Source organism: Allorhizobium sonneratiae (assembly GCF_023700755.1).
Lineage (GTDB): Bacteria > Pseudomonadota > Alphaproteobacteria > Rhizobiales > Rhizobiaceae > Allorhizobium > Allorhizobium sonneratiae.
In genome coordinates this window covers 1-230,686 of record NZ_JAMKOJ010000002.1, presented here as the reverse complement: position 1 = coordinate 230,686, position 230,686 = coordinate 1, and the positions used below count along the sequence as shown (strand labels likewise).

211 protein-coding genes, 5 tRNA genes, 3 pseudogenes and 1 riboswitch (1 of these 220 cut by a window edge) are annotated in these 230,686 nt (G+C 57.9%); of the genes and pseudogenes, 114 read left to right on the top strand and 105 right to left on the bottom strand.

Translation table 11 applies throughout. The annotated features are described in order from the left end of the window. On the top strand, positions 1-2 hold a 2-nt sliver of the coding sequence (gene fmt, locus NAC44_RS04040) for a methionyl-tRNA formyltransferase (protein ID WP_250938022.1). The gene continues 934 nt to the left of window position 1, outside the view; only 2 of the gene's 936 nt are visible here; the start codon falls outside the window, past its left edge; only part of the stop codon is in view: it crosses the left edge, with 2 bases visible at positions 1-2. Next, positions 2-808, top strand: a complete 807-nt coding sequence (truA, locus tag NAC44_RS04035; protein ID WP_250938021.1) for a tRNA pseudouridine(38-40) synthase TruA — start codon at positions 2-4, stop codon at positions 806-808. Before fmt ends, truA begins: the two co-directional genes overlap by 1 nt. Here truA and NAC44_RS04030 read toward each other — a convergent pair. From NAC44_RS04030 to dapD, 3 genes are all read right to left on the bottom strand, one after another. Then, a complete protein-coding gene (locus NAC44_RS04030; RefSeq protein WP_250938019.1) occupies positions 803-1,399 on the bottom strand; it encodes a hypothetical protein in 597 nt (198 codons plus the stop codon). The two genes, truA and NAC44_RS04030, sit on opposite strands and share 6 nt — an antisense overlap. Then, entirely contained in the window at positions 1,386-2,579 is a 1,194-nt protein-coding gene (gene dapE, locus NAC44_RS04025; protein ID WP_250938742.1) for a succinyl-diaminopimelate desuccinylase, read from the bottom strand. Before dapE ends, NAC44_RS04030 begins: the two co-directional genes overlap by 14 nt. Before the next feature lie 126 nt (positions 2,580-2,705). After that, entirely contained in the window at positions 2,706-3,560 is an 855-nt protein-coding gene (gene dapD, locus NAC44_RS04020) for a 2,3,4,5-tetrahydropyridine-2,6-dicarboxylate N-succinyltransferase (protein ID WP_250938017.1), read from the bottom strand. 277 nt (positions 3,561-3,837) lie between these two features. Here dapD and NAC44_RS04015 point away from each other — a divergent pair, with 277 nt between their 5' ends. The 3 genes from NAC44_RS04015 (at position 3,838) to NAC44_RS04005 (ending at position 6,362) form a co-directional block, all read left to right on the top strand. Continuing rightward, positions 3,838-4,725 carry an LOG family protein gene (locus tag NAC44_RS04015; RefSeq protein ID WP_250938015.1) on the top strand — a complete coding sequence of 296 codons (888 nt, stop codon included), beginning with the start codon at positions 3,838-3,840 and terminating at the stop codon, positions 4,723-4,725. A 7-nt stretch (positions 4,726-4,732) separates the two neighbouring features. After that, positions 4,733-4,981 carry a hypothetical protein gene (locus tag NAC44_RS04010; protein WP_250938013.1) on the top strand — a complete coding sequence of 83 codons (249 nt, stop codon included), beginning with the start codon at positions 4,733-4,735 and terminating at the stop codon, positions 4,979-4,981. Positions 4,982-5,147: 166 nt separating this feature from the next. Next, complete coding sequence (locus NAC44_RS04005) at positions 5,148-6,362, top strand: flagellar hook protein FlgE (RefSeq protein WP_250938011.1); 1,215 nt, start codon at positions 5,148-5,150, stop codon at positions 6,360-6,362. Between the two features lie 280 nt (positions 6,363-6,642). Here NAC44_RS04005 and NAC44_RS04000 read toward each other — a convergent pair whose 3' ends face one another. Both NAC44_RS04000 and mscL read right to left on the bottom strand, forming a co-directional pair. Then, on the bottom strand, positions 6,643-7,860 hold the full coding sequence (locus tag NAC44_RS04000) for a flagellar hook protein FlgE (RefSeq protein ID WP_274706785.1): 1,218 nt from the start codon (positions 7,858-7,860) through the stop codon (positions 6,643-6,645). A 691-nt stretch (positions 7,861-8,551) separates the two neighbouring features. Next, positions 8,552-8,983, bottom strand: coding sequence for a large conductance mechanosensitive channel protein MscL (gene mscL, locus NAC44_RS03995; protein ID WP_250938007.1), 432 nt, complete (start codon positions 8,981-8,983; stop codon positions 8,552-8,554). A gap of 212 nt (positions 8,984-9,195) precedes the next feature. On the opposite strand from mscL, the gene NAC44_RS03990 reads away from it, so the two are divergent. Beyond that, positions 9,196-12,753 carry a hybrid sensor histidine kinase/response regulator gene (locus tag NAC44_RS03990; RefSeq protein WP_250937997.1) on the top strand — a complete coding sequence of 1,186 codons (3,558 nt, stop codon included), beginning with the start codon at positions 9,196-9,198 and terminating at the stop codon, positions 12,751-12,753. 370 nt (positions 12,754-13,123) lie between these two features. Then, positions 13,124-13,576 carry an FKBP-type peptidyl-prolyl cis-trans isomerase gene (locus tag NAC44_RS03985; protein WP_250937995.1) on the top strand — a complete coding sequence of 151 codons (453 nt, stop codon included), beginning with the start codon at positions 13,124-13,126 and terminating at the stop codon, positions 13,574-13,576. Positions 13,577-13,645: 69 nt separating this feature from the next. Here NAC44_RS03985 and NAC44_RS03980 read toward each other — a convergent pair whose 3' ends face one another. The 6 genes from NAC44_RS03980 to NAC44_RS03955 form a co-directional block, all read right to left on the bottom strand. After that, positions 13,646-15,124 carry a pyruvate kinase gene (locus tag NAC44_RS03980; RefSeq protein WP_250937993.1) on the bottom strand — a complete coding sequence of 493 codons (1,479 nt, stop codon included), beginning with the start codon at positions 15,122-15,124 and terminating at the stop codon, positions 13,646-13,648. Positions 15,125-15,191: 67 nt separating this feature from the next. After that, the gene (gene pdeM / locus NAC44_RS03975) at positions 15,192-15,914 is read right to left on the bottom strand and encodes a ligase-associated DNA damage response endonuclease PdeM (RefSeq protein ID WP_250937991.1); all 723 of its coding nucleotides are present in this window, start codon (positions 15,912-15,914) and stop codon (positions 15,192-15,194) included. A 23-nt stretch (positions 15,915-15,937) separates the two neighbouring features. Beyond that, positions 15,938-18,454 carry a ligase-associated DNA damage response DEXH box helicase gene (locus tag NAC44_RS03970; protein ID WP_250937988.1) on the bottom strand — a complete coding sequence of 839 codons (2,517 nt, stop codon included), beginning with the start codon at positions 18,452-18,454 and terminating at the stop codon, positions 15,938-15,940. A gap of 341 nt (positions 18,455-18,795) precedes the next feature. Next, the gene (locus NAC44_RS03965) at positions 18,796-21,009 is read right to left on the bottom strand and encodes an FAD-dependent oxidoreductase (RefSeq protein WP_250937986.1); all 2,214 of its coding nucleotides are present in this window, start codon (positions 21,007-21,009) and stop codon (positions 18,796-18,798) included. A 16-nt stretch (positions 21,010-21,025) separates the two neighbouring features. Next, positions 21,026-22,234, bottom strand: coding sequence for an acetyl-CoA C-acetyltransferase (locus tag NAC44_RS03960; RefSeq protein WP_250937984.1), 1,209 nt, complete (start codon positions 22,232-22,234; stop codon positions 21,026-21,028). A gap of 178 nt (positions 22,235-22,412) precedes the next feature. Then, positions 22,413-24,206, bottom strand: a complete 1,794-nt coding sequence (locus NAC44_RS03955; protein ID WP_250937982.1) for an acyl-CoA dehydrogenase C-terminal domain-containing protein — start codon at positions 24,204-24,206, stop codon at positions 22,413-22,415. A gap of 342 nt (positions 24,207-24,548) precedes the next feature. Here NAC44_RS03955 and NAC44_RS03950 point away from each other — a divergent pair, with 342 nt between their 5' ends. The 4 genes from NAC44_RS03950 (at position 24,549) to NAC44_RS03935 (ending at position 31,828) form a co-directional block, all read left to right on the top strand. Beyond that, positions 24,549-28,352, top strand: coding sequence for a peptidoglycan-binding protein (locus NAC44_RS03950; RefSeq protein WP_250937980.1), 3,804 nt, complete (start codon positions 24,549-24,551; stop codon positions 28,350-28,352). Between the two features lie 286 nt (positions 28,353-28,638). Continuing rightward, positions 28,639-29,559 (top strand): sulfite exporter TauE/SafE family protein, encoded by a 921-nt coding sequence (locus tag NAC44_RS03945; RefSeq protein ID WP_250937978.1) that lies wholly within the window; start codon positions 28,639-28,641, stop codon positions 29,557-29,559. After that, positions 29,556-30,365 carry a TIGR02186 family protein gene (locus tag NAC44_RS03940; protein WP_250937976.1) on the top strand — a complete coding sequence of 270 codons (810 nt, stop codon included), beginning with the start codon at positions 29,556-29,558 and terminating at the stop codon, positions 30,363-30,365. The genes NAC44_RS03945 and NAC44_RS03940 overlap by 4 nt, the downstream gene beginning before the upstream one ends. A gap of 95 nt (positions 30,366-30,460) precedes the next feature. Next, positions 30,461-31,828, top strand: coding sequence for a histidine-type phosphatase (locus tag NAC44_RS03935; protein WP_250937974.1), 1,368 nt, complete (start codon positions 30,461-30,463; stop codon positions 31,826-31,828). Between the two features lie 38 nt (positions 31,829-31,866). Here NAC44_RS03935 and NAC44_RS03930 read toward each other — a convergent pair whose 3' ends face one another. Beyond that, positions 31,867-33,783: a diguanylate cyclase domain-containing protein gene (locus tag NAC44_RS03930; protein ID WP_250937972.1), complete on the bottom strand. Its 1,917-nt coding sequence runs from the start codon at positions 33,781-33,783 to the stop codon at positions 31,867-31,869. A gap of 341 nt (positions 33,784-34,124) precedes the next feature. On the opposite strand from NAC44_RS03930, the gene NAC44_RS03925 reads away from it, so the two are divergent. Both NAC44_RS03925 and NAC44_RS03920 read left to right on the top strand, forming a co-directional pair. Beyond that, a complete protein-coding gene (locus tag NAC44_RS03925; RefSeq protein WP_250938741.1) occupies positions 34,125-34,472 on the top strand; it encodes a DUF952 domain-containing protein in 348 nt (115 codons plus the stop codon). Next, the gene (locus NAC44_RS03920) at positions 34,469-35,560 is read left to right on the top strand and encodes a quinone-dependent dihydroorotate dehydrogenase (protein ID WP_250937962.1); all 1,092 of its coding nucleotides are present in this window, start codon (positions 34,469-34,471) and stop codon (positions 35,558-35,560) included. Before NAC44_RS03925 ends, NAC44_RS03920 begins: the two co-directional genes overlap by 4 nt. Here NAC44_RS03920 and NAC44_RS03915 read toward each other — a convergent pair. From NAC44_RS03915 to NAC44_RS03905, 3 genes are all read right to left on the bottom strand, one after another. Further along, a complete protein-coding gene (locus NAC44_RS03915) occupies positions 35,545-36,879 on the bottom strand; it encodes an MATE family efflux transporter (RefSeq protein WP_250937960.1) in 1,335 nt (444 codons plus the stop codon). The two genes, NAC44_RS03920 and NAC44_RS03915, sit on opposite strands and share 16 nt — an antisense overlap. Before the next feature lie 229 nt (positions 36,880-37,108). After that, positions 37,109-37,693, bottom strand: a complete 585-nt coding sequence (locus NAC44_RS03910; RefSeq protein WP_250937958.1) for a CAP domain-containing protein — start codon at positions 37,691-37,693, stop codon at positions 37,109-37,111. A 1-nt stretch (position 37,694) separates the two neighbouring features. Next, positions 37,695-37,961 (bottom strand): DUF6460 domain-containing protein, encoded by a 267-nt coding sequence (locus NAC44_RS03905; protein WP_250937956.1) that lies wholly within the window; start codon positions 37,959-37,961, stop codon positions 37,695-37,697. 187 nt (positions 37,962-38,148) lie between these two features. On the opposite strand from NAC44_RS03905, the gene NAC44_RS03900 reads away from it, so the two are divergent. Further along, entirely contained in the window at positions 38,149-39,090 is a 942-nt protein-coding gene (locus NAC44_RS03900) for a class I SAM-dependent methyltransferase (protein ID WP_250937954.1), read from the top strand. Positions 39,091-39,194: 104 nt separating this feature from the next. After that, a complete protein-coding gene (locus NAC44_RS03895; RefSeq protein WP_250937952.1) occupies positions 39,195-39,833 on the top strand; it encodes a DUF6198 family protein in 639 nt (212 codons plus the stop codon). Positions 39,834-39,862: 29 nt separating this feature from the next. On the opposite strand, the gene NAC44_RS03890 is transcribed toward NAC44_RS03895, so the two are convergent. Both NAC44_RS03890 and NAC44_RS03885 read right to left on the bottom strand, forming a co-directional pair. Next, the gene (locus tag NAC44_RS03890) at positions 39,863-40,633 is read right to left on the bottom strand and encodes a transporter substrate-binding domain-containing protein (protein WP_250937941.1); all 771 of its coding nucleotides are present in this window, start codon (positions 40,631-40,633) and stop codon (positions 39,863-39,865) included. Between the two features lie 70 nt (positions 40,634-40,703). Beyond that, the gene (locus tag NAC44_RS03885; RefSeq protein WP_250938739.1) at positions 40,704-41,333 is read right to left on the bottom strand and encodes a YitT family protein; all 630 of its coding nucleotides are present in this window, start codon (positions 41,331-41,333) and stop codon (positions 40,704-40,706) included. A 416-nt stretch (positions 41,334-41,749) separates the two neighbouring features. Here NAC44_RS03885 and NAC44_RS03880 point away from each other — a divergent pair, with 416 nt between their 5' ends. The 4 genes from NAC44_RS03880 to NAC44_RS03865 all read left to right on the top strand — a co-directional run bounded on the left by NAC44_RS03880 (position 41,750) and on the right by NAC44_RS03865 (position 43,925). Continuing rightward, positions 41,750-42,397: a response regulator gene (locus NAC44_RS03880; RefSeq protein ID WP_250937939.1), complete on the top strand. Its 648-nt coding sequence runs from the start codon at positions 41,750-41,752 to the stop codon at positions 42,395-42,397. A 77-nt stretch (positions 42,398-42,474) separates the two neighbouring features. Beyond that, entirely contained in the window at positions 42,475-42,651 is a 177-nt protein-coding gene (locus NAC44_RS03875; protein ID WP_250937937.1) for a hypothetical protein, read from the top strand. A gap of 17 nt (positions 42,652-42,668) precedes the next feature. After that, positions 42,669-43,334 (top strand): S24 family peptidase, encoded by a 666-nt coding sequence (locus NAC44_RS03870; protein WP_250937935.1) that lies wholly within the window; start codon positions 42,669-42,671, stop codon positions 43,332-43,334. Between the two features lie 177 nt (positions 43,335-43,511). After that, positions 43,512-43,925, top strand: coding sequence for a tellurite resistance TerB family protein (locus NAC44_RS03865; RefSeq protein ID WP_250937932.1), 414 nt, complete (start codon positions 43,512-43,514; stop codon positions 43,923-43,925). A 45-nt stretch (positions 43,926-43,970) separates the two neighbouring features. On the opposite strand, the gene apaG is transcribed toward NAC44_RS03865, so the two are convergent. Together apaG and NAC44_RS03855 are read right to left on the bottom strand one after the other, a co-directional pair. Further along, complete coding sequence (gene apaG, locus NAC44_RS03860) at positions 43,971-44,399, bottom strand: Co2+/Mg2+ efflux protein ApaG (protein WP_250937930.1); 429 nt, start codon at positions 44,397-44,399, stop codon at positions 43,971-43,973. 248 nt (positions 44,400-44,647) lie between these two features. After that, positions 44,648-45,832, bottom strand: a complete 1,185-nt coding sequence (locus NAC44_RS03855) for an O-succinylhomoserine sulfhydrylase (RefSeq protein WP_250937928.1) — start codon at positions 45,830-45,832, stop codon at positions 44,648-44,650. A gap of 45 nt (positions 45,833-45,877) precedes the next feature. Beyond that, positions 45,878-45,956: riboswitch (SAM riboswitch) on the bottom strand. A gap of 74 nt (positions 45,957-46,030) precedes the next feature. On the opposite strand from NAC44_RS03855, the gene NAC44_RS03850 reads away from it, so the two are divergent. Next, positions 46,031-47,128 (top strand): 2'-deoxycytidine 5'-triphosphate deaminase, encoded by a 1,098-nt coding sequence (locus NAC44_RS03850; RefSeq protein ID WP_250937926.1) that lies wholly within the window; start codon positions 46,031-46,033, stop codon positions 47,126-47,128. Between the two features lie 92 nt (positions 47,129-47,220). Then, positions 47,221-47,294 (top strand) — tRNA-Gly (locus NAC44_RS03845). Positions 47,295-47,296: 2 nt separating this feature from the next. Here the strand turns inward: NAC44_RS03845 and NAC44_RS03840 are convergent. Then, a complete protein-coding gene (locus NAC44_RS03840) occupies positions 47,297-49,129 on the bottom strand; it encodes a glycosyltransferase (protein WP_250937924.1) in 1,833 nt (610 codons plus the stop codon). A gap of 731 nt (positions 49,130-49,860) precedes the next feature. On the opposite strand from NAC44_RS03840, the gene NAC44_RS03835 reads away from it, so the two are divergent. From NAC44_RS03835 to NAC44_RS03810, 6 genes are all read left to right on the top strand, one after another. Then, positions 49,861-51,033, top strand: coding sequence for a pyridoxal phosphate-dependent aminotransferase (locus NAC44_RS03835; protein ID WP_250937922.1), 1,173 nt, complete (start codon positions 49,861-49,863; stop codon positions 51,031-51,033). Between the two features lie 162 nt (positions 51,034-51,195). Beyond that, complete coding sequence (gene galE, locus NAC44_RS03830) at positions 51,196-52,272, top strand: UDP-glucose 4-epimerase GalE (RefSeq protein WP_250937920.1); 1,077 nt, start codon at positions 51,196-51,198, stop codon at positions 52,270-52,272. A gap of 139 nt (positions 52,273-52,411) precedes the next feature. After that, complete coding sequence (gene rfbF / locus NAC44_RS03825) at positions 52,412-53,185, top strand: glucose-1-phosphate cytidylyltransferase (protein WP_250937918.1); 774 nt, start codon at positions 52,412-52,414, stop codon at positions 53,183-53,185. Beyond that, positions 53,182-53,745: a dTDP-4-dehydrorhamnose 3,5-epimerase gene (gene rfbC / locus NAC44_RS03820; RefSeq protein WP_250938737.1), complete on the top strand. Its 564-nt coding sequence runs from the start codon at positions 53,182-53,184 to the stop codon at positions 53,743-53,745. The genes rfbF and rfbC overlap by 4 nt, the downstream gene beginning before the upstream one ends. Continuing rightward, positions 53,742-54,971, top strand: a complete 1,230-nt coding sequence (locus tag NAC44_RS03815; protein ID WP_250937916.1) for a class I SAM-dependent methyltransferase — start codon at positions 53,742-53,744, stop codon at positions 54,969-54,971. The genes rfbC and NAC44_RS03815 overlap by 4 nt, the downstream gene beginning before the upstream one ends. 154 nt (positions 54,972-55,125) lie before the next feature. Beyond that, the gene (locus NAC44_RS03810) at positions 55,126-56,457 is read left to right on the top strand and encodes a glycosyltransferase family 2 protein (protein WP_250937908.1); all 1,332 of its coding nucleotides are present in this window, start codon (positions 55,126-55,128) and stop codon (positions 56,455-56,457) included. Between the two features lie 121 nt (positions 56,458-56,578). Here the strand turns inward: NAC44_RS03810 and NAC44_RS03805 are convergent, their stop codons facing one another. Then, positions 56,579-57,391 carry a cephalosporin hydroxylase family protein gene (locus NAC44_RS03805; RefSeq protein WP_250937906.1) on the bottom strand — a complete coding sequence of 271 codons (813 nt, stop codon included), beginning with the start codon at positions 57,389-57,391 and terminating at the stop codon, positions 56,579-56,581. 112 nt (positions 57,392-57,503) lie between these two features. Between NAC44_RS03805 and NAC44_RS03800 the strand changes: the two genes are divergently transcribed. The 3 genes from NAC44_RS03800 to NAC44_RS03790 all read left to right on the top strand — a co-directional run bounded on the left by NAC44_RS03800 (position 57,504) and on the right by NAC44_RS03790 (position 59,116). After that, positions 57,504-58,346, top strand: a complete 843-nt coding sequence (locus NAC44_RS03800) for an NAD-dependent epimerase/dehydratase family protein (RefSeq protein ID WP_250937904.1) — start codon at positions 57,504-57,506, stop codon at positions 58,344-58,346. A 64-nt stretch (positions 58,347-58,410) separates the two neighbouring features. Then, positions 58,411-58,647, top strand: a complete 237-nt coding sequence (locus NAC44_RS03795; RefSeq protein WP_250937903.1) for a DUF4160 domain-containing protein — start codon at positions 58,411-58,413, stop codon at positions 58,645-58,647. Next, positions 58,637-59,116, top strand: a complete 480-nt coding sequence (locus tag NAC44_RS03790; RefSeq protein ID WP_250937901.1) for a DUF2442 domain-containing protein — start codon at positions 58,637-58,639, stop codon at positions 59,114-59,116. The genes NAC44_RS03795 and NAC44_RS03790 overlap by 11 nt, the downstream gene beginning before the upstream one ends. A 75-nt stretch (positions 59,117-59,191) precedes the next feature. On the opposite strand, the gene NAC44_RS03785 is transcribed toward NAC44_RS03790, so the two are convergent. After that, positions 59,192-59,266: transfer RNA gene (locus NAC44_RS03785), tRNA-Thr, on the bottom strand. A gap of 179 nt (positions 59,267-59,445) precedes the next feature. Between NAC44_RS03785 and NAC44_RS03780 the strand changes: the two genes are divergently transcribed. The 11 genes from NAC44_RS03780 to NAC44_RS03730 all read left to right on the top strand — a co-directional run bounded on the left by NAC44_RS03780 (position 59,446) and on the right by NAC44_RS03730 (position 66,880). Next, positions 59,446-59,643 carry a hypothetical protein gene (locus NAC44_RS03780; RefSeq protein WP_250938735.1) on the top strand — a complete coding sequence of 66 codons (198 nt, stop codon included), beginning with the start codon at positions 59,446-59,448 and terminating at the stop codon, positions 59,641-59,643. A 150-nt stretch (positions 59,644-59,793) separates the two neighbouring features. After that, entirely contained in the window at positions 59,794-61,086 is a 1,293-nt protein-coding gene (murA, locus tag NAC44_RS03775) for a UDP-N-acetylglucosamine 1-carboxyvinyltransferase (RefSeq protein WP_250937900.1), read from the top strand. An 84-nt stretch (positions 61,087-61,170) separates the two neighbouring features. Beyond that, positions 61,171-61,608, top strand: a complete 438-nt coding sequence (locus NAC44_RS03770) for a DUF2948 family protein (protein ID WP_250937898.1) — start codon at positions 61,171-61,173, stop codon at positions 61,606-61,608. A 33-nt stretch (positions 61,609-61,641) separates the two neighbouring features. After that, positions 61,642-62,940: a histidinol dehydrogenase gene (hisD, locus tag NAC44_RS03765; RefSeq protein ID WP_250937896.1), complete on the top strand. Its 1,299-nt coding sequence runs from the start codon at positions 61,642-61,644 to the stop codon at positions 62,938-62,940. Positions 62,941-62,943: 3 nt separating this feature from the next. Beyond that, positions 62,944-63,417 carry a UPF0262 family protein gene (locus NAC44_RS03760; RefSeq protein WP_250937895.1) on the top strand — a complete coding sequence of 158 codons (474 nt, stop codon included), beginning with the start codon at positions 62,944-62,946 and terminating at the stop codon, positions 63,415-63,417. Between the two features lie 13 nt (positions 63,418-63,430). Beyond that, the gene (locus NAC44_RS03755; protein WP_250937893.1) at positions 63,431-63,919 is read left to right on the top strand and encodes an arsenate-mycothiol transferase ArsC; all 489 of its coding nucleotides are present in this window, start codon (positions 63,431-63,433) and stop codon (positions 63,917-63,919) included. A 122-nt stretch (positions 63,920-64,041) separates the two neighbouring features. Continuing rightward, entirely contained in the window at positions 64,042-64,260 is a 219-nt protein-coding gene (gene infA, locus NAC44_RS03750) for a translation initiation factor IF-1 (RefSeq protein WP_007759621.1), read from the top strand. A gap of 13 nt (positions 64,261-64,273) precedes the next feature. Continuing rightward, on the top strand, positions 64,274-64,897 hold the full coding sequence (locus NAC44_RS03745) for a Maf-like protein (protein WP_250937892.1): 624 nt from the start codon (positions 64,274-64,276) through the stop codon (positions 64,895-64,897). Continuing rightward, on the top strand, positions 64,894-65,091 hold the full coding sequence (gene yacG, locus NAC44_RS03740; RefSeq protein WP_250937890.1) for a DNA gyrase inhibitor YacG: 198 nt from the start codon (positions 64,894-64,896) through the stop codon (positions 65,089-65,091). Before NAC44_RS03745 ends, yacG begins: the two co-directional genes overlap by 4 nt. A 159-nt stretch (positions 65,092-65,250) precedes the next feature. Beyond that, positions 65,251-65,326 (top strand) — tRNA-Phe (locus NAC44_RS03735). Between the two features lie 324 nt (positions 65,327-65,650). Further along, positions 65,651-66,880, top strand: a complete 1,230-nt coding sequence (locus NAC44_RS03730; protein WP_250937889.1) for a phospholipase D family protein — start codon at positions 65,651-65,653, stop codon at positions 66,878-66,880. On the opposite strand, the gene NAC44_RS03725 is transcribed toward NAC44_RS03730, so the two are convergent. The 4 genes from NAC44_RS03725 to NAC44_RS03710 all read right to left on the bottom strand — a co-directional run bounded on the left by NAC44_RS03725 (position 66,877) and on the right by NAC44_RS03710 (position 69,680). Next, positions 66,877-67,713, bottom strand: a complete 837-nt coding sequence (locus NAC44_RS03725) for a DNA adenine methylase (protein WP_250937887.1) — start codon at positions 67,711-67,713, stop codon at positions 66,877-66,879. The genes NAC44_RS03730 and NAC44_RS03725 overlap by 4 nt on opposite strands. Beyond that, positions 67,710-68,957, bottom strand: coding sequence for a type II toxin-antitoxin system RelB/DinJ family antitoxin (locus NAC44_RS03720; protein ID WP_250937885.1), 1,248 nt, complete (start codon positions 68,955-68,957; stop codon positions 67,710-67,712). The genes NAC44_RS03725 and NAC44_RS03720 overlap by 4 nt, the downstream gene beginning before the upstream one ends. A gap of 155 nt (positions 68,958-69,112) precedes the next feature. After that, positions 69,113-69,355 carry a hypothetical protein gene (locus NAC44_RS03715; RefSeq protein ID WP_250937884.1) on the bottom strand — a complete coding sequence of 81 codons (243 nt, stop codon included), beginning with the start codon at positions 69,353-69,355 and terminating at the stop codon, positions 69,113-69,115. 82 nt (positions 69,356-69,437) lie between these two features. Next, positions 69,438-69,680, bottom strand: a complete 243-nt coding sequence (locus NAC44_RS03710; RefSeq protein WP_250937882.1) for a helix-turn-helix domain-containing protein — start codon at positions 69,678-69,680, stop codon at positions 69,438-69,440. Positions 69,681-69,782: 102 nt separating this feature from the next. On the opposite strand from NAC44_RS03710, the gene NAC44_RS03705 reads away from it, so the two are divergent. Further along, entirely contained in the window at positions 69,783-70,061 is a 279-nt protein-coding gene (locus tag NAC44_RS03705) for a hypothetical protein (protein WP_250937876.1), read from the top strand. Between the two features lie 613 nt (positions 70,062-70,674). On the opposite strand, the gene NAC44_RS03700 is transcribed toward NAC44_RS03705, so the two are convergent. From NAC44_RS03700 to NAC44_RS03680, 5 genes are all read right to left on the bottom strand, one after another. Next, complete coding sequence (locus NAC44_RS03700) at positions 70,675-71,661, bottom strand: AAA family ATPase (protein WP_250937874.1); 987 nt, start codon at positions 71,659-71,661, stop codon at positions 70,675-70,677. Beyond that, positions 71,658-72,665 (bottom strand): DNA-primase RepB domain-containing protein, encoded by a 1,008-nt coding sequence (locus NAC44_RS21325; protein ID WP_250937872.1) that lies wholly within the window; start codon positions 72,663-72,665, stop codon positions 71,658-71,660. Before NAC44_RS21325 ends, NAC44_RS03700 begins: the two co-directional genes overlap by 4 nt. 62 nt (positions 72,666-72,727) lie before the next feature. Beyond that, entirely contained in the window at positions 72,728-72,976 is a 249-nt protein-coding gene (locus NAC44_RS03690; RefSeq protein WP_250937871.1) for a helix-turn-helix transcriptional regulator, read from the bottom strand. Between the two features lie 45 nt (positions 72,977-73,021). Continuing rightward, positions 73,022-73,561 (bottom strand): hypothetical protein, encoded by a 540-nt coding sequence (locus NAC44_RS03685; RefSeq protein ID WP_250937869.1) that lies wholly within the window; start codon positions 73,559-73,561, stop codon positions 73,022-73,024. 181 nt (positions 73,562-73,742) lie between these two features. After that, positions 73,743-74,972, bottom strand: a complete 1,230-nt coding sequence (locus NAC44_RS03680) for a tyrosine-type recombinase/integrase (protein WP_250937867.1) — start codon at positions 74,970-74,972, stop codon at positions 73,743-73,745. A gap of 70 nt (positions 74,973-75,042) precedes the next feature. Here NAC44_RS03680 and NAC44_RS03675 point away from each other — a divergent pair, with 70 nt between their 5' ends. The 3 genes from NAC44_RS03675 to NAC44_RS03665 all read left to right on the top strand — a co-directional run bounded on the left by NAC44_RS03675 (position 75,043) and on the right by NAC44_RS03665 (position 78,321). Then, the gene (locus NAC44_RS03675) at positions 75,043-76,623 is read left to right on the top strand and encodes an AAA family ATPase (RefSeq protein WP_250937865.1); all 1,581 of its coding nucleotides are present in this window, start codon (positions 75,043-75,045) and stop codon (positions 76,621-76,623) included. A gap of 5 nt (positions 76,624-76,628) precedes the next feature. Then, positions 76,629-77,462, top strand: coding sequence for a hypothetical protein (locus tag NAC44_RS03670; protein WP_250937863.1), 834 nt, complete (start codon positions 76,629-76,631; stop codon positions 77,460-77,462). A gap of 385 nt (positions 77,463-77,847) precedes the next feature. Then, complete coding sequence (locus NAC44_RS03665) at positions 77,848-78,321, top strand: hypothetical protein (protein ID WP_250937862.1); 474 nt, start codon at positions 77,848-77,850, stop codon at positions 78,319-78,321. Positions 78,322-78,493: 172 nt separating this feature from the next. On the opposite strand, the gene NAC44_RS03660 is transcribed toward NAC44_RS03665, so the two are convergent. Then, on the bottom strand, positions 78,494-79,597 hold the full coding sequence (locus tag NAC44_RS03660; protein WP_250937860.1) for a thioesterase domain-containing protein: 1,104 nt from the start codon (positions 79,595-79,597) through the stop codon (positions 78,494-78,496). Between the two features lie 326 nt (positions 79,598-79,923). Then, positions 79,924-80,211 carry a hypothetical protein gene (locus NAC44_RS03655; protein ID WP_250937859.1) on the bottom strand — a complete coding sequence of 96 codons (288 nt, stop codon included), beginning with the start codon at positions 80,209-80,211 and terminating at the stop codon, positions 79,924-79,926. Between the two features lie 57 nt (positions 80,212-80,268). Here NAC44_RS03655 and NAC44_RS03650 point away from each other — a divergent pair, with 57 nt between their 5' ends. Further along, positions 80,269-81,396: a glycosyltransferase family 2 protein gene (locus NAC44_RS03650; protein ID WP_250937857.1), complete on the top strand. Its 1,128-nt coding sequence runs from the start codon at positions 80,269-80,271 to the stop codon at positions 81,394-81,396. Positions 81,397-81,555: 159 nt separating this feature from the next. Then, positions 81,556-82,386, top strand: a complete 831-nt coding sequence (locus tag NAC44_RS03645) for an inositol monophosphatase family protein (RefSeq protein WP_250937855.1) — start codon at positions 81,556-81,558, stop codon at positions 82,384-82,386. On the opposite strand, the gene NAC44_RS03640 is transcribed toward NAC44_RS03645, so the two are convergent. The 5 genes from NAC44_RS03640 to NAC44_RS03620 are packed head-to-tail and all read right to left on the bottom strand — an operon-like array spanning position 82,373 to position 87,180. Further along, the gene (locus NAC44_RS03640) at positions 82,373-83,224 is read right to left on the bottom strand and encodes a glycerophosphodiester phosphodiesterase family protein (protein ID WP_250937853.1); all 852 of its coding nucleotides are present in this window, start codon (positions 83,222-83,224) and stop codon (positions 82,373-82,375) included. The two genes, NAC44_RS03645 and NAC44_RS03640, sit on opposite strands and share 14 nt — an antisense overlap. After that, a complete protein-coding gene (locus NAC44_RS03635; protein WP_250937852.1) occupies positions 83,217-84,293 on the bottom strand; it encodes an ABC transporter ATP-binding protein in 1,077 nt (358 codons plus the stop codon). The genes NAC44_RS03640 and NAC44_RS03635 overlap by 8 nt, the downstream gene beginning before the upstream one ends. Positions 84,294-84,321: 28 nt before the next feature. Continuing rightward, on the bottom strand, positions 84,322-85,143 hold the full coding sequence (locus NAC44_RS03630; RefSeq protein WP_250937850.1) for an ABC transporter permease: 822 nt from the start codon (positions 85,141-85,143) through the stop codon (positions 84,322-84,324). Next, complete coding sequence (locus NAC44_RS03625; RefSeq protein ID WP_250937848.1) at positions 85,140-86,030, bottom strand: ABC transporter permease; 891 nt, start codon at positions 86,028-86,030, stop codon at positions 85,140-85,142. The genes NAC44_RS03630 and NAC44_RS03625 overlap by 4 nt, the downstream gene beginning before the upstream one ends. Before the next feature lie 4 nt (positions 86,031-86,034). Continuing rightward, a complete protein-coding gene (locus tag NAC44_RS03620; protein WP_250937847.1) occupies positions 86,035-87,180 on the bottom strand; it encodes an extracellular solute-binding protein in 1,146 nt (381 codons plus the stop codon). A 276-nt stretch (positions 87,181-87,456) separates the two neighbouring features. Between NAC44_RS03620 and NAC44_RS03615 the strand changes: the two genes are divergently transcribed. Then, positions 87,457-88,386 carry a DUF6030 family protein gene (locus NAC44_RS03615; RefSeq protein WP_338022058.1) on the top strand — a complete coding sequence of 310 codons (930 nt, stop codon included), beginning with the start codon at positions 87,457-87,459 and terminating at the stop codon, positions 88,384-88,386. 71 nt (positions 88,387-88,457) lie between these two features. Here the strand turns inward: NAC44_RS03615 and NAC44_RS03610 are convergent, their stop codons facing one another. The 6 genes from NAC44_RS03610 to motA form a co-directional block, all read right to left on the bottom strand. Further along, positions 88,458-88,901 (bottom strand): hypothetical protein, encoded by a 444-nt coding sequence (locus tag NAC44_RS03610; RefSeq protein ID WP_250937845.1) that lies wholly within the window; start codon positions 88,899-88,901, stop codon positions 88,458-88,460. 5 nt (positions 88,902-88,906) lie between these two features. Further along, the gene (flhB, locus tag NAC44_RS03605; protein ID WP_250937844.1) at positions 88,907-89,992 is read right to left on the bottom strand and encodes a flagellar biosynthesis protein FlhB; all 1,086 of its coding nucleotides are present in this window, start codon (positions 89,990-89,992) and stop codon (positions 88,907-88,909) included. 339 nt (positions 89,993-90,331) lie between these two features. Further along, on the bottom strand, positions 90,332-91,402 hold the full coding sequence (fliG, locus tag NAC44_RS03600) for a flagellar motor switch protein FliG (RefSeq protein ID WP_250937842.1): 1,071 nt from the start codon (positions 91,400-91,402) through the stop codon (positions 90,332-90,334). A gap of 28 nt (positions 91,403-91,430) precedes the next feature. Then, complete coding sequence (gene fliN, locus NAC44_RS03595; RefSeq protein ID WP_250937835.1) at positions 91,431-92,033, bottom strand: flagellar motor switch protein FliN; 603 nt, start codon at positions 92,031-92,033, stop codon at positions 91,431-91,433. A 63-nt stretch (positions 92,034-92,096) separates the two neighbouring features. Then, entirely contained in the window at positions 92,097-93,050 is a 954-nt protein-coding gene (locus tag NAC44_RS03590) for a FliM/FliN family flagellar motor switch protein (RefSeq protein ID WP_420839879.1), read from the bottom strand. Further along, on the bottom strand, positions 93,047-93,922 hold the full coding sequence (gene motA, locus NAC44_RS03585; RefSeq protein ID WP_250937832.1) for a flagellar motor stator protein MotA: 876 nt from the start codon (positions 93,920-93,922) through the stop codon (positions 93,047-93,049). Before motA ends, NAC44_RS03590 begins: the two co-directional genes overlap by 4 nt. A 595-nt stretch (positions 93,923-94,517) precedes the next feature. Between motA and flgF the strand changes: the two genes are divergently transcribed. The 14 genes and pseudogenes from flgF (at position 94,518) to NAC44_RS03515 (ending at position 105,107) form a co-directional block, all read left to right on the top strand. Further along, positions 94,518-95,252, top strand: a complete 735-nt coding sequence (gene flgF / locus NAC44_RS03580; RefSeq protein ID WP_250937830.1) for a flagellar basal-body rod protein FlgF — start codon at positions 94,518-94,520, stop codon at positions 95,250-95,252. Positions 95,253-95,270: 18 nt separating this feature from the next. Next, positions 95,271-96,662: a flagellar protein export ATPase FliI gene (gene fliI / locus NAC44_RS03575; protein WP_250937828.1), complete on the top strand. Its 1,392-nt coding sequence runs from the start codon at positions 95,271-95,273 to the stop codon at positions 96,660-96,662. Positions 96,663-96,690: 28 nt separating this feature from the next. Beyond that, the gene (locus tag NAC44_RS03570) at positions 96,691-97,230 is read left to right on the top strand and encodes a flagellar protein (RefSeq protein ID WP_250938731.1); all 540 of its coding nucleotides are present in this window, start codon (positions 96,691-96,693) and stop codon (positions 97,228-97,230) included. 239 nt (positions 97,231-97,469) lie between these two features. Continuing rightward, positions 97,470-97,862 carry a flagellar basal body rod protein FlgB gene (gene flgB, locus NAC44_RS03565; RefSeq protein ID WP_250937826.1) on the top strand — a complete coding sequence of 131 codons (393 nt, stop codon included), beginning with the start codon at positions 97,470-97,472 and terminating at the stop codon, positions 97,860-97,862. 3 nt (positions 97,863-97,865) lie between these two features. Then, entirely contained in the window at positions 97,866-98,303 is a 438-nt protein-coding gene (gene flgC, locus NAC44_RS03560) for a flagellar basal body rod protein FlgC (RefSeq protein WP_250937825.1), read from the top strand. Beyond that, on the top strand, positions 98,300-98,677 hold the full coding sequence (gene fliE / locus NAC44_RS03555; protein WP_250937823.1) for a flagellar hook-basal body complex protein FliE: 378 nt from the start codon (positions 98,300-98,302) through the stop codon (positions 98,675-98,677). Before flgC ends, fliE begins: the two co-directional genes overlap by 4 nt. A gap of 118 nt (positions 98,678-98,795) precedes the next feature. Next, positions 98,796-99,590, top strand: a complete 795-nt coding sequence (gene flgG, locus NAC44_RS03550) for a flagellar basal-body rod protein FlgG (RefSeq protein ID WP_250937821.1) — start codon at positions 98,796-98,798, stop codon at positions 99,588-99,590. Between the two features lie 18 nt (positions 99,591-99,608). After that, the gene (gene flgA, locus NAC44_RS03545; protein WP_250937819.1) at positions 99,609-100,094 is read left to right on the top strand and encodes a flagellar basal body P-ring formation chaperone FlgA; all 486 of its coding nucleotides are present in this window, start codon (positions 99,609-99,611) and stop codon (positions 100,092-100,094) included. Next, positions 100,091-101,209 carry a flagellar basal body P-ring protein FlgI gene (locus NAC44_RS03540; protein ID WP_250937818.1) on the top strand — a complete coding sequence of 373 codons (1,119 nt, stop codon included), beginning with the start codon at positions 100,091-100,093 and terminating at the stop codon, positions 101,207-101,209. The genes flgA and NAC44_RS03540 overlap by 4 nt, the downstream gene beginning before the upstream one ends. Continuing rightward, on the top strand, positions 101,206-101,730 hold the full coding sequence (locus NAC44_RS03535) for a MotE family protein (protein WP_420839865.1): 525 nt from the start codon (positions 101,206-101,208) through the stop codon (positions 101,728-101,730). The genes NAC44_RS03540 and NAC44_RS03535 overlap by 4 nt, the downstream gene beginning before the upstream one ends. A gap of 2 nt (positions 101,731-101,732) precedes the next feature. Further along, the gene (flgH, locus tag NAC44_RS03530; RefSeq protein WP_250937816.1) at positions 101,733-102,509 is read left to right on the top strand and encodes a flagellar basal body L-ring protein FlgH; all 777 of its coding nucleotides are present in this window, start codon (positions 101,733-101,735) and stop codon (positions 102,507-102,509) included. 30 nt (positions 102,510-102,539) lie between these two features. Then, a complete protein-coding gene (locus tag NAC44_RS03525; protein WP_250937814.1) occupies positions 102,540-103,061 on the top strand; it encodes a flagellar basal body-associated FliL family protein in 522 nt (173 codons plus the stop codon). Continuing rightward, the gene (fliP, locus tag NAC44_RS03520) at positions 103,058-103,798 is read left to right on the top strand and encodes a flagellar type III secretion system pore protein FliP (RefSeq protein WP_250937813.1); all 741 of its coding nucleotides are present in this window, start codon (positions 103,058-103,060) and stop codon (positions 103,796-103,798) included. The genes NAC44_RS03525 and fliP overlap by 4 nt, the downstream gene beginning before the upstream one ends. 254 nt (positions 103,799-104,052) lie before the next feature. After that, a pseudogene (locus tag NAC44_RS03515) lies at positions 104,053-105,107 on the top strand (flagellin N-terminal helical domain-containing protein). A 126-nt stretch (positions 105,108-105,233) separates the two neighbouring features. Here the strand turns inward: NAC44_RS03515 and folD are convergent. The 23 genes from folD to NAC44_RS03400 all read right to left on the bottom strand — a co-directional run bounded on the left by folD (position 105,234) and on the right by NAC44_RS03400 (position 129,286). After that, positions 105,234-106,133 (bottom strand): bifunctional methylenetetrahydrofolate dehydrogenase/methenyltetrahydrofolate cyclohydrolase FolD, encoded by a 900-nt coding sequence (folD, locus tag NAC44_RS03510; protein ID WP_250937811.1) that lies wholly within the window; start codon positions 106,131-106,133, stop codon positions 105,234-105,236. A gap of 81 nt (positions 106,134-106,214) precedes the next feature. Next, positions 106,215-107,087 (bottom strand): WecB/TagA/CpsF family glycosyltransferase, encoded by an 873-nt coding sequence (locus NAC44_RS03505; RefSeq protein WP_250937810.1) that lies wholly within the window; start codon positions 107,085-107,087, stop codon positions 106,215-106,217. A 699-nt stretch (positions 107,088-107,786) separates the two neighbouring features. Then, on the bottom strand, positions 107,787-108,317 hold the full coding sequence (locus NAC44_RS03500) for a hypothetical protein (protein ID WP_250937808.1): 531 nt from the start codon (positions 108,315-108,317) through the stop codon (positions 107,787-107,789). Further along, positions 108,317-108,682, bottom strand: a complete 366-nt coding sequence (locus tag NAC44_RS03495) for a hypothetical protein (protein WP_250937807.1) — start codon at positions 108,680-108,682, stop codon at positions 108,317-108,319. Before NAC44_RS03495 ends, NAC44_RS03500 begins: the two co-directional genes overlap by 1 nt. A 372-nt stretch (positions 108,683-109,054) precedes the next feature. Continuing rightward, positions 109,055-109,669, bottom strand: a complete 615-nt coding sequence (locus tag NAC44_RS03490) for a rod-binding protein (protein WP_250937805.1) — start codon at positions 109,667-109,669, stop codon at positions 109,055-109,057. Positions 109,670-109,789: 120 nt separating this feature from the next. Further along, on the bottom strand, positions 109,790-110,203 hold the full coding sequence (locus NAC44_RS03485) for a hypothetical protein (protein WP_250937804.1): 414 nt from the start codon (positions 110,201-110,203) through the stop codon (positions 109,790-109,792). A gap of 9 nt (positions 110,204-110,212) precedes the next feature. After that, the gene (fliR, locus tag NAC44_RS03480; RefSeq protein WP_250937797.1) at positions 110,213-110,965 is read right to left on the bottom strand and encodes a flagellar biosynthetic protein FliR; all 753 of its coding nucleotides are present in this window, start codon (positions 110,963-110,965) and stop codon (positions 110,213-110,215) included. Next, positions 110,962-113,052: a flagellar biosynthesis protein FlhA gene (gene flhA, locus NAC44_RS03475; protein ID WP_250937796.1), complete on the bottom strand. Its 2,091-nt coding sequence runs from the start codon at positions 113,050-113,052 to the stop codon at positions 110,962-110,964. Before flhA ends, fliR begins: the two co-directional genes overlap by 4 nt. Positions 113,053-113,508: 456 nt before the next feature. Beyond that, positions 113,509-113,775, bottom strand: coding sequence for a flagellar biosynthesis protein FliQ (gene fliQ / locus NAC44_RS03470; protein ID WP_250937794.1), 267 nt, complete (start codon positions 113,773-113,775; stop codon positions 113,509-113,511). Between the two features lie 54 nt (positions 113,776-113,829). Beyond that, on the bottom strand, positions 113,830-114,273 hold the full coding sequence (gene flgD, locus NAC44_RS03465) for a flagellar hook assembly protein FlgD (protein WP_250937793.1): 444 nt from the start codon (positions 114,271-114,273) through the stop codon (positions 113,830-113,832). Continuing rightward, a complete protein-coding gene (flbT, locus tag NAC44_RS03460) occupies positions 114,264-114,713 on the bottom strand; it encodes a flagellar biosynthesis repressor FlbT (RefSeq protein WP_250937791.1) in 450 nt (149 codons plus the stop codon). The genes flgD and flbT overlap by 10 nt, the downstream gene beginning before the upstream one ends. Continuing rightward, the gene (gene flaF / locus NAC44_RS03455) at positions 114,710-115,057 is read right to left on the bottom strand and encodes a flagellar biosynthesis regulator FlaF (RefSeq protein ID WP_250937789.1); all 348 of its coding nucleotides are present in this window, start codon (positions 115,055-115,057) and stop codon (positions 114,710-114,712) included. Before flaF ends, flbT begins: the two co-directional genes overlap by 4 nt. 32 nt (positions 115,058-115,089) lie before the next feature. Next, entirely contained in the window at positions 115,090-116,166 is a 1,077-nt protein-coding gene (locus NAC44_RS03450) for a flagellar hook-associated family protein (protein ID WP_250937788.1), read from the bottom strand. A 3-nt stretch (positions 116,167-116,169) separates the two neighbouring features. Then, on the bottom strand, positions 116,170-117,630 hold the full coding sequence (gene flgK / locus NAC44_RS03445) for a flagellar hook-associated protein FlgK (RefSeq protein ID WP_250937787.1): 1,461 nt from the start codon (positions 117,628-117,630) through the stop codon (positions 116,170-116,172). Positions 117,631-118,092: 462 nt separating this feature from the next. After that, complete coding sequence (gene rem, locus NAC44_RS03440; protein ID WP_250937786.1) at positions 118,093-118,764, bottom strand: transcriptional activator Rem; 672 nt, start codon at positions 118,762-118,764, stop codon at positions 118,093-118,095. A gap of 318 nt (positions 118,765-119,082) precedes the next feature. Beyond that, a complete protein-coding gene (locus tag NAC44_RS03435) occupies positions 119,083-119,706 on the bottom strand; it encodes a lytic transglycosylase domain-containing protein (protein WP_250937785.1) in 624 nt (207 codons plus the stop codon). Next, entirely contained in the window at positions 119,633-121,408 is a 1,776-nt protein-coding gene (gene fliK, locus NAC44_RS03430) for a flagellar hook-length control protein FliK (protein ID WP_250937784.1), read from the bottom strand. The genes NAC44_RS03435 and fliK overlap by 74 nt, the downstream gene beginning before the upstream one ends. After that, the gene (gene motC, locus NAC44_RS03425) at positions 121,408-122,982 is read right to left on the bottom strand and encodes a chemotaxis protein MotC (protein WP_250937783.1); all 1,575 of its coding nucleotides are present in this window, start codon (positions 122,980-122,982) and stop codon (positions 121,408-121,410) included. The genes fliK and motC overlap by 1 nt, the downstream gene beginning before the upstream one ends. Positions 122,983-123,250: 268 nt before the next feature. Next, positions 123,251-124,618: a MotB family protein gene (locus NAC44_RS03420; RefSeq protein ID WP_250937782.1), complete on the bottom strand. Its 1,368-nt coding sequence runs from the start codon at positions 124,616-124,618 to the stop codon at positions 123,251-123,253. Further along, positions 124,615-125,271, bottom strand: coding sequence for a V-type ATP synthase subunit E family protein (locus tag NAC44_RS03415; protein ID WP_250937781.1), 657 nt, complete (start codon positions 125,269-125,271; stop codon positions 124,615-124,617). The genes NAC44_RS03420 and NAC44_RS03415 overlap by 4 nt, the downstream gene beginning before the upstream one ends. A gap of 548 nt (positions 125,272-125,819) precedes the next feature. After that, entirely contained in the window at positions 125,820-126,785 is a 966-nt protein-coding gene (locus NAC44_RS03410; protein ID WP_250937780.1) for a flagellin N-terminal helical domain-containing protein, read from the bottom strand. A gap of 291 nt (positions 126,786-127,076) precedes the next feature. Further along, positions 127,077-128,036, bottom strand: a complete 960-nt coding sequence (locus tag NAC44_RS03405) for a flagellin N-terminal helical domain-containing protein (RefSeq protein ID WP_250937779.1) — start codon at positions 128,034-128,036, stop codon at positions 127,077-127,079. Positions 128,037-128,242: 206 nt separating this feature from the next. Then, positions 128,243-129,286, bottom strand: coding sequence for a LacI family DNA-binding transcriptional regulator (locus NAC44_RS03400; protein WP_250937778.1), 1,044 nt, complete (start codon positions 129,284-129,286; stop codon positions 128,243-128,245). Between the two features lie 380 nt (positions 129,287-129,666). Here NAC44_RS03400 and NAC44_RS03395 point away from each other — a divergent pair, with 380 nt between their 5' ends. From NAC44_RS03395 to NAC44_RS03365, 7 genes are all read left to right on the top strand, one after another. After that, the gene (locus NAC44_RS03395; protein WP_250937777.1) at positions 129,667-131,028 is read left to right on the top strand and encodes an ABC transporter substrate-binding protein; all 1,362 of its coding nucleotides are present in this window, start codon (positions 129,667-129,669) and stop codon (positions 131,026-131,028) included. A 58-nt stretch (positions 131,029-131,086) separates the two neighbouring features. Further along, a complete protein-coding gene (locus NAC44_RS03390; RefSeq protein ID WP_250937776.1) occupies positions 131,087-132,112 on the top strand; it encodes a carbohydrate ABC transporter permease in 1,026 nt (341 codons plus the stop codon). Position 132,113: 1 nt separating this feature from the next. Beyond that, positions 132,114-133,259, top strand: coding sequence for a carbohydrate ABC transporter permease (locus tag NAC44_RS03385; RefSeq protein ID WP_250937775.1), 1,146 nt, complete (start codon positions 132,114-132,116; stop codon positions 133,257-133,259). 48 nt (positions 133,260-133,307) lie between these two features. Further along, complete coding sequence (gene bglA, locus NAC44_RS03380; protein WP_250937774.1) at positions 133,308-134,966, top strand: beta-galactosidase BglA; 1,659 nt, start codon at positions 133,308-133,310, stop codon at positions 134,964-134,966. Positions 134,967-135,039: 73 nt separating this feature from the next. Continuing rightward, complete coding sequence (locus tag NAC44_RS03375; protein WP_250937773.1) at positions 135,040-136,140, top strand: ABC transporter ATP-binding protein; 1,101 nt, start codon at positions 135,040-135,042, stop codon at positions 136,138-136,140. Between the two features lie 124 nt (positions 136,141-136,264). Then, positions 136,265-136,672: a hypothetical protein gene (locus NAC44_RS03370; RefSeq protein WP_420839862.1), complete on the top strand. Its 408-nt coding sequence runs from the start codon at positions 136,265-136,267 to the stop codon at positions 136,670-136,672. A gap of 454 nt (positions 136,673-137,126) precedes the next feature. Then, the gene (locus NAC44_RS03365; RefSeq protein WP_250937771.1) at positions 137,127-138,266 is read left to right on the top strand and encodes a DUF2778 domain-containing protein; all 1,140 of its coding nucleotides are present in this window, start codon (positions 137,127-137,129) and stop codon (positions 138,264-138,266) included. A 259-nt stretch (positions 138,267-138,525) separates the two neighbouring features. On the opposite strand, the gene NAC44_RS03360 is transcribed toward NAC44_RS03365, so the two are convergent. The 6 genes from NAC44_RS03360 to NAC44_RS03335 form a co-directional block, all read right to left on the bottom strand. Further along, positions 138,526-140,220 (bottom strand): methyl-accepting chemotaxis protein, encoded by a 1,695-nt coding sequence (locus tag NAC44_RS03360; RefSeq protein ID WP_250937770.1) that lies wholly within the window; start codon positions 140,218-140,220, stop codon positions 138,526-138,528. Positions 140,221-140,711: 491 nt separating this feature from the next. Beyond that, on the bottom strand, positions 140,712-142,529 hold the full coding sequence (gene edd, locus NAC44_RS03355; RefSeq protein ID WP_250937769.1) for a phosphogluconate dehydratase: 1,818 nt from the start codon (positions 142,527-142,529) through the stop codon (positions 140,712-140,714). A gap of 132 nt (positions 142,530-142,661) precedes the next feature. Continuing rightward, complete coding sequence (gene pgl / locus NAC44_RS03350; protein ID WP_250938725.1) at positions 142,662-143,360, bottom strand: 6-phosphogluconolactonase; 699 nt, start codon at positions 143,358-143,360, stop codon at positions 142,662-142,664. 13 nt (positions 143,361-143,373) lie between these two features. Beyond that, the gene (gene zwf / locus NAC44_RS03345; protein WP_250937768.1) at positions 143,374-144,846 is read right to left on the bottom strand and encodes a glucose-6-phosphate dehydrogenase; all 1,473 of its coding nucleotides are present in this window, start codon (positions 144,844-144,846) and stop codon (positions 143,374-143,376) included. 101 nt (positions 144,847-144,947) lie between these two features. Next, positions 144,948-146,246, bottom strand: coding sequence for an NAD(P)/FAD-dependent oxidoreductase (locus tag NAC44_RS03340; protein WP_250937767.1), 1,299 nt, complete (start codon positions 146,244-146,246; stop codon positions 144,948-144,950). A gap of 16 nt (positions 146,247-146,262) precedes the next feature. Next, complete coding sequence (locus NAC44_RS03335) at positions 146,263-147,699, bottom strand: glutamine synthetase family protein (protein ID WP_250937766.1); 1,437 nt, start codon at positions 147,697-147,699, stop codon at positions 146,263-146,265. 125 nt (positions 147,700-147,824) lie between these two features. Here NAC44_RS03335 and NAC44_RS03330 point away from each other — a divergent pair, with 125 nt between their 5' ends. Together NAC44_RS03330 and NAC44_RS03325 are read left to right on the top strand one after the other, a co-directional pair. Next, the gene (locus NAC44_RS03330; RefSeq protein WP_338022055.1) at positions 147,825-149,006 is read left to right on the top strand and encodes a BaiN/RdsA family NAD(P)/FAD-dependent oxidoreductase; all 1,182 of its coding nucleotides are present in this window, start codon (positions 147,825-147,827) and stop codon (positions 149,004-149,006) included. A gap of 210 nt (positions 149,007-149,216) precedes the next feature. Further along, on the top strand, positions 149,217-149,363 hold the full coding sequence (locus tag NAC44_RS03325) for a hypothetical protein (protein ID WP_250937764.1): 147 nt from the start codon (positions 149,217-149,219) through the stop codon (positions 149,361-149,363). A gap of 218 nt (positions 149,364-149,581) precedes the next feature. Here NAC44_RS03325 and NAC44_RS03320 read toward each other — a convergent pair whose 3' ends face one another. Further along, the gene (locus tag NAC44_RS03320) at positions 149,582-149,842 is read right to left on the bottom strand and encodes an SMc00767 family acetate metabolism repressor (protein WP_250937763.1); all 261 of its coding nucleotides are present in this window, start codon (positions 149,840-149,842) and stop codon (positions 149,582-149,584) included. 42 nt (positions 149,843-149,884) lie between these two features. Beyond that, complete coding sequence (gene aceA / locus NAC44_RS03315; RefSeq protein ID WP_250937762.1) at positions 149,885-151,174, bottom strand: isocitrate lyase; 1,290 nt, start codon at positions 151,172-151,174, stop codon at positions 149,885-149,887. A 218-nt stretch (positions 151,175-151,392) separates the two neighbouring features. Between aceA and NAC44_RS03310 the strand changes: the two genes are divergently transcribed. The 5 genes from NAC44_RS03310 to NAC44_RS03290 all read left to right on the top strand — a co-directional run bounded on the left by NAC44_RS03310 (position 151,393) and on the right by NAC44_RS03290 (position 156,958). After that, complete coding sequence (locus NAC44_RS03310; RefSeq protein WP_250937761.1) at positions 151,393-152,796, top strand: helix-turn-helix domain-containing protein; 1,404 nt, start codon at positions 151,393-151,395, stop codon at positions 152,794-152,796. Between the two features lie 117 nt (positions 152,797-152,913). Further along, complete coding sequence (locus NAC44_RS03305; RefSeq protein ID WP_250937760.1) at positions 152,914-154,014, top strand: polyamine ABC transporter substrate-binding protein; 1,101 nt, start codon at positions 152,914-152,916, stop codon at positions 154,012-154,014. 67 nt (positions 154,015-154,081) lie between these two features. Then, complete coding sequence (locus NAC44_RS03300) at positions 154,082-155,224, top strand: ABC transporter ATP-binding protein (protein WP_250937759.1); 1,143 nt, start codon at positions 154,082-154,084, stop codon at positions 155,222-155,224. Positions 155,225-155,228: 4 nt separating this feature from the next. After that, entirely contained in the window at positions 155,229-156,149 is a 921-nt protein-coding gene (locus tag NAC44_RS03295) for an ABC transporter permease subunit (RefSeq protein WP_250937758.1), read from the top strand. Further along, positions 156,146-156,958 carry an ABC transporter permease subunit gene (locus NAC44_RS03290; protein WP_250937757.1) on the top strand — a complete coding sequence of 271 codons (813 nt, stop codon included), beginning with the start codon at positions 156,146-156,148 and terminating at the stop codon, positions 156,956-156,958. The genes NAC44_RS03295 and NAC44_RS03290 overlap by 4 nt, the downstream gene beginning before the upstream one ends. A gap of 66 nt (positions 156,959-157,024) precedes the next feature. Here the strand turns inward: NAC44_RS03290 and NAC44_RS03285 are convergent, their stop codons facing one another. Beyond that, positions 157,025-158,992 carry an AsmA family protein gene (locus NAC44_RS03285; RefSeq protein WP_250937756.1) on the bottom strand — a complete coding sequence of 656 codons (1,968 nt, stop codon included), beginning with the start codon at positions 158,990-158,992 and terminating at the stop codon, positions 157,025-157,027. 102 nt (positions 158,993-159,094) lie between these two features. Beyond that, positions 159,095-163,198 (bottom strand): ATP-binding protein, encoded by a 4,104-nt coding sequence (locus tag NAC44_RS03280; RefSeq protein ID WP_250937754.1) that lies wholly within the window; start codon positions 163,196-163,198, stop codon positions 159,095-159,097. A gap of 318 nt (positions 163,199-163,516) precedes the next feature. Between NAC44_RS03280 and NAC44_RS03275 the strand changes: the two genes are divergently transcribed. From NAC44_RS03275 to NAC44_RS03260, 4 genes are all read left to right on the top strand, one after another. Next, positions 163,517-163,966: a phasin gene (locus tag NAC44_RS03275; RefSeq protein ID WP_250937753.1), complete on the top strand. Its 450-nt coding sequence runs from the start codon at positions 163,517-163,519 to the stop codon at positions 163,964-163,966. 295 nt (positions 163,967-164,261) lie between these two features. Beyond that, positions 164,262-164,338: transfer RNA gene (locus tag NAC44_RS03270), tRNA-His, on the top strand. 154 nt (positions 164,339-164,492) lie between these two features. Continuing rightward, positions 164,493-165,740, top strand: coding sequence for an NAD(P)/FAD-dependent oxidoreductase (locus NAC44_RS03265; RefSeq protein ID WP_250937751.1), 1,248 nt, complete (start codon positions 164,493-164,495; stop codon positions 165,738-165,740). Between the two features lie 158 nt (positions 165,741-165,898). Next, positions 165,899-166,624 carry a CDP-diacylglycerol diphosphatase gene (locus NAC44_RS03260; RefSeq protein WP_250937749.1) on the top strand — a complete coding sequence of 242 codons (726 nt, stop codon included), beginning with the start codon at positions 165,899-165,901 and terminating at the stop codon, positions 166,622-166,624. A 213-nt stretch (positions 166,625-166,837) separates the two neighbouring features. On the opposite strand, the gene NAC44_RS03255 is transcribed toward NAC44_RS03260, so the two are convergent. From NAC44_RS03255 to NAC44_RS03245, 3 genes are all read right to left on the bottom strand, one after another. After that, positions 166,838-167,356: a gluconokinase gene (locus tag NAC44_RS03255; RefSeq protein WP_250937748.1), complete on the bottom strand. Its 519-nt coding sequence runs from the start codon at positions 167,354-167,356 to the stop codon at positions 166,838-166,840. A 64-nt stretch (positions 167,357-167,420) separates the two neighbouring features. Further along, positions 167,421-167,891, bottom strand: a complete 471-nt coding sequence (rirA, locus tag NAC44_RS03250) for an iron-responsive transcriptional regulator RirA (RefSeq protein WP_250937746.1) — start codon at positions 167,889-167,891, stop codon at positions 167,421-167,423. 547 nt (positions 167,892-168,438) lie between these two features. Continuing rightward, on the bottom strand, positions 168,439-169,935 hold the full coding sequence (locus NAC44_RS03245) for a CoA-acylating methylmalonate-semialdehyde dehydrogenase (RefSeq protein WP_250937745.1): 1,497 nt from the start codon (positions 169,933-169,935) through the stop codon (positions 168,439-168,441). Positions 169,936-170,044: 109 nt separating this feature from the next. Between NAC44_RS03245 and NAC44_RS03240 the strand changes: the two genes are divergently transcribed. Together NAC44_RS03240 and NAC44_RS03235 are read left to right on the top strand one after the other, a co-directional pair. Further along, the gene (locus NAC44_RS03240) at positions 170,045-170,929 is read left to right on the top strand and encodes a LysR family transcriptional regulator (protein ID WP_250937744.1); all 885 of its coding nucleotides are present in this window, start codon (positions 170,045-170,047) and stop codon (positions 170,927-170,929) included. Between the two features lie 5 nt (positions 170,930-170,934). Beyond that, positions 170,935-171,360: an OsmC family protein gene (locus NAC44_RS03235; protein WP_250937741.1), complete on the top strand. Its 426-nt coding sequence runs from the start codon at positions 170,935-170,937 to the stop codon at positions 171,358-171,360. Positions 171,361-171,425: 65 nt separating this feature from the next. On the opposite strand, the gene NAC44_RS03230 is transcribed toward NAC44_RS03235, so the two are convergent. From NAC44_RS03230 to NAC44_RS03210, 5 genes are all read right to left on the bottom strand, one after another. After that, positions 171,426-172,463 carry a zinc-dependent alcohol dehydrogenase family protein gene (locus NAC44_RS03230; protein WP_250937739.1) on the bottom strand — a complete coding sequence of 346 codons (1,038 nt, stop codon included), beginning with the start codon at positions 172,461-172,463 and terminating at the stop codon, positions 171,426-171,428. Between the two features lie 246 nt (positions 172,464-172,709). Then, positions 172,710-173,735: an AraC family transcriptional regulator gene (locus NAC44_RS03225; protein WP_250937738.1), complete on the bottom strand. Its 1,026-nt coding sequence runs from the start codon at positions 173,733-173,735 to the stop codon at positions 172,710-172,712. Positions 173,736-173,892: 157 nt separating this feature from the next. After that, the gene (locus NAC44_RS03220; RefSeq protein ID WP_250937736.1) at positions 173,893-174,501 is read right to left on the bottom strand and encodes a DUF1007 family protein; all 609 of its coding nucleotides are present in this window, start codon (positions 174,499-174,501) and stop codon (positions 173,893-173,895) included. After that, positions 174,498-175,301 (bottom strand): hypothetical protein, encoded by an 804-nt coding sequence (locus tag NAC44_RS03215; protein WP_250937735.1) that lies wholly within the window; start codon positions 175,299-175,301, stop codon positions 174,498-174,500. Before NAC44_RS03215 ends, NAC44_RS03220 begins: the two co-directional genes overlap by 4 nt. Next, entirely contained in the window at positions 175,301-175,912 is a 612-nt protein-coding gene (locus NAC44_RS03210) for a HupE/UreJ family protein (protein ID WP_250937733.1), read from the bottom strand. Before NAC44_RS03210 ends, NAC44_RS03215 begins: the two co-directional genes overlap by 1 nt. Positions 175,913-176,114: 202 nt before the next feature. On the opposite strand from NAC44_RS03210, the gene NAC44_RS03205 reads away from it, so the two are divergent. Beyond that, positions 176,115-176,738, top strand: coding sequence for a HupE/UreJ family protein (locus NAC44_RS03205; RefSeq protein WP_250937732.1), 624 nt, complete (start codon positions 176,115-176,117; stop codon positions 176,736-176,738). A 30-nt stretch (positions 176,739-176,768) separates the two neighbouring features. On the opposite strand, the gene prmB is transcribed toward NAC44_RS03205, so the two are convergent. Next, positions 176,769-177,683, bottom strand: a complete 915-nt coding sequence (prmB, locus tag NAC44_RS03200) for a 50S ribosomal protein L3 N(5)-glutamine methyltransferase (RefSeq protein WP_250937730.1) — start codon at positions 177,681-177,683, stop codon at positions 176,769-176,771. 171 nt (positions 177,684-177,854) lie between these two features. On the opposite strand from prmB, the gene NAC44_RS03195 reads away from it, so the two are divergent. Then, complete coding sequence (locus tag NAC44_RS03195; RefSeq protein WP_420839859.1) at positions 177,855-178,643, top strand: pseudouridine synthase; 789 nt, start codon at positions 177,855-177,857, stop codon at positions 178,641-178,643. A 207-nt stretch (positions 178,644-178,850) separates the two neighbouring features. Here the strand turns inward: NAC44_RS03195 and NAC44_RS03190 are convergent, their stop codons facing one another. Both NAC44_RS03190 and NAC44_RS03185 read right to left on the bottom strand, forming a co-directional pair. Continuing rightward, the gene (locus tag NAC44_RS03190) at positions 178,851-179,036 is read right to left on the bottom strand and encodes a hypothetical protein (RefSeq protein WP_250937729.1); all 186 of its coding nucleotides are present in this window, start codon (positions 179,034-179,036) and stop codon (positions 178,851-178,853) included. Between the two features lie 258 nt (positions 179,037-179,294). Then, positions 179,295-179,368: transfer RNA gene (locus NAC44_RS03185), tRNA-Gln, on the bottom strand. Between NAC44_RS03185 and NAC44_RS03180 the strand changes: the two genes are divergently transcribed. From NAC44_RS03180 to NAC44_RS03170, 3 genes are read left to right on the top strand one after another with little or no spacing between them, the layout of a single operon-like run. Next, positions 179,354-179,605 (top strand): hypothetical protein, encoded by a 252-nt coding sequence (locus tag NAC44_RS03180; RefSeq protein WP_250937727.1) that lies wholly within the window; start codon positions 179,354-179,356, stop codon positions 179,603-179,605. The genes NAC44_RS03185 and NAC44_RS03180 overlap by 15 nt on opposite strands. A 58-nt stretch (positions 179,606-179,663) precedes the next feature. Next, positions 179,664-181,298: a Ppx/GppA phosphatase family protein gene (locus tag NAC44_RS03175; RefSeq protein ID WP_250937725.1), complete on the top strand. Its 1,635-nt coding sequence runs from the start codon at positions 179,664-179,666 to the stop codon at positions 181,296-181,298. An 11-nt stretch (positions 181,299-181,309) separates the two neighbouring features. Further along, the gene (locus NAC44_RS03170) at positions 181,310-182,068 is read left to right on the top strand and encodes an RlmE family RNA methyltransferase (RefSeq protein WP_250937723.1); all 759 of its coding nucleotides are present in this window, start codon (positions 181,310-181,312) and stop codon (positions 182,066-182,068) included. A gap of 29 nt (positions 182,069-182,097) precedes the next feature. On the opposite strand, the gene NAC44_RS03165 is transcribed toward NAC44_RS03170, so the two are convergent. Both NAC44_RS03165 and NAC44_RS03160 read right to left on the bottom strand, forming a co-directional pair. Further along, complete coding sequence (locus NAC44_RS03165; RefSeq protein ID WP_250937722.1) at positions 182,098-183,516, bottom strand: MFS transporter; 1,419 nt, start codon at positions 183,514-183,516, stop codon at positions 182,098-182,100. A gap of 160 nt (positions 183,517-183,676) precedes the next feature. After that, entirely contained in the window at positions 183,677-184,126 is a 450-nt protein-coding gene (locus NAC44_RS03160) for a nucleoside deaminase (RefSeq protein ID WP_250937720.1), read from the bottom strand. Positions 184,127-184,197: 71 nt separating this feature from the next. Between NAC44_RS03160 and NAC44_RS03155 the strand changes: the two genes are divergently transcribed. From NAC44_RS03155 to NAC44_RS03145, 3 genes are all read left to right on the top strand, one after another. Then, entirely contained in the window at positions 184,198-186,102 is a 1,905-nt protein-coding gene (locus tag NAC44_RS03155) for a pseudouridine synthase (protein ID WP_250937718.1), read from the top strand. 3 nt (positions 186,103-186,105) lie between these two features. Further along, the gene (gene rsmD, locus NAC44_RS03150; RefSeq protein ID WP_250937717.1) at positions 186,106-186,666 is read left to right on the top strand and encodes a 16S rRNA (guanine(966)-N(2))-methyltransferase RsmD; all 561 of its coding nucleotides are present in this window, start codon (positions 186,106-186,108) and stop codon (positions 186,664-186,666) included. A gap of 203 nt (positions 186,667-186,869) precedes the next feature. After that, positions 186,870-187,748, top strand: coding sequence for a patatin-like phospholipase family protein (locus NAC44_RS03145; RefSeq protein ID WP_420839858.1), 879 nt, complete (start codon positions 186,870-186,872; stop codon positions 187,746-187,748). Between the two features lie 110 nt (positions 187,749-187,858). On the opposite strand, the gene NAC44_RS03140 is transcribed toward NAC44_RS03145, so the two are convergent. Together NAC44_RS03140 and NAC44_RS03135 are read right to left on the bottom strand one after the other, a co-directional pair. Next, complete coding sequence (locus tag NAC44_RS03140; protein ID WP_250937705.1) at positions 187,859-189,235, bottom strand: putative bifunctional diguanylate cyclase/phosphodiesterase; 1,377 nt, start codon at positions 189,233-189,235, stop codon at positions 187,859-187,861. 181 nt (positions 189,236-189,416) lie between these two features. Further along, complete coding sequence (locus NAC44_RS03135; protein ID WP_250937701.1) at positions 189,417-191,162, bottom strand: response regulator; 1,746 nt, start codon at positions 191,160-191,162, stop codon at positions 189,417-189,419. Positions 191,163-191,428: 266 nt separating this feature from the next. Between NAC44_RS03135 and mutL the strand changes: the two genes are divergently transcribed. Together mutL and NAC44_RS03125 are read left to right on the top strand one after the other, a co-directional pair. Then, positions 191,429-193,321 carry a DNA mismatch repair endonuclease MutL gene (gene mutL, locus NAC44_RS03130; protein ID WP_250937700.1) on the top strand — a complete coding sequence of 631 codons (1,893 nt, stop codon included), beginning with the start codon at positions 191,429-191,431 and terminating at the stop codon, positions 193,319-193,321. 179 nt (positions 193,322-193,500) lie between these two features. After that, on the top strand, positions 193,501-193,734 hold the full coding sequence (locus tag NAC44_RS03125) for a DUF2093 domain-containing protein (RefSeq protein ID WP_250937695.1): 234 nt from the start codon (positions 193,501-193,503) through the stop codon (positions 193,732-193,734). Positions 193,735-193,746: 12 nt separating this feature from the next. Here the strand turns inward: NAC44_RS03125 and lpxK are convergent, their stop codons facing one another. From lpxK to NAC44_RS03095, 6 genes are all read right to left on the bottom strand, one after another. Then, complete coding sequence (lpxK, locus tag NAC44_RS03120; RefSeq protein WP_250937694.1) at positions 193,747-194,784, bottom strand: tetraacyldisaccharide 4'-kinase; 1,038 nt, start codon at positions 194,782-194,784, stop codon at positions 193,747-193,749. A gap of 61 nt (positions 194,785-194,845) precedes the next feature. Next, a complete protein-coding gene (locus tag NAC44_RS03115; protein ID WP_250937693.1) occupies positions 194,846-195,556 on the bottom strand; it encodes an HAD family hydrolase in 711 nt (236 codons plus the stop codon). After that, entirely contained in the window at positions 195,553-196,869 is a 1,317-nt protein-coding gene (waaA, locus tag NAC44_RS03110) for a lipid IV(A) 3-deoxy-D-manno-octulosonic acid transferase (protein WP_250937692.1), read from the bottom strand. The genes NAC44_RS03115 and waaA overlap by 4 nt, the downstream gene beginning before the upstream one ends. Before the next feature lie 261 nt (positions 196,870-197,130). After that, positions 197,131-197,364, bottom strand: coding sequence for a DUF4170 domain-containing protein (locus tag NAC44_RS03105; RefSeq protein ID WP_250937691.1), 234 nt, complete (start codon positions 197,362-197,364; stop codon positions 197,131-197,133). A 204-nt stretch (positions 197,365-197,568) separates the two neighbouring features. Continuing rightward, positions 197,569-198,384: a 3'(2'),5'-bisphosphate nucleotidase CysQ gene (locus tag NAC44_RS03100; protein WP_250937690.1), complete on the bottom strand. Its 816-nt coding sequence runs from the start codon at positions 198,382-198,384 to the stop codon at positions 197,569-197,571. Between the two features lie 12 nt (positions 198,385-198,396). Further along, the gene (locus tag NAC44_RS03095; RefSeq protein WP_250937689.1) at positions 198,397-199,743 is read right to left on the bottom strand and encodes a TldD/PmbA family protein; all 1,347 of its coding nucleotides are present in this window, start codon (positions 199,741-199,743) and stop codon (positions 198,397-198,399) included. A 137-nt stretch (positions 199,744-199,880) separates the two neighbouring features. Between NAC44_RS03095 and NAC44_RS03090 the strand changes: the two genes are divergently transcribed. Beyond that, a complete protein-coding gene (locus NAC44_RS03090) occupies positions 199,881-201,662 on the top strand; it encodes a monovalent cation:proton antiporter-2 (CPA2) family protein (RefSeq protein ID WP_250937688.1) in 1,782 nt (593 codons plus the stop codon). A 78-nt stretch (positions 201,663-201,740) separates the two neighbouring features. Here the strand turns inward: NAC44_RS03090 and NAC44_RS03085 are convergent, their stop codons facing one another. Together NAC44_RS03085 and NAC44_RS03080 are read right to left on the bottom strand one after the other, a co-directional pair. Next, positions 201,741-202,313 (bottom strand): PRC-barrel domain-containing protein, encoded by a 573-nt coding sequence (locus NAC44_RS03085; protein ID WP_250937687.1) that lies wholly within the window; start codon positions 202,311-202,313, stop codon positions 201,741-201,743. Between the two features lie 176 nt (positions 202,314-202,489). Then, on the bottom strand, positions 202,490-203,377 hold the full coding sequence (locus NAC44_RS03080) for an SMP-30/gluconolactonase/LRE family protein (RefSeq protein WP_250937686.1): 888 nt from the start codon (positions 203,375-203,377) through the stop codon (positions 202,490-202,492). A 779-nt stretch (positions 203,378-204,156) separates the two neighbouring features. Between NAC44_RS03080 and NAC44_RS03075 the strand changes: the two genes are divergently transcribed. The 12 genes from NAC44_RS03075 to NAC44_RS03020 all read left to right on the top strand — a co-directional run bounded on the left by NAC44_RS03075 (position 204,157) and on the right by NAC44_RS03020 (position 216,783). Beyond that, the gene (locus NAC44_RS03075) at positions 204,157-204,894 is read left to right on the top strand and encodes a LuxR family transcriptional regulator (protein ID WP_250938718.1); all 738 of its coding nucleotides are present in this window, start codon (positions 204,157-204,159) and stop codon (positions 204,892-204,894) included. Positions 204,895-205,456: 562 nt separating this feature from the next. Beyond that, the gene (locus NAC44_RS03070; RefSeq protein ID WP_250937685.1) at positions 205,457-206,602 is read left to right on the top strand and encodes an Mrp/NBP35 family ATP-binding protein; all 1,146 of its coding nucleotides are present in this window, start codon (positions 205,457-205,459) and stop codon (positions 206,600-206,602) included. A gap of 268 nt (positions 206,603-206,870) precedes the next feature. Continuing rightward, the gene (locus NAC44_RS03065) at positions 206,871-208,028 is read left to right on the top strand and encodes a PA0069 family radical SAM protein (protein ID WP_250937684.1); all 1,158 of its coding nucleotides are present in this window, start codon (positions 206,871-206,873) and stop codon (positions 208,026-208,028) included. 95 nt (positions 208,029-208,123) lie between these two features. Beyond that, positions 208,124-208,783, top strand: a complete 660-nt coding sequence (locus NAC44_RS03060) for a ribonuclease HII (protein WP_250937682.1) — start codon at positions 208,124-208,126, stop codon at positions 208,781-208,783. 738 nt (positions 208,784-209,521) lie between these two features. Beyond that, positions 209,522-210,502 carry a TerC family protein gene (locus NAC44_RS03055; protein WP_250937680.1) on the top strand — a complete coding sequence of 327 codons (981 nt, stop codon included), beginning with the start codon at positions 209,522-209,524 and terminating at the stop codon, positions 210,500-210,502. A 362-nt stretch (positions 210,503-210,864) separates the two neighbouring features. Further along, positions 210,865-212,769 carry a potassium transporter Kup gene (locus tag NAC44_RS03050; RefSeq protein WP_250938716.1) on the top strand — a complete coding sequence of 635 codons (1,905 nt, stop codon included), beginning with the start codon at positions 210,865-210,867 and terminating at the stop codon, positions 212,767-212,769. Between the two features lie 395 nt (positions 212,770-213,164). After that, the gene (locus tag NAC44_RS03045; protein ID WP_250937679.1) at positions 213,165-213,509 is read left to right on the top strand and encodes an AtpZ/AtpI family protein; all 345 of its coding nucleotides are present in this window, start codon (positions 213,165-213,167) and stop codon (positions 213,507-213,509) included. A gap of 81 nt (positions 213,510-213,590) precedes the next feature. Further along, positions 213,591-214,343: a F0F1 ATP synthase subunit A gene (locus NAC44_RS03040; protein ID WP_250937678.1), complete on the top strand. Its 753-nt coding sequence runs from the start codon at positions 213,591-213,593 to the stop codon at positions 214,341-214,343. A gap of 249 nt (positions 214,344-214,592) precedes the next feature. Next, positions 214,593-214,820, top strand: coding sequence for a F0F1 ATP synthase subunit C (locus NAC44_RS03035; protein WP_075638698.1), 228 nt, complete (start codon positions 214,593-214,595; stop codon positions 214,818-214,820). 125 nt (positions 214,821-214,945) lie between these two features. Next, positions 214,946-215,530: a F0F1 ATP synthase subunit B gene (locus NAC44_RS03030; RefSeq protein WP_250937677.1), complete on the top strand. Its 585-nt coding sequence runs from the start codon at positions 214,946-214,948 to the stop codon at positions 215,528-215,530. Positions 215,531-215,533: 3 nt separating this feature from the next. Further along, a complete protein-coding gene (locus NAC44_RS03025; RefSeq protein WP_250937676.1) occupies positions 215,534-216,019 on the top strand; it encodes a F0F1 ATP synthase subunit B in 486 nt (161 codons plus the stop codon). Positions 216,020-216,246: 227 nt separating this feature from the next. Beyond that, the gene (locus NAC44_RS03020) at positions 216,247-216,783 is read left to right on the top strand and encodes a glycosyltransferase family protein (protein ID WP_250937674.1); all 537 of its coding nucleotides are present in this window, start codon (positions 216,247-216,249) and stop codon (positions 216,781-216,783) included. Here the strand turns inward: NAC44_RS03020 and moaB are convergent, their stop codons facing one another. The 4 genes and pseudogenes from moaB to NAC44_RS03000 form a co-directional block, all read right to left on the bottom strand. Beyond that, a complete protein-coding gene (moaB, locus tag NAC44_RS03015) occupies positions 216,784-217,332 on the bottom strand; it encodes a molybdenum cofactor biosynthesis protein B (RefSeq protein WP_250937673.1) in 549 nt (182 codons plus the stop codon). A gap of 216 nt (positions 217,333-217,548) precedes the next feature. After that, positions 217,549-218,436, bottom strand: coding sequence for a 4-(cytidine 5'-diphospho)-2-C-methyl-D-erythritol kinase (locus NAC44_RS03010; protein ID WP_250937666.1), 888 nt, complete (start codon positions 218,434-218,436; stop codon positions 217,549-217,551). Between the two features lie 211 nt (positions 218,437-218,647). Next, positions 218,648-220,477: pseudogene (locus tag NAC44_RS03005) on the bottom strand (tetratricopeptide repeat protein); the annotation flags it as partial. 636 nt (positions 220,478-221,113) lie between these two features. Beyond that, entirely contained in the window at positions 221,114-222,130 is a 1,017-nt protein-coding gene (locus tag NAC44_RS03000; RefSeq protein WP_250937662.1) for a polyprenyl synthetase family protein, read from the bottom strand. A gap of 232 nt (positions 222,131-222,362) precedes the next feature. Between NAC44_RS03000 and NAC44_RS02995 the strand changes: the two genes are divergently transcribed. The 9 genes from NAC44_RS02995 to glyS all read left to right on the top strand — a co-directional run bounded on the left by NAC44_RS02995 (position 222,363) and on the right by glyS (position 230,335). After that, positions 222,363-222,593, top strand: coding sequence for a putative signal transducing protein (locus NAC44_RS02995; RefSeq protein ID WP_250937660.1), 231 nt, complete (start codon positions 222,363-222,365; stop codon positions 222,591-222,593). Beyond that, the gene (locus tag NAC44_RS02990) at positions 222,590-223,399 is read left to right on the top strand and encodes a tRNA1(Val) (adenine(37)-N6)-methyltransferase (protein ID WP_250937659.1); all 810 of its coding nucleotides are present in this window, start codon (positions 222,590-222,592) and stop codon (positions 223,397-223,399) included. Before NAC44_RS02995 ends, NAC44_RS02990 begins: the two co-directional genes overlap by 4 nt. Before the next feature lie 75 nt (positions 223,400-223,474). After that, positions 223,475-224,338 (top strand): S49 family peptidase, encoded by an 864-nt coding sequence (locus tag NAC44_RS02985; protein WP_250937657.1) that lies wholly within the window; start codon positions 223,475-223,477, stop codon positions 224,336-224,338. Positions 224,339-224,372: 34 nt separating this feature from the next. After that, on the top strand, positions 224,373-224,573 hold the full coding sequence (locus NAC44_RS02980; protein WP_250937656.1) for a hypothetical protein: 201 nt from the start codon (positions 224,373-224,375) through the stop codon (positions 224,571-224,573). A 62-nt stretch (positions 224,574-224,635) separates the two neighbouring features. Beyond that, positions 224,636-225,595 (top strand): glycine--tRNA ligase subunit alpha, encoded by a 960-nt coding sequence (locus NAC44_RS02975; RefSeq protein ID WP_250937655.1) that lies wholly within the window; start codon positions 224,636-224,638, stop codon positions 225,593-225,595. Positions 225,596-225,598: 3 nt separating this feature from the next. Further along, positions 225,599-226,333 carry a hypothetical protein gene (locus NAC44_RS02970; protein ID WP_250937654.1) on the top strand — a complete coding sequence of 245 codons (735 nt, stop codon included), beginning with the start codon at positions 225,599-225,601 and terminating at the stop codon, positions 226,331-226,333. A gap of 88 nt (positions 226,334-226,421) precedes the next feature. After that, complete coding sequence (locus NAC44_RS02965; RefSeq protein ID WP_420839857.1) at positions 226,422-227,687, top strand: 3-phosphoshikimate 1-carboxyvinyltransferase; 1,266 nt, start codon at positions 226,422-226,424, stop codon at positions 227,685-227,687. 50 nt (positions 227,688-227,737) lie between these two features. Next, positions 227,738-228,067, top strand: a complete 330-nt coding sequence (locus NAC44_RS02960; protein ID WP_250937653.1) for a TM2 domain-containing protein — start codon at positions 227,738-227,740, stop codon at positions 228,065-228,067. A 114-nt stretch (positions 228,068-228,181) separates the two neighbouring features. Then, positions 228,182-230,335 (top strand): glycine--tRNA ligase subunit beta, encoded by a 2,154-nt coding sequence (gene glyS, locus NAC44_RS02955; protein ID WP_250937651.1) that lies wholly within the window; start codon positions 228,182-228,184, stop codon positions 230,333-230,335. A gap of 143 nt (positions 230,336-230,478) precedes the next feature. Here the strand turns inward: glyS and NAC44_RS02950 are convergent. Beyond that, a pseudogene (locus NAC44_RS02950) lies at positions 230,479-230,686 on the bottom strand (methyl-accepting chemotaxis protein); the annotation flags it as partial.

The following is a 230,686-nucleotide window of genomic DNA, read 5'->3' as shown; positions in this document are numbered from 1 at the left end:
GATGCCGCGTTACCGGATGGTGGTCGAATATGACGGCACGCCCTATGTCGGCTGGCAGCGGCAGGACAATGGTGCCTCTGTGCAAGGCGCGCTGGAAGCGGCAGTCCTGAGCCTGACCGGTGAGACCGTGTCGATCCGTGGGGCCGGGCGCACCGATTCCGGCGTTCATGCCATGGGGCAGGTGATCCATGTCGATCTTGCCCGCGACTGGCCCGCTTACAAGCTGCGCAATGCGCTCAACGCCCATCTGGCGCTGGCGGGAGAAGCGGTGGCGGTTCTCGATGCCGAAGCCGTACCAGATGCCTTCGATGCCCGGTTTTCCGCGCTGAAGCGCCATTATCTCTATCGCATCATCAGCCGTCCCGCACGCCTTGCCATCGAGGCGAACCGGGCCTGGTGGGTGGCGAAACCCCTGGACCATGACGCCATGCATGCGGCGGCGCAACGGCTGGTCGGCCATCACGATTTCACCACCTTCCGCTCGGCCCATTGCCAGGCGATAAGCCCCGTGCGCACGCTCGACCGGCTGGATGTGACGCGCCATGGCGATCTCATCGAAATCCGTGCCTCGGCTCAGAGCTTTCTGCACAACCAGATCCGTTCCTTTGCCGGAACGCTGAAACTGGCGGGGGAGGGCAGGATGACGCCGGATGATGTGGCCGCAGCCCTTGCTGCCCGTAATCGCGCGGCCTGCGGTCCGGTTGCGCCGCCACATGGGCTTTATTTTATGCAGGTGGATTATCCAACCGATGGCAATTGGCGGCCGTTTTCAGCGACTCATACGACCGAGGGGCGCGCTGATTTATAGCGGCGCGACATCCAGAAACTTTTCGAGAAAATTGGTCAGAATCATCGTCGGCACCACCATGGTCAGGGTTAGTGTGGAGACCAGCAGGATATTCGGCCCGACGATGGTCAGCATCAGCCGGAACACCGCTCCGACCATGGTCATCAACAGCAAAAGCCACAGCAGCACGGCGACCTGACCGAAATCGGGCAGAACCACAGCCACGGCAATCAGCACCGCATTGGCATAGGCCACCGGCAGGGCCAGCCAATTGGTGGCGACGACCATGGCGGTGAAGGCTCTGCCAAGACCAAAGATAAGGCAAATCAGCGCCATCAGCAGCAAGGGCGCCATCCAGCTGACGAGATCGATCATCGCCATACGCAGGAAAAACAAAGCTTTGGCCTTGGCATAATCCGGCATGTCGTCAATGATCGAGCGGTACCAGAAGACCCAGGAAAACACCATTCCCGGAAGCGACCAGATGATGGCGAAGAAGGAGCGTTTGAGACCGCGATCGGTGAGATCGAGAAAGCCGAACCCCTGGCGGTCCCCCTTGATCAGCAACCAGAGGCCGCTCAGGTAAATCTCGACTTCCTTAAGCCCCGGCATTGGCAAACCAGCCCTCGATAAACCGTTCATAAATGGCCGTCAGGGTTTCGAGGTCGGCAACCGCCACACGCTCATCGACCATATGCATGGTCTGGCCGACGAGGCCGAATTCCACCACCGGGCAATAATCCTTGATGAAGCGTGCATCCGATGTGCCGCCGGTGGTTGAAAGCTGCGGTGTTTTGCCGGTAATGGCTTCGATAGCTGTAGAGAGCGCGCCGGTCAGCGCCTCGTTGCGGGTGAGAAATACCTGAGACGGACGATCGGCCCAGACAAGCTCGAAGCGGATCGGCTGACGGCCTGGCCTGAGCAGCGGATCGGCTGCGGCCGCCTCCAGACGGCGGCGGATCTCGGCTTTAAGACTGTCTTCGCTCCATCTGTCATTGAAGCGGATGTTGAACTTTGCCGTAACGCGGGCGGGAATGACATTGGTGGCCGCATTGCCGGTGTCGATGGTGGTGACTTCCAGATTGGAGGGCTGGAAATTCTCTGTTCCGGCATCGAAAGGTGGGTTCATCAGCGCCTCGGCCAGCTTGATTGCGCCGCGTACCGGGTTGTCGGCCAGATGCGGATAGGCGGCATGACCCTGCACACCGTGGACGGTGATGGCGCCGGAGAGCGAGCCGCGTCGTCCGATCTTGATCATGTCGCCGAGGCTTTCCGGATTGGTCGGCTCGCCAACAAGGCAGGCATCCCAGCGCTCGCCTTTGTCTGCGGCCCATTTGAGCAGCTTGATCGTGCCGTTGATCGAAGGGCCTTCCTCATCGCCGGTGATCAGGAAGGAGACCGAGCCTTTCGGGGCACCGTTTCTGGCGATAACCCGGGCCATGGCGGCGACGAAACAGGCAATGCCACCCTTCATATCGACGGCACCGCGGCCAAAAAGCATGCCATCGGCGATCTCTGCGGCAAAGGGCGGATGCGACCAGTCGCTTTCCGTTCCCACAGGCACGACGTCGGTATGGCCGGCAAACATCAGATGCGGCCCCTCTGTGCCGAGCCGGGCATAGAGATTTTCCACATCCGGCGTGCCGTCCTCACGCGCCATCATGCGCTGCACCTGAAAGCCGAGCGGCGAAAGCATGGCGGCAAGGGCCGTCAACGCGCCGCCTTCAGCCGGTGTCACAGAGGGGCAGCGGATCAGGTTTTGCAGATTGGCGACGGGATCGGTGGAGGGCAGGGTCATGGTGACTTCAACAGGCAGGGAGGGGAAGAAACGGCGCGCTCACCTTCTTGTGCCAACGGACCCTCGAGCATGGACGACCCTTTGGCTCTTATGGCAAACGCGCCTTGCGGACGATGCTGCTCAGTCGCGCAGCAACTCGTTGATGCCGGTCTTGGAACGGGTCCTGGCGTCGACGCGCTTGACGATGACGGCGCAGTAAAGGTTCGGTCCCGGCTCGCCGTTCGGCAGCGGCTTGCCCGGCATGGTGCCGGCGACGACGACGGAATAAGGCGGCACTTCGCCATACATGACTTCGCCAGTGGTGCGATCGACGATCTTGGTGGATTGGCCGATATAGACGCCCATGCCGAGCACGGAGCCTTCACGGATAATGCAGCCTTCGACTACTTCCGAACGCGCACCGATGAAGCAATTGTCCTCGATGATGGTCGGCCCGGCCTGCATCGGTTCCAGCACGCCGCCAATGCCGACGCCGCCGGAAAGATGCACGTGATTGCCGATCTGGGCGCAGGAGCCGACGGTGGCCCAGGTGTCGACCATGGTGCCTTCGCCGACATAAGCGCCGAGATTGACGAAGGAAGGCATCAGGATGGCGTTTGGCGCGATATAGGCGGAGTGACGGACGATGGCGCCCGGTACGGCGCGAAAGCCTGCGGCGCGAAACTGGTTTTCGCCCCAATTTTCAAATTTCGACGGCACCTTGTCCCACCAGGTCGCCTCGCCGGGGCCACCTTTGATCACGTCCATGTCATTGAGGCGAAAAGACAGGAGAACGGCTTTTTTCAGCCATTGATTGACGCTCCACTGGCCATCTTCGCCGCGGGTGGCAACGCGCAACCTGCCCTGATCAAGCAGCGCAAGCGCCTCGTTCACGGCATCGCGCACCTCACCCTTGGTCGAGGCATTGATGCCGTCGCGGTTGTCGAAGGCGGTTTCGATGGCGGTTTCGAGAGTGGAGAGGTCCGTGGCGCTCATGAGAATTCCTTAAACTTGATTGATTAACGTCAGAAGCCGAGGTCTTCGGCCCGGCGTCCTTCGGTGCAGCAGGATGTCCGAAGAGGGGCAAGCTTCTTCAGGAGCGACCCTGTGAGCGCCAAGCAATCCGGACAGTGCTGGGTTGGCCGCCCAACGCCAGACTGCTTAGCGCATTGATGGGCAAATGGGAACTGTCCGGTTTCTTTGCCCGCAGTGTTTTGATGAAAACCGCTTCTGCCCGAAACCGGTGTGGAACGGCAATGGAAAAGGCAAGGACATGGCAAAAATCCGCAATGACAAGGGCCGCAGACGCGATGGGGTCTGGGACCCGCTGAAAGACAGCCACAGCGACCGGATCAAGGCATCGGGCGTACCATTGACGCCACAGACCCAATCACCCTCCTATCGCCTGGCCTATGCGGATGAGGAATTTCTGTGCCGTGAGGAGTTGCGCCCGGTCCGTTTGCAGCTTGAACTGCTGAAACCGGAAATGATGCTGGCTGAAAAAGGCATCCAGTCGACGGTGGTGATGTTTGGCGGCGCCCGCATTCCTGCCCCCGGTCAGGCGGCCTGGGCGGCACGAAACGAGGTGCAGAAACGCAATCTCGAAGCCGCATCTGTCTTTTATGATGAGGCGCGCGCCTTTGCCCGCAAATGCAGCGAATTTTCAGCGGGCTTCGATTACCGCGAATATGTGGTGGTGACCGGCGGCGGTCCGGGCGTGATGGAGGCGGGCAATCGTGGTGCCGCCGATGTCGGTGCGCCCTCCATCGGGCTCAATATTGTGCTGCCGCATGAGCAGGCACCCAATCCCTATGTGACGCCGGACCTTTCCTTCAATTTTCACTATTTCGCCATTCGCAAGATGCATTTTCTCATGCGTGCCAAGGCGATTGCCATTTTCCCCGGCGGTTTCGGCACGTTGGATGAAATGTTCGAGGCGGTCACGCTCATCCAGACCAAGCGCATGGCGCCGATCCCGCTCATCCTGTTCGGTCGGGAATTCTGGCACCGGATCATTGATTTCGACAGTCTGGCGGAGTTTGGCACGATTGCGCCCGACGACGTCAATCTCCTCAACTTCGTCGAAACGGCCGACGAAGCCTGGAGCATCATCGCGAAAGCATACGAGGAGGAACACGCGATGAAGATGGAGGGGGCTTAAGAGGCATGTGAAAAAGGCTTTGCCTCCTGATCATGATGCTCCTTATTCCGTCTGGTCGGGGGCATCTTCAGAATGTGGTGGGGCAGCAACCGATTCGGTGGTTGTCATCAATCGGCCCCATCGCGACGGCACTGATCCGTTGGTTTTTCTGGATTTTGCCGGTCAATGCCTGTCAGATTTTGTCAGTAATCTGACAGATTGCCAGCATTTCAATCAGGTGTATGACGGCGATTTATCAAGATATAACTGTCCTTAAATATTAATGCTATGTTTAATAACGATTTTTGCGAAAAGCGGAACTGACACGTTCTCACAGCAGCGTGATTGGCCGTTAAAATCTGCAAGTTTCAGTCAAGCTTCGCTTCGACATCATGGGTCTGAAGAAGCCACTGAAGGGATATTTTATGTCGCTTGCATCAGCAATGAGCTCAGCCGTTTCGGGCTTGACCGCACAAGCCACGGCTCTGACGAGCATTGGCGAAAACATCTCAAATTCGGATACGATAGGTTACAAATCCAGCACGACCTCGTTTTCGAGCCTGGTCTCGGGCGGGGTTTCCAGCTCGACCAGCACGACACAAACAGTTTCGGGAACACTGACATCGACATCCACAGAGACCAATCTGGCCATCAATGGCGATGGCTATTTCATTGTTCAGGATACGGATGGCAATATCTTTCTCACCCGTCAGGGCGATTTCTCCGTCAATAGCGACGGCTATCTGGAAAACTCCTCCGGCTATACTCTGCTCGGCTATGAGGATTCCAGCGGCGATGCTTCGGCGGTGACCAACGGATTTGAAAATCTCGTGCCGGTCAAGGTGTCGTCGAGCACATTGAGCGCTTCGGCGACGACGAAGGTCACGGCAAGCGGCAACCTCGATTCCAGCGACGACACGGTGACAGGCGACACCGCCAGCTCGAATGCTTCGGATGCGACCTATTCCTACAAGAGCTCGGTTGTCGCCTATGACAGCCTCGGCAATGCCATCACCTATGACGTTTACTACACCAAGACCGACGACAATACCTGGGATGTCGCGGTCTACAACAGTGCGGATGCCACCGACGATACGACCTTCCCCTATACCGGCGATGGTTTGATCGGTTCGACCACGCTCACGTTTGATTCGACGACGGGAGAGCTGGAAAGCGGCAGCGACAGTTCCGTTTCGGTCAGCGATTCGACGAATGGTCTTGATTTCAGCATCGACCTTTCCAGTCTGACACAGCTGTCCAGCACGTCGAGTGTCTCGAACACGGCAGACGGCAGTGCGGCCGAAACCAGCACCGACTACACTATCGGTTCGGACGGCACGATCAGCACCACCAATTCGGACGGCACATCGAACCCGCTCTACAAGATTGCACTGGCCACGGTGGCCAGTCCCGACAATCTCGAAAGCGTTGATGGCACCGCTTACAAGGTCACGGCGGACTCCGGCACGGTGGTTGTCGGTTTTGCCGGGGAGGGAAGTTTCGGCACGATCGAATCGAGCACAACGGAATCCTCCAACGTCGACCTTGCCACGGAACTGTCCAACATGATCCAGGCGCAGCGGGCCTACAGCGCCAACTCGAAAGTGTTGCAGACCGCGGCCGACATGCTGGATACCGTTATCAATATTGTTCGATAACGTCATGAAAGTCGTCGGGACCGAGCGTCTGGAATGGGATGACATGATGTCAGCTGCCGTTTTCAGAGTAAGCGGGGAAGGCCGGAAACAGTCCGGCCACCCGATGATTTGCGTCCTGATCGAGGACGGACAGTGCCGCGATGCAAAGCGGCCTGTCGGGTCCTCGTCTGTGAAATCCGGCATCATGAACAAGACAGGCGATCATGCGACCGTTATAAAGCTGTGCGGCACAGAGCTTCAGGATGCCGCAAAGCTGCGGTCCTGTGCTGTGCTGACAGAATTAGCGAACGACGTTGATCACCGTGTCGAGCATGTCGGCGGCGGTCTGAAGCACCTTGGAATTGGCGCTGTAGGTCCGCTGGGCCTGAATCATGTTGGAGAGCTGCGAGGCGAGATCGACGTTGGACGCTTCCAGCGTGCTGGACTGGATCGTGCCGAAACTGCCGGTGCCAGCAAAGCCGACAACCACCGTACCCGACTCCTGTGTGAGCTTATAGGCCGTTCCGTCGGCTTTTTCGAGGTTGTTCGGGCTGGCGACATTGGCCAGTGCAATCTTGTAGAGATTGGTGGAAGAACCGTCGGCATAGGTCTGGCTGATCGTGCCGTCCGTTCCGATCGTATAATCCGAGCTCGATTCGGCGGCACTGCCATTGGCGGTGGTCGTGACGGCAGATGTGCTGGACAACTGCGTCATCGCAGCCAGGTCGAGCTTGAAGTTCAGATTGTTGTTATTGTCGCTGACATCGAGCGAGGTGTCGCTGCTGCTGTCCAGCTTGCCTGTCGTCGAATCGAAGGTGAGGGTGGCAGACCCCAACATGCCGTCGCCACCATAGGGAAAGCTCGTCTGATCGGTGGCATCAGCCTTGTTGTAGACGGCCACTTCCCAGGTATTGGCATCGGTCTTGGTGTAGTAGACGTCATAAGTCAGGGCGTTGCCCAGACTGTCATAGGCGACGACCGAGGATTTGTAGGTATAGTTCGCATCAGCATTATTGGAGCTCGGCGTATCGCCGGTGACTGCCGTAGCGCTGGAATTGAGGTTTCCTGTGTCGACGGTGGCCGTGGTGGTCGCCGTGGCGCTCAGCGTGCTGCTGGAGACCTTGACCGGTTCCAGACCCTGAAATCCGTTGGTGACGGCTGCGGGATCGCCATTGGCATAGGAATAACCAAGCAGCAGATAGCCCGAGGCATTTTGCAGATAGCCGTCGGCGTTGGGGGAGAAGTCGCCTTCGCGTGTCAGAAACGTGTCGCCGTTGGCATTCTCGACGATGAAATAGCCGTCGCCCTTGACGGCCAGATTGGTCTTGACCGAAGACGAGGTATAGTCGCCATCGACCATCTGGGTGGTTTTCGTCGTCGTGGAAACACCGCCCGAAACCAGGCTGGAAAAGGAGGTCAGGCTGGATTTATAGCCAACCGTCGAAGAGTTAGAAATATTTTCACCAATGCTGCCCAAGGCTGTGGCCTGTGCGGTCATGCCTGAAACGGACGCGTTCATTGCTGATTGAATTGACATAGAGTGTTCCTTCGAAAAGCCCAGGGTGCCCCATTGTTGAGCAATGAGACTTGCCTGAAGCTGTCCCTGCCTGGAACGACGGCAGGTTCTGCATTCCAATATGCTGTAAATTCTTCAAAAATTCAATTTTGAGCCCTCTTGGAACAAGAGGCGCGTATCGCTGTAACACTTTAAACCTGTTGCATCAGGCCTAAAAGTGGGAACCGTTTTCCGGAAAAATCCGATTCTCTACTGCATCATTCCTGAAATCGGGTAGGATTGAAGGTGAAAATGATGCAGCAGATGAAACGTGTTACAGCGAGTTTTGTGCGCCATCTTTGGCGCACGGCGCTGTAAAATCGATTCCTGTTCAAGGAATGATGTCGTCACGTCGTGTTTTCAACAATATCATCAAAACCATGGGTTTTCAGCCTGCGGCTTTGTCGGGGAAAACCGCATGTCATTTTCCCGGATAGGCTCGATTTCATGTTTCGGTTGTTTCAGTGTGAGCTGCACGGCTCCGGTGATAAAACGCACACTCTTGCCGACAATGGGCTTTGCTCTGGCGACGTCTCGTTGCGCAGAGGCCTATGCTCAAAGCCGGCAAATGGAGCATAGGCCGTTATCGAAAACCGATGCAAATGGCCTGACGGTCATCGCTTCTCGCCGGAGCCTCATCGGGTCTGGCATTTATTTATTTTGATCCTGCCTTGAGCAGATCACGGATTTCGGTCAGCAGTTGCACATCGGCAGGCGGCGGGCTGGCCGGTTTCTGCGTCTCGTCATGCCGTTCCACTTGTTTGCGCAGCGTATTCACGCCCTTGACCAGCAGGAAAATGATGAAGGCGAGGATCACGAAATTGATGACGACGGTGATGAAATTGCCATAGGCGAAAACCGCCCCCTGCTTTCGCGCCTCCGCCAGACTCAAGGCGGTGACCTTATCGCTCAGCGGCAGGAAATAGTTGGAAAAATCGAAGCCGCCGAAAATCACGCCCACAAGCGGCATGATGATGTCGTTCACCAGCGAGGTGACGATCTGACCGAAGGCGCCGCCAATGATGACCCCCACGGCCAGATCCATCACATTGCCGCGCGCGATAAAGGATTTGAATTCGTTCAGCATGTCTTTCCCTCTCGGCCCCCTTGGTCATTCCATCTTATAATGAAGATAAGATCATTCTTTATCATAATGCGGAAAACAGAGAGAAGTTTCAACTTTTTGCCTAGAGGACGGCAATTTCAATTTCAGCAACGATCGCATACTCTTTGCCTTGCAAGAATGTCGATGATCTTAAACGCGTCTGCGGCTTGAGATCATCGAAAAGGGGGAAAGACATGCTGCCCGCATGGCTGATCATTGCATCCTCGGTGCTGTATCTGCTGCTGTTGTTCATGGTGGCAAGCTTTGGCGACCGATTGAGTCGCAGGCGGGGTGGCCCGGTGCGCGGTCGTCCGCTGGTCTATGGGTTGTCGCTGGCAGTTTATTGCACCTCCTGGACTTATTTCGGCGGTGTTGGCCTTGCCGCCGACCGCGGCATGGAGTTTTTCGGCATTTATATCGGGCCGATCCTGATGCTGACACTGGGTCTGCCGCTGATCCGCCGCATCGTCGATATCGCCAAGGCGGAAAAGCTCACCTCCGGCGCGGATTTCGTCGCCGCCCGCTATGGCAAGAACCCGGTGGTCGGCATGATGGTCACCGTGATTTCGCTGGCGGCCTCCATTCCCTATATCGCCCTGCAGCTGAAGGCGGTGTCCAGTTCGGTCGCGGTTCTGGTCGATCCCGGCGTTTATGAGCTTGGTCATCAAGGGGTTGGCATTCAAGAATTGGGCATTCACGGGCTTGGTCGGGGCAATCTCCATTTTGTCGATCTTGCGCTGCTGGTGGCGCTGTCGCTGGCCATCTTCGCCGCGATTTTCGGCACCCGCCACACCGACGCCACCGAACATCAGGACGGGTTGATTCTGGCGATCTCGATGGAATCGCTCGTCAAGCTTCTGGCGTTCTGCACGCTCGGCGTGACTGTCGTGTTCTGGCTTTTCCACGGTCCGGGCGATCTGCTGCGCGCGGCAAGCGCCAATCCGCAGGTGATGGCTGCGCTCAATCATGAAACGTCACCGGGGCGCTGGCTGCTTCTGACACTATTGTCTGGCTTTGCCATCGTCATGCTGCCCCGGCAGTTTCATGTCATGGTGGTGGAAAACCGAAGCCCGCGGGAATTGCGCATGGCGGGCCTGCTCTTTCCCGTCTATCTCGTCGCCATCAATCTTTTCGTGTTGCCGGCAGCCATCGGCGGACTCCTGACGTTTCACGGCAGCGGCAATGCCGATCTTTACGTGCTGACACTGCCGCTCACCCATGGCTGGCCGGTCGTGACGCTGATCACGTTTATCGGCGGTTTTTCCGCCGCCACCGCCATGGTCATCGTCGAGACCGTGGCGCTGGCCATCATGATTTCCAACGACATCGTGCTGCCGGTGCTGTTGCGCGGCAGTTTCAACCGCCGTTATGGTGGCGCGGAGAGCCTAGCCAGAACCGTGCTCGGCATTCGCCGATTTGCGATTTTCGCGGTTCTGATGCTGAGTTATGGCTATTATCGACTGATCGACAGCGCCAGCGCGCTTGCCTCCATCGGCCTTCTCGCCTTCGCCGCGATTGCCCAGATCGCTCCGGCCCTGATCGGTGGGCTGATCTTTCGCCGGGCCAATGCGCGTGGCGCCATTCTCGGCCTGTCGCTCGGCTTTCTCACCTGGATCTATACGCTGTTTCTGCCCAGTTTCGGCGTGGTGGCGAAGCAGGATCTGGCCGGTGCCATTCTGTCCTTCTTGTTTCCCGGTGTGGATGCCTTTATGCCCGGCAAGGCCGATCCGCTGCTGACCGGCACACTGCTCAGCCTGATGGTCAATGTCATCGCTTTTGCTCTTGGTAGTCTCAGCCGCAATCCCAAACCGGTGGAACGTATTCAGGCGGGCATTTTCGTGCGTCGGCAAAGCCGCAGCCAGTTTCTCACCCGTGGATGGAAAAGCCGGGCAACGATTGGCGAGCTGAAAGCGGTGCTGTCGCGCTATCTCGGTCAGGAGCGGATGGAGCGCTCGCTGAAAAGCTATGAGCGCACAGCCGGAAGGCTTCTTCATGATGACAGCCCCGCCGATATGGCCTTCATCCATCATACCGAGCAATTGCTGGGCTCGGTCATCGGCTCGGCCTCGGCACGGCTGGTGCTGTCGCTGATCCTGCAACGGGCGGAAGATGCCTCCGCCGATACCGCCTGGCTGCTCGATCAGGCCAGCGAAGCCCTGCAATATAATCAGGATATGCTGCAAACCGCGCTTTCGCAGATGGATCAGGGCATCGCCGTCTTCGACAGTTCCGAAGCGCTCAGCATCTGGAACCGACGCTTCCGCACCCTGCTCGACCTGCCCGACGAGATGGGGCAGGTGGGTGTGCCGCTAGCCGCCATCGTCCATCATCTGGTGGAGCGCGGCGACATTGCCGCTGCGGATGAAACGCAAATTCTGGCCCATTTCCACCATCTCGACGAGCCGTTCCAGCTGGTGCTTGCCCAAGGCCAGCGCATTGTCGAGGTGCGCAGCAATGCCATGCCGGACAAGGGGCTGGTTGCCACCTTCACCGACATCACCAGACAGGTCGCCGCCGACCGGGCGCTGAAACAGGCTTACGAAACGCTGGAGCAGCGGGTCGATGCACGCACCGCCGAACTGATGCGGGTCAATGCTGAACTGAAGGAGGCCCGCGCCAGCGCCGACGAAGCCAATATCGGCAAGACGAAATTCTTCGCCGCCGCCGGTCACGACATCCTGCAGCCGCTCAATGCCGCAAGGCTCTATTCCTCTGTGCTGGTGGAGCGGCTGGGCGAGAGCGAGGATGCCTTGCTGGTGCGCAATATCGATTCGGCGCTGGAATCGGTCGAGCTGATCCTCGGAGCGGTTCTTGATCTTTCCCGCCTCGATACGGGCGCAATGAAGCCCAGGCTGGAAACCGTGCGCCTGCAAGAGCTGCTGGAGCGTATCCGTACCGATTTTGAGCCGATGGCGCGGGAAAAGGGGTTGACGCTCACCATTTTGCCCACCGGGCTTTCCGTGCGCTCCGATGCCAGTCTTCTCAGGCGACTGGTGCAGAATCTGGTGTCGAATGCCATCAAATATACACCGCGCGGCAAGGTTCTGGTCGGCGTGCGCCGCATGGGCGACAAGGTGGCCATTCAGGTGACGGATTCGGGCATCGGTATTCCGCAATCGAAATTCCGCACGATTTTCAAGGAATTCGCCCGGCTGGAAGAGGGGATGAAAACCGCCTCCGGCCTGGGTCTTGGCCTGTCCATCGTCGACCGTATCGCAAGGGTGCTGAACCACCCCGTCGAGCTGAAGTCGCGCCCGCAAAGCGGCACCAGCTTCAAGGTAACCATGCCGCTTGCCAGGGAAAACACGCTTGACCGGCCAAAGGCCGGTGAAAAAGCCGCACCATCCCGCCCGATCCAGCCGCTGGCAGGGACAAGGCTGATCTGCATCGACAATGAGCCCGATATTACCGGCGGCATGCAACTGCTGCTGACCGGCTGGGGCTGCGACGTGCTGACGGCGGCGGCACTTGGCGAGCTGGAGGTGCTCGTGGCTGAAAACCCAACAGCGCCCGATCTGGTCATTGCCGATTATCATCTGGGCGAGGGAACTGGCATCGAGGCCATCGAACGTCTGCGGCAGCTCTATGGTCGCCCACTGCCGGCCTTGCTGATCACCGCCGACCGCACGTCCGATGTGCGCATGCTGGCTGAAGAGCGCGATATTGCGCTGCATCACAAGCCGCTGAAGCCGGCAGCCTTGCGCGCCCATATCACACAGATCGTCACTCCTGGTCGCAATGCGGCGGAATAAACCATCTTTTTCCGCTTTTATTGGCCTTTGCCGTTGATCTGCCGCCTTTCGCTCCTAAATGGTGAGTGTTGGCGTTTGGCGTTTCGATATCGATCCGCCGATCATCCGTGACATGTCACGGTATTCCGTTTTCTGGAGAACGACCAACATTCGCTGGCCGGGATGGCATCAGGCTCCCCCCCGGCTGAATGGTTCGCCAGCAAAGAGGCGGACCGGAGAGGGATCAATTTCGTCGCATACTTTTCCGGCGCGATCCCAGAGCATGTTCCGTTTCCTCGATGATGAGAAAACAGAGGGATCATGCTGTCACACAGGCCGAGGGTCTTTCGTTTTGACGATGCCACGGCTCTCGACAGGAAAGGAGACTTCCATGGCGAATATCGAGGCACATCCGGCCAAGGCCGGTGACACCGTTCTCATTCATTATGTCGGCCTTCTGCCGGATGGTACGCCGTTCGACAGTTCGCGCGGACGCGAACCGCTGAAGTTTCAGCTTGGATCGGGCCGGATCATTCCCGGCCTCGATCGTCAGGTCAGTGGCATGGCGGTGGGTGACAGCCAGCGGATCACCGTTCCGGCGCACGAAGCCTATGGCCCGCACGATCCGCAAAAGGTTCAGCGTGTGGCGCGTGACGTCATTCCGGCCAATATCAATCTTGCACCCGGCACCCAGCTTCAGGCCCAGAGCGGCAATGGCGCGCCGATGGTGGTCACCGTCACCGAAGTGAAGGATGACAGTGTGACCATCGACGCCAACCATCCTTTGGCCGGTCAGGATCTGATTTTCGAGGTCGAACTGGTCGAGATCGTTCAGGCCGCCTGATGCCATCCTGTCATCCCGGGGTTTTGTCTGGCCGGTGCCTTGTCCGGCCAGTGTCTTCTCCGGGATGGCTTACCAGGATTTCAGCGCCCGCAATGTGGGTGTTTTCTTGAACACATGCTGGTCCATGCGGTTGAGCAGGCTGGCCAGCATGGTGACAGCCTCGACAATGGCTGGCCCCTTGTTGAGCATGACGCATTCGGCCCTTGCCGCCATGGCGGCATCGGTCATCTCGCCACGGCTGGGAATGCCGTCCTTGACCATGTCCTCCAGAACCTGAGTGGCCCAGATGGAGGGAATGCCTGCGGCTTCGCAGATCCAGAGAATTTCCTCCTGCATTTCCGCCAGCCGCTCAAAACCGATTTCGGCGGCCAGATCGCCGCGGGCGATCATCACGCCAAAAGACCCGCGCCGCTTGGCCCGGGCGATAAGGGCGGGAAGATTGTCGAGGGCTTCCGGCTGTTCCACCTTGGCAATCAGGCCGAGTGTTTTGTCGCCGCGGCCAAGCCGTGCCAGCGCCGCATCGAGCAGATCGATATCCTCCGGGCGGCTGACGAAAGAATAACCGATCATGTCGGCGCAATCGACAACCGTGGCCAGATCCTCTTCATCCTTCACCGTCAGCGGCGACAGACCAAGCCCGGTATCAGGAAGATTGATGCCTTTTTCCGGCTTGAGCTTGACGCCACCCTGTCGCACCCGCACAACACGCAGCAGCGCTTCGCCGCCGCCAGCCGTCTCGACCACCGCTTCCAGCTTGCCATCGTCATAGCGCAACCGGTCACCGGCTTTCAGCCGGGTGACGATGTCCGGCAGCGAAACGGCAGCGGAAAAACAGGCATCGGCGTCGATGCGCGGCGCACCTGTGGCCACCAGTCTGATCCGGTCGCCGCAATGCAAAACCGCCTTCTTTTCCGGCAGCACGGCTTCCGTGCGGATTTTCGGACCGGCAATATCCATCAGCACCTTGAGATCGCGCCCGACACTGTGCCCGGCAGAGCGAACCTCCGCAGCCAGCGCCCGCCATACCTCAGGCCGGTCATGGGCGCAATTGATCCGCGCGATATCCATGCCCTGACGGGCAAGATCGAGGATCAGACCGGAGCCGATGGCCGCCTCTCCCGGCAGCGTTACCATGATGCGGGTATGGCGCGTCAGTGTTGCCGGTCCAAAAAGTGCAAGGGCGGCGTCCGCCAGCCGCTCCTCCCCGGCAAAGAAACGCGCAGACGATGGCGTCGGCACCGGCGAGACCTCACCTGACATCGCAGCAAGCGCGGCAATCACCGCATCCAGCGTCGGCAGCACCCGGCTTTCCGCCCGCCCGAGCGAGGAGAGGCCAAGCGCCATCAGCCGCCGTTGCAACAGGCGGAGATCGCGACGGCGCAGCGCCAGATAACAGGCGAGATTGGCAAGACCGGGATCGTCCTGTGGCCCGTTGGCCAGAAAGGCGGTCTCCGAAGCATCGGCAACCACCGCCGCCTTCAGGGCGAGAAGCTCTTCGAGCAGTTGCGCTGCCCGGTCATGATCGTATGCAAGGCTCAGCGTGTCCATCTCGGCCTCCAGAACTGTCTCATGAGGCCATTTAGCAGCTATCCGGCGCGGTTGCCGATGACCTGGATCAAGCCTTCAAGCGATCATAGGCAATGCTGTAGAGCCGGTCTTTTCCCAGAAGATGCGCCGTCAGGCTCTTTCGCTGAAACAGGCCGGAAAAGGCGCGATGCGCAAGATCGAGCCCGCCGGTCAGAGCGCCGAAAGCGGGCATGATCAGCCTTGTCCCATCACAGGCAAAACAGGGGCGACGCACCGCCTTGTCACGTCTTCGCACGGTTGCAGCCGGATGGAGATGGCCGGCAATCTCACCTTCGCCCGCGCCCTGTTCAGGCTCATGGCGAAAGGTCAGCCCGGCAAAGCACACAGCATCGGCGCTCATTCCCGGCAGGCCCACCACCCCATCGGGATCGTGATTGCCATTGACCCAGATCACCTCGCGGCCCCGCATCATCTGCACAAGACGGCTGCGAAATACCTCCGGCAGATGATCGGAGCCGATCCGGTCATGAAAATTGTCGCCAAGGCTGACGACAATCTTTGGATCATAGTGCTGGAGCGCTCCCTCCAGTTTGTCGAGCGTCGATAGCGTATCGTAAGGTGGCAGCATCATGCCGCGCCGGGCAAAGGCAGCCCCTTTTTCCAGATGCATGTCGGAAACCGCCATCACGTCCAGATCGGGCAGATAAAGTACGCCGCTCAGATCGAAGATCGCGACATGGCCACAAAACACAGTTTCGCATTGGCTGTCCAAAACCGTCTTCCATTCGTCACGGTTCAACCGCAAAGACATGAAGCCATCCGTTCATTCTTCATTCAAACCAAAGCCTCCGCCAGCAGAGCATCTGCCGCCTCGGCCAGAACCGTGTCCTCGGCTTCGCCATAAACCGGCTCACGACCGATTTCCAGCATGACCGGAACAGCCAGCGGCGAAACCTGGTCAAGGCGCTGAAAGCGGATATGACCGTTGATACGTCTCAGCATAGCGCCAAGCCGGGCAATGTCCAAAAGGCCGTTTGCCGCATCGGCGCGGGTGGCCTGAAGCAGGATGTGATCGGGCTCATGGCTTCGCAACACGTCATAGATCAGGTCGGTGGAGACAGTCACTTGCCGCCCGGTTTTTTCTTTGCCCGGATGGCGCTTTTCGATCAGGCCTGCAATGATCGCCACGGCGCGGAAGGTGCGTTTCAGCATGAAGGACTCGTCAAGCCAGGCTTCGAGATCGTCGCCCAGCATGTCCTCCTCGAACAGAGAGGCAAGCGACAACCGCCCATCTGCAATCATCGCGCCCATATCCTCCAGCCCCCAGATGGCCAACGCATAATCGGTGGCGACGAAGCCGAGGGGCCTGGCTTTCAGCCGCTCCAGCCGCCGCGTCAGCAACATGCCGAGCGTCTGATGCGCCAGCCGCCCCTCAAAGGGATAGGCGATCAGGTAAAAACGTTTGCCCCGGGGAAAGCATTCGACCAGCAATTCGCCCCGTCTGGGCAGCACGGATTTCTGCTGCTGGATGTCCAGCCAGTCGCGCACCTGTTCCGGCAGCGCCTGCCGGCGGGCGGGATCGTCCAGCATGGCGCGCACCTGATCGGCAAGAAAGGTGGAGAGCGGAAACTTGCCGCCAGCATAGGCCGGAATTTTCGGGTCCTGGGAAAAGGCATTGGAGGTGAGGCATTCGCTTTCGCGCAGGCCCTCGAAGCGCAGCACCTTGCCGGAAAACAGAAAGGTGTCGCCCGGGGAGAGCTGTTCGACGAAATACTCCTCCACCTGACCGAGCGCCATGCCGCCGCGCCCGAGAGAGCCCAAATGATTGCGTTTGGCAAGCCGCACCGTCAGCATCGGCTCTTCGATGATCGTGCCGAGATTGAGCCGGTATTGCTGCGCCACCTGCGGATTGGAGACCCGCCACAGACCGTCTTTTCGCTGCCTGATCCGGGCATAGCGCTCATAGCTTTTCAGTGCATAGCCGCCGGTGGCAACGAAATCGATGACGCGGGAAAAATCGTCCCGACTGAGGCTTTGGTAAGCCGTGACCGACGTGACTTCGTCATAAAGGTCGTTCTCGTCAAAGGCCCCGGCACAGGCCATGCCGAGAATATGCTGGGCCAGCACATCGATCGGCCCTTCGCCCACCGGGCTTGTGTCCTGTGCGCCGAGATAATTGGCGTCGAGCGCTGCCTGACATTCCATCACCTCAAACCGGTTGGCGGGGATGAGAATGGCGCGGCTTGGCTCATCCATGCGGTGATTGGCGCGGCCAATGCGCTGGGCCAGACGGCTTGCCCCTTTTGGCGCGCCGACATGAACGACGAGATCGACCTCGCCCCAGTCGATGCCGAGATCGAGTGTCGAGGTGGCAACCACGGCACGCAAGCGGCTTTCCGCCATGGCCTGTTCGACCTTGCGGCGCTGGGCGACATCGAGCGAGCCGTGATGCAGCGCAATCGGCAGATTGTCGTCATTGATCGTCCACAATTCCTGAAACAGCATTTCCGCCTGCGAACGGGTGTTGACGAAAATGATCGTCATGCGAAACCGCTTCAGCGTGTCGTAAAGCTCGGGCATGGCATAGCGGGCGGAATGGCCGGACCAGGGAATGCGCTCCTGGGTTTTCAAAATGGTGATGTCGGGCCGCGCACCACCTGACACGGTGACGAGACCGGCCAGACGCTCCTCTTGCGGTGTCTGCGCCACCAGCCAGCGCTGCAATTGCGGTGGATCGGCCACGGTGGCCGAGAGGCCGATGGTTTGCAGGGCGGGTGCCAGGCGGCGAAGCCGCGCAAGCCCCAGCGACAGAAGATGACCGCGCTTCGAGGTGACCAGCGAATGCAGCTCATCAAAGACGACAAAGCGCAAGCCCTTGAAAAACACCCCGGCATCGGGACTGGCGATCAAAAGCGCCAGCTGTTCCGGCGTGGTCAGAAGAATATCGGGCGGATTACGCTTTTGCCGCTGGCGCTTGGCCTGCGGCGTATCGCCGGTGCGGGTCTCGACCGTCACCGAAAGCCCCATCTCCACAACCGGCGCCATCAGATTACGCTCGATATCGACCGCCAGCGCCTTGAGCGGCGAGATGTAAAGCGTGTGGGGACCGCTTCTCCCGGCTCCCTCTTTGCGCAGGACAAGATCGACCAGAGCCGGCAGAAATCCGGCCAGCGTCTTGCCTGCCCCGGTCGGTGCGATCAGCAGCGTGCTGTCACCACGGATGGCACGCTCGAGCAGCTCGATCTGATGGGCACGCGGTGTCCAGCCTTTCTCGGCAAACCAGCGGAGAAAGACAGGCGGCAATAGCGACAGGGCGGCGTTTTCTTTAGACACGCTGCAAGAGATAGGCATGATTGTTCTGTTGCGCCAGTCTCTTGTGTGCTCAAGCGGATCAGGCCCTACAAGATGGCCCGGATGGTGGCCATTACGTTTCCTCACCCGCCCGTCATCCTCGGGCTTGACCCGAGGAGCCGCCAAGGCTTTCGGCAGCATGTGTTTTATAGAGCATTGTCCCGCGAAAAGTGCTTAGCGGTCTTTCGTCCGGAAATGCGTCAGAACAAAGAGCCAGATCAGTTCACGACATCATGCGGCTCATCATTCCCTCAAAGCCATGACAGGCTCTCCACCCAAGGCAGATCCTCGGGTCGAGCCCGAGGATGACGTGCGTTTTTGGGGCAAGCGGTTGTTTCCCCTTACGCCGCCTTCTGGGCTGCCCCATACGGATCGAACCGGCCATAGAAGGTTTCACCCTTTTCCGCCATCTCCTTGAGCAAGGATGTGGGGGCAAAATGCGGGCCGTAATCCTTGGCCAGCTTTTCGCACAGTTCCACAAAGGTCTTCACGCCCATGCCGTCGATATAGGAGAGAGCCCCGCCGGTATAAGGCGCAAAGCCGAAGCCGAGGATGGAGCCGACATCGGCTTCCCGCGGATCGGTGACGATGCCTTCTTCCACGGTGCGGGCCGCTTCCAGTGCGATGGTGGCCAGGAAGCGTTGCTGCAACACCGTCACATCGACCTCTTCCGCCTTCTTCTGCGGATAGAAATCCTTCAGACCCGGCCAGAGCGACTTCTTGGCGGGCTTGGCCGGATAATCGTAGAAGCCCTTGCCGTTCTTGCGGCCAAAGCGCTCTTCCGTCTCGACCATGCGGGCGACCAGCTCCATATGGCGCGGATCGACCGCCTTTTCGCCGAGATCGGCGATCGCGGCTTTGAGAATTTTGTAGGAGAGATCAATCGCCACTTCATCGTTGAGCGACAGCGGGCCGACCGGCATGCCGGCAAATTTCGCCGCATTTTCGATCATCACCGGCGGCACGCCTTCAATCAGCATATCGTAGCTTTCGGCCATATAGCGCAGCACACAGCGATTGACGAAGAAGCCGCGGGTGTCGTTGACGACGATCGGCGTCTTCTTGATCGCAGCGACATAATCCAGCGCCACGGCCAGCGCCTTGTCGCCGGTCTCCTTGCCGAGGATCACTTCCGTCAGCATCATCTTTTCGACCGGCGAGAAGAAGTGGATGCCGATGAAATCAGCAGGGCGTTTCGACGTCTTGGCAAGACCTGTGATCGGCAGCGTCGAAGTGTTGGAGGCGAAAATCGCCCCTTCCGGCAGCACGGCCTCGACCTTTTCAATCACGGCCTTCTTCACGTCGCGGTCTTCGAACACGGCTTCGATGACCAGATCGGCATCGGCAAGGGCGGCATAATCCGGCGTCGGCGTGATCAGGCTTACCAGCTTTTCGCCCTCTTCCTTGGTCATCCTGCCCTTACCGACCGCATCCGCGATCAGCTTCTGCGAGACGCCAAGTCCCTTCTCGGCGGCTTCCTGATCGCGGTCGATCAGCACCACCGGAATGCCAGCGGCTGCGGTGACATAGGCAATGGAGGCACCCATGAAGCCTGCGCCGACGACGCCGACCTTTTTGATCTGGCTTTTCGGCTGGCCTGCCGGGCGACGTGCGCCCTTGCCCAGTTCCTGCATGGAAATGAACAGCGAGCGGATCATCGAGAAGGCTTCGCGCGTCTGGACGATCTCGGTGAAATAGCGCTGCTCGATGCGCAGCGCCGTGTCGAAGGGCACTTGCAGCCCTTCATAGACGCATTTCAAAATGGCAAGCGCACCCGGATAGTTTCCAGCCGTTTCGCGGCGCAGGATTGCCGATGCAGCCGGCCAGAGCTGGGCGGACGCAGGCGTCCAGATGCCGCCGCCGGGGGCTTTGAAGCCCTTTTCGTCCCAGGGAGCAACCGGCTTCAACCCGTCCTTGATCATCTGTTTTGCGGCGGGGATCAGCTGATCCGGCTCAACCACCTGATGCACGAGGTTCATCGCCTTGGCGCGTTGCGGGGTCAGCGTCTGGCCGGTGGTCATCATCTGCAGCGCGTCCTGCGCATTGGCAAGACGCGGCACGCGCTGGGTGCCGCCAGCGCCCGGAAAAATCCCGACCTTGACTTCCGGCAGCGCCAGCTTCACCGATTTCGCATTGGAGGCCACACGGCCATGGCAGGCAAGCGACAGCTCGAATGCGCCGCCCATGCAGGTGCCGTTGATGGCAGAAACCCAGGGCTTGCCGCAGGTTTCGATCTTGCGCCACAGCCAGCTCATGCGGCCGGCGGCATCGAAGAGTTTCTTCACGGCATTGGCCGGGTCTTTCACCCGCTCGTCCTCGACCAGCGAAAACATGCCGCGGATCATGGTCAGGTCCGCGCCGCCGGAGAAGGAGGATTTGCCCGAGGTGAAAACGACGCCCTTGACGGCAGCATCCGCCACGACGGCATCGACGATCTTTTCAATCTCGTCCATCACCTCGACGGTGAAGACATTCATGCTTTTGTCCGGCATGTTCCAGGTGACGAGCGCAATGCCGTCTGCGTCGGTCTCGACGGTGAAATTCTTGTAGGTCATTGGTTTTCCTCCCCGATCAGACGCGTTCAATCACGGTTGCCGTGCCCATGCCAGCCCCGATGCAGAGCGTGACGAGCGCGGTGTTCAGGTCACGCCGCTCCAGCTCGTCGAGCACCGTGCCGAGGATCATCGCCCCGGTCGCACCCAGCGGATGGCCCATGGCAATCGCGCCGCCATTGACATTCATCACATCGTGGGACACCTCAAAATGCTGCATGAATCGCAGCACCACGGCGGCAAAGGCCTCGTTCAGCTCAAAGAGGTCGATGTCGGCAAGCGTCATACCGGTTTTTTTCAGAAGCTTTTCCGTCACATCAACCGGGCCGGTCAGCATGAGCGCCGGATCAGAACCGATATTGGCAAAGGCGCGAATGCGGGCGCGGGGTTTCAGCCCCATGCTCTCGCCACCGGATTTGGAGCCGAGCAGAACCACGCCGGAACCATCGACGATGCCGGAGGAATTGCCGGCATGATGGACGTAATTGATCTTTTCGATTTCCGGATGCGCCTGGATGCCGACGGCTTCGAAGCCACCCATTTCGCCCGGCATCTGGAAGGAAGGCTGCAACTGCGCCAGCGCCTGCATGTCGGTGCCGGGACGCATATGCTCGTCGCGGTCGAGAATGGTCAGCCCGTTCTGGTCCTTCACCGGCACGACGGATTTGTCGAAATAACCGTTCTGCCAGGCATGCGCCGCGCGCTTCTGGCTTTCCACCGCATAGGCATCGACGTCGTCACGGGAGAAGCCGTATTTCGTGGCGATGAGATCGGCAGACACGCCCTGCGGCATGAAATAGGCCGGGAAGTTGACGGAAGGGTCCATGAACCACGCGCCACCCGACATGCCGAGCCCGACGCGCGACATGCTTTCCACGCCACCGGCAATGACGATGTCGTCAGCGCCTTGGGCGATCTTGCCCGCCGCGAAATTGACGGCATCGAGACCGGAGGCGCAGAAGCGTGAAATCTGCATGCCCGGCGCTTTGGTGGAGTAACCGGCCTCGAAGGCGGCCCCCTTGGCAATCACCGCACCGGCATCCATCACCGGATCGACGCAGCCCATGATGATGTCATCGACGGTTGCCGTGTCCAGCCCGTTGCGGTCGCGGATCGCTTCCAGCGCCTTGGCGGCGAGGCGAACGGAGGGCACCTCATGCAGGGAACCGTCCTTCTTGCCACGCCCGCGCGGCGTGCGCACGTGATCGTAAATATAGACGTCACTCATATCTCTCTCCCTTGGCGAGCCTCGCGGTTATGAACGGTAAGCCGCTGGTGACACGCTCCAACTATAATTCCAGTTCCGCAACCCAACAGAGTTTCCGAGAGCTTACGGCATATCGCTTCTCCCGGTCAGGGAGACGGTGATGGCAGCCGGATAACGGGGCTGCCACCGAAACAAGGCCTCAAAATGCCTCCGCCGCCAGCTCCATCAGGCTGTCGGCACCCGCCTCGATGCGGGTCTTGCGCAGTGCCGTCTCCGGCATGACCTTTTCCATGTAGAACCGGCCGGTAATCAGCTTGTTCTTGTAGAAATCCGTATCGCCTGTGCCGCTCTCCAGCGCTGCTTCTGCTGCCTTGGCCATCTTCGCCCACATGTAACCCAGAACGACGATGCCGAAGAGATGCATGTAGTCGGTGGAACCGGCACCGGCATTGTCAGGCTTGGCCATGGCGTTCTGCATGAACCACATGGTTGCGGCCTGAAGATCGTTCAAGCCCTTCTTCAGATGCTTGGTAAAGAAGGAGAGTTTTTCATCGCCGCGATTTTCTTCGCAGAACGTGCCGATCTCGTTGAACAGCGCCATCACGGCACGCCCGCCATTCATGCCGAGCTTGCGGCCGACGAGGTCGAGCGCCTGAATACCATTGGCACCCTCATAGATCATGGCAATGCGGGCATCGCGCACATACTGGCTCATGCCCCATTCCTCGATATAGCCATGGCCGCCATAGACCTGCTGGGCCATCACTGCATGATCGAAGCCCTTGTCGGTCAACACACCCTTGAGGATCGGCGTCATCAGGCCGAGAAGATCATCCGCTGCCTGTTTTTCGGCTGCGTCGCCAGAACGATGGGCGATATCGGATTTCAGCGCCGTCCACAGCGTGAAGGCACGGCCCGCCTCGTTGAAGGCGCGGATGGTCATCAGATTGCGACGGATATCCGGGTGCACAATAATCGGGTCGGCCTTCTTCTCTGGCGCCTTGACCCCGGAGATCGAGCGGCCCTGAATGCGTTCGCGGGCATAATTGGCGGCGTTCTGATAGGCGATTTCAGCAATCGACAGGCCCTGAAGACCAACGCCGAGACGGGCCTCATTCATCATGACGAACATGGCCGACAGGCCCTTGTTTTCCGCGCCGATCAGATAGCCGGTGGCCTCGTCGTAATTCATCACGCAGGTGGCATTGCCGTGAATGCCCATCTTGTGCTCGATGGCGCCGCAGGAAACGCCATTGCGTTGACCGACGGAGCCGTCCTCGTTGACGAGGAATTTCGGCACGATGAACAGAGAAATGCCCTTGGTGCCTTCCGGCGCGCCTTCAATGCGGGCGAGCACCAGATGGATGATATTGTCCGACATGGTGTGTTCACCGGCGGAGATGAAGATCTTCTGACCGGAGATTTTATAGGTGCCATCGCCATTCGGCACGGCCTTGGTGCGCAAGAGGCCGAGATCGGTGCCGCAATGCGGTTCCGTCAGGTTCATCGTGCCGGTCCACACACCTTCCACCATTTTCGGCAGATAGGTCTGCTTCTGTTCGTCCGATCCATGCACCAGAATGGCGGCAATGGCGCCTTGCGTGAGCCCCGGATACATCATCAGCGCCATATTGGCCGATGACATATATTCACCGACAGCGCTATGCAGCACATAAGGAAGGCCCTGACCGCCAAACTCGGCGGGAATGGAAAGCCCAAGCCAGCCACCCTGACAATAAGCGTCATAGGCTTGCTTGAACCCTTTCGGAACGGTGACAGTTGCGTCATCGTGACGGGTGCAGCCTTCCTGGTCGCCGGACAGATTGAGCGGGAAAAGCTCTTCTTCCGCAAGCTTTGCCGCCTCGGTGACGATGGCCTCGACCATGTCGGGCGTGGCTTCCTCAAAGCCGGGCAGATTGTTATAACGGTCAATGGCGAGCACATCGTTCAGCACGAACAGCGTATCTGCAACCGGTGCCTTGTAAACGGGCATGGCGTCTTCCTCCAAGCTTCAGGCCGTGAGCCTCCCCGGCCAGTTTCACGCTATAAAATATTGACGTGCGCGTAAACGTCAATATGCAAAAATGTGAACGCACCGGCTGTTTCGCTCATCAGGCCAGACTGAACCACCCTTTGCGGTTGCATAAGTTGGCGCCACTGCGCCATTTCCCCGAAAAGGTTAAAAAATTCCTTATAGTGTTAACGGCTTGTTTACCACGTTTGGCGATTCTCCAACGGAATGATTTGTTCAGTGCGTTCGCTTGCATGACACCTCAATTGATCCGGTATCATTGCAAGATCGTCACTGTCCTCAACCACGAAGCAGGCTTGCATCATGAACGGACAGCGGTCTCCCTTACCCCGAAATACGGGACTCTCGTCGATCGAGGCTTTAAGCCGTACGATCGAGGGACTTGAGGCGCGCATTGAAGGGCTGATGAAGACCGCCAAAGACAATGGACGTGCCGTCGAGCCTGCCATATCCTCGCCGACACCGGAGCCGGTTGTCCCGGCACCGCGCGACCTTTTGAGCGAAATCCGTGAACGTCAGAAAGCGCTTGAGGCCGCCCGCCCGCGTTTTGCCGAGGGGAATGAGCAGTCAAGGCGTGAAGCGCCTGGCGCGGCACTTGCCTTTTCGACCGGCTCTGCAGCATCCTCCATTGCAGCTGCGCAAGACGCGGCCTCTGCGGCGCCGGATGAGCGCCAGCTTGCCGATCTGTACCGCGCGCTTGACAGTTTGCGGGACGATCTGAAAGCCACTCTTTCTCAGGAAACCAAGGCGCTGAAGGCCGATATTCACGCCCTGAAAGCCGATAGTGGCAGTGTAGAAAGCCTCAGAGCCGATTTCGATCGGCTTTGCGACACAATGGCGCGGCTTTACCGGGAAAATGCCGGTCAGTCTGTGCCGGAAACCCAGGCCTTGCGAGAGGATATCGATCGTCTGGGCGGCATGATCGATGCCTTGGCAAACCGCCCGGAAGCCCAGAGCGAAACGGATGAGCGCGTTTTTGCGCTGGAGACCCGGTTCGACAGCATAGCGCCGGAACGCATTCAGCAGGAATTGCTGCAGCTCGCCTATCGGCTGGACGAGATCAACGGCAAGCTTGCGACAATTGGCGATGCCCGGTCCGTGCGGCTTTTGGAAGACAAGCTGATCGCCATTGCCCATGCGCTCGAACATATCGGCCAGCATCTGGAGCCGAACAGCCAGGCCGTGCTCGATCATTTCGCAGCGCTTGACCGGCGGCTGGAAGAGATGGCTTTGACCATCGCCGCCTCAAGCCGCCACGGCCATCAGTCCGCAACCGATCCGGCACTTTTGGAGCGGCTTGACGAGCGGATGGCGGTGATTGCCCATCATCTGGAGTTGATTTCCGAACAGACCGCCGATCGCGGCTGGGAGAGTGAGCTTGCTGCGCGCATGGCGACCCTGTCGGAGCGGGTCGAGGATCTGGCTAGCCAGCAGGCGGCTTACAATTTGGAAGAGCGGCTGAACGAGCTCTCTGCCCTGATGGAGCGAAGCCGCTCCAACAGTCTGCAACCGGAACTGACCGGCGTTCTGTCCGATATGTCGCGCAAGATCGATGCGCTCGACCATGACAGTCTCGGCGACCGTCTTGCCCGAGAAATCTCCGTGATTGGACGGCGCATCGACGAGATTGACATTCCAGTACCTGTGAGCATCGATGACGGGCTTTTGTCGCGCATGGATGAGCGGCTGCACGCCATTGCCGCGCGTCTGGATGAAGCCGCCGCCCTGCCGCAGGCTGATGCCGTAGCCCTTGCCGGGCTGGAACAGCAGATTGCCCATCTTTCCGCCCTGATCAGTGCGACGCCGCTTGGCGAAGGGGCGCACGCGGGTCGGCTGGAAGGCCGCATGGCCGCACTTGAGGATTATGTCGCCACCAGCGACGACTATATCGTCGAGGCTGCCCGGCATGCTGCCGAAACGGTGATGGAAAATTTCAGCCGCCAGACGGCGGCAACGAGATCCGGCCACGATACGTCGGAAACCGCCGATATGCTGGCGACACTCGCCGGCCATCTCACCCATCTGGAAGAGATCAGCCGCGGCAGTGAGGAGCGCAGCCACCGCACCTTCGAAGCTCTGCACCAGACTCTGGTGCAGATCGCGGAAAAACTGGACCAGATGGACAAGCGTGCTGCCGCCCAGGCAACAGTTCAAACAGGCGCCCAGACAGCCGCTCAGCCGGCCCGCACGCGCATGAGCCCCGAGGCAGGCGCGTCCTCGTCTCCGGTTCAGGCCGCGCATCGGGAAATCGAGGCTGCCTTTCAGGAAACGCCTGATCTTTTGTCAGAAGCTCCTGCCGTGTCTGACGCCACGGCAGACATCACGCCGGAGACGCTCAAGCCGGGCATGGCCGTGCCGGATATCAAGCCGAGCCTGCTGGCTGGTCTGGCGCGCAAGCTGAAAGGCAATACGGCCAACGTTGAAAGCCCTGCCGTTCACAAACAGCGTCCGATGATTGATCCGTCACCATCGATCGATCCCGCTGACATTCTGCCGCCGGAAGAGGCCAACCAACTGCTGGAGCCAGGCTCCGGTAAACCGGATGTCCGCAAAATTCTGGAAACGGTGCGTGCCCGCAAGCAGAGTGAAGGTGGCCAGAACGACGGTAGACAGGGCGAAGGCAGCAAGAAAATTGAAGGTGGCAAGAGCAGTGCCCCGTCAGCCTCTGGTGAAGAGCGGATGGATATCATTGCCGCCGCCCGCCGCGCCGCCCAGGCCGCCGCTCAGGAAACCGAGCGCAGCGGCAAGACCATACGCATGCCGCTGGCCAGCGAAGTCAGGGTCGGATCGGCCTTTCAGCGTTATCGCCGCCCGATCCTGCTGGCTGTCGGTGCGCTGCTTCTGGCCGCTTTGGCTTTGCCGCTGGTCAAGGCGCTGACCGCAGGACCGGCTCAGCCGCCTGCCGCCGCAATCGACATGCCAGCCAAAGCAAAACCTGCGGAGGCGAAGGTCGATACGGCAAAACCTGCGCAGCAAAGCGCCGAGACCGGCAAGGTCCCAGCCGCCGTTGAGGCCGTGTCGAAGCCCCCGGCACCGGGTGTCCAGACGGCGCCAAGCCTGCAACAACCCGTTTCAGCAACACCGGGCCAGCCCAGACCGAGTGCGGCACTCACCGGCCAGCCGCTTGATGGAGCAAGCCGTGCAGCCAATCTTGCACCCGCTCAAGCGCAGGTTCCGACCCAGCCGGTGGAAAGCCATGAGCTTCCAGCCATCCAGCCGGCAGCGGCAACGGTTGCCTACGATGTTCCTGCCGCCATCACGCCTGCCTCTCTGGCCGATGCTGCACATCATGGCGACCCGGCTGCCATGTATGAGGTTGCCAATCGCTATATCGACGGGCGCGGCGTGCCGAGCGATTTCGCCCAAGCCGCAATCTGGTATCAGCGCGCCGCCGACAAGGGGCTGGTGCCGGCCAAATACCGGCTGGCCGGTCTTTATGAGAAAGGCACCGGGGTTCCTCGCGACATCGCGCGGGCCAAAAGCCTTTACCAGCAGGCCGCCGACGCCGGAAATGCCAGCGCCATGCACAATCTCGCCGTGCTCTACGCCTCTGGCGAGGCCGGACAGCCGGACATGGCCAAGGCGGCAGAATGGTTCACCCGTGCGGCCAATCTCGGCATATATGACAGCCAGTATAATCTCGCCGTTCTTTATGCCCGCGGCACCGGCGTGAAGCAGGACCTCGAAGCCTCATATAAATGGTTCGCACTCGCGGCTCGGAAGAATGCCGACAAGGGTGGCGACAAGGATGCCGCCGACAAGCGCGACGAGGTGGGCCGCACACTGAAGCCGGAAGAGCTGCAGCAGGCGAAATCCATGGTGGATACGTGGAAGGCGCTGCCGCTCGACCCCGACGCCAATACGGTCAATGTGCCGGATGCCTGGCAGGGTCAGGGCATCAAGACCGGCAGCGTCGACATGGAAAAGGCCATCCGCAACATTCAGGCGATCTTGAACCGGAACGGTTTTCCGACAGGCGAGCCGGATGGCAAGCTCGGCCCCCGCACCGTTGCGGCAATCAAGGACTTTCAAAAGAGCGTCGGCCTGACGCCGGACGGCAAGGTCTCCAACGAACTGGTCAAGGCGCTTTTGGCGAAAAACCGCTGAGACGCGGCTTTTCGGCCAAATGGCTCGCATAATTCAAAAAAACGTCATAAGCTTCCGGTGTATAGAATACCTCGGGTGAACACTGGTTCACCCGAAGTGCTCTAACCTTTTGTTTTTACGCATTTCCGGACGGAAAACCGCTATGCACTTTTCTCGGAACAATGCTCTAAATTTTCTGCATAATTTTCTCCTTAAACCCTAACCGATTTAAGAAGAAAACTATGCAGGAACAGGATCGGGTGAGACCGGCCGGTCAATGCCTGAATGACCTTCGCTGGGGTGGCGCGTGACACTGTATCTTCCGATTGCCGAGCTTTCGGTCAATGTCTTCATCATTCTCGGCATGGGGGCGGCGGTCGGTTTTCTTTCGGGCATGTTCGGTGTTGGTGGCGGCTTTCTGATCACGCCACTTTTGATCTTTTACAATATCCCGCCGATTGTCGCCGTCGCCACCGGGGCCAATCAGGTTGTGGCCTCCTCGGTGTCTGGCGCGATCAGCCATTTCCGTCGTGGTTCGCTTGATGTCAAGCTCGGCTCGGTGCTGCTGGCGGGTGGCCTTTGCGGTGCCTCGCTCGGCATGTATCTCTTCGTGCTGTTGAAGAAACTCGGCCAGATCGATCTGATCATCTCGCTGCTGTATGTGGTGCTGCTCGGCTCCATCGGTTCGCTGATGCTATGGGAAAGCGTGCGGGCACTGATGCGCGCAAGGCAGGCGGCGTCACCGCCACGGCGGGCGGGCAGCCATGGCTGGGTGCAGCGGCTGCCGCTGAAGATGCGGTTTCGCAAATCGAAAATCTATCTCAGCGTCATTCCGCTTCTGGCACTCGGCTTTACCATCGGGTTGTTGACGCCGCTCGGCATTGGCGGCGGCTTCATTCTGGTGCCGGCGATGATCTATATCCTGCGCATTCCGACCAATGTCGTGGTCGGTACGTCGCTCTTCCAGATTATCTTCGTCAGCGCCTTCACCACCATTGCCCAGGCAGGCGCCAACTATTCCGTCGATGTGGTGCTCGCGTCGCTGCTGATGGTGGCGGGTGTGATCGGGGCGCAATATGGCGTGCGAGTCGGACAGAAGCTGCGCGGCGAGCAATTGCGCGCGCTGCTCGGGCTGTTGATCCTGGCCGTCGGCATCCGGCTCTTCATCGATCTTGTCAACACACCTGCCGATCCCTTTTCGATTGTTGTTGCGGGGGCGGGAGGATGATGCACCGTCTCGCCGGGTTCTGTCTTGTCTGGCTTATGGGCATCGGCATTGCTTATGCCCAGCAGGCACAGCAAAAAGCACCCACACCTGTGCCGGAAAAGCTGGAAATCGGCATTTCCACCCGCGAAATCGCCATCACGCCGGATTTTCGCGGCGCGGACCTCACGATTTTCGGCGTGATCAATGATGTCGATACGGCTGTATTGTCCACCCATGGCTATGATGTCGCCGTTACCCTCGAAGGGCCGGAAAAGGATGTTACCGTGCGGCGCAAGGCGCGCGTCTTCGGCATCTGGATCAATCGGGAGCTTCTGACCTTTGCACGCGTGCCGCTTTCCTATTCCATTGCCAGTACGCGGCCGATCGGCGACATTACCAGTGCGGCAGAGCGCGCCCGCCTTGGCGTCGGCATTGACGATCTGCCGCTGAACCCGACCCATTCCTTCGACACCGCCCTTGATATCCGGGCCTTCCGTGCCGCCTTCCTGCGCCAGCAAAGAGCAAACGGTCTCTATCAGAGCCAGACGAACAAGGAAGGCGTGCGCTTCGTCAGCGCCAATCTGTTTCAGGCCAGCCTCCGGCTGCCCGCCAATATTCCCGCTGGCGGCCATGTGGTGCATGCCTATCTCTTCCGCAATGGCAGCCTTGTCAGCGAGCGGCAACTCGCACTCACCGTGGTGAAAACCGGCCTTGAACAGGCGATCACCGACGCTGCCCACCACACGCCCATCGCCTATGGCTGTCTTGCCGTGCTCTTTGCCGTGATCACCGGCTGGGGCGCGAGCCTTCTGTTTCGCAAGGACTAGTGGATTGTCCCGGGAAAACTGTTTCACACTTTTGTCGGGACCATGCTCTAGTATAGACAGCACTTTATTGCATCTTCCCATGACGGAGACCTGATATGCGCCAATTCCTTGGGCACCAATTCCTTCGCGCCGGATTTCTGGCGGCAGCGCTGATTGCCAGTGGCCTTGCGGCGTCGGCCGAGGCGGCGGACAGTCTGGTGCTGGATAAATATGTCATGCTGATGCGTCATGGCGTGCGCCCGCAGACCAATAGCAAGGCGCTTTTGCGGTTGTCGTCGAAGACGTGGCCGGTCTGGAATACGCCGGATGGCCAGTTGACGCCGCATGGTGCAAAAGCCGCCGCACAACTTGCCCATTACGATCTCGCCATGCTGCAACAACGCGGCCTGCTGCCGACCAGCGGCTGCCCGGCTGCGGGAAGTGTTTTCGGCTGGGCCAATGGTTCGGTCAAGCGGACCATCGATACCGGTAATGTCGTGCTTGCCACCATGTTTCCCGGCTGCGGCCTGACGGTCGGGCATAACGACACGGCGACGACGAATGGGGTCGATCCGCTCTATGCCCCCTCCGAGACGAGCCTCGGCGCCGTCGATCCCGACAGGGCCAAAGCCGCCATTCTGGCCGCCGCTGGTGGCAGTCTCGAAAAGCCCCGCGCCCGTGCCGCCAGCCTGATGAAGGAACTGGACGGCATTCTCGACTGCTGCGCCATCAGCGTCTGTGACAAGAAAAAAGACGCCGCTCCGGGCAAGAGTGGTGAACACTGCACGCTTGAAACCCAGCCATGGGCGATCAAGGTCAAGGCGGCCAAAGGCGAAAAACCGGCTGAGGTCGGCGTGACCGGTCCGCTGAAGGAGGCCGGAACCGTGGTGCAGGTCTTCCTGCTGCAATATGCCGAGGGCCTGCCTGCCGACCAGGTCGCCTTTGGCAAGGCTTCGACCCCAGCCGATATCATCCGCCTGTCCGAACTGCGCCAGATCAAATATGATCTCGGCAACCGCGTTCCCTATCTTGCCGCCCGCGATGGCTCCAACCTGCTCAACCAGTTGCTGCTGGCCTTGCAGCCCCAGGCTGACAAGGCAGGTCCTCCGGATGCCAGGCTGATGCTGTTTATGGGCTCAGACACACAGCAGTCCGAGATCGGCGCAATTCTCGGCATTCACTGGCATATTCCGCCCTATCTCGACGATGAAACCCCGCCGACCGGCACGTTGGCCTTCGAACGGCTGCATGACGGGCAGGGCAAGTCCTTCATCCGCATGACCTTTACCGCCCCAACACTGGACCAGATCCGCTCTGCCGCCGTGCTGGACGAGCGTTCGCCGCCGCTTCAGGCCGTGATTCCCATGCCCGGCTGCGAGGCAGAGTCTGTGGACGGTGCCTGCCCGATAGACCGGTTCATGGCGCTGGCGCGGCCCAAGCTCGACATGAGCGCGGTGGGAGAACAGCATTACGGCAAGAATTGAGCCAGCGTGCCCCTCTTCTCTGGCATGGCATGATGGCTTTACTGCAGGCCAGCCTGCCGGGGCAGGGGGACGGCAAACCGTTCCTCGAGAACGGTTTCGGCGGGGCGGGTGCAATCACGACCACCGGCCTTTGCCGCATAAAGCGCCTTGTCGGCGAGAGCAACCAGCATGTCCACCGTCTGGTCTGCGTCAGGCACGAGACTGGCGGCGCCGATGCTGACTGTGACGATGGTCTTGCTGCTGGCCTCGTGCGGGATCGCCAGGGCGCGAACCGCGCTTCGATACCGTTCGGCAAGGGTCATGGTCCCAAAAAGATCGGTGTCCGGCAGGATCAACGCCATTTCCTCGCCGCCATAGCGGGCCGCAAGATCGGTCGCCCGTTTGGCGGCGTTTTTCAGTGTCTGCGCCACCTGCCGCAGACAATCATCTCCGCCCTGATGGCCATAACGATCGTTGAACAGTTTGAAGTGATCGATATCGACCAGGATCAGGCCGAGAGGACTGATATTGCGCCGTGCCCGCGACCATTCCTGTGCCAGCCGTTCATCGAAGGCGCGGCGATTGGCAAGCCCGGTCAATCCATCGGTTGAGGCGGCCTCCGCCAGTGTGCGATTGGCCTTGACCAGCATTTCCTCGGCCTGCTTGGCAAGCGTGATGTCGGAAAACACCATCAGTGAGCCGCCATTGCTGGCACTGCGGGTTCTGGCCTCCAGCGTGCGCCCGTCGGCAAGGCGGATTTCACGCGCGCCCGGCATCAGCGGAAAGACCGGCGCAGCCGCGCTCAGCAAGCTGTCTGGCGTTATCATCTCTTCACCGCGCACGCGCGAGGCGGTCAGAAGATCGGCAAAGGCCACACCCGGCACCCGCAGATCTGCGGTTTTCGGAAAAAGATCGCGATAGCGGTCGTTGCAATAGACCAGCCTGCCTTGCCGGTCATAGAGCGCCAGACCATCGGCCATATTCGCCAGCACATCCTCCAGTTTCTGACGGCTTTCCTCCAACTGGCGCTCCAGAAGTTTTTGTGCGGTGATATCGCGATCATGGGTGACGACGGCGACAATTTCACCGGTTCTCTCATCCCGCACCGGATTTTTCAGGGTCGAACACCAGCCTTTGCTGCCATCGCTTCGCAAAAAGGGATGCTCGCTATAGACCGGCTTGCCGCCGGCAAAGACCGCCTGTTCCTCACGCCGGATGGTCTCGGCAAGAACCGGGTCGATAAAATCGGCATCCCGTCTGCCAATCACCGCCTGTGGTCCAGCCACTCCCAGCGTTTTGGCCGTGGTCGGGTTGGCCAGAATATAGTGGCCATGCCGGTCCTTGATATTCATGCTTTCCGGCAGGGTCTCGGCAGCGATGCGATAAAGTCGTCCCGCTGCCTGCAAGGCGCGATGACGCATTTCCCGCCTGAGCAGCAGGCAAGACAGGAAGGTTGCGGCAAAAAGCAGCGGGATCGTTGTGGAGAGATTGTCAAAGGCAAAGGACCAGAATTGCTGCGGCAGAACGAAAATTGCCGCATTCGGCAAGACCGCAGAGCCAAGACTGACAAGGGACATGCGTTTGATGTTGTCGAGTGGCCGCCTTTCGCCCGAGCTTGCGGCGATGGCAACACCAGCGACGATGAGAATGCTGAGAATGCCGGCGCCCACGCCGCCGCCGCCAAGATGCCAGCGCCACCACATGGCAACGGCAGCAGAGACCAGTGCCGCAATCGGCCCGCCCAACATGCCGGAAACGGCAATGGCGGAGGTGCGCAGATCAAGATAGACGCCGGTGGCAATGGCAATCGGAAACATCATCGCGATGATTGAGGTCATGCCGCCAGCAAGCCCGATCCCCACACCCTGCAGGGTCGGTGAAGACTGCGCCAATGCCTGATCGAGATAGCTAAGCACGGTTGCCGACAACACTGCAATCGCCATATTGATCAGAATGAGCGTCAAGATTTCCGGCATCCGTCTGCTTTACCTTCGTGTGGCTGAGCGCATCTGGACGACAATGCAACTATTTCATTAATTTGTTATTTCTAACTCTCGTAGAAGACCTTGTTTCAAGCGCCATGGTCTGCGTTCTCCTGCCGGACGTGACACCATCATGGATTTACAGCGTCCTTTGTGCGTTTTATCAAACGCACAAAGGACGCTGTAACGCTTTACATTTGCTGCATCATTTTCTCCTTAAACCGATTCTGGTTTGAGGAATTATGCAGTAGCCATAGACAAAGGCGGCAATTTTCTGCACATCCGATGCGCTCGAGACAGACAACTTGGGACTGACAAGGAGAAACCGCTTGCCCCTGACTGACGTGGTTTACAAGATCGTGCCGGAAACCCTGTGGGAGACCGCCCGCAAGGCGGGTGCGTTTACCGGCGCGCCGATCGATCTTGCCGATGGCTTCATCCATTTTTCCACGGCCAGCCAGGCAAAAGAGACGGCGCGGCGGCATTTTGCCGGACAAAAAGGGCTGTTGCTCATTGCCATTGATGCGAAAGCGCTTGGCCCGGCCCTGGTGTTTGAGCCGTCGCGCGGCGGCGATCTCTTCCCGCATCTTTACGGTCCCTTGGCCCTCTCTGCGGTTTTATGGGAAAAGCCCCTGCCGCTTGCCGACAACGGCGAGCATCTCTTTCCGGACACAATGCCATGATCGACCCGTTCAAGACCTTTGCCCGCCCGGGCCTGTTTCTCTTCGATGCCGAAACCGCCCATGGCCTGTCCATTGCCGGGCTGAAATCCAGCCTGATGCCGAAATGCCGCCTGCCGGATGACCCGAAACTGGCGCAGACCATCGCCGGTCTCACCTTTGCCAATCCGCTGGGCATGGCGGCAGGCTATGACAAGAATGCCGAGGTGCCGGATGAGCTTCTGGGGCTTGGCTTCGGCTTCGCTGAGGTCGGCACGCTGACGCCGAAGCCGCAAAGCGGCAATGACAAGCCGCGCATTTTCCGCCTGATCGAGGATGAAGGCGTGATCAACCGGCTCGGCTTCAACAATGAGGGCCATGATGCCGCCTTTGCCCGGCTGAAGGCACGTGCAGGCAGACCCGGCATTGTCGGCGTCAATATTGGCGCCAACAAGGATGCGGAAGACCGCATTGCTGATTATGTCGCGGGCATTCGCCGTTTTTATCCGGTGGCCAGCTATTTCACTGCCAATATTTCCTCGCCCAACACGCCGGGTCTGCGCGATCTGCAGGCCAGGGAAAGCCTTGGCCTGCTGCTGGATGCGGTTCTTGCCGCCCGGGCCGAAGAGGCGGCAAAGGCAGGACGCCATGTCCCCGTTTTCCTGAAAATCGCCCCCGATCTCAGCGAAGAGGGCATGGATGACATTGCCGAGGTGATTTTGACCCGCCCTCTCGACGGCCTGATCGTCTCCAACACCACATTGTCGCGGGAAGGCTTGAAAAACCGGCGTTTTGCCGCAGAAACTGGCGGTCTGTCCGGCAAGCCGCTCTTTGCAAAATCCACCGCGGTTCTGGCCAGAATGCGACAGCGTCTGGGGCCTGATCTGCCGATCATCGGGGTCGGTGGCGTCTCTTCGGCGGAAACAGCGCTTGAAAAAATCCGCGCCGGGGCCGATCTGGTGCAGCTTTATTCCTGCATGGTCTATGAAGGGCCTGCCTTGGCTGCCACCATCGTCAAGGGACTGTCGAAAGCGGTCGCCCGTGACGGTGTTGCCTCGATCCGCGATCTGCGCGACACGCGGCTTGCCCACTGGCTTCAGCAGAAGGTCTGATCGGTGCGGCGCCTCAGGCGGCTCAGGAGAAACAGGCCGCGCATCACCAGAAACAGGTTGAGCGCCAGCCAGAGACCGTGATTGCCGAAGAGCGGAACAAACAGGGCAAGGGCTGCGATGTAACCCGCCAGCGCCGCCAGCATCATGTTGCGCATGTCACTCGACCAGGCAGCGCCGATGAACACGCCATCCATCTGAAAGGCAAGCGCGCCGGTCAGCGCCGTCAGCGCCGCCCAGGGCAGATAATGCCGCGCCACGGCTTGCACATCGCCAGCCGTGGTCAAAAGATCGATCAGTACGCCGCCGGCGAGAAGAAAAAACAGAGCGCTGGTCAGCGACAGGCCGAAGGACCAGATGCCGGTCAGCTTGACGGCGCGCAGAAAGGACAAGCGATCCTCTGCGCCGACCGAGCGGCCGACAATCTGCTCGGCGGCGGTGGCGATGCCGTCAAGATAAAAGCTCGACACCATGAAAAAATTCATCAGCAGCGCATTGGCGGCCAGCGTGACCGGGCCGAACGAGGTGCCGATGCGGGTGAGCAGGGTGAAGGCGGCCAGCAGGCTGAAACTCCGGATCAGAATATCCCGATTGAGGGAAAACAGCTGCCGTAATTTGTCTTTGCTGAGCAATTCCTGCCGGTTTGGCAGATGGGTCCGGCCATGGCTGGACAAGACGATCGCCAGTCCGGCAATCGCGCCGCTGGCCTCGGCCGCCACCGCCGCCAGCGCCACGCCGGTCACGCCCCAGCCGAGCCAGAGACCGAGCACAATGGACAGGCCGATATTGACCCCGTTGATCAGGATTTGCAGGAAAAGCCCGGTCGAGCCGCGCCCCTGACCGAGGATCGAGCCCATGACAGTGAAATTGATCAGCGTCAGCGGCCCGGCCAGAATGCGGATGGCGAAATAGCGGGCCGTCACCTCGGCCACGCGTCCTTCCGCCCCCATCATGGCAATCCCGAGCTGTTTCAACAGCGGTGAGAGCAAAAGGATGATCAGCCCGAGCGCCACCGACAACAGGGCCGAGCGACAGAAGATCGCCATCTGCTCGCGTTCGTCCTGACGCCCATAGGCCTGGGCGGTCAGCGCCGTGGTTGAGGCCCGCAGGAAATTCAGGCTGGCAAAAATGAGATCGAAAAGCGTTGCGCCAATCGCCAGTCCCGCCAGCGCCGTCGCCTCGCCGAGATGGCCGATCACCGCCGTATCGGTGATGCCGAGAAGCGGCGTGGTGACATAGCCGATGGTCATCGGCACGGCGATGCGCAGAATGCCGCGATGGGTCACGGCCAGACGGGCAGAATGCGATTGGGCGGCAGTCATAGAACACTCCGGGGACGATATCCGAAGTGGTAAGCCCGCCTTTGAGTCGTGTCCAATGCTGAGGGGCTTTTCGCCTGACTATCCGCAGCTTTGTCGATCAGAGCCGATTTTGATGGGAAGGCAGAAAAGCCTAGAGCATCGGCCGAAAGGTGGGAACCGGTTTTCGGAAACCTGATGCGGAAACAGTATCTTGGAGCATCGTGTCGATTCCGATTTTCGGCACGATGCTCTAATCGATTCTCAGCATCACGCCGGAAGCGGTCGGCAGCATCAGCCCCGGTTCCTCTTGCCGACGATGCGGCGCGCCGGAGAGGTCCATGCTCCAGAACGGCGTGTTGCCGCGCGAGGGGATGCGCGCCACCGCCACACCGAGGCCGTGATAGGGGCCGAGCATGTTTTCCAGATGGTGCTTGGAATTGATCCAGGCCTGCATCGCAGCCTGCGGCGTTTTCTGCATCATGGCGATGTTTTCGGCAGCAGGCAATTGCACATTGGATTGGCGCATCCTTTCGCCAAAACTGTCGCCAAAGCCCATGACATGCGCCATTTTATTGGCTTCAGCCATGCGCTTTGCCTGATAAAGCGCCGCACGCGCTGCATTGGCATCGCTGACCAGCGGCGGCTTGCCATATTTTGCCCTGAGCGCATTGACCATGGGCAGGAAGGTCTCGGTTTCATCCGTGAGATCGGCGGGAACTGGCGGTTCGACCGGCGGTGTCTGGCAGCTGGCAAGCCCGGCGGCAAGGCCAAGACCAGCAAGAAGAATGCTGCGCCGGGCAAGCACCGGATGGGAAAGAGGCGTGGAGGATGTCATCTTACTTCCGCATGTCGATGAGGCGCAGCACAATGAAAACCGGTATGACGATGCTGGCCCCGAGGAGGAGATAATCGCCAAGCCGACCCAGAGCGCCGAAACCGCGCATCCACAGATCCTGGACGAAATGACGGATACTGTGGAGAATGTCGACAGGATAAATGCCGAAGATATGCATGGCAAAACCGACGATCACCGACACCACAATCAGCTTGATCAGGGTGCGCGCGATGGAATCGCCGAGAAATCTGTTCACTCCGTCCGACATAAACGTCCTTCGCTGGTCAAAGGGGCACGATCCGACGCCCATTGCCTCTGTGTAGCGGGAGATAAGCATAGGAATATGGCAGCGCAAGCGCTTATCCCGATTTCGATGGCGATATGAAAGATTTTGCTTGCCTTTTTTACCGCTTGCGCCATTACCCGCCGATTGCTTTCCACAACACTGATATCCCATGCTGAAGATTGAGCTTTCCTCCGGCGATCTGACCGCCGACCGCCGTGCTGAATATGCGCGCCTCCTTTCGGAGTCCGGCGATGATCTTGCCGCCGCCGACCTGATGGAGCAGGCGCTTGAGCTGGTGCCGCTCTGGGTGGCCGGCTGGTTTCAGCTTGGTGAATACCGCGCAGCTGCGGGCCTTTGCGAAAAAGCCGCCGAGGCTTGGCGCAGGACGCTTGATCTCGACCCGCAGGACATGTTCGCCGCCGGACTGAAACTGGCGCTGATCGGTGCGGAGGAAGCACCGGAGCATCCGCCGAGCCGTTATGTCGAGGCGCTGTTTGACGACTATGCCGACCGGTTCGAGACTTCGCTTGTCGACAAGCTTGACTATCGCGCGCCGCAGGACCTGATGGCGATGCTTTTATCCTATCTCGGCATGGATAAACGCTTTGCCACAAGCGTCGATCTCGGTTGCGGCACCGGGCTGATGGGGGTTGAACTGCGCGCCCACACTGACCGGCTCGAAGGCTTCGATCTCTCCTCGGCCATGCTGATCAAGGCGCGGGAAAAGGCGATCTATGACGCGCTGGACGAGGCCGATCTGTCGCTGGACAGAGAAAATTGCGGTCTCTTTGGCAAGGCTGGAGACGAAGGACGCGCCGATCTGGCTGTTGCCGCCGATGTGCTGATGTATCTCGGCGCTTTGAACGGCGTTTTTGCGCTGGTGTCGGCGCTGCTCGCTCCCGGTGGATATTTCGCCTTTTCCGTCGAACGCCCTGAAGACGGCGACATCGCGCTTGCACCCTCGCTGCGCTATCAGCACAGCGAGCCCTATGTGCTGGAGGAGTTGAACAAGGCCGGGCTTTGCTGCCTGACAAGGCAGGACACGGTGCTTCGCAAAGATGGCGGAAATCCTGTCTTTGGCATCCTGTTTCTTGCGAGAAAAATCGCTTGAAAGACGGAATCTTGCTATTTTCACGATAGGTCAGGAAGACTGACTTACCCCGCTTGCAGACTGCCGGATTTCAGGCATTCTCAAGACAAACAAGGGGTGCAGCCATGGCTTCGATCAACATGATTTTCGGCATCTGGAACAAGAATCCAACCCGGCACAGCCGGCTGGAGGATATTCAGGGCATCGTTGCCGGGTCGATGATTGCCGCACTTGGCCTGTTTTTCATTTCCAAGGTCGGGCTGGTTACCAGCGGCATGGCCGGGTTTTCCTTCGTGTTGCATTACTGGAGCGGGGTGAATTTCGGCCTGATTTTCTTTGCGCTCAACCTGCCTTTCTATATTCTGTCCTACAAGCGCATGGGACTGGATTTTACCCTCAAGACCTTTCTTGCTGTCGGCCTGACCTCGGCCCTGGTGGATGTCGAAAACCGCTTCATCACCCTGCAATCGATCAATCCGGTCTGGGCCGCCGTGCTGGGCGGGCTGTTGCTTGGTTTCGGCCTTCTGGCGCTTTATCGTCACCGTGCCAGCCTTGGCGGCATCGGCATCATGGCGGTCTATATTCAGGAACGTTTCGGCATTCAGGCCGGTCTCGTGCAGCTTGGTTTCGACGCCATTGTCATGACGCTGGCTTTGGGTGTGTCGAGCCCGTTTGTCGTGATGTGCTCGCTTGTCGGCGCGGTCATTCTCAACCTCTTCGTGCTGATCAATCACCGCTCCGACCGCTATATTGCGCTCCGCTGATTATACAGACAGGATCACTTAGATTTACCTCATTTCATGGCAGCATCAAGCTTGTGCGTCCAGTCGCCATCGGCAAGCGCCTTGGTCATGAAGTTATCGACGGCGGACTTGAAAGCCGGATCCTTGCGCAGCAGATAGGCATTTTCAAAATGGGTGAAGGGCTCCTTCACCGCAGCGGCACACAAGACGCCAGGATGCAGTTTTGCCTGCAAATCCACTTCAACCCCATCCGTCACCATGACATCGGCCTTGTCGGCGGCAATCTGGTCGAAAATCACCTTGTTGTCCGGGAAAACCTCGATCTTCGCCTTGGTGAAATGCGCATGGGCGAATGTGTCATTCGTGCCGCCGGGATTGACGATCACCCGCACGGATGGCTGGTCGATGGCCTCCAGCGAGACATATTTTTGCGTGTCGGCGCAGCGAACGATCGGGCGCTTGCCGTCCTTGATGTTGGGCACGGAAAAATCCCCCACTGCGGCGCGGACCGGATTGACGGTAATGCCGCCGACCACCATGTCGAATTTCCCGGCCTTGAAATCATCCAGCATGGTTTTCCATGTCGTCATGACGAAATCCGGCTTCACGCCAAGAGAACCGGCCAGTTCCTTGCCCATGGCAATATCTGCTCCTTGCAGATCACCATCCGGCCCTTTGTAGCTGAAAGGCTTGTAGTCACCTGTTGTGCCGATGCGCAGCACACCAGCCTGCCGGATCGCGGCAAGCGTTCCATCCTCGGCCTGAGCTGTTGCCACAGATGAGAAAAGCGCTGCAAAAAGCGCAAAATGCCAAAGCTTCATTCAGTGTTATCCTTGTTGCAAAAAAAGAAGCTGCGATCGCAGCCTATCAAGCCGGAATCACGGTATAGATTCAAACAGCGATATAACGGTCGCGGCGGTGATTGATGGCCAGCGTCAGATTGAGCACCGCAGCACCGGCGACCGAGCAGGCAATGATGAAGGGGCTTGCCACCAGAAAGGACAGGGCCAGCACCGTGCAATCGAAGCAAAGCTGCACCAGTCCCGCCCGCCAGCCAAAGCGATCCTGAAGAAACAGCGCCAGAATGCCAAAACCGCCAAGGCTTGCCCGATGGCGAAACAGCGCAAGCATGCCCGTTCCCAGCAACAGCCCGCCGACAAGTGCGGCAATAAACGGATCAAGCGCGCCGAAACCGATGAATTTCGGCAGGGCCGATGAGAAAAACGATGTCAGCGTTACAGCCAGAAACGTCTTTATCGTAAAGGCAGGACCCATGCGACGAAAGGCAAAATAGTAAAACGGCAGATTGATGAGAAAGAAGAGCAGGCCGAAACTCCAGCCGGCGGCGTAATGCAGCAGAAAGGCAACGCCCGCCGTTCCGCCTGACAAAAGTTTGGCACCGGAGAGAAACATCACGCCAAGCCCGGCCAGAAGGCTGCCAGCAAGCAGGCCTTGAATATCGTCGATAAGGGAATGCCGTTCCGGGCGCGATGCTATCGCCTTGAAGAATCCGCTTTTCATCTCTGCCATCGCCATGGGCTGTTCCCTGTCTGCCGCCGCCAATCCCATAACGGCAGCCATTTTGCCCCTCACTCATGCAAAACGGCTGCACATTCTGTCTCGACATGATCTATATAAGAAAATTCTTGTGAAATCTTTCCGGATTTTTCATGGAAAGACAAACCATGCCATGTCATAGTGATTGTATGCGCTTTGCTGTGCCGGTAAAGATAAAACAGGCAGACTGACCGGGGATTTTGGAGGAGAGATCGTCGGGAAGACTGCGGTTCTGATCTTTGCAAGGATGCAGGCTGATGTCATCATCCGCAGAAAGCATCATGGCAGGGCGGGTGTGATGCAGGCGTGGCGCAAGAGCGGCCAGAAGATCGCTTTTCAAGCCAGATACCTGATCAATGGCTCTTGGGAGGGAGCAAGGAATGGTTGCATATCACATCATCATTGCCGATGATCATCCGCTGTTTCGCGGCGCCCTGCGACAGGCGGTCAGCAGCATGACCCAGAATGGCCTGATCATCGAGGCGGGCGACCTTCAGGCGGTTCGCCTCGCGGCGCAGGCTCATCCGGAAGTGGACCTTCTGTTGCTCGATCTGGCCATGCCCGGTGTCAGCGGTTTTTCCGGCCTGATGGCGCTGCGGGCGGAATTTCCGGCCCTTGCCATCATCATCTGCTCGGCCAGTGACGACACGGCTACCATTCGTCGCTCGCTCGATCTCGGCGCGTCTGGCTTCATTTCCAAATCCGCCCCGATCGACGACATTCGCGCTGCCATAGAGACCGTGTTGCAGGGGGACATCTACAGTCCACCCATGACCGGCGCCGATATGCGTGAGGATGGCGATCTTGCCGATCTGATGGCCCGGCTGAAAACCCTGACGCCACAGCAGAACCGGGTTCTCGGCATGGTCTGCGAGGGACTGCTGAACAAGCAGATCGCCTATGAGCTCAATGTGTCGGAAGCCACCGTCAAGGCTCACGTCTCGGCCATTCTGCTGAAACTCAATGTCGACAGCCGCACCCAGGCTGTGGTGCAACTGGGACGGTTGAACATGGCCATGATGGCATAAGGGTGCCAAATCCTGCCGCATAACCCGCTCCAGGCAAAAGCAAAGACTGGCAGGGCATGGATGGTGGCCGTTTCTTCATGAGCAAGGCGACCCGTCAAAATCACTGGATTGCGCGATCAGAACATCCGGAGAAGCGCAAAAATAACCGGTTTTTGCACCACCTTCAAAGGATTTTATTCCTTCACGATCTTTACTCTCTGGCGCATCTGCCCGATAAAAGTTTTGATTTACGGCTGATTTCAAAGCTTTTGTGAAACGGAGGGTGGTGGGTATGTTTTCACATGAGACGATCTGGAGCGCCATTGACAGGCTTGCAGAGCAACATCATCTCACGCCTTCGGGGCTGGCGCGGCGTGCCGGTCTGGACCCAACGGCCTTCAACAAATCAAAGCGGGTTGGGCCGGATGGGCGGATGCGCTGGCCCTCGACCGAATCCATTGCCAAGGTTCTGGAGGCCACCGGCGCCAGCATCGATCAGTTCGTCTCCCTGATCGGTTACGGTATGACCGGCCAGTCTTTGCCGGAGGGTGATTTTCCGCCGCAAATGACCGGGATTCCGCTTCTTGGTTTCAATGAGGCGGGAGCGGGCGGTTTTTTCGATCACGGCGGCTTTCCTTCCGGTTCCGGCTGGGATCTTGTCGACTTTCCCGCCGCCCCCGGCACCCGCGCAGGGCTTTATGCCCTGGAGGTGCAGGGCGATCATATGAGGCCGCTTTACCGCGATGGCGATATCCTGATTGTCGATCCGTCAGCCGAACTGCGACGCGGCGACAGGGTGGTGGTCAAGCCGGTTGATGGCGCCATCATCACCAGGGTGCTAGGACGGCAGACGGCGCGCAGCATAGAACTTCTATCCTTCAATCCCGAACATCCGGCGCGCACTTGCGAAAGCTCGACGATTGCCTGGATGGCCCGGATCATCTGGGTCAGTCAGTGATACAGCCTTGCCCATTCCGCTGCGGATGAAACACAGGTTTGGCAACCGTTCCGTAAAATCGAAACAAGCCGCGCTGGCCTCTTCTTGTTTCTACGCAATCTCACCCTTATCTGACATCAGCCAAAGATGTTGAATCAGGCAGCCCACAATCTTATCGATCACCATGAGGAGTATCCCTTGAGCCAGAGTGTCAGCCTGCATGATGCCTTGATTTTCGCCATGGTCATGGCCTCGGCAGTGGATAATACCATGTCGGAACGGGAGCTTGCACGCATCGGTCATCTCGTCGAACACTCACCGGTCTTCGAGGATTTCGACAACAGCCAATTGATTTCGATTGCCCGGCGTTGCGCTTCCATGGTCGCCGGGCCCGAAGGGCTGGACATCACGCTTGAGACCATTCGCGACGCCTTGCCGAAAAAACTGTATGATACGGCCTATGCGCTGGCCGTTGAGGTGGCCTCGGCGGACCTCTCAGTCAAGCCGGAAGAAATCCGCTTTCTCCAGCTGTTGCGCGACAGGCTCGACCTCGACAAACTTACCTGTGCCGCCATCGAGCGCAGCGCTATTGCCCGTTACCGCAGGGCCTGAACCATGTCAGCGACGGCATGATGGATGACGCCGTGACGGCCTTGCTCAATTGAGCGTGCGATTGAGATCGGGCGTATCGAGGGAAAAGGCGGGAATGGCGACATCGAAGAGATCACCCTCGTCGGTCTGCATCTGATAGTGACCGAACATCATGCCGGAAGGCGTATCGAGCGGACAGCCGGAACAATATTCATAGCGCTCGCCGGGTATCAGCCGCGGCTGCTCGCCGATGACACCCGGACCGCTGACCTCATCCACCTGCCCGTTCTGGTCGGTGATGTGCCAGTAACGATAGGTCAGACGCACAGCGATGCTGGAGTGATTGACGATGATGACCCGATAACCCCAGACATAGCGGCTGTCCTCGGGGTCGGATTGCTCCGCCAGATAAAAGGGTTCGACGCAGACCTCAATGTCGCGCGTCAGGGCGCGATAGAGAAAAGGGGCTGTTGCGACGTTTTCATGGACATGCATATGATGTCGCCATAGGGTTGAGGTGTTTAATGATACCGGATGATCCGATTATATATTTGCAGCTCTATGAGATTAATTTAACGTGAATCAATCCTGATTTTTTATCTTTTTTTTGCACAACCGGTCAAAACAGCGGGAAAGGTCGCGCTGAAGGGAGTTGTGGCTACCGGTTTGGATGTGTTGCACACAGTCGCGCCGATGCGATTATGCCGCGCGTTTGATAAAACGCGCGGCAGCCGGACACATGATCACGCGGCGACAGCCGATAGCGCCCGCTCGAAATCCTCGATCAGATCTTCCGCGTCTTCAATACCGCAGGACAGACGCAGCGTACCATGAGAAATGCCCAGTTCAGCGCGTGCCTCATCGGTCAGATTCTTGTGCGTCGTCGTCGCCGGATGGGTGATCAGGCTCTTGGCGTCGCCGAGATTGTTGGAAATCTTGACCACCTCAAGTGCGTTTTGCAGGGCAAAGGCCGCCTGTTTGCCCCCCTTGAGTTCAAAGGCAACAAGGGTCGAGCCACCGCTCATCTGCCGGGCAATGATGTCGGCCTGTGGATGATCGGCACGTCCGGGATAGATCACGCGGGCCACTTTCTGATGATCGGCAAGGATATCGGCAATGCGCGCGGCATTTGCCGTCTGCTGTTTCACCCTGAGCGGCAGGGTTTCGATGCCTTTCAGCAGGGTCCAGGCATTGAAGGGCGACATGGCCGGGCCGGTGTGGCGGAAATAATCCTGCAGGTTCTCGGTAATCCAGTCTTTCGACGAGAGCACGACGCCGCCAAGGCAGCGGCCCTGACCGTCGATATGCTTGGTGGCTGAATAGACGACGACATGCGCGCCAAGTTCAAGCGGCTTCTGGAAGAGCGGGGTGGCGAACACATTGTCGACCACCAGCTTGGCGCCGATCTGGTTGGCCAGTTTTGCCACGCCTTCGATATCGACGACTTCGAGCGTCGGGTTGGTCGGGCTTTCCAGGAAGAAGACCTTGGTGTTGGGGCGAATGGCCGCTTCCCAATTCTTGAGATCGCGCCCGTCGACCAGGGTAAACTCCACGCCATATTTCGGCGCGAGCGTCTCGATCACCCAGCGGCAGGAGCCGAACAGGGCGCGTGCACCGACAATGTGATCGCCAGCGCGCACCTGACATAAAATGGCCGCGGCCACCGCCGCCATGCCCGATGCCATGGCGCGGGCATCTTCGGCCCCTTCCAGAAGGCACATGCGCTTTTCAAACATATCATTGGTCGGGCTGCCATAGCGGGCATAGATATAGCCTTCGCTTTCGCCCTTGAACCGGGCTTCCGCCGCTTCTGACGTATCATAGACGAAGCCTTGAGTGAGATAGATCGCCTCGGAGGTTTCACCGTAAGGAGAGCGCAGGGTGCCGCCATGAACGAGTTGGGTTGCGGGCCGCCAGGTCTTGCTCATTGTCATGCCTTTCACACACAAAAAAACCGGTCGCGAATACGGACCGGTTTGGCATACCCGGTCTTTTTAGCCACTTGTTTAACGTGGCTGCAAGCCGACCGGCCAAATCACCACGGGATAAGCCGTTTCTAATCCCATACCGGGCTTGCGTCAATTCCTGTGATTTGGTTTTGTCGGCCCGACCAAGGGATAAGCGATATGAAACGCAATGCGGGCATTCTGGCCGATCAGGCGATCGGTGAGCTTTTCGATAGTGGCCGTCTGATCAGCCGGATGGCGCTCGATCATGACCAGATTCAGCCGGCGAGCCTCGATCTCCGGCTGGGAGCAAGAGCGCTTCGGGTGCGCGCCAGCTTCATGCCCGGGCGCAATCATACGGTGGCCGACAAGCTCGACCGGCTGACGCTGCATGAAATCGACCTCAGCCACGGCGCGGTGCTGGAAACGGGCTGCGTCTATATCGTGCCGCTGATGGAAAGCCTCGACCTGCCGGATGACCTTTCGGCCTCCACCAATCCGAAAAGCTCGACCGGCCGTCTCGACATTTTCACCCGCGTCATGACCGACCACGCGCAGGAATTCGACAAGATCCCTGCGGGTTATAAGGGCCAGCTTTATCTGGAAATCAGCCCGCGCACCTTTCCGATCATTGTCCGGCAAGGCTCGCGGCTGTCGCAGATCCGTTTTCGCATCGGTGAGGCGATGCTGAGTGACAGCGAGCTTCTCGATCTGCATCATAAAGAAACACTGGTGGCCAGCGACACGCCAAATGTATCCCATGGCGGCATTGCGCTCTCCATCGACCTGAAGGGCAGCGGCCCGGACGGATTGATCGGTTATCGCGGCAAGCATCATACCGCCGTGATCGACGTGGACAAGAAAGCCGCGCATGACCTGCTCGATTTCTGGGAGCCGCTTTACAGCCGTGGCCGCAACGAACTGATCCTCGACCCGGATGAATTTTACATCCTCGTCTCCCGCGAGGCCGTGCATGTGCCGCCGCTTTATGCGGCGGAAATGACGCCTTACGATCCGTTGGTTGGGGAATTTCGCGTGCATTATGCCGGATTTTTCGATCCCGGTTTTGGCCATGCGGCGGCAGGCGGCTCGGGAAGCCGCGCCGTGCTGGAGGTGCGCAGCCACGAGGTTCCCTATATTCTCGAAGACGGGCAGATTGTCGGTCGGCTTGTTTATGAGCATATGCTGACACGTCCGCAGGGGCTGTACGGAACGGGCCTCGGCTCGAATTATCAGGCACAGGGGCTGAAACTCTCCAAACATTTCCGCCTGACCTAATCAGCATGGAGAAAAGTCGCGTTGCATTGGCTCTTGACAGAGGCGGCTTTGTATAGGAACTGTCCTGTCACGCTGATGCAAGGGGCGTGATTGCGGGTGTAGCTCAATGGTAGAGCAGCAGCTTCCCAAGCTGAATACGAGGGTTCGATTCCCTTCACCCGCTCCACATCATGTTTTTATGACGGTACGGGGCTGATGTGGCGTCTTGTGCCAGTAAAAGGGCCTGGTCTTGAGCTCGATCACGGCTTTCCAGGCGGCCAGTGCTGTCATCATCCAGTAAACAGGCAGCCAGCAAAAGCGTGCACCGATCTGTTTGCGTTCAAAGCCGGTCATGGCCAGCCGTCCTAACATGATGAAAATGACGTAGCTGCCCAGCACATTGATCAGGTCTATGGCAAAGAGCAGCGTTTCGCCAGCCGGAAGATTGGCCGTCTTCATCTTCATCATCGTGCAGATTGTCGAGGCAAAGAACAGCAGCAAGGCTGGATGGCCGAGTGACGATAACAGCATGCCGCCAATCAGCAGCTGAAACATGAAAAAAGCCGGCATGCCCATTTCCCGCAGACTGTTGCGCGGGTGGCGCATGACCACAAGCCAGGTCTGCAGCCATCCCTTGAACCAGCGGCAGCGCTGTCCCAGCCAGACGCGGGCGGTTGTCGGCGCATCTTCCAGAGTCTGTCTCTCCATGGTTTCGCAGCGATATCCCGCCCGGTAAAAGCGCAAGCCCAGATCGGCATCCTCGGTCACATTGTAGGGGTCCCAGCCCCCGACGGCTTTCAAGGGATCGACGCGGAAATGATTGGAGGTTCCACCCAGCGGCAAGGGCAGGCGATGACGCGCCAGCATGGGCAGGATGCCGCGAAACAGGGCGGCATATTCGAGCGCGAAGAGAGCGCTGATCCAGGATTTTCCGCCATTGGCGATGATCAGCGGTGCCTGCAGGCAGGCGACATCGGCGGGTGCCTGACAGAAACGCGCATAGGCTTCACGCAGCTGGCCCGGATGCGGTCGGTCTTCTGCATCATAGACAACCAGATAATCACCACGAACACCGGCAAGCGCATAACTCAAAGCCCGCGGCTTTGTGCGCGGCGTGCCATGCGGGGTCAGGACAAGCTCGAAATGGCCCGGCAAACCGATCTCGGCAATCATCGCCAGCGTTTCATGATCATCGGCTTCGCAGACAAGCTTGATGTCCAGCCGTGAGGCTGGCCAGTCGAGGCGGCAAAGAGACGCGATCAATTGCGCTATGACCTCCTTCTCTCGATACACCGCAACCAGAACGCTATAGATTGGCAGTCTTTGCATGTCGGGCAGAGCTTCTCCCGATCGGAACGGACCTTTGCGGGAGGGCAGGGCGGCAATGCGGACACAGAGCATGGCAAGATAGATCAGAGACAGAAGCACGTGGGCCAGAGTGAGTATCGGCAGGGGAAAAAGCAGCAGGCCAATCACAAGCAGACTCAGGCAGACACCGATGTAAAACCCCTGAGGTCCCGTCAAAACGGTTCGGGCAGAGCGTTGGGGTGCCGTGTCGAACAGATGGCTTTGAGTATCGCGGATACGCCGTTCAGCCCCCGCGCGCCAGACAGCCTGCCGCAGCACTTGCGGTGATACCACAGCCATCCGCTCTGCCAGGTGCGGCATATGGTCAAGACGGTCCAGCAGGGTGTGAAAGGTCGCTGCCTGCGGCACGATCACCGTCAGTGGCGGTTTACTGCCCTGATAAAGACGCAAAAAGCTTGGCCGCAGCAACTGACTGTCGAGAAACGGAAGGTCGATCACATGCGCGTCCGGCAAGGCCGGTAAATAGACGAGACCAGCCATCTTCGCCAGTGCTGGATAATATTGATCCGGTAGAATGACGCCCTGCGCCAGCAGTTCCTCTTCAAGACTTGTGCCCTGCACAAGGGCATCATGAAGACACTGCCACAGGATATCATCCTCGATACCCAATCTGGAGGCGAGGGCAAGCTCCCGATAGACGGAAGAGGACGGCACTCTCTCCTGGTCTAAGGAATGCGGGGCTGTTTCATGGCAAGACACGTGAGCATCCGGATGCTGCACGGGCGAAACGGGGTAAAGGCTGCTGTCTTCAAGGTGACGATGTTGTTGTTGTCCGCGTGCACCAGTCGGCAAACGACCGTAATCCGGCCCCTGGAAAATCGAGGACATCAAAATCGCCTTCAATGAACATTTAAATATGAGGTAAGCTTAGTTCCGTATCCGATAATAATCATCCCTGAAATTTGATGGTGAATCAGTATTTAGTACAGTTTGTACTATCGTATTTACTTCTTTTAATATTATTATGTTTTGTTAAATTAAATATTGATAAATTATGTTGCTTATGACTGTTTTTCTCTGCTTGTAAAATCGACGAGCCAAAAGCATGTCTCGTTTTGTTGTCCTCAATAAAACGAGACCGTACATGCGACAAAACAAAGGCTTAAAGCACGTGGACTGAGTCTGATAAGCCGCAACGTTCTTTAGAGCGCGGGCCGAATATGCGTAGCGGTTTTCCGTCCGGAAATGCGGAAAAACAAAGGGTTAACGCTTTCAGAGTTTCCGTGACACATGGAAAGGTCTCAAAAGGCATCAGCCCAAGATGACCTGGTCTGTCATGACGACCTGTCTGGACCCCATCACAAAAACCAATTCATTCCTCACGCTTTCTTATGAGCTTTTTTTCTGATTCTAACATATGAGTGTCCGACCATCAGGAGAGCCGAATGTCTTTGATTGATAGCCTAAGCCCGCGTGCCATCGCCGCACCCGAAAGCGGAATTGTCGAGATCATTAATTATGCCCGCGCCCGTGCGCTTGATGTGGTGCCGCTCTGGGCTGGCGAGGGTGATCTGGCAACACCGGCCTTCATCAGCCGGGCAGCAAGCGAGGCCCTCCTGGGCGGCGAGACCTTTTATACCTGGCAGCGCGGCATTCCCGAACTGCGGGAAGCCTTGTCGCGCTATTACCTCCGGCATTTTTCCGCAGAACTGCCCGCGGAGCATTTCTATGTGACCGGTTCGGGCATGCAGGCTATTCAGCTTGCTGTGCAGGCACTGACGGCGCCGGGCGACGAGATGATCTATCTTTCGCCCTGCTGGCCCAACATCGTCTCCGCCATCGAGATTGCCGGGACAAGAGCGGTCGGTGTGGAGATTGCCTATACCGATGGCCGCTGGCAGCTCGATCTTGAGCGGCTGGAGCAGGCAATCACGCCGAAGACAAAGGCGCTTTTCATCAATACGCCCTCCAATCCGACCGGCTGGACGGCAAGCCATGACGATCTGAAAGCCATTCTCGCCATGGCTCGCAAGCGCGGCATCTGGATTCTGGCCGATGAAATCTACGCGCTCTATCATTTTGCCGGGCAGGGCAGGGCGCCTTCCTTTCTCGATGTGATGGAGGCGGATGACAGGATCATCTTCGCCAATTCCTTCTCGAAAAACTGGTCCATGACCGGCTGGCGTGTGGGCTGGTTGGTCGCGCCGCCGGAAATCGGTCAGGTGCTGGAAAATCTCATCCAGTATTCCACCTCCGGCGTGGCGCAGTTCATGCAGCGCGGCGCGGTGGCCGCCCTTGATGAAGGCGATGATTTTGTGCGCGACAACATTGCCCGTGCAAGAACCTCGCGCGATCTTCTGCTCGATGCGCTGATTGCCACCAACCGGGTGAGATCGGCCAAGCCGGATGGGGCGATCTATGCCTTTCTCGAAATCGATGGTGTCCGCGACACCCGGGCTGCTGCCCTCGATATCGTTGACAAGGCCAGTGTCGGTCTTGCGCCCGGAACGGCTTTTGGTGCGGGTGGGGCATCATTTCTCAGGGCCTGTTTTCTGCGCGATCCGCGCCAGATTGCCGATGCGGCAGAACGCCTGAGCCGTTACATCGCAGCTCTTTGATTGTCGTTGATAAGTCAAATTGTTGCTCTTGCGTTAAACCGTCTTTAGCTCTTTCTTTAAAAACCAATGGCGTTCAAAAGCGGTCAGTGACGAATTTAACCACTTGAGAAACAAGGGGCCATTATAGGGAGAGCAAGGGATGATCCTTTGCGGGGAGCGGCCATGGCATTCTTGATCACCGGTGGAGCAGGCTATATCGGCAGCCATATGGCGCTGTGGCTTGCCGATTGCGGCCATGATGTCGTGGTGCTAGACCGGCTGTCCACCGGTTTTCGCCGTGCGGTCCAGCCCTCAGCCCGGTTTTATCTCGGTGATATCGGTGATCGTGAATTGTTGCGGCGGATTTTTGCCGAAAACAGCATTGAAGCGGTGTTTCATTTCGCCGGTTCGATTGTTGTGTCGGACTCGATCAAAAATCCGCTCGATTATTACACCAACAATACCATGAAGACGTGTGTGCTGATCGAGGAAATCGTGCGGGCCGGGATTGGACGCTTTATCTTTTCCTCCACGGCTGCCGTCTATGCGCCGCCTGTTGATGGCCGTCCCGTTGCCGAAAACCATCCGCTTTTGCCGCAAAGCCCCTATGGGCAATCCAAGGTGATGACCGAGACGATCCTGGCCGATACAGCAAAGGCGCATCCGGATTTCCGCTATGTGGCGCTTCGCTATTTCAACGTTGCCGGCTGCGACCGCAAGGGGCGTCTTGGTCCTTACGGGCGCGGTGCGACCCATCTGATCAAGGCGGCTTGTGAGGCCGCACTCGGCTTCAGGGACGTGGTGCAGGTATTCGGCACGGATTATCCGACATGTGACGGCACCGGCATTCGCGATTATATCCATATCGACGACCTGATCGCCGCCCATGGCAGGGCGCTGGCCTATCTTGCCGATGGTGGCGCTTCGGTCAGTGCCAATTGCGGGTATGGCGAAGGAGCAAGCGTTCTGCAGGTGATTGCCGCCGTGGAGCGGGTCGCGGGTTGCAAGCTGACACTGCGCCGGGAAGCTCGAAGACCCGGCGATGCCGCCTGTGTGGTGGCCGATCCCTCTTTTGCCTGCCAGACGCTGAACTGGTGTCCGCAAAATCCCGGCCTTGACCTGATTGTTGAAACGGCGCTCAACTGGGAGCGCAGGCTCAACGGTCAGCAGATCTGTCTGGATGCCCCGCCGCGTTCGCCCCGCCTTGTTGCGGCAGGCCACGGTCTTGGCCGCGTGCCGGCGGTGCAGACCATTCAGTGAGCCGTTTTCCTCTACTCAAGTTTGACGACAGTTTCCCGCGCTAATCTGCAGATCGAATGGAAGCAGATGGGTTGATCCGCTGTGCTCATGCGCCGTTATCGGCGTATGCGGCGTTTCTGCCCGGCATGGGAGTTGTGACATGAAGGCCGTGATCCTGGCGGGCGGCTTGGGAACCCGTATTTCCGAGGAAACCCACCTGAAACCGAAGCCGATGGTTGAAATCGGCGGACGGCCGATCCTGTGGCACATCATGAAGATGTATTACAGCCACGGTATCCGCGATTTCATCATCTGCTGTGGTTACAAGGGCTATGTGATCAAGGAATATTTCGCCAATTACGGCCTGCATATGTCCGACATCACCTTCGATCTCTCACGCAATTCGCTCGAATTTCACCGGAAAAGTGCGGAAAACTGGCGCGTGACCCTGGTCGATACCGGTGAAAGCTCGATGACCGGCGGTCGTTTGAAGCGGGTTGCTCCCTACCTCAAGGATGAGGAGGCCTTCTGCTTCACCTATGGCGACGGTGTCTCCGACATCGACATCTCCGCCACCATAAAATTTCATCAGGAGCATGGCCGGCTGGCAACCGTCACCGCCGTGCAGCCGCCCGCCCGTTATGGTGCGTTGAAGCTGGATGGACAGGCCGTGCGCGGCTTTGTCGAAAAGCCGGTCGGGCAGGCCGGTTATATCAATGGCGGGTTTTTCGTGCTTTCGCCCAAGGTGATTGAGCGCATCACGGGCGACGACATGCCGTGGGAATCCGATCCGCTGACCAGTCTGGCCGAGGATGGCGAGCTTTGCGCCTATCTGCATGACGGTTTCTGGCAGCCCATGGACACGTTGCGCGACAAGAACCAGCTTGAAGCGCTCTGGGCCGGCGGCAATGCGCCGTGGAAAAACTGGTCATGACGGCACGCTTCACCGCCGAAACCACCGCTCTCGATGGCGTCACTGTACTGACACGCCGCCGTTTCGGCGACGAACGCGGCTTTCTGAGCCGGCTGTTCTGCGGAGAAGAGCTGCGGGATTTCGGCTGGCCCGGCCCGGTCATGCAGGTCAACGAGACCGGCACGACCGAGAAAGGCACGGTACGCGGCCTGCATTTCCAGCATCCGCCCTTTGCCGAGTGGAAGCTGGTCAGTTGCGTGCAAGGCGCGATTTTCGATGTCGCTGTCGATCTGCGGCATGGTTCGCCCACCTTTCTCCGGCATGTCGCGGTGGAACTGTCAGCAGAAAACGGCAAGGCGCTTCTCATTCCAGCAGGCTTTGCCCATGGATTTCAGGCGCTGAGTGACGATGTGCGGATGATCTATGTGCATTCCGCACCTTACCGTGCAGAGGCCGAAGGCGGGCTTCATCCGGAAGACCCACGGCTTGGTATTGCCTGGCCGCTCGCCATTTCCCGCCTGTCGGCCCGCGATCAGGGTCATCAGGCGATCTCTATCGATTTTCAAGGACTTGATATATGAAATGCCGTCACTGCGCCTCGCAGACCATGCGGGATTTTCTCGATCTTGGCACCGCGCCTCCGTCCAACTCCTATGTCAAGGCGCATGAGCTTGCCGGGCCGGAACTCTGGTATCCGCTGGTGATCCGGGTCTGTGACAACTGCCTTCTGGTGCAGACGGAAGACTTTGCCGCGCGCGAAACCTTCTTCTCCGAGGATTATGCCTATTTCTCCTCCTTCTCGTCGTCCTGGCTTGCCCATGCCAAGGCCTATGTCGCCGGGATGGTCGAGCGTTTTGGCCTCGATCAAAGTGCCCGAGTGGTGGAGATTGCCGCCAATGACGGCTATCTGCTGCAATATGTGAAGGAGCGCGGCATCGCTTGTCTCGGGGTTGAGCCGACGGCCAGCACGGCAAAAGCGGCGCGTGAAAAGGGCATTGAGATCGTCAGCGAATTTTTCGGCGTGGCGCTGGCCGAACGGCTGGTGGCCGATGGCTGGTCCGCCGATCTGACGGCGGCCAACAATGTGCTGGCCCATGTGCCGGATATCAATGATTTCGTCTCCGGTTTTGCCCGGCTCTTGAAGCCCACAGGGGTTGCGACCTTTGAATTTCCGCATCTGATGACGATGCTGGCGGAAAACCAGTTCGATACCGCCTATCACGAACATTATTCCTATCTGTCACTTCTGGCCGTCGACCGGATCTTTGCCGCAAACGGGCTGATGGTCTTCGATGTCGACACCACGCCCTGGCATGGCGGCAGCCTCAGGGTCTTTGCCTGCCGCGCCGATCACAGCGCGCACCCGCGTCAGCCCCGCGTCGAGGCCATGCTGGAGAAGGAAAAGGCGGCGGGTCTCGCCGATCCCGCTCCTTATGCGGCCTTCCAGGCGAAAGCCGACAAGGTACGCGACGATTTTCTCGAATTTCTCATCGACTGCAACCGAAAAGGCCTGAAGGTCGCCGCTTATGGTGCGGCTGCCAAAGGTAACACGCTTCTCAATTTCGCCGGCATCAAGGCCGGTCAGATCGCCTTTGTCGTCGATAAGAACCCGGCGAAACAGGGCATGTATCTTCCCGGAAGCCGCATACCGATCGTTTCCGAGGAGGTTTTGCAAACCGAAAAACCGGACAGGGTGGTCATTCTGCCATGGAACCTGACAACAGAAATCAAGACGCAGCTTTCCTATATCAGCGATTGGGGTGGGAAATTCGTGACAGCAGTGCCGAGCCTGACGGTTCATCCATAAAGCCTGAGGATGTGCCGCCTGTTGCCGTCAGCAAGCGACCGCCTGCACCGGTCGAGACGCACCCGGTCAAGTGACCGGGCTGGATGAACCTGAAAACAACAATATGAAGTGAAACGGCGCAGGTCGTGTGCTGTTTCCTGTCGTGGAGCTTGAAATGAGCGATAAACCGATGCTTTCGATCTGCGTACCTTCGCGTAACCGGCAGCGCTATTTCAAGGAAACGATCAAAGGTCTTTTGCGCAACCGCCGTCAGGATGTCGAGTTCATCTTTGCCGACAATTCCGACGATCATGCGGTGATGAACGATTTCATGGCCGATTACCGAAACGATCCGCGCGTCATCTATCTGCCGGCGACCGATCAGGTGCTGTCGATGATGGACAACTGGGAGCGTGCCGCCCATGCGTCAACGGGCGAATGGGTCACCTTTATCGGCGATGACGATTTCGTCGAGCCGGATGTGGCCGGGCTGCTCGAGCGGGTGGTGGCCCACAACCCCGATATCGAGGCGTTCTCATGGGGCGCGCTCTATTATTCCTGGCCGGTTGAAGGTGAGCCGGTCTCGATTGTCAGCGTCGCTTTTGACCGTTCGGTGATGCGGCTGCCGAAAAGCGAGCCGATCAAGCGTATGTTCGGCTGGTTCGAACCGACCTCCGTGCCAACATCAGGCTATTCGATCTATCATTCGGCTATTCGTCGCAGGCTGCTGGACCGCATCTATGCCAAATACAACAACCGCTATTTCGAACATGCGGTCGTGGATTACGATATGGCGATGAAGGTGATCCTGGAAGGAGAAGGCTTTGCCTTCTGCCAGCGGCCATTTTCGATTTTCGGCGCCTGCCCGGAAAGCAATTCCTTCTCCATCGGTCGTCTGGAAGACACCAAGCTCAGGGCGAAAATCTTCATGGAGGAGTTTGGCCGCAATTTCGAAGACGATCCGGGCTTGCGTGATTTTCCCTTCAGCTCCTTCCTCGGTTCGACGGCAACCATCGGCGTGACCCAGCAATGGTTCCGGGAAAAATACAAGGTGCCGGATCTGCCCGGCTGGGAAACCGGCTATGCCAAGGCCTGTGCGATGAACACGGAAGCCTATCGCGACCGGGAAGCCTTCGACACCATCCGCGCCGGTTACGAAACCGCCTTCCGCAACTGGAAGGGCGGGCGTTTCCTGAAAGACTATCAGCCGGCATGGAAAGGCGATATTCCGATTGTGCCCGTCAGCGGCGCGCAGGCCAGCGCCATTTTGGTGCGCGGCGATGCGGGCGGCGCGCAAACGCCTGCCGAATTGTGGGATGTGGTCAGCGCCATGGTGGCGAGACCGGAAGATATCCATGTCGATGAAAAGGGCCTGCCCTTTCCCTGGGAAGCTGAAATTGCCTCGGAAGAGCTTATTCAGGCGACCGGCCAGACCATTCAGCGCGTCAAGGCACCAAAGCCGGAAAACAAGCCGAAGCGCAAGAAGGTCAGCGGCGGGCGGCGGTGATTGAACTGCCGCAATTCTTTATGGCTGTTGTATCAACGCCGTAAGGGGTCTCCACACCACAGATGAAGACATGAAAAAAGCGGCCCGAAAGGCCGCTTTTTTCAGATTGGGATGGCGGATTTCAAACCCGCTTCAGAAAACCGTCACGCGAGACGGTGATCGCCAGCTTGTTTTCCAGGCTGCGGTCGTAATCCAGCATCAGCCTGTCCCCATCGGCGGCGGTGCGGCCTTCGGTTTTCAGCTTGTCCAGATAGGCCCATACGGCGGTTTTCGGGTTGTCGCCCGGCCCCCAGGGACGGTTGGGATACATGTCGGCGGGCATGTCTTCGACCAGCGTGTCCCAGACGGCGCAATAGGAGCCTTTCGAGGTCAGCGGTGCATAAAGCTCCAGCTCTTCCAGAACATGCTCGTGCGTGTGGTTGGAATCGAGGAAGACCATGACGGTCTTGTAGCCCTCGGCGGCCTTTTTGACGGCATCCACCGTTTCCGCCGCAATCGAGGAGCCCTGAAACATCTCGATCTTGTGCGCCAGCGGATGCGCCTCTATGGCGGCGCGGTTATGGGCGCGAATGTCGATATCGACACCGATCACCTTGCGGCGGCTGGCCTTGGGATCGAGGCTCTCGCCCTTTTCCACGGCTTCGCAATAATCGATCATTGCCAGAATGGAGGCGCTGAGGATCAGCGAACCGCCATGGGCAATGCCGGTTTCGATGACGAGATCGGGCTTGACCGACCAGATCATCTCCTGAATGGCGTAGATGTCCTGCGGCATCTGGATGACGGGACGGCCCATCCAGGAGAAATTATACATATATCCCAGCGGAATGCATTTCTCCATCCAGTGATTCGACAGGTCGAGAAATGCCTTGTCGTTCCCGATCGCTTCGATGTTCTGACGCACCGTCGCCTTGAAGTCTTCCACAACGCTCATTGCCATGTCCGCTTGATTGATACCCATGTTGGCGGCAAAGCTAGACACCCATGCCTGTGTGAGACTGACCTTTTCGCGCTTTGCCGAAGAGGCAAATGCTGGAGAAAGCATCATGGCCAAGACAGTGCTGTTGACCGGTGCCACCGGTTTCGTCGGTCGTCAGATCCTGAAACGGCTGCTGGCAAACGGCTATGACGTGTTGGTGACGGTGCGGCCCGGATCGGAAGACAAGCTGGGCGAAGAGGGAAAATCCTGCCGCATCCTGAGCCTGGATGATGTCTTTGCCCTCGTTAAAGCCGACTGGATCGGGCATTTGCAGGGCGTCGATGCTGTCATCCATGCGGCCTGGTATGTCGAAACCGGACACTATCTCGATTCGCCGAAAAATTTCGATTGCGTCAAAGGCACCATGGCGCTGGCGCAAGGGGCGGCGGAGGCCGGCGTGAAACATCTGATCGGCCTTGGCACCTGCGTCGAATACAGATTGCCCTCAGACCATCTGACGGTCGCGTCACCGCTTGAGGCGAAAACCCTTTATGCTGCTGCAAAGCTTGCCAGTTTCCAGATGCTGGAGCGGTTTTTCGCCATCCGCAATACGGATTTCACCTGGGCCCGCGTCTTTTATCTCTACGGGGAAAACGAACATCCAGCCCGGCTCGTGCCCTACCTGCGCGACCGCCTCAGCCGCGGCGAGGTGGCGAAACTCTCCAAAGGCACGCAATTGCGCGATTTTCTCGATGTCGCTGTCGCCGGGCAGATGATTGCCGATCTCGTTGAGACCGGCCAGACCGGTCCGGTCAATATCTGCTCCGGCCAGCCCATCACCATCCGCGCCCTGGCCGAAGCCATTGCCGATGAATACGGCCGTCGCGATCTTTTGGAATTTGGCACGGCGGAGATCCATCCCTCCGACCCGCTGGCGGTGGTGGGTGTGTGCAATGTTGTGGGGCGGTAAGGGGTCGGGCGTTGAAGCTTGAAATAGTGCGCCATGTGCACTATTCATATGTATGGAGTGCTCAATGCCGGTGGTGGTCCAATTCGGAAATCTAAAGATTCATGTCTATGCAAACGACCATAATCCACCGCATTTCCACGTCTCCACGCCAGATCATGACGCGCTGATTTTGATAGCCGATCTAACTGTTCTTCAAGGTGAAATTACCAGGAAGAACCTTGATAAGGTTATCGAATGGGCATCGGTTGATGAGAATAGACAGACGCTGAAAAATGAATGGAGTCGCCTCAATGCACAATGACCTCATTTCTGTCGGCACGCCTTTACCTCGCATCTCAAAGGCTGAGTGGATCGAAAAGCGACTTGTTCGCATCACCTGGAAGACGGGAAAGACCTCGGCTGTGGACTTGGCGCCCGCTCTGCTGAGCCGGAGAGTGTATATGTCTCTGCGGGACGATGACGCTCTGTTCGCCAAGCTTCGTGTCGATGAGTACGGCACCTGCATCGAATGGCCGGGTGGTCTGGACTTTTCGGCGCTATGGCTGAGCAAACTGCCATCGGTAGAATTTGACAACGCCTCATTTCGCGATGCCATGGACGACCTGGGCATGACACTGGAGGGAATGGCTGCCGCTCTGGAAATCTCCAGAAGGCAAGTCGCCGACTATAGAAAGGAAAAGCCCATTCCGCGAAATATTGCCTATGCGACCCGTTATCTTGTCGAAGCCGCACATAAAAACGAGACAACTTCCGACGCGATGAGAGGCTAATTGATAACACCTTAGATCGATGCCGATTCTAGGTATTAAAAAGCTTAGAAAATGAGCGATTTACGGTGGGTGTAATGGTGCTGCTAGAGAGATTTGAACTCTCGGCCTCTCCCTTACCAAGGGAGTGCTCTACCCCTGAGCTATAGCAGCATCTTCGGAGCGGATCAGTGTGTCGCCCCGGAACGAGGGGCCTATTGCCATAGCTTCTGACGGAGCGCAAGCGGCAAAACGCGCTTTCGCAAAGAAAATGGGAAAACATCTTCCATCTTCCGGTTTTTCCACATTTGCGTTATGACGCGCCCATGAGCGATGACAGTGACATTTCAACCGTGTCCGATGGGACGGATGGGTCGAAGAAGGCCCGGAAAAAATCCGATATCGAGGCGCGTTTGCGCCGCGAGCGGGTGGCAAAGAAGCTGCGCGAGAATCTGGCGCGTCGCAAACATCAGGCCCGGGCGCGCCGGGCGGGCGAGGCGGATGAGACGGATGGCTTGCCTGCCGCACATTCGCCGCATCAGGATGAATAGTTCCGGCTGAATTGATGCGGTGCGGCTTTTGCTCTAAAGAGCCTCCTTTGTCATGGCTTCTGTCTGTTGGACGACCGGATGGGGCTGCTTCTGGGGGTCGTCGGATTTTATGGAAAGGCGTGGGCGCAATGTCGCCCTTGGTAAACATCGATGGATCGTATTCGAATTGTCGGCGGCAACGCCCTGAATGGCGTCATTCCTATTTCCGGCGCAAAAAATGCAGCTCTTCCCCTGATGATCGCCTCGCTGCTCACCAGCGATACGCTGACGCTGGAAAACGTGCCGCATCTGGCTGATGTCGAGCTGCTCCTGCGCATTCTCGGCAATCATGGCGTCGATATCGCCGTCAATGGCCGTCGGGAAAAACAGTCCGGCAGCTATGCCCGCACGATCCATTTCACCTGCCGCACCATTGTCGATACCACCGCACCCTACGATCTGGTGTCGAAAATGCGGGCGAGCTTCTGGGTCATCGGACCGCTTCTGGCGCGTGAAGGCCGTGCCCGCGTCTCGCTGCCGGGCGGCTGCGCCATCGGTACGCGTCCGGTGGATTTCTTCATCGAGGGGCTGCAGGCGCTGGGCGCGATCATCGAGATCGATAGCGGCTATGTCGATGCGAAGGCACCTTCCGGTGGATTGGTCGGCGCGCATTTCACCTTCCCCAAGGTGTCGGTCGGCGCAACCCATGTGATGATGATGGCCGCCTCACTGGCGCGTGGCACGACGGTGTTGAAAAATGCCGCCTGCGAGCCGGAAGTGGTCGATCTCGCCCATTGCCTTAACGCCATGGGTGCCAAAATTTCCGGCATGGGGACGCGCACCATCACCATCGAGGGCGTCACCAGCCTCTCGGGCGCGCGCCATCAGGTTCTGCCCGACCGGATCGAAACCGGCACCTATGCCATGGCTGTTGCCATGACCGGCGGCGATGTGACGCTGACCGGCACCCGCGCCGAGCTGCTTGCCTCGGCGCTTGCACCACTGGAAGCCGCGGGCGCTGAAATTATTCACCTCGATGACGGCATTCGGGTGATCGGCCATGGCGATGCCATTCGCCCGGTGGATATCGTCACCGAACCGGTACCGGGTTTCCCGACCGACCTTCAGGCGCAGTTCATGGCGCTGATGACCCGCTCGCAGGGCATTTCCCATGTGACGGAAACGATTTTTGAAAATCGTTTCATGCATGTGCAGGAACTGGCCCGGCTTGGCGCGAAAATCAGCCTCCATGGTCAGACCGCCCGCATCGAAGGCGTGCGCAGCCTGCGCGGCGCCCCGGTCATGGCCACGGATCTGCGCGCTTCAGTGTCTCTGGTCATTGCCGGACTGGCAGCGGAAGGCGAAACGCTGGTCAACCGCGTCTACCATCTCGACCGCGGTTTCGAGCGGCTGGAGGAAAAACTCAGCCTTTGCGGCGCGGTGGTTGAGCGGATTAGCGGTTGATCTTCCGTCTTTCACCGTTTCTGCATTGCAGTGGCGGCCTGAAATCCTTATCTCGGTCATGAAAACCGTGGCCGGGATAGTGTGATGACAGACCTGAAACTGCTTGCCCTCGATGCTGAAGACCTGACCGTCGTTTCGGCTCATATGCAGGATGCCGTGTTCAAGCCGAAAGATGTGGAATATGCGGCGAAATCCGGCGTATTTTCCATTGCAGCCAATCGCTTCGTCTGGGAAAAAGCCAAGCGCAAAGACAAGAGTTTCGAGCGTCGTCGCGCTGCCTTGACGATCAAGCGGGTTGGGGCTGTCCGATCGCTCGGCTTCGATCGCAGAAGCGGCGAGGAGGTTCTGGCGCTGCTGGCCGTCGAATTCCATAAAAAGGGCGAGGGGCCGGAAGGCGAATTGCGTCTGGTCTGCGCCGGGGGGGCGGCGATTGCGCTTGATGTCGAATGTATCGAAGTTCAGCTTGCCGATCTTGGCGGGGCGTGGGAAACCACATCCAGACCGCGTCATCCGGTAAAGTGATGTCATCGAGTGTTCAGGGTATGTGAGGGTAGAGTGGCGATTTGGCTTGAACAGGCTTCGGACGATTTTGAGGCGCGCTTTGCCGCCTTTCTGACGACCAAGCGCGAAGTGTCGGAAGATGTAAACGTGGTGGTCAAGGCGATCATCGACGATGTCCGCGCGCGCGGCGATCTGGCCCTGGCGGATTATACGAAAAAATTCGACGGTCTCGATTTTTCTGAAACACCGATGCAGGTCAGTCAGGCTGAAATCGACGCCGCTTTCGCCGAGGTTTCGACTGAGGTGCTGGAGGCGTTGAAACTGGCGGCAGAGCGCATCGAGCGCCATCATGCCCGGCAGATGCCGAAGGACGATCTCTATCAGGATGCGCTGGGTGTCACCCTCGGCTCGCGCTGGACGGCAATTGAAGCGGTCGGTCTTTATGTGCCGGGCGGTACGGCAAGCTATCCAAGCTCGGTGCTGATGAATGCCGTTCCGGCGCGTGTGGCGGGCGTGCCGCGCATTGTCATGGTGGTTCCAGCCCTTGCTGGCAAGATCAATCCCACCGTGCTGGCGGCGGCAAAGATCGCCGGGGTCAGCGAAATCTACCGCATCGGCGGGGCGCAGGCCGTGGCCGCGCTTGCCTATGGCACGGATACGATTCAGCCTGTGGCGAAAATCGTCGGCCCGGGCAATGCCTATGTTGCCGCCGCCAAGCGGCAGGTCTTCGGCACGGTCGGCATTGATATGATCGCCGGACCTTCCGAAGTGCTGATCATTGCCGACAAGGACAATGATCCTGACTGGCTGGCCGCCGATCTTCTGGCTCAGGCCGAACATGACCGCGGCGCCCAATCGATCCTTGCGACCGACGATCCGGCGCTGGCGAAAGCGGTCGAGGCCGCTGTCGAGCGGCAATTGCAAAGCCTTGGCCGTTCCGAGACGGCGGCGGCAAGCTGGCGCGATTTCGGCGCGATCATCATCGTCAAACATGTGCAGGATGCCGTGCCGCTGGCCAACCGCATTGCCGCCGAGCATCTGGAACTGGCGGTGGCCGATCCCGATGCGCTGATGGCGGGCATTCGCAATGCCGGATCGATTTTTATCGGCCATCATACGCCGGAAGTGATCGGCGATTATGTCGGCGGCTGCAATCACGTGCTGCCAACGGCGCGCTCGGCGCGGTTTTCCTCCGGGCTTTCTGTGCTGGATTTCGTCAAACGCTCTTCGATCCTCAGGTTGGAGGCAGAGCAGTTGCGCGTTCTTGCACCTGCCGCCATTGCGCTGGCGAAGAGCGAGGGGCTGGATGCCCATGCCCGCTCCGTCGCCATCCGTGTCAATCTCGAAGGATAGGCGATGGCGAAAGGCGATTTCCGGCTCTCCGACGTCGTGCTGGACGACACGATCGGGCGCTCCACGCCCGATGTCGAGCATGAGCGGGCTGTCGCCATTTTCGATCTGATCGAGGAAAACCGTTTCGAGCCCGTTGGTCATGAGGGCGGCCCCTATCATCTGTTTCTGTCTCTGGTGGATGCCAAACTGGTTTTGACCGTGAAGACGGAGACGGGAGCGGATGTCGCCACCCATATTCTGTCGCTGACACCGCTTCGCCGGATCATCAAGGACTATTTCATGATCTGCGAAAGCTATTACGAGGCGATCCGTTCCTCGACGCCAAGCCAGATCGAAGCGATCGACATGGGCCGCCGCGGTATCCACAATGACGGTTCCCAAACCCTGATGGATCGATTGAAAGGCAAGATCGGGCTGGATTTCGATACGGCCAGACGCCTGTTCACGCTGGTCTGCGTGCTCTATTGGCGCGGTTGAGGGGAATGGCGCGATGAGCGAGCCTGCCGACGTTACCCAAAGACTGCGGGACCGACCGTTGCCGCGGTCGGTGTTATTTCTCTGCGGCATGAACGCCATCCGCTCGCCCATGGCTGAGGTGATTGCCCGGCGTCTTCTGCCCTCCGGCATTTATATCGCTTCGGCGGGCGTGCGCCATGGCGAACGCGATCCCTTCGTCGATGCGGTGCTGGACGAAATCGGCCTGTCGCTCGGCAAGCGCCAGCCGCAGGTGCTGGATGATCTGGAAGATGCCTATTTCGACCTGATCGTCACGCTGGCACCAGAAGCCCATCACGCGGCCCTTGAACTGACCCGTTCCTCCTCGGTTGAGGTGGTCTATTGGCCGATGCCCGATCCGACGATTGAGACGGACACCCGCGACCAGCGGCTCGATGCCTATCGCGAGGTGCGCGACCGGTTGACGGCCCTTATCCGGGACGCCTTTCACCCGCCCGGAACCCTGCCTTTGGACGGCATGTGAAACAAATTCCAAAAGCCCGTTCTACAAGGTTCACAAAAGCCCGGCGATTGTGTAGTTTCCGCCCACATTTTGACCGGGGTTTCTCCCCGTTGCAAAGAAACAGATAGAAAGAACCATCCTCAATGGCAAAAGAAGAAGTCCTCGAATTCCCCGGCATTGTCACGGAATTGCTGCCCAATGCGACATTCCGCGTCAAGCTGGAAAACGAACATGAAATCATCGCCCATACGGCAGGTCGTATGCGCAAGAACCGCATCCGTGTTCTGGCCGGCGACAAGGTGCTGGTGGAAATGACCCCTTACGACCTGACCAAGGGCCGCATCACCTATCGCTTCAAGTAAGCGGGCCCGTTTCATGGCGCGCGACAGCAAGCTGATCCTCGCCTCCGGTTCGCCGCGCCGGGTAGAGCTTCTCGCCCAGCTTGGCATCACGCCGGATCGGCTGATGCCGATGGATCTCGACGAGACGCCGCAAAAGGGCGAACTGCCGCGTGCGCTTGCCCGCCGCCTGTCGCAGGACAAGGCCAGGGCAGCTTTCGAAGCGGTGCGGCAGGATCAGGACTGGACAGGGAGCTTCATTCTCGCTGCCGATACGGTGGTGGCCGTCGGTCGGCGCATCCTGCCGAAAACCGAAGGTGAGGATGAGGCGATGCAATGTCTGGACCTGTTGTCCGGGCGCAATCACATGGTGTTCACCGGCGTTTGCCTGATCACGCCGGAAGGAAAGATGCGCCACCGGCTGGTGGAAACGAGAGTGCAGTTCAAGCGCCTCTCCAGGCAGGAGAAAACGGTTTATCTCGCCTCAGAGGAGTGGCGCGGCAAGGCAGGCGGCTATGCCATTCAGGGCTTTGCCGGCGCTTTCGTGCAAAAACTGGTCGGCTCCTATCCCAATGTCGTCGGCCTGCCACTTTATGAAACCATGCTGCTGTTGCAAGGCGAAGGTTTTCGCAACAGGGCGGAAGAAGGAAAGGGCACATGAGCACAGAGGAGACAGCCAGAATAGAACCTTTGCGCAAGCCGCGTCCCTGCCCGGAATGCGCTAAACCGTCTGCGCGTGAACACTATCCTTTCTGTTCGGACCGGTGCCGCACACTTGACCTGTCGCGCTGGCTGAAGGGTTCCTACGCCATTCCCGTCAGCGAGGACGAAACACTGCCGAATGAAGAAAGATAAGACATAGCAGGAGGTTATGGTCTTCTTGCCGGTCTTGTCAAAAAAGTGCCATTTGACGCTGGACATGGCTGAATTAGATGCTATAACCGCCCTCGCTTCCGAGGGAAACAACACCCTCTCGCAGAAATCGACCTTCTAAACAAGCCGATTTCGCCGGATGCCCGGATAGCTCAGTTGGTAGAGCAGCGGATTGAAAATCCGCGTGTCGGTGGTTCAAATCCGCCTCCGGGCACCATTTTTGTTTAGAAAAATCAATGAGATGTGTTGTCGGTGCATTTTGGCAGTGCCAGTGACCAAGGTGTTTGGGTGTGATTCTGGGTGTTACTGGCCCTGTAACGGCCTTCCACAGACCGCATTATTTCATACGGCTATCTTTTGAGTAAGAGATTGCTCTGTTGCAATAAGCGAGGCACCAATTGTCTAACTTGTTTGGGGCGCGCCTGCGTTGCACAGGAAAAAGCTATTGGTAAATGACCATGCACATATTTCTTGTGCTAGAAGGCGAAACTCGCCTCCAAGGGCTAATTTAAACAAGTGGCAGTCTCTAAAGGATAACTAGATGGATTTTATGAACCAGCCGTTCACCGGGCAGCTCGGGAATCGATTGATCGAACTGCTTGATTCACAAGACTATCATACTCTCAACATCGCCGTCGCCTTCGCGAAGAACAGTGGAATTCTCAGAATAAAAGACTGTTTGCAGCGGTTCAGAGATCGGGGCGGAATTGTGAATGTCTTTGTAGGTGTTGATCTTGGAGGAACGTCATATGAGGCCCTAACGGCGCTGCTGCGCTATGCCGATTCTTTGAGCGTCGTACACACTGAGAAGGGACAAACATTTCATGTGAAAATTTACCAGTTTCTAGGAGCGGACAAAGGGCTCGTGGTCGTTGGCTCTCATAACCTGACCGGTGGCGGTCTTTGGACCAACTTCGAAAGCTCAGCATTTATTCAATGGGACAAATCAAACGCTGATAAGGCCGAATTGGAAAAGAGGCTTAGCGACTACATCGGAGAGCTCAACTCGCTCGGTGATTCGATCATGCCGATCAATACACAAGACGACATAGATAAGCTCCTCGAAAATGGTTACGTCGCCAAGGAGGTGTCCGAGCAAATTCGTGTGGCGAAGGCTGCTATGTTGGGTGGGCCTCAGGAGCGTCTATTCGGCAACGGCATAGCGGCAAAGCTGCCAGCGATCGCGAAGCCGCAGGAAGCCGGCAAGGAGATCGATCCTAATGACTCCGAAGCGGCTACTGTAGTTCCTTCATTTGGTGAAGACCGCACTATATGGTTTGAAACACGGAAATTGACAGGAGGATCGCGCAACATCCTCGACCTATCGAAGAAGTCTTTAATTGAGTCTGGGGATCCAGCCGGAACATCCTTCGAATCAGATAAAGAAAACTTTATGCGCGGTGCGGTCGAGTTCTTTGGTTTGGATCCCGAGGATACATCCCAACGTAAGGATATTACCTTAAATTTTGACGGCATTGACTATTACGAGAATACGATACTTTTTCCAGAAGGAGAAAATGCAAATGGAACGTGGCGTCTTCAAATAAAGGGTGTTAGCGCAGGAAACGTGAAAATTACCGACATTTTCAGGTCTAAAGGCGAGGAGGAGAAATTCTTGGTAGGAAAGATCGCATCGTTTACAAGAATTTCTGAGAACTACTACTTTTTGTCTGTTTTTTCAAGCGGCGAAATTGGAAATTTTAGGGCGGCATCACGCATAGTTGGGCGAAATGGTTCGACAAGGTCTGCAAAGTTGCTTGGAGTTATTTAGAAGCGACTTAGCCACTCTTGATGTTTTACTTGTCTGCTGCCGCTAATACCTCCTTTCGCGCCTCCAAATGTAAGGAGCTGAGCTGTGTCGTTGAGGGGTTTTGCTTCGGACACAAACAGCGGTGTGTGATTCATATAGCGAAAGCGGCGTATGAATGAGGCTAAATCGAATCGAAACGCATACCCAGTTGTACTCTGATATGGAGGGTCCACGTAAACGACGGCATCGCTGTGAAGTGGAGCGCTGAGGATAGTGGTGATGTCTTCTTTAGTGCAGGTGACTCCTTTCATGCCATTTGTGAGGGCGCTGATGCGGCGTCGCAGTTCTGCTGGAGACGGCTGCATAGGATTTGCTGGGCTGCGTCGGATGCTTGTTGCTGTCGGCTCCCAATAGTCCCTAAAGCAGGCATTCGCCCAACGCTCCCCATTGCGCCAAATCTGCTTGCCGCCAAAAGAGCAGGCCTGAAGCAATGGATAAAGCTCCGCTTCGTGTTCGATCAGCGGCCGCGCCGATAGCGCTGCCATGTGCGCTTTGATTTCACGTTTATCACTCGGTAAGTCAGCTAGATACTTGTCAAAAACATCAATTTTGAATTCGCCAGAACCTATTGCGGACCAAAAGCATCCCCAGGAACTGACGTCGAGCATGTAAATTCTTGAGGGGTCTACTCCTCGGTTGACCAGCTCGATTGAAATCGCCGCGGATCCGCAGCACAGGTCATAAAACTGCGAGCTCGGTCCTGGGGCTGCATCAAGAAGACGGTCGACTATTTGAGCTGCTACTCGCTGTTTGCCGCCCTGATAAGTGCAGGGCACGCGCAGAGGGTCTTTCATCGGAGTTTCCTCCGGATTAGGATGCGGGCGTAGACACGTCGGCCGCTGATAATACCAACACCTCCTCTATCTTCGGAATGGGCTCTATATGCCACAGACTTAAGTATTTCTGGGGAAACATTGGTGCGAGAATTTCCGTTGGCAAGCATTAATATTTCGAATTGGTCAGGGCTGTACTTGTCTAAAAACGTAATCGGCACACCCATTATCCCGTCGTAGTCAGCAGGTATATTATGCACCTGACCGACTTCAATTGCGTCGTAGTTTTCGTATTTTGGGTAATCCTCAGCGCGGTAGTGACGAGTTAATGCTAAAGGCTTATGCCGTCTCCTAATGTCAAGGTTGGTGAACCAGCGCACACCCTTCACGCGAATAAATCGTCGGCCTTGATCATCCATACCGCAGTTTGCTGCGTTTAACGGGTAATCGTCCGGCACGTAAAATTTGCGATCACCAGAGCGGATCGTCTCACCATACCAGACATAATTGTCTCGAAATAAGGGAAAGACTTCCCTATACGTAGCGGCATTCATGTTTCCAAGGATGATAAATCCCTTTTGATGGTGTGTCAGAAGGCCAATGTATTCTCGGAAAAGGCTGAAGGGTGGATTAGTTACGATTATGTCTGCTTCCTGAAGCAAAGCTCGACATTCATCAGACCGGAAATCGCCGTCGCCATGAAGATGCATAAGGGAGTTTCCAGGCATCGCGAACAAGCTTTCGAGATCCAGGGAACCGTCTGCCTTGACTAAAGGCTCGTCGGGAACCTCAGTCACCTCTGCTTTGTAGGCAGCCGTGGCGTTCTCAAGTGGATATTCTTTTCCGGTGAGCGATGAACCCGCATAGCAAGTAGAAACAAGTTTCGCTAGGCCGAGTTGCTCAAAATTCACAGCGAAGAAGCGAAAAAAAGCTGATTCAAAAGGATCGTCACAGTTGCAAAGTATAGACTTTCCCTTGAGGTGTCCTCTATACATCGAAATTTCTTTGGATATGTCATCGTATTGCGTATAGAATTCATCCTTTTTAAGTAGGAATGCGTTATTGAGTGTCGCGTTTCGTGTTTTGAAAACTGACTTCGGACGCTCAATTTTAATTTCAAACGGCATGGTGCCCTCGCGAACCACCGCCTTGAGAAAGGTATTAACTGCGGCGGACATACTTATACCAATATCGTCGAAGACCTCGCAGGCGCGTCTCTTGAGGTCTTCATCGATGCGAATCGTCGTGGTCGGTTTAGTTGTCATACCCCACACTCTTTGAGCGGACTGCGAGTTGACACAATCCGAAATGAAATACAACGTAGCACAACAAGAAAATCGTCGGCACTTGCGTTCACCGCTGGCTCGAACTCGAGTTAGCTGGCCTACTCGAGCACCAAACACATCTTCGGGCTATCCAGCTAGCTTTTTAGATTTCTGTCTGAAACCTCGGTGGTTTTGAGCACAAGCTTCGCCTCCTTCTCGCCTGACGATTCTTTCACCCACTGCCAAGGCGAACGCGGCTTGTGCGACTTCGCCAGCTCCGGGTACTTCTTCGGGTCGCGAACAGCATCACGCAGGCGTTCTCGTGCCTCCTTCGGGTCGATCTTCAATTCAGCGCACAGCGCCTTGAGGGTGATGATTTCGGGGGCCTTGTCGGTCATGATCGTCTCCTTCGGTTCAAGACGATCTTTTCATTAAGACAAGGTCTGAGCGGCTGTCAGGGAAAATCCCGCGCCGTTCGGATCATCCGAGTTCGGACAGGAGCCTGTCGAGTAGCGCCGTCGGACTGTTGCCCATAGCCTCCGCCAGCGCCGCAAACTCCAGCACGTCTATCCGCCGTTCCGCGCCTTCGACCTTGGCCACATAGGACTGTGGTTTGCCGAGCCGGTCGGCCACCTGCTGCTGGGTCAATTGAGCAGCGCGCCGTGTCTCTATAAGGAGTTCGACGAGACGCTGGTACTCAGGTGTGTGGGTGGATTTGGTCACGCGCTCCGACGTCCAATAAATTCCGGAGCAAGTGGAATAATCCCGATTTAGAATTATCCCATTTTGGGATAGTGTGCTGCATATTCTTGATGGAGTGCAGCAATGGAACTTCTGACGTCAAGCTATGCGCCGTTTATCGGCATCGCCGCTTTTGCCGCTGGCGCGTTCTTGTCCGTCGAATGGCAAGGCCGCATTCGCCCGCTGCTCATCCGGCGTACCGAAATCGAGAGTCTGGCCGATGAACTGATCGACAATCACGGGGATCGTGCCGAAGAAATGGCATTCATCGAAGAGGATCGCGCTTGGCGCTACTCACAAAACTTCGAACAAGGCAAATGGCGGCGAGTGCGCAAAGAGCTTGAACGTCGCAGCCGTCTTTAACTGACCGGAAGACCGTGCGGACTATGCGCACGCGGCCGCGTTATACGTCAGTGCCGGAAACATCGCCGTGTCGCTCACTGGCGAGCCAGTACGCGCTGTTGGTACATTACTCAGTGTTCGACATGCCTCAACGATCAACGGCCCTCAGAGGTCAAAATCAGCGATTTCCGCGACAGCATTTCGCCCAATTGACACCCAGGAGACGTGCTGGTCCTGTCCCATCAAGCCGTCACCCTTGTATTCATTGGTAAAGTCGCCTGGTCCGGCGGGCCGACAGATTGATAAAACATCCCAGTGTCGGTCCGCTGGGTGCCGAAACATCTCAATCAGTATGGCGATATCGAAACACGGCCTTCGCTATGCAGCCACAGGTATGGGGGAGGTCGTTTTTTATTTATGACATCGCTTGTCGCGGATCAGGAGGCATATCGACTGCCAAGGTTTGAGACCCGTAGCCGCGTCTTGATCAATCGCAGGACTGGCCGAAATGAAGGCTGCCAAGAATGCCAAGGTTGCCAGCATTTTCTTGGCAATGTTGGTGAATGAAGAATGCCATGATGAACACCAGAAAAATTGGCATCCTTGGCATTCTTCATTAGCTGGACACCTGTGGTTACGTGCCGTCAGGCAAAGACCACACCCACTCCTTCCCTCTTTTCCTCGCTATGACACCGATTTCCTCTCGTGCCCTGTCCAACGTACGTTTTGATATTTGGCGGCCTTCTGCCTTTTTCAGAAGCTCTGTTGCTGATTGAGATCGATCTTTGAGTTCTGCCTTCAAAAAGTCCTTGGCTTCATCCATTGCCGATTTGCGACCTCCTTCCTCTCCCACCATCAAATCATCAACAGTGATGTGGCTGGGACCGATCCAGTTCAAAACTGGCATTGCGTCCTCGTTTTCTTTCTTCAACTCGTAAGCCCAACTCTGGCCACGCTCGGCGATATTATGTTTGACATGCAGCATAAGCCGTTGGTCAGGATAATCGGGATGAACCGTTACAAGAAAAGCAGAGCGCGCCGCGCCGATGACGTCCATCGATCCCATGCCCTGATAAATCGCCTTATCCCGTTTCGTTTTGGTAAGATGGCGTACAAGCAGGATAGCCGTACCGCTTTCCTCGGCGATTTCCTTCAATTCCGATAGCAGCGCTCGGATGACATTGGGGCGATACATGTCCTTATCGCTACCGACATAGGCGAATAGTGGGTCAATGATGATGAGCGCTGGTGGCTTACGTCTGACCTCGGCAAACAAAGCTGTTAATCCAGCTTCGTCCAGTGCGGTGTAATCCCCCTGAATACGAATGCGCCTCGGATCGCCACCCATTGCATCAATTCGCGGACGAATGGTATAGGCAGGATCATCCTCAGCGCTGATATAGAGAACGCGACCTTTCTTGACTTTGGGTACACCGGGAAGGCTGCCACCAATCGATATTTGCGCGGCGATGTGCATGGCGAGGAAGGACTTCCCGATGCCCGGATCGCCCTCCATCACGGTTATCATGCCGTAAGGAATAATCGGTGGCATCAGCCACGACACCTCTCTCGCCTCGACGGATGACAGGTCAACAAACGCTTCTTTCTTTTTCTTGATCATTTCCTGCCCTCCATTTTGCCGATGACACGGAAAATCTCATCATTGAGCCTATTGGCGTCCCGCCCGTATTTGTCGATGAAGTATGGGTTCTGCCAAAGCACCGAGCCGATTTCATCTGATGTCGCCCCGGCCTCATGCAGCCCCACGATCATGTGGTAAACCTGCGCGGACCGATCAGGCTCATAGGCTTTTTTGCTGCGAATGAGGGTGCGCACTTTCGGATGCAGTGATTTGAAATAACGCTTCAACACCGCATTACGGTCATGAGTGGTGGGATCGACATCGATAGCGGGCAACGCCGTAGGCACCGAATACCGAATGCCTTCCAATGTTTGTGGTCGCGAAGCAATTGCACACCAGTCGCATATGGTGATTTTGACGAACGGTTCGTCATACTGAGGCTTGTGGTTCACCGAGCCGGGAATGCGGAGCATCTTGGTCGCAGACCAGCCGTTTTTGTCGCCGCCGTGCCGATAGGCAAGCGACTTGGAGAACTGCTCAGCCTCGTTGGCTCTGTATATCTTGTCCCACTGCCAAAGCGCCTGATAGCGCCGGGGCGAGGTTTTCCAGACCAAGCTCGGGCGAGGGGCGTAGGCGTGAGGGTCGCTTTCATCCATATCGCACCAGCCGAACGGCGTCGGGAGCGCATATTGCTGCTTACGACGAGGTTCGGAAAATGGGTTTGGGCAGAAATATTGATCATAATCCCTGCGAGGATGATGATGCAGCAGATTGGGAACATCCGATAGAAGATCCGAATGCCCAATAGCATGGTCGGTCCATTTTCCTGTGGTCACCTTCTTGAAGCCGAGGAACGTATAGCTGCCATAGGTAAAATCACTCCAGACATCCCGTAAAAAAAGACGCTGGCTGCGAATGACATCTTCATCGTTTTCGAGATTGCGAAATACGTTCGCCCCGCTTTGGGAATATTTCCGGGTTTTATAGATTGCCATGTTCTTGACCTTGGGAGTGCCCAGCAATGCACGCAGATATCCGCTCACACCGAGACGAGCGTGCTGTTGCCAATGAATTTTCAGGAGGATGCGGGCGCTATGCCCGGTGATCAGAAATCGGCATAGACGTGCCGCTTGCGTTCTTCGGCACGGGCTTCGAGCCAATCATCGACTTCGGCTTTCAGCCACGCAACCGTAGTGCCTGCCATACGGATACGGCGAGGAAAACGACCAGCAAGCTCCCAGCGCAATAAGCTGGAATTGCTGACGGTGATGCCAAGGGCTTTCAAATCGTCCCGTGAGAGCAAAACCTTGGCATGGTGTGACACGCTTTTGCGTGCCGTTGTATGTTCATTCATTTCAGACCTCCATTCTTAAGAGGCCATCTATTTATCCGATAAAATTCAGCCCCGCTCGGGCGTTATATCCGTGGTTTTGGTCCCAATCGGATTTTCGCAGGCGATACCGAGACCGTTCAAATCATCGAATATGCGCTTTAGGCGCTCGGCTTTCGGGGAGTCGCCATGGAACAGCCCTTCAAGATCAGCCATGTCCTGCTCTGTCACCGGGATATCGTCGATTGCTCTGCGCAACCAATCTTCTGTGCTTGTCATCGACGTCATGGCCTTTGCAAAGTCAGGGGCGTATTTCTTGGCAAGACCGCGGAATGATGGTTCGGCTTCAGCCAGCTTTGCGTCCCACTCAACTTGTATCTCTTGTTTTTGCACACTCTTAAGAAAACGCATCATCTGGTCTCGGTCAGCTTTCAGCGCCTCGGCAATGATAGGAAAGAGAAGAACAGGATTGTGTGTGGATTTCTGTCCTTGCTTGTTTTCGTCGCCAAATAGTGCAGCTCTTGCTCGGGCGAGTCGCGTTACGTCTTTGGTTTTTCCCTTCTCAATCGGGTTCGCAATAATTATCCCCAACAACAAAAGGTCGATCATACGGTCACGCGAGCGTTGTTTTTGTTCGTCTCGCGGCAATCGTGACTGAAGGGATTTCGGAGGCATTGAAAAACTTTCCAAGTTTCCAGCGGATATACATAGGGGAAAGTCGGAAACTTTCTGTCCCCATGCGTACGTGCATCTTATTGGGCGCTAATCGATAATACAGCTTCCTTACCCCTCACGAGTAGGCGACGGTCTCGGCACCTGTCGATACATGGCGAATAGGCGGGGCCTTGGGCGCGGTAAGTTTTTCGACATAATCGCCCCATATCTGCAATGCCTCGTGTTTTTCGTCTAAATACGCGTGGCGATTGTAGATGGAAGCCACACCGGAGACTATCCCGGATTTGTGGTTCAGCACAGCTTCGATGATGTGCGGTTGCACCTTCAGGATCGCCATATTGGTTGCGACAGTACGGCGGACATCATGAAACCGCCAATTCTCGGCATCCATCCCAACGAACGTGTCGAGACGATCCTTGAAACGACCGAAGCCGGAAATCGGTGTTTTGCCGGTTGAGGTAAAGACATATTCCGAATTAAGAAAACGCGGGATAGACCGCAGAATGTCGAGTGCCTGACGAGACAGCGGCACGATATGTGCAGAGCCGTTTTTCGTGCGCTCGGCTTTGAGCGTCAACGTTCCACGATGCATATCTATTTCCGACCATCGCATGGAGGCGATCTCATCACGGCGTTGTCCGGTCAGCAACAGCAGCTTACCGAATTGCTCGAAGGGATAACCTTCGGCCTCGCATCCCTTCCAATAGGCGATAATTTCGTCATCGGTCAGAACACGGTCACGCGACTCCTCCTTGATAGGCGGCTTCAGACCGACTACAGGCGAGTTTTCGACAATGCCCTGATCGACGCACCAAGAATAGAGTTTCTTGATCGCAGCCAGCCCACGGTTCGCCCGCGTGCCTTTGCCTCCCTTTGCACCGATATCGCTTATCAGACGTTCAAGTTCACGCGTCACGTCGCCACGCTTGATGGCATTGATCGGCATCACGTGAAGGCCGTTCATACGCATCAAAATGCTCTCGGTTCCTTTCCAGTCTTTGGTCTGCCGCTGGGCGTATCGTGTGATAAACTGAGGTATGACATCGCCAAGTGTCAAAACCGGCGGTTCTGGCTCAATGTCGCGTTGCTGGAACGTGCCCAATTGAATGTCGCGCAGGATCATTTGCGCTTGTTCACGCGCATCCTTTAGCGACAGAACTGGATAGGTTCCGAGTTTGATGCGGCGCGATACGCCATCAACCCGGGTTGCCAGATACCAGACCTTTCCGCCCGCGTTCGATACGCGGATATGTAGGCCAGTGACCAATTCGTCACGGACCTCATACCGCTTGCCTTCAGCGGGAGGGAGATTGTCGAGAAGTTTGGGTGTGAGTTTTTTTCGCATAACGCAACAATAAGATTGCAACGTCCGCGTGTCAGGGTACTATTTGAATAGCTTCGAAATAGTGCGCAATATGGTAGTCAACCAAGATATGTTCTTTTCTGTTATACAAAACTGGAATGAAGTGCCTCCCGATGCCAAAAATCAAGCTTTCTTGGTGGTAGATCGCTGGGATGACTGGTTTAAGTACCAAACAATGTTCACTCTTTGGGTGTTTGATGAAAACGCAGAGCAACATCATCTGGGTTCTGTGAAGATCGGTCAAATAGGCCTAAAGCCATCAGGGGCTGGTGTTGAATTAGGACCAGGAGTCCGGTCGCCTGATTTAGAGAAAAAGTTTGACGCTCTAGACGATCGTTTTTTTTCTTTGGGACAAGAAGAAGATTATTATGAAACTCTAAGCGGTCTCAGTGCTACAATGCGGCAACGTATATTGATTGGTCTAAGAGACTGTGCTTATGATTTGAATATATTCGAATCCGTCCGAGATGAACCAGTTATGACTACATCGGTTCTTCGAAGTACGAGTGTCTCCAGCGTACGCGGTCGACTACACCGATTAGCTAACGGAGACGCGACACTCACCGAGTTTAAATTCAACTATATTTTTCCTTCGCAATCAGAAGAAGTGGAGCCACCAAAAATACGATTTGAAGTGGTCCCTGAATCTCGTCCTCCGACTAATGTGCACGTGCTGATCGGGCGAAATGGTGTTGGTAAGACTAGATGTATGCGGGGTATCAGTCTCGCGCTATTAAAGCGGGAACCAGAAAATGATGATGATGCCATTGGAAGAATTGTTGAAGACGCAAACGAAGGCGAAGAGTGGTCGTTCACTGGACTGGTAATAGTTTCCTTTAGCGCATTCGACGACGTGCAGCTTCGGCCATTACCATCAGACCCTATTCGGTCTGCCCAAGTCGGCCTACTTCAGTGGAAAACTGATGAAGACGGGGAGGAGTATTTAACTCGAAAGACCCCTAATGATCTGGCCAATGATTTTAAGTCAAGTTTTTCTATATGTCGAAGAGGTTTACGATCAGACCGTTGGGCAGCGGCTGTAAAAACGCTGGAAGGAGACGATCTTTTCGCCGAGGCAAACGTATCTTCTCTTCTGGAACTCGGGGATGATGTCTGGCAAGAAGAGGCATTTCGCCTTTTTAGACGCCTCAGTTCAGGGCATGCAATTGTTCTATTAACAGTAACTAAACTTGTCGAACTTGTAGATGAACGGACTTTGGTACTGCTCGATGAACCAGAAGGCCACCTTCATCCACCTCTACTATCTGCGTTTATCCGGGCGCTTTCTGATTTGTTAGTAAAAAGGAATGGGGTTGCAATCGTTGCTACCCATTCGCCTGTCGTTCTACAGGAGGTGCCTCGCTCCTGCGCTTGGAAACTTCGTCGCTCTGGCGCAGTGTCGATAGCAGAGCGACCCGTAGTTGAAACCTTCGGTGAAAATGTAGGCGTCTTAACACGAGAGGTCTTTGGCTTCGAGATCACGAAGTCTGGCTTTCATAGGATGCTTGACGAAGCCGTAAACTTTAGAGGGCTGGACTACGATGCGGCAATTGATTTCTTCGCTGGACAAGTGGGAGCGGAAGCTCGCGGTGTGATCCGAGCCTTGGTCGCCGAGCGGGATGCTGAGGCGTGATGTGAATGCGTAAACTCAGTCCAATTAAATTTTCTGCGCGCGATATCGTGGTCCTCTGCGCCTCAAGTATCAGAGATAACGACTTGAAGAGGCGTGTCGGCGATTTAGCCGACGCGGTAGAAACGGCTGAAGAGGTTTACCTCAATTCGGCTGATCGATACGCCTTTTTCGACATTCCAAAAAGTGACTGTGTCGGTCAGGTGACCGTTGATGAAATGAAAAGAGTGTACAAAGGTACATTTGCTAAAAGTAAAACAACGCGCCCCATTTACGACTTAATAAAAAAACTCCCAGAAAACGATATTTGTCCGATGTGTGGCCAACGGACGGTAGGAACCCTTGATCATTACTTGGCGCAGTCTCTCCATCCTGCTTTAGTTGTGACGCCTGCTAATCTGCTGCCTTCCTGTGGTGACTGTAACAAAGCAAAGCTCGATGCTCAGCCCCAGAGCGAGGTAGAACAAACGCTACATCCGTACTTTGATGAGGTAGATGACGCTGATTGGCTTTTTGCTGATGTGCAAATGACATCGCCAGCAGCTTTACGTTTTCAGGTCCGCGGACCCGCGAATTGGCCTCAGATCAAAGTCGAGCGAGTACAGCTTCACTTTAAAACATTTGGTTTGGGTGCACTGTATGCTTCTCATTCCGCCGTGGAGATAGCAAATATGCGCTACGCCCTAGGTAAAATTTTGGAGCGAGGGACGGCGGCGCAGGTTCAGTCGGAGTTGTTATTACGTTTCGAAAGCTGTGCCGAGGCATCAAGAAATTCTTGGCAAACTGCTATGTACCGAGCCTTGGCCTCTTCTGACTGGTTTTACAGTGGGGGTTTCCGGTAGAGGACTGGACAACCCATCCCTGATTGATTTGGACAAAAGGGTGTAAGCGAAGAATTGAGATAGGCCGCTGGGTATCACATGGGAGCCATACCTCATACGCTTGTTTGCTCAGTTCTGAAGTAAGATGAAACAGTGTGGCACCTTTATTTGTTGCGCCATCAATATCTTACTGAAACCAACTGTTGTGAGATGAGCCAAGTTGCCACAGTTCCCAGTCCTGTTGAAAATCCGCGTGTCGGTGGTTCAAATCCGCCTCCGGGCACCATTTTATTTAAATTACGTCAGATGACGTAATCACTCCCACTAAATAAAAAGTAAGAAATATAAGCAACATCACTGTTGTGTCTATGTCGTTGAGTTTTATGTATACGTTAGGATTTTAAAAATGAAATTAGAAGAATTTAAGAAAAAATACGATAGTAATATCATTGTGCAACTGCAGTGGAATTTGTTAAATGATGATGTTGAAATAGAAAAAATTGATTTAGAGGGTTTTGAAAACTTAGAGAGATTGTGTACAGCTTGGTATGCCCCTCAGGATGATGAATCTACTGATTACAAGGATTATAAAAAAGTAAACATTACAGTTAAAGATATTGTTGATGGAAGCCGCACAATTAAATTTTGTCATTCTGATCGAATTGAAAAAATTAAAGAAAAACTAAATTTAGGTGATTGTAAAATTTCATTAGATTTTCCTGTTTATGGATTGCCTGATGAAAAGTATTTTCTTTTGGATGGAAATCACAGAGCTGTTGCTGCGGTATTGGCAAAGGCGCAGCCTGTTACTCTTTATGTTTTAAAAGGTCCGATCTTATCTTGTATTCTTCCTGATCTGTGGCGTTGGGAAGGGCAGTAATTAGATCAAGAAATTTTAGGTTAGATAGCTGATCTATTATCTGCTATATGAGCAGCCTATCCATAATTACTGAAATTGGAATCGGTTTAAGGAATTATGGAGAAGATTTGAAGTGTCCTTCATCACCATCTGTGGCGCACAAGTGTGGGCTTTTTCGGGATGTCTTCTTTCGTCAAACGCCTTCTGAAAGCCGCTCAATTCTCTGATTGATATCCTCGGCCAGCATCCGGGCGTGGCGGCCGACCATGAGGCTTTGGTGGTTGCCGTTCATCTCGATCCATTCGGCCTTGGGCAGGCTGCGCGGCCAGATCAAGGCGGGGTCGCAATCGACGGGCGATCCCCCTTTGGCGCGGTAGAAGGTCAGCGGCGCGTCATAGCGGCGGGGGCGGTAGAGGCCCTTCATCCGCAGGAGTTGACGGGCGGCGCGGTCATAGTCGGGCGGGTAGCCGCCGGCCCATTGCGGGGTTGCCTCCGGATAGTCGGCGCAGGTGGGCGTTTTGAAGCGAAGGAGCAAAGGCCGCAGCAGAGAAGCGGTGCGGCTTATGGTCTGTGCTTTATCCCGTGTCGTTATCGGTTGTTCGAGGCAAGTGGGTGTTTCGGTTTTGTCCGCGGTCTTTCCCGGCGGGGATGAGGCGCTCAGGCGGCGGCGAAGGCGTTTGGCCATGAAGCCGAGCCAGACGGAAAAGGGCCAGCTGTGTTCGCTTTGCGGCGTATCGATCATTGCCAGAAACTTGACCGGCGTGCCGCCCTCCGCCAGGGAGCGCGCCAGTTCCAGGGCAAAGACGCCGCCAAAGGAATAGCCGATCACACCGAAAGGCGGATGAGGAAGTTGCCGCAGCACATCCCGGCAGGCGGCAATTTCGTCTGAAACCCGTGCGGGCGCGCTGTGATGGCGGTCAAAATCGGTGAGGGCCATGCCCAGGATCGGACCGGTATAGGTCAGATGATCGATGACATCCTGCATTTCAAGAAAGCAGCTCAGTCCACCGGCAAACAGGATCAGTGCCGGTTCGGTGCTCTCGCTATTGCGAAGCGGAATGAGTTTCGGCGTCTCATGGCAGGTGCCGCTGTCCATCGCCGCGACAAGCTGTTCCATGCTGGGCCAGAGATAGAAACTGTTGACATTCAGCTCTATGCCGGTTTCCGCATGCAGGATGCGGATGAGTTTCAAGGCTCGATTGATGGTCAGGCCTTGCGCGATCAATGCGCGCTGGGGAAGAACATGACGCCGCAGAACCTGTTCGCAGGCCATCTGCACCTGTCCCGCGAGGGTCATATCTGTCTCCATGTCCGCAAGCTCACGGATTGTCGATCCTCCCCCGACTGTCTTTTGCGTCAACATCGGCCTCTCAAAAGCCTTTGGATGATATTTATGCATGATGCCGACAATCTGAACAGTTTTTAAACAACGCAGCCGTCAGGTTCATATGCAACCAGACAGAGCCTCAATTCTCTTTGTTTTCATTTTTGCGACCATAATCTTTGCTGGTCAGCCCTGCGGAAAACGAAAACAGTTTTTTTCATAGAGATTTTCGGCTTAAAAACGGTTAAATCGTATCCATCTGTCAATTTATATATTTTGGTATATATTTATATTTTCTCTTAAAATCGGTCTCTTGTCTGAGCCGTCTCGTTGTTTTCGGCTTGCTCTGCCAGTTTCACGCCAGTTTGCCTTGCTAGGGTGCTGTCAAGGTGGCGTGGATCGCCACCATGAACATCGACCGTGAAGATGAAATCTGCTGGCGAGGCTATCGAAAATCCGCCTTTGCCGCAGAAAGGATGAACGCCGGGCATGACACCATGTCCGGAACCCTTGTGTTTGCGGCGCTTGTATTGACGCAGGAATGGAGACGGACGCCGGTCTGGTGCGGCAGAAAAGCCGAGAAACACCGGTTTGATCTTAAGCCGTGACTGTCGTTCAAGCGCCGCCTTGTCCGTGAGCTGCCCATGCCGAAGCTTTCTCTATGCATTCCTGTCGAACCCGGCCATGATCTGCCGCTTTATCTTGTGCGTGAACTGCTGAAGGACAAGGGGAATGATCTGGAAATCATTCTGTCCGCTTTTGGCGATGTGCTGCATCAATCACCGGAGATCACGGCAATTGCCGCAAACGATGCCCGTCTCAGGCTTTTGCCGCCGGCACCGGAAAGCATCTCTTCCGCCCAGCTTTGGGTTGGAACCGTTCGGGCCGCCGAAGGCGACTGGGTTTCTCTGATCTACCCCGAAGACATGATTGAACCGCATTTGCCGGAGCTTCTGACATATGTTGAGCGTGTGACGCCTGAGGCCACGGCTTTGGGCTGGAGCCCGTTCCAGATCGATGCCGCAATGTCGCCGGACGTCAGAACCAATGTTGCGGTGCCGGTGCTGCACAACATCACCGCCTTCGACAAGGCACCGATGCTGGAAGCCTTCTTTTTCTGGAAAGATGCTCGCCAGACGCCGCGTATGCCCTTCGGCCTTTATCATGGCGCGATTAAACGCGAACTGATGCAGGCAGTTATCGATGCCTGTGGAGAGATCAGCTGGCTTACGCTTGTGCCCCAGTATGAGTGGGCGGCAAGGGTGCTGATTTTTGCCGAGGCTCTGGCCTATTGCAATCGGACGTTGTCGGCTGTGCATGTCAGACCGTTTGCCACGCGCGATGTCCCCTCGGTGTTGCGCGGCTTTCCGCTTCATGCCGGCGTTGGCCTCACGGCAGCCATTGCCGAGGTTCAGGCCCGCACACTGATGGAGCTTGGCAGCGAATGGAGCGGTTTCGGTGAGGCCTTTGTCACCGCCTGCATGTATGATTGCGCCATGGAGCACGATGCATCAGCCTTTCAAGGAAAATGTGCTGCCTATCGCCAGGCTATCGCCGCCATGCCCGGGGGGCAATCGTTGTTGCAGGGGTTCCAGCCGCCCTTTTCGTCAACGCCTTATGGTGACGAGCGGCTTGGCCTCTACGGCAAGACCCTGCTTGTGGACCGTTTCATCGGTCAGGCAAAAACGGCCCAGGATTTCTATCGCGTCATGAGCGCCATTCTCACACCTGTGCGGATCATGACGGATGAGAAGGTCAAGCTCCTGGCTTGACGTTGTAAGACTTTCATTATGCAGCAGGGTGGCGCTCTCGCCGCTGCTCGTCATGTCGGATTGTTCGCCAGCCTGATAAATGTGCTGGACTGTCATCATCATGTCGGATTAGCCTGTCAGGAAGACGCGTCTTAAACATTTGACAGGCTTTTCTTTTCCATGTCCTCTTCTGCTGTTATCACTAGGCTTGGCCCCGCTGCTTCCGGCCGCCTGATCAATTTCGCTGAAATCCTGATCGCCGCGGGCGATCTTGCCCGCCGATCGCTCCGCCGCCGCTATGCCAGCCAGATGGTCGCCAAGGCGCCACGCGATTATCAGACAGAAATCGATGTGGCCGTGGAGCAGCTGATCGTCGATCGCCTGCGTTTGCTGTTTCCCGATCACGCCATTGCCGGAGAAGAAGGTGTGGGGAACAGCGACCCCACCCCCGGCCAGCCGATCATCCATATCGACCCGATTGACGGCACCACCAATTACGCGTGGGGTCTGCCGCATTTCGGCATCGTGCTGACGCTGGTCGAAGAGGGCAAGGTGGTCTGCGGCGCGGTCTATGATCCGATGCTGGATGAGCTTTTCACCGCCGAACGCGGTGCCGGTGCCTATCTCAATGGCGAAAAACTGGTGATCGAGCTCTTTGGTGAGGTGGAAAATGCGCTGATCGGTGCCGGTCTTCCGGTGCCGGGTCAGGTCAAGACCGTCAGCGAGGACACCTATTTTGCCGCGCTGAAACGGCTGATGGCCGAGACGGCGGGCGTGCGGCGGCTGGGGTCTTCGGCGCTGTCAACGGCCTATGTCGCCTGCGGCCGGCTGGACGGCTTCTTCGAGGATGGCCTGTCGATGCATGATGTCGGTGCTTCCATGCTGATCGTCGAAGAGGCGGGCGGCATTGTCAGCGGCTTTCACGGTGAGCCGGTCATGCTGCCCCGTGGCTTTCTCGTTGCCAATCCGGCCCTGCATGACTGGCTGATCAAGGGTTTCAAACCTGCGTGAGGCCTGAAAACTGCGCCTGAAGCCCGACCGGATCATCGGTGGTGATCTGGTCGGCACCAAGTGCCATCAGCAGTTGCACCAGAGAGAGCGTTTCAGGCGAGGTCGTTTTGATGGTGTAGACATCCACCGTCATGCCATGCGCCTGAAAATCCCGGATCAGATTGACGCCATGGCGCCGATAGGCTGCCTCGACCAGATGATGGTCGAGATAGATCATTCGCGTGGCGGCAATCGCCTTGACTGCCTTGTCGACAAACCCGGCAAAATCCTGTGAGGCCAGAACCTCTTCCATGGCCCCATGGTGGCAGGGATCGTAACCCACGCCAAGGCCGGGCGTTGCCGCTGCCAGCCGCGCGACGGCCTGTGCATCGCCACCCGACAGAATCATATGGCGCGCCACCGGCGCAATCGTTGCGCTGAAACGGAGAACGACCTCTTGCGTCAGTGCGTCATTCTCTTCCTTGAGATCGAGCTGGAGCAAGGCGGTTTCGGCGCAACCTTCGGCCAGCAGAAGCGCGGCAAGATCCTCCAGCAGCATGACGCGATGGGGACTGGCCTTGCCCGCATCGTCGCGCAGATATAGCCCGCGCAGCAGGGAAGCGCTGGCTTCTGTGACCGGGCCATGCCCTGTGGTGGCATGGTCCAGCATCGTGTCATGCAGCACGGCAAAGCCGCCCTCGGCATGGCAGAGAATATCGACCTCAACACTGGCGCCCAGCCGCATGCCTTCGATGATGCGCTCGGGCGTGAAGGAAATGTCGCCTGCTTGCTTGTGGCAGCGATGCCATTTCAGCCAGGTGCGGCGGTTTTCGTGATTGAGGCTGATTGCGTCAGACATGAGAGGCCATTCCAGTTTCAACAGGGGCTGCTGCAGGCTCGGCCGTCACGGCCAGCCCATCGCGGAAAACGGCGTGGCTCAGCACGGAAAGACGCACCCTGTCGCCCCTTTTCCAGCGGCTGGCGGCATCTGCCATCACACGCAGCCGCCGTCGGCAGGTGAGATCGATATCGACCATCAGGTGATTGCCGAAATCCACCGCTTTCGTCACGACCGGGCCGTGATCGGCGGTGGCGGCTTTGAGCTGCACCGCTTCCGGGCGCAGCGCCAGCGTTGCCGGACCATTGCTTATGGCAATATTAACGTCAAGATCGGGATGGATGAAGCGCCCATCCTCGATCTCGCCGTCGAGAAAGGTCATCATGCCGATGAAGCCTGCGGCAAAACGGGTCTTTGGCTGGCGATAGAGCCGGTCGGGCGGGTCGAGTTGCTCGATGCGGCCATCTTTGAGCACGGCGATCCGGTCGGAAATCGCCAGAGCCTCATCCTGTCCATGGGTGACGAAGAGCGTGGTGATGCCGATCCTTTGCTGGATATCGCGCACTTCCTCGCGCAGCCTTTCGCGTAAGTGCTGGTCGAGGCTGGCGAAAGGCTCGTCCAGCAGCAGGATTTTCGGCTCCAGCACCAGCGAGCGTGCCAGTGCGACGCGCTGTTGCTGACCGCCGGACAGTTGATAGGTCATGCGGCTGGCGAAACCGGAAAGCCCGACAAGCTCCAGCGCCCAATCCACCTTCTCCTTGATCTCGGCGCGTGGAAGGTGCCGGAGCTTCAGGCCGAAACCGATGTTTTTGGCAACGCTCATATGCGTCCACAGCGCATGGCTTTGAAACACCATGCCGGTTGGACGTTTTTCCGGCGGCAGCCGGGTCACGTCCTGCCCGTCGATCAGGATCGTGCCGGCTGTCGGCTGCTCGAAACCGCCGATCATGCGCAACAGCGTTGATTTGCCCGAACCGGACGGGCCCAGAAGGCAGACCAGTTCGCCATCCTCCACATCGAGCGACACGGCATCGACCGCTGCCGTCTGGCCGAAGCGCTTTTCCAAACCGTGAACTGTCAGCCGCGCCATATGTCACCTGTCTTGCGTAAAAATGCCGTCATGCGCCAAATCCCTTGGCCAGCGCATTGGTGCCGATCAGCCGCCGTGCCGCAAGCAGCGCCAGAAGCGACGGCACCCAGAGCATGACGGAGAGCACCGCGCCATATTGCACGACGATCTGTTGATTGATGTAGGAAATCATCAGCACCGGCATGGTGCGGATTTGCGGCGCGCCGATCAGCCAGGCACCTTCGGTCTCGTAAAAGGTCGAAACGAAGGTGAGGAGAACGGCGGCAAAGATGGTGGGGGCTGCCTGCGGCAGGGTTATTGCCCAGAACACCGTGAGCGGCCCCGCGCCGCAGTCGCGCGCGGCCTCTTCCATGCGCCGGTCGACGCCTTGAAAGGCGGCAACGGGAATCCAGATCATCAGCATCAGCGTACCGACGAGCTGGATCAGCACCACGCCCCAGAAGGTGGCGATGAGATTGAGCTGCAGGAAAATCCCGGCAATCGCGACCAGCAGGCCGAATTTCGGAAAGGCGTGCGTGGCCAGAAACGACAGGAAAAACAGATTGCGCCCGGGAAACGTGAGCCTCGCAAAGGCATAGGCCGCAGGCAGGCAGATGATGGCCGAGAGCGCCGTGACCACGGTCGTCAATCTCAGGCTGATCGACAGCGCATCCCAGACGTCGGATCGCATCATCGTCTGGTGCCAGAATTTGAGGCCGAATTGCTGTGGCAGGACGGAGGGATAGCGCCAGACCTCGGTGAAGGCCCAGACAGCCACCACCAGCAATGGCAGGATGACGATGACCGAGAGCACGGTTGCAAGCAGGATGCCGGTCCAGTCCGTGCGGCGGGAGAGGGGGAGATGCGTCATCTTTTGCCCGCCTCGCGGTTTTTCGCCATGGAATAGATGTAGAAGAGGCCGAAGACGAGGCAGAAGCCGAAGCTGACAACCGCCTGGGTTTTGGCGGCGAGCGGATCGTAAAGCTCGTTGAAGGTGCGCAGCATCAGCGGCCCCATCATTTCCGGCGTGGCGGGACCCAGCAGATAAGGAAAGGTGAAGGACGAAAAAATGCCGAGAATGGCAAAGGCCGACGCCACCATGATGCTGTTGCCCATGCGCGGTAGAATGATATGCACAAACACTCTGAGCGGTCCGGCCCCGACATCGCGCGCCGCCTCGATCGAGGCATCGGAAATCCGCGCCAGTCCTGAGGTCAGCATCAGCACGGTCAGCGGAATATTGTCCCAGACAAGGCCGATCACCGGCCCCCAGGGCGTCAGATAGGGGCTCGGCAGTTTCGGCAGACCCGCAGCATGCAGCAGAATGTCCACCGCTCCATTGGGGCCGATGGTGCGGATCAGCGCAAACCCCAGAATGATCGATGGCACGAACATCGGAAAGATCGCCAGACCCTGCACATAGCCCGCAAGGCGGGTTTTGGCAAAGCGCAGGTAAAGCGCGATCGGAAAGCCGGTGATAATCAAAAGCACGGCACAGACCGCCGTTGTCCAAAGCGTGATCCTCAGGCTTGCAAGGCTATAGGGATCGCTGAAGAAAAAGCGGTAGCTCTTCACCGTCCAGGCGGCCTTGTCGCCATCCTCGACATGCAGAGTGGATAAAATGGCGATGATGATCGGGTAAAGGATCAGCCAGCCGACAATCAATACAGGGGCCGCAACAAGGAGGAGGCCGATAAGGCCTCCTCGCGACGGGGTCTGCGTTTTGCCTGCCGTGAACGCAGGAGAGGTCGTCGCCATTGGCTCAGCCGCGCGTCAGACCGGGGGCGACATTGCGATACCAGCCGTCATTGACCGCAGCATTCCAGGGACCGTTCGGGAAGGTCGGGATGCTCTTCGGCACGACATCGGCATATTTGTCGCGCAGATCCTTGGCGACATAATCCCACGACACGCCGGGGAAACCGCCGATTTCGGTGATGACAGCCGATTGCATCTCGGGCGTCAGCATGAAACCGGCAAGCTTCATGGCCGCGTCCTTGTTCGGTGCGTTGGAGAGCACCATCATGCGGTTGAAATCGCCGCACAATGCCAGATCGGTCAGCTGTACGAGGCCGGTGGTGTCCGGCAGAACGCCCTGCTTGATGGCGGTCAGAATCTGATCCGACCAGACCGGCGTCATGGTGACGACACCCTGGGCGAGAAGTTGGATCGACTGGGTGTTGCCGGAAGTGTAGGACCCCTTGCCGTAAAGCGACGGCGCAAGCTCTTTCAACAGCGCCCAGGCGGGCGTCAGGGTCTTTTCGGCATAGGCTTCGCTATAATTGCTGACGGTAAATTTCGACGGATCGCGGCCATTGACCTCGTGAATGGCGCGGCGAACGAAATTGCCGCCCGAACCGCCCTTGTCGGGACGGTTATAGATGAACTGGCCGGGATTGGCCTTGATCCAGGCGACCAGCGTTTCCCAGGTCTTCGGCGCGGATTTGGCGTTGAGCTTGGTCGTATCATAGGCAAGCAGCACCTGCGAGCCGCGATAGGGCAGGGAGTAGTCGCCCTGAAATGCCATGGGGTTGATATGGTCGTAACCGGCAATGCCAGCCGTCTTCATATCGACCCAGAGCCCGGCCTTCAGCCCGCCGGCGGGAAGATTGGGGTCGAAGGCTTCGAACATGTCGATCTTGGGGTCGCCATGATTGGCCAGTGCCGCCATGGAGCGCTGGGCCATGGCCTGAAGACCACTGGCATCACCGGCATTGACCACCTTCACCTTGAGGCCCGGATTGGCCTTCTCAAAGGCCGGACGCACGATATTGGTCCAGAAATCGAGAATGTTGGAATCAGCACCAATCACAACGGAGATGGTCTTGTCATCGGCAAAGGCCATGGACGGCAGGACAGGCAGAGCTGCAGTGGCAGATGCGGCGGCAAGGAAGGTACGGCGTTTCATCGGCGGTCTCCAGAGCGCGGACAGAGGCAAGCCGGCTGAAACAAAAGCTAAGGCTGCCCTTCGATTGTGGGATGATTGGACAAGCTGCAGCAGCAGGATGAAAATCCTGCCTGACCCTGCCAAATTCCCCCCGATATCTAGGGGCATGACATGACAGTTACATGATTGTAGCATGACGCTTTCGTGACGGTTTTTCTCCTTGTTCAGATTTCGTGGATATGCTTGCCATAGATGTGTGGTGCGCGTTGTGAAACGGAATGAGCTGACAGAGATGCCATGCTGGCGCGTGTTGTCTCATCGCGCAGCATTTGGGATGGGCGTTTGAAAAGAAAGATCGAAGCCATGCGTCAGCATCGGCCAAAAGCAAGGCCCTCCACCGTCGATGCGCAGCATGCAGCGCGCCGGCAACGTCGCCGGGGACGGCTTGTTTTCGCCGGGATCGTGGCTGCCTTTTGTCTGACCATTGCCGCAGCCCTGCTGTTTTCCCTTGAGCGCAGCAGCCTCAGCCATTTTCGCACCGGGTTTTCCCGGCAGATGACGGTTGCTGACGAAACCGTCAGAGCGCAGCCCCATATTTTGCAGAGGCATCCGCGGCCAGAGACACGGCCAGAGACAAGGATTTTTCTGCCAGCCCCGTTTTTCGAGATGCCTGATATTTTGCAGACCAGCGCCTTTGTCCGGGATATGCCGATAACAGGACCGGTTCTGTGTAAGCGGATGCAATCGGAGGGCATGGTGAATGAAGGCTGGAAGAAAAATCCCTTCAATCAGCAGGATCATGAATGTTTCTTTGAAAAAAGCTTTCCGGTTGCTCATCCAGATGAGGATGCGCCCTCATTTTTCATTATGGTCAAAGGCGATGCGGCCGGTGTGATCATGCAGGTACGGCTGAAAATCATCGAACCTCAGGGCAATGGCGAGGTCATGACGTTTTATCGCAAGGCGATCGATCTGTTGAAGCGATTCGGCTGGCAAGATTTCGATCCGGATTTCGAGCGCCTTTTGCGATTTCAGTCGGTGGAAAGCCACCGATTCGGAATATCCCTGTCCCTGCAAAAGGAATTTGCCGGGCACGCCCGCTATAATGTGATGATGATGGTGGAGGATGACGGTGTGCTGGAACAGCAGACAAGGGCGTTTTTCACCAAGGCCTCGCGCTTTCGCCCCTATGATGGCCTGTTTCTGTTCCCCCGACAGAGATGGTGATGGCTCCTACAGCACCGTGCGTTTTACACAACGCACGGTGCTGTAGGAGCCATTTTTCATGGCAGTTGCCGTCAAGCGGCGAAACTCTGGGCCGGTAGATTGGGCTGGAACCGTGCCATATGCAGATTGCGCATCAAAAGCGCTGTATTCTGATCCGGATCGGCGGCCGGATTCTGGAAGGCGATATGGTTGATCTCCAGACCGGCATAATCGGCCGAAAGCGTCAGTTGCGCGTAGATGGTGATATCCTGCGGCTTGATTTCCAGATCGAGCACCACTTCCGGCACTTCACCCCAATCCAGCTTGTAAGAGCCGCCGGCGCCGAAATTGACCGTGCCGGGGTGAAAGTATAATTCCGCCGCCGAGGAGACAAGATCTGAGAGATTGCCGAAAAATTCCAGCCGAATAAGAGAAATCAGATCTGCCGCATCCAGCAGGCGCAGTTCAGAGGCAACGGGGCTAATCGCTTCGGCAACAATTTTCTCGCGTTCAGTAGTATATTCGCATTTTTTCATGTTATCTATTTTAGCCGCCTCTTTTTCTTGGCCTCCGCAGCAAAGATTCGCTGAACCAGTTCTGCGACGGCCTTGTAGAATACTGGTGGGATGACACTATCCACGGAGACTTGCGCAAACATGGAGCGTGCGAGCGGCGGATCCTCGAAAATCGGAATATTGTTTTCTTCCGCCACTTCGCGGATCTTCAGTGCGATCAGATCCTGGCCCTTGGCAATCACGGTTGGCGCTTCCATCTCTTCGCGCACATAACGCAGGGCTACGGCAAAGTGAGTCGGATTGGTGATCACCATGGTGGCGCGCGGCACATTGGCGATCATGCGCCGCCGTGCCTGGTCGCGCTGGGCCGAACGCTGACGGGCCTTGACGATCGGATCGCCTTGCGACTGCTTGTGCTCTTCCTTGACCTCCTGCTTGGTCATGCGCAGTTTCTGATGCCAGTTATAGCGGGTCCAGACCACATCGACGGCAGTCAGGATGCCGGTGGACATCAGTACCACGATCAACATTTCGCGGATGATGTCGTTAAGCTTGACGAAAATCACCTGAGGATCGGAAAACATCGCATTGAGCGTGCCGAAATACTGGCCGCGCAGCGTCACGACCATGATGATCGAGACGATGATGATCTTGAACAGCGACTTGCCGAAATCGACAATGCCGGGCACGGAGAACAGCCGGGCAATGCCGCCGGAAAAGGACAGGCGTGAGGCTTTCGGCGCAATTCGGTCCAGCACGAAGGACGGCATGTGCTGGGCAAAGGATTGCGCCAGCCCGAAGAGCATGGTCAACAACAGCATGGGTGTGAGAAGGGCGGCCATCGACCAGCCGAGATGGATGAACAGCGACATCACGTCGGGTCCGGTTTCGAGCTGCCACTGATCGGGTTTTTCGAACAGATCCTTCAGCGTGCCGGTCATGGTCTTCACGCCATTGGGCAGGAAGAAGATGAAATAGATATAAAAGGCCAGCATCGCCGTAAAAAGCGGCGCCTCCCGCGACATGGGAATATTGCCTTTTTCGATGGCGTCGCGAATTTTTTTCTCGGTCGGCTCTTCGGTTTTGCTGTCCTGATCGTCTTCCTCGGCCATGGGCGATCCTTGCGAAGAGAGCTGTTCTGACGGGTCTTTTGGCGCAACCGGATGGTGGCTTCAAGACGATGTGCCGCAAAATCCCTTAAACCCGATGGTATTTAAGGAGAGCAGTATGCAGCAGATGTAACGTATTACAGCATAATGCCTTTGATAACGCACATGCGGCTGTAAGCGAGCAGCCGCAAGACAAGGCCTGCCTTGCGGATAAGACGCATCCGAAATCTACTGCCTGAACGTCATAACGAAAAGGCCCCATCGATGGCGATGAGGCCTTTTATGAGGATTATCCAACATATCCAGCATAACGCAACTGTCAGCCAGACCTTGCGTCTTCCGTCAGGCGGCGGCATCGCTGCTGCCGGCTTCGCCCCCCTCTTTGGCTTTTTCGGTTGCGGGATCCTTGAGCTGGATCTGTCCGGTATTGGCAAGTCGGATGGCTTCCTGGGCAATGGCGCGCCGCGCCATGGCAATCTCGCGCGGATTGACCCCGGTTGTGCCGGACTGCAGGTCGGATTCGATCATGCGGCGCGAGCGCGGGCTGATGGAGGAAAGCACGCTTTCGCGGATGTCGCCCGGCGCACCGCGCAGCGCCATTGTGATGATATCGCCGGAAATATCGTTGAACAGCATGACACGGCTGCGCTGCGGCATAGCCAGCAGATCTTCGAACAGGAAGATCTTCGGGCGCACCTTGGTTGCCGATTCCTTGCTGATCGTTTCCAGCGAATCGAGCAGTGTATCCACCTGCGGCTTTTCCAGCTCGTTCATCAGTTCGGCTACCTTGGCCGTTCCGGTGGAATTCTTCTCCGCCTCGATCTCGTTGATCAGCTCGATGACCCGGTTTTCGATGATCTGAGCGGCCTGAGGGCTGACATTCTTCAGGTTGACCGTACGGTTCATGATGTCGGCCCGTCGGTTGTCGGGCAGCTTGATCAGCACTTTTGCGCCAAAAGACGAGGGCAGCATCGACAGGATATAGGCGATGGTCTGCGGATGTTCCTTGAGCAGGAAGGCGGCGATGAAATCGGGTTCGGCATCCTGCAGCCGGTCCCAGATCGACGTTTCGTAGGACTGGAATGCTGTGCGTCGGCCGAGAAGCCCATCCACCTCTTCCGGCGTCAGGCCTTCCTCGAGAATTTCCTCAATGGCTTTGGCATTGTCCATCAGGCCTGCACCTTCGGTGAACAGGTCTTCGAATTCATTGACGAGATCCGCCAGTTCGTCCGGCGGAATAGTGCGCAAGGTCTGGGCCGACTGAATGAGGGTCTGCAACTCCGCCTGAGTAAAATATTTCAGCAGCTTGCCGGCAACACCCTTGCCCATGGCAAGCAGCACCGCGGCTGCCTTGTCTGCCTGGCTTAAGGGCTTGTCCACGGCGGAGCCGCCGAAATCGTCAAAGTCCATCATGGTCTTCCCTCTCTGGCCCGAAACAGGGTCAGGACGCCTTGCTGCCCATTACTTCGATCAATTTCACACCGAATCGTGTATCATCATTTTCGAGAACAGTAATCTCTCCGCGGGCGATCCGTCGACCGTTTACCATAATCTCCACAGGCTCACCGATCTTTTTGTCCAATGCAATGATCGCGCCTTCTTCGAGATTCATCAAGGCCGAAACCTGCATCCGGCTGGAACCGAGTACGATCTGCACATCGATCGGGATGTCCATGATCATGTCGAGATTGGCGTTGAGTGCGCTGCCCGGGGCCGGTGTTGCCGCCGATGAGAAACTGTCGCCGCCGAAATCCGAACCGCCCATGGCGCCGCCGAAGTCGGAGCTGCCGAAATCGCCGCCGCCGAAGTCGGAGCCGGAAGAGGCGGCAAAATCCGTGTCCATGCCGGAAAGGCCGCCGCTGGTCGCCTCACCGAAATCGCCGCCGATATCGGAGCCGAAATCCGAGCCCATATCGGGCATTGTGCCGTCACTATCGCTTTTCAAAACGCCACGCAGGTTGTCGATGGCCTGATCAAGGTCATTTTCACCTGCTGAAATGTCCAGCGGATCGAGATCCGGAGTGGGGGTCTTTTTCGTTGCCATGCAATCATTATTCCTGTTGAAACTTGCCTCAACCTGCAGTGCTGGTGCACTGCCGCAATTCCATTATTTCATCAGATGGCGCAAAAGCTCATCATCGCTGCTGTGTGTCGATTTGACCCTGACGGTGTAACGTTCGCCAGCGCGACCGAAATCGCAGCTGTAAAGTTCCTTGCCGTTGGCGCTGACATTGACCGTCACATCGCCCTTGTCCATGAAGGGGATCACATCGCCGGGCGCCAGACGGGAGATGGTGTCGAGCCTGAGAGATTGCAGAAAAATCCGCGCCTCCAGTGTCACCTGGCTCTTGCGCACCTGTTCGGCCAGCTGTTCGGCCCATTCCTTGCGAATACGCGAGGTCTGTCCCTTGGATTTCGGCATCGTGACCCTGGTTTTCAGCAGGGCCTTTTGCGGAATGATCAGGGCGAAATCGGAGGTGATCTTGCCGAGCGTGATGCTGAGCTTGATCAGCGCGCCGAATTCATCGACATGGTCCTTGGCCGGTTGCGGACGCTGGCTGGCATTGTGCGGACGCTCTGAGATCGGTTCGAAGCCGCCCGGCGCATTGACGCCGGAGCGCAAAACGTTGGCGATGCGCTCGAACACCATGACGGCGAGATCGAGTTCGATGGCCGAGAGAGGGCGGGCAACCGGCGGCGCGATGAATTCCGGCAGGGCGCCGAGCAGGTTTTCCATCAGGGTGATGATGAAGCCGTTGCCACAGGCCATGACGAAATTCGGCGACCAGTTGCGCAGCGATGTGTCGGCCAGTGCGTAATGATCGCCGAGACCGGCAATCAGCTCACTCATCAGCCCGCTTGCATGGCCAAGATAGCCGACCTCGATGCTCAGGTTGGTTTCGCTGTGAAACACGTCCGGCAGGAATTCGCTGTAAAGCTGGCCAAAGTCCTGGCACAGCTTTTCCACCGTCTTGCGGTCGCCGAGTCCGCCGGTCAGCCGGGCCAGCAGGGCGTGATCCATGGTATGCGGTTTGGTTTGCGTTTCGGTGCTCATGATCAGGCCGCCTTCTCGCCACCGCCGCCGGGATTCATCATTTCCTGTTCGACGGCATCGATCGAGGGCCGCTCATAGGAGGAAATGGTCTTGCGGCCATATTCCAGCGCCACCTGCGGCACGGAGCCGTTCATATAGGCGAGCAGGGCCTGTTTCACCACGATGTAGAGGCGGTGCTGCTTGGTGCGGACGATCTTGATCTGCGAGCAGAGCGGGTTGACGAGGCAGTAGGACAGAAGAATGCCGAGCATGGTGCCGACGAGCGCCGCGCCGATCAGCTCACCCAGCACGTCCGGCGGCTCGTTGATGAAGCTCAGCGCCTTGATGACGCCGAGAACGGCGGCGATGATACCGATGGCCGGAAAGGCGTCGCCGACGGCGGTGATCTGGTGATAGGGCTTCATCTTGTCGGTGAGGATGGTGTTGATTTCCTCGTCCATCAACGCTTCGATCTCATGGCTTCTGGCATTGCCGATGATGATCAGGCGGACATAGTCGCAGATGAAGGAGGTCAGCTCCTTGTTTTTCAGCACGGTCGGCGCCGTCTGGAAAATCGAGGATTCCTCGGGATTGTCGATATGGGCCTCGATCTCGTTGCGCGATTTCGTGCGCAGATCCCGCATCAGCGAATAGAGCACGCCGAGCACGTCGAGATAGTTTCGCTCCTTCGGCACCTTGTTGCCGAAGGCTTCGGCCAGTGCCTTGCCGGAATCCTTCACCACCTTGATGTTGTTGGACATGACAAAGGTGCCAACGCCTGCGCCGCCGATGATCAGCAGCTCGAAGGGCTGAAACAGCCGCTCGATCGGTCCGTGCTCGGCCATATATCCGCCAAGCACGCTGCCCATGATGATGACAAATCCAATTAAGATGATCATGTTGCGCCTACATCCGCACGTTACGTCTCATCGCAACCGATAGGCAGTCTGGCTTGTGTGAGGCTGTCGAGAAACGGATTTCCTTTGGCCATCCGTGCACCCTCCGCGAAAGCGTAGAAACGTTTATTTTCTAAAAAGCTAACGAATTCAATGAAATCGGATGTCCGTCCGGCTGCGGTCCGCTGGCTGCCTGTTTGTGTCGCCTCAAGGGTAAAGCTTCGCACAAGCCCCATCGCGCATGAGTGAAGTCATGCTGCTGCTGGACCGGCTCCGGTCTTGTGCCTCGGCTTTGAAAACAAGGGCTCGAAGCGCGGTCTTCAAGGACCGGGCCTTGAGCCTCAAACGGTAAACCACGTTCCATGATGGAGGCGAGCAACCGTGACGGTCCGCATGATACCCCCGAAAGGCTGGATGATCCTGTTCCTGAAAGGCGGTTGCGGCAAGCGTCAGGCCTGCTGGTCCCGAACCGACACCTGTGCACGGACGCATTTCTCAATTCCCGTTTGCGTGCACTCACCTTTGTTGATGCATCGATTTTCCAGTCCTGGCGGATGCTTTTGGCTGGAGTGATGCACAAGGCTCGGAAGGAAATGCCATGCAATCAGGCATGTATGTATCCTTGTCGGCGCAACGCGCCCTCGACAAGCGTCTGACAACCATTGCCGACAATATGGCCAATGTGAATACGGTTGGCTTTCGTGCCACCGAGGTCAAATTCGACGAGGTTGTTGCCCGCACCGGCAACGATCTCAACGCCAAGGTCGCCTTCGTCTCGCAGGGCAACGACTATCTGTCGACCGAAACCGGCGAAATCCAGGAAACCGGCAATAATCTCGATTTCGCCGTCAAGGGCAATGCCTGGTTTGCCATGCAGACGCCGGCTGGCGAGGTGCTGACGCGCGACGGGCGCTTCAATATGACCGCAAACGGTCAGTTGGTCACGGTGCGTGGTTATCCGGTGCTTGATACGGGCGGCGCACCGATCCAGCTTGATCCGCAAGGCGGTGAGCCGCAGGTGGGTTCGGACGGCACCATCACCCAGAACGGTCGCAATGTCGGCCAGATCGGTATGTTCCGCGCCGATATCTCTCAAGGCTATCTGCGCTACGACAACAGCGGCATCAAGACCACGCAGGCGCCGCAGGCCGTGGTCGATGATAGCTCGGTGCAGATCAAGCAGGGCTATCTCGAACAATCGAATGTCAATGGCATCAAGGAAATGACCGAGCTGATCAAGGTCAGCCGTGCCTTTGAAAGCATTTCAGCCAGCATGGGCCAGTCTGAAGACAGTCTCGGCGAGGCGATCAAGACGCTTGGCGGCAGCAGCTGACGGGGTGGATGACAGAGAATGAGCCTCGACTTCAATCCCGTTATCGCACCCAATGCGAAGCTGCAGGCCATGGCGGCGCTGGCTGAGCGATACGTAAAGCCGGATCAGGCTGTGGCGCAGGGCGGTTTCGTCAGAACCATCGCCGCTGGCCATTATACCGTTGCCGGTCTGTCACAGCACCTGCATCTGGGCGATTTTGTCGCTCATCGCAGCCCGTCCGGCATTCATCTTGGCGAAGTGGTGCGGGTGGAGCCGGAGCTTGCCTATGTCTGCCCGATCGAACCGGGAGAGCCGATCGCCATTGGCGACACCATCATCCGCAAGGGCGCGTTCCGCGTGGCCGCCGAAAACAGCTGGTGCGGTCGCACCATCAATGCGCTCGGTGAACCGATTGATGATCGCGGGCCGTTGAAATCCGGTCTGAACCGCCGCTCCATTGCCAACACCGCGCCGCCCTCAATGACGCGCTCGCGCGTCGAAACCGGCTTTCGTACCGGCGTCAAGGCCATCGATATCTTTGCTCCGCTCTGCCTTGGTCAGCGTCTCGGCATTTTCGCCGGGTCGGGTGTGGGCAAATCGACGCTTCTGTCAATGCTGGCTCGGGCCGATGCCTTTGACAAGGTGGTCATCGCGCTGGTTGGCGAGCGCGGCCGTGAAGTGCGTGAATTCATCGAGGATACGATGGGTGACAACATGGCCAAGACAGTCGCCGTCGTCGCCACCAGCGATGAAAGCCCGATGCTGCGCAAAATGGCGCCATTGACGGCCATCACCATTGCCGAACACTTTCGCGATCAGGGCGATAATGTCCTGTTCATTGCCGACAGCATCACCCGTTTTGCCCATGCCATCCGCGAGGTGGCGACGGCCGCTGGCGAGCCACCGATCGCACGCGGTTTTCCTGCCTCCGTCTTTACCGAACTGCCGCGCCTGCTTGAGCGCGCCGGTCCCGGTGTGGATGGTTCCGGCACGATCACCGCGATCATCTCCATTCTCGTCGATGGCGACAATCACAATGATCCGATCGCCGATTCCACCCGCGGCATTCTCGACGGTCACATCGTCATGGACCGTTCTCTCGCCGATGAGGGGCGTTATCCGCCGGTCAATCCGCTTTCTTCCATTTCGCGTCTGGCGCGCAAGGCCTGGACGCCGGATCAGGAAAAGCTGGTGTCGCGTCTGAAAACCCTGATCCACCGCTATGAGGAAACCCGCGATCTCAGACTGATCGGAGGCTACCGCGCCGGCAGCGATTCCGATCTCGATATGGCGATCAAGCAGGTGCCGGTTCTCTACGAAGTCCTCAAGCAGACCCCTGCCGACGGACCTGCCGCCGATGCCTATGCCGACCTCGCCCATGCCCTGAAGGCCGCCAACACGACTGGAAACAACAATGCGCGTCGATCCTGATCTTTTTGACGACTTCACCCGAGACGACATGCCGCCGGTACCGCCGCCGCCCAGCAATCCCCCCCGTGAAAAACGCGGCCTCGCCGACCGGCTGCTCATGATGGCCGGCGTGTCGCTCGCGTTGGCTGCTGCGGCGTTTCCCTGGTATGTCTTTCTCAATCCGCAGAAATTCAGCTTCCGCAATGATGCGGTTCAGCAGGCACGCGACATGCCCGCCAAGGAGGCGAAATCGGTGTTCTCGATTGCGCCCATGGCCGTCGTCAACAGTAATCCCACGCCGCAGAAACTGCCCAAGGATATTGACCGGATGCAGACGGCAACCCTGCCGCAAGGTCCGGATGCCCCCGATGGCAAGGGCGGCGAGGCGTTGGCCCAGCCTTTTCCCGGTTCGGTTTTCCGTCTGCTGCATGTGGCCAACGGACAGGCGTTGATCGAGGATTCCTCCGGCATGTACATGGTCAAGGTCGGTTCGGTCCTGCCCGATAACAGCCGTCTTGCCCGTCTTGAACAGAAAAACGGCAAGTGGGTGATCATCACCTCGACCGGCGCCATCTACGAAAATCAATAGTTGAAATTTTTATCCTCTCTTCAAGGCTGCGCCACACCGGCGCAGCCTTTGTCATGCCCACCGGTCTCTGTGTGATCTGCATACGGGAAGCGCAAACTAAGCGTTAAAATAATAAAATTTTATCAATGGTTTAAATGGTAATTTCAGAAAAGTTAACCAAGCTTGGAAAAGCCTGTTTTCGGTCAGTCTGACGCAAGATTGTCAGCCTAGTCTCCAGGATGCAGATTGGAGAAAAAACCATGGAACCGATACAACTTTTTGACTTGGCATCCCGACAGGCGGAATGGCTGTCGCTGCGTCAGGAAGTCGTTGCCGGCAACATCGCCAACGCCAATACGCCGAAATACAAGGCCAAGGACATCACCCCCTTCAAGGCTGTGCTGGACCACAGCCAGACCGTCATGGCACGGACAAATCCGGCTGACATTGCTTCGAACGATCTCAACACCAATCTCGATGTCGACGTTCGTACAGCACCGCTGACCGATGAGGTTGGTGTGCAGGTCTCGGGCAATTCGGTCTCGATTGCCGATGAAATGACCAAGATGGGCGAAATCCGGCAAATGAGCCAGCTTAACACCAACCTCGTCAGTAAATTCAATAGCATGATGCTGATGACTGTGAAGAGGTAAGACATGGATTCAGTGACAGCGACCGATCCGCTCAAGGCAGCCCTGAAGATTGCCGGCAGCGGACTTGATGTGCAATCCACCCGTTTGCGGATTGTTTCGGAAAACATCGCCAACGCCCAGACCACCGGCGACACGCCCGGCGCAGACCCTTATCGACGCAAGACCGTGACATTCGGTGAAGCGGTCGACAAGGCCACGGGCGCCGACATCGTCAAGGTCAAGAAGCTTGGCTACGACCAGTCGAATTTTACCGAGCAATACGATCCCAGCAATCCGGCAGCCAATTCAAAAGGCTATGTCAAAATGCCGAATGTCAACGTGCTCATTGAAATGGCCGACATGCGCGAGGCGAACCGGACTTATGAAGCCAACCTTCAGTCCGTCAAGCAGACCCGCGACATGATCATGTCTACCCTTGATCTGCTGAAGAGCTCGTCATGATCGATACAATCAGCAAAATCGGTTCATTCGCCGCCTCGGGCCTGACGGACGAGACAGGTGGTACCTCTTCGACAACCGCATCGCTGGGTCTTGGTGCAGGTACCTTTTCCACACAAGGGGTCACGACACAGAATTCGACGCCGGGCACCGCCACTGGCGCCTCTTTCGGAGAGGTCATGGGCAGCATGATGACCGATGCCATGGATTCGCTGAAGACGGCGGAAACGAATTCGATCGGGGGCATGCTGGGCAAGGTCAGCACCCGTGAAGTGGTGGATTCGGTGATGGCCGCAGATCGCACACTGCAGACTGCCATGGCCTTCAGAGACAAGCTGGTGTCGGCCTATCTCGACATCACCAAGATGCAGATCTAGGGCGCCGGTCTGATCGCATCGGATCGACGCTCAAAGCTTTGTTTTTTCGCATTTCCGACCGCAGCACCGGTTTCGATTTCTGTCGGAAATGCGCCAACGCCTTCAGAGGAAAGCAGACATGAGAGCTCTCGCCATCGCCGCCACCGGCATGAACGCCCAGCAGACCAATCTGGAGGTTATCTCCAACAACATCGCCAACATCAACACGACCGGTTTCAAGAAATCGCGCGCGGAATTTTCCGATCTGCTCTATCAAAGCGAGCGAGCTGTGGGGGTTGCTAACCGCGCCAACCAGTCGGAAGTCCCGGAAGGGGCGAATATCGGTCTCGGCGTGCAGACGGCAGCGGTCAGAACCTTGAATTCGCAGGGTGAGCTTTCCCAGACCAGCAATGAGCTGGATGTGGCTATTGTCGGACGCGGCTATCTGCAGGTGCAAAGCCCGGATGGCAACAGCACCTGGTATACGCGCGCCGGTGCGCTGGACAAGGATTCCAATGGCAATCTGGTAACCAGCGACGGTTACAAGATCATTCCGAACATTACCGTTCCGACCGATGCGACGGAAATCAAGATCAGTGAATCGGGCGTCGTGTCCGTTCTCCAGGGTACGAGCAGCACCTATAACACGATCGGCCAGCTCGAGACATCTGCTTTCGTCAACCCGGCCGGGTTGAAGGCGATCGGCGACAATCTCTTCCAGGAAACGGCCTCTTCCGGCAAGCCGATCAACGGCACGCCCGGCGATGCCGGTTACGGTTACCTCAAACAGGGCTATCTGGAATCCTCCAACGTCGATTCCGTGACGGAAATCACCAATCTGATCTCCGCTCAGCGTGCCTATGAGATGAATTCCAAGGTCATCACCACCGCTGACGAAATGGAACAGGTCGTTAGCAAGAACTTGAAAAACTGATTGAAACGGGAGGCAAACATGATGTTTCGCCTGATGAAAAACGTGTTCAGATCGAAAGAAACGGTTCCGGTCGCGCTCTGCTTCCTGCTGGCGCTGACCGTTCCGGCGCTTGCTGCGCAGCGTTTCGCTATCGTGCCCACAGACGTCATCTATCCGGGCGAAACCATTTCTTCCGGTAAGCTGGATCGGGTCGAGGTTACCAATCCCAATCTCATCGGTGGCTATGCCTCCGATATGGATCAAGTGGTTGGAATGCTCAGCACCCGCACGCTTTTGCCCGGTCGGACAATTCCGCTCTCATCTTTGAAAAAACCTTATGCGGTCACCCGCGGCTCCCAGCTCAGGATTGTCTTTCATATCGGCAATCTGACGATTTCTGCAGCAGGCACGCCGATGGACGACGCCAATATCGGCGACGTGATCCGGGTGCGTAATCTCGATTCCGGCCAGATCGTCAGTGGCACGGTGATGGCCGATGGAACGGTGCAGGTGAAGGCAAAATGAAACTGTTCCGTCCTTTCTTCACATTGATGACCATTCTGGCGCTGATCCTGCCGCAGCCTGCGCTGGCGGTCGGCTCACGCATCAAGGATATCGCCTCGCTTCAGGCCGGGCGTGACAACCAGCTGATCGGGTATGGTCTGGTAGTCGGCCTGCAAGGCACCGGCGACAGTCTGCGTTCGGCGCCCTTCACCGAACAGTCGATGCGTGCCATGCTGCAAAATCTCGGCATTTCGACCCAGGGCGGTCAGTCGGCGGCCAAGAATGTCGCCGCAGTCATGGTGACGGCGACGCTGCCGCCCTTTGCCAGCCCCGGCAGTCGGATCGATACGACCGTCAGCTCGCTGGGCGATTCCAGCTCGCTGCGCGGCGGCACCTTGATCATGACCTCGCTGTCAGGCGCCGATGGCCAGATCTATGCCGTGGCGCAGGGCTCCGTCGTTGTTTCCGGTTTTAATGCACAAGGCCAGTCGGGCAGCAGCCTGACGGAGGGGGTCACCACCACCGGTCGGGTGCCGAACGGGGCGATCATCGAACGGGAACTGCCAGCCAAGTTCAAGGATTCGGTCAATCTGGTGCTGCAATTGCGCAATCCCGATTTCACCACAGCACTTGGCATGGCCCGCACCATCAACAATTACGCCAAGACAACCTACGGCTCCCCGATTGCCGAAGCCAATGATTCCCAGACCATCACCGTCCAGAAGCCGCGCACGGCCGATCTGACGCAACTGATGGCGGATATCGAAAATCTCGTGGTCGAAACCGATACACCAGCCAAGGTGGTCATCAACGAGCGCACCGGCACCATCGTTATCGGCGCCGATGTCAAGGTCTCGAAGGTGGCGGTCAGTTATGGCACGCTGACCGTGCAGGTCAATGAGACCCCGCAGGTGGTGCAGCCGATGCCGTTCTCGAACGGGCAGACGGCGGTTCAGCCGCAAAGCAGCATCACAGCACAGAAAAATGGCGGCAAGGTCGCCGTCGTCGATGGACCGGATCTGCGTACGCTCGTGACCGGCCTGAACAATATCGGTGTCAAGCCGGATGGCATCATCGCCATCCTGCAAGGGATCAAATCGGCTGGCGCCCTGCAAGCGGAGCTCGTTCTTCAATGACTGGGATCGAATATCGCACATCTGCAACCACGCTTTCCATGGCGGGTCTGGTCTTCGGCTTTCTGGCGCTATCGGTTTTGCCGGGCAGCGCCCAGAACGCTGTTCCCTCACCGGGGTCCAGCCTGGAGGAGATCCAGAAATATTGCACCAATATCGCCGATCCCGCGCGGGACCAGCGTTATCTCCTGCAAAAGCAGGATTTGGAAAAACTTCAGGCTGAGGTCAACCAGCGCATCGCAGTTCTGGAAAAGCGCAAGGCCGAGTATCAGGACTGGTTGTCCAAGCGCGATGATTTCATGAAGAAAGCCGAGAACGGTCTTGTCGATATCTATAAGACCATGGCGCCGGATGCGGCAGCCCCGCAACTGGCACTGGTCAATCCCTTTCTGGCAGCGGCGATCGTGATGAAGCTGCCAGCCAAGCAATCCAGCGCCATTCTCGCTGAAATGCAGCCGGACAAGGCTGCGATCATCGCTGGCATCATGTCGAGTGCCGCTGACCCCACGACATCCAAAGGCTGATCATGAGCGAACCATTAGCAAAAGCGAGACCGGACCATTCAAGGCAGCGGCGCAGTTCGTCTCTGCCGCGGCTTGTTGGCCTCCTGCTGATATCGTCTGCGCTGGCAGGCTGCGGCAACACCCAGACGAACCGGGATATCGGCAATGCTCCGGCGATGAGCCCTGTCGGCAGCGGTCTGCGCTACAGCCAGGCGCCGCAGCTCAACAGCTATCCGAAACAGGCCAAGACCGTGACGAACGGCTATTCGCTGTGGAATGACCGACAGGCGGCGCTGTTCAAGGATTCGCGCGCCATCAATGTCGGCGATCTGCTGACAGTGACAATTTCGATCAATGACAAGGCGAAGTTCTCCAACGACACCTCGCGCAGCCGCAAGAACTCCACCTCACTGACCTGGAACACTCTGATCAATCTGTTCGGTCTCAAGACACCGGACGGAACGGGCAATCTCGGCACGGATTCCAATACCAGTACGGATGGAAAGGGTTCTATCGACCGGTCGGAAACGCTCAATCTGAAGATTGCTGCGGTGGTGACGGGCATTCTGGAAAACGGCAATCTCTTGATCAGCGGTTCTCAGGAAGTGCGTGTGAATCAGGAAATGCGTATCCTCAACGTCGCCGGTATCGTGCGCCCGCAGGATGTCGATTCCAGCAACACGATCTCCTACGACAAGATCGCCGAAGCCCGCATTTCCTATGGTGGCCGCGGCCGCCTGACGGAGGTGCAGCAGCCTCCGGTCGGCCAGCAGATCGTCGACATGTATTCGCCGTTCTGACGGTTTGAAACAGGAAGGAGCGGTTGTGCCATGACAGATGTGCCTGCCCTTGAGGGACCGAAGAAAAAATCCGCGATGATCATTCTCATCGCGGCACTGGCTGGCCTGACACTGGTTGCCGGTGGCGGCGGCTGGCTTGTCGGCACCATGGTCGCGCCCAAGGTGAAAAACGCCGAGGATGCTCAGAAGGCGGCAGCCGAGGCAGCGCAGAAAAAAAAGGACGCCGGAAAAAAAGGCGAGGGTGACCTGCCAAAGCTTTCCGCGATTGCCGGCAATATCGTTCAGCTCGATCCGATCACCACCAATCTGGCCTATCCCTCGGAAAACTGGGTGCGGCTCGAAGTGGCACTGGTGTTCAACGGGCCAGTCGATGCCAAGCTTGCGGAGGAAATCCATCAGGACATCCTTGCCTATATGCGCACGGTGTCGCTGCAGCAGATCGAGGGGCCGCGCGGTTTCGATTATTTGAAGGACGATCTGCAGGAGCGTGTTGACCTTCGCTCCCAAGGGCGGGTATCGAGACTTATGTTCAGGACATTTGTCATCGAATGATTCGATTCCTTTTTCTGCTTGCCGTCATGATCGCGGTCCCGGAGCTGGCGCAGGCGCAGCAGTTTCCGGCAAATCTGTTCAATGGTGGGCCGATAGAAGGCTCTGCCGCGTCCTGGATCATCCGAACATTCGGCCTGTTGACGGTGCTGTCGATTGCGCCGGGCATTCTGATCATGGTGACGAGCTTTCCGCGCTTCATCATCGCCTTTTCCATTCTGCGCTCCGGCATGGGGCTTTCCAGTACACCCTCGAACATGATCCTGACCAGCATGGCGCTGTTCATGACGTTTTATGTCATGACGCCGACCATGGATCAGGCCTGGAAGGATGGTGTGCAGCCGCTCTTGAACAACCAGATCAACGAGACGCAGGCCGTGCCGCTCATCGCCGAGCCGTTCCGCACCTTCATGCAGAACAACACCCGCGACAAGGATCTGGCGCTGTTCATCGAACTTGCCAAGGAACGCGGTCAGACACCGGTCAACAATGGCAAGGTGGATTACCGCGTCCTCGTGCCGGCCTTTATGCTTTCGGAAATCCGTCGCGGTTTTGAAATCGGCTTTCTGATCATCCTGCCCTTTCTGGTCATCGACATGATCGTCTCGACCATCACCATGGCCATGGGCATGATGATGCTGCCGCCGACCTCGATTTCGCTGCCCTTCAAGATCCTGTTCTTCGTCTTGATCGATGGCTGGAACCTTCTGGTCGGCAGTCTTGTCCGCTCCTTCCACTGACGGCGTCTTTTACCCCCCATAAACTATATTCCGCCTTAGCCGGGCATATTACACCGTAAATCAGGTGGTTTTGCCATGTTCACACCTGGTTAACTATTTCCGTTCAGCCAACCTTAAACGGAGCGGTGTTTTTTGGCTCTCAGAGGCGAATTAATGCGGACTACAGTTAATTGACATGATGTCGATCGCTTCTGCCGGTATTGTGAACCCGGCATGTCCCTCTATCGTTTTTTGTATCCAAAGGGACAGATCTCATGACCAGCATCATGACAAACAATGCGGCCATTTCGGCCCTCTCCACCCTGCGTTCGATCAACAATCAGCTTGATAGCACGCAGAATGCGATTTCGTCCGGCTACAAGGTCAAGGACGCTTCCGACAACGCCGCTTACTGGTCGATCGCAACGACGATGCGCTCTGACAACAAGGCCATGTCTTCGGTTCAGGATGCGCTCGGCATGGGCGCTGCCAAGACCGATACGGCTTATACCGGCATGAACGCCGCCATCGACGTCGTTTCCGACATCAAGGCCAAGCTGGTTGCTGCCCGCGAACCGGGTNTGCCAAGACCGACACCGCCTATACCGGTATGGAATCGGCCATCGACGTCGTTTCCGACATCAAGGCCAAGCTGGTTGCCGCCCGCGAACCGGGCGTTGACAAGGACAAGATCAACAAGGAACTGACCGAACTGAAGAACCAGCTTGGCTCGATCGCCAAGTCGGCCTCCTTCAACGGCGAAAACTGGCTCTACGACAACAGCGTCGGCAATGGCTCCACCCAGCAGATGGTTGGCTCCTTCGTTCGTGGTTCCGACGGCAATGTCTCGATCAAGACGATCAGCTTCGACACGACCAAGTCGATGCTTATCAACGACAAGTCTGCCTCTGGTGGTCTTTTGACGGCTGGTACGCAGGCCACCTGGGTGACCGGCACCACCACCACCACCGGCACCTACTACCTGATCAGCTCGGCTGCCGGTACGGGTTCGGGTACGGAAATCTCGCTCAGCTCGACCACGACCGACACTGCCATCGACGGCATGGTTTCGGCAGTCGACAAGATGCTGTCGCAGATGACGGATGCTGCCTCCACCATCGGTGCGACGACCTCGCGTCTGAAGCTGCAGGACAACTTCATCAAGGACCTGAGCGACACGATCACCACCGGTGTCGGCCGCCTGGTAGATGCCGATATGAACGAGGAATCGACCAAGCTCAAGGCGCTCCAGACCCAGCAGTCTCTCGGCATTCAGTCGTTGTCGATCGCCAACTCCAACTCGGAAAACATCCTGTCGCTGTTCCGTTAAGCGTAAGCAGCCCTGGAAAACAGAACCGCGGCCGAAAGGCCGCGGTTTTGTCGTTGATGTAACATTTCAACAGGATGCAGCCTTGGAAATCCGTGGATTTCGTCCAGCACGCCGCCGAGAGAGAGATCAAAACCGAGGGGCGGGCATGCCGGCGGTTCGATAGGCGGCAATCACCGTATTGGCCATGAGCATGGCAATTGTCATCGGCCCGACACCGCCGGGAACAGGGGTAATGGCCCCGGCTTTTGCGGCGCAGTCCTCGTAGGCCACGTCACCGACCAGTCTTGTCTTGCCTTCGCCTTTCTCAGGCGCGGGGATGCGGTTGATGCCGACATCGATCACGGTTGCGCCCTCCTTGATCCAGTCAGCCTTGACCATGCCGGCGCGTCCGACGGCGGCGACAAGAATATCGGCCTGGCGGGCAAGAGCGGGCAGGTCGCGGCTGCGCGAATGCGCCATGGTCACCGTTGCATTGGCATTGAGCAGCAATTGCGCCATCGGCTTGCCAAAGAGATTGGAGCGACCGATCACCAGCGCATTGAGGCCGGAGAGATCAATTCCATGCACCTTGCGCACCAGAAGCATTGCACCGGCGGGGGTGCAGGAGATCAGGCCCGTGTCCATGTCGCCGCTGAACAGTTTGCCAGCATTGACGACATGAAGGCCATCCACATCCTTTTCCGGCAGGATCGACTGGATGACGGCGTCAGACTGTAAGGGTTTCGGCAATGGCAACTGCACCAGAATACCATGAATGGCCGGGTCGGCGTTAAGGCGGGCAACGAGATCTTCAAGCGCCTGTTGCGTGGTCTCGGCGGGAAGCGTGTGCTGCACCGAATTGAACCCGCATTCCTTCGCCATCCGGCCTTTTGAGCCGACATAGGCATGGCTGGCCGGATCATCGCCAACGATCACCACCGCAAGACCGATCTTGCCGCCGGTGGTGCTTTCGAATGCCGTCGCCTTTTCCTTCACGCTCTCAATGACAGAGGCCGCTGCCTGCTTGCCGTCAATCACCACCGCCACGCCGTTCGTCCTTCCGATCAAGATGAATGATCTGGGACAGCTAGCATTTCTGGCGCTTTGCCAAAAGGATAAAAGGCAAGATCACTCTTTTTTATGTGCTTTCAGCCTGTATCGCAGCACGTGAAAGAGGAAGACGGGAATGCCGATGAGATAGCGCCGCCACAGACGGCCGGGCTCATGCAGCAGCCGATATATCCACTCACAGCGAATGCGGCGCACCCAGTAGGGAGCACGTGGCATCGTGCCGGAGACAAAATCGAAGAGAGCACCGACGCCGAAAACCACACGGCAATGCTGCGGTCCGATATGGGTGCTGATCCATTTTTCCTGCAGCGGTGTGCCCATGCCAACCAGAAGAATGTCGATTTCGGCCTGTTCGAGCCGTTCGAGAATGACCGGCAGTTCCTCATTGTCAAAATACCCATCGGCAACGGGAATGAAATGATGCCAGGGAGCATGTTTGCGGAAACTGGCAACAGCGCCGGCGAGTACGGCAGGCCGACCTCCGATCAGGCCGATGCGACGCGGCTCCTCCATATAGGTCATGAGGGCAGGAATGAAATCTGTGCCGTTGAGATTGGCGGCAAAAGGCTGCCCGTCAATCAGCGAGGCTGCGAGATCAAGACCGATCCCGTCCGGTAGCACGATGTTGTCATCCAGCACCTTACGATAGGCCTCGTCACGCATCATGATGGTGACATTGTTGGCGTTCAGGAATGAGACTTGGGCATAGGCACCAGGTGTGGCGGCATACTGGCTGATCAGACTCAGCCCGGACAGCCAGGACATGTCGAAAACGGACATGTCGAAGAGCGTCTTTTTCGGTGCAAGCTGGCGTGAGGCGGATATGAGGTTCATCGGATGAAATTCGTCATCGGGATAGGTTGTTCCCCTGGGCAAGGCCAACCCGGAGAAATCCTGCCGGATCCGATGGATCAGCCAGGCAGCATTCATTTCGGCTTCGCTCTGTCGCTCAGATCGAATGGAGTGGTCAGCCTGTCCTATCCATCTTTCGCTTTCAGTACTATAGCCTGATGTCCCTGCCAGTTCCATCCTGAAGGGATCAGGGTCTGATGTCGAACTCGCGACCTGTCGTGACGTCCTGCTCATCGGCCTCGTCGCCCCCTTTGATATGAACAAAGACGGTAACACGGGCCGATGAAACCCAGCTTAATTAGAGAGCTTCAAATCTCGCTACTATGTTTATCAGTATTTAACCATGACACGCAAGCAGAACTGCATTGGAGTATCTTTGGCAGCAACATGCTTGCTACGCCATGTCCTAGAGCATTGTCCCAAGAAAAGTGCGTAGCGGTTTTCCGTCCGGAAATACGTAGAAACAAAGAGTTCGGGCGCTTCGGTGTTTCCGTGAAACAGTGAACCGCTCTAGAGCATCGGCCGAAAAGTGGGAACCGGATTTCGGAAAAACCCGATGCGGAAACAAAATCTGAGAGCATCGTGCCGGCCCCGATTCTGGGCACGATGCTGTAAAGCACGTTGCGGCTTATCAGGCTCGGTCAACGTGCTTTAAGTCTTTGTTTTTTCGTATGTCCGTTATCGTTTTATTGAGGACAATAAAACGCAACATGCTTTAAGCCGCTGTGTCTCAAACTTGGCGATAGCCTTCGTTTGGCGACGGGCACGCGCCGCCTGCTATTTGCCGGTTTGGGCATCCGGCGGCAGTTTGTCGCCCTCGACAAGTTTTACGGCTGGCTTCAGCTTCGGCGTACCACCCTGATCGATTTCCTGCTTGCTCAGATAATCGAGCTGTTCGATCAGAACTTCGGTCACAACCGGTGCACCCAGACGTTTGTTAACGTCGTCCTTGATCTTTTCCCGGAAGGCATTGACGTCCAGCTTATGGCCATTCGACATATCGATCATCTTATTGCCGACAAGAAGGCTGAAAAGCTCGTCTGTCATCACCGTGTTCATGGGGATTTCGACCTTCTCCACCTTGTCCTTGTCGACGACGAAAGAAAGTCGGCTCAGGAAATAGCCCTGAACACCGCCTTTTTCCAGATCCGGAATGGTGATCTGTTCGCCGCGCACCACCTGGGTGGCGATCTTGCTGGCATTGGGGTCTTCATGGGCAACAGGCGCGGTCGCAATCGAAACGGAGAAATACACCGCCACCAATGCGACTATGACGGCCCAGACACCGGCTATGATGATTTTGATCATCAGTTTTCTCTGTAGAGGAACTGTTCCTGGGAATAGGTGCCATCACCATCGGCATCCTGCACCGCGTTGCGCAGAATATCGGCCACGGCACGCACGGCATGAAGATGGGCCTCGACGCGTCTTGCATTGACGGCCAGCTTTTTCTTCAGGCTGTGCATCTGCTCCACATAGGTTACGGCGATTTCCCGTGGGTCCGTATCGCGAAACAGCATGGTCAATTCATACAGGCAACGGCTTTTATGCGCGTTGGAAACCTTGAGGTCGAATTCCGGATCCTTGCCGATCCGGTGGTTCTCGTTGTCGATAATCATCTCAAGACGGCCGAGAACGGTCTTGATCCGGTAATCGTTGGACACATGTTCCATAAAATCTCTAATCCTTGACTTGCAGCAGGTCTCATTGCAGAGCGATCCGGTGGGAAAGGCAATTCTTTCATCCGCCCGGTGCATTCCGATAATGCCAGCCGTCCCCTTGCTTTTATGTCATTTCAGCCAGCGGTTCGATCGTGACATTTGCACCCGTGTGCAGCGCCATGGTGAGCAAATGTCAAACTCATTCGACTGGGAGGTATGCAGGCGCACAGCGCTGTGCAATGGCTCCCAATTGTCATCTTCAAACCGGCATTTACGGCGCCATGTGTTTTATCAAACACACAGAAGATACTGTAACGCTTTAAATCTGCTGCATGATTCGTCTGAAATCCCAACCATCTCAAGACATCATGCCGCAGTGCAGGTTTACACAGTCGCCGCTTTTGCAGTTTCGCTGCTGTTGGCTGTCTGGGTCTGGTCCTGCTGCTGATCCTGGTCCGGCGCTTTAAGGGCAAGCGCTTTGCGTTCGATCTGATCGAGGCGCATCTGCGCCATGTTCTTGTCGGCAGCGGATGTGGAGCTGTTCTGCACGGCATGGCCGCGCATTTTCGCCAGTTCCTCGGCATACATCTGCTTGGCAATGCCGATACCGCCGCGGTTTGCGATGGTATTGCCGATCTGTTCAGCCATCATGCTGCGCCAGATTTCACCAGCACTGCCCTTGCCATAAAGAGCTTCGGAATCCTTGGGCAGCATGTTGGAGATGAAATTCTGCAGCACCACGCCTTCATATTCGCGATAAGGCTTGGGAATATCCTTCACCTTGATGGAATTGGTCGCGCGGTTGGCAAGCCCTGCCTTTGCGGTGTCGCTGTTCAGCGTATTCATCGCGACTTCGAAACCGGCGCTCTTGCTATTGAGGTCCGCAGCCCTGGCCGAGGCGCGAATGGTCTGTAACTTCTGCTGTGCTTCGGCAAGAGATGATTGATCCGCCGCTTTGACCACATCCATGACCAGATCGCTGGGAGGAGAAATAGCCACCGTCGTCACTCCTTGACATATCTGCCAGACGGCACACCGATTGACTAATCGATTGCTCAGTCTGATCGTTCTGAGCGCCTTTCTCAACGAAGCAGCGCTCACCCACATTTCAGATACAGACTATCTCTCGTGAAGCTTGCTGGAGGCTGTCGTGGAAAAGGTCAGATCGAGCAAATCTTCGAGAGCCTTTTCCTGCATCTCGCGATCTTCTTCATCGCGCGCCTCTTTCATGCGGTCTTCCAGTCGGTCAGCCTTGGTGCGCTGGCGTAGCACGATATTTTCCTGCACGCGTTGCACGTCGATCATGCGCTTGTCGTCAGAACTCAAACGGGCAAACCGCTCGGCATAGGACTGGGCGAAAAGACGGTGGACGGGATCCATCGACCCCAAAGCCTCGATCACACGATCGAGGCCGGCGGCGATTTCCTCGCGCTTGCGGCTGGTTTCGGCAAGATCGAGCTCCGCCATCTTTTCCAGATGCCTCTGTACGGTGACAAGGCGCTTCAATTTTCTGGATTTCAGCTCCGGCCCCATCCCGTCACCTCAATTACCGAGAAAAATGGGCAGGAAACTGTCAGCGAACTGTCGAACCATGGCGCCGATCGACCAATAGACCAGCAAAAGTCCGCCGGTGATCAGATAGGGGGTCGAAATATAATAGACCGGGATTTGCGGGGCGAGCTTGTTGATCAAGCCGATACCGAAATTGAACATCAGCCCGTAAATGATGAAGGGGCTGGAAAGCCTCAGCATCAGATAATAGGTCTTGGCGGCCGTATCGGTCAGTGTAATCAGCATTTGCTGGGTGTTGGGGGAATGGCCGATCGGAATGATCGAATAGCTGTCGATCATCGCGTGCAGCACCACATGGTGAAAATCCATCATGAACAGCATGAGCAGCCCGCAAAAGCTCAACATGTTGGTCATCTGGTTTTCGGCCGTGTCTTCCAGAACATCCGGCGCGGTCATGGCGTTGAAGCCGATCATCATCGTCAAAATCGCACCGGCAAATTGCAGGCCGAGAACGAAAATGCGGGCCATCAGCCCGAATACGGTACCGATCAGGCTTTCGGTGAAAATCAGCAGAATGAAGGAGGCGCCGCCGCCAGAAACCTTGGGATAGACCGTATCCCATAAAATGGGTGTTGCCGCCATGGAAATGCCGATGGCGACAAACAGCCGGACCTGCATCGGCACACGCGCTGTTGAAAAGCCGGGCAGGACCATGAAACAGGCGCCGATCCGGCAAAACACCAGAAAAACGGCCAGCACGGAACCCTGGGGGTCGCTGATCATGAAATCGCGCCCAGAATCTTGATTTCTATGCCTTTGGCCAGTTCGACATGCGACAGAACCGGCAGGGTTGCAAACAGCCGCTCAATGATCATGCGCACATAGGAGCGCGTTTCGGGCGATGTGACAAGTACAAAAGGAAGGCCCCGGTCCATGAATTCACGGATAACCCGGCTTGCCTGTTCGCTGAACTCTTCCAGCGAGCGCGGGTCGATGTCGAATTCCACGACTTCACCCTTGTTGTCGCGCTTGAGGGCCTGGTGGAAGACGAGGTCCCATTTGCTACCAAGCCTCAGTACACGCAGAACGCCGTTATCGGTCAGGTCGCCGCATAGCTGCTGAGCCATGCGCACCCGCACATGTTCGACGATCTGTTCGGTCTTTCGCACATGGGGAGCAAGCTCGGCCACCGCTTCGAGGATCAGATGCAGGTTGCGGATCGAGACCCGCTCGGCCAGAAGCAGTTTCAGCACCGCCTGCAGGCCGGAATAGGACATGTGCGAGGTGCAGATTTCATCCGCCAGCTTTTTATATTCCGGATCGAGCCGGTCGATCAGGATCTTGACGTCCTTGTAGGACAAAAGCTGCGGCAGGTTGTTACGCAGCACTTCCGACAGATGAGTGAGCACGACAGACACATTGTCGATCGGATGAAAGCCTTCGCGCTTCAGGTCTTCGGTGAAGGTTTCGAGGATCGAGACGGCTGGCATGCCGAAGGCTGGTTCGCGGATATCGTCGCCGGGAATGCGCGGTTTGCGGCCATTGCCGGTGACGACCAGCACTTCCCCGACACGCAGAATGTTCGAGGCAATGGTCGTGCCGTGAATGCGGATATGATAGGCCTTGTCGGGAATGGAGATATCGTCCGAAACTTTGATTTCGGGAACGACGAAACCGTATTGCGAGGCGAATTTCTTGCGCATCTTGCCGACGCGGAAGGCCAGTTCCTGATGCGAGCCCAGAAGGCGCGTCGAAACCAGCTTGCCAAGAGCGAGCTCGATTTCGGCGGTCTTCAGCACATTCTTGACCGAATCCTTTTCGGCTTCCTTGTTCTGCGAGACCTTCTGCTCTTCCATCTGGCGACGGGCGAGATTTTCTGCCTCGACCTGGCGTGGAATGAACCAGCTGCCGAAAGCCATCAGGCCGCCCAGTGTGACGAAAGGCAGCATTGGCAGGCCGGGAATCAGCGCCAGAATGCCCATCAGCACGGCGGCAACCATCAGCGCCTTGGGATAGCCGCTCAACTGGTTGATAACCGCCTGATCGGTCGAACCGGCATTGCCGCCGCGCGACACGAGAAGGCCGGCGGCCAGCGAGACGATCAGGGCCGGAACCTGCGAGACCAGGCCGTCGCCGACCGAAAGCTTGACAAAGACATCTGCCGCCTGGCTGATCGGCATGCCATGGCGGAAATAACCGATGACGATGCCGCCGAAAATATTGATCGCGGTGATGATCAGACCGGCGACCGCATCGCCGCGGACGAATTTCGATGCACCGTCCATGGCCCCGAAGAAGGAGCTTTCCTGCTCCAGCTCGCGCCGCCGGCGCTGGGCCTCGGCCTCGTTGATGATCCCAGCCGAAAGGTCGGCATCAATGGCCATCTGCTTGCCGGGAATGGCGTCCAGGGTGAAGCGGGCGCCAACTTCAGCGATACGGGTTGCGCCCTTGGTGATGACGATGAAATTGACCGTGACCAGAATGGCGAACACGATCAGACCGATGACGAAATCGCCGGACATGACCAGTGCCGAAAAGCCCTCGATCACATGGCCTGCGGCTCCATGCCCTTCACTGCCATGCGACAGGATCACGCGCGTTGTCGCAATGTTGAGCGACAGGCGGATCATCGTTGAAATCAGCAGAATGGTCGGAAAAGAGGAGAAATCCAGCGGCCGCTGGATCCAGAGCGACACCATCAGGATCAGAACGGAAAAGGCAATCGAGAACGCCAGACCCATATCGATGAGAAAGGGCGGTATCGGCAGAAAGAGAATGCAGAGAATAAGAACGATGCCGAAAGCAAAGCCGACATCACGGCCGCGGCCGGGATTGAGTGTCGGAATCGGTGTCGTCGGTGCCTGAGCCATGATGCGATCCATCTCCTCATGAGAAGGGTGAGCTGGAAACACATGCCAGCCCTATCATCTCACCGCTACAGGGTGAAGCTTGCCCGGCGCTGGTTTTGTATCGTGTTTGCTGTCAATTCGCCTGATCGTGGCGGAGTCATGAAAAGCGATCGTGGAAACACTGCGGCTCGGCAAACAGAAAAGCGCGCCGAAGCACGCTTTCGCCTCAAATCCTGTCGGGATGACCGGCGGGTCTAGGGTTTTCAGTGTTTCGAGCAAACACTGAACAATTCTACAGCGCCGTGCGTTTTATCAAACGCACAAAGGACGCTGTAACCTGTTAAACATACTGCATAATTTCTTCCTTAAATCGATTCCGATTTAAGAAGTTATGCAGTAGAATCTCGGATTTTTCCGAAAACCGGTCCCCACTTTTCGGTCGATGCTCTCAATAAACAAAAAGACTCAGACTTTGGGTCAGAAACCTGATTGAACCCGCGAAAACACGAGATTGGCAAAAAGCGAAATCTGTCCGCCGATAAAGGGAGCGGTAATCCCGACGGCCAGAAGAATTGCCACGATCTTCGGCACGAAGGTCAGTGTCATTTCCTGAATCTGGGTTAGCGCCTGAATCAGCGCCACCGTGACACCGACAATCATGGCTGCCAGAACCGCGGGCCCAGAGGCGACTAGCACTGTCCATACGGCAGAGCGCATGATATCGAGCGCATCGGCTTCATTCATCGATGTTATCCCCGCAGCATCATGCTGCCATTCTGAATTTGTTTCTCCGACGGCTCAGGAGCCGCTGGAAATCTTGACGCCTGTCTGCAGATTGATCGAATCGCCATTGCTGGTCGTCAATGATACGGAATCATCGTTGACTTTCACTGAAGAAACAACCCCGGTTGAGGTGCTATCAGAACTTGTGACCGTGGTTCCGACCAGTGAGCCCGCCTTGGTGAGTGCCTCGGCCTGCAACATGCTCCTCAGCAGCGTGTTGGTCTTGATCGATTGCTCGACTTGCGAAAACGTAGCCAACTGGGAGATCTGATCGGATGCATTCATCGGGTCCGTCGGGTCCTGATTTTGCATCTGAGCAATCAAAAGTTGCAGGAAGTCGTTGTAATTCATCGTGGCATCGGCTGAATCCGATGTCGATGAGGCGTTTGCCCATGGATTGGTATAGGTCGAGCTGGTACTGCTCGTACTGGTCGCGCTTGTGGTCGCGTCTACCGCCATGGAGCGATCTCCTTGCGGATCTGCTCGATCGTGGCCGGGGGCATTTCCTGATTGTTGAGAATGCGGTCCTCGATCGTATAAAGCCCGCGAATAGCTTTAAGCGCATCGAAGGCGCGTCCCGACATGACCATAGCGTCGATGCGTTTCAGTTCGGCCAGAACCTCGTCATCCTGGAAGCAGGTCAGCAGCATGACAACCGATTTGCGGAACATGGCCAGGGTCTGTTCCTTGCCTTCCGGGTTGATCAACATCATTTGCGCAATGAAATACAGCTGTCTGAGCGGCGTTGTCGCGTCTTCCGGCTGGAGAACATGGTTTTCCAGCAGAAAGGTGACATCGTTCAGGAATTCAAGGGCAACTTTCCGGTCAACGCGCAACACGGCACCATTGATAAAGATTCGTTCCCCGGATTTCAGCGAGATTCGCAAGGTGCTCTTCATTTAAGTCCATCCCTGATGATGGTTGTTACATCGATGATACCCTGGTAGTTGTCGGATTCACGTTTGCGAATGCGGTCGCATTCTTTCAGAATCCACAGGGCGATTGAGATAAGATTGGCGCGAAGTTCATCGCCAAGCTGGTTGTCGGGCTGTTTGAGGTCTTCAATAAAGCGTATCCAGACCCGACGGGTGTAATAGATTGCTTCTATGCTTTCGCGACCGTAGCGGCCCGCGGTTCTGGCTTGCGCCAGAAGATCGATGGATCTGTCGAGAACCTGTCGCTCACGCTCCTTGGCATCGGCAACGCCATCCTCCATGATCTCATTGTAGGAAAACTGGTACATCTAGGTTCCCTCTAACCCTACCACCCTCTCGATCATGAGAGGTAATCCACAAGGCTTAGCTTTTGCAATCTTGCCGTCAACGTATATGATGTTTCAATCAAGGATTGAAGATTGTTGAGCTTGGTCGAGGCTTCGTAGGCATCAACGCCGGTCAGACTGGTCAGCTGTGTCTCGATAATATCCTTCTGTGAGCTTAACGAATCGTTGGCATCCTTGATTCGTTGCTGTGAAAGTCCAAGCTGGGTCTGTTCGTTCTGGATACCGGTGATCGCCTTGCCGGTATAATCGATGGCCTTGTTAACCATCGTGGACCGCGTATCCGTCGACAGGTTCATGCTGAGCATTTCTTCGCCGATGACCGAGGCCAGTCCCATGTAGCGGAAGCCGTTGGAGTTGGCGGTCGAAGAGGTCTGCACGACTTCGGTCTTGCTGATCCGGCTCGATACCGTCGTATCGCTGGCCGAAGACCAGTTGTCTGTCCAGCCGCTGGTGTCGGTAGTGAACATGGGTTCCAGCGTATTTTCCAGAAAATCTTTCATCTGGTCAGAAGTAATGCTCGATGTTGCCGAGTCATTGACCGACATGCCGAAATAGCTCTGAAAGGCATCATCGAAAGCCTGTTTGGCCGAGGAGACATTGCCGTCGGAATCGACGGCATTGTAATCGGCCATCGGTTTCACATCGGTATTGATGCCGGAAAACAGATATTCTCCGTTGGCAGATGTGTTGGCGGCGCTGGTAAAGGTGTTGAGGGCATTGGTCGCCGTCTGCTGTGCGGTCGTCAGGGTCGCGTTATCGGTGTTGTTGCCGATACTGACATAGGTTGACTGCAGGGTCTGCGCGGCGGACAGGATCTGATCGAGTGCTGCTTGTGAGGCCGACAGGCGCGTATCGGCAATGGAATTGGCGTCGGAGAGCGATTGCAATCGCAGACTGTCGCGGGTCAGATCGACTGCAGACGATGTTTGCGCCCCCAGTTGTGTACCGACATCGGCATATTCGCCGGTGGTGACTTCTTTCTGAAGATCGACCATCTGCTTCTGTGCATCGGAAATGGTCAGACGCATGGCATTTTGTATGGTCTGACTGGATATGCTTGATGTCTTCATGACTTATGCGATCTCCAGGAGCGATTGCAGCATAGTGTCCACGGCATTAATCAGTTTTGTGGACGCCTTATAGGATTGCTCGATGTCGAGCATTTTCGACAATTCCTCGTCGAGATTGACGCCGGTCTTGTTCTGATAGGCTTCCGTGGCGCGCTGCGACAGGGCCGATTTCGATTCCTTGGCCGAATCCGAGGTGGAGCGATATTGCTGCAACCAGGCGATCGAATTGGAGGCGTAATCGGTAAGGGTGGCCGAATCGCCCAGGCCCGCGGAACTGTCGAAATCCATCGACGTGTCAAAGGCCGTGACATATTTGTCCAGAAGTGTCGAATAGCTGCTGCTGCCGTCCGTGTTCCATTTATACGAATCACCATTTGCGCCACCGTCGCGCAACAGGGTCGGGTCGCCATTATCGGCTGTCACATAGGCCGTGTTGACCGTGATTTCGGAAGCTATGCCGGGAACGATGGTGGGATCTGTCGGAGATGAGCCATCCGAATCGGCATAGGTGAACAGGCCAGGGACGGGATCATCCGTCGAGCCGTTCGGCGTTTCGGAAAACAGATTGATCAGGCCGCGCGCCTGTTCATCCAGTTGCTCCTGCATCTGCGGCGCAATGTCGTCACGGATCTGCAGATTGGCTTCCATGGAACCCTGGGCGGTGGTGTTGCCACCGGTGCCGGCCTTCAGCGGCACCCCGTCGATATAGACCGGGTTGCCGGTGGTTCCGGCACCATAGCCGCCGGTGGCGGTGAAGGTGACGGTGCGCGGCAGCTTGTCGAAAAGCACGGTGCCATTGTTGGTATAAAGCGCCATGTCGTTGTTACCGCGCGTGACGGTCGATACACCGATAATCTTGGAAATGTCCTGTACGATCTTGTCGCGCTGATCGAGCGCATCATTGGCGTCAGTACCTGCCGCCGTTGCCTGCACAACGGCCTTGTTGGCGGTCTGGAACTGCGACAAAAGGTCGTTCAGCTTGCTGACATCGCTCTTGATCGACGCATCCGCCTGAGCGCGAACGGTTTGAACACCCTGTGAGGTCGTATTGAGCGAATTGGCGAGATCCTGTGCGGCACTGACAGCGGATTGGGCCAGAGAGGTCTGGCTCGGCTGCGCTTCATAGGACTGCAGGGCATTGACCAGCTTGGTCATATAGCTGGAAGGCGACAGATCATAACTGTTGCCTCCAAGAAGAGCGTTCAGCTGCGTCAGTCCGTCGTCGAGTGTCGTCTGTCCCTGCGACTGCGAATTGGCTGTCAGCATCTGTTTTTGTAAGATTGCATCGCCATTGCGAACGGTGACGACTGTGGCGTCACCATTGGCGTTCATGATCGTGGTGGCATCACGCTGAACATAGCCTTGCGTCTGCGAATTGGAGATATTTTTGGACACTACCTGCGACTGGGTGCTGGTATTGGTCAAAATACTCTTCGCCGTGTTCATTGTTGACGAAAGCGACATGATGCTGCCTTTATTTTTTCTCGACAAACGCGCCGGGTTTCAGGTTTCGGGCCGGAAAATGTGACAATCAGTTCCGGCCAGAACTGAGAACCTGGAAAGGGGAACGGGAAGGGCGCGTCATTATCCGTCTTGCTGCCGGGTGCGCCCTTGCCTCCAGCTACACCTTCACCCTGTTCCGCCCCATCTGAGAGAACTGAAAGCAGTGTATCCCTTGGGCGTATCTGCTTCAGCGCAAGAGGAAGAGGTGATCACCGCAGGGACTGCTGAAAAGCAGTTGACTGCCACAGCCGCCTGCCTTTTGCCCCCCTTGCCGTTGCGCCCCTTCGCCTTCATCGCACGTCCTCGTTCAAATCGTGTTATGAAGAGATTAAGGAGCGGGCCTTGCGTGAAGCTGTTTGAGAAATCGCTTTTGCAAGCAGGAGGCAAGGCCCATGGGATTTCCGGCGGCTCCCGCCGGAAACATTATTGCCAATCAATGCAATAGCCAAGAAAACGCTTGGAATCGACCGGATCGAAGCCGAGCTTCTTGCGCAGTTTCTTGCGCAGCTTGCTGATATGGCTTTCAACGACGTTTTCTTCGACTTCTTCGTCGAAAATGCCATAGATGGCATTGAAGATCTGGGATTTGGACACACGACGTCCGCGATTGGCGACGAGATATTCCAGAATGCGGCGCTCACGCCGCGGCAGGGGGAAGACATCGCCATTGATTTCCGGATCGCGACCGTCGGAAAAGACCCGGATCGGACCGATCTCGGTATAGTTGGCGACAGCCTTCAGACGACGGCGAATTGCCGCCGCACGCGCCAGAATTTCACGCGGATGCACAGGCTTGCGCACCACATCGTCGACGCCGCTGTCGAACAGGGCAAGCGTTGCCTCGAGTGAGGGTTGATCGCTGACTGCAATCACAGGTGCAGAGGTGCGATCACGAATGGCCCTCGGCAAATCGCCAGTGCGATCGCCTTGTCCCAAAAGGAAAGCTTCAACTGCTGCAATATCGGATTCGGCCGCAGATGCGACCCATTCCCCAAATTCAACCGGGTCAAACCCGGTTGAAGGTATGCCTTCACGTCCAAATAGTGACGTGTATCCATCCTTAACGAGCGTGCGCTCATCAACCACGACGATCATTCGTCCGCCTCCGAATCAGTGTGGTGTTTCAACACGTCATGGGTACGAATCGGACGACTCAACGACAACTGTGGAAAGTTAATGATATTTATTAATAGTTGATTAAGATTTTAGCGGTGATTTGGTCTATATATAGATAAAAATCATGAGATAAACACTAAATACAGTTTTTCAGGTTAACAAAATATTAAGGTGCCGAGACGACACATCCGGTAAAAAAAGCGGTTTTGGCTTGTCACAAATTGGGCAGGTTTGAGGCAATCAAATCATCTCTGATTGAAATTGCTGACAGAAAGCCTACAGAAACATAGGATTTGACTATCTTTGCGCCTGCCGGATACCGACCTCGCCCTGACAGAATTGCCAGGCATTCGCGGTCCAGTTGCCGTAACCAGTGGCGACGAGATTGGCAATCACACGACAGACATATTCTTTTTGCGCCGGATTGTTGTTGGGTCCGGCGTGATATCGGGCTACCGCCATGGTCCATGTGTCATGTTGATTGTGAAGGGTGGCGAGAAAACGGGCCGCATAGTCGACATTTTTCTGCGGATCGAACATATCGACAATCGAGGAAAAATTCTCGCCATGGTAGTATTGGTTGATCTGCATGCAGCCGATGTCGATCAGGCGTGCGCCATTTTCCTTGGCCAGCACGAAAGTTCTCAGCGCCTGATCGAGCGACTGGGGAAACAGCGCCTTGCCTTCCACATTCATTGCGTAAGGCTGTAATGACCCTTTGCGTCCGGTTTCCGTCAGGCCAACAGAATAGAGTATGCCCTCAGGAATGCCATATTTTGCCGCTGCCCGACTGATTTCGCGCTCGCACAGACCGGAAGGCTGCGATGGTGCTTCGGCAAGTGCTGGCTTACAGATAAAGCTGGCTGCCAGAAGCAGAACCGCTCTTATCCTGAGATGCCGCAGTTGCCACCGCACTGTCATCGACTGTCACTCCGCTCGTCTGTCCGTTGAAATCATAGGATGGCCTTGTCTGGGGTCGATTGCCGCCCTGGCTCGATCCGCCACCGTTTTGCTGCATGGCCTGTTGCTGGGCGGAAGACTGGTTCTGTCCATTGTTCTGGTTGGCATTGCTGCCTGACTGATCGCTACTGGTCATGGTGATGCTGACATGATCGACGGCAAAGCCTTGCGCTTTGAGCGAGCTGACAAGGCTGTTCTGGTCGTCATGTAATTTGCGGTAAGCGGCGCTGTTGTCGACGACGAGATTGACGCTCAGCTCACCATTGGTCAGTTTGAGATTGGCCGTTACCGTTCCGAGATTGTCCGGCGTCATCTTGATCTGCAGGGAGTTCATCGTCCGGTCGGCAAGGCTGCTCTGACTGTCATCGCTGGCCGAGGCGGCGTGGCTGCGCATGGCGCTGACCCATTCGCTGTTGCCGGTCATGGCGGCGGCGATATTGACGCCGTTATTGTTGCTGACAGGCGCAATGATGCGGCGAGAATCCACCACGGTGACATTCTGCATCAGGTCGCTGGTCTTATCGTCATTGCCGCTGCTGTCCTGGGTTGCTGCCTCCAGCTTCTCCTGCAGGCTGTCCGTTCCGCTCTTGCTGCCTGAGACGAGATGAAGCGCTTCCGCGGCCGTATTGCCATCCGGCTTCGATGGTGTGGTCTTGTCGGAGACGGCGGATGTAAAGGCTGTGGTGCTTGTCGCAGCCATGGCAGTATTTTGCCCCGCGGATTGATCTTGAGCGGTAGCGGCCACAGCAATACCTTTGGTCGTGGTGGCTGCTGCACCTGCGATCGCGGCGGTTCCGGCAGTATTTGCCGCGAGTGTGGATGCCGCCTTGCCGCCGGAGAGTTGCGCATTGGCCGAGGCATTCGCCTGGGCCGCGGCGGCCTGCTGGGCGCTTGTCAGTCCAAGCAGGGTGAGCATGTCCTGTGTGCCTGGTGCTGGCGTCGTGGTGTCGGGGGAGGTCGTTGCGCTGTCCGCGGCATCGCTCGTGTCCGAGTCGCTCTTGGCTGTTTTGGGATCCGCCGTCTGACCGGTCTTGCCCTGTCCTGCTGTTGTGCCGGTTGTCGCTTGTGCCAGAGCATCGGCAATGGCTGTCTGCGGGTCTGCAATCGTGGCGCCCGTCTTGACAGACGTCGCCTTTGCCGGATCAGCAACGGGCTGCGAGTCCTTCTGACCCTGATTGGCGTCTGTAGCCTGTGTGGCCGGATCACCAGTGGCCACATTGGTCTCGACAGCGGCTTTGGTCAGGTCTGTCTTAGCCGCAGTTCCGGCGGTTTTCGCAGCCGCCGTGCTCTTGTCAAGCAGATCGCTCAGCTTGTCATCGGCTTCCTGTGAGGCCTCAGCTGCGTCAAGGGCTGCTATATGATCGGTTTGGCCGTTGCCTGTTGCAGACGATCCATCCTGGCGCCCCTGACTGTCCTGAGACTTGCCAGCGGTTCCGGTGGTGTTTTGCCCTGACGTCTGTGACGGTTTCTGGCCCGCCTGCCGGCCGTCGTTTGTATTCTGCTGCGCATTTCCCTTGTCATCGGTCTGTGACGAGGCGACCTTGGTCAGCGCCGTCAGGAAATCCGAACTGCCTGCCTGGACATGCGTGTTGTTGCGATTGCCGTTATTATACGTGACGTTGCTGGCTGCGGAAGCGGCTGTCGTTGTTGGTGCATCCACCATTATTGTCCTCCCGGCATTTTTAAAAGTTTGTCAATTTCCTGAAGCTTCTGCTGGCCGCTTGTGACGAAACTCTGCATGGCTTCATAGGTCTTTGCGTCCGCTGCCGGCAGTCCGGTAGACGAGGCGGAAGGGGGCTGTGCGACCGCCTGAGCAGGAGGCGCGGCCAAAGGTAACTGTCCTGGTGCGATTGGCGGTGGCGCCTGAGCGGCAGGTTGCGCAGGGGGCATGACCGCTGTGGGCGGTGGCCCGGATGATGCTGGCACGGCCGGCTGTGGTGGAGCCTGTCCCGGACCTTGACTTTGACCTTGACCCGCAACCGGACCGATCGGATTCTGTTGTTCGGTTGCCTGTATGCTTTGAGGTGGCGCCGGGCTTGCTGTGACCGGGGCCGTGGGTTGGACCATGGGGGGTGCGACGGCTTCCGGCGGTGTAGCTGCGGTTGGCAGCGTGGTAATCTCGCGCGCCACGGCACGCGCGGCTTCGAGCAGAGCGCGGTCGGATGGCGAGAGGGGAGTGCTGGCCAGACTGTCGATTGTCTTTGCGGCCTGTGTTGCATCCTGTGTGGTCAGGCTGGCTGCCCCGCCATACAGTATGGCTTTCAGATCGCTTGATGCATCACCAAGCGCTGCGGCTTTTTCCGCAGCAAGCCGGGCAAGCTGCTGACGCCCATCAATGGTCGCCTTGCGGGCGATGCGCAGATAAAGGTCGCGCCGATGATCCTTGTCCATCACGGCTAGCGTGGCCTCGACATCGTCCATCTTCAGCTCATCGATATGGTCGACAACCAGATTGACGAAGAGATCGGCAAACTGAACCGCATAGGGCGAATAGAGGAACCGCCTTGCATAGCGATTGGCATAGGACATGGCCTTGGGAATATCCTTGGCCTCGATGGACAGTTTCAACGATCGTCTGAGCGCCGATTCCTCAATGATGGTGCCCGGTGAATCGAGGCGGGCGAGATCGTAAAAGCTCAGCGCCCGTTTGGCGTCTTTTGCCGCCATGACATTGCCTGCAACCAGCGAAAAATAGGGCCCAATCCGGCTGTCCTTGTAGAGCGGCACCAGGTCGGCGATGGTTTCCACGCCCAGTACCCCTCGGCCGTTGAAATATTTGCGCAGGGCATCACCGATGCGGATGTCGAAATGGCCATCGACATCGCGGGAGAGAAGATATTCCAGCGTGGCCGGATTGCCGCCGCTCATGGCGTAGATAAATGCCGCATCTGTGTTGCGGGGATCAGCAAATTCCGAAGGTTTGGCCGAGCGCAGACGCTTGTCGATCTTCATCAGAAGAAATGGTTGCATGCCTGCAGCCGCATGATCGCCCCTAACCATGCTATCCTGCACATATTCCAGCGAGCGGATCATGAGATAAGGGGCGAGCTGATCGCCCGATGGTGCAGGAGCGGGCGCTTTGGCTGCGCCGGGCTCTGGCGGTGCTGCCGCGGGGGCCGGTGGTGGCGCTGGCTGAGCCGCAAAGGCTGGTAGACCCCCAAGAGGCAGGATCATCAATGCCAGCGCCAGTGTGCGCAGAAATGGCCGGATCGGACGATGGGCTAACAGATCGGTCATCGAAAGACTATGGGTCGACTGGAACAGATGATCGGCACAATCATGCCGTAAAGAGCCAACAGCCGCAGTATCAGGCCGTAAACCGGGTGCCGGTTTGCACAAACATCCGATGGATAAACACGCATCGAGACCAGTCTGCCGGAGCAAACGATCCATACGATACCAGGCGCGCGAAGATGCGGTCATGGCAACAAGATGGCGCGGCCTGCCCTGATGGGCAGCCTCATCCCTTTGCCGCAACCTCTTGTCCTTCACGTTCGTCACCGTGTTACTGTGCTCCCTGAATGAGAATTTCGATGCGGCGATTGGCGTCGGCCATCGGATCATTGGGGATGAGAGGTCGTCTGTCGGCAAAACCCGTCATCTGAGAGATGCGGGATGCATCAAGACCGCCGCGCAGCAGCATGTAATAGGCCGCGCGGGCGCGATCCATCGACAGGCCCCAGTTGTCATTGGTGGTACCCTTGAACTGGCGCGCATCCGTATAGCCGCGAATGACGATCTGGCCTTTGCGCTCGGACAGGATCTTGCCGATCTTTGCCATGGCCAGAACCATCGCTTTTTCCGGCACGGCAGAACCGACATTGAACATCGGAGCTTTGCTCTGGTCGGTGAGCGTGATCAATGTGCCGCCTTCAGCCGGGGTGACAATCAGCCCATCTGCGAGCTTGCCAGCCACGCCACTGATTTCCTTGGCGATTTCTTTCTTGAGATCACCGGCTGCGGCAATGGCCTGTGGTGTTGGGGTTGCTGCCGCGGCATCGGGATTTTGCGCTGTGTCAGCGGCTTTGCTGTCCGGCCGTGGCTTGGGAATGACCATGGCCACCGATTGCGCGCCAGTCGAGGACTGATCTTTGGGTTGAGCCTCCGCAGGCTTGGCGTCCGCCATCTGTGCAGATTGCTGCTGCTGTTGCTGGCTCGGATTGGGGGCCGCATTGGCGTCAGGCGTGTTCGCTTGCTTGGCGAAGGGGTCGGTCTTGCCATCGGCCTGCGGCGTCTGGTTCTGCCCGGTCACGGTCTGGCTGGCCGTCTGGGGCTGGCCGGGTGTGCCCTTCTGGGTCTGCATCTGCTCGCTCCAGAAGTCGGGCGAGAAGGGGTCGCGATAGGCCTGGCCACCGGAGGCACCGGTGGCCGGTCCGGAATTGCTGGCACCGCCATCGCCTTTGGCGCTGATATTGGCCTGCTGACCGACTTCCTGGGCAATTTCGGCCAGAACGGCATAAGGATTCTGGAAAAGATCACCTTCGGAATAAAGCGGCTTGTCGCCTGAAGTCGAGGTCATGTCCGAGCCGGTCGCCGCCGCCTTTCCGACGGTGGTATCATCGGCTTTTATCTTTGAACGTTCCTTCTGCTCTTCACCCTGTGCCTGATCGGCGGGTTTTTTCACGCCCTTCTGGGTTGGACGTTCATCGGCCAGTTTGATCGGGTTGAAATAGCTGGCGACGGAGGCCTTTGTTGCCTGGTTTGCGGCATTGACCAGCCACATCAGCAGGAAAAAGGCCATCATTGCGGTCATGAAGTCCGCATAGGCAATCTTCCATGCGCCGCCGTGATGACCGTCATGATCGCCGCCGCCATGCCGTTTGATGACGACGATTTCATTTTTGCCGTGATGGTGATTTTCGGCGTCACTCATGCCAGAATTTTCCTCAGGCTGGCCGTCCAGGCCGAAATCCGGGTGACCAGAGCCTGGTCGTCAACGGTTACAACCACATCGACATCGTCACTCTGTTGATGGCGCAGAAGGCTTTCATGGTCCGGCATATGGGTTTTGACTGCGTTGAACAGGCTTTCCGGCCCACGGATGGTGATGAGGCCGACATCTCCCTTGAGAATGGCGGCATTCAGCTGCTCGGTCAGGGTCTTGATCGCCTTCTTGGTCAGCGCCTCGGAGAGGAACGGCGCAAGAATGGCCGCTGTCTGCTCACCCACCATGCCGGCAATGGCGGCGGAGATTTTTTTCAGGCCATGACTGATAACGTCCGAAAGCTGTGCTTCATGTCTGGCCTTCAGCGCCTGCAACTCCTGGGCATGGCGCTCCTCAAGCTCGGCTAGAGCTCTGGCGTGGGCTTCCTCAAGTGCGTGCGTTGCCTCCGCCTGGCCTTCAGCATAGGCTTCGGCTCGCTCTTTTTCGATATCCACAGGCTCAGGTTGCGGCAGTTGCGGTACGGCACCAGCATCCGTCGCAACCGCGAAGGGGTCTCCGGCAAAATCGAGTGGATCCGACAGGAAATTCGACGACTGGGGCGCTGAAAAATCCTTAAGATAGTGAGCCAATGGCAAGCCCATGGTCATTTCTCCTGCCATGATGGGGTCGCCCCCGGGTAAGCCGTTCGTTTCATCGAAGGCGGTCGAAAGAAGCACATGGCATCACGCCAGCACTTCGAAATCCTGTCTTGCGGCAGAGCGCCTCAAATCGGCACCGATCCGAGCTGCTATCCAGCCGCACATGTATGTTACAGACCCTTGCCGACACATGGTAAACGCATGATGCTTTTCAGCGACCTTGTCTGAAACCGCCTGCCGGAAGCGCAGCGCCTGACGATTGAACGTCCAAACACAAACCGCTTCCATGAACCGCAAAGCTAGGGGGCCAAACTTGTGCGAGGATTTCGAGGTGAGCGCGGGAGAGTCGTGGGCCGCTTTTCCTGCGCAATCCCGGCGGTCGGGGCAGGTTTCTGGAAAGACGACACAGTAAGATGACACAGTAAGATAAAGCATCGTATGCGTAATCAAACATACGATGCTGTAACGATAACAGGCCGGACAGGGATGGGGCGTTTCTCCTGAAACCAACCCATCCCTGTCCGGCCAAACCGGGAAACCTTGCCCTTTTCTTACTTGAAGAGGGTCAGGATATTTTCGGCGTTGCTGTTGGCGATCGAAAGCGACTGGATGCCCAGCTGCTGCTGGGTCTGCAGAGCCTTGATCTTGGTGGATTCCTCGTTCATGTCCGCGTCCACCAGACGTCCGACACCGGTCGTGATCGTATCGCTCAAGTTTTTGATAAAGGTGTTCTGCATGTCGATACGGCTGTTGATCGCACCGAGGGTCGAGGCCGAATCCGTCAGGGTTTGCAGGATCTTGTCCACCGCAGAGATCATGCCGTCGAGATCCGAATTGGAGGTGGTGCTGGAAATGGCGATTTCCGAACCGCTGGCAACGCCGGTGGAGGAGGAGGCATTGAGCAGATAATAACTGCCGGTGCTGGTTGTCGTGCCTGTCGACCAGGTTGCGACCGTTGCGCGGGTCAGAATGCCGTTTGCCGCATCCTTGGTGTCGATCAGGGTCGATTCGGCCGTATCGAACTTCAAGGTTGTCACAGAAACGCTGCCGTCGCTCGAACGGTTGAACGAGGCCACCATCTGTTTGGTGCCCGGCGCACCGGTCGATTCGTTGTAAAGCCAGTTCTCGCCGGAGAAAGACGCCGATTCTGCAATCGATTCGAGCTGGTTCTTCAGCTCGGAAATTTCCTTGTTGATCTTGTTCTTGTCGACGCCAGGTTCGCGGGCCGCCACCAGCTTAGCCTTGATGTCGCTGATCACATCGACAGAGGATTCGAGACCCGTATAGGCGGTGTCGGCTTTTGAGGCGGCCAGACCGAGTGCATCCTGAACCGAGGACAGCGCCTTGTTGTCGGAGCGCATGGTGGTCGCGATCGACCAGTAGGCGGCATTGTCAGCGGCGGTTGCCACCTTATAGCCCGACGATATACGAGCCTGGGTGGTCTGCATGTTGCTGTCAATGGTTCTAAGGGTCTGAAGCGCCGCCATGGCGGCGGTATTGGTCATAATACTGGTCATGGATTGCCCCATTCTGGTTACGGGACATACCGGATTCTAAGGAATTACCGGCAACGCTGGTTTGCATCATGCAAGCTGGAGGTCTCATCATCCTGCCATCCAGCCCAGCGCTCTTGGAATCGCCAAACCATGCCTTGATTTCAAATCACTAACATAGTTAACAGATTTTAAGTTTTCTAAACGAATTGCTAACTTTTGCAAGCGCCATGACCGATAAAAACAAAAAAGCCGCGGCGGGCCGCGGCTTTTTTTGGTGTGATTGGCAGAGAACCCCTGTCCTTGTCGAGTGTCTTACTTGAACAGCGACAGGATGTTTTCGGAAGAGGAATTGGCGATCGACAGCGACTGAATGCCAAGCTGCTGCTGGGTCTGGAGCGCCTTGAGCTTGGTCGATGCCTCGTTCATGTCGGCGTCTACCAGGCGGCCGACACCGGTGGTGATCGTGTCGCTCAGATCCTTGATGAAGTTGTCCTGCAGCTTCAGACGCGAGGTCGTCGCACCGATGGTCGAGGCAGCATCCGTCATCTGCGACAGCATCTTGTCAACAGCCGAAACCATGCCGTCGATTTCGGCATCGGTCGTGGCCGAGGTCAGCTGCACTTCGGTACCAGAGCCTGCGCCGGCGGAAGAGCTGATCAGGTAATAGGTGCCGGTGGTGGTGGTGGTGCCGGTGACCCAGGTGGCCTGCGTGCCCGTCGTCAAAATACCGCCGGAAGCAGCTGCGTCGTTGATCAGGAGTGACTTCGATGTATCGAAGCTGATCGTCTTGATCGAGACATTGCCGTCGGAACCACGAACGAAGGAGCCGATCATCTGCTGGGTGGAGCCGGAGCCGACGCTGGCGTCATAGAGCCAGTTTTCACCGTTGAAGGAGGCCGACTTGGCGATCGAGCCGAGCTGGTTCTTCAGTTCGGTCAGTTCCTTGTTGATCTTGGTCTTGTCAACGCCCGGTTCGCGGGCGGCAACCAGCTTGGCCTTGATGTCAGAAACGACGTCGATGGCCGATTCCATACCGGTATAGGCGGTGTCGGTCTTGGCCTGGCCAAGGCCGATGGCGTCCTGAACGGCAGACAATGCCTTGTTGTCGGAGCGCATCGTCGTGGCGATAGACCAATAAGCGGCGTTATCGGCTGCGGTTTTGACCTTGTAACCCGACGAAATTTCGCTCTGTGTCTTGTCCATGCTGTCGGAAATCGTGCGCAGGGTAGAGAGCGCGGAGATTGCAGCACCATTTGTCATCAAACTCGTCATGGATGTGCCCCTTGAGATGGCTTGAATGGAAAGGGACAGGCCGGATTGTTGCCGGCAACATTGGTCAGCCTCATGCTCGCCGTGGTCTTTGTCTCTCTGCCCGGCCCAACGCTTCGATGGGCTTAGAAAACACCAACATAGTTAATGAATGCTAAACGATGCAGAAAAAACATTAACCATAAAAATCAAGAGATCGGTAAGACAGGTTAAGCCCGCCCGACTGTGGAGGGTGCCGGGCCGGTAGAGGCTCTGACGATCAGCTGCGCCTGCCATAATTCCTGCAAGGGGGAAGCCTCGTCGGAGGGCTGATTGAGCGCTGTGATCAGCCGTTCGGCCACACGTTTTCCGGCATCGCGAAGCGACGATCGCGTTGTCGTCAGTGGCACACTGAAATGCTCGGGTTTCAGCAGCGGCAGGTCGTCGTCATGGGCAATCAGGGAGATATCGTCTCCCAGTTTCAAACCGGCTTCGGCAATGGCTCGAACCGCGCCGATGGCCAGAACCGTGCTGGCGGCGAGCACGGCCGTCGGCCGTTCGGGACGGGCAAGCAGGTCGGCCATGATCCGATACCCCCATTCATCGCTCATCACGCTGTTGCTGATCGAGGAGGGTGCAAGGGCAATGCCTGCCGCCTTAAGCGCCCGCCTCACACCCGCTTCACGCCTTGCGACGAAATCCAGACCGGCCTCGCCATTGATCAGCGCGAATCGCCGGTGACCGAGACCCACCAGCAATTCGCTTGCCTGGTAGAAGGCGGTCTCGTTGTCGACATCAAGATACGGATAGTCTTCGGCAAGCCCCATGGAACGGCCATGCACGAGAAAGGGAACCGGCAGCGATTTGGCCATGGCGATGCGGCGGTCACGGGCGCGCATATAGGCGAGATAATAGGCATCCACCGCACCGCTGTTGACCAGCCCGCGAATCGCCTGTTCCTCGTCTTGCGGATGAACCGGAATGATGACGAAATGAAAGTCGTGCGTCAGACAGATTTCGGCCAGACCGCGCTGGAATTCAGCAAAATGAATATCATTGGTGCTCGTCGGCGCAATCGGCATGACAAGCCCAAGTGATCCGGCCTTGCCGGTGGCAAGCCGTTGGGCGGCGCGATTCGGTCTGTAACCGGTCTCGATGGCCGCCTTGCGCACCCGTTCGCGGGTGTCCTCGCTGACTTCCGGATAGCCGTTCAATGCCCGGCTGACCGTCGTTTGTGACAGACCGAGCAAGTTTGCAAGCTGTTTCAGGTTCACCTTGTCTCAATCCCCTCCCGTGGACCGGATCGCTTCGCCCACCCTTTTGCCTGTGTCCGACGCCGGGAAAAATCTTGCGCCGTCGGTTCGATGTGCTGCCCTTCCGGGTGTTTGCCGCTCCGGTAAAATCGTAAAATAGCAATCGCAGCGTTACGATGGAAACGAAAAAATCTCCACGCGGATTCCGTGTGAAGGGCTTGACTTCGCAGTTGCCCATGGCTTGAATGAAGGAAGCCAAAGCGCTTTGGAAGAGTGGCGGGATGGTATTCTGTCTGTCCTTGTCGCCAGTCTGCGTGACAGGATGAACATCATGGCCGGGAAGCGCGTTTGGCTTTGCGGACACGGAAAACATAATCATGGAAAGTAGGGAGGCTTTCGTCATGAGACATTATCTGCTGTTGGGCGTTGCGGTTTTCGGGCTGGTTGCGCCCGCCGTTCATGCCGCCGAGCTGACGTTCAAGCCGGGCGAGGACAGTCGCTTTCACTGGCAGGATTATGAGGCTTTTTCCAAGGCGCATCCGCTCAAAGGGCAGACGCTGACCATTTTCGGGCCCTGGCGCGGGGAGGAGAAGGACCAGTTTGAAACCGTGCTGGATTATTTCCGTCAGGCGACCGGCGCGGATGTGAAGTATTCGTCCTCGGAAAACTACGAACAGCAGATCGTCATCGATACCCAGGCGGGCAGTCCTCCCAATATCGCCATTCTTGCCCAGCCGGGCCTGATCGCCGATCTGGCCTCGAAAGGGGAGTTGACGCCTCTGGGCGACGACAATGCCGACTGGTTGAAAAAGAATTATGCGGCGGGAGAATCCTGGGTCGATCTTGCCACTTACAAGGGCAAGGACGGCAAGGCGCATGTCTTTGCCATGCCCTACAAAGTCGATCTCAAATCGCTGATCTGGTATGTGCCGGACAATTTCGCCGATGCTGGCTATAGCGTGCCGAAAACCATGGAAGAGTTGAAGGCGCTGACGGAAAAGATTGCGGCCGATGGGCGCACGCCCTGGTGCATTGGCCTCGGTTCCGGTGGCGCCACCGGCTGGCCCGCCACCGACTGGGTGGAAGATCTGATGCTGCGCAACTATCCGGCCAAGGTCTATGATGACTGGGTGACGAACAAGATAAAGTTCGATGATCCGCGGGTGGTCAAGGTTATTCAGGATTACGGCTGGTTTGCCCGCAATCCGAAATTCGTCGATGGCGGTACGGCAGGTGTTTCCTCTACCGATTACCGCGATAGCCCCAAGGGGCTCTTCACCTCGCCGCCGAAATGCTACATGCACCATCAGGCCTCCTTCATCACCTCCTATTTCCCGCAGGGAACCGAGATTGGCCGCGATGTGGATTTCTTCCCCACGCCCAATTACGCCAGCAAGCCTGAACTGGGCAATCCGGTGGAAGGCGGCGGTACGCTGGCCATGGTCACCAAGGATTCGCCCGCTGCCCGCGCTTTCATCGATTTTCTGAAAAACCCGATTTCCGCCGAAGTGTGGATGGCGCAGAAGAATTTTCTCACGGCCAGCAAGCTGGTCAATCAGGCCGCCTATGCCAATCCGCAGATGAAGAAAATGGGCAAGATCATCATGGACGCCACCACCTTCCGCTTCGACGGCTCCGACATGATGCCAGGCAAGATCGGCACTGGAGCCTTCTGGACCGGCATGGTCGATTATGAAGGCGGCAAATCGGCAGACGATGTGGCCAAAACCATTCAGGCGGTCTGGGACGGTCTGAAGAAATAATCCGCCGATCACGCAATGCCATGCGCCGGGCGCTGCTGCGTCCGGTGCAAAAAGATCAATGGAGGCTGGAGTGGTCGCGCAACTCATTGACGCGCTGGTGGTGATCGGCATCGGGCTGGCCGGAGCGCTCGTCTATTTCTGGGGATCGAACTGGCTGCTGGACCGGATTTTCCCGGCCAATGGCGGCGATATACAGCGCGCCGCACAGAATATGCGCCGGGCGGCGATGATACGTCCCTGGCTTTTCCTCGGTCCCTCGCTTCTGTCGCTCGGGGTCTATCTCGTCTACCCGCTGATCTCGTCGGTCATTTATTCCTTTCATGGCCGCAACGGTGTCGATTTCGTCGGCCTTGCCAATTACCGCTGGATGCTGACCGATGCGGAATTTCGCGAATCGATCTTCAACAACATCCTCTGGCTGATCGTCGTGCCGACGGCCTCGACATTGATGGGGTTGATTGCAGCAGCCCTTACTGACCGCATCTGGTGGGGCAATATCGCCAAATCGCTGATCTTCATGCCCATGGCGATTTCCTTTGTCGGTGCCTCGGTCATCTGGAAATTCATCTATGATTACCGCGATGCCGGATCGCAGCAGATCGGCCTGCTCAATGCCCTTGTCGTGGCGCTGGGCGGCAAGCCGGAAGTGTGGATCGCGCTGCCCTTCTGGAACAATTTTTTCCTGATGGTCATTCTGGTCTGGATCGAAACCGGCTTTGCCATGGTGCTGCTTTCGGCGGCGCTGCGCGGCATCCCGGAAGAAACCGTGGAAGCGGCGGTGATCGACGGGGCCAATCCCTGGCAGATTTTCCTGAAGATCAAGGTTCCGCAGATCTGGGGCACCATTGCCGTGGTCTGGACCACCATCACCATTCTTGTGCTGAAAGTGTTCGACATCGTGCTCGCCATGACCAATGGCCAATGGCAGACGCAGGTTCTGGCCAATCTGATGTTCAACTGGATGTTCCGCGGCGGTGGCGATTATGGCCGGGGCGCGGTGATTGCCGTGGTGATCATGGTCATGGTCGTGCCGATCATGGTCTGGAACATTCGCAATGCCCGCCGTGACATGAAAGAACAGTGACATGCGCAGCCGTGCCCTTTCCCCGCTCACCATCGCCGTTCACCTCTCGACACTGCTGCTGGTGATCGTGTGGACGATCCCGACAGCCGGTCTTTTGATTACGTCGTTGCGCGACAAGGATCAGATCGCCACCTCCGGCTGGTGGACGGCGCTGACCAGTTCCAGCCGCAATGCCATGTTCCGCACGCCGGGCTCCGAAGCGCAAAAACAGGAGGGGCCGCTTTACGTCATTTCCGGCAATGTGCTGGAAGGAGGCTCCGGCACACTCAGCGCTTTCGGCACCTCCAGCCTGAAGCCGGAAGCCTATAAGCCCGGCGAAACGGTCACCTTGCCGGATGGGGCAAAGCTGAGCGTGGCCAAAGATGGCGATTTCCGCCTGACCTCGGACAAGAGCTTTGAAGGATCGCGCAGCCAGCGGATTTTCTACACCGCCACAACGCCCCCACGCTTCACGCTCGACAATTACCGTCGGGTGCTGACGGCAGAAGGCATTGGCCGCTCTTTCATCAATTCGCTGACGGTGGCCATTCCCTCGACCATCATCCCCATTCTGGCGGCGGCCTTTGCCGCCTATGCGCTGGCCTGGATGAAATTTCGCGGCAGGGCGCTGCTGCTTGCGGTCATCGTCGGCCTGCTGGTCGTGCCGCTGCAGATGTCGCTCATTCCGCTGCTGCGCCTTTATAACGACATCGGCGGCGCCCTTGGCGTGCCCTCCAAGACCTATATCGGCATCTGGCTGGCGCATATGGGCTTCGGCCTGCCGCTTGCCATCTATCTCTTGCGCAATTACATCGCCGGCCTGCCGCGTGAGATCATGGAATCGGCCAGGGTTGACGGAGCGAGCGATTTCACCATTTTCACCCGCATCGTTCTGCCGCTTTCCTATCCGGCGCTGGCCTCCTTTGCCATCTTCCAGTTTCTCTGGACCTGGAACGATCTTCTGATCGCCATGGTCTTTCTCGGCACCGGCAATGACGAGCTGGTGCTGACCGGCCGACTGGTCAATCTGCTCGGCTCGCGCGGCGGCAACTGGGATATTCTGACCGCATCTGCCTTCGTCACCATCATCGTGCCGCTTCTCGTCTTCTTCACCCTGCAACGCTATCTGGTGCGCGGCCTTCTGGCCGGCTCTGTCAAGGGCGGCTGACGGCGCGTTTCACCCTTTGTGTTTTCTTAACCGATCAGGACGTTTTTCATGAATGCTGCAACCGTTACGGCGACAACCCCGGACAAGGACTGGTGGCGCGGCGCGGTGATCTATCAGATCTATCCGCGCTCCTATCAGGATTCCAATGGCGATGGCATCGGCGATCTCAGAGGCATCACCGCCCGCCTGCCGCATGTGGCGGCGCTGGGCGCGGATGCGATCTGGATTTCGCCCTTCTTCACCTCGCCGATGAAGGATTTCGGCTATGACGTCGCCAATTACATCGATGTCGATCCGATGTTCGGTTCGCTTGGCGATTTTGACATGCTGATGGCCGAGGCGCATCGTCTGGGCATCAAGGTGATGATCGATCTGGTCATTTCCCACACCTCCGATCAGCATCCCTGGTTTGTCGAAAGCCGTTCCAGCCGCATCAATGCCCGCTCCGACTGGTATGTCTGGTCCGATCCGAAGCCGGACGGCACGCCGCCCAACAACTGGCTGTCGATTTTCGGCGGCTCCGCCTGGGCCTGGGACCCGACGCGGATGCAATATTACCTGCACAACTTTCTCACCTCGCAACCGGACCTCAATCTGCACAATCCGCAGGTTCAGGAGGCTGTGCTCGATGTGGTGCGTTTCTGGCTGAAGCGCGGCGTCGACGGCTTCCGTCTCGACACGATCAATTTCTATTTTCATGACCGGCATCTGCGCGACAATCCGCCGCTGGCGCCGGAGCGGCGCAATGCCGCCACCGCACCGGCGGTCAATCCCTATAATTTTCAGGAGCATATTTACGACAAGAACCAGCCGGAAAATCTGGAATTCCTCAAGCGCTTCCGCGCCGTGCTGGAAGAGTTTCCGGCGATTGCCGCCGTCGGCGAGGTGGGCGACAGCCAGTTCGGTCTGGAGATTGTCGGGCAATATACCTCCGGCGGCGACAAGATGCAGATGTGCTATGCCTTTGAATTCCTCTCACCTGATCCGCTGACGCCGTCGCTGGTTGCCAATACCCAGCAGGCTTTTGAACGAGCCGCTCCGGAGGGCTGGGCCTGCTGGGCCTTTTCCAACCATGATGTGGTGCGCCATGTGTCGCGCTGGGGTGCGGAAGTGGTCGATCGCGATGCCTTTGCCAAACTGACGGCGGCTATTCTGCTGACCCAGCGTGGTTCCGTCTGCCTCTATCAGGGCGAAGAACTGGGGCTTACCGAGGCCGTGCTTTCCTATGAGGATTTGCAGGACCCCTATGGCAAGGAATTCTGGCCGGAATTCAAGGGGCGCGACGGGTGCCGCACGCCGATGGTCTGGGACAGTCATAGCCATCAATCCGGCTTCAGTTCAGCGGAAAAGCCATGGCTGCCAATCCCGGTCGAGCATCATCTGAGATCGGTCAGCGAGCAGCAGGGCCATGACGGGAGCGTGCTGGAACAGTATCGTCGCTTTCTCACCTTCCGCAAACAGCATGAAGCGCTGATCAAGGGCGAGATCGTGTTTCACACGGTGAGCGAGGCGCTTCTGGTCTATGAAAGGCGTCTGGGCAATCAGGCGGTGTTGTGTGCCTTCAACCTGTCAGCGCAATCGCAGGATCTTGTCTTGCCGCAAGGTGTCTGGCAGGCGCTCGACGGGCATGGTTTCGTCGCCGAGACGGCAGGAGACCGGGTGAACCTGCCGGCATGGGGCGCTTATTTCGCCTCAAACGATCTCTAACTTTTGTTTTCCGCAATTCCGGACGAAAACCGGTTCCCACTTTCGCTGGAATTGCTCTTAAGGGGGAAGTGTCATGGCCAGTCTTGTTCTCAAGGATATCGCCAAATCCTATGGTGCGGTGAAAGTGCTGCATGGCGTAGACCTCGCCATCGAAAAGGGCGAATTCATCGTTTTTGTCGGGCCTTCGGGCTGCGGCAAATCCACGCTATTGCGTATGATCGCCGGTCTGGAAGAGATCACCGGCGGCGAGATGGAGATTGACGGCCAGACGGTCAATGACGTTCCGCCGTCGAAGCGCGGCATTGCCATGGTGTTCCAGTCCTATGCGCTTTACCCGCATATGTCTGTTTATGACAATATGGCCTTCGGCATGCGCATTGCCGGTCAAAGCCGGGCGGAGATTGACAGACGGGTCAGGGAGGCGGCCCGCATTCTGCAACTGGAACCCTATCTCGACCGCCTGCCCAAGGCGCTATCGGGCGGCCAGCGCCAGCGTGTGGCGATCGGCCGGGCCATCTGCCGCAATCCCAAGGTCTTTCTCTTCGATGAACCGCTCTCCAATCTCGATGCGGCGCTGCGAGTCGCCACCCGCATTGAAATTGCCCGGCTGAAAGAGCAGATGGCCGACACAACGATGATTTACGTGACTCATGATCAGGTGGAAGCGATGACGCTGGCGGACCGGATCGTGGTGCTCTCTGCCGGGCGGATCGAGCAGGTCGGTGCGCCGCTTGAGCTTTATGACAATCCGGCCAATCTCTTTGTTGCCCAGTTCATTGGCTCACCGGCGATGAATATCTTTCCCGTCACCCTTGTCGAAGGCGGTGCGAGGAGCCGTCTGGCGCTGCCATCGTCAGCGCTGGTGACGCTGCCGGTCGAAACGCCCTATGAAGATGCCGGAAAAGCCGCCCATCTCGGTCTGCGGCCCGAAGACATCACCATTGCTGCCGAAGGCGATGTGCTGTTCGAGGGGCGGGTGGAACTGGTCGAGGCGCTAGGTGAGGTCACGCTTCTTTATGTCGAAGGGCCCGTTGAGGGGCAGCCCGTCGTGGTCAAGCTGCCGGGGGTTTCCAATGTGGAAAAGGGCGCCCGTCTTTGCTTTACCGCGCCTATGAACAAGCGGCATCTTTTCGACGCCAACGGACGCAGTTATCGCAACAGAATTTCCCGTTGAAGCTAAATTAACCATGGTGAAAACACTGTCCAAATCCAGTCAAAAGTCATGGGGATAACTACGCTCTGTTAATATGGCTGGCCTAACCTCATTCAAAAGAATGGAATGAATCAGGGTAGTGGCCATGACCATGATGAACGGCAGTTCGAATTATCTGAAGAAAGAAGAATCCTTCATGTATGACCGGGAGATCCGGTTCCGCATGGAGGATACGATGAATGCCGGACGTCTGGAATATACGGAAAAAGGCATGACGCATATGGCGTCCCGCCGCTGCGATGTGATTCGTATTTCCCAAAGTGGCGCCGTGGTTGCGCTGCTAACCCAGTTCAATCTGCCCAGGCAGTTCTATCTCGATATTCCTGATGCACGCATCAGCAAGGTCGGTAGTGTGCTGATGAAAAGCTTTGCCAACAACACGGCTGAAATCCGCTTCCTACGTCTGTTGACTCAAAAGGAGCTGGACCGGATTTTCGTCTTCAGCACGCATCCAGCACACAAGGACAAGGTTCTGGACGTGCGCAACTGGTAGGTGCCAACCGAGCGCCTGTCGGCTTTGCGAAAGCGGGTGCGGCAGACTGTCGGTGTCAAGATAAAGTGATTCGATGACAAGGGAGGTTGCGGCCTCCCTTTTTTCTGTCCAGAATTTTGCCGTAAAAACCCGCATAACCCATCAGTGTTCACCGTTTCGTGGGCATCTTCACTGGTCTTCCATCTGTGCGGATATGGCATTGGAATCAATGTCGTCCGTCAAACAAATTAGAAAATCGTGGAATGTGTAAACCTTTTGGTTACCAAGTTTCTTCATGATTCATCCAATGTCGGTTGATTGATCGCAAGGTCTTTCCTCTGAGGATGTGTTGTGTTTTGTTGCGGTTTGAAGCCGCCGGCCTATCGGGGCCGATAAGGGTTCAAGAGTTTCGAGTATGGCGTTGGCGACCGGATATTTTCCGCAAGCAGCAGTCTTCAACCGGAGAAAATCCGGTTTGGGATCTGCCCTTCTGTCAGGTGCGGCTCTTGCTGGTGGCGGTCTTGCTGCCGGCCTCTGGCTGGCCACGGCCTTTGGGGCCTTGCACGGGCTAAAATTGTCGCCGGGTCCGACTGCGGAAGCCTTTACACACTCTTTTGCTGAACAGTTGCATGCCACGCTTGTTCTGCCAAAGCCGCCACAGGCTGCGGTCGCCATTGCGCCGCCATCGCTTTTGCCGCGCCGTATCGGTGTGGTCCGGCCGCAGGATGCCGGGATGCGGACAGATCGACCGCTACCTGCCGTGCTGGTTCCACCGAAGGCCCGCTCTCTTGATGCAAGCGGTCACGCGATTATCAAACAGGCGCTGTCTGCCGCCATTGCCGAGCGTGCCCTTTCTGATCGATGGAGCGAGGATACGGGGCAGGCCGTGGCGCAGGCCGCGGAAAAGGCCGCAAAGGCCGAGCAGGAAGCGTTGGCTGCTGCCAAGATTGCCGCAGAGCAGATGGCACAGCAGCAGGTTGCCATGCTGCCGGATGTCGCGCCCGCGCCGATTGGTCGACCGGAAAGTGACCCGTTCCGTGAGGTGATGAGCGCGCGGCAGCAACGCGCGCCAGAGACAGCTCCCGCCAAACCTGTGCCGGAGCGGCCGTCCCGACGGACGCTGCTGGCCTATGCCCGGCCTGAAGAACCCTCAGATGGAGACGAGAGCCCGAGCCTCTTTGGTCGTCGGGCGAGCCTGCCCGGTCGTGGTAGCGGCATTGCCGTTTATGATATTTCCAAAGCGACCGTTTACCTGCCGGATGGCGAAAAGCTGGAAGCGCATTCCGGTGTTGGCGCCTATCGTGACAATCCGCGCTCCGTCCATGTCAAGAACCTGGGTGCAACGCCACCGAATATCTATCGCCTGACCTTGCGCGAAAGCCTTTTTCACGGCATCGAAGCCTTGCGCATGACGCCCGTCGGCGACAATAGAATGTATGGCCGCGATGGATTCCTGACCCATACCTTCATGCTGCGGGTGCGTGGTGATTCCAACGGTTGCGTGGTCTTCAAGAATTATCCGCGCTTCCTTGCTGCTTATAAGCGCGGCGAGGTGAAGACCCTGATCGTCGTGCCCAGCATTAACCAGCTCCCGACCTATATGGCCAAGCTGTGAAGCATAACGCTCACAGGCACATGAAGGCATGTCGCGTTTCATTGTCCTCCATGAAACGATAAGGTTCATGGGATACATCAAAGACTTAAAGCACGTTGCATGAGGCTGATAAGCCGCAACGTGCTTTAACTCTTTGTATTTAAGTATTTCCGGACGGAAAGCCGTTTCACACTTTTTCGGGACACTGCTCAAATGCAGGAGCGCGCCCTGCGCTTATCCAGCCGCAAGGCGCTCTTCCTCATTCTCTGGCATTTTTCGATCAGGCGGCTTTCATCTGGTAGTGGCGACCTTGTCCTGTGCTGGCGGATGCCTGGCCGGAGAGCTGGAAGCGTCCGATCAGCTCATGCAGCTTGTCGACCTCATTGACCAGTGTGGCGATGGAGGCATTCGATTCTTCCACCATGGCGGCATTTTGTTGGGTCACCTGATCCATCTGGTTGATGGCGGTATTGACCTCGGACAGGCCGATGGACTGTTCCCGCGCCGCGCTGGCGATGGCCTGAATCTGCTCATTGACGGTGATGATATTGCTTTCGATCGTCTTCAGCGCTTCACCGGTTTCACTGACAAGCCGTACACCGTTTTCCACTTCCGTGGATGAGTTGCGGATCAGATCCTTGATTTCCTTGGCCGCCTTGGCTGAACGTTGGGCCAGTTCCCGCACTTCCTGGGCAACGACCGCAAAGCCTTTGCCGGCTTCGCCGGCGCGCGCGGCTTCAACACCGGCATTCAAGGCCAGAAGATTGGTCTGGAAGGCAATCTCGTCGATCACGCCGATAATGTTGGAAATCTGGCTGGACGACTGTTCGATGCGTGACATGGCCTCGACAGCATTGGCAACAACCTTGCCGGAGTGAACGGCGTTGTTATTGGCCAGTTCCGCTGCGGTACGGGCTTCTTCGGCCCGTTTCGAGGCATTGGCGACATTGCTGGTGATCTCGTCCAGGGCCGCTGCGGTTTCCTCCAGCGTTGCGGCCTGTTGTTCGGTCCGCTTCGACAGATCCTGGGCGCTGCTGCTGATGTCCTGAGTGCCGGCGCTGATTTGCTGCATGGAAACCGAAACGCCACTGAGTGTCGCGTTAAGCTGTTTCAAAGCTTCATTCATATCCCGCCGCAGCGCTTCAAAATCCTTGTGAAAGGCCTGATCCAGACGGAAGGAAAGGTCTCCCGCTGCCACCCGGGTCAATGCCTGACCGATTTCACGGGTGGCGTTGACACGGTCCGTCACGTCGGTGGCGAATTTGACCACTTTCGTGACCTTGCCGGAGGCATCCAGAATGGGATTATACGAGGCATTGATCACAACGACCTTGCCATTTTTGCCGATGCGGGTGAATTCGTCTGCCTGAAATTTGCCGCTGCGCAGATTGTCCCAGAACATCTGATAGTCCTGCGATTTCGCATAGGCAGGATCGACAAATATGCTGTGGGATTTGCCGCGGATTTCGTCCAGTGTATAACCGAGTGCCTTTAGAAAATTCTCATTGGCATTGACGATCGTGCCGTCCGGCTTGAATTCGATAATCGCCTGAACCCGGCTGATCGCTTCCATCTGGTATTGAAAGTCGAGATTTTGTAGCCTTTCGCGGGCATTGGCCCACTCGACAACAAAGCCGGTGACTTTGCCGCCATCCTTCAATGGTGTCACGATCAAATCGAAGACGCGCTGCCCGACCCAAATTGTTGCCTTGTGTTGCTTTTGCAGCTTGGCCAGCATATTGCGTTGGTGGCTGGGATCTTTGTGAAAAATATCGATATTGCTGCCCACCAGCTTGCTGACGTCAAATCGCGGCAATTCCTTGCGCAGATCGCCTTCCGCTTCCTTGAGCAGGTCTCTGACAGCCGAATTCATATAGGTAATGTTCAGGTCGGCATCGGCAATCATCACATTTGCCGTCACGGTTTCCAGCGCTTCCAGTTTGGCATTCCGGCTTTTCGACGATAGACCCAACATTTAATACCTCAAAAGTGACCAGGGTTTGGAAACGTGGACCACCTCGATTGCCTCCCTTTTCGTTTGCACGCTCAAGGTCCGGAATGGCTATTGCCAGGCTGTCATGCCTATGCGTCACGTTACATTTTGGTGATATAGCGTATTAGGAGTATCGAAATTGTTAAAGTATTTCTTCGACTTAATGGCTCTCAATCTCTATACGTATATAAAAAATGCAAAATTTAGATGTGATGGATGATCTTCCGGTGGTTTTTTGAAAAAATAATATATAAAACGCTAAATAATTTTAAAAATCATATATTTTGTATATTTTCTGAAATTAAAGCCAATAGATTTTCAGGGGTAAGCTTAGCGCGCTCTTTTGGGGATGATTTACCCAGAAAACGCAACTTAAACGATATATTCGGACACATCACCTGGTGCGTTCAAACCAGATGATGTGGCGATAATTTTCCTGGATCGTGTCAGATTCAGCTTGAATGGAAGAGATTCTAAAAAAGAACGCTTGCACCCATATCCGCAGGCCCGGCCATCTGGCGCAGCGAGGCGAACAATTCACGCCCCATACCGTAATCATTGTCACTCAGATCGACAGTCACAGCCGGGCGGGCGGCAAAATCTGCCGCGTCCACCAGCACCTCCAGCGTTCCCGCCACTGCGTCGAGGCGGATCATGTCGCCATCGCGGATTTTGGCGATCGGGCCACCATCGACGGCTTCCGGCGTTACATGTATGGCGGCGGGCACCTTGCCGGAGGCGCCGGACATGCGACCGTCGGTCAGAAGTGCGACCTTGAAGCCGCGATCCTGGAGCACGCCAAGGGCTGGTGTCAGCTTGTGCAGCTCCGGCATGCCATTGGCCTTCGGCCCCTGAAAGCGGACGACGGCAATGAAATCCCGGTTGAGCCGGCCTTCCTTGAAGGCGTCCTGCATCGCCTGCTGGCTGTGGAAGACGATAGCCGGCGCTTCGACGATATGGCGCTCCGGCTTGACGGCGGAAATCTTGATCACCGCCTTGCCGAGATTGCCGGTCAGCATTTTCAGCCCGCCATTCGGCTGGAAGGGGGATTCGATCCGCGCCAGTACCTTCGGATCGTGGCTTTCTTCCGGCGCGTCTTCACGCAGAACATTGCCATCCGCGCCCAGTTTCGGCTCGATGGTATAGGCGGCAAGCCCCTGACCGTAGACGGTGCGCACATCGTCATGCAGGAAACCGGCCTTCAGCAACTGCTTGATCAGGAAGCCCATGCCGCCTGCCGCATGGAAATGGTTCACATCGGCAAGCCCGTTCGGATAGACGCGGGCAATCAGCGGCACGATGTCGGAAAGATCGGAAATATCCTGCCAGCTCAGCTGAATACCGGCCGCCCGTGCCATGGCGATCAGATGCATGGTGTGGTTGGTCGATCCGCCGGTGGCGTGCAGGCCGACGACACCGTTGACGATGGAGCGTTCGTCGATCATCTCGCCCGAGGGCGTGAATTCATTGCCAAGCGCGGTGATGGCCAGCGCCCGCTTTGCCGCCTCTTTGGTCAGCGCATCGCGCAGCGGCGTGTTCGGATTGACGAACGACGCGCCGGGCATATGCAGGCCCATGATTTCCATCAGCATCTGGTTGGAATTGGCCGTGCCGTAGAAGGTGCAGGTACCGGGGCCATGATAGGATTTCGATTCCGCCTCAAGCAGTTCGGCCCGGCCTACCTTGCCCTCGGCGTAAAGCTGGCGGATTCGGGTTTTCTCGTCATTCGGCAGCCCTGAGGTCATCGGCCCGGCGGGAATAAAAATCGACGGCAGATGGCCGAAGGTGAGCGCGGCGATCACCAGACCGGGCACGATCTTGTCGCAGACGCCGAGAAAGACGGCGGCGTCGAACATGTTGTGCGACAACCCGATTCCCGCCGCCATGGCGATGACATCGCGGGAAAACAGCGACAGTTCCATGCCCGGCTGGCCCTGGGTGACGCCGTCGCACATGGCCGGAACCCCGCCCGCCACCTGCGCCACGCCGCCTGCGGCACGCGCCGCCTCGCGGATCAGCGTCGGATAGGTCTCGAACGGCTGATGGGCTGAAAGCATGTCGTTATAGGCGGTGATGATGCCGAGATTGGGGACCGTGTCGCCGGAAAGAGCGGCCTTGTCCCCGGGGGAACAGACGGCAAAGCCGTGGGCAAGATTGCCACAGGCCAGAACCGAACGGTGCACACCCTTGGCGGCGGCAGCGCGCACCCGCTCCAGATAGGGCGCGCGCGTCGGTTTCGAGCGTTCGACAATGCGTTGGGTGATGGCTTCAATACGGCGATCGGCGCTCATGGCGTACATCCTTCCTGAAAAGCCTGATCGGGCATCGCAGGCTTTGTCTCATCATGGTCAAATCATGCCGCAAAGGGATGACCATGATGCGGCATGAGAGATATCAAGGCGGGTTCTTTGAGCGTTTGTCGCTCAGGGAGCCCAGAAAATCTGCGGCTCGCTTGCCGACCGGTTCAAAACGGCGCGGATCGGCATGTCCGCTTCGTCCTCTCCGGCAAGCGCCTTGTCGAACACGGCTTTCTTCTCCGCCCCTTCGATATGAAGGGCAAGAAACCGCGCATCGGCAAGGCTTGTAAAGGAAAAGGTCAGCCTTTCCTCGCCCGCACCGGCGGCCCGCATGGTCATCACCCGGCGCGGCAGTGTCAGATCGAGCGCTTCGGCCAGATGATCGCCGCCGGGGAAGAAGGAGGCGGTATGGCCGTCATTGCCCATGCCGAGAATAACGACATCGAAGGGTGCATCAAGACCTTGCGTTTTGAGAGTGGCCGTTTTTGCCGCCTCTTCAATCGTCTCTTCCGGCTGGTAGAGCGGCACAAAGACTGCCTTTTGCGCGGCGTTCTTCAAAAGATGCGTCCGGACCAGCAGATGGTTGGAGCGCGGATTGTCGTCCGGCACGAAACGCTCGTCGACCAGCGTCACCGTCACCTTGTCCCAGGCGATCTCCTTGACCGAAAGGGCCTCGAAAAACGCCTTCGGGGTCGAGCCGCCGGAAACGGCGATTGTCGCGTGGCCACGGGCGGCAATCGCTTCGCTGAGCACTGTGGAAACGCTTTGCGACAGCGCCGCCGCGAGGGCCGCGCCGCTGTCGAAAGCATGGAAACGATGCGCCATGGTCAGCCTGTCCTCAATCATTCTCATGCCAGGTGCGTCCGTCGCGCTCAATCAGTGCAATCGACTGGCTCGGACCCCAGGTGCCGGAGGTGTAGCCATGCGCCTTCTGGCCGATTTCTTCCCAACCTTTGAGGATCGGATCGACCCAGGACCAGGCGGCTTCCACTTCGTCGCGGCGCATGAACAGCGTCTGGTTGGCGCGGATCACGTCGAGCAGCAGCCGCTCATAGGCATCGGGGTTGCGCACGCCGAAGGAGGCGGCAAAGCTCATGTCCAGCGGCACATGGCGCAGGCGCATGCCGCCGGGGCCGGGGTCCTTGATCATCAGCCATTGCTTGACGCCCTCATCCGGCTGCAGGCGGATGACCAGCTGATTGGCCTCGATACGGCCCGCTGCCTCGTCGAAAATCGAATGCGGGATCGGCTTGAACTGGATGACGATTTCCGAAACGCGGCTCGCCAGCCTTTTGCCGGTGCGGATATAAAAGGGCACACCTGCCCAGCGCCAGTTGTTGATTTCAGCCTTGATGGCAACAAAGGTTTCTGTGTCCGAGGGCGCTTCCAGCTCATCGGTATAGCCCTTGACCGCACCGCCTGCCGAGGCGCCTGCCTTGTACTGGCCACGCACGGTCATGCGCTCGACATTGGAACTGTCGATGGGTTTCAGCGCGCGCAGCACTTTCAGCTTTTCATCGCGCAACGCCTCGGAATTCATCGAGGAGGGGGCTTCCATGGCAACGAGGCAGAGCAGTTGCAGAATATGGTTCTGCACCATGTCACGCAGCGCACCCGCCTTGTCATAATAGGTGACGCGGCCTTCCAGACCGACGGATTCGGCCACGGTGATCTGCACATGGTCGATATGGGCGGAATTCCATAAAGGTTCATAGAGCGCATTGGCAAAGCGCAGCGCCATCAGATTCTGCACCGTTTCCTTGCCGAGATAATGGTCGATACGGTAGATCTGCTCTTCGCGGAACACCTTGCCGATGGTGTCGTTCAGCTCCTGCGCCGAATGAAGATCGCGACCGATCGGCTTTTCCACGACGATGCGGGTGGATTTGGTGATCAGCTTGTGGTCGCGGATGCGCTCGGCAATATCGCCGAAGATCGACGGCGAGACGGCCAGATAGAAGGCGCGCACCAGCTCCTTGCCCTGGTCCAGCAGTTTTTTCAGCTGGTCCCATCCCTTGTCGGATTTGGCATCGACCGAAACATAATGCAGCCGCTGGCAGAAGGTTTTGATCTGCTCTTCGTCGAGATCGTCCTTCTTGACAAACTCGTGAAGTGCCTTGCGGGCAAACTCGCGGAATTCCTCATCCGAAAGCGGCGAGCGCGATGCCCCGATGATCCGGGTCGGCTCGGTCAATTGCCCGGCCAGCTGGCGGTGGTAAAGGGCCGGCAGAAGCTTGCGCTCGGCAAGGTCCCCGGTGCCGCCAAAAACGACATAATCAAAGGGTTCGACGGGAATAATCTGACTGCTCATCGGGCGTCTCTCACTTGAAGCTGACGGATGGGGTTATAATTCAATCGATTTAAAAAGGCCAGAGGGCGACATCGAAAACAAGGCCCTTGTTCAATCCTGCCTCAAAGCCGGTCTCTGAGCGCATACCAGCTCAAGGCGAGGAACAGAAGCGGCTGGCGCAAAAGTGAACCGCCGGGAAAGGCCGGGATTTGCAGCGCTTTCAAAAGCTCGAGTTCCGTGGCCTGACCCAGCACCGTTCGGGCGAAGAGACTGCCGCAATAATTCGACAGCATAACGCCATGGCCGGAATAGCCTGCCACCGAAATGACGCCGGGCATGACCTCGCGGACAAAGGGCTGTCGGTTCAGGGTGATGCCCACCGATCCACCCCAGGCATGGGTGATCTCGATCTCGTGGAGTGCGGGATAAAGCTCGGCGATCTGGCGGCGGATATGCTTCGAAATGTCGCGGGGGCTGTCGGCGGTATAGGCCTCGCGTCCGCCGAAGAGCAGCCGCCCGTCGCGGCTTTTGCGGAAATAACGCACGACGAAACGGCTGTCGGCCACCGCTTCGCCGCCCGGCAGCACGGTTGGAAAATCATCGAGCGGGCGGGTTGCGCCGATAAAGGAGCGGATCGGCATGACATGGGCATTGGTCACCGGCTCCAGGCCGTCGATATAGGCATTGGTGGCGATCAGCACATGCTTTGCCGTGATCGTGCCGTAGTCCGTGTCGATCAGCGTCTTCCCGCCAGCCTGGCGTATCGTTCTGGCTTGAGTCATCTCATGCAGGGCCGCACCGGCATTGGCCGCCGCCTTGCCGAGACCGATCAAAAGTTTCAGCGGATGAATGTGACCGGTGCCGAGGTCGCGAATGCCGCAATGATAGCGGGTCGAGCCCAGACGGTCTGCGGTTTCCTGCCGGTCCATGAAATGCAGATGCGGATAGCCGAAGCGGGTGGTGGCGATCTCCACGCTTTTTCGATAGTCGCCCTCCTTGCCGCGCTTGTGCTCGACATTGAGCTGGCCGGGCATGAATTCCATGTCGATCTGGTGTTCGCGGGCAAAATCGAAGAGATAGGCCTTGGCGTTTTCCGCCATGTCGAACAGGGCCTTGGCCCGGTCAAAGCCAAACTCGGCCTCCAGCTCTTCCGGCCAGGCGCGCTGGCCGGTGCCGAACTGGCCGCCATTGCGCCCCGAAGCACCGTCCCCCAGCCGGCGCGCCTCGATCAGCACGACATTGGCGCCGCCTTTGGCCAGCGTATAGGCGGCCTGCAAACCGGTAAAGCCGCCGCCGATAATGGCGGCATCGACGGTTTTCGAGCCGTCGAGCGGCGGATGCTCCGGCCGCTCGCCAGCGCTTGCCTGATAAAAGGACAGGCCCGGCGCTATCGGGCTTTGCCATAAGGCAGACGAGGTCATGGATCGCGTCCCCCCTTTAAACGTTCAACAGCAGGAATTCGCGCTCCCACGGGCTGATCACCTGCATGAAGGTTTCAAATTCGCCGCGCTTGACGCCGCAATAGATGTCGATGAAATCCTGCCCCAGCACCTCGACAAGATCGGTTTCGCCTTCCAGAAGCGCCACGGCTTCCAGAAGGCCGCGCGGCAGCTCGATCGATCCTTCATTGGCGGTGTCGGCGGTTGGGGCGGTTGGCTCCACCGCCTTCAGAATGCCGAGATAGCCGCAGCCGAGCGAGGCGGCAAGCGCCAGATAGGGATTGGCATCGGAACTGGGCAGTCGGTTTTCCACGCGCCGCGCCTGCGGATCGGAAATCGGCACGCGGAAGGCCGTCGTGCGGTTGTCATAGCCCCAGGCATTGTTGACCGGGCAGGCCATGTCCGGTTGCAGCCGCCGGTAGGAATTCACATAAGGCGCCATCATCACCAGCGACAGCGGGATATATTTCTGCATGCCGCCGATGAAGTGGAAAAATTCCTGCGAGGCTGAACCATCGGCATTGGAGAAGATGTTTTTGCCGGTTTCGGCATCGACCACCGACTGGTGAATATGCATGGCCGAGCCCGGCTGGCCCTGCATCGGCTTGGCCATGAAGGTGGCGTAGATGCCGTGTTTCAGCGCCGCCTCGCGAATGGTGCGTTTGAACAGGAAGACCTGATCGGCCAGCGCGATCGGGTCGCCATGGCGCAGGTTGATTTCAAGCTGCGCCGGGCCTTCCTCATGGATCAGCGTGTCGATTTCCAGTCCCTGTTTGGTGGAAAAATGATAGATGTCGTCGATCAGCTCGTCGAACTCGTTGATCCCGGCAATCGAATAGCCCTGACCGCCAAGGATGGAGCGGCCGGAGCGGCCCTTGGGCGGATGCAGCGGATAATCGGGATCGTCATTCTTGGCGACCAGATAGAACTCGATTTCCGGCGCGACCACCGGCTTCCAGCCCTTTTTCTCGTAAAGCGACAGCACGTTTTTCAAGACGTTGCGCGGTGTATAGCCAACCGCCTTGCCATCGGTATCGACGATATCGCAGATGACCTGCGCCGTCGGATCGGTTTCCCAGGGCACGACCGAAAGTGTCGCCAGATCCGGCATCAGTTTCAGGTCGTTGTCGCGGGAATCATAGCGGAAATTGCCGGTCTCCTCCGGATATTCGCCGGAAATCGTGTGGCGATAGAGCGCCGACGGCAGTGCCAGCGAGGTGTTGCTGGTGAATTTCGACGAGGGCATCATCTTGCCGCGCGGCACGCCAGCCAGATCGGGCGTGATGCATTCGATATCCTCGATGCCGCGCTGTCTCAGCCAGGTGGTTGCCTCTTTCCAGCTTTTGACGCCGCGGGTATCGGCAATGTCCGGGGGAATGCTCGCTTTTTTCGATGCTGCGCCTTGAGGTCTGAGCATTGTCTTTTTGGGAGGCATGTTCCACCGGAAGCTGATTGATCCTGATGATAACATAGTCATCCTGCCCCGATTGGCGAGGGAAAAGAGCGCTTGACAGGCAAATGATTTTGCAAAATCAGAGGCGGCATTAACGGAGTGAAAGCGTGACCGGCAGAGTCGATATCGCAATTTTGGGTGCAGGTGCGGCCGGTATGATGGCGGCGATTGCCGCAGGACACAGAGGTCGCCGTGTGCTGCTGCTCGACCATGCCCGTGCAGCGGGCGAAAAAATCCGCATTTCCGGCGGCGGGCGCTGCAATTTCACCAATCTCCATGCGGGCCCGAAAAATTATCTGTCGAACAATCCGCATTTTGCCCGTTCTGCTCTGTCTCGATACACCCCTCAGGATTTTCTCGCCCTTGTCGAAAAACACGGCATAGCCTTTCATGAAAAGACGCTGGGCCAATTGTTCTGCGATGGCAGCGCCAGGGACATCGTCACCATGCTGCTTGCGGAAATGCGGGCGGCGGGCGTGCAGCTCGAATTGCAGAGCGAGATCGGCACGGTGGAAAAGACCTCCTCCGGTTTTCGCATCGCCACGTCGCATGGCATGGTCGAGGCTGAGGCGCTGATTGTCGCGACCGGCGGCAAGTCCATTCCGAAAATGGGGGCAACCGGATTTGCCTATAAGCTTGCGGAGCAATTTGGCCTCAAGCTGGTGGAGACACGCCCGGCGCTGGTTCCTCTGACGCTGGAGCCGGGTCTTCTGGCCGATCTTGCGCCGCTTGCGGGTCTCTCCGTCGAGGTTGTCGCCCGTTCCGGAAAGACGGCGTTTCGCGAAGCCATGCTCTTTACCCATCGGGGGCTGAGCGGCCCGGCGATTTTACAGATTTCCTCCTTCTGGCGGGAAGGGGAGGCTATCCGCCTGCATTTTGCCCCCGATTGCGATTTTTCAACCCTGCTGAAGCAGGCAAAATCAGAAAATGGCAAACAGGCCGTGCAGACCGCGCTGGCCGATCATCTGCCCAAACGGCTGGCGCAATACATGACCGAGCGATCCGGCCTGGTGAAGCCGCTGGCCGATTTGACCGATAAGGCGCTTTTGGCGCTTGCCGACAGTCTCACATCTTTCGAGATCAAGCCTGCCGGATCGGAAGGCTATCGCACCGCCGAGGTGACGCTGGGCGGTATCGATACCGACGGTCTCGACCAGAAAACCATGCAGGCGAAAGCCGTGCCCGGCCTCTATTTTATCGGTGAAGCAGTCGATGTCACCGGGTGGCTCGGCGGCTATAATTTTCAATGGGCCTGGGCGTCGGGCCATGCGGCGGGTCTTGCGGCATAACCGTCTGGAATAACAAGCTTTATGAATCATAGATAGTTGATAGCGCAATCCTATTGAACCTGCCCGATTGTCGCCTATTTCTTTCAATAGTTGTTAATATACCTGAGTCATGCTGATCACTATCCGTAAAAAAAGCTTCATTGAGGCTCACACGGCATGTAAGGTCATATTCGGACACATCGTCCCCTCAACTTTTGGAAAGTGCTGCCCATGAACAGACAAGTCCGGAAGGCCCGCGCCATCGCCATTGCCAGAACGCGCGAGGATCAGCACAAAATCATCCTGCGCAGCGCTCTTATGGGACTGGTGGCCTCGGGGCTGGTCTATGGGTTTGCTTATCTTGCCTTTTGGGGCTGATCGGGACACGACGTCCTGACAGGGGCCGTTCCTTTTTTTGAAAAGGCTGAATAGGGCAAGCCTGCCTTTTCTCGACTGCATCATTGTCCTGAAATCGATCGGGTTTTCAGGAATGATGTAGAAGAGCTTCTCTCTTCTTCTGCATAAACGCATTTGCGCTGCCCACCAGAAAAGGCGGGCAGCGCTTCGGTCTCACAAATGGCATGGTGGCAAAGCCGTCAGGCGGCCTGACTGTCTCTTTCGCCATGGGCCTGGGTGACGATCACCGGGATCATCAGGTCGCCCCAATTGCCGTCACCGCCATGGTGGCGGGCCGAGCGCACCAGCTCGACGGACACCCCGGCCTCCACGGCTTTCATGATCGAATGGTTCAGTCGGTGCAGGTCGTTGGCCAGCATGCGGATCAGCGTCTGCTGATCGTTGCTCATGGTGGTGGCCTGTTCTTCTGCACGTTCCTTGACGCGGGTCTGGGGTGTCATGGCATTTCTCCTCTTCTTGTGCGGGGTTGTTGAAGCGTTCAATTATTCCGCCGCCGGGCGGAACTGGTCATGTTCGGTGGATTCGCCCATCGCCGTGGTGGAGGATGCGCCGCCGGAAATCGCCAGCGACACGGCGTCGAAATAGCCGGTACCGACCTCGCGCTGATGCTTGGTGGCGGTGTAGCCGTTGATTTCCGAGGCAAATTCGGCCTCCTGCAGCTCGCAATAGGCGGCCATCTGCCGGTCCTTGTAGCCGCGTGCCAGCTCGAACATGCCGTGGTTCAGCTGATGGAAACCGGCCAGCGTGATGAACTGGAATTTGTAACCCATGGCGCCGAGTTCCCGCTGGAATTTGGCGATGGTGGCATCATCGAGATTTTTCTTCCAGTTGAACGAGGGCGAGCAGTTATAGGCCAGCATCTTGCCCGGATGCGCCTTGTGCACCGCCTCGGCAAAGCGGCGGGCCTGATCGAGATTGGGCTTCGAGGTTTCCATCCAGATCAGATCGCAGAAGGGTGCATAGGCAATGGCGCGGGCAATACAGGGCTCGATGCCGTTCTTCACCTGATAGAAGCCCTCCGCCGTTCGGCCTGCCTCATAATCGACAAAAGGCCGGTCGCGCTCGTCGATATCCGAGGTCAAAAGCTTGGCTGCTTCGGCATCGGTGCGGGCGATGATCAGCGTCGGCGTGCCCATGACATCGGCGGCAAGGCGCGCGGCGGTCAGATTGCGGATATGGGCGGCGGTCGGGATCAGTACCTTGCCGCCCAGATGGCCGCATTTCTTTTCCGATGCCAGCTGGTCCTCATAGTGAACGCCCGCCGCGCCGGCTTCGATGAAGGCTTTCATGATCTCGAAAGCGTTCAACGGTCCGCCAAAACCGGCTTCCGCATCGGCCACGATCGGTGCAAACCAGGTCTCGACCGAAAGCCCCTTGCCCTCCTGCGTTTCGATCTGGTCGGCGCGTTGCAGTGTGCGGTTGATGCGGCGGGCAAGTTCAGGGGCGGCATTGGCAGGATAGAGCGACTGGTCCGGATACATGGCTGAGGCCGTATTGGCGTCTGCCGCCACCTGCCAGCCGGAGAGGTAGATCGCCTTCAGCCCGGCGCGCACCATCTGCATGGCCTGATTGCCCGAAAGCGCGCCGAGCGCATTGACGAAATCCTCCTGGCGCAGGAGCGACCAGAGGCGGTTCGCTCCCATTTCCGCCAGCGAATGGCGGATGTCGACCGAGCCGCGCAACCGCTTGACCTCTTCGGGTCCGTAGGGGCGCTCGATGCCGTCATAGCGGCCTTGCGGGGCGGTGGGAACCAGCGTGTAAAAATCAGTCATGATAATCTCCCTCAAACTCCTCAGGCCGTGTGAAACCGTTTTCTGTGCGGCCTGTTCTTGTCGATAAATTTACAATGCGCTGCAAAATCATGAAAGAAAAAACGTGAAAACATGGTCTTGAAAGAGGTTAGATTGTCTTGTGTTTTACAAGGCTGTTGTGTAAATTTGTAAAAAATGTAAATGGAATGGTTTTGTGAAATCTTGTCAAAGAGGCGGTTATGGCAGAGCGCAAGATTTTCGCAGGTCCAAGGCTGAGGCGCATCCGTCGCGAGCTGGACCTTACCCAGACGGCGATGGCCGAGGGGCTTGGCATTTCGCCGTCCTATCTCAATCTCATTGAGCGCAACCAGCGGCCGCTGACAGTGCAATTGCTGTTGAAGCTGGCCACGGTTTACAAGGTCGAGCCAGATGCGCTTCAGGGCGATGTCGCGGGCATGGGGCCGCTCAGGGAGGTGTTTGCCGATCCGCTGCTGGCTGGCGAAATTCAGGGCGAGCAGGAACTGGTGGCGTTTTCGGAGGCCGCGCCCAATGCGGCGGCAGGTATGGTCAAGCTTTACCGTGCCTATCGCGAGCAGGCGCGGCGGCTGACGGAGCTGGCCGAGCTTCTGGCGCGCGAGGGCCATGAGACAACGCTTTCCGGTGCACGCCTGCCGATGGATGAGGTGCGCGACGTGATGGAAAGTCGCCCCTTTCACTTCCCCGGCATTGAGGCGGCAGTGAATAGCTTCCATGCCGGCCTGGAGCCGGGCGATGCGCTGGAAGGTCGGTTGAAGGAGTGGCTGCGCAAGACCCATGGCATTGTGGTGCGGCTGTTGCCGGTGCATGTCATGCCGGGTCTGCGCCGCCGCTATGACCGCCATTCCCTGCGGCTGTTTCTGTCGGAACGTCTGTCGCCCTTCGATCAGCTGCGGGAAGTGGCGATGGAGGTGGCGCTGATTGCCTTTCCCGAGGCCATTCAGCAGAGCCTTGCCGATCTGCCGCTGTCATCGGGCGAGGCGCGGCGCATTGCCCGTTTCGAGCTGGCGCGCTATGCGGCGCATGCGCTGATGATGCCGCTTGCACCGTTTCAGGCGGCGGCGGAGCGGGCGCGCTATGACATCGATGCGCTTCGCTCACGCTTTCGGGTGTCCTATGAGCAGGCGGCAACCCGACTTGTCAGTCTGAACCGTCCGGCAGGCGGGCCGCATTTCTTCCTGCAGGAGATCGACAGCGCCGGTAACGTGCTGCGCCGGGCAGGTGCAGAAGGTTTTCCCCGCGCCACCTTTGGCGGGCAATGTCCGAAGCTCAACCTGCATGCCACCTTTGCCCAGCCGGGTCAGGTGCTGGCGGAGGCGGTGACACTGTCCAATGGTGCGGTTTTTCTTACCGTCTCGCGCACGCTGGAAGGGCCTATGGCCGCCTTCCACGAGCGTCCTCGGCTGACGGCGCTGATGCTGGCCTGTGATTTCAGCGAGGCTCAGGCGACTGTCTATGCCGAGGGACTGTCGCGCCCGGTGGAGATCGGCCCCGCCTGTCGGCTGTGCGAACGGCAGGGCTGTCTGGCCCGCGCCGAGCCGCCGATGACGCGCCCGCTCGGGCTTGATGAAATGGCAACGGGTTTCAGCCTTTTCGATTTTCAGTGAGGTCGATGCTGCGTCACGGCATTTTCTACTTGTCGGGTGCGTTTTTCCTTTTTACTCTCTCTTGAAAAACAAGGGGACTATGGCTGCCGAATGCAGCCTTCAAACAAAGGAGACGTCATGAAATCCGCGATGATCCGCCTGATGACGGCTGCGGTCACGGCACTGGCTTTTGCCGGTCCGTCGCTTGCCGCAGACCGCGAAGTGCATGTCTACAACTGGTCGGACTATATCGATCCGCAGATCCTGACGGATTTCACCAAGGAAACCGGGATCAAGGTTGTCTATGACGTCTTCGACAGCAATGATCTGCTGGAAACCAAGCTTCTGGCCGGCGGTTCCGGCTATGATGTCGTGGTGCCGACGGGACCATTTCTCGCCCGGCAGATCAAGGCGGGCGTGTTTCAGAAGCTCGACAAGTCGAAACTGCCGAACCTGAAGAATATGTGGCCGGAGGTGATGAACCGGCTGGCAAAATACGATCCCGGCAACCAGTATGCTGTCAATTATATGTGGGGCACGACCGGCATCGGCTACAATGTCAAGAAGATCAAGGAAATCTTCGGCGACCAGTACAAGGTCGACAGCTGGGATTTTATCTTCAAGCCGGAAAATGCCAAGAAGCTGCAAAAATGCGGCTTGAACATTCTCGATGCGTCGGATGAAACCTTCGCCATCGCCATGAACTATATCGGCAAGAACCCGGACAGCAAGAAGACTGCCGATCTGGAAGCTGGCGCCAAGGTCTATGAGGCGATCCGCCCCTATGCCAAGACCTTTAATTCTGCCGCCTATATCAACGATCTCGCCAATGGCGACATCTGCGCCACCATCGGCTGGTCGGGTGACATTCTTCAGGCGAAAAACCGCGCCGAAAAGGCCAAGAATGGTGTCGATATCGCCTATGTCATCCCCAAGGAAGGCACCTATATGTGGTTCGACAATCTGGCGATCCCGGCGGATGCCAAGAATGTTCCCGAAGCCCTGGAATTCATCAATTATCTGATGAAGCCGGAGGTGATCGCCAAGGCCTCCGATTATGTTTCCTATGCCAATGGCAATCTCGCCTCGCAGAAATTCATCGATCCCGAGATCCTGCATAACCCGTCCGTCTATCCCGATCCGGCAACGCTGAAACGGCTCTTCACCATCTCGCCTTACGATCCGAAGGCTCAGCGTGTGCTGAACCGGCTCTGGACCAAGATCAAGACCGGCACCTGACAGGACGAAACGGGGCAGACATGCCCCGTTTCCATATGGCGTGCAACAAGAACGGGGGCTGAAGCGGATGGCGAAAACTCTGGGACCGGTGAAGCGGAAATTTTCACCCTGGACCGATGCGGCGGAAAAGCCCTTCATCCGTTTCGAGAATGTGACCAAACGTTTCGGCCCCTTCATTGCCGTCAACAATCTGACGCTCGATATTTATGAGCGTGAATTCTTTTCACTGCTCGGTCCCTCCGGCTGCGGCAAGACCACGCTGATGCGGATGCTGGCCGGCTTCGAGGCGCCAAGCGAAGGCCGCATTCTGCTGCAGGGGGCTGATCTTTCCGGCGTGCCGCCCTATCGCCGTCCGACCAATATGATGTTCCAGTCCTATGCGCTGTTTCCGCATATGACGGTGGAGAAGAACATTGCCTTCGGGCTGGAGCAGGACGGCTTGCCGCGTGAAGAGATCCGCGCACGGGTTGCCGACATGCTGAAACTGGTGCGGCTCGAAAATTTCGCCCATCGCAAACCCAATCAACTGTCCGGCGGTCAGCGTCAGCGGGTGGCGCTCGCCCGGTCGCTGGCCAAGCGGCCGAAAGTGCTGTTGCTCGATGAACCGCTGGGCGCGCTCGACCGGAAACTGCGCGAGGACACCCAGTTCGAGCTGATGGATATCCAGCAGGAACTCGGCATGACCTTCCTGATCGTCACTCATGATCAGGAAGAGGCGATGACTGTGTCTGACCGCATCGCCGTGATGGACAAGGGCGAGATCGTCCAGGTGGCGACGCCGGCTGAAATCTATGAAGCGCCGAATTGCCGCTATGTTGCCGATTTCATTGGTGATATCAATATTATCGAAAGCCGCTTTGCCGGGTCTGAAGGGCAGATGAGCCGCATCGTCTGCGACAGTTTTACGGCCCTTGTCGACCAGCCTTGTGGTGTTGTACCGGGTACGGCGGTCGCCTTTGCCATTCGGCCGGAAAAGATCCGCATCGCGCTTGAACCACCCGCCGATCCTGCGGTCAATGCTGTCGAGGGCGAGGTTTGGGATATTGCCTATCTTGGTGATTTTTCCGTCTTCGTCATCAAGCGGGAGGATGGTTTTACCTTCCGCGCCGCGCAGGCGAACATGGCGCGGCTGGTGGACCGGCCGATCACCTATGGCGACCGGGTCTGGCTGAGCTGGACGCCGGATGCCGGCCTCATTCTGACGAGGTAACGCCATGGCTGAACCTGTGACAGGACCACACACCGGACGCGCCCGCCTTCTGATCGTGCTTGTGCCCTATGCCTGGCTGCTGCTGTTCTTTCTGGCGCCCTTCCTCATCGTGGTGAAGATGTCGCTGTCTGAGACGGCCATCGCCATGCCCCCCTACACGCCGGTCTTTGAAGGCTTTTCCAGGATCGGCGATTTTTTGAGCCAGCTGTCCTTCGACAATTTCACCGCGCTGACCGAGGACCCGCTCTATATCGACAGCTATCTCTCCTCGCTGAAGATCGCGGCCATCTCGACCCTGCTGTTGCTGCTGATCGGTTATCCGATGGCGCTGGCCATGGCGCGGGCGCGTTCCGATCTTCGCCCGGCGCTGGTGATGATGGTCATTCTGCCGTTCTGGACCTCGTTTCTCATTCGCGTCTATGCCTGGATTGGCATTTTAAAGCCGGAGGGGCTTTTGACGCTTCTGTTGCAACATCTGCATATTCTTGGCCCCGATCAGCAGGTGCATATCTACCAGACGCCGATCGCCGTCTATATCGGCATCGTCTATTCCTATCTGCCCTTCATGGTGCTGCCGCTGTATTCGGCGCTGGAAAAGCTCGATGGAACGCTGCTCGAAGCGGCCAGCGATCTCGGCTGCCCGCCGCTGAAAGCCTTCTGGCGGATTACCTTTCCGCTTTCCCTGCCGGGGGTCTTGGCGGGCGCGATGATCTGCTTCATCCCGATCACCGGTGAATTCGTCATTCCCGATCTTCTCGGCGGCGCCGACACGCTGATGATCGGCAAGACATTGTGGACCGAGTTTTTCGGCAATCGCGACTGGCCGCTGTCGTCGGCGGTGGCAGTGGTGCTGCTGATCCTGCTGGTGGTGCCGATCGCGTTGTTCCAGAACATGCAAAGCAGAGTGGGAGGGGTGGAAAAATGAAGCCTGGCCGTTTCGATCCGGTGGTGCTCACTTTTGCCTTCGCCTTTCTTTATCTGCCGATCCTCATTCTGGTGATCTATTCCTTCAATGCTTCGCGTCTGGTGACGGTCTGGGCCGGGTTTTCCCTGCGCTGGTATGGCGAAATCTGGCACGATCAGGCACTGCTCGATGCCGCCTGGGTGACGATCCGGGTCGCTCTGGTGTCGGCCACGCTCGGAACGCTTTTCGGCACCATGGCGGCGCTCGCTCTGGTGCGTTTCGGCCGGTTTCGCGGGCGCATCCTGTTTTCCGGCATGATCTATGCGCCGCTGGTCATGCCGGATGTGATCACCGGTCTGTCTTTGCTGTTGCTCTTTGTTGCGATGAATGTGGATCGCGGCATCGTCACCATCATCCTTGCCCATACCAGCTTCACGCTCTGCTATGTGGCCATCGTCGTGCAATCGAAACTTGTTACCTTCGATCGCAGTCTGGAGGAGGCGGCACTCGATCTCGGCTGCCCGCCGGTCAAGACCTTTTTCCGCATCACCTTGCCGTTGATCTTGCCCGCCGTCATTTCCGGCTGGATGCTGGCTTTCACGCTCTCGCTCGACGATCTGGTCATTGCCAGTTTCACCACAGGGCCGGGCGCGACCACCCTGCCGATCAAGATCTATTCGCAGGTGCGCCTCGGCGTGACGCCGGAAATCAATGCCGTCTGCACCATTTTGATCGCCATCGTCACCATCGGCGTCATTATCGCCTCGCTCAACATCAAGCGGCGCGAAGTGCAGCGCCTGCGCGACGAGCATCTGGCGGCGGCGCAATAAGCGGCTTCCGTCTAGAAAGAAAAAACAAAGAATTAGAAACGCAGAGTCCGTGAGTGACCCACCCGGTCAGCGATCCTTCTCGTCCGGGGAGACGATCAGGTTCGGCCAGGATCCGCCAATGAAGAAATGCAGATCGGTTTTGTCCGTGCCGGTGGCCTGAGCCGGAGCATCAGGGGGGCTTGTATTGGCTGTCTGGCTTGTGGCTGTGTCTGCTGTCGTTGAAACAGGCGGCAGCAGGGCGGCAGAAAGCGTCAAACCCTTGAAGTCGAAGGGCACGACGCCACTGAAATGCAGACGTCCGGCAGAGCCGTCGATCTCGCCCTTGCGCACAAGGAAGGCACCGTCATTCAACTGGGTGTTGATCGTCAGGCTGTCAAAGGCGAGAGCATTGCTGCCCGCGGTCTGCAATTTGAAGAACGGCCTGTCATGTGCCAGTTGCGCGATGCCGTCCATATCGAAGCCGGTCAACTGGCCGGGGCCTGCGGTCAGATCGAGGGTTCCATGAATGTCGCGGTCGCTCATGGCCCAGATGGGTTTCAGCGTGTTGGCCGAGAGCGTCAGTGAGCCGGTGGCGACAGGCAGGGGACCGGACAGGCCGATCTTGTTTTCGATATGGGCGAAATCAGCCCCGGAAATCGACAGATCCAGCTTGCCGCCCTCATCGAAACCGCCATTACGGCCTTCAAGATGCGCCGTCAGTGTGCCTCCGGCAAAGCTGCTATCGGCAATATCGAAGACGGCAGACCCGTCTGTGGCCAGAATGCTGGCGCCGACATCGGTGAGCATGAAGGGAGAAAAGCGCGCCTGATCGGCCGAGAGTGTCAGGTCAAGTTCCAGCCAGTCGAGCAGATTGCTCTTGCCGTCACCGGCGCTCTGGTCCGGGGCGGAGAGAGAAAAGGCCCCGAGCAGGGTGGGAATGTCGAGATCCTGAAAGGCCAGCGTGCCGCTCAGCTTCGGCTTACCGGAGCGCGCGCGGGTAATGTCGACCACGCCGTTGGCGCTCTTGTCGTTGATCTCAAGGGTCAGGCCATCCAGTCGTGCGCGATTGGCGTCAGCGGTCAAAGTTGCATCGACAGAAATGCTTTTCAGCCCGCCGGTCCCGGGCAGTTCCGCCCCGGTCCAGCTGACGAAACTCGGCACGTCGAGAAGGTTGAGCGACAGCGCGCCGCTGGCGAAACGGGCGGGCATGAGGCTGGCGCGACCGCGGAAACTGGCGGTGATCATCGGGGCAGAGAGCGACAGATCGGCATTGCCGATCTTGCCATTCATCAACAAGAGCGGCTGCGAGGAGGAGAAATCCACCCGCGTCACCACGCCACCCAGCACCAGATTGGCATTGCCCTTCAGCGCGGCGGACATTTTCGGCCAGGTGAATTGGCCGAAAATGCTTTCGAGCGCCACGGTGCGGCGCCGTGCGGCATCGGCAATGTCGATGCGTCCGTCTTCAATCGTCACCGTGCCGATATGGGCATCGAGCCTCTGCTCCAGGCTCTGGCCGGTATCGCCAAGCGGTTCAGCCTGAGCAATAGCGTCCGATAAAAGTCCGTGTCCGCTCCAGTCGATCCTGCCCGTGCGGTCGCGTAGCAGAAAGACATGCGGGTGTACCAGACGGAAATCATTAAAGACGGGGTGGCCCATGATGGTCTGCATGAGGCCGAAGGAGGCGGAGAGGGTTTCGATTTTAGCCAGAATCTCACGCGATCCATGTTCGCGCCCGCTGATCGTCACATCCGGCAGGGTAATGCGCGGCTCTGGCCAGAATTCGAGGCTGGGCGTGCCACCGATCTCAACCTTATGGCCACTCCACCGGCCTATGGCCCGCTCGATGCTGCCGCGCACAAGCGAACTTGACACGATATAGGGACCGAGCAGACGCGAGGCGACGAAGACGGAAAGGCCGATGACCAGAACCAGCACGAAAAGGCTCAGCATCCGCCCGGTGGACGGCCGTTTCATCTTGTGATGATGCGGGCTTTTCGGCATCGGGCGCTTGGCCAAGGTGGTTTCCCGTTTCTGTTTGTCTTGTGGCGTCAAGCGGCGGCCTCATGGGAGCGATCAGGGCCTATGCCTGTGTCCCAAAATCGTGACCGATTAAAGACGGAGGCAGGTGTCTGCCATTCCATATCGGTCACGCAGTCATTCTGCCAAAACGCGCTGGGATGGAAAAGCGATTTCCACCAGTGTTCCCTCATTCGGGGCCGACTGGATGGAAAATTGCGCCTTGTTGGCGTCGACCATGGCTTTGGTCAGCGGCAGGCCAAGGCCGGTGCCGTCACCGCGCAGACGCACGCCGTTCGTCGCCACCTGACGGAAGGGTTTCATCGCCTGTTCCAGCTCTGCCCGGCTCATGCCGATGCCGGTGTCGCGCACCCTCAAAATGACGCTGCCATTGGCTTCCAGCCCGGTCGAGACGATGATCTGCCCGCCCGGCGGAGTAAAGCGGATGGCGTTGGAGAGAATATTGAGCACGATCTGCCGGATCGAGCGCAGATCGGCCACCACGTCCGGCAGGTTCTGCGACAGCGCCGTGCGGATGATGACACGCTCGGCATTGGCCTGCGGCTGCACCAGCGCCACCCCTTCTGCAACCGTTTCGTTCAGATTGACGGTGGTGAAATCGAGCTGCATCTGGCCTGCCTCGATCTTGGAAATATCGAGGAGATCATTGACAATGTCGAGCACATGGCGGCCGGAGCGTCCGATATCGGCGGCATATTCGCTGTAGCGGCTGTGGCCGATCGGGCCGAAACGCTCATTGGCCATGATATCGGCAAAGCCGATAATGGCATTGAGCGGCGTGCGGATTTCATGGCTGACACGGGCGAGGAAATCGCTTTTGTGCTGATTGGCGGTCTCGGCGGCGCGCTTGGCGTTGCGCAATTCTTCTTCCGTCCGCTTCCACTGGGCAATGTCACGGATGACGGCGCAAAACCCGTTGGAGGAGGGCAGGCGGCCAATCGTCATAAAGAGCGGCAGATAGCCCCCGGAGGATTCGCGGCCCATCACCTCGCGCCCGTCATTCAGCACGCTGGCGACGCCATGGCCGGAGAGGCTGGCAAGATACTCCATCACCAGCCGCTGGCTTTCATGGGCAAACAGCGTGACGAAAGGCCTGCCGACAAGATCGGCCTCGTCATAATTGAACAACCCGCTGGCCGCACCGTTCATCGTGCGGATATCGCCTTCTGCGCCCAGCGTCACCACGCCATCGGTGGCCGTTTCGAGGATGGAGCGCAGTTCCGCCACTTCGGCGGCGAGATTGCGGGTTTCGGTTTCTGCCTGAGCCGTGGCTGGCGCTGCGGCGGGGGGCTGCTCCTCAGGCAGCGTTGCACTCTCCTGCCGTTCCGGCACCAGCGCCAGAAGCAGGGCGCTTGCCTCTTCCCAGCGGATCGATTGCAGATGGGCCGAGACCGGAATGGTTTCGTCCGTCTGGCGCACGATCATCAGGCTGTTCCGGTTCTTCCCGTCTTCGGCAATCTCCATCCGCTGCATCAGCGCATCAAGACCGCCGGCCTGTTCGAGATCGGCAAGGCTGCGATAGCCGGTCAGCGACAGAAATTCCGGATTGGCATGGATCAACCGGTCGCCGCGATGGGCGAGAAGCGCCACCGGCAGCATGTCCAGCACGTCGGGTGTGAAGGTCACGTCACGGCGGCTGATCGGCATGGCGCCAGGGACGGATGCCCGTATCACAGCGTCGCGGGAGGGTGGCGCGCTGTTGTCGGTCGGCTCGGTCTCCGGCTGTTGCGCAGACGGGCCTGACGCCTCGGGCGCCGTCTTGATGGCGGCACTATCATTGGCCGCGATGGGGAGGGCGCTGGCCTCGGCTGCGTTTGCCACTGCGTCATCCGCCACCATGGTGTCCTGCTGCGGCTCATCTGTCGCCGGGCCGGGATTGTCGATCTCGTCATTGCCGTTTGCTGCCTCATCCAGCGAAGACGGCTTGATTTTCACACCCAGCGCATCGAGCCTGCGGGCGATTTCCTTAAAGGCAGCCTGTTCCACCGGGCTCAGGCCTTCGCGACCCCGGATGCGCCGGTCCTCCATCTGCACGACCCGGTCGCTCAGCCGGCGCGACGGTGTTTCCGTCAAGGCGAGCGGTGCCGGTTCGCCGGTTCCGGCCTCATCCGTCACGGGCTTTTCAGACCCGCTTCGGCCTTGCTCGTCCTTCTGCGAAGAGGTCATGGAAAGGACGGGTGTCTGTTCTGCATCGTCCGGTGCGGCGGGCGCTGCTTCAGGCATCGCCTCACCCTGTGCCGCTTCGTCCTGCACCGGTTCTTGCTGTTCCTGCTCTTGCTGCTTCGGCTCTTCCTCTTCCGGCAAGGGTGAAGCGGCAGGCATTGTCAGGGCCGGAATAGAGGCCGCATCCGTCTCGCTGTCGCCAAACACGGGCGGTTCTGCCACGGGCGCTTTGGTCTCTATCTCAGTACCTGTCTCACGGCCAGTCTCGGGCGCAAGCGTCAGGCCAACCCTGTCGGGATCCTCGATGACATCGGCCAGCCGCACGACGCCGAAGCCGCGAAAACCGTCAAACTCCCGCTGGCGCGTATAAGTCGGCAGAGCGGCGATATCGACCGGCACCCTGAGCGTCGTTCCTTCCACCGGCCATAAAATCGTCTTGCCTGACCAGGTGTCGCGCTTTTTCAGCAGTTCGCCGATCCGGCCTTCGGGATCGAGATCGAAAAGGGCGGCGACATCGCTAAAGGCCTGCCCCTTGATGGCGGCGGCATGCGGGCCGACGGCCTGGGCAAATTCCGGCGAGATTTCGGTAAACCGGCCAAGCGCATCGATTTTCCAGACAAACCGCATCGCCCGGAGTTTTGGTGCAAAGACAAAAGCCCCTGTTGCTTCAGCCCCTGTTGCCTGAACCGTTGTTGCCTGAACCTGTGTTGCCTGAACCTGTGTTGCTTGAGCCCCTTTTTCCGGCGCAGCATCCGAACGTTCGGTCCTGTTTATTTCTGCTGAGGCCGGTGCTGCGGCAGCCTGGCGCTCTTGTTCCACCTTCGCCAGATCTACGTCTGAAGAGGCTTGGTCTTCAGCCTCTGCTCCGCTTTCCTCATGAGTAATGCCGGGCTCAGCCGATGTCTCTTCTGTGGCGGGGCGGTCGTCTTGCGCCATTGGCCCGGTCAGAGCCGTCAGTTGCAGCGGATCATGGCTCCTGTCTTCAGCGGTTGCGCTGTCAAAGGCGGCGCTCTCTTCGGTTTCGGTGTCTGCATCTGCTGGCGCCTCGACACGGTCACCGGCTTCGTCGTCTGCCTTCTCGCTCTGCGTCGCAGCGCTTTCGTCCTCCAGCCATGGAGCAAGGGTGACCGGCGGCGAGAAATCCTGCAGTTCGGTTTCGACTTCGGTTATTCCACCCAGCGCCTCGACCACATCCGCATAGGCGTCGACCGCATCCTCCCCGGTGGGGCTGGCGGGAACGAGAGGGTCCGGCTCCGATACAGGCTGATTATTTTCTTCAGAGGCAAGCAGGGTCTGCGCAATGGCCGCATCCTGATCCGGCACGTGATCAGGCACATGCCGGGCCGCTTGCGGCGCGGGCATGGCGGTTGCCGTTTCCGTCTCATCCATGCCGCCCAAAAGCGTTTCGACGGCAAAAAGCAGATAAAGCTGCGGTGTGTCGCTGAGGCAGGCCATGGCGGCAGGCAGGCGGCCACAGGCAGTGGGAATGGGGCGTTTCATCAGCCGCCCGGCTTCATGGCCGGTCTGGCGGGCCAGCGCCTGCATCGTTTCTGCCGTCATGCCGAGACGGTCGAAATGGCTGGAGGCACGGATCACACCGCCGTCGCCATCAATCAGCGCCATGTGGGTGTCTGGATCGTCGAAGCCGGAGATCAGGCTTTCCGCCCTGTCGGTCAGGCTGTTGAAGCCGGGTGAGGGCAGGGAAAAGAGGATGACCGGCTCGCCCGCACGAATTTCCAGCCGTTGAAGCCGTGCCGTCACCGGCACAAGGCGAAAGCCGCTGCCAATGCGCAGCATGAGGTCGCGGCTTGCTCCGGTCTCCTGTAACTGCCCCGCCATGGCGGCAATCTGGCGGAACGTGACGTCCTGGGCTGGTGCGCCCTGTTCCAGAAGGTCGAAAACCGTCTCCTTGCCGAAGAAGGCTGCGCCTTTCCCATTGGCCCAGAGCGTCTGTTTGAGATCGGCGGAAAACAGCACCATAGCTTCGCCACGGGCAAAACGATCGCGCACCGCGCCATGCACGGCGATATCGATGAAGGGATAATGCGTAGCGACCATGGTCAACCTGTCGATCGTTTGCCGTTTCCGGACCGTCTTAACAGATTTTTAATAACTTCGCACCGGCTTTCGGTCCAGATGGCCGCTCGCCTATCCGAAATCAGGGTTAACAGCGACCGGCGATAAAGGCTTTTTGAAACGACAGGGCAGAGAGGCGGGGTTATGCTTGCTTCGGCATGATCAGGGCGCAGGGCTGCGTTGCGTGAAGATGGTTATTGTGCACTGCAACAAAATATTGCAATGCACAAATCCCTGTGCTATATAAGCCTTATTGGAAACAAACGGCGGCAGCGAGCCGCCCTTTTGAGGAGTGCAATCATGGCTACCAAGCAATCTGCTGATGTTTTCCCCTTCCCGGCCTTCGACCCGGCCAAGCTGTCCGACAGCTTCCGTGAATTTGCTGAAAAGGGCGCTGCCCAGTCCAAGGACGCCTATGCCAAGATGAAGACGGCAGCGGAAGATGCCAGCAAGACGGTTGAAGCCACGCTGCAGAACGCTCATAGCGGCACGGTCGAACTGGGCCTGAAGGCGATCAATGCGCTGCGCACCAATTCCGAACTGTCGCTGTCGCACATGGAAGCGCTGATGGGCGTCAAGTCCGTTGCCGAACTGGTCGAACTGCAGACCGCTTTCATCCGCAAGCAGGCTGAAGTCACCGTTGAACAGGCCAAGTCCATGCAGGATGCCGTCAAGAAAGTGGCCGAATCCGTCTCCAAGCCGGGCAAGGATGCCGCTGAAAAGGCAATGAAGGCCGTCAAGACCGCCTGAGATCGCTGCGGTCTGTCTGATTTTTGGAAAAGGGACGGCAATCGCCGTCCCTTTTGTATTCCGGCTTTCGTCCACACTACAGCGCCGTGCGCCCAATATGGCGCATGGCGCTGTAACGCTTTTCATCTGCTGCATCATGTTCACCTTCAATCTCACCCGATGGAAGGCCCGATGGAAGGCCCGATGGAAGGAATGCTGCAGTCGCATGAAGAAATCGCCGGAAAGACGAAAAAAGGGCTTGAAAAAAAGCCGCACTGCCCGTATTTCACCCCCACATCGCTTCGGCGCTGTTTATGCGGTTGTAGCTCAGTTGGTTAGAGCGCAGGTTTGTGGCACCTGAGGTCAGTGGTTCAACTCCACTCAACCGTACCATTTTATCAGATATAGGCGTCACTAGAGCGATGTTTTGTCGTTGCTCCTGGCTGTGTCTGTTGATTTTTTCTCCCCGGCATGGCTCTTGCTTGAACTATTCGGAAACGGACGTGATTCCCGTTTCTGTCCATCATCTGGCTGGCAAGGGTGTGTTATGGCTGTCGATGTGATTGTGCTGGGGGCCGGTATTGTTGGCGTATCGACGGCGGTGCAGCTGGCAAGGCGGGGGCAATCGGTGCTGCTCATCGACCGCCGCGGGGCAGGTGAGGAAACCTCCTATGGCAATGCCGGGCTGATCCAGCGTGAGGGCGTGGTGCCCTATAATTTCCCGCAGGAGCTTGGCATGATCCTGCGCTATGGCCTCAACCGGCGCATTGATGCCCATTATCATCTCTCCGCACTGGCCAAGATTGCGCCTTTTCTCGCCTCCTACTGGCATCATTCCCATCCGGCGCGCCATAAGGCGATAGCCGCCCATTACGCGCCGCTGATTGCGCATTCTGTCAGCGAGCACAAGGTTCTGATCGATGAGGCGAAGGCCGACAGCCTGATCAGCAAGGATGGTTGGGTCGAGGTGTTTCGCAGTGCTGCCGTGCGCGACCGGGAATATGCCGAGGCCGAGCGGCTGGCGCGTGAGCACGGCCTTGCCCATGAAAAGCTGACAGCCGCCGATCTGGCCCGCACCGAACCGCATCTGGCTCCGGTGTTCGTCGGCGCGCTGAAATGGACCGATCCCTGGTCGGTCAAGGATCCGCTCGCTTTGACGCGCGCCTATCTGGCGTTGTTTGAGCGTTTGGGCGGGAAAATGGTGAAAGGGGACGCCAAAAGCCTGCGCCAGACCCGCCATGGCTGGGAGGTGATGAGCGAAGAAGGGCAGGTTTCCGGCAAGACTGCCGTGGTGGCGCTCGGGCCATGGGCGGAAGAAGTGACGGTGCCGCTCGGCTACCGGCTGCCGCTTGGGGTGAAGCGCGGCTATCACATGCATTATGCCGCCAAGGGCAATGCGGTGCTCAACAACTGGACCATGGACAAGGAACGCGGCTATTTCCTGGCCCCGATGACGCAGGGCATCCGGCTGACCACCGGCGCGGAATTTGCCTTGCGTGATGCGCCGAAGACGCCGGTGCAGCTTGAACGGGCGGAAAAAGTGGCGCGGACGATTTTCCCCTTCGACAAGCGTCTGGATGCCGAGCCCTGGATGGGCGCACGCCCCTGCACGCCGGACATGATGCCGATCATTGGCGCGGCGCCGCGTCATCGCGGGTTATGGTTTGCCTTTGGCCACGCCCATCACGGGCTGACGCTTGGCCCCGTCACCGGGCGGCTGATCGCCGAGGCGATGACCGGCGAGACGCCTTTCCTCGATATAACCCCGTATCGGGCCGAGCGTTTTAATCCTTGAATAGGGGGTGCTTGAACGAGAAGCCTTGAAGGGGGCGGCCTTGACGCGCGAGACGCTCCCGAAAATGTGACCGCGCTATCAGGTGGCCGTCATCATCAAAAACGGCGCTGGCGCTTATGCTGAATGTCCAAGCGATTTCTTTTGTCGAGGATCATCATATGCGCTTTCGCCTTGCCGCCCTTGCCTGCCTTGCTCTTGTGACTGCCGCCCCGCTCGCCCATGCCGATCCGGATGCTCTATGGAAGATCGTTCATAACAAATGCGTGGTGAACACAGCCCCTTGCGTCAGCGTCAACAAAGAGCAGCATTATGCCCTGCTCAAGGATCTGCGCGGTGTGGCCCAGCATCTTCTGATCCCGACTGACAAGATCACCGGCATTGAGGACAAGGCGCTGCTCGATCCGCAAACGCCGAATTTCTTTGCCGATGCCTGGACTGAGCAGAAGGCAGTTGACAGCAAACTGCCGCACCCCTTGCCGCGCGACGAGGTCAGCCTTGCCGTCAATGCCGAAAACGCCCGCAGCCAGAACCAGCTGCATATTCATATCGATTGCCTGAGCGTCGATGCGCACAAGGAACTGACGAAGGTGGCCGATGAGGTCAAGCCGGAATGGGCGCCTCTGCCGGTTGAGGTCGCCGGTCATCATTTCATCGCGGAAAAGGTGATGGGAGAAACGCTCGGCAGCTACAAGCCCTTCATCGAACTGGCGAAAACCCTGAAAGACCCGGCAACCGAAATGGCCAAGCGAAATCTTGTTGTCGTCGGGGCCAATTTCAAGGAAGGGCCGGGTTTTATCGTGCTGACCGATACGTCCTTCCTGACGGCTACGGGCATGGCCGGCGGCGAAGATGTGCAGGACCACAGCTGCGCCATCGATCATTAGAGTTTGGTCCGAGGAAAAGTGGTGACCGGTTTTCCCGCAAAGACAAAAGAAAACAAAGAATGGGAGAGTCTGTCTGGTTCACTCTAAACCTGACAGGCTCTACTGCATAATTCCTTAAATCGGCATCGATTTAAGGAGAAAATGATGCAGCAGATTAAAAGTCTTACAGCGACCTTTGTGCGCCATATTTGGCGCACGGCGCTGTAAGGAAAATCAGGCCGCCCCGGTCAACAGCTTGTCCAGCCGGTTGGTGGCGTCTTCGATGATCGCTGAAACCGGCTGGTCGATGCTGACCGTCACCACGCCCGGTTCGCCCGTCGGATTTTCCAGCGTGGCGAGCTGGCTCTTCAGCAGGCTGACCGGCATGAAATGGCCCTCGCGCCCGCTCATCCGGCGGGTCAGCAGGTCTTCGCTGCCATCGAGAAAGACGAAAACCGTATTGTTGCCGGTCGCTTCGCGCAAGAGGTCGCGATAGGAGCGTTTCAGCGACGAGCAGGAGACGATCAGCGGCTTGCCTTCGGCGATGGAGTGCTGCATGCGCGCACCAATGGCGGCAAGCCATGGCCAGCGATCATCGTCTGTCAGAGGCGTTCCCCTGGCCATCTTCTCAACATTGCTCTGAGGGTGAAGGCTGTCGCCTTCGAGAAAAGGACGGTGCAGACGCTCTGCCAGACCTTCTCCTATGGAGGTCTTGCCGCAACCGCTGACCCCCATGACCACAATGGTTTTCATCGCCTTCTGCCGCTTTCACTCACGTTTCTGATCGGCAGATGTTGTAAAGGCTTGTGCGGCAAGATCAAGCGGCGGGTGCGGGAACCGGCGGCTTGATGTCGTTGAGACCGAGCAGGAAATTGATCTGCGGACGCGCCTTGACCAGATCGTCGATGGAATATTGCATCAGCACTTCAAAGAAGGCGTTGAGCGCCTTGCGCAGGGCCGAGTTCAGGCCGCAGCTATCGACCAGCGGGCATTCGATCTCGCCATCATCCTCAAAGCATTCGGCCATGGCAAAACTGTCTTCGGTGACCTTGACCACGTCGAACAGGCTGATGCTCTCGGCAGAACGGCCAAGCCGCACGCCACCATTGCGTCCGCGCACGGTTTCGATCAGACCCGCCTTGCTCAAGGGTTGCAAAATCTTGAAGAGGAAAAGCTCGGAGACGCCGTAAGCCTTGGCGATTTCCGGAATCCGGCTGAGGCTGTCCTTATTGGCTGCGCAATACATCAGCATTCGCACCGCATAGTTCGTCTGCTTGGTCAGGCGCATGGCAGTCTCCTTCAGCCTTTGTCCCAGCCTATATAGTCGCTTTTCTAGTTTTGAACAATTCCAAAAAGAGGATTTTCCCGCTCACAATGATGGCAGAGACACGGAAGGGCAAGGTGTGAGCCTTGCCCTTCCGTTTTTCCTGATTATCAACCCGCACGCCCGCAGCGTAGTGAGGACGTGCAGACTGAACAATGACACGCCCGCAGCGTAGTGAGGACGTGCAGACTGGCAATGCCGTCTGGCATCACATCATCGTCGGCATGACAAATTCTGCGCCCTCCTTGATGCCGTGCCCGCACGCCCGCAACGCAGTGAGGACGTGCAGACTGGCACTGCCGTCTGGCATCACTTCATCGTCGGCATGACAAATTCTGCGCCATCCTTGATGCCGTGCCCGCACGCCCGCAACGAAGTGAGGACGTGCAGACTGGCAATGCCGTCTGGCATCACTTCATCGTCGGCATGACAAATTCTGCGCCATCCTAGATGCCGTGCCCGCACGCCCGCAACGAAGTGAGGACGAGCAGACTGGCAATGCCGTCTGGCATCACTTCATCGTCGGCATGACAAATTCTGCACCGTCCTTGATGCCAGACGGCCAGCGGCTGGTGACGGTCTTGGTGCGGGTCCAGAATTTGATCGAATCGGTGCCGTGCTGGTTGAGATCGCCGAAGGAGGAGGCTTTCCAGCCGCCGAAGGAGTGATAGGCGAGCGGAACCGGGATCGGCACATTGACGCCGACCATGCCGATATTGATGCGCGAGGCAAAATCGCGGGCGGCATCGCCGTCGCGGGTATAGATGGCGACACCATTGCCATATTCATGCTTCATCGGCAGGTCGAGGGCTTCCTCGTAATTCTTCGCGCGGACGACGGAGAGAACCGGGCCGAAAATTTCGGTCTTGTAGATGTCCATCTCCGGCGTGACATTGTCAAACAGGCAGCCGCCGACGAAATAGCCGTTTTCATAGCCCTGAAGCTTGAAATCGCGGCCATCGACCACGAGCTTTGCCCCGGCCTCGACGCCCTTGTCGATCAGGCTGAGGATGCGCTCGCGCGCCTCTTTCGTCACCACCGGGCCCATATCGGCCTTGTCATCGGTATAGGGGCCGATGCGCAGCGATTCCACCATCGGTGTCAGCTTTTCGATCAGCCTGTTGGCGGTCTCTTCGCCGACGGGAACGGCGACGGAAATCGCCATGCAGCGCTCGCCTGCCGAGCCGTAGCCTGCGCCCATCAGCGCATTGGCGGCCTGATCGAGATCGGCATCCGGCATGATGATCATGTGGTTCTTGGCACCGCCGAAGCACTGGGCGCGCTTGCCGTTCATCGCCGCCGTGCCATAGACATACCGCGCGATTGGCGTGGAGCCAACGAAGGAAATGGCACCAATATCAGGATGGGTCAAAAGACCATCAACGGCGGATTTATCGCCATTGACGACATTGAGAATGCCTTCGGGCAGACCGGCCTCGATCATCAGTTCGGCAAGACGCATCGGCACGGAAGGATCGCGCTCGGAGGGCTTCAGAATGAACGCATTGCCGCAGGCAATGGCCGGGGCAAACATCCACATGGGAATCATCGCCGGGAAGTTGAACGGGGTAATACCAGCGCCAACGCCCACGGCCTGCCGGATCGAATACATATCGATATTGGGACCAGCGCCCTCGGTGAACTCGCTCTTCATGAGATGCGGAATGCCGATGACGAATTCGCAGACTTCCAGACCGCGAACGATGTCGCCCTTGGCGTCTTCAATGGTCTTGCCATGCTCACGCGACAGCATTTCGGCCAGTTCATCCATATTGTCGTTCAGCATCTGAACGAATTTCATGAACACGCGGGCACGGCGCTGCGGATTGGTGGCGGCCCATTTCGGCTGGGCGGCCTTGGCGCTAGCGACCGCCGCGTTCAGTTCCTCGGCGCTGGCCAAAGCCACTTCGCCCTGAACCTCGCCGGTGGCCGGATTGTAAATCGACTGGCTGCGGCCGGATGTGCCAGCCACGGCCTTGCCGCCAATGAAATGCCCGATCTGATACATGGGGTCCTCCGTCTGTTTTTGAATGGTGGCAGTATCCGGCTTTCATTTGCACAAGGCAACGCGATGATTTACGCATCTGTTGTGCAAAAAATAACGTTAAGGGCCGTCAATGAACTGGGATGATGTGCGTATTTTTCTGGCCATTGCCCGCACAGGCCAGATTCTGGCCGCCTCACGTCGTCTCGGGCTCAACCATGCAACGCTGTCCAGACGGCTGACGGCGCTGGAGGATGCGCTCGACACCCGGCTTTTCGTCCGCCGCACCCATGGCTGCGAATTGACGGCGGAGGGCGAGACCTTTCTGTCCGCGGCCGAGCGGATGGAAACCGAAATGCTCGAAGCGCAGGCCCGGCTTGGCCGCACCGATACGAAAGTGGCGGGCACGGTCAGGATCGGCGCACCGGATGGGTTTGGCGTGTTTTTTCTTGCCTCGCGGCTTGGCGGGCTGATCGAGCGTCACCCGGAGCTGAAAATCCAGCTTGTGCCGGTGCCGCGCTCTTTTTCGCTGTCCGAGCGTGAGGCCGATATTGCCGTGACGCTGGAGCGACCGGGGCAGGGCCGGCTCGTTTCGGCGCATCTTGTCGATTACAGCCTGTCGCTTTACGCCTCGCGCACCTATCTGGCGCGTCACGAGATGCCGAAGACGGTTGATGATCTCAAGCAGCATCGGCGGATCGGCTATGTCGAAGATCTGATCTTCACGCCCTCGCTGAATTTTACCGGCGAGATCATGCGCGACTGGAATGCCGGTTTCGAGATTTCCTCGGCGATTGGCCAGACCGAGGCGGTGCTGGCCGGGGCGGGGATCGGCATTCTGCACAGCTATATTGCCCGTCAATATGACGAGCTTGTCAGAATCCTGCCGGATATCGTCATCAAAAGGGCATACTGGACCACCTATCACGAAAGCCTGCGCGATCTTGCCCGCATCCGCACCGTGGTGGATTATCTGAAGGAACAGGTTGCGGCCGAAAGGGCCATTTTCGAAGGATGACACAGATGGAGACGAAGCTCAGACAGCGGGCCGTGGGGGCGACGGCCAAACTGGGGCGCACCGGTTTTCCCGAAATCCGCTCGGCAACGGGCGGCGAAATCGCCATCGTCACCGGACCCTCGCAACCGGGCTTCAATCCGCTCGACCTCCTCTATGCCTCGCTGGCCGGTTGTCTGGTGATGAGCGCCCGCATCGTTGCCAGCGAGCTTGGCGTCTTGAACCGCATCGTCGAGATCAGCGCCGAGGTGACGGGTGAAAAAGCGAAAGAAGGACTATCGCGCATCGAAACCTTCGAGATCGCCTTCACCATCACCGGCGAAATCGACGAGGAAACCCGCCAGACCATTGCCCGGCGGGCGGAAAACGAGGTCTGCACGGTGAGCAACACGCTGCGCGCCGATCCGCGCTTTGTCACGACACTGAAAGGGTAGAGCATAATCCGACCGGAGGGGCGTGCCGACCAAGTCCGGCTCGATCGGCACGATAATATCGCGAATCAGGCAGCGATAATGACCTTCATCGCCTTTTCGCGTGCAGCATTGCCGAACACCTCGTAGGCATCGAGAATGTCGTCGAAGTCGAAGCGATGGGTGATCAACTTCTTCGGATCAACCTTCCCGGCCTGAACGGTCTTGAGCAACATTGGCGTTGTACTGGTGCAGACAAGACCCATCGAGATATTGATATTCTTGATCCAGAGATCTTCGATATGCAGATCGACGGATTTGCCGTGAACGCCGACATTGGCAAGCTTGCCGCCCGGCATGACGATTTTCTGGCAGATGTCGAAGGTTGCCGGCACGCCAACGGCTTCGATTGCAACATCCACACCCTGACCGCCCGTCATCTGCATGACCGTTTGCGCGGCATCTTCCGAACCAACCTGGACAGTATCGGTCGCTCCGAACTGACGGGCCAGTGCCAGCCGGGCCGGATCCATGTCGATCATGATGATGCGGCCTGGCGAATAGAATTGCGCCGTCAAGAGTGCGGACATGCCGACGGGGCCTGCCCCGACGATAGCGATCGTATCGCCCGGCTTGACGCCGCCGGATTGCACGCCGATTTCAAGGCCGGTCGGCAGGATGTCGGACAACATCACCAGAGCCTCTTCGTCCGCTCCTTCCGGAATCGGATAGAGTGAATTGTCGCCGTGCGGGATTCTGACATATTCAGCTTGTGTCCCATCTATCCGGTGGCCGAGAATCCAGCCACCGTCATCGCAATGGGCATAGAGCTGTCGCTTGCAATTCGGGCATGAGCCGCAAGACGTGATGCAGGAGATCAGAACAGAATCTCCCTTTTTGAAATTGCGAATGGCGGAGCCGACCTCCTCGACAACGCCGACGCCCTCGTGACCGAGGATCCGTCCTTCGTCTACTGTTGGAACGTCTCCCTTCAAGATGTGTAGGTCCGTTCCACAGATGGTGGTTTTCATGACCTTGACGATCACGTCGGTTGGTTTCTGAACGGTGGGCTTTTCTCTCTCCATCCAGGCTTTTTTCCCCGGACCCTGATAAACCAGCGCTTTCATGATGTTTCTCCTCCTTGCAATGGATGTGACCTTTCTTCTCGGGGTAAGACCGGACAAGGTCGGTGGTCACACATTGACAAGGACAAGAAATAACGCCGCAAAAAATCCGCTGTACAGCACCGAATGTGCCGCACACATTCCGCTTCGGAAATCTCCATTCGAAAACGGAAGAAATGCATAATGCAATGCAATCGACACAATCGAGCCGGATCGAAGGGACTTTCAGATGCAGTCGCCCGGAGTGTCTTAGGGGGGTGATGCCGTCAATGGACGTTTGCGCAAGGTGTCGGCAGGGCTTTCGCCAAATTGTTTGCGATAGCTTGCGGCCAGCACGCCAAGGTTGATAAAGCCATGTGCGGTTGCGATCGAGGTGACGGTATCGTCAGGTCGCGCTGCAAGCAGTGCCTGGCGCAAGGAGGCGAGCCTCTGCCGGTGCTGGAATGCGTGTGGCGTTATACCGCGAAACCGGCGAAAACCCTCGGAAAGTGACCGCGCAGTCACCCCCACCCGCGCAGCAATATCCAGTATACTGGGTGCTTGAGCGGCCTGCTCGATCATCAGCCGTTCTGCTTCCCGCACATAATAAGGGGCTGCTGCACGTGCACCCGTTTCCAGATTCAACCCTGCGCATTCGGACCAGTTGCGCAGAAGCTCAAGACACAGCATCTCCTCAATGCGCTGCTCAATCAAGGGATTGGCGATGGCATCGCGGCGTGCATCCAGCGAGCGTGTGGCATATTCGAGCAGCGATAACCATCCGGAATGACCGACACCGAAAACCAATCTCTTTTTCCAAAGATCGTCCCCCGGCACGAAACCGTACCAGCGCAGAGCCGTCTCCTCCATGATTTTATGGGGAATGGTCAGGTTCAGTTGCAGGTCGTTGCCGTCCGCGATGTTCCAATAGTTGGTTCGACTGCAATCGACGACGTAACTGTCGCCGGGCCGACTGTCAAAAGCATCGTTGCCGGTCAAGGGATGTCGTACGGCGCCACGAAGTGTATTGACGACAATGATGTTGCCGGATGTCGGATCAAAATCATCCGCTCGTGTCGGGGTTCCAAAGCAGAAACGGCTGAAGGTGATCCGCCCGATCTTCAACATGCGCATCGTTGCATCCGGATCCATACCGCGCGTCAGCGGGCGTGTTGAAAGCGGCATATATGTCCGATTGCAAAAGGCGTTGACGGCAGACCATTCTCGCGAGTCATTCAGCTTGCCGCTCAAAAGCGGCTTGCCTGCTCCATCCTCAAGAAGTGCAGTTTCGAGCATGAACACCTCCTCTATTCTGCTCGTCGGTGCCCTCTATCTAGCATAGTTTGAATGTGTTGCCTCGTGTAATCGAAACAGACCGGTTTCAGCCCGGCTCACCTTTTTCAGCAGCCTGCTCAATCCTGTTTGAAGCCTTGTCCGGCAGGGGCGCAATCCCTCAGGGCTGGCAGCTCAGCGTGATCTTGGTCGGCACCACCAGCCCGGCAAAATAGGCATTGGCAGGATCGGGTGCAGTCGAGGTCTTGCATTTGTTGTCGGGATCGCCGCGCAGCTGAATGCCTGCCTGATCGGCAAGGCGGAAGGCGGCGACATAATCACGGTCCAGCAGGGTGACGGCAATCGGTCGGCCGCTGACATCAAGCGGCGCGGCAACGCTGAAGGCAAAGCTTGCCGTGACCACACCCTTGTCCACCACGGCGGAAAAACCCTCCATCGTCAGCCCGGCGGCGCGTTTGCCATCCAGGGTGATTTCGGTGAAATACTGGCGGCGATTGAGATCGGCAGCCAGTTTGGCCCCCAACGCCTTGACTTCGTCTTCATCAAGCTTTTCGTCACGGTTTCGGTCGAACTGGTCGAGCAGGGTGCGGCTATAGGTCTTGTCGAAGGTCCAGCTTTCGCCAAGCCCGGTCAAAACCCCAAGCCGGAGATTGAACAGCAGCCGCACGGTAATGGCGATATCGGGGTGCGCAAGGGCGGGTGGCACTGCGGCAAACAGGGCCAGCATTGAAAGCGCAATCCGCGCCATGCTTTTCATCTTGCGGCTCATCGGGTCTCTCCCGTCACCGCCGGTCGTGTCCAGCCCCAGCGGTTGAAGGATTTCAGCACCGCATCGAAACCCGGCGTGTCGCCTGTCGGGGCAGGCGGCTGTTCGAAAGGCGGTGGCGTCAGCACTGTGTATTTCGACACCATGTAAGCACCGCCATAGAGAAGGCCGATCGCCACCAGCCAGCTGCCGAAGACGCGCGAGGCAATCGCCGTCCAGGGGGCGGCGGAACTGCCGGCAATGACACCGGCGGTCAGCACCACCCACAAGGCCGCTGTCACCGCCAGCGGCAGATAAAACCGGTCATGCAGGCTCGGATCGGAAAGATCGACGGCCAGCGCGAAACTTGCTCCCAGCACCGGCATCAGCAAAAGCCCCGGCCAGAAGCGCAATGTCGGCGGCAGCACCAGAAGCACACCGGCAATGATACAGGCAATCGGCCCGACCAGAAAGAAATGCGTCGGCGCTGCGGGCAGCGGGCTGAGAAGCTGCATGAGAACATCGCGATGGGCAAAGCCGGAAAATCCGCCCAAAAGCATCAGGATCAGCAGAAAGGGCAGGCGTTGCAGCGGCACCTGGGCGAAGATCACCCCGGCGCCGATCAGCGGCAACAGCCGTTCTGCGGTAAAGGTGGTGATCAGCAGCCAGTGGTCGAGGCTTCCCTGGGCGCGGAAGGTTTCAACAGCAGTCGAGACCAGCGCCGCGGCCATCGCCAGCGCCAGAACGGCCAGCGCCACCTGCAGACGGCGACGCACCGGACCCGGCTGACCGGGGTTTGTCGATCGGGACGAGGTTCCTGCCATCAGGTCACGAGAAAATAGAGACCGCCCAGCGCGATCAACCCGCCGGGAATGCGCACCATACGGCTGCCGAGCGCTTTGGTAATCCACAGGCCGACAGCAATACCGGCCAGATGGATCAGACCGGTCGCCAGAACAAAGCCGATGGCGAAATCGGCTGGATCGGCAGCCTGAGGCAGTTCCGCACCATGGGCATAGCCATGGCAGATGGCGAAAATACCGATCACCGTCAGCGCCAGCCATTCCGGTGGGCGCCAGACAAAGGCAATCGCCGTGCCGAGCACCAGAATGGAGAGCGCAATGCCGGTTTCAATCGCCGGAAGCGGCACACCGGCAATGCCCATGATGCCGCCCAGAACCATGATCAGCGGAAAGGCGATCGGCAGGGTCCAGACATTGCGCCCGCCCATCTGCGCGCCCCAGAGCCCGACGGAAAACATCGCCAGCAGATGGTCGGCGCCGGATAGCGGATGCTCGAAGCCTTGCAGAAATCCGCCCGAACCGCCCTGAATGATATGGGCTTCGGCCAGACCCGGCACCAGCGCCATCATGCCCGCCAGAGAGGCAAGCTTAAGCGCTGCCTTGCGGTTCGGCCTGATGTGTTTCCCGATCATCCTTTTACTCCGTATTTGGCGCCTGAAATCATGTCCTCGCCTGGCTCTATGCGCCTGCTGACATGAACCGGTCTCTCTGACCCTATATCCTTTTGCAGTCTTTCATTGCGACCGAATTGTGTTGTCTGCAGTTTCTGCCTGTTTTCTGTCACGCTTGCGCGTATAAGGCCATGGGAGAGGACGACCTGCAAGAGGAAGCGACATGCAGATCAGCAATTGCCGGGGAAAAGCGAACCCTTTCAAGCTCATCGCTTCGGCGGCCCTGCTGATGGCGTTGGCCGCGAAACCGGCCTCTGCGCATATTATCGGCGGGCCGATGGGCGGTTTCGGCAGCGGTTTCGAGCATCCGCTGCTCGGCGGCGATCATTTTCTGGCCATGCTGGCCGTCGGCCTGTGGGGCGCGCAGATGGGTGGACGCTCCGTCTGGACACTGCCTGCCACCTTTCCGCTGATCATGTGCATTGGCGGGGTGATCGGCATGCTGGCCAATGTGCCGATGGAGGTGATTTCCATCGGCATTTCCCTGTCGCTTCTGGCATTGGGTGCGGCCATTGCCGCCGAATGGAAAGCGCCTGAAGCGGCCTCCTTGACGATCATCGCCCTTTTTGCCCTGTTTCACGGCTATCCGCATGGCAAGATGGCCCCCAATGCCAGCGATCCGGCCGCCTATACGGTTGGCTTTGTCGTTGCCACCGGCATGATTCACCTCTTCGGCATTGCCTTGGGCTTTGGCCTTGGGCGGCTTTACAATGGTCTGGTGGTGCGTGCCATCGGCGGTGCGATCGTTCTGGCTGGCATCTATTATCTGGCAACCGGACAGTTTTGAGCACACTGCCCGGTCGCCAGATATAGCGGGTCACACACCCAGCGCTTCGGCGGAAAGATAGAAGACGGCATCCTGCGATGCGGCCGTTTCCAGCCAGAGGAAGTCCAGTTGCGGATATTCCTCCTCCAGAATCTCGCGGCCCGAGCCGATTTCGCAGATCAGCCCGCCTTCGGGTTTGAGATATTTTGCCGCCTGATCGAGAATGTCACGCACCAGATCAAGCCCGTCCTCGCCGCCATCATGGGCGAGCGCCGGTTCGGCCTTGAATTCCGGCGGATAGGCGGCAAGGGCGGCCTGATCGACATAAGGCGGATTAGTGATGATCAGGTCATATTTTTTGTTTTTCAGCGGCTTGAACAGATTGCCCTCGATGAGTTTCACCTGATCCTCCACCTCATGCTCTTCGACATTGCGCCGGGCAACGGCCAGCGCATCGGCGGAGAGATCGACGGCATCGATCCTGGCATTCGGCAGGAATTTTGCCGCCAGAATGGCAAGGCAGCCGGAACCGGTGCACAGATCGAGCGCGCTTTCCACCTCCAGCGGATCGGGCAGGAAGGAGGAACCGTCCGGGCTTAAATATTCGCTGAACAGCAATTCGCCGATATGGGAGCGCGGCACGATGACCCGCTCATCCACATGAAAGCGAACACCCTGAATATAGGCATGGCCGGTGAGGTAAGAGGAGGGCTTGCGGGTTAAAACACGCGCGTCGATCCGCTCGGCCAAAAGCTTGCGCTCTGAAGGAAGCAGGCGCGCATCGAGAAAGGGATCGAGCGTGTCGATCGGCAGATCGAGCGTATCAAGCAGCAGAAAGGCGGCATCGTCGCCAGCGCTCGCCGTGCCGTGGCCGTAGCTCAGTTCGGCGGCGTTGAAACGGGAAATCGCATAGCGCCAGTAATCGCGCAACGTCACAAGGCTTTCGGTGATATCGTCCTGGGTCAAAGCGTTCTCCGTTCCAGAGCTGGCTGTCCGGCATCTGTCATCAAGGGTGGACAGGCACCATGGACAATGATTTTTACAAGACGGCGTTTCCCAGCCGGATAACGCTGCTGCCTTATGCAAAGGTTGCGGCGCATCATGCATTGGAGAACTCTGATCTATCAGGGAAGTGTGATGAAAAACAATTCAAAACGGCAGAAATTTTTGGCTGCAAGCAAGGCCGGGTCCGAGGCCGGCGGCAAAAGGACAATGCTGTCGCGTGCGCTGTCCAAACTCGGCTTTTGTTCGCGCACGCAAGCAGAGGTCCTGATCGCTGCCGGACGGGTCAGTCTTGCCGGACGGATCGTGACCGATCCTGAAACCTGGGTGGATATCGACCGGGATGTCATCGCCGTCGATGGACAAAAAGTCGTTGCCGAAACGCCGGTCTATCTGATGCTGAACAAGCCGCGCGGACTGGTCACCACCCGTCACGATCCCGAAGGCAGGCCGACCGTCTTCGATTGCCTGCGTGATGTGAACCACACCCATCTGTCTCCGGTCGGGCGGCTCGACAAGGCGAGCGAAGGTCTGCTGCTCTTTAGCAATGACACGCGCTTCGCCCAGGCTCTGCTCGACCCGGAAACCCATGTGGCCAAAACCTATCATGTGCAGATCGACCGCATCGCCGACCAGAGCATCACCGCCGCATTGATGCAGGGTCTCGACCATGACGGCGAACGGCTCAGCGCCAGACATGCGACCATCCTGAGAACCGGAGAGCGCAACTCCTGGCTGGAAATCGTGCTTGAAGAGGGCAGGAACCGCCAGATCCGCCGCATGCTCGAAGCCCTCGACATCGCCTGCCTGCGCCTCATTCGCGTCGCCATCGGCCCGCTTGCCCTGGGCGATCTGGAAAAGGGTGCGTATAGGGCGCTGACGCAGGCGGAGGTTGGTGTGTTGCGCAGGCTGATGAGAATTTAGAGCAGTATCCCGAGAAAAGTGTGCAACGGTTTTCCACCCGGAAATACTTGAAAACAAAGACCTAGAGAATTTCAACTTTTCAATGAAACGATGAAATTCTCTGGGGATAATTGTATGTCATGCGAATTCCGGTCTCACACAGTCTGCAGGAGGTTGCGGCGAATGGGGGGGGCGCATGAGTCCGCAACAAGACGGCGGTGGTTGACTTCACCATCCCATCCCATCCCTTCGCACGGACCGGACCTGTGTGTCCTCCGGGTCGATCGAGATGTCGTGGCGATGGGCGCTGGCGATCTCGCCCACCAAATAGACCCGGCGCGACGGATCGTAGGTGACGATCATATCGCCGACATTCCTCTCATTGACGAAGCGATGAAGCTGGCCGGCTGCCATGGCCTGGCTCTGCGGCTAGGTCAGGCTCGTACAGCCATTTTCCAACGTAAGCTCCGTCCGGCTCCCGAACCTTGCCATGAGCTGACTGGCCCAACCCGCTTCGAGATCGAGCTCCATCTCAACGACATCGCCACCACACCCGTTGCGGCGGGGCATCATTCGGCTGGGCATCACCTGTGGGCACCAGGTCGCCATTGATGCCAAAACACTATCCGGCACGACTGGAAAACCAAGAAATCAAAGGCTTTTAGCGAGAATTGGCTGGGGAACCTGGATTCGAACCAAGATTAACGGAGTCAGAGTCCGTCGTTCTACCATTGAACTATTCCCCAACGGGTCAGGCGGCTGCCCGTCTGGTGGAGCGGCTTATAACCAAAAGCTTTGCGATTGCAAAGGGGTATTTTGAAAAAATTCCGTTTCTTTCTGTGGAGAGACGTGAGGGCGATGGCGCGCAACTTATGGATGGAATGGGTCGTTTGCGGATGGATTGGTGCTGGGTGGCAGATGTACCGTTAAAAAGCATTTGGCGAAGTCCGTTGATCCTGCTAGAATTTTACCAACGTTCATAATCAAGCAGTCGTCTGCGGCATGCCGTCTTGGCCTTGCGCGACGCTATGGAAGATAACAGTGGTTGACCCCGTCAGCGGCCCTGCGCCGCTCCATCAGGGGGCGTCTCAGGAAGACCGCAAGGGGAAGAAAACCTCCCGGCGCGGTCGCGGCAAGCGCAAGGGGCCTAAAAATGGCCCTGCTTCGCTTGCCATAACCGATGACCGCACGGCATCTGCCGTGGCGGAACGACGCTCTGCAGGTGCTGATCAGCAATCGACGAGCCGCAAGAGAAAGCGGCGACGTAAAAAGAATGGCGCTGTGCCGGCCGATGCGCAAAATGTTGGTGCTCACGACCAGCTTGTCTCTGCCATTGCGACACAGGCACGAGTCGTGCGCGGGGAAAAGCCGGGGCAGGGCAGCCCGGCCAAAATTGCGGGGGCCGAGCCCGGACGCTCCGGCAAGCGTCGCAGAAAAGCCCGCGGCAAAAAGAATGCGCTGGTTCGCCCCTTGCAGCCGGGCAAGCCGCTGGAAGATAAGACCCCGGCGCCAGCAAGGCCGCACGGTGACGCGCATGATCACGCCGCTGTCCCGCGTCATCGCCCGGATGGCGATCGGCGCGCCCATGTCCGTATGGCTCCCGTCGAGGCCCGATATGAGAGCACTGACAGCTATGCGGCACTCGATCTCGGCACCAATAATTGCCGTCTGCTGATCGCTCAGCCATCGCGGCCCGGCCATTTTCGGGTTGTCGATGCGTTTTCGCGTATTGTCCGGCTGGGAGAAGGGCTTGCCGCCCATGGCAGGCTCTCGGCTGAGGCTATGGACCGCGCTGTTGAAGCGTTGAAAGTCTGCGCAGCGAAATTGCAGGGCGTAACCTTGCGGCGCAAGCGGCTGATTGCCACGGAAGCCTGCCGTTCGGCGGAAAATGGCGAGGAATTTCTGGCGCGGGTGCGGGCTGAAACCGGGCTGGAGCTGGAAATCATCAATCGCGAAACCGAGGCGAGACTGGCTGTTTCCGGCTGTTCCTCGCTGGTCGGGCGGGAAACGCGGTCCGTGGTTCTCTTCGATATTGGTGGCGGCTCCTCGGAAATCGCGGTGATTCGCATTGGTGAAAACCGTTCCAGCCGTCTTGCCAATCACATCACCCATTGGACCTCGCTGCCTGTTGGAGTGGTGACGCTGTCGGAGCGTCATGGCGGGCGCGATGTCACGCCTGCCGTGTTTGAAGCGATGATCTGCGAAGTGGCGGCCATGCTGGAACGGTTCGATTGCCCGCCCATGGCTGGTCCAGGCGCTTCGATCCCGGAGGATTTTCATCTGATCGGTACCTCCGGTACGGTAACGACGCTGGCGGGTGTGCATCTTGACCTGCCGCGCTATGATCGCCGCCGGGTTGATGGATTGTGGCTGACCGATGCCGAGGTTTCGGCAATGCAGGCCAAGCTTCTGTCCTGGGATTATCAAAGCCGTGCGGCCAATCCCTGTATTGGCCCGGACCGTGCCGATCTGGTGCTGGCCGGATGCGCCATTCTGGAGGCGATTCGCCGCCGCTGGCCCTCAAGCCGGATGCGGGTGGCCGATCGCGGCCTGCGCGAAGGCCTGTTGACCGACATGATGGCCGATGACGGCGTCTGGCGGCGCTATCGCCAGCGCCGCGGGCAGGATATGAAAGACCGTGGCGCAAGCCATGATCACGGCACGAGCAGACGATAAGCGGAGAGGTCATGACGAAACCACCAGCCGGCGGCAACCGTACGGGCCGCAAGATCGGCCAGAAGGTGAAGAAGGGCAAGCTGAAGGCCTCCTCGCGGCGCTGGATCGAGCGCCATATCAACGATCCCTATGTGCAGCGGGCCCGGCTGGAAGGTTATCGCGCGCGCGCCGCCTTCAAGCTTCTGGAGATTGATGAGAAACATCAGATCCTGAAGGGTGCACGCCGCATCATCGATCTGGGGGCTGCCCCCGGAAGCTGGTCGCAGATTGCCGCCAAGGTCACCGGCTCGACGGATGAGGATATCCGCGTTGCTGCCATCGATTTTCTCGAAATGGCGCCGCTGCCCGGTGTCCGCGTCTTGCAGCTCGACTTTCTCGATCCCGATGCCCCGCAAAAACTGATGGATGCGGTGGGCGGCGCGCCGGATCTGGTGATTTCCGACATGGCTGCGCCCACGACCGGCCATCAGAAGACCGACCATCTGCGCACCATGCATCTGTGTGAGGTGGCGGCGCATTTTGCTGTCGAGGTTCTGGCCGAGGGCGGCCATTTTCTCGCCAAGACCTTTCAGGGCGGCACGGAACGGGATCTTCTGACCATGTTAAAGCAGAATTTCCGTCAGGTTATCCATGTCAAACCGGCCTCGTCACGGGCCGAATCGGTGGAAATGTTCCTGCTGGCCAAAGGCTTCAAGGGTCGTAAAGCGTCAGATGCCGAAGACGGGCTGGACGATGGGGCGCAAGACGGCGCGCAAGACAGCGATCTGTGATCTCTGTCGCGTGCCTCTGACTGCAACGATCATTTCACCGGTATGTTTTCCGCCACTGTGCTGACTGTCTGACGACGGCGATGGCCGGAGACGGTCGAGCCGGCATCCTTGGCCATTTTCAGATAGGGAATGGCGGCCAGCAGCGTCAGTATCGATACAATGGCGAAGGCGATGTGGAAATTCGCCACTCCGAGCTGATTGCCGGTCATGGTCTCGCTGATTTCCAGAATGAAGGCGGCACAGGCCACGCCCAGCGCCAGACTGACCTGTTGCAGGGCAGACGACATCGATGTCGCCTGGCTTGCCTCCCGATCCTCGATGTCGGCATAGCTCAACGCATTGGTGCCGGTGAAGAAAAACGAGCGGAAAAAGCCCGCCATATAAAGAAACAGCATCAGCAAAAGATGCGGCGATTGGGCCGTGAAGAAGACGTTGACGAAGGTGGTGATTGTGCTGGCGAAACATGCGGTGATCAGCACATTGCGGAAACCGCCATGGGCAAAGACGCGCCGGGCCATGAATTTCGTGCTGATGGCGCCCAGCGCCCCGACAAAGGTGGTCATGCCCGATTCAAAGGGCGTCATGCCGAAGCCGAGTTGCAGCATCAGTGGCATGAGAAAGGGAATGGCCCCGGTGGATATGCGAAAGGTGGTGCCGGCGATCTGGGCGGCGCGAAAGGCCGGTTTGCGAAACAGCGTCAGATTGAGGATGGGGGCCGGATGGCGTTTTGCATGGAAGACATAAGCGATCCCGCAGACAATGCCGATGACCACGGCGGCAATACCCACCACTGGCGGAAGCGCTGGCAGGCTGATGACGGAAAGGCCGAAGACAATGCCAGCCGCGCAGAGCCCGGTCAGGGCAAAGCCGGTCCAGTCCAGCCGGGCGGTTTCAACCGGTTCGAGATCCGGCAGATAAATGGTCGAGAGGATAATGCCGAGAATGCTGATCGGCACATTGATGAGAAAGATCCAATGCCAGGTGAAGAAGGTGGTGATGAAACCGCCCACCGGCGGCCCTGCCAGCGGGCCGACAAGGGCTGGAATGGTCAAAAGCGCCATGGCCGAGACCAGTTCCTCCTTTTTCGTCGTTCGCAGTAACACCAGACGCCCGACCGGTGTCATCATCGCCCCACCCATGCCTTGCAGGAAGCGGGCGCCGACGAAATCCCATAGCGAGCCGGAGAGCGCGCACAGAACAGAACCGATGATAAAGACCAGAATGGCCGCGCGAAAAATCCGTTTCGCCCCGAATTTGTCCGCCATCCAGCCGCTGATCGGAATGAAGATGGCCAGCGCCACCATATAGGAGGTCAGCGCCAGTTTCAGCGTGATCGGTCCGACGCCGAGATCAGCGGCAATCGCCGGAAGCGCCGTGGCGATGACGGTGGAATCCATGTTCTCCATGAACAGGGCCACGGCGAGGATGAGAGGCACGATACGGTTCATGAAAATACCGGTAAAGGAAGCGGACGGGCTGCGGGCGCAGACGGTGTTTATCTAGTATCGTTATCAAGAACTGCCAATGAGACATTTTCAGGGGCAGTCGTCATCACACGGAAGTGATCAGGCTTTGATTTGCTTGTAGTCTCTTTTTGTAAACGCGATCCTACCGCTTTTCGGTAAAAAACTGTTTGAGCAGGGCCGCGGCCTCTTTTTCTCCGATCCCCGCATAGACATCCGGGGCGTGGTGACAGGTGGGCTGGCTGTAGAAGCGGGCTCCGTGGTGCACGCCGCCGCCTTTTTCATCCTCCGCGCCGTAATAAAGCCGGCGGATGCGGGCAAAAGAAATGGCCGCGGCGCACATGGCGCAGGGTTCGAGCGTCACGTAAAGATCGACATCGTTCAGCCTTTCCTGTCCCATATGGCTGGCGGCGCGGCGAATGGCGAGAATTTCGGCATGGGCGGTTACATCGTTCAAAGCCCGCGTTTCGTTGCCGGCACGGGCGATGACCGTACCATCCTTGACGGCGATGGCGCCGATCGGCACTTCGCCGCGTTGGCCTGCCAGTCGCGCTTCGTTGAGCGCAAGATCCATGAAACGCATGGAAGGTGCCATATTTCAACTTTCCACTTAACCAAGCCTGCCGGACCTGATAGGACACAGCCCAAACGACAGGCAAACACAAAATGACAGATAAAGACAGATCCAAGCGGCCGGGTGGCAAGCCCGAGACCCGCAAATTCAAGAATGACGGCCCGAAGAGTGCGTCAAAAGCAGAAAAATCCGCGACGAGGCAGCGCGATCCTGATCCTCGGATGACCGATGAGCCAATGAAGCCGGAGCGCATTTCCAAGCTGCTCGCCCGGGCAGGCATCGCCTCGCGCCGTGATGTCGAGCGGATGATCATGGATGGCCGGGTGGCGCTGAACGGCAAGCTGCTCGACACGCCCGTGGTCAATGCCACGCTGGCCGACCGTATCGAGGTCGATGGCGAGCCCATTCGCGGCATCGAGCGCACACGGCTGTGGCTCTATCACAAGCCCGCCGGTCTGGTGACGACCAATTCCGACCCGGAAGGCCGCCCGACCGTGTTTGAAAACCTTCCCGATGAACTGCCCCGCGTCATGTCCATCGGCCGTCTCGACATCAATACCGAGGGGCTGCTGCTTCTGACCAATGATGGCGGTCTGGCCCGGGTGCTGGAACTGCCGACCACCGGCTGGCTCAGGCGCTACCGCGTGCGCGCGCATGGCGCGGTTGATCAGGCCGCACTCGACAAGCTGAAAGACGGCATCGCCGTCGACGGCGTGCTCTATGGCGCAATCGAGGCGACGCTGGACCGGGTGCAGGGCCACAATGTCTGGATCACGATGGGGCTTCGCGAAGGCAAGAACCGGGAAATCAAGAATGTGCTTGGCGCGCTCGGCCTCGATGTCAACCGGCTGATCCGCATTTCCTACGGTCCTTTCCAGCTCGGCGATCTGCCGGAGGGCGAAGTGCAGGAAGTGCGCGGGCGCATGCTGCGCGATCAGCTCGGTCCGCGCCTGATCGAAGACGCCAAGGCCAATTTCGATGCGCCGGTCTATTCCGCCGCAGGCGGGGAAGAAGAGGCCGTCTCTGCCAAGCCATCCGCCCGTTCTGGCTGGGCTGAAGACGAAAGCCGCGACACGCGTAGCAAGCCCCAGCGTGGCAAGCCAGAACATGGCAAGTCAGAGCATGGTAGGGCGCGCGGTGGCGATGATCGCCGCGAACGGGCGCTGGACCGTCTTGACACCAAGCGCGATGGTGGAAAGCGGGATAACAGCAAACGGGATGGCGGAAAGCGCGACTTTGGCGGGTTTGACGATGCGCCCAAGCGGAAGCCCGCCGGTCAAAACCGCACGGCCAATGTCTGGATGGCGCCGGGCGCAAGACCGCTCGGGGAAAAGCAGGCCGCTGCCAAGGCCAAGGCCGAAAAAAGCGGCAAGGGCCCCAGGCGCGATCCGCGCGGCATGGATGAAAAAGTGTCTGCCTTCCGCGAGGGGGATCGTGGTCTTCGCGTCACCGTGAGCCGCACCCGCGACGAAGACGGCGAATGGATCCGGGCGGAAGCCCCGGCGCGCAAGCCGAAAGAGGATGACGGCTTCGGCCAGAAGCGCGGTTTTGGCGCAAGACCGGCCCGCCGCGATGGTGAGGCTGGCGGAGGCTTTGGTGAGCGGCGTGGCGGGCGCTTTGGCGATCGCGACGGCGATGACCGGCGTGACAGCCGCCGTGGGGGAGAGGATCGCCGCGAGGGCGGTCGTTTTGAACGGGGAGAGCGCGGGGGTGACAAGCCTTTCCGCGGCAAGCCCTCCGGTCCGCGCGCGGAAGGGGATCGCTCTTTTGGCGAAAGATCCGGTGGTGAGCGCTCCGAACGGTCAAGACCGGCTGGTGGCAAGCCCTTTGGCGCAAAACCATCCGGCGGTAAATCCTTTGGTGGCAAGCCATCCGGGGGAAAATCCTTTGGTGGCAAACCGGGTGGGGGAAGGCCGGGCGGTGGTAAGCCATCGGGTCGCAGCGGCGGAAAACCGGGTGCTGGCAAGGGGCCGGGCGGGCCAAGAGGCAAGAGGTAAGACATGCGCATTGTTGGCGGTGAATTTCGTGGGCGCAGTCTTGCCGCGCCCAAATCCAGCGCCATCCGGCCCACCATCGACCGGACGCGCGAAAGCCTGTTCAACATTCTTGCCCATGCCCATCCGGACTGTCTGGAGGGCACGCGGGTGCTCGATCTTTTCGCCGGAACCGGAGCGGTCGGGCTGGAGGCGCTGTCGCGCGGCTGCCGCTCGGCACTCTTCGTTGAAAACAGCGTCGAAGGCCGCGGTCTGCTGTGGGAGAATATCGACAGTCTCGCCCTGCATGGCCGGGCGAAAATCCTGCGGCGGGATGCAACCTCTCTCGGCTCGGTCAATAATATGGAGCCGTTTCACCTTTTGTTTGCCGATCCGCCCTATGGTAAGGGTCTTGGCGAAAAAGCATTCGCGGCGGCGGACAGGGGTGGCTGGCTGATGCCGGATGCCCTGGCCATTCTGGAAGAACGTGCTGATGTGACCGTCGAGGTGGCCGCTCCCTATGATTTGATCGAGAGCCGCACCTTTGGCGACACGAAAATGTACTTCTTCCGCTATAGGCCGCATTGAGAATAGAGCATCGGCCGAAAAGTGGGAACCGGTTTTCGGAAAAACCGATGCGGAAACAAAATCTGAGAGCATCGTGCCGATTCCGATTGTCGCCGCGATGCTCTAAACAGAAATCTCATGCAAAGCCTGCAGGGCTGACACATCATGGCTGGCGCGGCCTTTGCCGAGGACAGCCGGTCTTGCTGCAGGGCGAAAGGTCTGGAATGCTGAAGACAGTTGACAGTGGCGTGATGCCGGTTGCCGCCCCGTCGACCCCGCGTGTGGCGGTGGCGCTTGGTGCAGGCGGTGCGCGCGGTTTTGCCCATATCCATGTGTTGGAAGCGCTGGAGGAACTGGGGATCGAGCCGGTGGCGATTGCCGGGGCCTCAATCGGCGCCATTATCGGTGCTGCCAAGGCCGCGGGCATGAGCGCCGCCGACATGCGTGAGTATGCGCTGGCAACAGTCGGCAAGCGCTCGGCTGTGTTCAATCGCCTCTGGGGCCTGCGGCCGCCGACCATGCGGCACGCGCTGGGCGGTTTTCGTATCGGCCAGTTCAATCTGGAGCGGATTTTGCACGCCTTTCTGCCGCCGGAGATTCCGGCGGATTTTTCCGGCCTCGGCCTGCCGCTGAAGGTGATCACCACCGATTATTACGGCCATTGCGAGCGGGTGATCGAGACAGGCGATCTTTATCAGGCGCTGGCAGCCTCTGCCGCCATTCCGGCGCTGTTCATGCCCGTCATGCTGGATGGTCGCCTGATGATAGATGGCGGCATTTTCAATCCGGTTCCCTATGAGCATCTCTTCGGTGATGCCGATATCGTCATCGGCATCGATATTGTCGGCGGTCCCGTGGGCGAAGGCTCTGAGGTGCCGACCCGGATTGAAAGCCTGTTCGGCGCATCGCAGCTGATGATGCAGTCGCAACTGGCGCAGAAGCTGAAGATCGCCTCACCGTCGATTTTCCTGCGTCCGCCCGTCAATGGTTTCGGCGTGATGGATTTTCTCAAGGCAAAGCAGATTTTCGAGGTTTCCGCCCCGGTCAAGGATGAGGTCAAACGGGCAGTTGAAGCGCAATTTGCCCTGTTGGGGCAGGTTTGACCTGCCAGTCCTGTCGCAGCCCGGCTATCGCAGGATGACAAAAGCATGGGCCGATGTCGCGATGACGGTGTGGCGATGACGACAGCCGTTCTGGTCTCCATACCCTCTGCTCAATTGATGAAGGAGGAAAACCCTCTGGTCGATGTGCCTGGATAGACGGTTTCCCGATAATTGCGTTTGAGATACCGTAGCGTTGCCATGGCGTCGATGGGCTTGCCGAAATAATAGCCTTGTCCCATACCGCAGCCCATGGCGGCCAGTCTTTCTGCCTCTTCAGCATTCTCGATGCCTTCGGCCACCACATCGAGATTGAGGCTGTCACACATGGTGATGATCGCCTTGATGATATGCTCGGTGGTCTTGTCGGTGGAGAGCGCGGAGACGAAGGCGCGGTCTATCTTGACCTTGTCGAAGGTGAATTCGCGCAGTCGACCGAGACTGGACTGACCCGTGCCGAAGTCATCCAGCGAGATGCGCACACCCGCCTGTCTGAGATCGGCAATGATCTGGCCGGCCATGTCGGCCGAGCGTATCACGGCGGTTTCGGTGATTTCCAGATCCAGCCGCGACGGCGGCAGGCCGGCATTGGCGAGGATCGACAGGATGCGGCTGCTGGTCGCCATATCGGTCAGTTGCGCTGATGAGAGGTTGAACGACAGGAACAGGTCGCGCGGCCAGGTCACGGCAGCCTCGGCGGCCTTGCGCAGCAGCGTGTCGGACAGCATGTCGATAAAGCCCTGCTCCTCGGCCAAAGGCACGAAAATCGCCGGCGACACAAAGCCCATATCCGGATCGATCCAGCGCGCCAGTGCCTCGAAGCCCAGAACCCGCTCATCCTCCAGGCTGACGATCGGCTGGAAATGCACATCGACCATATCGTTGATGATGGCATTGCGCAGTGCCTGTTCGATCTGGGTGGAGCGGCGCATTTCCTGGGCGATTTCGGTGGAATAGACCGTCACCTGACCGCGCCCGCGCCGCTTCGAGCGGTAAAGTGCGGTTTCGGCGCTTTTCAGCAGCCCGGTAAAATCGGCTCCGGCAAAGGGATGGATGGCAAGGCCAAGCGAGGCCGACAGCCGCACATGCCGATCCCCCAGATCATAGGGCGCCGACAGCACGTCCTTGATCAGATGGCCGATGCGCTCGGCGCTGACACTTTCAAAGATCATCGGCAGGATGAGCGCGAATTCATCCCCGTCATGACGGGTGACAGTGGCATGTCCGGTCATGCAGGCTTTCAGGCGATGGGCCACCTGACACAGGATTTCATCGCCTGCCGCCTGGCCGAAGAGATCGTTGATGGGCTTGAAACCATCGAGATTGACCAGCGCAACGGTAAAGGGGGCCGGGTCTTCCGCCCGTTCCTCGGCAAGCTTCTGGAATTTTTCCCTGAGGCGGTGCCGGTTGCCGAGACCCGTCAGACTGTCGACAAAGCCGGAAGACTTTATCGCATCTGCCTCAGATGCGGGGAAATCGGGGACGCCCATTGATTGTCCTGAAAATGGTCTATTTTAACATATGGATCATGAAAGGAAAAAATTAATAAAAATCTATTTTTTACAATGAATTCACTAGAGGTTTTTACCTGTCATTTGCTGCATGGCCGGCTTTACTGCATCGTGCGTTTTATCAACGTCTTGTTCAAGAGTTGCGCAGTGATCGCCATGCTCAGGACGGCTGTGACAACCGCCCGAGGGTGTCGGAATGACGCTCGATCATCCGCCGGATCATATCGGGGCTGACAGGTTTGATGATCACATCGTCCATGCCCGCTTCAAGGCAGTGGGCCCGATCCTGATGAAAGGCGGGAACCAGAACACCGATCAGAACGGTTCTGTTCTGGCCGGATGTTTCCTGGCTGCGAATTTTCCGGGCGAGATCCAGACCGGTCATGTCGGGCAGGGAAATATCGATGAGCATGATCGGCGGGCTTTTTTTCTGCCATTCGGCAAAGGCCTCACGGGCGGTTGCCGCCAGCCCATAGCGATAGCCGAGACCTTCCAGGATCTGGGAAAAGACGATCTGATTAACCTCATTGTCCTCGGCCACAAGAATATCGATCTCCGGCACAGCCTGTGCTGCCGCAGCCGCTGCTGGCGCAGTCTCGTCGCAAAGCCGTGCGGTCAGGGATTCGAGCGGGCAGATGACGGCGCGTCTGGTCTTGGATGTGGCCAGGTCTGCCATCTGGGCAGGCACGGACGGATCGATGACAGCAAGGTCAATGCTGATGTCGATCGATCGGGTCAGATCGAGAAAGGCGCGCAATTCCGTCATGCCAGACAGGCTGCAGACATCGGCCCGCTGGGCGGTTAGAATCTGTTCTGCCCTAAGACTGAAGGCCGGATCGTTCGAGAGGATCATGGCGCGCAGCAAAGTCTTGTCTGCCGGTGCGGAGTGGGGTTTAGGGCTGTCCTGTCTGGGTGTTGGTAGCGGTTTGGTTGTGTTGGTGCCGGAGCCGTGCCCGACGCCGTCCGGTATCGGCAAGGCGGATATGGCCTCTTTCAACCTGTCATGCCCGGAGCCGACATTGCGTTGCATCGGCGGGCCGCTCTGCGGGAGGGGGGCGGCAGGTGTGATCGGGGCCGCGCCCTGCGCTTTGACAATCCGTCTGATCAGGGCAGGGGCAGGATCGGCCGTCATGCTCAGAACATGAAAACGGCTGTCACACTTGCGGACACCATTGAGGCAAAGAAGAGGGCTGGCCCCCCTGGTGTCGTCATCGAGCAGCCGAAATGTCTCACCTTCCTGCATCGTCCTGCTTCTGGCGATAAGCTTTTCGACAATGTCGCCTGCAATGATATCGCTCAGGCTGCGGCCCAGCAATTGCTCGCTTCTCTCCCCGGTCAGAGCAGTAAAGCTGCGATTGACGGCGCAGATGCTCCAGGCGCTATCGCAGACCAGCACCGGTTGCGGCAACCCATCGAGAATGGCCTCGGTAATGGCAACCCTGTCCATGTCGGTGCGCCACTCGTCTTCGCGATGTTTGCGCTCGGTCACATCCTTGATCAGGCAAAGCCCAAGGCCCGATGGCAAGCGGCGGGTCACAAAGCGCAGAAGTCGCTTTTGCACGGTCTTGTCGATGATCTCATGGCGTTCGCGCCAATGCGCCGCTACCCGTTCCGATAGCCAGTCTTCCCGCGACAATTGGGTCGATCCCGTGTTGCCCTTCCCAGCGTTGCTCTTCCCAGAGTTGCTCTTCAATGTGTGATCGTAAATGGCGCCCAAAAGATCGCGAAGGCGGGTGCCCGGCTGAAGGTAAATGTCGGGGATCTGGAAAAATTGCCTGATCTGCCGGTTGGCATGGAGAAGGAGATCGTCACCATCCACGGCAAACAGCGCGGCGGATTCGATATCGCAGACCGCGTCAAGAAGCGTGTGCTCGAAAGCCGATATGACGCCGCCCTGCCTGTCCATACTCGCCCTCTGAAAGCCTCAAGCGACCGCTCTTGTGCGGCGGCACTGCAGTGAAGACTTTGAAAAACCCTCGTCGAACGAAACCGTGATGACGGTTCCGTAAACGTCACCATACCTCTGAAACACATCCAATCGTTGGTTTAAAAACGATTAAACATGGTGGCAGATTATTGGCTTTGTCTTAATGCCCTCTTAATCGTGGGGATATTTTACCGGGAGATGCCGGTTCGGCTTTTCCTGGCCGCAGGGATGGGCGACAATAACGCATGACCGTCAAGCAACTTTCAGAAACGCTGATCAACCAGATCGCCGCCGGCGAAGTGATCGAGCGTCCGGCCAGCGCTGCCAAGGAACTGATTGAAAACGCTATCGATGCCGGGGCAAGCCGCATCGAGATCGCCACCGCAGGCGGTGGCAAGGCGCTGTTGCGCGTGAGTGACAATGGCTCCGGCATGGATGAGAGCGATCTGACACTCGCCGTGCGCCGTCACTGCACGTCCAAACTTGATGGTTCGCTCGACGCCATCATGAGTCTCGGCTTTCGCGGTGAGGCGCTGCCTTCGATCGGCTCCGTTGCCCGGCTGTCGATCGTCAGCCGCCAGAAAGGCGCGGCGAGTGCCCTGAAGATCGCCTTGGAAGGTGGCAGGGTTTCGCCTGTCGGTCCGGCACCTGGCAATCCCGGCACGGTCGTCGAGGTGCGCGACCTGTTTTTCGCCACGCCTGCAAGGCTGAAATTCCTCAAAAGCGAACGCGCCGAGGCCGCTGCCATCACCGAGGTGGTCAAGCGGATGGCAATCGCCTTTCCCCATATCCGCTTCGCGCTCTCCGGCTCCGACCGCTCGACTTTGGAATTCAACGCCACCGGTGAGGATCATCTCGCTCGCATCGCCCAGGTTCTGGGGGCGGATTTTCGCGACAATGCCATTGCGCTGGATGCCGAGCGGGAGGGGGTCGTGCTGGGCGGTTTTGCCGGGGTGCCCACCTTCAATCGCGGCAATGGCGCACATCAATATGCCTTCGTCAATGGCCGCCCGGTGCAGGACAAGCTCATCCTTTCGGCGCTGCGCGGGGCCTATGCCGAAACCGTGCCGTCGGGGCGCTATCCGGTGGCGGTGTTGTCGCTGACACTCGATCCGGCGCTGGTCGATGTCAATGTCCACCCGGCCAAGTCTGATGTGCGGTTTCGCGATCCGGGACTGGTGCGCGGGCTGATCGTCGGGGCGATCCGTGAAGCGCTGACACGGGAAGGTCACCGCGCCTCCACCGCCGGTGCCGACGCCATGCTCAGGGCTTTCAGGGTGGAAAATGGCCGGGTGGAAAATGGCCGGGTGGAAAATGGTCGGATGGAGGGGCGCGAAAGCGCCGGAGGCTTTGTCCGTCCGGGCTGGTCCTCGCCTGCTGGGTCGGCCCCGGTCAACTGGAACCGCCAGACATCGCCCTCGCGCCCTTTGACGGTCGCATCTGCCGGGGTCGCCGGACTGGCTGAACCGGGGCAGAACGGATTTTCCGCCTTGTCTACGCCGTCGGCGCGCGCCGAAGGGAAACTGGCGGAGCCGCCTGCCGTTGAAGACAACGGGCGCTTTAGGCTGGGTGCGGCGCGGGCACAGCTTCATGCCAATTATATCGTGGCGCAAACGGAAGACGGGCTGGTCATCGTCGATCAGCACGCCGCCCATGAGCGGCTGGTGTTCGAGGACATGCGCAAGGCACTGACCGGGCGGCGTCTGCCCTCCCAAGGGCTTTTGATCCCCGACATCGTTGATCTGCCGGAAGAGGATTGCGACCGGTTGATGGAGCATGGCGAAGCGCTCGACCGGCTGGGGCTTGCCATCGAGCGTTTCGGCCCCGGCGCGATTGCCGTGCGCGAAACGCCGGCCATGCTGGGGGAGGTCGATGTGCCGGGGCTTTTGCGCCAGCTTGCCGACGAAATCGCCGAATGGGAGACCGCCGACAGCCTGTTTTCCCGGCTGGAACATGTGGCCGCCACCATGGCCTGCCATGGGTCGGTGCGCTCCGGACGGGTGCTGCGTGCTGAGGAAATGAACGCCCTGTTGCGCAAGATGGAAGACACACCCGGCTCCGGCCAATGCAATCATGGCCGCCCGACCTATATCGAACTGAAGCTTGCCGATATTGAAAGACTGTTCGGGCGGAGTTAGAGCTTTTCCAGGAAATGTGTGAAACGGTTTTCCGTCCGCAAATGCGTTAAAACAAAGAGTCAGAGCACGTCTGATGAACCGGTTTTCGGACGCTTCGAGGGTTCCGCATTATACAGCACGGCCTCTGGAAATTGTTGTACCAAGAGGCTATGTGAGACTTGATCGTGAAGGAGCATGTGATGAACCGGTTTGAAGGCAGCGGCAATCGTGAGGCGATGGTTCGGTATCTCGACGGCGATTTCCAGATCACCTCGCCCGGCTCCTATGTCGTCTGTGCCGTGACCGGCAGGCCGATCACCATTGATGAGCTGAAATATTGGAGTGTCGACCGGCAGGAAGCCTATGTCGATGCCAGCGCCTCGCTGGAAGCCGAACGGCGGGCCGGAAACCTGCCGAACCAGAAGCGGGGCTGAGAGGAAAAGCGCTCATATTTGGCGCTGGCGATAGCGGGTCATGGCCGTTTCGATCAAAAACTGCGGTGTGTTAGGATCGGAAAAAACAAGATCGATCTCGACAATCTCTGTCACATCGATCAGCCGTTTTGCATCGGGATGGATGAGGCCGCTCAGGCGGGCGCGATCCTTGGCTGTCGTCACCAGCGTCAGGTCCTGCTGTTTCGCTGTGTCGAGCAGATCGGCCATGGCCGCGGCAGAGAACGGCTGATGGTCGCCGAAGGACCGGGTGGTGACGATTTCCGCTCCCAGTTCAGCCAATGTCCGGTAGAATTTTTCCGGATCGGCAATGCCGGCAAAGGCCAGAACCCGTTTTTGCCTGAGTGAAAAGCCGGAAACGGGCCGGATAGAGGCGCTGAACACCGGTTTGTCGGCACGCCGTCCCAGATCCGCAATCGTCCCTGCGCCATCGCCTTCGCCAATCAGGACAAATGCCCCGACATGGGCAAGCTGGGCTGCAAGCGGCGCGCGCAGCGGCCCGGCGGGAAAGACATGCCCGTTGCCAATCCCCTGCCGGGCATCGGCAACGATCACGGCGAAATCGTAAAACAGCCGGGCGCTCTGGAAACCGTCATCCATCAGGATCAGGTCGGCGCCTGCCCGTATCAGTGCTTGTGCTCCCGCGGCCCGGTCGGGTGCCGCCACCGTCAGCCCGGCTTGTGCCAGAAGCAGCGCTTCATCGCCCACCTCGACGGCTGTGTTGTGCTGCGGATCGACACGATGGGCCTGCGTTACCTTGCCGCCATAGCCGCGGGTGAGAAATCCCGGTTTCAGCCCCATGGCGGTGGCGGTTCTGGCGAGCGCCAACGTTGTCGGTGTCTTGCCTGCGCCGCCGAGCGTCAGATTGCCGATACAGATCACCGGGACATTGACGTCTGGCTGGTCAGCCGATGCCATCCGCCTTATCAGGGTCTGTCCAGATATGCGTCCATAGATCAGGCAAAGCGGCTGCAAGGCGAAAGCGGCCAGACCAGGTTTACGCCACCAGAAGGCCGGAGCTTTCAGCGCCATGACGGTGGTCCCTGGTCCTGAAAGGCGTCTTCATGCGCAGCGAAGGTACAAGCGGCAGGCATCAGACGAACATTTCGTCGAGTTGGCTGATGCTCATCAGGCAATGGTCGCTAAAGCGCCCAAGGCTTTCCTTCGTGCCGGTGCCGGTCAGAACGCCGATGGCCAGCCCCGCGCCTGCGTTTCTGGCCATGATCAGATCGTGATTGTTGTCACCGACCATCGCCACCTCGGTGGGGGCAAGACCGGTTGCGGCACAAAAGCCGATGATCATGCCCGGCTCCGGTTTGGAACCGTGGCCGCTGTCGTAACCGGCGATGAAATCTACATGATCGTCAAGGCCAAAACGCTGCACCAGCGCCCGGATCGACCGTTCATTGTCGGAGGAGGCAATGCCGAGCTTCAATCCCTTGGCCTTCAGCCGGGAAAAAAGCGCTGAAAGATCGGTGACCGGCACGCTCATCTCGACGGAGGCGGCGAAAATATCGTCAAGTTCGCGCGTCAGCGCTGCAAGCGGCACGGTGGAGCCCGCCTCAATCAGCCCCTTTGCAATATCCGCTGCCGTGCCGGCTGCAAGCAGGCTGTCGGGGGTGACATGGCCGCTCACCGGGTCCATGCCGCAGGCAGACAGAAGCCGGTCGGCCAGAACCGCATCGCCCCTGGCTGCCGCCAGCGCCAGCGCCCGGTTGACCGGCGCCCAGCTCAGATCGTAATCGATCAGCGTGCCGTCCTTGTCGAAAAGAATGCCTTTGATTGCGTCGGTTTTTTCGTTCATTCGCCTGCCGCCGTTCTCGGTTCCAGCCTTGCCTGCATGGTCAGCGGATGGGTGAAGGGTTCCAGCGCCTTCATCGTCGCCGAAAGCGCACCGCGCATGTCCTGCACGGTTTCCATGCCGGCATCGGCCATCTTGTGGCGGGTCACCGGATTGTTCATCAGAAAATGCACGCCCTTGGCCAGCATTTCAGCATCGCGCACCAATCGTGCCGCGCCTTTTTTCACCAGGGCTTGATAGGTGTCGCGGAAATTCTCCACATGCGGGCCGCTCAGGACTGCACAGCCGAGCACCGCCGGTTCCAGCGGATTGCCGCCGCCTTTGGCGACGAGCGAGCGGCCGACAAAGGCGATTTCCGTCAGCCTGAGATAAAGCCCCATCTCGCCCATGCTGTCGCCGAGAAAAATATCGGTGTCGGGGGTGATCGGATCGTTGCGGCTGCGCCTTGCAACCGTCAGGCCCTGCGCCGTCATCATGGCTTCGATCTCGTCGGCGCGTTCGATATGGCGGGGCACGATGATGGTCAATTGCCCCATATGCGCTTTCAGCGCCCGATGTACCATGGCCGCAACCTTTTCCTCGCCTTCGGCGGTGGAGGTGGCCGCCCAGGTCTTGCGATGACCGATCTGTGCGTCATAGACCGACAGAAGGGCGGGATCGCAGGGCGGCGCATCGGTCTCGACCTTGATATTGCCGGAAGTGATCACCGGCCAGGCGCCGAGATCGCGAAACCGTTCGGCATCCAGATCGGACTGGGCAATCACCATGGCCAGCTGCGAAAACAGCGAATGGGCCACAAGCGGATGTTTCTGCCACCGCTTGAAGGAACGATCCGACAGTCTTGCATTGACCAGAACCTGCGGAATTTTCCGGCGATTAAGCTCCGATAGCGTTGCAGGCCAGATTTCCGATTCCACCCCGATCGCGAGATCGGGATGCCAGTAATCGAGAAAACGGCGCACGGCTGGCAGCGCATCGAGCGGCACATATTGGTGGATCACATCGACCTGAAGCCGGTTGCTGGCCATTTCCGCCGAAGTGACGGTGCCGGTGGTCAACAGCACGTTGATGTCGGCGCGACGCAATTCCCGCATCAAGGTGGAGACGGCCATCATCTCGCCGACGCTTGCCGCATGAACCCAGACCAGCGGTCCACGCGGGCGGTTGGCGCTGGCATAGCCGACCCGCTCCATCTTGCGGGCGCGGTCTTCCTTGCCGCGCCGGGCGCGAAGATTTAAAAAAAGCCCGGCGCAAGGATAGCCCGCAATGCCGGCGCAGCGATAGGCGATCAATGCAATTTGGGCCAATGCGCTCATGCGACGTGAAACCTTCAACTCGAGAGCGGCGTGCCTTCCTAGTCTGAAAGCAACGCTTTACAAATGAACTGCCTTGTCCGGCCAACCGGAGCAAAGACAACCGTACCATTTCAGCCGGTTGGCCATGATCCTCCATGAGAGCGCCTTGAATCAAGACAATTTGAATGAGGATACTTCAAGGCGCGACCGGCCAGGAGACTAAAAACTGACGTGACGGCGCTGACGGGCCGCTGTCGAACACCCCCTGGCCACCTTGCCAGGTCAGTTCTGCGGATCGAGCAGCCGGTGCATATGGACGATGAAATAGCGCATATGGGCGTTGTCGACGGTCTGCTGCGCCTTGGATTTCCAGGCAACCAGCGCGCTGGCATAGTCGGGATAGATGCCGACAATGTCGAGTTCGTTGAGGTTGCGGAACTGCAACTCTTCCAGGTTGCTCAGCTCGCCGCCGAACACCAGATGCAGCAATTGTTTCTTTTCGCCTGTGCCGTTCATGTCCGTTGCTTCCTTGTCCATAGTCCCGAGCCTGCTCCGTTAAGCAGTACAGGGTCCGATGCGTTCTGCGTCTGTCTGCCCGCAAGACAAGCCGGTTTCCGTTTTGCCGGGCAAACGCGCCATGAAATGAGGTTTTCCTCTGCGCGATTTTCCGGGCAAGGTCAACCATATGCCGTGTGTATGCCGGTAAGCGTTACCAAACCCTCATACAAATGTGGAAAAAACCGGTATCAGCCGCGTGATTGCCTCGCGTCCGGCGGCGGCAAGATGGCCGTGGCGGACCCTGGCACGATTATAGGTGAGGGGGGTGCCATCGGTGCTGATCAGCACGCCGCCTGCCTTTTCAAGGATCAGGTCGGCAGCGGCGAGATCCCAGTCATGCGCATTCTTCAACACCAGCGTCGCATCGATCCGCCCTGCCGCCACCATGGCGATGCGATAGGCCAGCGACGGCACATGCGGCACGCGGTTAAGGCTTTGTGCCGTTTCCCTTTCGGCAAATGCACCGATCAATTCTGCGGGAGAGGCGACATCCAGCACGGCATCGTCGCGAAACGGCGTCACGCTCAGGACCTGGCCGTTTAGCAGGGCGGGGCCGGTGGCGGAGGCGAGAAAAATCTCATCGAGCGCCGGTGCAACAAGCGCTGCAGCCACCGGACGTCCCTGATGGACGACCGCCACAGACACGCACCAGGTTTTCTGCCCGGCGAGAAAGGCGCGCGTGCCGTCGATCGGATCGATGATGAAGACGGTCTCGCGATCGAGCCGGGTCTGATCGTCATCGGTTTCTTCCGACAGCCAGCCATAGCCGGGTCGGGCAGGCCGCAGCCGTGCTTCCAGCAGGGCGTTGGCGGCATAATCGGCGGCGCTGACCGGGGAGCGGCCCTCATTCTTCCACCAGACCTCTGGCGATGCGCCGAAATGGCTGAGCGCCAGCCGACCGGCATCGGTGGCGGCCTCGGCAATCAACCGAAGATCGTCACTCCATGCGCCGTCAAGGTCGGCTCCGCTCTGGTTCATCCGATCCGGTCCTTATTGACCCGCCAATGTCATGTTTTCGATGGCAAGCGTGGGGGCTGCCGTGCCGAAGCTGCGGTCGATGTCGTTTGCCGGCGTGATGCGCGCGAACATGTCCTTGAGGTTTGAGGCAATCGTCACTTCCGAGACCGGGGCGGTCAGTTCACCGTTTTCGATCAGGAAGCCGGAGACGCCGCGGCTGTAATCGCCGGTGACCATGTTGACGCCATGGCCGATCATATCGGTGACGTAAAGCCCGGTGCCGACCGCGCGGATCAGGTCTTCCGGCGAAATATCACCCGGCTCCAGCGCCAGATTGGTGGAGGAGGCGGAAACGGAGGTGCCGCCGCGCGCACCGCGTCCATTGGTTTTCAGCCCCAGTTCGCGGGCAATGGACGATGAGAGGAACCAGTGGCGCAGCACGCCATCCTCGATCATCGTCAGCTTCTCGCCGCGGACGCCTTCGCCGTCGAAGGGGCGCGAGGCATTGCCGCGCCGGATCAGCGGATCATCTGTGATGTTGAGACCCGGCTTCAATACCTGTTTGCCCATGCTGTCGCGCAGGAAGGATGTTTTGCGCGCTACGGATGCGCCATTGATGGCGGCGGCGATATGCCCGGCAATGCTGCGGGCCGCTCGAGGATCGTAAACCACCGTCAGACCTTTGCGGGTGTCGATCTTCTTCGGATGAAGGCGGCGCACGGCGCGCTCACCTGCCCGCAAGCCGATGGTTTCGGCGCTTTCAAGATCCTCATAATGCAGGGTGCTGTCGAAATCGTGATCGCGCTCCATGGCGGTGCCTTCACCGGCGATCACACCGACCGAGCGGGAAAAGCGCGAGGCCTGATAACTGCCGGAAAAGCCGTTCGAGGTAACAAGCACCAGCCCGCCCATGCCGGCAGAGGCGCTGGCGCCCAGAGAATTGCTCACGCCGGAAACGCTGCGGGCTGCCTCTTCCATGGCAAGGGCGGCCTCGGTCAGGGCTTCGGTGGACAATACTGTCGGATCGTAGAGATCAAGATCGGCAAAGCTTGCGGCCAGATCACTTGCATCGGCAAGACCGGCAAAGGGGTCTTCCGGCGAAACTTTCGCCATGGCGACGGCGCGTTCGGCAAGGGTTGCCAGATCGAAACCGGGATTGGCCGAGACCGACGCCACCTTGCGGCCCAGGAAGACCCGCAGCGAGAAATCATCGCTTTCGGAGGATTCGGTCGATTCGACCTTGCCCAGCCTGAGGCTCACCCCATGGGCGCGCGAGCGCACCACGACGGCGTCTGCCGCATCGGCACCGGCCTTGAGTGCAAGCTCGACCAGACGATGGGCACGTTCGAGAAGATGGTCGGAGGGAATTTCAGCTGACATGGCTTGGCCTTTCTTCTGCTCTCCATTTATTGTGCCTGACACGACACATCAAGGCATGGCTGCGATTCTCCCTACAGCTTTGTCGATCTGCCTCGTTTTATCCTTCTGCCCCGTTTTCTCCTTCTGAAAGGCCGACCATGAGCAACACGCCGACACTTCTGTTTACCGAGGCGCTGGTGCTGCTGGGTGGTGCGGTGGTGGCAGCCCCGCTTTTCCGCCGTTTCGGTCTGGGTACGGTGCTGGGCTATCTGGCCGCGGGCGCAGTGATCGGACCCATCGCCCATGTGATCAGCGGCGCGGAGGAAATCCTGCCGATTGCCGAGCTTGGAGTGGTGTTCCTGCTGTTTATCATCGGGCTGGAGCTGAAGCCTTCGACGCTGTGGCGGATGCGTTCGGATATTTTCGGCCTTGGCCTGATGCAGGTTCTCCTTTGTGGAGGGCTGTTGACGGGGATCCTGTTTTTTAGCGGGCTCATGGCCTGGCATGGGGCGATCATTGCCGGTTTCGGTCTGGCGATGTCCTCCACTGCCTTTGCCCTACAGATCCTCAATGACCGTAATGACGTCAACAGCCGTTATGGTCAGCGCAGTTTTTCCATTCTGCTGTTTCAGGATCTGGCCATCGTGCCGCTTCTGGCGCTGATCTCCATTCTGGGCGCGCGCTCAGGCGATGCGACCTCGCCGCTCTGGCTGTCGATTGCGCTGCCGGTCGCCGCCACGTGCAGCATGGTACTGGCGGGCCGGTTTCTCCTGACGCCGCTGTTTCAGATCATTGCCCGCACCGGTGCGCGTGACGTGATGATTGCCGCCGCCTTGTTCATCGTGCTGGGCTCGGCCATGCTGATGGAGGCGGCGGGGCTTTCCATGGCTATGGGGGCCTTTCTGTCCGGTGTCATGCTGGCCGAATCCTCCTATCGCCATGAGCTTGAGACCGATATCGAGCCGTTTCGCGGCATTCTCCAGGCGCTGTTTTTCATGGCGGTGGGGCTTTCCGTGCGTTTCGACGTCATCCTCGACAATCTCTGGCTGATTGCGCTGGCCCTGCCGGTGGTCATCCTGGTCAAGGGGGTGAGCATCTATCTGCTCTGCCGCCTGTTCGGCTCCGACCATGACGACAGCCTGCGTATTGCAGCCCTCCTGCCGCAGGGTGGTGAATTCGGCTTCGTGCTGTTCAGCACGGCCGCCGCTGCCGGGCTTTTTTCCAGCGCCACCTCATCCCTGCTGATTTCCGTGGTGACGCTGACCATGGCGCTGACGCCACTGGTGGCGGCGCTGGCGCGTTACCTTATGAGCGCGGAGCGGCATGAGGAACTCGAGGAGGATTTTCAAGGGGCGGGTTCCGATGTGCTGATGATCGGGTTTTCCCGTTTCGGCCAGATTGCCGCGCAGATCCTGTTGGCCAGCGGTCGCGATGTGACCATTATCGACGATTCGGCCGATCGTATCCGTCAGGCCTCGTCTTTCGGTTTCCGCATCTATTTCGGCGATGGCACGCGGCTGGATATTCTGCGCGCCGCTGGCATCGAAAAAGCCAAGATCGTCGCCGTCTGTACGCAAAAACGCGAGGTGACTGATCGGATTGTCGATCTGATCGGCGAGGAGTTTCCGCATGTACGGCTCTTCGTGCGCTCCTATGACCGTATCCACAGCCTGTCGCTTCGGGCGCGCAATGTTGAATATGAACTGCGCGAAACGCTGGAATCGGGGTTGAAATTCGGGCGCATGACCATCGAAGCTTTGGGTGTCGAGGAGGAGATGGCGCGGGAAATCGAGGAGGATATCCGCCGCCGCGATGAAGAGCGACTGCAAATCCAGGCGGTGGAAGGGCCGCAGGGTGGCGCGCATATGATGTATGTGCGGCCGGAGCCGTTGATACGCCCCAAGCGCGCAGCCGAGATGGATGACACGGCTGTCTCCTGAAACGATCGGAGGCGTGTCGTCACGGCAGGAGATGCGGACGGCAGGGCGCCCCGGACGGCAGTCCGGGGCGCAAAACACTTACTTGCTCGGTGTCGAAGACGTCGAAGAGTTGTCCAGCGACGGCATTTTCATACCACTGGCATTGGACTGCTGTTCGCTCAGCGTCTTGTATTCCGGGGCGTTCTTCAGGCTGTCGGACGTCTCGGTGGTGGTCAGATGCAACTCACTCGGATTTTTGGTGTCCTGTGCCACGGTGATTTTGCTCATCGGAACGGCGACATTTTTCTCGCCCATGCCCAGGAAACCGCCGACGCCGATCACAGCTGCGACGATGCCACCGTTTTTCTGCATGATCAGGTCGTTGATTTCGCCAATGCTCTTGTTGTTGCTGTTATAGACATTCTGGCCGATGAAATTTGACGCCGAAACCTGATCCGGCCCCTGACGGGTCAGATAGGTGTCGGTGGCGGCGGTCGTACCCATGGCGCCAGTTGTTGTGCCGGTTGTGTCGCCGGACGTGGTGTTCATCTGAACCGATCCTGGCGCTGCCGGATTGGTTGCTGGCGTCGTGTTCTGCGCAAAGGCTGCCGGAGCCAAGGCCGTAGAGGCGATCAGGGCGGAAGCCGTAAGAATACCAAGGGTCTTTTTCATCTCGAACCTGCCTTTCGGTTGGTTTCATTGCGATCTGGGAGAAAGACGCCTTGTGCGTCGTCTCTCACCCGGTTCGCAGAATGAAATGGCTGGGCAGGCGGATCGTTCCGATAATTTTTGCTATAAATTTATGCAAAAAGCTGGAACATTTTGCATTTCAATAAATGCACACAATCTCATATAATGAAATGCGGTTCGTGCCGTCCTTTGACTGGAACATTGAGGACAAAGGTCTTGCCCGTATGGGGATCGGCGGTTTTTTCAGCATCGCCGAGATCCTGGGTTGCGCTGGTGACGAGGAGACGATCGGCCTTCGCGCCGATAAAGGCGGGACAACTGGTTTGCGAGGCTGGAAGCGTGTAGCGGGCAAGGCGCTGCCCGGATGCGTCGTAATGATCGATTGCGCCGACACCCCAGCGCGCATTCCACAAGCCGCCCTCGGCATCGCAGACGGAGCCGTCGATTCCGCCTTTCTCATGACGGCCGTCAATATGAAGGACGGGGTCGCCGGTCGGCAGACCGGTTGCCGGATCGAGCGCCACCTTCATGAGTGTATTGACGGCGGAATCGACGAAATAGGCAAGCGCCCCATCGGGCGAAAAGCAGATGGAATTGGGAATGCTGAGGCCGTCATAGAGTCGGGTGACGGTTTTTCCGGCGACATGATAGATGGCACCAGCGGCATTTTCCGCCGATTTTCCCATGGTGCCGATCCAAAGCGCCCCGCTTTGATGGACACGGCCATCATTAGAGCGATTGTCTGGGCGGTCCGGTTCCAGAAGGGTAAAAAGCTCCAACGCGCCGCTGGAGATATGGCGAAGGAAAAGGCCATCTTCTGTCGCCAACAATTGACGCTCTGCATCAATGGCGGCAATCACGCTCGCCATCATCGGCAGGCTGTGACGAAGGGTGGTGGCGCTGGCAAAGCGATGCTCGTAAAGGCTTTTACCGACGATATCGAACCACCAGGCCGTATCGGTGAGGGCGTCATAGGACGGGCCTTCGCCCAAAGTCAGCCGTGTGTCGAAAACAATATCGTATTTGCTATGATGAAGATCGTTCATGGCTGCGCCTCCCGTTTCGGTCAGGGGGTTTTAAAGCGCATCCCGAAAAGTGTGAAGCGGTTTTCGGATAAGATGCGCGTCCAAGCAATTGCAGCAAAAGTGTGCAGCGGTTTTGCGTCCGCAATTGCGGCAAGAAGAAGCGCATCCCGAAAAGTGTGAAGCGGTTTTCGGATAAGATGCGCGTCCAAGCAATTGCAGCAAAAGTGTGCAGCGGTTTTGCGTCCGCAATTGCGGCAAGAAGAAGCGCATCCCGAAAAGTGTGAAGCGGTTTTCGGCCAGGAGTGCTGTCGAGAAGAATGCAATAAAAAAGTGCAGGAGATGTTGAAATTTTGTTGATGGGTAAAGCGACAGCACTTTTTGTGCGCGCCGGAGCGGGTGTTCTGGTGGAGGCAGGCTTTTGCTATAAGCCTTGAAACCTGTTTAGGAGATTGAATTTAAATATTTATAATCTCCACATGCACTATGGATGCATTGGGATATGCCATCAGAACGGATGGCTGTATATTTGTCTTTTCTGCTTAAATTTTAAGCTGAGTAAGGTGTTTGTATTTAAGCCGAAATTGTTTTAAAGAACCGAACGGCCATCTAGAATTTCCATATTTTAAACCTTTGAGAAAAAATCTCTTTTTGAAAGCCAAGAGTTTTGCAAAAATTCCTGACGCCCACAGCAATGAGAACAAAGTGGTTATATTTTTCGATTAAAAGTGTGATTGGACCACGTCCTGTGAACCAGAGGGCTGTTTTCAAACATGGGTGATGATCTGGCACATAGAGCCTTGCTGGTTGAAGATGTTTCTTCAAGGCTGTTTTATGTTGAGTACTCACTGAGGGAACTGGCGGGTTTGAAGACCCAGTTCGATATCTTTCGTCTGATGAAGCGCGTAACGGAAGAGTTTGGTGCACGATATTTTCTTGTCATGCATCTGCCATCGGTGACGGATCAGACGCTGTCAGGCAGTTCAGTGATTTCCAACTGGCCGACGGAATTGATGAGCCTGTATGATCAGGCCGGTCTCATGGCGACAAGCCCTGTGTTCACTAAGATCAGGGCGTGCGCTGCGCCCGTCGTTTTCGATGTGCAATGGGTGGCGCGGGAACGCGAGGCCAGAACGGTGGAGCTGGCGCGCAATCTTTTTGTGCAAAGCGGCATGCCGCGAGGAGCCTGCTTTCCCGTGCATGACGGCAGTGGCAATCGGGGCATGGTCAGCTTTTGTGGCGATATGCCAGCTTTTTCCTTTCTCGACATGACCCAGCTTCATTATATTGCCACCCATGTCTATAGTCGTCTTGCAGAAATACGGGAAATGGATGCCCGTATCGCCGATAATCTGACCGATCGCGAAATCGAGTGTCTCAATTGGACTTCGATCGGCAAGACTTCAATTGAAATCTCGGACATCATGGGGCTGTCCGAACATACGATCAATCATTACCTCAATCGCGCCGCCAGAAAACTGGATACGGTGAACCGGACTCAGGCCGTGGCCAAGGCATTGCGGCTTGGGCTGATCAAATAGAGGTCTTTTCGGCTTCGCTGCTGCCAATCTTTTAGTCAAAACGGTTTTGTTGCCTCATCATGGGCAGTTCCGGCTCGCTCGTTGCCATAAGCCGTTTCAGCCTGATGGGTTGTATAAAGTGCAGATCGGATGCTGAAATTGTTGCATCATGGGCAGTTTCCGGTTTCCGGAAGCGGTGAACCCTTTATAACATTTTGTTTTACAATGTTTTTCTAGGAAGGAATTTCGTCGTGTTTCTGCAGATGCTCTCAATTCAGACCGGCTCGGGGATTTATTCAGGAGGCTGACTGTTTTTTACAGGCGCAACTGGCACGGTTTGTGCATTGCAATAGGCAAAGGTCCAGAGGGGACTGTGAGGAGCGGTCAAAGAAACCGCCTCAAACAAAACCGCCGGATGCTCCTTGAAAGAAGGCGCGCCCGGCGGTTTTTGTTTTGGCTGTCGTTTTCCCGGCTTGTGTGCCTGCGGGCGATTGGCATTCTGGCGAAGAGCCTCTATCTGAGAAAGATCGTTCCCATTGTCGTCTGTCTGAGGGCGGACGGATCAGAGTGAAGGCTGTTTTGCATGACACCCGATAAAAACACCATTCTCGAAGCGCTTAAAACCGTGCGCGGGCCGGATCTTGAAGGCAATATCGTCGATCTCGGGCTGGTTTCGGATGTGTTCATTGCCGATCAGAAAGTGTATTTCTCCATCAATGTTCCGGCAGAGCGGGCCGAGGCGCTTGAGCCGTTGCGACAGGCCGCGGAACGCTGTGTCAAGGCGGTTGCCGGGGTGAAAGGCGCAGTGGTCAGCCTGACGGCAGAGCGCAGACCCGGCGCGGATGCGCCCCGTGCCCACCCGCCACATGCGGCTGCACCAACATTGCCGCCACGTGCGGCAGCGCCGTCACAGCCGCAGGCGCAAAAACCCGCCATTGCCGGAATAGGGGCCATCATTGCTGTCGCGTCCGGCAAGGGAGGTGTGGGAAAATCGACCACGGCGGTCAATCTGGCGCTGGGTTTGCAGGCGCTCGGTCTGAAAACCGGGCTGCTCGATGCCGATGTCTACGGTCCTTCGGTGCCGCGTCTGCTTGGCATTTCCGGCAGGCCGCGCCAGATCGATGGCAGACTGATCGTGCCCATGGAAAATTACGGGCTGAAGGCCATGTCGATGGGATTTCTGGTTGATGAGGCAACCGCCATGATCTGGCGTGGACCGATGGTGCAATCGGCCCTGATGCAGATGCTGCGCGAAGTGGCCTGGGATGGTCTCGATGTGCTGGTGGTCGATATGCCGCCGGGAACCGGCGATGTGCAGCTGACACTGGCGCAGCAGGTGCCGCTGGCCGGAGCCGTGATCGTCTCTACCCCGCAGGATCTGGCTTTGATCGATGCGCGCAAGGCCGTCACCATGTTCAACAAGGTCGAGGTGCCGATCCTCGGCATTGTCGAGAACATGAGCTATTTTCTCGCACCCGATACGGGCGTGCGCTACGATATCTTCGGCCATGGCGGTGCGCGTGCCGAGGCTGAGGCCATTGGTGTGCCGTTTCTGGGCGAGGTGCCGCTGACCATGGATATTCGCCAGGCATCGGATGCCGGCAAGCCCGTGGTGGCGCTGGACCCTGATCATCCGCAGGCTCGTGTGTATAAAGCTGTCGCCAGCGCCGTGTGGGAGCAGGTCAGCCAGCGGCGCGCCCGTCCGGCGCCTGTTCTTTCTTTTGAATAAAGCAGAATCATGAAAAAAGCGGGGTCTTTGCGGCAAAGGCCCCGCTCTGCGGTTCAGGTGCAATGGGCAACGGCAAAGGGCAGGTGACAGGTCGCAAAGGCAGCGGCTGCCGGTTATGATGGACAGCTAATCACCTTTAATTCTTCTTTTGTTCTTTACTTGTTCCGTTTTGTCGCGTATAGAATGGGTTCATTCGAGACCGTTATGGATTGCGGAACAACAGTGGCAATAAGGCTGTTTCACGCCGCTTTCCTGTGTGGAGCCCATCATGACCCTGTTGTCCGATCTGGGACAGGCTGCGTTTCAGCCTGCCAATACGCCTGATATTGCCGATGCGCTGCTGAAGGCCTCCGGCCTCAGAATCGATGGGGAAAGACGGCGTGGCCGTGGCGCAGGCCTCAATCCTTCCGGTCGCTTTGAGACGAGGGAGCGGATCGCCTTCGACGACGGCTGGGACAGCCTTGAAGACCTGCCCGCGTTCACGACGCAGGTACAGGTCGAAAAACCGCGCAGCATCATCACCCGCAACGAATCGCCTGATCTTCCCTTCGAGCGTTCGGTCAATCCCTATCGCGGCTGTGAACATGGCTGCATCTATTGCTATGCGCGGCCAAGTCACGATTATATGGGCCTGTCGCCGGGTCTCGATTTTGAAACCCGCCTGTTTTCCAAGCCGGACGCCCCGCGTCTTCTGGAGCGGGAATTGTCGAAGCCGGGGTATAAGCCGCGCACCATTGCCATCGGGACCAATACCGATCCCTATCAGCCGATTGAGCGGGACTGGCGCATCATGCGGCAATTGCTCGAGGTACTGGCTGCGGCCCAGCATCCTGTCGCCATCGTCACCAAGTCGGCACTGGTTTTGCGCGATCTCGATCTTCTGGCTCCCATGGCTGAAAAGGGGCTGGTCAAGGTTGGCCTGTCGGTGACGAGCCTCGACAACAAGCTGTCGCGCAGCATGGAGCCGCGCGCTTCGGCCCCGCATAAACGGCTGGACGCCATCCGGCAGTTGCGTCAGGCGGGCATTCCGGTCAGCGTGCTGGTCTCGCCGATCATTCCCGCCCTGAACGATCATGAGATCGAGCGGATTCTCGAATCGGCTCAGGCTGCGGGAGCAACCGAGGCGAGTTATGTGCTGCTGCGGCTTCCGCTTGAAGTCAGTCCCCTGTTTCGTGACTGGCTGCTCCAGCATTATCCCGATCGTTATCGCCATGTCATGTCGCTGTTGCGTTCGATGCGTGGCGGCAAGGATTACGATGCCGAGTTTGGCAAGCGCATGAAAGGCACCGGCCCCTATGCCTGGCAGATCGGGCGCCGGTTTGAAATCGCCACCAAACGGCTCGGGCTTGGCCGTCGCAGCCTGCAATTGCGCGACGATCTCTTCATTCCGCCGAATGGAAGCGGAGTGCAGCTTTCCTTGCTGTGAGACCTGCAGAGGCAGGATTGCGACAGACTTGAAGACGGGAGAGTTTCAGTCGAGCGGAGACTTGCAGAGCGGCAAAAGCTGTGAAACATCGCGGCATGAAAAGAACAAAGCCTGCCGATTCTCCCGGTCTTTTCGATCAAGGCCGGTTGAGCCCAGATTTTTCGCTTGAGCAAACCGCCCGCGCGCGAGGGCTTTGGCCTGTTGCCGGAACGGATGAGGCTGGACGCGGCCCCTTGGCGGGGCCGGTCGTGGCCGCTGCTGTCATTCTCGATCCTGATCATATTCCAGAGGGGCTGAACGATTCGAAAAAACTGAGCGCCGCGCGCCGGGAAGTTTTGTTCGAGGCCATTCTGGCCAGCGCAACCGTTGCCATTGCCTCATCATCCGCGGCCCATATCGATCGCAGCGATATTCGCAAGGCCAGCCTCGATGCCATGCGGCGTGCCGTTCAGTCACTTGCCGTTCCCGTCGCGCATGTTTTATGCGACGGACGCGATATCCCTCCAGACCTTTCCTGCTCCGCCGAAGCCGTCATCAAGGGCGATGCGCGTTCCCTGTCGATTGCTGCGGCGTCGATTGTTGCCAAGGTCACGAGAGACGGGATGATGGCGAAAGCAGATACTGTCTTTCCGGCTTATGGCTTTGCCGCCCATGCCGGTTACGGTACGAAAATCCACCTTTCCGCCATCGGAGCCGAAGGTGCGTGCGCCCTGCATAGAATGAGTTTCAAGCCTCTGCGTGATCAGCAGGAATGAAACCTGCATTATCGTGCGTTTTATCAAGCGCATATAAGATGCTGTAGCGCTTTAAATCTGCTGAATAATTGTCTCCTTAAACCGATTCCGGTTTAAGGACTTATACAGTAGAGCATCGGCCAAAAAGTGGGAACCGGTGTTTCGAACAGAAATGTTTAAAAACAAAGAGTTAGAGCATTTCACCGTTTCCGTGAAACAGTGAAATGCTCTAGGTTGCCAACGGGGTGTAGGGTTCCGGTGGCAACCGCGCCCGCGGGTCAGGCGGGCGCGGTTATTCGTGGGCAATCCAGGCTGCAGACAGGATTGCTGTAGCTTGGATGACAAGATCCAAAGGGCATTACCACGCCGGATCCGGACTGAACTCGGCGTTGTAAAAGGGGCCGACAGAGGCCATCGGCAAACGGAAATCAGCTTCCATTTCACCATAACTCGCTCGTGGGCAAAATCAGCATCCAGCCTGAAGGGGAAGAGGCTGGCCGCCTCCAGCTTTCCCGCTCCTGCGATCCGGTACAGACCGTGTCCACAAGCTTGCATGGTTAAGATTTCACAGCAGTAACGGGCATGCCTTGATATATGTCAATTGCACCTCCAATGGCCGATGACTTGCAATTGTGTGGGCGAGGGTTCATATGCATGAGCTGAAAGTATGTTCACAACTGCGGGCCCCTCTGGCGGGAAAACGGCTTCCCGTGATGTCGGAGTTGTTTGTCGAACAGCGCCGTATTCAACAGTTTGACAATGTCGTTTTTTTCTGTCGATTTTCTCGGCCAGCCCCTATGGATGTGGCTGGGCTTTCTTGTTTTCGTTCTGGCCCTGCTTGTGATGGATCTGTGGCTGTTCAGCCGCGGTGATCAAACCGTGACGGTTTCGAAAAGCCTGCGTCTGTCTTGTTTCTATTTCGCCATGAGTCTGGCCTTTGCCGGCTTTGTCTGGTGGCGCATGGGGGCGTCTGCCGCGACACTCTATCTGACCGGCTATGTGGTCGAGGAAAGCCTGTCGCTTGACAATATTTTCGTCATCGCCCTGATTTTCGGCTATTTCCAGATCCCGCCACATCTTCAGCGCCGTGCGCTCGTGTTCGGCATTATCGGTGTGGTCATTCTGCGCGGCTTGATGATCGGGCTCGGTACGGCGCTGGTGGACCGGTTCCATGTCGTACTTTATCTGTTTGCGCTGTTTCTGGTCGTCAGCGGCATCCGCATGATGTTTTCCGGCGATGACGATTATGACATTGCCGCAAACCCGGTTTTGCGCTTTTTGCAAAAGCATCTGCCGATCGTTCCGGACCTCCACGGTGACCGCTTTTTCGTCAGACTGCCCCGCCAGAAAGATGGGGCATCGGCAAAAGGCAAGCATATATGGTATGCCACCCCGCTGTTTCTGGCGCTGGTCATGGTGGAACTCGCCGATGTGATCTTTGCTGTCGACAGCGTCCCGGCTATCTTTTCCATCACCACTGAACCCTATCTGGTCTTCACATCGAATATTGCCGCTATTCTTGGGCTGAGGGCGCTTTATTTCGCGCTGGCAGCCATGATGGAGCGTTTTTATCTGTTGAAATATGCCCTGTCTGCGGTGCTGGTTTTCATTGGCGGCAAGATTATTGCTGTCGATATGCTGGGCCTTGGCCAGGTGCCGCCTTTGGCCTCACTCGTAATTACACTTGCGATTCTGTCGGCAGGTGTTATTGCTTCGCTCTCGAAAACCAGGTCTGATTGAGTGTCTCCCATCGTTTATGGGTCCGGTTAGCATCAGGGCTGAGGAAAACAGAAGCTGGGGAGCCTCAGCGCTTCAAATGAAGCGCATTGCTCGCGCCACTTCGGACAAGGGTATTGACCGTTTGAGTGCTGCTTTTGCGCGCATGACATGGACAGCAACGGACCGGCCTGATGATGCCGGACGCAGCTTTTCTCCAATGGCGACACCAAAACCGATACAATGGCTGCATCACCGGTCCTTGGCGCACAACAAATGTGCCGAAAGGCAATCCGGGCGTGGTTTTGCAAGACCGGGCGAGAGCCTTTGGCGTGCTTGCCGACTTTCCCCAACAACAGGGCGGGCCTGTGGAGCCTGTTTATAAAATGTCTCAGGAAAACCATTCTCCATCGGCGCATGATAACGCCAGTCTCAAAAACGTGCTCTATCTGGCGTTGGGTTCAGTGGGCGTCGTTTATGGCGATATCGGCACAAGCCCGCTCTATGCTTTCCGTGAAGCCTTGAAGCCTGTTTCTGCCGATGGCATCACCCGCTTTGAAGTGATCGGGTTGACCTCGCTGATCATCTGGACGCTGACCATTATCGTCACGCTGAAATATGTGCTGTTCCTGTTGCGCGCCGACAATGACGGCGAAGGCGGTACGCTGTCACTTCTGGCGCTGCTCAGCAAATCGGCAGGTCGTCACACCGTGGTGCTGATGGTTCTCGGCCTTGTCGGGTCGGCGCTGTTTCTCGGCGATGCGATGATCACACCGGCGCTGTCGGTTCTGTCTGCTGTTGAAGGTCTGAAACTCGTGCTGCCGCAATCGAGCAGCTTCATCGTGCCGATCTCGGTGGTGATCCTGATCGTGCTCTTCGTTGTCCAGTCGCGGGGAACGGGGGCGGTGGCCAATTTCTTCGGCCCTATTACCGCTTTGTGGTTCATCGCCATCGCCTTTGGTGGCATTCACCATATTTTTGACGATCCGGCGATTTTTCTCGCCTTCAACCCGATCAATGCCGTCAGCTTCCTGATTTACGAGCGTTTTGTCGGGTTCGTTGTGCTGGGCGCGGTGTTTCTGACGGTGACCGGAGCGGAAGCGCTCTATGCCGATCTTGGTCATTTTGGCCGCAAACCGATCCAGACGGCCTGGTTCGGCATGGTCTATCCGGCGCTGGTGCTGAATTATCTGGGGCAGGGCGCGCTGGTGCTGAAGGATCCGGCCATGGCATCGGACCCGTTTTTCCTGATGTTCCCCAAATGGGGTCTGCTGCCCATCGTTATTCTGGCGACGGCAGCAACCGTGATTGCCAGCCAGGCCGTGATCACCGGGGCCTTTTCCATGGTACGCCAGGCGATCCATCTCGGCTTCCTGCCGCGCATGGAAATCCTGTTCACCTCCGAAACCAATACCGGGCAGATTTATCTTCCGGCGGTCAACACGCTGCTGCTGCTTGGCGTTCTCGGTCTGGTGCTGTTGTTTGAAAGCTCGGATGGGCTGGCCACTGCCTATGGCATTTCCGTCACCGGCGCCATGGTGGTAACGACGATCATGGCGTTTGAATTCGTGCGAATCAAATGGAAGTGGTCAGTTGCCGTGGCGCTTCTCTTGCTTGTGCCGCTGCTGCTGCTGGAACTGGTGTTCCTCAGCGCCAATCTGTTGAAAATTCATGATGGCGGTTATATTCCGGTGCTCTTTGCCGCAGGCTTTACCATCGTCATGCTCACCTGGCGGCGCGGAACCGGAATTCTCTTTGCCAAGACCCGTCATGCCGATATTCCGTTGTCGTCTTTCATTCCGTCCGTTGAACGCAAGAGCGAACATGCGCCGGTGCGCGTGGCCGGAACGGCAATCTTCCTAACAAGCGACCCGGAAACCGCGCCTGCGGCCCTGTTGCACAATCTCAAGCACAACCACGTGCTGCATGAGAAAAACATCATTCTGACGATCAAGACGGTCAACCGTCCACGGGCGAGCGATGCCGAGCGTTTTGTCGCCGAAAGCCTGTCGGAGCGCTTCAGCCGGGTGGAAATCCGCTTCGGTTATATGGAGCAGCAGAATGTGTCGCAGGCCCTGGCGAAGCTGAGAAAAGGCGGGCTGAAATTCGATATCATGTCCACCTCCTTTTATCTGGGGCGGCGCAAACTGGTGCCGGATGCCAAGTCGGGCATGCCGAACTGGCAGGACAGGTTGTTTATCGCGCTTGCCAATTCCGCCGCCGATCCATCGGATTATTTTCATCTGCCCGCCAACCGTGTGGTGGAACTGGGATCACATGTGATCATCTGAGATCAACGGCATTGACGCAGGCGACCAGGCGTTAATCTGGTCTGCAGCCTGCGGCCAATTTGACGCGCTGGCGGCAAAAAAATGCAAAATTTATTTTATCGATCTGTTTTTATTCAGTTAATTTGTCGTGAAACAACCGGTTTCAATGCCTTGACTATGCAGGCGCGCAAAATTATGGTGCGCGCGACTTGAAGGCGCCTGGAAAGGCTCATTCTGGCCGCAATCGTGGCAGGATCAGGGCATTTACGTGGTGCATCGGCAGGTCTTGATCATGTCATTCGCCTTAAGCGGAAATTGAATGTCATGATCTCGGCGGGTGGAACAGAGAAAAATCCGAGCCGTTTGCTGTATGTTGAAACGCCTCAAGGCGGTGGCTGGCAGACGGAGAGGACAAGATGGACGAAGACGAAAAAGACCTTGAACGACGCAGATCCGAGCTTGGCGCAAAACTGGCCGAAAGGCAGGCGCAGAAAAGCCGGGATATGGCGAAGGAAAAACAGGGCGAGGTCAGCCGTAAAGGCTATGCCGAGGCGATGAAGCTGGCGAGCGAGTTCTTTTCGGCTGTGTTTGTCGGCGGTGTTCTGGGTTATATGCTCGATCGCTTTGCCGGAACTTCGCCATGGGGTCTTGTGGTGCTTTTGTTGCTCGGCTTTTGTGCCGGCGTGTTGAATGTGTTGCGGTCTGTCGGCGCTGTGGCTCCTGTCGCATCGTCAAATCGGCGGGACGAGGATAATAAATGATCCATTGGCGCATTGCTGTGGCAATGTCGGGATGGTAAGGGAGTGCCGCTTTCGGGTGGCTTTAGCGAGAGAGATCATAAGGTGGCAAACGATCCTATCCATCAGTTCAGGATTCACACGATCGTACCGATCGAAATTGGTGGTATCAATTTCTCGTTCACCAATGCGTCGCTGTTCATGGTGGCGGTTGTGGTGGTGGCTGCCGGGTTTCTGTATTTCGCCTGCAGCAATCGTGGTCTGATTCCGGGCCGCGCCCAGTCCGTGGCCGAGATGGCCTATGAATTCGTTGCCTCCATGCTCAGGGAAGGGGCGGGAAGCCAGGGAATGAAATTTTTCCCGATGGTGTTTTCCATCTTCATGTTCGTGCTGACGGCCAATCTGATGGGTATCGTGCCCTATTTCTTCACGGTGACGAGCCAGATCATCGTTACTTTCGCGCTGGCCATATTCGTTATCGGTACCGTTATTCTCTTCGGTTTCTTCAAGCATGGTCTGGGCTTTCTCAAGCTCTTCGTGCCGCCGGGCGTGCCCGCTGCGCTGCTGATCATGGTCGTGCCGATCGAGATCATTTCCTTCCTGTCCCGGCCGATTTCGTTGTCGATCCGTCTCTTTGCCAACATGCTGGCCGGACACATCACGCTGAAGGTTTTTGCTGGTTTCGTCGTGTCGATGAGCAGTCTGGGCGCTCTGGGTGTTGCCGGGTCCATTCTGCCGCTGGCCATGACGGTGGCGCTGACCGGTCTGGAACTTCTCGTTGCCTTCCTGCAGGCCTATGTCTTCGCCGTTCTGACCTGCATGTATCTGAACGACGCCCTGCATCCGGACGGTCACTGATCGATCTGGTGTGACGATGGCCCGTGTCACGAAGTGTGGGAAACGGGTCGTGTCTGATTGGCAGAGCGTGTGAAAGTTTTGCTGGCAGGCACATGGAATAGACTTTATAGCATCGGGCGACACAGGATTGTCACAGGGTGCTATGGGAGCGGCAGACGGGCAGTGCGTTTGCTGTCGCTCATGGAATAACGACATTGGCGTCTGAAGCGTCAATCAATCGCCGCCTAACCATTTCAAAGGAGTACACTCATGGACGCGGAAGCAGCAAAGTATATCGGTGCAGGTCTGGCTTGCTTTGGCATGGCCGGCACGGCTCTCGGCCTTGGCAATATTTTCGGCAACTACCTCTCCGGCGCTCTGCGCAACCCTTCCGCCGCTGACAGCCAGTTTGGCCGTCTGGTGTTTGGTTTCGCTGTTACGGAAGCTCTGGGCATCTTCTCGCTGCTCGTTGCTCTCCTGCTGCTCTTCGCTGTCTAAGAGCGTTTGTGCTCGGGATCACGGATTGCCTTGAAGCCTGCCGCACGCACTGTTTCAGCGCGTTGAGGATGGGAAAATAAAGGCAACCGTGGTCTCTTGCTTTTGCAGGATACCTGGAGGCGAGTATGTTGTTTACCCCTGCCTATGCCGAGACGACGACGGCTACGGCTGAAACGCACACGGAAACTGGCGTTGCGCATGGAGCGGAGCATGGCAAGGGTGCTTTCCCGCCCTTCGATCCGTCCACCTTTCCCTCGCAGCTTTTGTGGCTCGTCATCACATTTGGCATTTTCTACGTCTTGATGCAGCGCATGGTCATGCCGCGCGTCGGTGGCATCCTGGAGCATCGTCATCAGCGTATTGCCGAGGACATCAAGGAAGCCGAGCGGCTGAAGGTCGATGCGGACGTTGCGATCGCCACCTATGAGGCGGAGCTTGCTGCTGCACGGGCAAAAGGCCAGTCGATTGCCGCCTCTGCGCGCGAGGAAGCCAAGGCCAAGGCTGAGGCAGATCGTCTTGCCGCCGAAGAACAGTTGACGGCGAAAGTCAGCGAAGCCCAGGCCAATATCGCCGCCATCAAGGCCAAGGCCTTTGCCGAGGTCGATGCGGTGGCCACGGAAACCGTTGCAGCGATTGTCGAACGCCTGACGGGTGCAAGCCTGAGCGCTGCCGATGCGCAGGCTGCCGTTGCCGCTGGCAAGAAAGGCTGAGCCATGGAATTCGATAATACCTTTTACGCCTTCGTTGGCCTGATCATTTTCATCGGTCTGCTTGTTTATCTCAAGGTGCCGGGAATGATGGCGAAGTCGCTCGACGAGCGCGCCAACAATATTCGCGACGAGCTGTCCGAAGCAAAGCGTCTGCGTGAAGAAGCGCAGCAGTTGCTGGCGGATTATCAGGCCAAGCGCAAGGAAGCGGAAGAAGAAGCGAAGGCCATTGTGGCGGCCGCTGAAAAGGAAGCCGCTGCCCTGACAGCAGAAGCGCGTCAGAAAACCGAGGACTATGTTGCCCGGCGCAATGCTCTTACCGAAGAGAAGATCAAGCAGGCCGAAGCCGACGCGATCAATGCCGTTCGTGCCGCAGCCGTGGATCTGGCCGTTGCGGCAGCAGAACAGGTATTGACCAAATCAGTCGATGCGGACGTTCAGGCCAGGCTTTTCCAGAATTCGATTGGCGAAGTCAAAACACGGCTGAACTGAACTGATACAGCATAACGAACTGACGAAGCCGGGTTTGCCCGGCTTTTTTGTTTTGAACTTTATTCGATTCAGAGCGTTTTGTGTCATCTGCTGCATAGTCCGTTAAATGGGAATCGATTTGACAGAAAAATTATGCATCAGATTTAAAGTGTTACGGCATTTTATGTGCATTTGATAAAACGCACGATGCTGTAGTCAAGCTTTTTGCATTGCGATATAAGTCGATCATGTTGACTGTTCTTGTTGAATGCTGCGATCAGGAAGGCGAACTGGCGCAAACCCTGGCGGTTCTTGTTGCTGGTGCCGTGAAAGGTATTATTTCAGACGTGGTGGTGCTGGATAAAGGCTCCCGCGATGGAACATCGTCTCTTGCCGATGCTGCCGGATGCCGGTTTCACCTGAATGGGCAACTGAATGAAATTATCGCTTCGGTGCGAGGCGAATGGCTGCTTCTGGTCGAGCCGGGTGCTCGCCCTGTTTCCGGCTGGATCGAGGAAATTGCCGATTATGTGGCAATGAATACGCGACCGGCCCGTTTTGCCCCCTCACGCTTTTATCGACGCCCGATTCTTTCCCGGTTGATGCGGCGTGGGCCGCCGCTGGAGCACGGTTTTCTCATGCAAAAACAGCAGGCCTTGCAGATCGCCAAGGCCGATATGGCGCTGGCCGATCTGACCCGGGGGCTGAAAGGCGAGCGGTTGATGAGCGAGATCGTGCCAGCCTGGGCTGCCCGCTCCACACGTCTGACACAGACAGGGCTTTGATCAGGCCTTCGCCCGTTTCAGATGTTCGTCGAGACGTGGCATGATTTCAACGAAATTGCATGGCCTGTGCCGGTAATCGAGTTGCTGGGCAAGAATCCCATCCCAGCCATCCTTGCAGGCGCCGGGTGAGCCGGGCAGCACGAAGACGAAGGTGGTCCCGATCAAACCGGCTGTGGCACGCGACTGGATCGTCGACGTGCCGATCTTGTCATAGGAAATCCGGTGAAATACGGCGGAAAACCCGTCCATGCGTTTGTCGAACAGCGGTTCCAGCGCATCGGGTGTGACATCGCGACCGGTAAAGCCGGTGCCACCGGTGGTGATCACCACATCCACATCGCTGGCCTGTGCCCAGGCGCTGACCTGAGCAGCGATCCGGTCGGCATCGTCAGTGACTAAGGCCCTGTCAGCCAGACGATGACCAGCAGCCAAAATCCGGTCAGCCAGAACAGCACCCGACCGGTCCTCCTCCAGGCTGCGGCTGTCGGACACCGTCAGGACGGCAATGCCGAGGGGAATAAAGGCCCGGCTGGCTTCGGTTTGGCTCATCTGAAACGTCCTTCCTCTGGGGCACGACACCGCCCTGTCGTCAATTCCGTTCGGCCTACTGAATCATTCCTGAAATCGGGTAGGATTTCAGGTGAAAATGATGCAGCAGATGAAACGTGTTACAGCGAGTTTTGTGCGCCCTATTTGGCGCACGGCGCTGTAGGGAAACGAACAGGGTCAATCCGCATCAATAAGCATGGTTTTGCCGGAACGGCTTCAGCTTTGCAAGGAGCGGGTCGATCCTGCGGCAACATACCACTCCGGTTGCCGGACGCGGATGGCGAGGGCAGCCCGTTCGGCTTCAGCGAGAGACGGATAAAGACCGAAACAGGTTGCTCCCGAACCGGACATGCGGGCAAGCTCTGCCCCGCTGGTCTGAAGCTCCTTTAGCACCTCGGCAATGGCCGGGCAGACAAGGCGCGCCGGGGCCTCGAGATCATTGGCGAGATTGCGCAGATAGCAAAGCCAGTCTGCCGGATGGCTGCTTTGAGGGACTGCGGCGAGGGCAGGGCTGTCGCGCCGTTGAAGATGGCGGAACACCAGCGGGGTAGAGACGGCCTCCAGCGGATTGACCAGCACCATGGCAAAGACCGGCATGGTGGGGAGAGGGCTTAGGGCCTCGCCAATGCCCTCAGCCCGCAGCGGCAGACTCTTCAGGCACATCGGAACGTCGGCGCCAAGGCTGATGCCCAGCGCCTCAAGGGCTTCATCGTCGAGGCCGCCGCCCCAAAGTTGCTCCAGCACCCTGAGCGTTGCCGCCGCATCGGCGGAACCGCCGCCGATCCCGGAGGCAACCGGCAGGTTTTTCTCAAGCGTAAGATGCACAGGGGGGGCCAGAAGCCCGTTGGCAAGTCGAAGCGCGCGCAACTTGTCCCGCGCACGGCAGACGAGATTGTCTGTTTCGGCCTCCTGGCGCAGCACCGAGGAAAAGCGCCCCTCCAGTGTCAGCCTGTCGCACTCGCTCAGCGAACCGGAAAGCACATCCCCCGTCTCAAAAAACGTGACCAGCGTGTCGAGCAGATGATAACCATCCGCGCGACGCCCGGTCACATGCAGGGCGAGGTTGATTTTCGCCGCTGCCGTCTGGTGAATATCCCCTGCCATGGCGATCTGTCGATCAGGGATTGCTCTTGCCGGGATCAGATGGTGGCACGTTCGGTTTTGCCGGTGTTTGCGCAGGCGCCATTGCGGGTTTTTCCGGGGCCGGTTTCGCGTCAGGCTTTGCTGGTTCAGGCGCGCCGTCCTGCTTTCCGGGATCGGCCGCCGGGGGGGTATCGGGCTTGCTCTTGTCACCTGCAGCCGGTTTTGCGGCCTCCGGGGTGGCTGGCGCCGGTTGCGATGCGGGTTTGGCGGTCTCAGGCGGTGTTGCCTGCGCCGTGCCTGTGCCGTCTGGCAGATCGGGCAGGCCCTTTTCCAGCTTTTCCTTCAGCTGGGCCTCAAGATCGGGCTCCGGCTTGAAGGCAAGCGCCTGGTTCCACTGATAGGTAGCTTCCAGTTTGCGGCCCACCCGCCAGTAAGCATCGCCCAGATGGTCATTGATCGTGGCGTCGCCTGCCTTGAGCTGAACGGCACGCTCCAGCTCATCGACGGCCTTGGCATAATCACCCATGCGATAATAGGCCCAGCCGAGCGAATCGACGATGTAACCATCATCCGGCTTCAGCTCGACGGCCTTCTGGATCATCTCAAGGCCTTCCTTGAGATTACGGTTCATATCCACCCAGGAATAGCCGAGATAATTCAGCACCTGCGGCTGGTTCGGGTTCATTTCCAGCGCCTTGCGGAAATTCGGCTCGGCCTTGTCCCATTCCTTCAATCGTTCATAGGCGATGCCGCGCTGGAAAAACACCGGCCACTGGCTCTTGTCCGGCGCGGGGCCCAGGACCTCGACGGCCTTGTCGTAATTTTCCGCCATGAGCTTGTACTCCTTGGCGTCGGAGAGCACGCTGCCATAGGCGAGATAGCTGCGGATATCCTGCGGGTCGGAGGCAACGAGCGCCTTCAGATGCGCCTTGGCCTCTTCCGTCTTGCCGTCCTCTGCCAAGGCCAGACCCAGTTGCAGCTCCGAGGCGCGCAACATCGGCGAATCGCTGGGAACCGCCTTGTAATAGTCGATGGCCTCTTCGGTCTGCTTGTTGGCCTCGGCGATATTGCCGAGCATGATCAGGGTATCGGCAGCATTTGGCTGCAATCCGCGCGATAGCTGAAGGTAAAGCGCCACCGTGTCCTGAGCGCCGGGACGGTTGAGCGCCCCGCCAATGGAAAACAGCACGGAGGCTGCGCCGTCTTGGGCATTCTGCACCACAAGTTTCGGCAGGTCGCCCTTTTCGATGCGCTCGCGCATGGCCTTGAACGGGGCGTAATTGTTGATCGCCTGATCGCCGGCAGCCAGCGTGTCGAGTGCCTTCTGCTTGTCGCCCGCCTCGGCGCTGACAGTGGCAAGCGCGATGACGGCACGGATGAAGGTATCGGGCGCGGTGGCACTGCCTTCCCGGTCGGTGATGACATTGGAGAGATAAGACTGCGCACGGCTTTTATCGCCAAGAACGGCAGCCATGACGCCCGCATTGTAATTCTTGAAGATGGCAAACCAGCCCGGCCCCTTCAGCCGGTCAATATCGGTAAGCGCCTCGCGGCCATGGCCCGCACCCATCTTGGCCCAAGCGCTGATCAGCGCATAGGTCAACCGGTCGAGATCGTTCGGCCCCTTATAGGCCAGAATACGCTCTGCGCTGCGATAGCGGTGGTGGCGGATGGCATCCAGCCCGCGGGCAATGATGGTGATGCGGTCGATCGCCTTGTCGTGGCGCAATTCCTCGGCATATTTGACACCTTCGTCAAAATTACCGCCCATGAACAGCGCCAGCATCAGGCTTTCGCGCAGTTCCAGATCACGCGGCTGAAACCGCAGGGCCTTTTCGTAAAGGCTGACGGCGGAGTTGAAATCACGGTCGATATTGGCGGCGCGTGCGGCAAGATAAGCGCCTGAAAAGGTATCAACATCATCGACATCGAAACTGTCAGCGACCGGTTTCGTCACCGTCTGCGTTGCAAAGGCGGGTGTGGTAATCAGCCCGGCGCCAAGGGAGGCCACCACCAGGAGCGCCGTACCCGACAGGATGCGTTTGGCAAGAAACTGCCGCATGAACATGCCTTTCAACCCGTTTGCCCGGTTTTGAGCGGGCCTTTATCTCATTCACACAGTCGCTCCGATGCGCCTCAAACGCCTCAGGGATACTGCAACACTTTGATCCTCATGCCTGTCTGGCGCAATCTTGATCGATTGCGCCAGACAGGCATGGGGTTGCCGACATCACGATCGGCATCTGACACGTGTGCACTGACGCATTCACGTCGTTCATGCTTGCGTGCGATTGCATTTTCTGATGCAGCGATTGATTCAAACTCGGCTTAAGCCTCCGTTTGGATCGCTGCACGCGTCAGACCCGTCCACCGGTCTGCAGCCATTGCGGCATCCCGGTCAATACTACAATAAAATGGTCCACATTCGTCCAAACGCAAACCCCAAAATTCATGCTGCCGTTCATTCAGCCCTTTTCCAACACAAGCCAGTCTTTTTCCAAAACAAGAATGTGTGAAACCTGTCATTCATGCGTTCTCGGCGTCTGCCAGCCGGCACGATGGCTGCAATTCTGATGGCAATACAATGGCTTTTTTGCGGGAGCCTGTCAGCATGGGCGAAAAAGCCAGTGTTTTTCCATCTGCAGCATAAACTCTTGAATCAGATGTGAGGTCAGGAGGAGAGCGTGAGCAGAGCGGCTCAGTTGACCCGCTCGATGCAGAAGTCGATCACATCCATCAGCGCCGATTTCCATGGGCTGTCCGGCACGGTGGCCAGCGCATCGCGGGCGACATCGCCATAATGAATGGCGCGGGCCACGGTATCGCTCAGCCCGTTATGACGGGTTATCAGGCCCATGGCCTTTTCCAGATTGGCGTCATCGGTCTTGCCGCCTTCGATGGCCTCGCGCCAGAAGCCGCGCTCGGCCTCACTGCCGCGCCGGTAAGCGAGAATGACGGGCAGGGTGATCTTGCCTTCGCGGAAATCGTCACCGGTATTCTTGCCCAGCTCCGCAGATTTGCCGCCGTAATCGAGCGCGTCATCGACAAGCTGGAAGGCAAGACCCAAATTCATCCCATAGGATTTCAGCGCATTGCGCATCGCCTTGTCGGTTCCGGCCACGATCGGCCCCACTTCGGCGGCGGCGGCAAAAAGGGCTGCCGTCTTGGCGCGGATCACCGCCTGATAATCGTCCTCGGTGGTTTCCATGTTTTTGGCGACGGAAAGCTGCAACACCTCGCCCTCGGCAATCACGGCAGCGGCGGAGGCCAGAACATCAAGCGCGTCGAGCGAACCAACCTCGACCATCATCTTGAAGGACTGGCCGAGCAGGAAGTCGCCGACCAGGACGCTGGCCTGATTGCCCCAGATGGTGCGGGCGGTGGATTTGCCACGGCGCAGATCGCTTTCATCAACAACATCATCATGCAGCAGCGTGGCGGTGTGCATGAATTCGACGCTGGTGGCGAGCTTGATATGGCCTTCGCCCTCATAGCCGAACATGGCGGCAGAGGCGAGGGTGAGCATGGGACGAAGCCTCTTGCCGCCCGATGAAATCAGGTGATTGGCCACTTCCGGGATCATTTCGACATCGGAGCCGGCTTTCGACAGGATCAGCTGGTTCACCCGCTCCATGTCGGCTTTCGTCAGATCCACCAGCGGTTTCACCGATGCCTGTTTGCTGTTTTTATCACCAAGCGGTACGACTGCGCCCAAAATACAGGACTCCTGTTTCTCAAACTCATGGCTGGTCTATGCATCACATCGAAACTGCTACAGTGTCTTGTCAGCGTTTCACAAAATCCGAAGCGCTGCCGTGCACATATCAAGCCTGTAGGCCGGAAGCGGGTATTTTCCCGTCCAGCCATGGTTGAACCATAAAAACCCGATGGCCGCGCGGCAAGTGCCGAATTACCCTATCCCGCAATTTGATGGACCGAATCACCTTATGCATGAAATTTTACGTACCAATGATGCCGTTTTGCTGTCCTTTGCCGCAAGCCTGATGAAGGATGCCGGCATTGGCTGTTTCATTGCCGACCAGTCGATGAGTATTTTCGAAGGCTCGCTCGGTCTTTTACCCCGGCGGCTGATGGTCGATGGTGAGCGGGTTGCCCAGGCACGGCGGATCATGATCGATGCCGGGCTCGGAGCGGAACTGCGCGAGGACAAGCCGTGAGCTCATCGCCTGCTGCGGACAATCCGGCGGATGAAACCATCGATGCCTTTCATCGCGGTGCATTCCATCTGGTCCAGCCGAAAGGGCGCGGCCATCGCGCGGGCATGGATGCCATGCTTCTGGCGGCGCTGGTGGTCGGCGAGGGGCCTTTGTCTGTCGCGGATCTGGGCGCTGGTGCGGGGGCTGCCGGTCTGGCCGTTGCCGCAAGATTGCCCGCGGCAGAGGTGACGCTGGTCGAACGTTCCGCCGCCATGCTGGATTATGCCCGTAAAACCCTGGCGCTTGTCGACAATGCCGCTTTTGCCCCGCGCATCCGGCTTGTGGCGGCGGATGTGATGCTGAGCGGAAAGGCACGGCGCGATGCAGGGCTGTTCGAGGATGTCTTCGACCATGTGGTCATGAACCCGCCCTTCAATGACGGGCGCGACCGCCTGACCCCCGACGCCCTGAAGGCGGAGGCCCACGCGATGGACGAGGACGTGTTCGAGCGCTGGATCAGGACGGCGGGCGCGATCATGAAGCCCGGCGGTCAGCTTTCCCTGATCGCCCGGCCCGAATCGGTGGCCGAGATCATCGCCGCCTGCGGCAGACGCTTTGGCGGCATCGAGATCACCCTTCTTCACCCGCGTGCCGGTGAAAATGCCACGCGCCTGCTGCTCACCGCGATCAAGGGATCGAAAGCGCGTCTGTGTTTTCGGGCGCCGCTTATCATGCATGGGCCGGAAGGCCATGCTTTCCTGCCCGAAGTGGACGATCTCAACAATGGCCGCACGGGCTATGCACGACTGGCACGGCGGGCAAAATAAGACCCGCCCCATTGTGTTTTTACCGTCTGCGCTTACATCTCGGTGAACAACATGAAGAAAGAGGCTTTTGCGCGCATGGCTGGGTTTTTGAAGCGGTTGGTTCCGAAGAAATTCCGCAAGGAGGAACTGGTCATTCCGGTGGTGCTGTTGCATGGCGCGATCATGAGCGGCGGCAGCCGCCTGCGTCCGGCGCTCAATCTGGCCGCTGTCGGGCCGCTTCTCGAAAAGGCCTTTAAATATAAGGACAGCCCCGCCGTGGCGCTTTCCGTCAATTCGCCCGGCGGCTCGCCGGTTCAATCGCGGATGATCTATCAACGCATCCGATCCCTTGCCGAGGAGCATAACAAGACCGTTCTCGTCTTCGTCGAGGATGTGGCCGCCTCCGGCGGTTATATGATCGCCATTGCCGGTGACGAGATCATCGCCGACCCGACCTCCATCGTCGGCTCGATTGGCGTAGTCTCCGGTGGTTTCGGCTTTCCCGATCTGTTGAAAAAGCTCGGCGTCGAGCGCCGCGTTTATACGGCAGGGGAAAACAAGGTGATGCTTGATCCGTTCCAGCCGGAAAAACAGAGCGACATCGAGTATCTGAAGACGCTGCAGCTCGATATTCACGCGGTTTTTATCGACATGGTGAAAGAGCGGCGCGGTATCCGGCTGCATGACGAGCCGTCGCTGTTTTCCGGCCTGTTCTGGACCGGGCGCAAAGCCTATGAACTGGGCCTGATCGACGGGCTGGGCAGCCTGCGCGAGGTGATCCGCGCCCGCTATGGCAAGAAGGCGAAGCTGGAGCTGGTGTCGGCGAAATCCGGGCTGTTTTCCCGCCGTCTTCCCGGCATTGATGCGGCGCTCGGCAAGGCCGATCCCTTCGCGAGCGCCGGGGCAGGGCTTGCCGAAGCGGTGGAAGAACGGGCATTATGGTCGCGATTTGGGCTGTAAGGCGGCCCCCACGCGTCCACAATGGTAAAACGGCATGTCACGCATACTCTTCTATCTGATCCTGATTGGCATTGCCGTCTGGTATTATCGCAAATGGACGACCCCGAAGGGCCGCAGCCCCTCCGGCACGTCCTCCGGATCGTCCCGCACACCGGCTCGCGATGAGGTGACCACGCTCGTCAAGGACCCGAAAACCGGGGAATACCGGGTGGCCCGTGACGACGAGAAGCCTTGACCCTCACGCATCGCCATGGCACGAGACACCTTATATTACCAACACATGCTCGGATTGCTGTCATGACTGCTGCCACACCCGCCCCCCACATGGACCCGAAACGCTCGTTTCAGGCGCTGATCCTGACGCTGCACGCTTACTGGGCCGACAAGGGTTGTGCCGTGCTGCAACCTTATGACATGGAAGTGGGGGCCGGTACCTTCCATCCGGCGACCACGCTGAGGGCGCTGGGGCCAAAGCCATGGAAGGCGGCCTATGTGCAGCCCTCGCGTCGCCCCTCGGACGGGCGTTACGGCGAAAATCCCAACCGTCTGCAGCATTACTATCAGTATCAGGTCATCCTGAAGCCCAATCCCTCGAACCTGCAAGAGCTTTATCTCGGTTCGCTGAAGGCGATCGGCCTCGATCCGCTGCTGCATGACATCCGCTTTGTCGAGGACGACTGGGAAAGCCCGACGCTGGGCGCCTGGGGCCTTGGCTGGGAATGCTGGTGCGACGGCATGGAAGTGTCCCAGTTTACCTATTTTCAGCAGGTTTGCGGCATTGAATGCTCGCCGGTTGCGGGCGAGCTGACCTATGGTCTGGAGCGTCTTGCCATGTATGTGCAGGGTGTGGACAATGTCTATGACCTGAATTTCAATGGTCGCGAAGGCGAGGAAAAGATCTCCTACGGCGATGTCTTCCTGCAGGCCGAGCAGGAATATTCCCGGCATAATTTCGAATTCGCCAATACCGAGATGTTGCACCGGCATTTCATCGATGCCGAAAAGGAATGTCAGGCGCTGCTGGCGGCGGGCGCTCCGGGCGAAAGCGACAATCAGCGTCTGCATAAATGCGTTTTCCCCGCCTATGACCAGTGCATCAAGGCCTCTCATGTCTTCAACCTGCTCGATGCGCGTGGCGTGATTTCGGTCACGGAACGGCAGAGCTATATCTTGCGGGTGCGCACACTGGCCAAGGCCTGCGGCGAGGCCTTCCTGCTCACCGATGCGGGCGGCGCCCGGCTTCAACCGGCGGCCTGAGATGTGACGGGGGAAGAGGGCGTGCAGCTGGAAGCCCTGCTCGGCAAAATGGTCTGGTATCGCCGGGGCTTTCTTGTCGCGGCGGCTCTGACTCTTCTGTTTTATACGATTCTCATCCCCTTTTATCTTTATTCGGCCTGGGTCCAGTATGTGGTGGTCAAAACCGGGGCGACGGCAATGACGGCCATCAATGGCCGGTTGATTGCCATCGTTATGCTCTGGGCGCCGCCGATTGAGGATATTCTCATCCTGCTGCGGCTTCTGGCGCTGGTGTTCTGGCTCTCATGGCTGTGGTCTGCGGCGCGCTTTGCCTGGACGCTCGAGCCGGAAAAGCGGCTGCATTTCTATCCCGTCGCCACGCTTATCCTGTGGTTTGTGCCGGTGATCAATGTCATCGCCATGCCGCTGGCGTTGAATGATATTGCCAGAACCGTAATGCGCGAGCCGCAGCCTGCCTCTGACGCCGCCCCGCTGACAATGCCCGGGAAGGCGGATATGCTCTGGCTGTCCGGTGCCATCGGCCTGCTGCATGGCGCCAGCGATGCCCTGTTTTTCTATCTGGCAAAGGTGCCGATCAGCGATTTTCAGGACCCGTTGAAAGGGCTGAACCTCACCCATGCCGCCGCCGGGATCGGTGTGGTAACGCTTTTGATGCTGCTGGCCATGGATGCCTATATCCGCAAGCTGACGCTGGCGCAGGAAATCCGGCTGGCGCGCCGCCATCTGTCCGGCGAGTGACTGTAAAAATGCTTTCCCATTGCATCCTGTCGTCTGGCGCGCTACCGACAGAGCCTATTGTCGTTCCCCGCTGATCTGGAACCTTGCCATGACTGCTGCCATGCCTCTTGAAAAGCTGACCCTTCTTCCGCCCGCCCATGCGCTCATCGGTCAGATCAGTCCGCCCGGCTCCAAATCGATCACCAACCGGGCGCTGCTCTTGGCGGGACTGGCCAGAGGAAAAAGCCGTTTGACTGGCGCGCTGAAAAGCGACGACACCCGCTATATGGCCGAGGCGCTCCGCGCCATGGGGGTAACAGTGGAGGAGCCGGATGCCACCACCTTCGTCGTCACCGGTACGGGCGAATGGAACGAGCCGTCGCAGCCGCTTTTTCTCGGCAATGCCGGCACGGCCACCCGCTTCCTGACGGCGGCGGTGGCGCTGCAAAAGGGTCGCTTCACCGTCGATGGCGATGAGCATATGCGCAAGCGGCCGATCCTGCCGCTGGTCGAGGCGCTGCAATCGCTGGGCGTTGCCATTGCCGCGCCGAGCGGCTGCCCGCCTGTTGCCATCGAAGCCAAAGGCGGGTTCAGCAAGAGCCGGGTGGTGATCGATGCCGGTCTCTCCAGTCAATATGTCTCGGCCCTGCTGATGGCCGCGCCGCTTGCCGGGCAACCCTTCGAGATCGCGCTTGCTGGCAGCGAAATCGGCGCGCGCGGCTATATCGATCTGACGCTTGCGGCCATGCGTGCTTTCGGCGCGAAGGTGGAAGAGGTCAGCCCCTCGCTCTGGCGGGTGGAGCCCACCGGTTACACCGCAAGCGATTTCCATATCGAGCCGGATGCCTCGGCGGCCACCTATCTCTGGGCGGCAGAGGTGCTGACGGGCGGAAAGATCGATCTCGGCACGCAGGCTGCGGCCTTTACCCAGCCCGATGCCAAGGCCTATGACGTCATTTCCGCCTTTCCGCAGATGCCCGCTGACATCGACGGGTCGCAGATGCAGGATGCCATTCCAACCCTTGCCGTGCTGGCCGCCTTCAACGAAACGCCGGTGCGTTTCACCGGCATTGCCAATCTGCGCGTCAAGGAATGTGACCGTATCCGCGCCCTTTCCACCGGGCTCAATGCCATCCGTCCCGGTCTGGCGCGGGAGGAGGGCGACGACCTGATCGTTGCCGCCGATCCCTCGCTGGCCGGTGAAACCCATCCCGCCGAAATCGACACTTTTGCCGATCACCGCATCGCCATGAGCTTTGCCCTCGCGGGGCTGAAAATCTCCGGCATCACCATTCTCGATCCCGGCTGTGTGGCCAAGACCTATCCCGGCTACTGGGATGCGCTGGCGTCTCTAGGCGTTGATTATTCAGATTGAATTTCTCCAATGCTTCCCTTAGTTGATTTGGGGTAGCTATGGGGGCAATCATGGGTATTTCAACGGAACAACAAATCCTGATAGAGCAGCGCGTCACCAATGAGGCAAAGTCCATTGGTGCAAGCTATCTGCTCTGGTTTTTTGTCGGTTATCTTGGCGGACATCGCTTCTACCTGGGCCAAAAGGGGACGGCCATTGCAATGCTTTTGCTGACAATTGTTGGGGCTGTTACATCCTTTATTGGGGTCGGAATGGTATTGCTTGTGATCGTCGGCATCTGGGCGCTTGTGGACGCCTTTCTCATTCCGGGCATGGTCGCCGAGCATAAAAACAAGGTGCGCAACGAGCTCTTGCAGCAGGCGTTGATCGCACAGGCCTGATCTGCATGAGCAAAAGCGTGTTCACACGCATTTTGACATCACTGCATGGGTGACTTTTGTCGTGGGGCTTGCTAAGTCCCCGACATTGTCAAAACAAGCCGTAAAGTCAGTCCCATGCCCGATCTTCTGCTTGAACTCCGCTCCGAAGAAATACCTGCCCGCATGCAGCGCAAGGCGGCGGGTGATCTGAAAAAGCTTGTCACCGATGCGCTGGTCGAGGCGGGTCTGACCTATGAAGGGGCACGGGAATATTGGACGCCGCGCCGGCTGACGCTTGATATTCGTGGTCTCACGGCCCGCTCTGCCGATATCCGGGAAGAAAAGAAAGGACCGAGCGTCAAGGCGCCGCAGGCGGCTATTGACGGGTTTCTGCGGGGCGCCGGTCTTGCCTCCATCGATCAGGCCGAGGTGAGAAGCGACCCGAAAAAGGGTGATTTCTATGTGGCGATGCTCGACAAGCCGGGCCGTGCGGCAGAAGAGATCATTGCCGATGTCATGCCCGGCATCATCCGCTCGTTCCCCTGGCCCAAATCCATGCGCTCGGGTTCTGCCTCCATGCCGAAGGGCATGCGCTATGGCGGCATCGACGGGCGCGGTTCGGAAAGCCTGCGCTGGGTGCGGCCGCTGCAATCGATCGTCTGCACTTTCGGCCCGGAACATGACGAGGTGGCGGTCATTGCCTTTGAGGTGGATGGCATCGTTGCCGGCAATGTCACCTATGGCCACCGCTTCCATGCGCCCGACGCCATCACCGTCAAGCGGTTCGACGATTATGTATCGAGCCTTGAAAAGGCAAAGGTGATCCTCGACGCCGAACGGCGCAAGGATATCATCCTGCACGACGCCCGCGACGTCGCCTTCGCCAACGGTCTCGAACTGGTGGAAGACGAGGGCCTTTTGGAAGAGGTCTCCGGTCTGGTCGAATATCCGCAGGTGCTGCTCGGCACGTTTGAGGCGGATTATCTGGCGATCCCGGCGGAAATCATCCGGTTGACCATCAAGACCAACCAGAAATGTTTTGTCTGTCGTCCGGTGGGCGAGACGGAAAAACTCTCCAACCATTTCATCCTGATTTCCAACATCGCCGCCCATGACGGCGGTAAGGAGATCATGCATGGCAATGGCAAGGTGGTCAGGGCGCGGCTCTCCGATGCGTTGCATTTCTGGAAGCGCGACCAGGGCAATCTGCCGGATCTGGAAACGCTGGAAGCTTCGGCTGCCAAATTCGACCTTGACCTGAAAAAGCCGCTCGATCAGCGCATGGCCAAGCTCGATGCGCTGAACGTGACCTTCCATGCCAAGCTGGGCACGCAGGGCGAACGGGTCTTGCGGATCAAGGAACTGGCCAAGGTTTTGGCTCCGATTGTCGGGGCAGACGCGGCGCTGGTGGACCGTGCCGTGGTGCTGGCCAAGGCCGATCTGCGCACCGAAGCCGTGGGTGAATTCCCGGAGCTTCAAGGCGTGATGGGCCGCAAATACGCGGCTCTGCAAGGCGAAGCGGACAACGTCGCCGCCGCCATTGAGGATCATTACAAGCCGCAAGGCCCTTCCGACCGCCTGCCGGAAGACAAGGTGGCGATCACCGTGGCGCTGGCCGACAAGCTGGATACGCTCACCGGCTTCTGGGCGATTGACGAGAAGCCGACCGGTTCGAAAGACCCGTTTGCGCTGCGCCGTGCGGCTCTGGGTGTGGTGCGGATTTTGCTGGAGAAGGGGATCAGGCTGCCGCTTTTGACGGTGACGAAGGATGTCGATCTCCTCACCTTCTTCCACGACCGCCTGAAAGTCTATCTGCGCGATCAGGGTGCGCGCCATGACATCATTGATGCCGTGCTGACGCCGGACGCCGACGATCTGCTCATGGTCGCCCGCCGCGCCGAAGCCTTGACCGCCTTCATCACCTCGGAAGACGGCAAGAACCTGCTGGCCGGCACGAGGCGCGCCACCCAGCTTCTCGCCGCGGAAGAGAAGAAGGGCACGGTGGTGGCTGATGGCATTTCGGCAGAGTTGCTGAGGCTCGATGCGGAAAAGGCGTTGTTTGCGGCGGTCACCGAGGCCACCAAGGCAGCAGGTGAGGCCGTGGCCAAGGAAGATTTCCGCTCTGCCATGCAGGCGCTCTCCACGCTTCGCGCACCGGTCGATCGATTCTTTGAAGACGTGCTGGTCAATGACGACGATGCGGCGATCCGCGCCAATCGTCTGGCGCTGTTGAAGGCCATTCGCGAGGCAACCGGCACGGTGGCGGATTTCTCCAGGATCAGCGGATAAGCCGCCGCCCTAACATATCGTCATCCTCGGGCTTGACCCGAGGATCTGCCGTGGCCGGATAAGAAAATGACATTTTCGGTGCAATAACCTGGTGACATGCCCGGCAAAAGGTCGGGCATGTCGCATAACTGGCTGCGGACATTTTATCCCGCCCTTGCCAAGGCTTGCCGTCCGTCCCGAGCGGTGCCGGAAACTTTGAACCCCCGGATCAGGCCGAGCAGGTCGCCTGTGTCATTGGCCAGCACTTCGGCAGAGGCGGTGGTTTCCTCGGCCATGGCGGCATTCTGCTGGGTGGCGGTATCGAGCTGGTTCAGCGCCGTGGCAATCGAGCGGATGGTGGTGTCCTGTTCG

Bases quoted from the DNA above. Each gene is read 5' to 3' on its own strand.
- truA (WP_250938021.1), top strand. From the start codon at position 2: ATGCCGCGTTACCGGATGGTGGTCGAATATGACGGCACGCCCTATGTC.
- NAC44_RS04030 (WP_250938019.1), bottom strand. From the start codon at position 1,399: ATGCCGGGGCTTAAGGAAGTCGAGATTTACCTGAGCGGCCTCTGGTTG.
- dapD (WP_250938017.1), bottom strand. From the start codon at position 3,560: ATGAGCGCCACGGACCTCTCCACTCTCGAAACCGCCATCGAAACCGCC.
- NAC44_RS04015 (WP_250938015.1), top strand. From the start codon at position 3,838: ATGGCAAAAATCCGCAATGACAAGGGCCGCAGACGCGATGGGGTCTGG.
- NAC44_RS04005 (WP_250938011.1), top strand. From the start codon at position 5,148: ATGAGCTCAGCCGTTTCGGGCTTGACCGCACAAGCCACGGCTCTGACG.
- NAC44_RS04000 (WP_274706785.1), bottom strand. From the start codon at position 7,860: ATGAACGCGTCCGTTTCAGGCATGACCGCACAGGCCACAGCCTTGGGC.
- mscL (WP_250938007.1), bottom strand. From the start codon at position 8,983: ATGCTGAACGAATTCAAATCCTTTATCGCGCGCGGCAATGTGATGGAT.
- NAC44_RS03990 (WP_250937997.1), top strand. From the start codon at position 9,196: ATGCTGCCCGCATGGCTGATCATTGCATCCTCGGTGCTGTATCTGCTG.
- NAC44_RS03985 (WP_250937995.1), top strand. From the start codon at position 13,124: ATGGCGAATATCGAGGCACATCCGGCCAAGGCCGGTGACACCGTTCTC.
- NAC44_RS03980 (WP_250937993.1), bottom strand. From the start codon at position 15,124: ATGGACACGCTGAGCCTTGCATACGATCATGACCGGGCAGCGCAACTG.
- pdeM (WP_250937991.1), bottom strand. From the start codon at position 15,914: ATGTCTTTGCGGTTGAACCGTGACGAATGGAAGACGGTTTTGGACAGC.
- NAC44_RS03970 (WP_250937988.1), bottom strand. From the start codon at position 18,454: ATGCCTATCTCTTGCAGCGTGTCTAAAGAAAACGCCGCCCTGTCGCTA.
- NAC44_RS03965 (WP_250937986.1), bottom strand. From the start codon at position 21,009: ATGACCTACAAGAATTTCACCGTCGAGACCGACGCAGACGGCATTGCG.
- NAC44_RS03960 (WP_250937984.1), bottom strand. From the start codon at position 22,234: ATGAGTGACGTCTATATTTACGATCACGTGCGCACGCCGCGCGGGCGT.
- NAC44_RS03955 (WP_250937982.1), bottom strand. From the start codon at position 24,206: ATGCCCGTTTACAAGGCACCGGTTGCAGATACGCTGTTCGTGCTGAAC.
- NAC44_RS03950 (WP_250937980.1), top strand. From the start codon at position 24,549: ATGAACGGACAGCGGTCTCCCTTACCCCGAAATACGGGACTCTCGTCG.
- NAC44_RS03940 (WP_250937976.1), top strand. From the start codon at position 29,556: ATGATGCACCGTCTCGCCGGGTTCTGTCTTGTCTGGCTTATGGGCATC.
- NAC44_RS03935 (WP_250937974.1), top strand. From the start codon at position 30,461: ATGCGCCAATTCCTTGGGCACCAATTCCTTCGCGCCGGATTTCTGGCG.
- NAC44_RS03930 (WP_250937972.1), bottom strand. From the start codon at position 33,783: ATGCCGGAAATCTTGACGCTCATTCTGATCAATATGGCGATTGCAGTG.
- NAC44_RS03920 (WP_250937962.1), top strand. From the start codon at position 34,469: ATGATCGACCCGTTCAAGACCTTTGCCCGCCCGGGCCTGTTTCTCTTC.
- NAC44_RS03915 (WP_250937960.1), bottom strand. From the start codon at position 36,879: ATGACTGCCGCCCAATCGCATTCTGCCCGTCTGGCCGTGACCCATCGC.
- NAC44_RS03910 (WP_250937958.1), bottom strand. From the start codon at position 37,693: ATGACATCCTCCACGCCTCTTTCCCATCCGGTGCTTGCCCGGCGCAGC.
- NAC44_RS03905 (WP_250937956.1), bottom strand. From the start codon at position 37,961: ATGTCGGACGGAGTGAACAGATTTCTCGGCGATTCCATCGCGCGCACC.
- NAC44_RS03900 (WP_250937954.1), top strand. From the start codon at position 38,149: ATGCTGAAGATTGAGCTTTCCTCCGGCGATCTGACCGCCGACCGCCGT.
- NAC44_RS03895 (WP_250937952.1), top strand. From the start codon at position 39,195: ATGGCTTCGATCAACATGATTTTCGGCATCTGGAACAAGAATCCAACC.
- NAC44_RS03890 (WP_250937941.1), bottom strand. From the start codon at position 40,633: ATGAAGCTTTGGCATTTTGCGCTTTTTGCAGCGCTTTTCTCATCTGTG.
- NAC44_RS03885 (WP_250938739.1), bottom strand. From the start codon at position 41,333: ATGAAAAGCGGATTCTTCAAGGCGATAGCATCGCGCCCGGAACGGCAT.
- NAC44_RS03880 (WP_250937939.1), top strand. From the start codon at position 41,750: ATGGTTGCATATCACATCATCATTGCCGATGATCATCCGCTGTTTCGC.
- NAC44_RS03875 (WP_250937937.1), top strand. From the start codon at position 42,475: ATGAGCAAGGCGACCCGTCAAAATCACTGGATTGCGCGATCAGAACAT.
- NAC44_RS03870 (WP_250937935.1), top strand. From the start codon at position 42,669: ATGTTTTCACATGAGACGATCTGGAGCGCCATTGACAGGCTTGCAGAG.
- apaG (WP_250937930.1), bottom strand. From the start codon at position 44,399: ATGCATGTCCATGAAAACGTCGCAACAGCCCCTTTTCTCTATCGCGCC.
- NAC44_RS03855 (WP_250937928.1), bottom strand. From the start codon at position 45,832: ATGAGCAAGACCTGGCGGCCCGCAACCCAACTCGTTCATGGCGGCACC.
- NAC44_RS03850 (WP_250937926.1), top strand. From the start codon at position 46,031: ATGAAACGCAATGCGGGCATTCTGGCCGATCAGGCGATCGGTGAGCTT.
- NAC44_RS03835 (WP_250937922.1), top strand. From the start codon at position 49,861: ATGTCTTTGATTGATAGCCTAAGCCCGCGTGCCATCGCCGCACCCGAA.
- galE (WP_250937920.1), top strand. From the start codon at position 51,196: ATGGCATTCTTGATCACCGGTGGAGCAGGCTATATCGGCAGCCATATG.
- rfbF (WP_250937918.1), top strand. From the start codon at position 52,412: ATGAAGGCCGTGATCCTGGCGGGCGGCTTGGGAACCCGTATTTCCGAG.
- rfbC (WP_250938737.1), top strand. From the start codon at position 53,182: ATGACGGCACGCTTCACCGCCGAAACCACCGCTCTCGATGGCGTCACT.
- NAC44_RS03815 (WP_250937916.1), top strand. From the start codon at position 53,742: ATGAAATGCCGTCACTGCGCCTCGCAGACCATGCGGGATTTTCTCGAT.
- NAC44_RS03810 (WP_250937908.1), top strand. From the start codon at position 55,126: ATGAGCGATAAACCGATGCTTTCGATCTGCGTACCTTCGCGTAACCGG.
- NAC44_RS03805 (WP_250937906.1), bottom strand. From the start codon at position 57,391: ATGAGCGTTGTGGAAGACTTCAAGGCGACGGTGCGTCAGAACATCGAA.
- NAC44_RS03800 (WP_250937904.1), top strand. From the start codon at position 57,504: ATGGCCAAGACAGTGCTGTTGACCGGTGCCACCGGTTTCGTCGGTCGT.
- NAC44_RS03795 (WP_250937903.1), top strand. From the start codon at position 58,411: ATGCCGGTGGTGGTCCAATTCGGAAATCTAAAGATTCATGTCTATGCA.
- NAC44_RS03790 (WP_250937901.1), top strand. From the start codon at position 58,637: ATGCACAATGACCTCATTTCTGTCGGCACGCCTTTACCTCGCATCTCA.
- murA (WP_250937900.1), top strand. From the start codon at position 59,794: ATGGATCGTATTCGAATTGTCGGCGGCAACGCCCTGAATGGCGTCATT.
- NAC44_RS03770 (WP_250937898.1), top strand. From the start codon at position 61,171: ATGACAGACCTGAAACTGCTTGCCCTCGATGCTGAAGACCTGACCGTC.
- NAC44_RS03760 (WP_250937895.1), top strand. From the start codon at position 62,944: ATGGCGAAAGGCGATTTCCGGCTCTCCGACGTCGTGCTGGACGACACG.
- NAC44_RS03755 (WP_250937893.1), top strand. From the start codon at position 63,431: ATGAGCGAGCCTGCCGACGTTACCCAAAGACTGCGGGACCGACCGTTG.
- infA (WP_007759621.1), top strand. From the start codon at position 64,042: ATGGCAAAAGAAGAAGTCCTCGAATTCCCCGGCATTGTCACGGAATTG.
- NAC44_RS03745 (WP_250937892.1), top strand. From the start codon at position 64,274: ATGGCGCGCGACAGCAAGCTGATCCTCGCCTCCGGTTCGCCGCGCCGG.
- yacG (WP_250937890.1), top strand. From the start codon at position 64,894: ATGAGCACAGAGGAGACAGCCAGAATAGAACCTTTGCGCAAGCCGCGT.
- NAC44_RS03730 (WP_250937889.1), top strand. From the start codon at position 65,651: ATGGATTTTATGAACCAGCCGTTCACCGGGCAGCTCGGGAATCGATTG.
- NAC44_RS03725 (WP_250937887.1), bottom strand. From the start codon at position 67,713: ATGAAAGACCCTCTGCGCGTGCCCTGCACTTATCAGGGCGGCAAACAG.
- NAC44_RS03720 (WP_250937885.1), bottom strand. From the start codon at position 68,957: ATGACAACTAAACCGACCACGACGATTCGCATCGATGAAGACCTCAAG.
- NAC44_RS03715 (WP_250937884.1), bottom strand. From the start codon at position 69,355: ATGACCGACAAGGCCCCCGAAATCATCACCCTCAAGGCGCTGTGCGCT.
- NAC44_RS03705 (WP_250937876.1), top strand. From the start codon at position 69,783: ATGGAACTTCTGACGTCAAGCTATGCGCCGTTTATCGGCATCGCCGCT.
- NAC44_RS03700 (WP_250937874.1), bottom strand. From the start codon at position 71,661: ATGATCAAGAAAAAGAAAGAAGCGTTTGTTGACCTGTCATCCGTCGAG.
- NAC44_RS03690 (WP_250937871.1), bottom strand. From the start codon at position 72,976: ATGAATGAACATACAACGGCACGCAAAAGCGTGTCACACCATGCCAAG.
- NAC44_RS03685 (WP_250937869.1), bottom strand. From the start codon at position 73,561: ATGATCGACCTTTTGTTGTTGGGGATAATTATTGCGAACCCGATTGAG.
- NAC44_RS03680 (WP_250937867.1), bottom strand. From the start codon at position 74,972: ATGCGAAAAAAACTCACACCCAAACTTCTCGACAATCTCCCTCCCGCT.
- NAC44_RS03675 (WP_250937865.1), top strand. From the start codon at position 75,043: ATGGTAGTCAACCAAGATATGTTCTTTTCTGTTATACAAAACTGGAAT.
- NAC44_RS03670 (WP_250937863.1), top strand. From the start codon at position 76,629: ATGCGTAAACTCAGTCCAATTAAATTTTCTGCGCGCGATATCGTGGTC.
- NAC44_RS03665 (WP_250937862.1), top strand. From the start codon at position 77,848: ATGAAATTAGAAGAATTTAAGAAAAAATACGATAGTAATATCATTGTG.
- NAC44_RS03660 (WP_250937860.1), bottom strand. From the start codon at position 79,597: ATGACCCTCGCGGGACAGGTGCAGATGGCCTGCGAACAGGTTCTGCGG.
- NAC44_RS03650 (WP_250937857.1), top strand. From the start codon at position 80,269: ATGCCGAAGCTTTCTCTATGCATTCCTGTCGAACCCGGCCATGATCTG.
- NAC44_RS03645 (WP_250937855.1), top strand. From the start codon at position 81,556: ATGTCCTCTTCTGCTGTTATCACTAGGCTTGGCCCCGCTGCTTCCGGC.
- NAC44_RS03640 (WP_250937853.1), bottom strand. From the start codon at position 83,224: ATGTCTGACGCAATCAGCCTCAATCACGAAAACCGCCGCACCTGGCTG.
- NAC44_RS03635 (WP_250937852.1), bottom strand. From the start codon at position 84,293: ATGGCGCGGCTGACAGTTCACGGTTTGGAAAAGCGCTTCGGCCAGACG.
- NAC44_RS03630 (WP_250937850.1), bottom strand. From the start codon at position 85,143: ATGACGCATCTCCCCCTCTCCCGCCGCACGGACTGGACCGGCATCCTG.
- NAC44_RS03625 (WP_250937848.1), bottom strand. From the start codon at position 86,030: ATGGCGACGACCTCTCCTGCGTTCACGGCAGGCAAAACGCAGACCCCG.
- NAC44_RS03620 (WP_250937847.1), bottom strand. From the start codon at position 87,180: ATGAAACGCCGTACCTTCCTTGCCGCCGCATCTGCCACTGCAGCTCTG.
- NAC44_RS03615 (WP_338022058.1), top strand. From the start codon at position 87,457: ATGCTGGCGCGTGTTGTCTCATCGCGCAGCATTTGGGATGGGCGTTTG.
- NAC44_RS03610 (WP_250937845.1), bottom strand. From the start codon at position 88,901: ATGAAAAAATGCGAATATACTACTGAACGCGAGAAAATTGTTGCCGAA.
- flhB (WP_250937844.1), bottom strand. From the start codon at position 89,992: ATGGCCGAGGAAGACGATCAGGACAGCAAAACCGAAGAGCCGACCGAG.
- fliG (WP_250937842.1), bottom strand. From the start codon at position 91,402: ATGATGGACTTTGACGATTTCGGCGGCTCCGCCGTGGACAAGCCCTTA.
- fliN (WP_250937835.1), bottom strand. From the start codon at position 92,033: ATGGCAACGAAAAAGACCCCCACTCCGGATCTCGATCCGCTGGACATT.
- motA (WP_250937832.1), bottom strand. From the start codon at position 93,922: ATGATCATCTTAATTGGATTTGTCATCATCATGGGCAGCGTGCTTGGC.
- flgF (WP_250937830.1), top strand. From the start codon at position 94,518: ATGCAATCAGGCATGTATGTATCCTTGTCGGCGCAACGCGCCCTCGAC.
- fliI (WP_250937828.1), top strand. From the start codon at position 95,271: ATGAGCCTCGACTTCAATCCCGTTATCGCACCCAATGCGAAGCTGCAG.
- NAC44_RS03570 (WP_250938731.1), top strand. From the start codon at position 96,691: ATGCCGCCGGTACCGCCGCCGCCCAGCAATCCCCCCCGTGAAAAACGC.
- flgB (WP_250937826.1), top strand. From the start codon at position 97,470: ATGGAACCGATACAACTTTTTGACTTGGCATCCCGACAGGCGGAATGG.
- flgC (WP_250937825.1), top strand. From the start codon at position 97,866: ATGGATTCAGTGACAGCGACCGATCCGCTCAAGGCAGCCCTGAAGATT.
- fliE (WP_250937823.1), top strand. From the start codon at position 98,300: ATGATCGATACAATCAGCAAAATCGGTTCATTCGCCGCCTCGGGCCTG.
- flgG (WP_250937821.1), top strand. From the start codon at position 98,796: ATGAGAGCTCTCGCCATCGCCGCCACCGGCATGAACGCCCAGCAGACC.
- flgA (WP_250937819.1), top strand. From the start codon at position 99,609: ATGATGTTTCGCCTGATGAAAAACGTGTTCAGATCGAAAGAAACGGTT.
- NAC44_RS03540 (WP_250937818.1), top strand. From the start codon at position 100,091: ATGAAACTGTTCCGTCCTTTCTTCACATTGATGACCATTCTGGCGCTG.
- NAC44_RS03535 (WP_420839865.1), top strand. From the start codon at position 101,206: ATGACTGGGATCGAATATCGCACATCTGCAACCACGCTTTCCATGGCG.
- flgH (WP_250937816.1), top strand. From the start codon at position 101,733: ATGAGCGAACCATTAGCAAAAGCGAGACCGGACCATTCAAGGCAGCGG.
- NAC44_RS03525 (WP_250937814.1), top strand. From the start codon at position 102,540: ATGACAGATGTGCCTGCCCTTGAGGGACCGAAGAAAAAATCCGCGATG.
- fliP (WP_250937813.1), top strand. From the start codon at position 103,058: ATGATTCGATTCCTTTTTCTGCTTGCCGTCATGATCGCGGTCCCGGAG.
- NAC44_RS03505 (WP_250937810.1), bottom strand. From the start codon at position 107,087: ATGAATGCTGCCTGGCTGATCCATCGGATCCGGCAGGATTTCTCCGGG.
- NAC44_RS03500 (WP_250937808.1), bottom strand. From the start codon at position 108,317: ATGATCAAAATCATCATAGCCGGTGTCTGGGCCGTCATAGTCGCATTG.
- NAC44_RS03495 (WP_250937807.1), bottom strand. From the start codon at position 108,682: ATGGAACATGTGTCCAACGATTACCGGATCAAGACCGTTCTCGGCCGT.
- NAC44_RS03485 (WP_250937804.1), bottom strand. From the start codon at position 110,203: ATGGGGCCGGAGCTGAAATCCAGAAAATTGAAGCGCCTTGTCACCGTA.
- fliR (WP_250937797.1), bottom strand. From the start codon at position 110,965: ATGATCAGCGACCCCCAGGGTTCCGTGCTGGCCGTTTTTCTGGTGTTT.
- flhA (WP_250937796.1), bottom strand. From the start codon at position 113,052: ATGGCTCAGGCACCGACGACACCGATTCCGACACTCAATCCCGGCCGC.
- fliQ (WP_250937794.1), bottom strand. From the start codon at position 113,775: ATGAATGAAGCCGATGCGCTCGATATCATGCGCTCTGCCGTATGGACA.
- flgD (WP_250937793.1), bottom strand. From the start codon at position 114,273: ATGGCGGTAGACGCGACCACAAGCGCGACCAGTACGAGCAGTACCAGC.
- flbT (WP_250937791.1), bottom strand. From the start codon at position 114,713: ATGAAGAGCACCTTGCGAATCTCGCTGAAATCCGGGGAACGAATCTTT.
- flaF (WP_250937789.1), bottom strand. From the start codon at position 115,057: ATGTACCAGTTTTCCTACAATGAGATCATGGAGGATGGCGTTGCCGAT.
- NAC44_RS03450 (WP_250937788.1), bottom strand. From the start codon at position 116,166: ATGAAGACATCAAGCATATCCAGTCAGACCATACAAAATGCCATGCGT.
- flgK (WP_250937787.1), bottom strand. From the start codon at position 117,630: ATGTCGCTTTCGTCAACAATGAACACGGCGAAGAGTATTTTGACCAAT.
- rem (WP_250937786.1), bottom strand. From the start codon at position 118,764: ATGATCGTCGTGGTTGATGAGCGCACGCTCGTTAAGGATGGATACACG.
- NAC44_RS03435 (WP_250937785.1), bottom strand. From the start codon at position 119,706: ATGACAGTGCGGTGGCAACTGCGGCATCTCAGGATAAGAGCGGTTCTG.
- fliK (WP_250937784.1), bottom strand. From the start codon at position 121,408: ATGGTGGATGCACCAACAACGACAGCCGCTTCCGCAGCCAGCAACGTC.
- motC (WP_250937783.1), bottom strand. From the start codon at position 122,982: ATGACCGATCTGTTAGCCCATCGTCCGATCCGGCCATTTCTGCGCACA.
- NAC44_RS03420 (WP_250937782.1), bottom strand. From the start codon at position 124,618: ATGAGTGACGCCGAAAATCACCATCACGGCAAAAATGAAATCGTCGTC.
- NAC44_RS03415 (WP_250937781.1), bottom strand. From the start codon at position 125,271: ATGGGCTTGCCATTGGCTCACTATCTTAAGGATTTTTCAGCGCCCCAG.
- NAC44_RS03410 (WP_250937780.1), bottom strand. From the start codon at position 126,785: ATGACCAGTATTATGACCAATACCGCCGCCATGGCGGCGCTTCAGACC.
- NAC44_RS03405 (WP_250937779.1), bottom strand. From the start codon at position 128,036: ATGACGAGTTTGATGACAAATGGTGCTGCAATCTCCGCGCTCTCTACC.
- NAC44_RS03395 (WP_250937777.1), top strand. From the start codon at position 129,667: ATGAGACATTATCTGCTGTTGGGCGTTGCGGTTTTCGGGCTGGTTGCG.
- NAC44_RS03390 (WP_250937776.1), top strand. From the start codon at position 131,087: ATGGAGGCTGGAGTGGTCGCGCAACTCATTGACGCGCTGGTGGTGATC.
- NAC44_RS03385 (WP_250937775.1), top strand. From the start codon at position 132,114: ATGCGCAGCCGTGCCCTTTCCCCGCTCACCATCGCCGTTCACCTCTCG.
- bglA (WP_250937774.1), top strand. From the start codon at position 133,308: ATGAATGCTGCAACCGTTACGGCGACAACCCCGGACAAGGACTGGTGG.
- NAC44_RS03375 (WP_250937773.1), top strand. From the start codon at position 135,040: ATGGCCAGTCTTGTTCTCAAGGATATCGCCAAATCCTATGGTGCGGTG.
- NAC44_RS03370 (WP_420839862.1), top strand. From the start codon at position 136,265: ATGACCATGATGAACGGCAGTTCGAATTATCTGAAGAAAGAAGAATCC.
- NAC44_RS03360 (WP_250937770.1), bottom strand. From the start codon at position 140,220: ATGTTGGGTCTATCGTCGAAAAGCCGGAATGCCAAACTGGAAGCGCTG.
- edd (WP_250937769.1), bottom strand. From the start codon at position 142,529: ATGAGCGCCGATCGCCGTATTGAAGCCATCACCCAACGCATTGTCGAA.
- pgl (WP_250938725.1), bottom strand. From the start codon at position 143,360: ATGGCGCATCGTTTCCATGCTTTCGACAGCGGCGCGGCCCTCGCGGCG.
- zwf (WP_250937768.1), bottom strand. From the start codon at position 144,846: ATGAGCAGTCAGATTATTCCCGTCGAACCCTTTGATTATGTCGTTTTT.
- NAC44_RS03340 (WP_250937767.1), bottom strand. From the start codon at position 146,246: ATGACCTCGTCTGCCTTATGGCAAAGCCCGATAGCGCCGGGCCTGTCC.
- NAC44_RS03335 (WP_250937766.1), bottom strand. From the start codon at position 147,699: ATGCCTCCCAAAAAGACAATGCTCAGACCTCAAGGCGCAGCATCGAAA.
- NAC44_RS03325 (WP_250937764.1), top strand. From the start codon at position 149,217: ATGAACAGACAAGTCCGGAAGGCCCGCGCCATCGCCATTGCCAGAACG.
- NAC44_RS03320 (WP_250937763.1), bottom strand. From the start codon at position 149,842: ATGACACCCCAGACCCGCGTCAAGGAACGTGCAGAAGAACAGGCCACC.
- aceA (WP_250937762.1), bottom strand. From the start codon at position 151,174: ATGACTGATTTTTACACGCTGGTTCCCACCGCCCCGCAAGGCCGCTAT.
- NAC44_RS03310 (WP_250937761.1), top strand. From the start codon at position 151,393: ATGGCAGAGCGCAAGATTTTCGCAGGTCCAAGGCTGAGGCGCATCCGT.
- NAC44_RS03305 (WP_250937760.1), top strand. From the start codon at position 152,914: ATGAAATCCGCGATGATCCGCCTGATGACGGCTGCGGTCACGGCACTG.
- NAC44_RS03300 (WP_250937759.1), top strand. From the start codon at position 154,082: ATGGCGAAAACTCTGGGACCGGTGAAGCGGAAATTTTCACCCTGGACC.
- NAC44_RS03295 (WP_250937758.1), top strand. From the start codon at position 155,229: ATGGCTGAACCTGTGACAGGACCACACACCGGACGCGCCCGCCTTCTG.
- NAC44_RS03290 (WP_250937757.1), top strand. From the start codon at position 156,146: ATGAAGCCTGGCCGTTTCGATCCGGTGGTGCTCACTTTTGCCTTCGCC.
- NAC44_RS03280 (WP_250937754.1), bottom strand. From the start codon at position 163,198: ATGGTCGCTACGCATTATCCCTTCATCGATATCGCCGTGCATGGCGCG.
- NAC44_RS03275 (WP_250937753.1), top strand. From the start codon at position 163,517: ATGGCTACCAAGCAATCTGCTGATGTTTTCCCCTTCCCGGCCTTCGAC.
- NAC44_RS03265 (WP_250937751.1), top strand. From the start codon at position 164,493: ATGGCTGTCGATGTGATTGTGCTGGGGGCCGGTATTGTTGGCGTATCG.
- NAC44_RS03260 (WP_250937749.1), top strand. From the start codon at position 165,899: ATGCGCTTTCGCCTTGCCGCCCTTGCCTGCCTTGCTCTTGTGACTGCC.
- NAC44_RS03255 (WP_250937748.1), bottom strand. From the start codon at position 167,356: ATGAAAACCATTGTGGTCATGGGGGTCAGCGGTTGCGGCAAGACCTCC.
- rirA (WP_250937746.1), bottom strand. From the start codon at position 167,891: ATGCGCCTGACCAAGCAGACGAACTATGCGGTGCGAATGCTGATGTAT.
- NAC44_RS03245 (WP_250937745.1), bottom strand. From the start codon at position 169,935: ATGTATCAGATCGGGCATTTCATTGGCGGCAAGGCCGTGGCTGGCACA.
- NAC44_RS03240 (WP_250937744.1), top strand. From the start codon at position 170,045: ATGAACTGGGATGATGTGCGTATTTTTCTGGCCATTGCCCGCACAGGC.
- NAC44_RS03235 (WP_250937741.1), top strand. From the start codon at position 170,935: ATGGAGACGAAGCTCAGACAGCGGGCCGTGGGGGCGACGGCCAAACTG.
- NAC44_RS03230 (WP_250937739.1), bottom strand. From the start codon at position 172,463: ATGAAAGCGCTGGTTTATCAGGGTCCGGGGAAAAAAGCCTGGATGGAG.
- NAC44_RS03225 (WP_250937738.1), bottom strand. From the start codon at position 173,735: ATGCTCGAAACTGCACTTCTTGAGGATGGAGCAGGCAAGCCGCTTTTG.
- NAC44_RS03220 (WP_250937736.1), bottom strand. From the start codon at position 174,501: ATGAGCCGCAAGATGAAAAGCATGGCGCGGATTGCGCTTTCAATGCTG.
- NAC44_RS03215 (WP_250937735.1), bottom strand. From the start codon at position 175,301: ATGGCAGGAACCTCGTCCCGATCGACAAACCCCGGTCAGCCGGGTCCG.
- NAC44_RS03210 (WP_250937733.1), bottom strand. From the start codon at position 175,912: ATGATCGGGAAACACATCAGGCCGAACCGCAAGGCAGCGCTTAAGCTT.
- NAC44_RS03205 (WP_250937732.1), top strand. From the start codon at position 176,115: ATGCAGATCAGCAATTGCCGGGGAAAAGCGAACCCTTTCAAGCTCATC.
- NAC44_RS03195 (WP_420839859.1), top strand. From the start codon at position 177,855: ATGAAAAACAATTCAAAACGGCAGAAATTTTTGGCTGCAAGCAAGGCC.
- NAC44_RS03190 (WP_250937729.1), bottom strand. From the start codon at position 179,036: ATGGCAGCCGGCCAGCTTCATCGCTTCGTCAATGAGAGGAATGTCGGC.
- NAC44_RS03170 (WP_250937723.1), top strand. From the start codon at position 181,310: ATGACGAAACCACCAGCCGGCGGCAACCGTACGGGCCGCAAGATCGGC.
- NAC44_RS03165 (WP_250937722.1), bottom strand. From the start codon at position 183,516: ATGAACCGTATCGTGCCTCTCATCCTCGCCGTGGCCCTGTTCATGGAG.
- NAC44_RS03160 (WP_250937720.1), bottom strand. From the start codon at position 184,126: ATGGCACCTTCCATGCGTTTCATGGATCTTGCGCTCAACGAAGCGCGA.
- NAC44_RS03155 (WP_250937718.1), top strand. From the start codon at position 184,198: ATGACAGATAAAGACAGATCCAAGCGGCCGGGTGGCAAGCCCGAGACC.
- rsmD (WP_250937717.1), top strand. From the start codon at position 186,106: ATGCGCATTGTTGGCGGTGAATTTCGTGGGCGCAGTCTTGCCGCGCCC.
- NAC44_RS03145 (WP_420839858.1), top strand. From the start codon at position 186,870: ATGCTGAAGACAGTTGACAGTGGCGTGATGCCGGTTGCCGCCCCGTCG.
- NAC44_RS03140 (WP_250937705.1), bottom strand. From the start codon at position 189,235: ATGGGCGTCCCCGATTTCCCCGCATCTGAGGCAGATGCGATAAAGTCT.
- NAC44_RS03135 (WP_250937701.1), bottom strand. From the start codon at position 191,162: ATGGACAGGCAGGGCGGCGTCATATCGGCTTTCGAGCACACGCTTCTT.
- mutL (WP_250937700.1), top strand. From the start codon at position 191,429: ATGACCGTCAAGCAACTTTCAGAAACGCTGATCAACCAGATCGCCGCC.
- NAC44_RS03125 (WP_250937695.1), top strand. From the start codon at position 193,501: ATGAACCGGTTTGAAGGCAGCGGCAATCGTGAGGCGATGGTTCGGTAT.
- lpxK (WP_250937694.1), bottom strand. From the start codon at position 194,784: ATGGCGCTGAAAGCTCCGGCCTTCTGGTGGCGTAAACCTGGTCTGGCC.
- NAC44_RS03115 (WP_250937693.1), bottom strand. From the start codon at position 195,556: ATGAACGAAAAAACCGACGCAATCAAAGGCATTCTTTTCGACAAGGAC.
- waaA (WP_250937692.1), bottom strand. From the start codon at position 196,869: ATGAGCGCATTGGCCCAAATTGCATTGATCGCCTATCGCTGCGCCGGC.
- NAC44_RS03105 (WP_250937691.1), bottom strand. From the start codon at position 197,364: ATGAACGGCACAGGCGAAAAGAAACAATTGCTGCATCTGGTGTTCGGC.
- NAC44_RS03100 (WP_250937690.1), bottom strand. From the start codon at position 198,384: ATGAACCAGAGCGGAGCCGACCTTGACGGCGCATGGAGTGACGATCTT.
- NAC44_RS03095 (WP_250937689.1), bottom strand. From the start codon at position 199,743: ATGTCAGCTGAAATTCCCTCCGACCATCTTCTCGAACGTGCCCATCGT.
- NAC44_RS03090 (WP_250937688.1), top strand. From the start codon at position 199,881: ATGAGCAACACGCCGACACTTCTGTTTACCGAGGCGCTGGTGCTGCTG.
- NAC44_RS03085 (WP_250937687.1), bottom strand. From the start codon at position 202,313: ATGAAAAAGACCCTTGGTATTCTTACGGCTTCCGCCCTGATCGCCTCT.
- NAC44_RS03080 (WP_250937686.1), bottom strand. From the start codon at position 203,377: ATGAACGATCTTCATCATAGCAAATACGATATTGTTTTCGACACACGG.
- NAC44_RS03070 (WP_250937685.1), top strand. From the start codon at position 205,457: ATGACACCCGATAAAAACACCATTCTCGAAGCGCTTAAAACCGTGCGC.
- NAC44_RS03065 (WP_250937684.1), top strand. From the start codon at position 206,871: ATGACCCTGTTGTCCGATCTGGGACAGGCTGCGTTTCAGCCTGCCAAT.
- NAC44_RS03060 (WP_250937682.1), top strand. From the start codon at position 208,124: ATGAAAAGAACAAAGCCTGCCGATTCTCCCGGTCTTTTCGATCAAGGC.
- NAC44_RS03055 (WP_250937680.1), top strand. From the start codon at position 209,522: ATGTCGTTTTTTTCTGTCGATTTTCTCGGCCAGCCCCTATGGATGTGG.
- NAC44_RS03050 (WP_250938716.1), top strand. From the start codon at position 210,865: ATGTCTCAGGAAAACCATTCTCCATCGGCGCATGATAACGCCAGTCTC.
- NAC44_RS03045 (WP_250937679.1), top strand. From the start codon at position 213,165: ATGGACGAAGACGAAAAAGACCTTGAACGACGCAGATCCGAGCTTGGC.
- NAC44_RS03035 (WP_075638698.1), top strand. From the start codon at position 214,593: ATGGACGCGGAAGCAGCAAAGTATATCGGTGCAGGTCTGGCTTGCTTT.
- NAC44_RS03030 (WP_250937677.1), top strand. From the start codon at position 214,946: ATGTTGTTTACCCCTGCCTATGCCGAGACGACGACGGCTACGGCTGAA.
- NAC44_RS03025 (WP_250937676.1), top strand. From the start codon at position 215,534: ATGGAATTCGATAATACCTTTTACGCCTTCGTTGGCCTGATCATTTTC.
- NAC44_RS03020 (WP_250937674.1), top strand. From the start codon at position 216,247: ATGTTGACTGTTCTTGTTGAATGCTGCGATCAGGAAGGCGAACTGGCG.
- moaB (WP_250937673.1), bottom strand. From the start codon at position 217,332: ATGAGCCAAACCGAAGCCAGCCGGGCCTTTATTCCCCTCGGCATTGCC.
- NAC44_RS03010 (WP_250937666.1), bottom strand. From the start codon at position 218,436: ATGGCAGGGGATATTCACCAGACGGCAGCGGCGAAAATCAACCTCGCC.
- NAC44_RS02995 (WP_250937660.1), top strand. From the start codon at position 222,363: ATGCATGAAATTTTACGTACCAATGATGCCGTTTTGCTGTCCTTTGCC.
- NAC44_RS02985 (WP_250937657.1), top strand. From the start codon at position 223,475: ATGGCTGGGTTTTTGAAGCGGTTGGTTCCGAAGAAATTCCGCAAGGAG.
- NAC44_RS02980 (WP_250937656.1), top strand. From the start codon at position 224,373: ATGTCACGCATACTCTTCTATCTGATCCTGATTGGCATTGCCGTCTGG.
- NAC44_RS02975 (WP_250937655.1), top strand. From the start codon at position 224,636: ATGACTGCTGCCACACCCGCCCCCCACATGGACCCGAAACGCTCGTTT.
- NAC44_RS02965 (WP_420839857.1), top strand. From the start codon at position 226,422: ATGACTGCTGCCATGCCTCTTGAAAAGCTGACCCTTCTTCCGCCCGCC.
- NAC44_RS02960 (WP_250937653.1), top strand. From the start codon at position 227,738: ATGGGTATTTCAACGGAACAACAAATCCTGATAGAGCAGCGCGTCACC.
- glyS (WP_250937651.1), top strand. From the start codon at position 228,182: ATGCCCGATCTTCTGCTTGAACTCCGCTCCGAAGAAATACCTGCCCGC.